Origin of the sequence: Pseudomonas sp. MF4836 (assembly GCF_002018875.1) — a bacterium.
GTDB lineage: Bacteria > Pseudomonadota > Gammaproteobacteria > Pseudomonadales > Pseudomonadaceae > Aquipseudomonas.
In genome coordinates, this window is sequence record NZ_MVOL01000008.1 from 55,795 (window position 1) to 280,098 (window position 224,304).

Here is a 224,304-nt window from a genome sequence, read left to right on the forward strand (position 1 = left end):
GTACAGGGCCGAGCGGCATGCGCCCATCAGCCACACGCTGTGAGCGTATTTTTTGTGCAGCAGGTTGTAGCCCAGGATGCAGCCCACCAGCAGGGTGGCGCTGCCCAGCAGCCAGTGCGGCTCGTCGATCAACTGGCTCAGGCCCAGCACCGATGCCGCGGCCAGGGCCAGCAGCAACGCAGTGGCCAGGCCCACTTGCTGGCGACTCACCAGCCCCAGGGTGATCGGGCGCGGGTTGTGGTGCTGCTGGTCCCAGTTGGCGTCCAGCAGGTCGTTGAGCAGCATGCCGGCCAGGTACAGCAGGGACAGGGCCGCCAACAGCAGAATCCACACCAGCGACGAGGGCGGGGCGAGGGCGCTGGTGCTGCTGGCCAGCAGGGCGGCGGCCAGGGTGTTGGTCCACACCGTCGGCAGGTTTGACACCCGGCCCAGGGTCATCCAGGTCTTGAGGTTGTGCGGCGCCAGGTTCATTGCGCGCAGCCCTCGCTCAAGCTCAACAGTGGGCCGCTGCCGGTGGCCAGCCGCAGCAGCGCCTGTTCCATCAGCGGCGCGTCGATTTCATGCAGGTCCACCGACCCCCCGATGCGGTTGAGCATGGGGATCGACAGTTGCCCGCCCAGGTGCTGGCGGAACTCCTCCAGGCCGATCAGCACCTGGGCGCGGCCCTGGGCATCCTTGAGCAGCAGCTCCGCCGGGCACAGGTTGAAGCCGAGCTGGACCAGCAGCCGCAGCACCCGTTCGCTGTCGGCATCGCTCAACAGGCCCAGGGCATTGGCGTACAGCCCGTCGAGGGCCATGCCCACCGCCACGGCCTCGCCATGGCGCAGCCGGTGGTGGCTGAGGTTTTCCAGTTTGTGCGCGGCCCAGTGCCCGTAGTCCAGCGGTCGGCCATTGCCGCGCTCGAACGGGTCGCCGGCGCCGGTGATGTGCCCCAGGTGCAGCTCGGCGCAGCGGCGGATGGCGTAGCGGCTGGCGCTGTGTTCGAAGGTGGCCAGGGCTTCGGCGTGTTGCTCCATCCAGTGGAAAAACGCCTGGTCCTTGATCAGCGCCACCTTGACCGCTTCGGCCAGGCCGGCGATCTGGTCGCGGCGGGTCAGGCTGGTGAGCAGCTGGAAGTCGTTGATCACCGCCGTGGCGGGGTAGAAGGCCCCCAGCAGGTTTTTCTGGCCGAAGGCATTGATGCCGTTCTTGACCCCGATGCCGGCGTCGTTCTGCGCCAGCACCGTCGTCGGGATGCGGATCAGGCGAATCCCCCGGTGAAAGGTGGCGCTGGCGTAGCCCACCGCATCCAGCACCGCGCCACCGCCCAGGGCCAGCACGTAGCAGTGGCGGTCCAGGCCCTGTTGCAGCATGTCGCTGTACAGCTGTTGCAGCACCTGTGGGTCCTTGCTCAGTTCGCCGGCCGGCACCGCGATCGGCGCGGCCAGCAGGCGCAGGTCCGCGTGGGCGGCAAAGTACTGGTCGATCTGTTGCAGCAAGTGGGGGGCGCTTTGCAGCAGTTGCTCATCGGCGAACACCAGTGCGGTCACCGGCCCGCGATGCTGGGCGCAAAGCTGTTGGTGCAGGCAGGGGTTGGCCGGGTCGAACAGGTGGTCGGTGAACACCACCGGGTAGTCGTAGCTGACCTCGAAACGCCCGCGCAGTGGCTGGTTGGCGTCCACGGCGTGGCGCGGCTTGAGCAGGCTGCGCGCAGCGATAAACAGAGCGGGCAGCAGCATGCCGGCGAGCAGGGTCAGCAGCAGCGCATTTTGTTCCACCAGAAAACTGCCGATGGCGCTGTAGGCCAATGCCAGGCCGGCGTTGGCCAGGGTGGTGACCAGCAGGAACGAGCGCAGCGGGTAACCTTGCATGCCGGCGGCCACCACCGAGGTTTCGGCCAGTACCGGCACGCCGCGCAGGCAGATCAGCGACAACGTGCCCAGGCGGTAGCCCAGTTGCCCCGGCTGGCGCTGGTGCAGGCCCAGGCGGCCGGACAACAGCCGAAAATAGCCGGCCCCCAGGGCGTAGCCGAGCCCGGCGCCCAGGCACAGGCCGATGAAAATCACCAGGTAGCCACCCAGGCTGCCGAGCATGGCAATCGCCAGCAGCGCCACCATGCTTGAAGGCACCGGCAACACAACGTCGAACGCCAACAGGGCGATCAGCAGCAGGGCCAGGTTGAATTTCTGCGCGGGGGTAGAGGGCAGGTACAGGTTCAGATGGGCCAGGGCATCCTGGATCTGCTGTTCGAACAACAGGAAGCTGGCGATGACCAGACCGGAGAAGCAAAGCAGCGACAACCAGAAAAGTCCGGCCGACCCTCTTTGCGAGCACGCACGATACCATTGGCTGCGCTTCATCAAGCGTCCCTCTTGATTGTTATGACTGAATTCCGTGTCAGCAGTTAACGCAGTATCTGAAGAGTGTTTTAAATAACCGAGTGTCCTCGTCGGATGGGGTGTTGCTTCATCGATCGGCGATGCGGCTGAATAATAGTTATGAACTTAGTCGCGACTTGCACTTTTGCAAGCAAGGCCGGAACAAGAGTTTTTCGATGGTTTCCAACAGCGACTTCGAGACGCTGGGGATGGGCGAGTGTCTCGCGCGTTTGCCGTGTATTTATTGGGCTTCGGCCCGGTTATCCCGGCTTTTAAATGAAATTGAACATGATTGAACCCATTTGAAAAAAGATCGGTCAATGAATTAATAGCAAGGTAAACAACCAATAATGGCTATTTGTCATTATCGTTTGTTATAGGCTTTATTATGCTTGGCTATATGGAGTTAAGTTGCGTGTGGGGCTATCAGTGCGAGAGGGGTGTAAGTTGGCGCGGTGAAGGATATTCAAGCCGCTGAGGTCTACGCTTAAGGGTTTTGTCTGCGGGATGGGGAAGTTACACGGAAGTTGCTTCGTTAGTTTGTTGAGAATAATAATCAATACTCTTGTTGGTCCGCTACAAACTTATTGTTTTTTATGAACCACCAAACCCCGCAGCGTCATGACGCCACGGGGCTTTTTGTGGGCAAGTGGGCTCAGTGCAGAGCGGCGCCGGGCTTCAGCGGCTGGCGTTCAGGTATTCATCGGTCGCGACCACGCTGGCATAGGCGAACGCCAGGGATGCCATGTACGCCCCATGCACCTGGGCGGCCGGGATCACCTGGCCGTTGAACTCCAGGTCACGGGTGGCGCAGGCGTCGTGAATCACGGTGACGCCATACCCCAGGTCGGCGGCAGCCCGGGTGACGCCATCGATGCACATGTGGCTCATGCTGCCGACTATCACCAGTTCCTCGATGCCCTGTTGTTTGAGAATCGACTCCAGCTCGGTGTCGCGGAACGCATTGACGAAATGCTTGAGCACCACCGGCTCGTCGCCCTGGCTGGCGACCTTGGCATGCAGGCGCGCGCCTTCGGAGCCCGGGGCAAAGAACGGCGCGTCGCTCGAGGTGAACTCATGGCGCACATGGATTACCGGTTTGCCGCTTGCGCGAAAGGCGCCCAGCAGCCTGGCGGCATTGTCGGCAGCGGCCTCGACTTCGGCCAACGGCCACTTGCCCTGGGGAAAGTAGTCGTTCTGGATGTCGATCAGGATCAGTGCTTGCTTGGCCATAAGGGTTTCCTTGAACAGAGGTGGGTATGGCGTCCAGTATTGGCGCCGGCGGGTCTTTCGAGGATTGGCCGCACCGACAATAGCAGGGGGAAAACTGACAATGGCCATGCAACGTGCGGTCGCCGAACTGGGCGTGCTGATCTATCCCGGTGCGCAGATGGCCGCGGTCCACGGCTTGACCGACCTGTTCGGGGTGGCCAATCGGATTGCTGCCGAACACCAGAGCGACCAGTTGCCGTTGCTGCGTATCAGCCATTGGCAGGCCTCGTTCGATGAGGCGCCGGTGCGGGTCTATGACAGTCACCCGGGCCCCGATTCAGCGCTGGTGGCGGTGTTGATTCCGCCCTCCCTGGCGGGATTTTCCGAAGGCCAGGCCACGACCGCGCTGACTCACTGGCTGCGCGAACAGCATGCCGCCGGTGCCACCCTTGGCGGCGTCTGCGTGGGCTCGATCCTGATGGCCGAAAGCGGTCTGCTGGACGGGCGCAGCGCCACCACCCACTGGACCTCGGCCAAGAGTTTTGCCCTGCGTTACCCGCAGATCCGCCTGAGTGCCGAAAAGCCCATCGTCGACGATGGCGACCTGATCACCACGGCCGGGCTGATGGCCTGGTCCGAGCTGGGTCTGCGCCTGGTGGACCGCCTGCTGGGGCCGAGCATCGCCACCGGCACTGCGCGCTTTCTGGTGGTCGAGCACAGCGACAGCGCCAGCCAGTGCGGGAGCAATTTCGCGCCGATCCTCAATCACGGCGACCCGGCGATCCTCAAGGTCCAGCACTGGTTGCAGGGCAATGGCGCGGTGGAGGTGTCCCTGGGGGCCATGGCGCTGCAGGCGGGGCTGGAGGAGCGCACCTTGCTTCGACGTTTTCGTGCCGCCACCGGCCTCAAGCCGACCGAATACTGCCAGCACCTGCGAGTCGGCAAGGCCCGGGAGATGCTCGAGTTCAGCAACGGCACCATCGACCGTATCGCCTGGACCGTGGGTTATCAGGACCCGAGCGCCTTTCGCGCGATCTTCAGGAAAATCACCGGCCTGACCCCCAGCGACTATCGCAGTCGCTTCGGCGTAACGCCTCCAACTGCGGCGCGGGGCGATCAGGGGCGCTAGGCCCGTCGTGCAATATCCGCAGGCGTTGGCAACGATCGTGCAGTTTGCAACGGGCACAGTGCCGCTACGTTTCTCCAGCTGACTGATTTGCAAGGGGTTTTGCCCGGGCGGAGAGCTGGCCTGATCCGTGCAGCCCAAAGGGCACACTCATCGGCCGGTTGGCCAAGGTGGCCCCATGACCTCGACAAACCGCAAGAAGCTGGTGGTCGCGCATTCCACCCGTCCCCAGGCACCCCTGCATGAAGTCGAAACCAACCGCGCGCTGGCCCGCTGGCTGGCGCAGATTCTCGGCCTTAAATACGGCGGCAGCTACGACCCGGCGCAGCATGCCGGGCGTGACTTGTACTGGTTGCCGACCCAGACCCTGGTCGGGGCCGAAGCGGCGCGTGCGTTGGGGGTGACCAATGCGGACGATTTATGGGGCGGCTATGTCGAGCACGACTTTATCGCCACCAAAGCCATCGCCCACGGTTTGTTCAGCGCCGAGGCCGTAGCGCCGCCGGGCTGGTCGCCGCTGTTTGCGCAGCGGATCGGGGACTCGGTGCTGGACGGCTTCAGTGTGTTTTCCGAACAGGATGCGCGGTCCGCCGCCAGCCGTTTGCTGGAGTGCGGGCCGATCCGCATCAAGCCGATTCACGCCTGTGCCGGCCGCGGGCAACAGGTGATCGACAGCCTCGAGCATTTCGACCAGGCCCTGGCCCAGCCGCAGACCGCCGCCCTGTTCGAGGAGGGCGTGGTGCTTGAACAGGACCTGCAAGGGGTGATTACCCACAGCGTTGGCCAGTCGTTTATCGCCGGCCACGTCATCAGCTATTGCGGCGAGCAATTCCTGACCGAGGACGCCCATGGCGAACAGGTCTATGGTGGTTCGCGCTTGCTGGTGGTGCAGGGTGGCTACGAAACGCTGCTGGCCCTGGATCTGCCCCAGGACGTGCGCCTGGCGGTGCAGCAGGCCCAGGTGTTCGACAGCGCCGCGGATGAGGTTTACCCAGGCTTCTTTGCCTCGCGGCGCAATTACGACATCGCCCAGGGCCGGGCCGCCGACGGCCAGGTGCGCAGCGGCGTGCTCGAACAGTCCTGGCGCATGGGGGGCGCCAGCAGTGCCGAGGTGGCGGCCTTGCAGGCCTTTATCAATAACCCCGGGATGCGCGCGATCAACGTCGCCTCGGTGGAAACCTACAGTGATCAGGCACTGCCTGCGGACGCCATCGAGGTGTATCGCGGGCCGGCGGACAACAGCGATTTTCTTCTCAAATACGTAACGGTCCAATCCTATGACGGCTAGAAGCGAGAGCATTCAAATCGACATCGATGATGAACAGATGAGCGGGAATTTTCTCAGTCCCAAATCGAAAGTACCGGGGGTGTTATTCGTCCACGGCTGGGGCGGTAGCCAGGAGCGCGACCTGGAGCGCGCCAAGGGCATCGCCGGCTTGGGCTGCGTGTGCCTGACCTTCGATCTGCGGGGGCATGCCGGCACCGGCATTCCATTGTCGCGGGTCACCCGCGAAGACAACCTGCGCGACCTGCTGGCCGCCTATGACCGGCTGCTCTCGCACCCGGCCCTGGACACCTCGGCGATTGCCGTGGTTGGCACCAGCTACGGCGGCTACCTGGCGAGCATCCTCACCTCCCTGCGCCCGGTGCGCTGGCTGGCGCTGCGGGTGCCCGCGCTGTACCGCGACGAGCAGTGGCATACGCCCAAGCGTGACCTGGACAAGGCCGACCTGATGCACTACCGCAGCAGCCTGGTGCGCGCCGACAGCAATCGGGCGCTGCATGCCTGCGCCGCCTTTACCGGGGATGTGCTGTTGGTGGAGTCCGAGACCGATGACCACGTGCCCCACGCCACCATCATGAGTTACCGCGCGGCGTGCCAGCAGACCCATTCCCTGACCCACCGCATCATCGACGGCGCCGACCATTCCCTGAGCGATCCGGTGTCGCAGCAGGCCTACACCTCGATCCTCGTCAGCTGGATCACCGAGATGGTGGTAGGCGAGCGCCTGAGCATCATTCAGGAACGCTGATCGACGGCTCCGTCGCCAGGACCCCGGCGCTGCATCAGGCCGGTTTCTTCGCTATCCGAAGTGCCTTGGCCTTGGCCTCCACCACCAGGTACATCAGCAGGGCCACCAGCAGCGGCAGGATGAAGTAGATCGCCCGGTAGGCGATCAACCCGGCAAGCAGGCTGCCCCGGGACACCTCGTGTTGCAGCAGGGCGATAAAGACCGCCTCCAGCACCCCGAGCCCGGCCGGGATATGGGTGATGACCCCGGCGATGCTGCTGATCAGCAGCACCCCGAGCACCACCGGGTAATCCAGCTTGCCCGGCAGCAGGGTGAAAATCACCGCCGCCATCAACGACCAGTTGAGTGCCCCCAGCGCCAGTTGCAGCAGCGCCATGCGCAGTGACGGCAGGTTGATTTCCACGCCACGGATCGCCCACTCCCGACGTCGGGAGAACTGGCATGCGGCCAGGTAGCCGATGCTCAGCAGCAGCAACAGCACGCCCACGGCCTGCAACGCGCTGCTGCTGAGTTTCCAGCCGGGAGGCATCTGCACCACGCCACTGGCAAATACCCCCCCGGCCAGGACCATATAGCCGAACCAGTTGGTGGCCAGGCTCAGGCCGAGGATCTTGGCGATATTGCCGGTGCTTACCCCCAGCCGGGAATACAGGCGGTAGCGCATGGCGATCCCGCCGACCCAGGCGCTGAGGTTGAGGTTGAAGGCGTAGCTGATGATGCCCACCGGCAAAATCTGCCGCCAGCCCAGGTCCTGGCGGATGTAGGTGCGGCCGATCAGGTCGAAGCAGGCGTACACCAGAAAACTGGCCAGGGTCAGGCCGGCGGCGATGATCAGGGTGCGCACCTTGAAATCCGCCAGGGTGCTGAACACTTCGCTCCAGTCGATGCGCCGCGCGAGCAGGGTGAACAGCACGATCAACAGCAGGAAAAACAGCACCGTCAGCGGCTTTTTCAGGCGCTGCCAAAGGGTCTTGGAACCCTTGCTCTCGGAGGGCGCTGCGTGGGCGCTGGGCTGGCTCATGACGGCTGCTCCGGTGGCGCCTTGTGCTGCACAAAAGGCTTGAGCTGCGGTTTGTGCGCCGGCAACCAGCCGGCCCAGGCCGGAAAATGGCGCAGGAAGTGAAACACCATGAAGCCGACGGTCAGGCGCCACAGGCGGCCCCGGGGCTGGCGGTTTTCCGGCATGGCCTGGCAGTGGTCCTGGCTCAGCCGTTCCAGCCGCTCGAACAGCAGGCGGTTGAACGCCCGGTCGCGGATCAGCACGTTGGCTTCCAGGTTCAGCGACAGGCTCAGGGGGTCGAGGTTGCTCGAACCGACCGTGCTCCAGTCTTCATCCACCAGGGCCACCTTGCCGTGCAGCGGGCGCTGGCAGTATTCGTAGATGGTCACGCCGTCCTTGAGCAGGTAGTCGTAGAGCATGCGCGCGGCGAATTTGGCGATGGGCATGTCCGGCTCGCCCTGCAGGATCAGGCGCACATCCACCCCACGCCGGGCCGCGTTGCGGATTTCCCGCAGCAGGCGGTAACCGGGGAAGAAGTAGGCATTGGCGATCACCACCCGTTGCCGGGCGCCGCGCAGCACATGCAGGTACACCTCTTCGATGTCCGAGCGATGCTCGCGGTTGTCCCGATACACCAGCCGCACCTGACCGTCATGGTCGCTCAGCGCCAGTTCGGAGCGGCGTCGACGGCGCCGTTGCCACCAGTATTTGGCCCGGGCCGGGCGACCGCTTTGCACCAGGGCGAAATGGTGAATATCCACCACCGCCGGGCCTTCGATCTCGACCGCGTAATCCTGCTTGGCTTCGGGGCCGAAATCCGCCAGGTGATCGGCGGAGAAATTGATCCCGCCGATAAACGCCAGGCGCCCGTCGACCACTACGATCTTGCGGTGCAGCCGACGAAACCAGTTGGTGCGCACCCCCAGCAGCGGCCGTGCCGGGTCGAACAATTGCAGGTGCACTCCGGCCTCGCTCAGGGCGCCGAGGAAATCCCGGCTCAGCTCGCCGCAGCCAAAACCGTCGAGGCTCACCGTGACCCGTACCCCGCGTTGCGCAGCCTCGATCAGGATGGCATGCAGCTCATTGCCCACCTTGTCTTCGAAGAGGATGAAGGTTTCCAGGAGGATCTCGCTCCGGGCCTGGCGCAGTGCGGCGAACACCCGTGGGAAGTAGGCCTCGCCGTTCTCCAGCAGTTCGACCCGGTTGTTGCTGTGCCAGTCGTATTCCAGGTCCGAGGCCGGCGTTTCACTAGGTGCCACGGGGTTGGCGAGGGGTTCCAGGGTGGTTTTTTCCAGGGGCGTGCTGCTCATAATTCGACCTCCACCGACAGCGGCGCGTGGTCGGAAAGATGGGACCAGGGGTGAGCCGCCAGTACCTGGGGCCGATGGATGCGCAGATTGCGCAGGTAAATGCGGTCCAGCCGCAGCAGCGGCCAGCGCGCCGGAAAGCTGCGGGCCGGCTTGCCATGGGCATCGACAAAGGCTTCGCGCAAGCCGCTGCCGGCCAGCACCTGATCGGCCCGCTGGCGCCAGTCATTGAAGTCGCCGGCGACGATCACCGGGGCCCCGGGCGGGATCTGCTCCAGGCGTTGCAGCAACAGGTTCAACTGCTGCACGCGGTGGTCCTCCCGCAGCCCGAGGTGCACGCAGATCCCGTGCAGCTCCTGCTCCTGACCGGGCAGCTGCATGACACAGTGCAGCAGGCCGCGGTTTTCATGGCCGTTGAGGGAGATGTCGAGGTTGTCGTGGCGGATGATCGGGAATTTCGACAGCACCGCATTGCCATGGTCGCCCTCCGGGTACACCGCGTTGCGCCCGTAGGCGAACTGCGGCCAGATGCTGTCGGCGAGAAACTCGTATTGCGGCATGCTCGGCCAGTTGCTGTAGCGCTGCGGGTGCTGCTCGTGGGTGCCGTGCACCTCTTGCAGGAACACCAGGTCGGCGCCGACGCTGCGCACCGCTTCGCGCAATTCGGGAAGAATGAAACGCCGGTTCAGCGCCGTGAAGCCCTTGTGGGTATTGACCGTGAGGATACTGAAGCGCTGCACCCGGGCTTCGACGGGCGTCGCAGGATCACTGAGCACCGCAGTCTGCTGGCTGCTCATGGCAGGGCTCCCGGTGCGGCTGGCTGGCCGGGTTCGGTGGCCAGGTCGCGGTCCAGGCCGAAGCGTTGCAGCAACTGGCGCGCATCGAAGGGCGCGCGCACTTTGAGGTCGTTGTCGAAGTAGCAGAACACTTCGCGGCTCTTGCGCGCCCGGGGTCGGCGACGGGGGTCGATCAGATGCGCGTCCGAGGGTTGGCGGCCGTGGCTCCAGGTATCGATGCGGTCGCCCCAGTGTTTCAGGGCGGCGGCGGTGTAGCCGCTGGCATACAACTGCTCCTGGCCATGCAGGCGCAGGTAGACGAAGCCGCAGGTCAGGTCTTCGCAGTAAGGCCACTTGCCCGCCGCATCGGCGATCACCAGGGCCACGCCATAACGCCGCAGCAGGTCGGTGAAGGCGGGCACGGCAAAGCTTGGGTGACGAATCTCCACGGCATGGCGCAACGGTCGCTTGCGGTAGGCCTTGGAGCTGGCCTTGCCGTCCAGGCGCGGCTCGTGCTGGCGGGCCAGGGCGGCGGCCTGCTGGGTGTTGGCCGGCAGTTGGGCGAGAAAGTGCTCGAACAGTTCAGGGTCGAATTTGAAACTCGGCGGAAACTGCCAGAGGATCGCCCCGAGTTTGCCCTTGAGCTCCAGGACCCCGGAGGCGAAAAAGTTGGCCATGGGCCCGTGAATGTCCCGCAAGCGCCGGATATGGGTGATGAAGCGCGGGGCCTTGACGCTGAACACGAAGTGCTCGGGCGTTTCGGCGTACCACTGGGCATAACGCTCGGGCGTTTGCAGGGCGTAGAACGAACCGTTGATCTCGATGCTGTTGACCGCCCGCGAGGCGAATTGCAGCTCGCGCTTCTGGGTCAGACCCTTGGGGTAGAAGCCCCCGCGCCAGGGCGTGTAGCGCCAGCCCGAGATACCGATATGAATCGCCGCCATGTGTCCTCCCGTGCGCCGCCGTGCATTGCCCCGATGTTTTGCTGACTGTGGCGAGTGCGGGAAAGTTTCGACGGGGCTACCGATGGCACTGCGGATGGCACTGCAGATGGCTCCGCGGATGGCTCCGCGGATGGCACTGCTCCGCCGGACTGATTGCGCGGCAAACCGAACTTGCCGGGCATTTGCCGATCAGTTCCTTACAGACCCTTCTCAAGGAGCTCCGCGTTTTGTTCAATTTCAAGATCGCGCTATTGCTGGGGATCGTACTGGTGTTCGGCAGCAGCGAGCTGCAAGCCGCCGCAGCACCGGCACCTGCGGCCAGCACCAGCACCGACGCCGCCGAGGCGCCGGCCAAACCCGAACTGCTGGTGCAAGGCGGCCTGCTCGGGGCCATCAGTTCGAGCATCGATGACGTCCAGCAAAAACTCGACCTGAATGAAAACCTGGTGGACGCCTGGCGCCTGCGCGCCGACCGGGCGGCGGACGAGGTGGGCCGCCTGGTCAACCAGCCCTCGGATCGCTCGACCTGGAGCGTCGTCGGCGACTTCCTGATGCTGTCGGGGGTGTGGATCGGCGCCTTCATCGTGCTCACCCTGGCCGCCGGGCTGTTCGCCAAGCGCCTGAACCGGCACCGCCTGTTGGTGACCCGCCAGCGCAGCCAGTCCCTGCTCGGATATTTGCTGCCCTACACCTTGCCGGCGCTGATCTGCCTGCCGCTGACCCTGTACGCCAGCCACTTTCTGCAGGCGTCGGTGGGCCGGGCCCTGGCCCTGTGCTTTGCCTACGCCACCAGCAGCGGCATTGTCTCCACCTCGGTGCTGCTGTGCCTGGTGGTGATGTTCAATGTCGGCCACAAACGCCCTGCGGTGCAGATCATTCGCCGTCATTGCCCCCGGCCGTTGTTCCTGATCGGTTTTCTCGCGGCCCTCAGTGATGCCCTGACCAGCCCGCAGATCGCCCGGCAGTTGGGCGGCAATATCACCAGCAGCATTGCGGTGTTCACCGGTCTGTTCGCTTCGGTGATTTTCGGCCTGCTGGTGATCCGCCTGCGCCGGCCGGTGGCGCACCTGATTCGCAACCGCCCCCTGGCCCAGCGCCTCAAGCAACCGGCGCTGCAAGAGTCGCTGCGGATTTTCTCCGGGCTCTGGTACTGGCCGATCCTGCTGATGGTGCTGGTCTCGGCGATCAACCTGATCGGTGTCGGCGAAGACAACCAGAAAGCCCTGCGTTGCGCCTTGCTGACCACGGTATTGCTGATCGCCACGGTGTTTCTCAGCACCGTGTTCCAGCACCTGTTCAAGTCCCGCAGTGCCCAGGCCCTGCAACGCAGCAGCGCCTACAAGGAACGCTTTTTGAGTTTGCTGCACGCCTTGCTGCGCATTGTCATGGCCATCGCCTTCATTGAAATCCTCGGGCGGATCTGGGGCCTGTCACTGTTCGAATTCGCCCAGCGCAATACCGTGGGCCGGGCCATCAGCGATTCCCTGAGCAGCATCGGCCTGATCTTCCTCGTCACCTGGCTGCTGTGGGTGGTGCTGGACACGGCGATCCAGGAAGCCTTGAAACCGCCGGTCAGCAAACGCGGCGCACGCCAGCCCAGTACCCGGGTCAAGACCATCCTGCCGCTGCTGCGCAATGCGATCAAAATCGTGCTGGTGGTGATCTGCGCGATCACCACCATGGCCAACCTGGGGATCAACGTCGGCCCGTTGCTGGCGGGTGCCGGGGTGGTCGGCCTGGCGATTGGTTTCGGTTCGCAGCAACTGGTGCAGGACGTGATCACCGGGCTGTTCATCATCATCGAAGACACGCTGTCGGTGGGCGACTGGGTGGTGCTCGACTCCGGCCACGCCGGCACCGTCGAGGGCCTGACCATTCGCACCTTGCGCCTGCGCGACGGCAAGGGTTTCGTGCATTCGGTGCCGTTCGGCCAGATCAAGGCGGTCACCAACCAGTCCCGGCAGTTCGCCTATGCGTTTTTCTCGGTGCAGTTCACCTACGACACCGACGTCGACAAGGCGGTGGAATTGATCCGCGAAGCCGGCCGCTCCATCAGCGAAGACCCGTTCCTCAAATACAACCTGCAAGGTTCGCTGGATGTGTTCGGGGTGGACAAGATGGACCTCAACGGCGTGGTCCTGACCGCGCAGTTCCGCACCGTCTCCGGCGGCCAGTACGCGGTCAACCGTGCCTTCAACCAGCGCCTGAAAAAGCTTGTGGATAACAGCCCCTGGGTGCACTTCGCCCAGACTTATCCACAGCAGGTGCTGCTGCCCAAGCGCAACGCCCAGGAGGATGAGCCGGAGCACCACGACACCCCGGGCGTGCTCTTGCCTGACCAGCCACGCCCGCAGTAGCCGGCGTGGTGTTCAGTGGTGGGTGAGGGCGGTGCGCAGCAACAGGGTGGCGTGGTCGTCCAGCTCCAGCCAGAAGTGAGGTTTGCCGGCAATGTGCGCCGCCGCCGGCACACCGTCGCGGTACACCAGGCGGTTGCCGGCCAGCGCCGGCACCTTGCTGCCGGGCAACAAGGTGCCGACGAGGTTCAGCGGATCGACCCCGCACACTGCGACCAGGCTGCCGTCGTGGGGCCGGCGCCGCACTTCGCGCAGCAGCGGGATGGCTTCGGGCAGGGCGAATTGCTCACCGGCAAGGCCGCTGACAAAACGGCCGCCGCGAATCTCGCCCCGGGCTTCCAGGCGATGAAAGGTGCGCAGCAGTTCGCGCCAGCTTGGCAACCAGTCGGCTTCACGCTCCAGCAAGCGCCAGAACACCACGCCGTAGCGGCGCAGCAGGGTCATCGCTACGTGCTCCAGAGTGGCCGGTGCAGTGGCGGCGGGACGGTTGGACAGGGGCGCCGGGTCGGCGGGCGCCCGTCGCAGCAGCGCCCAGCGCCCGGCATCGTCCATGCCGCCGACAAACGCGCCACGGCCACGTCGGCTGCTGCGGGCCTGGCGTTTGCTGGCCGGGGTGATCAGCGCCCGCAGCCCGGCAAAGCTGTCGGCATTGACCAGGCCGGCTCCCACCAGCTCCTGCAGGGCAATCTCCAGTTCGCTGCGCAGCAGATGGGCCTCGTGCACCAGTTCGTCGAAAAACAGTGCCCCGTGCTGGCTCAGGGCGGCGTGCACCTTTTGCGCCTTGGGTGACAATTCATGGCTTTCGGGCGGTGCTGTGAGCGAACTCCAGAGCGGCACCTGAGCCCGTGGCAGCAGGACCACCGGCGTGCTGCGCAGCGCGCTGCCGCTGAGGCTGTGCTGGGCACTGAGGCGGCTCCACACCAGCTTGCCGCTGCGGCACAGCTCATCGAGCCAGGTGGCGGAATAATCCTTGAGCCGCGCCGGCAACAGGTCGCTGTCCCAGGCCGAAGCTGCTGCCGGGTAGCCTTCCAGCTGGCCGACCACTTGCGCCAGCATGGCGCTGCCCTGGCCCCGGGTGCCGGCAGACAGGTGCTGCCAGTCGAATAGAAAGCGCATGAAATCCTGCAACGCCACCGGCTCGATTTCCCGGCGCAGGCGCTTGACCGTGTAGCGATGGATACGCGCCAGCAGGTGCCGTTCGCACCATTGCGCCTCCTCGGTGCCGGGGCTGAAATGCCCGCGCAACACATAGCCCTCGCTTTCCAGTTGGGCCAGGGCCTGGGCGATGGTCGAGGGCGGCAATTGCAGGGGCGCGGCGATCTGCTCCAGGGTCAGCGGGCCAAAGCCACCCAGGCGCGCGCGGAGGATTTCCACCCGTGCCGCGTCGGCGTCCCAGGGCTGGTCAAAACCCGGCAGCGGGGCCAGCGCCGGCTGCGCGCGGGCCTCGGGGTACAGCGCTTGCAGGCACACCAGGCGTTCCCGGGCGACCCACAGGGCATGGCCCTGGCCGATCGGCAAGCAACTGGCGCGGCCATGCTCGGCCAGCTCCTGCAACCACTGCGGCCACTGCGGTTGGGCCTGAGCTTCGCCGGCGCTGATCGTGCCCAGGCTCATCAGCGCTTCGTGCATTTCATCGGCATTGGCCGGTAGCGGCCAGGCCTCGTCGCGCACGCTCTGGATCGCTTCGGGGTCCAGGGCGCCGAGGTCGTCGCTGGCTTGCGGGTCGCTCCAGCGCCGGTTGAGCACGGCCTGGGTACGGCGTTCTTCAAGCGGCGCATCGTCGAGAAAGGTGTAGGGCTTGGCGTTGAGAATTTCTGCGGCCAGGGGCGAGGGCGCCGGCAGGTCGCGGCTGATCAGGCGCACCTGACCCTGCTCGATGCGCCGCAGCAGCGCCAGCCAGCCTTCGCTGTCCATGGCTTCGTGCAGGCAATCGTCGAGGGTCTGCTCCACCAGCGGGTGGTCGGGGATTTCCCGCTCGCCGGCGAGGTTCTCCAGGCAGGCGATCTGATCGGGAAAGACGCTGGCGATCAGGTCTTCGCTTTTCATGCGCTGGATCTGCGGCGCCACTTTGCGCCCGCCGGTAAAACGCGGCAACGCCATGGCCACCCCGGCGTTCCAGCGCCAGCGCACCCCGAACAGCGGCGCATCGAGCACCGCCTGGATCAGGATGTGCTCGGCGCTGTTGCTGTGCAGGTAACGCCACACCTCGTCCAGCTCGAAGCTGTGGCTGGTGGACAGCGACAGCACGATCGCGTCCTCGCTGGCCGCCGCCTGCAATTCGAAGTTGAAGGTGCGGCAGAAGCGCTTGCGCAGGGCCAGGCCCCAGGCGCGGTTGATCCGACTGCCGTAGGGCGTATGGATAATCAGTTGGGTGCCGCCGGACTCATCGAAAAAGCGCTCCATGACCAGGGTGTCCTGGGACGGCAACGCGCCGAGGGCCAGCCGCGCCCGGGCCAGGTATTCCACCAGTTGCTCGGCGCTGGCGAGGTTCAGGCCAAGGTGTTCGGTCAGCCAGTCGAGGCTCGGTTGCACATTGCCGGGGCTGGCGGCCAGCAATGCGTCGAGTTGCCCCAGCAGGCGCGCCACGGCCTGGGACAGCTCGGCACTGCGCCCGGGCGCCTCGCCCAGCCAGAAAGGGATAGTCGGCGGCTGGCCCTGGGCATCCTCGACCCGCACCCGGCCCGGTTCGACCCGCAGGATGCGGTACGAGGTATTGCCCAGCTGGAACACATCGCCGGCGATGCTCTCGACCGCGAAGTCTTCGTTGACGCTGCCGATGTTCAGCGCCTGGGGTTCGAGCAGCACGCTGTAGTCGGCATTGTCGGGGATGGTGCCGCCGCTGGTCACCGCCGTCAGCCTGCTGCCCCGGCGCCCGCGCAAGGCCCCGCCCACGGCGTCGCGATGCAGGTAGGCGCTGCGGATGCCCTGGCGCCCGTTGTAGCCTTCGGCGAGCATTTTCAGCAGGGCCTGGTAATGCGCCTCGTCGAGGGAGGCATAGGGCGTGGCCCGGCGAATCATCTGCAACAGCGCCTGCTCCTGCCATTCCTGGCAACTGACTTCGGCAATGATCTGCTGCGCCAGCACATCCAGCGGCGCCACGGGGATGTGCAGGGTGTCCAGTTCGCCGCGGCGCACACAGTCGAGCAGGGCCGTGCATTCGATCAAGTCGTCGCGGGACAGGGCGAACAGCCGGCCTTTGGGAGTGCCGCCGACCTGGTGCCCGGAGCGCCCGACCCGTTGCAGGAACGCGGAGATGGAGCGCGGCGAGCCGATCTGGCACACCAGGTCGACCTCGCCGATATCGATCCCCAGTTCCAGGGAGGCGGTGGCGATCAGTACCTGCAATTCGCCGCGCTTGAGCCGCTGTTCGGCATCCAGGCGTTGCTCCTTGGCCAGGCTGCCGTGGTGCGCGGCTACCGCCTGCTTGCCCAGGCGCTCGCTCAAATGCCGCGCCAGGCGTTCGGCGAGGCGCCGGGTATTGACGAAAATCAGCGTGGTGCGGTGTTCCCGCGCCAGTTGGGCCAGGCGCTCATACACCAGCTCCCAGACATCGTTGGCCATCACTGCCGACAGCGGCACCGGCGGCACCTCGATGCCCAGGTCCCGGGGGCGCGCATGGCCGATATCGACAATGGCGCAGGGCCGCTGGGTGCCGACCAGGAAGCGCGATACGGCGTCGATCGGCTTTTGCGTGGCCGACAGGCCGATGCGCATCAGCGGTTCGGCGCACAACGCTTGCAGGCGCTCCAGGCTCAGGGCCAGGTGGCTGCCGCGCTTGCCTGCGGCGATGGCATGGATTTCATCGACGATCACCGTGCGCGTGCTGGCGAGCATTCGCCGCCCGGAGTCGGAACCCAGCAGCACGTACAGCGACTCCGGGGTGGTGACCAGGATGTGCGGCGCATGCTTGCGCATGGCGCTGCGTTCTTTCTGCGGGGTGTCGCCGGTGCGCACGGCGGTGCTGATGCGCAGCTCGGGCAGGCCCATGGCGCGCAATTGCTCGGTGATGCCGGCCAGGGGGTTCTGCAGGTTGATCTGTATATCGTTACTCAGCGCCTTGAGCGGCGAGACGTACACCACCAGGGTCGCGTCCGGCAACTCGCCGCCTTGTTCCAGGCCACGCCAGACCAGGTCGTCGAGCACCGCGAGAAACGCGGTCAGGGTCTTGCCGGAGCCGGTGGGCGCGGCGATCAGGGTCGACTGGCGCTGGCGAATCAACGGCCAGGCTTTAGCCTGCGCGGCGGTGACCGCGGGGAAGGTGGCGTTGAACCAGGCGCTGACGGCGGGGTGGAAGCCGGCCAGGGCGTTGTCCGCGGAGTGGGGAAGATTCATGGACTGAGTTATGCGGTCGTCTCAAGTCACTTGCAAGGCCCGCCGGGCGGCCTGGGCGGCACACCGGGCATGGCTGCGGCTACAAGGGTGATTTTTTCGGGTAAGGTGCCAACGGCTTGGCGCGTGTTTACTTTATCCGTGACGGTTGCGCCACAAACCCGCAAAATGCAACGATTCCGGCAATTCTCGATGGCTGAACCCGCGGGTTTGGCCGACTCAAACCATCGTTCCGAACAGACTGGGCCTGCTGACTCTATGCGAATGCGCCTTATGTTACTGGGCGGCGGAAATGCCCTTGGGCAGGCGCTGATTCGCCTGGGTGCGGAGGAAGACATCGGCTTCCTCGCCCCCCGTCCGCCGCAAGACGGCTGGGATGCCGCGAGCCTCACGCAACTGCTCGACGACACCCGCCCGGATGCCTTGATCAACCTTGCGTACTACTTCGACTGGTTTCAGGCGGAGGCCGTGCCCGAGGCACGCCTGGCCGGCCAGGAGCGTGCTGTCGAGCGGCTGTCCGAGCTGTGCCAGCATCACAACATCATTCTTGTGCAGCCTTCCAGCTACCGGGTCTTCGACGGTTCGCGGGCCACCGCCTACAGCGAAAAAGACGAACCCGTCCCTCTGGGGCTGCGCGGCCAGGCTTTGTGGCGGATCGAGCAAAGCGTACGCGCCACCTGCCCGCAGCATGTGCTGCTGCGTTTTGGCTGGCTGCTCGACGACAGCGCCGATGGCACCCTCGGGCGCTTCCTGGCCTGCGCCGAAACCGCTGAAGAACTGTTTATGGCCGATGACCGGCGCGGCAATCCGACGCCGGTGGACGATGCGGCACGGGTGATCATCTCGGTGCTCAAGCAGCTCGATTGCGCCGCGCCGCTGTGGGGCACTTATCACTACGCCGGCCACGAGGCGACCACCACATTGGCCCTGGGCCAGGCGGTGCTCACCGAAGCCCGCCAGCAACACCCCCTGGCCATCGAGTCGCCCACCGCCCAGGCCCACGCCGCGCGGCCGGACGCCGCCGACGAGCCGCAGCACGCGGTGCTGGCCTGCAAGAAAATTCTGCACACCTTCGGGATCAAGCCCCGCGCCTGGCGCGCCGGGCTCCCGGCATTACTGGATAGGTATTACCGACATGGCTGATGATCGCCCTGTACTGATCACCGGCGGCGCCGGTTTTATCGGCTCGCACCTGAGCGATGCGCTGCTCGCCAAGGGGTACGCGGTGCGTATCCTCGATAATCTGTCGACCGGCAAGCGCAGCAACCTGGCACTGGATAACCCGCGCCTGGAATTGCTCGAAGGCGATGTCGCCGATGCGGCCCTGGTGGCCCGGGCCATGGTCGGTTGCCAGGCCGTGGCCCATCTGGCGGCCGTGGCCTCGGTACAAGCTTCGGTGGACGACCCGGTGCGCACCCACCAGAGCAACTTCATCGGCACCTTGAACGTCTGCGAAGCGATGCGCGAGGCCGGAGTCAAGCGCGTGCTGTTCGCCTCCAGCGCGGCCATCTACGGCAACAATGGCGAAGGCCATTCGATCGACGAAGACACGCCCAAGGCACCGTTGACGCCCTACGCTTCGGACAAGCTGGCCAGCGAGTACTACCTGGATTTCTACCGGCGCCAACATGGGCTGGAGCCGGCGATCTTCCGCTTCTTCAACATCTTCGGCCCACGCCAGGATCCGTCTTCGCCTTACTCCGGGGTGATCAGCATTTTCTGCGCGCGCGCGCAGCAGGGCCTGCCGATCACCGTGTTCGGCGACGGCGAGCAGACCCGCGATTTCATGTATGTCGAAGACCTGGTGAGCCTGCTGGTGCAAGCCATCGAAGCGCCGCAGCTGGAAGTCGGGGCGGTCAACGTCGGCCTGAATCAGTCGATGACCCTCAAGCAGATGCTTGAAGCCCTGGAGCAGGTGCTGGGTCAGTTGCCGCCGATCAGCTATGGCCCGCCGCGCTCGGGCGATATCCGCCATTCCCGGGCCAACAACCAGCGTCTGCTGGAGCGCTTCACCCTGGCCGAGCAGACGCCGATGAGCGTTGGCCTGGCGCGTCTTCTGGGGCGTTGAGGTTTATTCCAGGCATGAAAAAGGCGCCCCGAGAGGCGCCTTTTTTGTCTGTCGGGCTTAGAACTTGTAGCCCAGGCCGACCATGTAGACCATCGGGTCCACGTCGACATTGACCTTGGCCCGAGTGCCCGAACCCACAGCGACGTTGTCGACATAAGCGGTGGTGTTGATGTCGATGTAACGCACTTGGGCGTTGACCATCAGCTTGTCGGTCAGCATGTAGTCCGCACCCACCTGCCAGGCCAGGCCCCAGGAGTTCTTGGCGCGGAAGTTGTCGAAACCGGCTTCGCTGGCGCGGCTGCCGACGTGCTCGTCGTAGATCCAGGTGTAGTTGATACCGGCGCCGACATAGGGCTGGAACACCGACTTGGAGTCCAGCGGGTAGTAGACCACGCTCAGGGTCGGCGGCAGGTGCTTGAGGGTACCGAGCTTGCCATTGGCTGGGCCCAGGTCGGTGTTCTTGAGTTTCACATCGTGTTCGAACGGCGTGGCGGCCAGCAGCTCGATACCAATGTTGTTGGTGATCATGTAGGCAAAGTTCAAGCCCAGCTGGGTGTCGCTGCTCATGGTCGCCTTGCCGTTCAGGTTGGTACCTGCCAGCGAACCGCGATCGACCCTGACGTTGCCGCTGTCGGCTTTCGGGTTGACGGTGATGGCACCGGCGCGGACCAGAATTTCGCCCGCTTCGTGGGCGTGGGCAGCGGGGGCGGCGAGTGCGAGCGCAATCAGGGAGGCGCTGAGCAAGGACTTGTGCATGGAGGGCTCCAAAGGACGGTTCAAGTTGGCTGTGTCCAATGGTAAAGATCGTCCGCGCCCAGGCGTTGACTCAGCTCAATGAAATCGTCATGGCTGGCCAAAGCCATGAACTATTCTGTTTGCCCTTACTCTGTGTCCGGTTGTTCGTGCGGATGCCTCACTCGGGCAATTCGTAGACGTAGATCTTCTGTGCATCCATCTGATACCCGGCGTCTGCCAGCTCGCTGGTGGAGGCCTTGACCTGCATGGCACCTTCGATCCAGTAAGGCTGGTACAGCTCTTCGAGCTTGACCCCGACCTCGCTTTTGACATGCACGATCTGGTTCGACGGTGGCGGCGGCACGTGGATGCAGGCGCCGAAGTAGGGCACCAGCAAAAACTCGGTGGTGCGCCCTTCCTCGCTGACTTCCAGCGGCACGATATAACCCGGCAGGCGGATCGACTGGCCGTCGAGGCTGTTGACCACCGGCGCGTTGGGCATGTCCTGTTTGGCTGCCGGAGCGGACTCGGCAGCCAGGGCATCGCTCATTTGCGACAGGTCATGCAGCGGCTGCATGTTCGGTACTTCCGCTGGCGCGTCCGGCGGGATCATCTCCGACCAGGTCAGTTCTCTGGGCGCCGCTGCCCACAGGGGCATGGCCACCAGCAGCAACAGCGCAAGCAAGGCGCGGGGCATGAATCGATTCCTCATAAACGAATGGACAGGCCATCGGCCAGGGACTGCCGGTAGGCACGCCAGGCCGGCACGCTGCCCATCAGCAGCGCGGCGATCAGGATACCCCCGAGCAGCGTCCACTCATACTCGCTGGGCCAGGCCAGCGGCAGGTACAGGCCGTAGGTCGACTGCACGTAGCCCTGGGCCACGGCAATGCACAGGTACAGCAGGCCGAGCCCGGCGAGCACCCCGAACAGCGCCAGGGCGAAAGCCTCCAGCACCAGCAAGGTGGCGATATGCCAAGGGCGGGCGCCCACCGAACGCAGGATCGCCATCTCCCGCCGGCGCTCGTTGAGGCTGGTGAGAATCGCGGTAAGCATGCCGATCAAGCCGGTCAGGACCACAAACAGCGAGACCACGAACAGTGCTTTTTCAGCGGTGCCCATCAGGCTCCACAACTCTTGCAGCGCCACGCCGGGGAGGATCGCCAGCATCGGCTCGCCGCGAAATTCATTGATCTCGCGCTGCACGGCAAAGGTCGCGATCTTGCTGTTGAGCCCGAGCATAAAGGCGGTGATGGCTTGCGGCGTGAGGTCCATGTTGCGGGCCTGGTCGGCGCTGATGCGCCCGGCGCCCTGGGCCGGCACGCCGTTGTGCCAGTCGATGTGAATCGCTTCCATGCCACCCAGGCTGATGTGCAGCGTGCGGTCCACCGGGGTGCCGGTGCGCTTGAGGATGCCGACCACGCTGAACGGCTTGTCGTCGTGCTTGACCAGGCTGATGGCCGCCACACCGTGGGCCAGCACCAGTTTGTCCCCCAGTTTGTAATGCAGGGCGTCGGCGACTTCAGCCCCCAGCACCACTTCGAACGGGTCGCTGGCGAAGGCGCGGCCGCTGGCCAGTTGCAACCGCTGCTGATGCCCGTACTGGTAATGCTCGAAGTAGGCCTCGGTGGTGCCCATCACCCGATAGCCGCGGTGGGAGTCGCCCAGGGAAATCGGGATTGCCCACTTCACTTTCGGGCTGTTGGCGAAGTGCTCGAAGCTGTCCCAGCGGATGTTGTTGGTGGCGTTGCCGATGCGGAACACCCAATACAGCAACAGGTTCACCGAACCGGAGCGGGCGCCGACGATCAGGTCGGTGCCGCTGATGGTGCTGGCAAAACTGCTACGGGCTTCGGTGCGCACCCGTTCCACCGCCAGCAGCAGGCACACCGAGAGGGCGATGGCGAAGGCGGTGAGGATCGCGGTAAAGCGGCGGTTAGCCAGGCTGGCCATGGCTAGACGGAACAAATACATCTCAGACCTCTGCGGGCGTGGCGGCGCGATTGAGTTCGGCCAGCGACAGGTTGCGATCGAACAGGGGCGCCAGGCTCTGGTCATGGCTGACAAACAGCAGGCTGGCCCCGGCCTCGCGGCATTCGGCGAACAGCAGGCGGATAAAGGCTTCGCGGGCATCGTAGTCGAGGGCCGAAGTCGGCTCATCGGCGATCACCAGTTCCGGCTGGCCGATCAGCGCGCGCGCCGCGGCCACCCGTTGCTGCTGGCCGATGGACAGCGAGTCGGCGCGGCGATTGAGCAACTCCGGGTCCTTCAGGCCCAGGTGCGCCAGCAGGGTGGCGGCAGCCTGGTCGACGCTGCCATGGCGCTGTGCGGCGCGGCTGGCGCGCAGTTTGGAAAAGTGGCAGGGCAGCTCGACGTTTTCCCGTACCGAGAGGAACGGCAGCAGGTTGAACTGCTGGAAGATGTAGCCGGTGTGATCGACCCGAAAACGGTCGCGGGCGCCGGCCGAGAGTTCGGTCAGTTCCTGGCCCAGCAGGCGGATGCTGCCGTGGTCGGGTTTCTGCACGCCGCCTAGCAGGCCCAGCAGAGTGGTCTTGCCGCTGCCGCTGGGGCCCTTGAGGAACAGGGTTGCGCCGGCTTCCAGGCGAAACGCCGGGATGTCTAGCAACTGCGGATGCCCGGGCCAGCTGAAGCTCAGGTCGGACAGTTCGATAAGTGCTTGGGTCATGGTGGGCCGGTCAAGAAAATGAGTAATGGTGCATGGCCGCCGCCGCAGGTGACGACCTGCGCGGCAGCGGCGGCAACCGTCAGAACTTCAGGCTGGTGGCGGCCTTGGCAGTGGCTTCGACACCTTGCTGGCCCGCGGGCGAGATGAGTTGTACCTGAATTTTCAGGGTGGCGGGGAAGGTCTTGAACACCTGAGTCAAATCAAGATTTTTCAAGGCTTCGGGCTTGGCACAGGTGAACTGGTAATGGGCGTGGATCTCGCTGTGCTCGTGGTGGTGCTCGTGACCATCGGCGTCCTTGGCGTCTTCGTCGTGGTCTTCATCTTCGTCGTGGTCATCGGCATCCGGCTTGTCGCCGAACAGCGGGCTTTCCAGCTCCTGCTTGGCCACGACGCATCCGGCGGCCTTGGGCAGGCTGAACAGCACCAGCGGCTGTTCCAGCTGGGCGCGGGCGGCGGCGACCTTGGCCTTGTCGGCGTCGCTGCTGGCCACATGTTCGAAGCCCACCAGATTCATCGCCGGGCTTTCCAGCTCCAGCTCCAGGGTCTTGCCGTCAAGGGCGGCATTCAGTCGCCCGACCCCATGTTCATGGGCTCCGAGGCTGCCGTGCTCGTGCTCGTGCTCGTGTTCATGGTCGTGGTCATGGACCTCGGCGGCCTGGGCGATGGCCAGCGGCAACAGGGCGAACGGCAAGGCGAGAAGCAGACGGCGCATGGCAAGACTCCGGGCGAAGATGAAATAAATGTTATGTAATCTTATAACGATTGACCGCAGAGTTTGCCCGCCTGCTTGGCGTTGCGCAAGACGCGTGGGAGCATGCTCGTCAGAAATATTCCGGAGCAGAGCAATGTTGCGAATTCGTGGAAGCATCGGCGACTGGCCGGTGGATTTGACCCTGGAGCTGGACGCCGGCGACTGGGCGCAGTTGGGCGCGCAGTTGCAGGCGAGCAAGCCTGAAACCGCAGCCACGCCGGCCAAGCCGGTGAATCAGGATGACGCGCTGTGGCTGATCGCCAAGGATCTGCTGCGCAAGGCCGGGCAGCTCAGTGGCCCGGACCTGCTGGAACAACTCGAAGGCCTGACCGGCAGCGCCGCGGCGGGCAAGCGCCTGTTGGTGCGCCTGCGCCATTGCGCCGAGGTCAAGGTGGTGAGCGGCGCCGATACGCCGCTCTACAGCTGGGTGCAACAGGCTCAGTAGAGGGCGGCGAACAGCTTGCGGCGGTAGGTGGTCACCAGCGGGTGATCGTTGCCCAGCAGTTCGAACACTTGCAGCAAGGTCTTGTGCGGCAGACCTTCGTTGTAGCTGCGGTTACGGATAAACAGCTTGAGCAGGGCGTCCAGCGCGGCGTCGTACTGCTGGCGTGCCAGTTGCTGGATCGCCAGTTGGTAGATGGCCTCATCGTCCTGCGGGTTTTGCGCCAGGCGCGCCTTGAGGTCGGCGGCGTCCGGCAGATCAGCGGCTTGCTTGAGGAAGGTGATCTGGGCCTTGGCCCCGGCCAGCGCGGCTTTGTGCTCATCGCTTTTGACCGCGTCGAGCACGGTCTGGGCTTCGTCCAGTTCGCCGCGCTCGGCCAGGCAGCGGGCATAGAGAATCAGCGCCTTGGCGTTGCTGTTGTCTTCACCAAGCAGGGCCGTGAGGACGGCTTCGGCATCGGCGATCCGGCCTTCGGCAAACAGCGCCTCGGCCTGCTCCAGCGGGTCGGCGGCGGCCGGTGGCGGCATCTGCACATGGGGTTCGAGCATGGCGCGGACCGCGGACTCAGGTTGTGCGCCAGCAAAGCCGTCGACCGGCTGGCCGTCCTTGAACAGCACCACGGTCGGCAGGCTGCGAATGCCGAAGCGGGCGACGATGTCCGGCTCGATATCGCAATTGACCTTGGCCAGCAGCAGTTCGCCCTGATAGCTCTCGGCAATTTGCTGCAGCATGGGCATCAGCGCCTTGCAGGGCGCGCACCATTCGGCCCAGAAATCCACCAGCACCGGCTTGTGGAACGAGTTTTCGATCACCGACTGGTCGAAGTCGGCAGTGCTGGCGTCGAAGATGTACGGCGTGTCCTGGCTCATGGGGAATCTCGAAAAGCGGGAATGGGGCAACTATAAAGGGTGCCGGGGGGTAGCCGGAAGCGTCAGCCGCTACGGCTCGCCGGGGCGCTGTGCGTGATACAGGCTCACATCGCGAAACTCCCAGGGTTCGGCCAGGTCCGGCAGGGTCAGGGCATGCAGCATGCCCAGGCGCTGATAGAGCGGATGCTGGAAATCCTTGACCCGCGAGTCGGCCACCAGCGCCTGGCGGCCACGGCTGAGGAACTGGTCCAGCAGCGGCAGGTTGGCCCGGTCATAGAGCACGTCGGCCACCAGGATCAGGTCGAAACGATCGGCCTCGGCAAAAAAATCCGTGGAGTAGCTCAGTTGCACGTCATTGAGCTCGGCATTGGCCTGGCAGGCGGCGATGGCCAGCGGGTCGAGGTCGCAGGCCACCACTTCCAGCGCGCCAGCCTTGGCGGCGGCAATCCCCGCGACTCCCGAGCCGGCGCCAAAGTCCAGGACCCGCTTGCCTCGCACCCACTGCGGGTGCTCGGCCAGGTAGCGCGCCAGGGCCAGGCCGCTGGCCCAGCAGAAGCTCCAGTACGGCGGCTCGTGGAGAATGCGGCGGGTTTCTTCCGGGGTGAAGGCGCGGTCCATGTTGTCGGCGTCGATCAGCCAGAGTCGCAGCTCGGTCTGCGGCAGCCCGCAGGCCACCAGTTGCGCATCGCCGAGCAGCTCGCTCAGGGCCTGTTGCAGGTCGAGCGGTGGGGTCATGGTGCTTTGACGAACTGCAGCTGGCCCAGGGCCTGGGTGGTGGCCTGCTCGACCCGTCGCGCCGGCAGGTGCAGGATCAGTTGCCCGGATTGGCTGGCGCGGCCACGCAACTCGACCCGCGCACCGGCGGGGAAGGCTTCCGGGTTGAAACGCAGGCGAAACGGCAGGATCTTGCCGGTGCCGATCAGATTGCTGTTGGCCAGCAGGCGCTGCGGCCGCCCGCGCTCGTCGATCACCAGCAGCGCCAGTTCGACTTCCGCGCCGGCCGGCACCCCATCCAGGGTGCCGCTCAGTTCACGCTGATAGGCCGGCAAAGGGCCGAGGTCGGTGGCTTCCTGGGCTTTTTTTACCGTTTGCTGCGAGCTGGGGGCGGGGGCCGCGGGCTTTGGGGTATCGCTGCTGCAGGCGACCAGCAGGCTGAAAAGGCTGAGCAAAACGAGCGGTCGTAACGGCATGTGAAGCTCCAACAGGGCGAAATTCCATGTGCGAAACATAATAGTCGGTCTGTATACCGTAAAGGCTATGGCTTGTCTTGCCAGTGGGATGCGCTACCATGGCCCTCCCATTTTTTGTTGCCTGCCACCATGCACTGTCCCTTCTGCGGTGCCAACGACACCAAGGTCATCGACTCGCGACTGGTCGCCGAAGGCGAGCAGGTCCGCCGCCGGCGTGAATGCCTGGCCTGTGGTGAGCGTTTCACCACCTTCGAAACCGCCGAACTGGTGTTGCCGCGCCTGATCAAGACCGATGGCAGCCGCCAGCCGTTCGACGAAGAAAAACTGCGCGCCGGAATGCAGCGCGCCCTGGAAAAACGCCCGGTCAGTGTCGAACGCCTCGAAGCCGCGCTGGTGCACATCAAGCACAAGCTGCGGGCCACGGGCGAGCGCGAGGTCAAGTCGCTGGTGGTGGGTGAACTGGTGATGGCCGAGTTGCAGAAGCTCGATGAAGTCGCCTATATCCGTTTCGCTTCGGTCTACCGACGCTTCCAGGACCTCAACGAGTTCCGCGAAGAAATCGACCGCCTGGCCCGCGAGCCGGTCAAGGAATGAACACCTCCTCCGAGCAGGCCGTACTCGACGCCCATTACATGGCGCGCGCTCTGGAACTGGCCCGCAAAGGCCACTACAGCACCCACCCCAACCCCCGTGTCGGTTGCGTCATCGTGCGTGACGGGCAGATCGTCGGTGAAGGCTGGCACGAGCGGGCCGGCGAGCCCCATGCCGAAGTGCATGCCTTGCGCGCCGCCGGCGTCAACGCCCGGGGGGCCACGGCCTACGTCACCCTCGAACCCTGCAGCCATTACGGCCGTACCCCGCCGTGCGCCGATGCCCTGGTCGGTGCCGGCGTGGCGCGGGTGGTCGCGGCGATGCAGGACCCCAACCCGGAAGTGGCCGGGCGCGGCATGCAGCGCCTGGCCCAGGCCGGCATCGCCATTGCCAGCGGTGTGCTGGAAGGCGAGGCGCGGGCCCTCAACCAGGGCTTTCTGAAACGCATGGAACAGGGTTTGCCGTTTGTGCGGGTCAAGCTGGCCATGAGCCTGGACGGGCGTACCGCCATGGCCAGTGGCGAGAGCCAGTGGATCACCGGCCCGGCGGCGCGTTCCGCGGTCCAGCGTTTGCGGGCCCAGGCCAGCGTGGTCCTGACCGGCGCCGACACCGTGCTGGCCGACGGCGCGCGGCTGACCGTGCGCGCCGCCGAACTGGGGCTGGACCCGGAGCAGACGGCCCTGGCCATGAGCCGCCCACCGCTGCGGGTATTGATCGATGGCCGCCTGCGGGTGCCGCTGGATGCGCCGTTCTTCAAGGCCGGCCCGGCGCTGGTCGCCACCTGTGTCGCCGTGGAAGAACAGTACGCCAACGGTCCGGAATGCCTGATCGTGCCCGGCGTTGACGGCCAGGTCGACCTGCACCAGTTGCTGCGCCAGCTGGCCGCCCGCGGCGTCAACGAGGTGCTGGTGGAAGCCGGCCCGAGCCTGGCCGGCGCCTTTGCCCAGCAGGGCCTGGTGGATGAGTACCAGATCTTCGTCGCCGGCAAGTTTCTCGGCTCCACGGCCCGGCCGCTGCTCGACTGGCCCCTGGCGCAGATGAGCGAGGCGCCTTTGCTGCAGATCATTGACATGCGCGCTGTCGGCGATGACTGGCGAGTCACTGCCATTCCTCGGCCGGCGACGAGCGTATAATCGCCGGCTTTCGCCGAGCGGCGGACCCGTTCTCGAGGAGGACTCCATGTTTACAGGCATCATCGAATCCATCGGCAGCATCCGTGCATTGACCCCAAAAGGCGGAGATGTGCGGGTCTACGTAGAAACCGGCAAGCTTGACCTGGCCGACGTCAAACTGGGCGACAGCATCGCGGTGAACGGCGTCTGCCTGACCGCCGTGGAATTGCCCGGCAATGGGTTCCTGGCCGATGTCAGTCGCGAAACCCTCGACTGCACCGCCATGAACGACCTCAAGACCGGCAGCCCGGTCAACCTGGAAAAAGCCCTGACCCCGACCACCCGTCTCGGCGGACATCTGGTCAGCGGCCACGTCGACGGTGTCGGCGAAGTGGTTGCCCGCACTGAAAACGCCCGGGCCGTGGAGTTTCGCATCCGCGCTCCCAAGGAATTGGCCAAGTACATCGCGCACAAGGGCTCGATCACCGTCGACGGCACCAGCCTGACCGTGAACGCCGTGGACGGCGCCGAGTTCCTGCTGACGATCATCCCCCACACCCTGAGCGAGACCATCATGGCTTCGTACCAGCCTGGGCGTCGGGTGAACCTGGAAGTCGACCTGCTGGCCCGTTACCTGGAGCGTCTGCTGCTGGGGGACAAGGCCGCGGAGTCGAGCCTTGCTCAAGGCCAGGGCAACATTACCGAAAGCTTTCTGGCCGCCAACGGCTACCTCAAATCCTGACCCAAGGGGGTGCCGCGTGGCGCTCAACAGCATCGAAGAACTGGTTGAAGACATCCGCCAAGGCAAGATGGTCATCCTCATGGATGACGAAGACCGCGAGAACGAAGGCGACCTGATCATGGCTGCCGAGTGCTGCAAGGCCGAACACATCAACTTCATGGCCAAGCACGCCCGTGGCCTGATCTGCATGCCCATGAGCCGCGAGCGCTGCGAACTGCTCAAGCTGCCGTTGATGGCGCCGCGCAACGGCTCCGGGTTCGGCACCAAGTTCACCGTTTCCATCGAGGCCACCGAAGGCGTGACCACCGGCATCTCCGCCGCCGACCGCGCGCGTACCGTGCAGGCCGCTGCCGCCAAGGATGCCAAGGCTGAAGACATCGTCAGCCCCGGCCACATCTTCCCGCTGATGGCCCAGCCGGGCGGCACCCTGGCTCGCGCCGGCCACACCGAAGCTGCCTGCGACCTGGCGCGCATGGCCGGTTTCGAGCCAAGCGGGGTGATCTGCGAAGTGATGAATGACGACGGCACCATGTCCCGTCGCACCGAGCTGGAAGCCTTCGCCGCCGAGCACAACATCAAGATCGGCACCATCGCCGACCTGATTCACTACCGGATGATCCACGAACGTACCGTTCAGCGGATTGCCGAGCAGCCGCTGGACAGCGAACTGGGCCAGTTCAACCTGGTGACCTATCGTGATTCAGTGGAAGGCGACGTGCACATGGCACTGACCCTGGGCGAGATCTGCGCCGAACAACCGACCCTGGTCCGGGTGCACAACATGGACCCGCTGCGCGACCTGCTGATGGTCAAGCAGCCCGGCCGCTGGAGCCTGCGCGCGGCCATGGCCACGGTGGCCGAGGCCGGCAGCGGCGTCGTGCTGCTGCTGGGTCACCCGCTGGATGGCGACGTGCTGCTGGCGCACATCCGCGAAACCGCCGAGCACATTCCGGCGAAAAAACCGACCACCTACAGCATCGTTGGTGCCGGTTCGCAGATCCTGCGGGACCTGGGCGTACGCAAAATGCGCCTGATGAGTGCACCCATGAAGTTTAATGCGATATCCGGTTTCGACCTGGAAGTTGTAGAATACGTGCCCTCCGAATAAAGGCTGGTCGTTTCCGGCTTGAAATTCGCGGTTCAAATATCACTGAAGGGCGCGCACCGAGCGCGCTCTGGCTCTTTAAGAGATTTGTCGAATGACCCTGAAGACCATCGAAGGTACCTTCATCGCCCCTAAAGGCCGCTACGCCCTGGTGGTCGGCCGCTTCAACAGCTTCGTCGTTGAAAGCCTGGTCAGCGGTGCCGTTGACGCCCTGGTTCGCCACGGTGTGAGCGAAAGCGACATCACCATCATCCGCGCACCTGGCGCCTTCGAGATTCCGCTGGTTGCGCAGAAAGTCGCGCAGCAAAGCGAATACGCGGCAATCATCGCCCTGGGCGCGGTCATTCGTGGCGGCACTCCGCACTTCGAATACGTGGCTGGCGAATGCACCAAGGGCCTGGCCCAGGTGTCCATGGAGTTCGGCGTACCGGTTGCGTTCGGCGTGCTGACCGTTGACTCCATCGAACAAGCCATCGAGCGTTCCGGCACCAAGGCCGGCAACAAAGGTGCTGAAGCTGCCCTGTCCGCCCTGGAAATGGTCAGCCTGCTGGCGCAGTTGGAGGCCAAGTGATTAGCGACGAAAGCGATCGTTTCAACCCGCGCGATCCCAAGCCTGCGGACGCTGGCAAGCCATCCAAGAGCGCCAAGCGCCGCGAAGCCCGTCAGCTCGCGACTCAGGCGCTGTACCAATGGCACATGGCCAAGCACTCGCTGAACGAGATCGAAGCGCAGTTTCGGGTCGACAACGATTTCACCGACATCGACGGTGCCTACTTCCGCGAGATCCTTCACGGAGTTCCAGCCCACAAGGGTGAGATCGACAGCGCTCTCGTGCCTTGCCTGGACATCACCATCGACGAGTTGGACCCGGTCGAGCTGGCGGTCCTGCGCCTCTCCACCTGGGAACTGCTCAAGCGCGTCGACGTGCCATACCGCGTTGTGATCAACGAAGGTATCGAGCTGGCCAAGGTTTTCGGTTCCACCGACGGCCACAAGTTCGTCAACGGCGTACTCGACAAACTGGCCCCACGCTTGCGTGAAGCTGAAGTGAAGGCGTTCAAGCGCTGATTCGCGCTTGCAGCTGCCATGGGCGAGTTTGAGCTGATCCGTAACTTCTTCGCTGCCGCGCCTTGTGCGCAGGGCGGCGAGGGCGTTGCACTGGGGATCGGCGACGACTGCGCCTTGCTGGCCGTGCCGTTTGGCGAGCAGTTGGCAGTGTCCACCGATACCCTGGTGGCCGGCGTGCATTTTGCCGACCCCTGTGATCCCTTTCTGCTCGGCCAGCGTTCGCTGGCGGTGGCAGTCAGCGACCTGGCAGCCATGGGCGCCAGTCCCCTCGCATTTACCCTTGCCCTGACACTGCCGACGGTCGAAGCCGATTGGCTGCAACGCTATGCCCGTGGCTTGAATGCCATGGCGCAGAGCTGTGGGGTGCAGTTGGTGGGCGGCGACACCACCCGCGGACCGCTGGCGCTGACCCTGACCGTCTTCGGCCGCGTGCCGGTCGGCCAGGCCCTGACTCGCAGCGGCGCGCAACCCGGCGACCTGCTGTGCGTCGGCGGCGAGTTGGGGAATGCCGCCGGGGCCTTGCCCCTGGTGCTGGGCCAGCGCAGCGCCGAACCGGCCATCGCCGAACCGCTGCTGGCTCACTACTGGTCGCCGCAACCGCAACTGGCCCTGGGCCAGGCATTGCGGGGCAAGGCCAGCGCGGCGTTGGATATTTCCGATGGGCTGTTGGCCGATTGCGGGCACATCGCCCTGGCTTCAGCTGTCGGCTTGCTGATCGAAAGTGAAAAGCTGCCGATGTCCCGGGCATTGCTGGGCTTTCTCGGTGAGAATGCCGCCCGGGTTGCCGCCCTCAGTGGCGGTGACGATTATGTGCTGGCGTTCACTCTGCCCCCTGCCGAGCTGCCGCCGTTGCTGGCTGACGGCTGGCCGGTGCACGTGGTCGGCCGGGTCGTGGCCGGGCAGGGCGTGACCCTGCTGGATGCCGCCGGCCAAGACATCACCCCGGGCGTCCGGGGTTATCAACATTTTCGGGAGACACCGTGACAGATCATCCCAAGCAGGTTCCGGCCGAGTTCGTGCCGCCATCGGTATGGCGCAATCCTTGGCACTTCCTGGCTTTCGGCTTTGGTTCGGGAACCTTGCCCAAGGCTCCCGGCACCTGGGGCTCGCTGGTTGCGCTACCGTTTATCCCGTTGTGGCAGATGCTGCCGGACTGGGGCTACTGGCTGATGCTCGGCATCACCATGCTGTTCGGCTTCTGGCTGTGTGGCAAAGTGGCCGACGATCTGCGGGTACACGACCACGAAGGCATCGTCTGGGACGAAATGGTCGGCATGTGGATCACCCTGTGGCTGGTACCCGAAGGCTGGTACTGGCTGCTGGCGGGGTTCCTGATGTTCCGCTTCTTTGACATCCTCAAGCCCTGGCCGATTCGCTGGATCGACCGGCATGTGCACGGCGGCGTCGGCATCATGCTTGATGACGTGTTGGCTGGGGTCTTCGCCTGGCTGGCGATGCAAGGACTGGTGTGGTGCTTCACTTGAGGGATTAAGGCATGGCTTCTAGCCGCTGGCTGGTGGTTTTACTCTGTCTCTGGACCTGCGGGGTTCGGGCCGTGGAGCCGTCGCCGGTTCTCACCGAGATCCATCTGGCCAGCGAAGAGTGGAACGATTACACCGAAGCCGATGGCCGGGGCATGGCCTGGGATATCCTGCGGGAGGTGTTCCAGGCCGAAGGGGTCAAGCTCGAGATCCACAGCGTGCCGTACATGCGCTCGGTGGGGCTGGTGCAGCGGGCCGAGGTGGACGCCCAGGTCGGCTCCTACAAAGGCGAGGCGCCGGGGGTGATCTACCCCCGCTGGCATTACGACACCGATCACATCTATGCCTTGGGGCTGGCCGCCAATCCGGAACCGACCCTGGCGACCCTGGGCAGCTATCGGCTGGTCTGGGTCCGTGGCTACAAGTACCAGGAGTACTTGCCGAATGTGCAGCGTTTCAACGAGATTCGCCGCCGTATCGGCATCCTGCCCATGCTCAGCTACAGCCGCGCCGACTACTACATCGATGCCCTGACCGAGGTCGATTATGTCCTCAGCCAGGCCAAGGACCCGTCGTTGTTCAAACGTTCGCACCTGGCCGAACTGCCGTTGTACCTGGGGTTCGCCAACAGCGAGCGGGGCCGTGCCTTGAGTGAGATGTTCGATCGGCGCATGGAAGAATTGGTCAAGAACGGCCGCCTGCGCGCGATTTTCGAGCGCTGGAAGCAACCGTATCCGTTCGACGCGAACCTCGATGCGATTGCCCGCTGATCAAACTTCTTGATCTTTATCACCGATAATTCAGCCTAAGCGTCTGCCGAAAGCTGCTGTTACAATGCCGCCTCTGCGAATCTCCAGTCCCCATCCAGATCAGGAGCACAACGGTGCCCGTCGTTTTTGTCGCCGCTTCCAAGCTGCCAACCCCGTTTGCGCAATTCACCATGCACGGTTTTCTCGATGAAGCCACCGGTCGCGAGCACGTCGTGCTCAGCCTGGGCGACATTGCCGATGGCGCCCCGGTCCTCGGACGCCTGCACTCCGAATGCCTGACCGGTGATGCCCTGTTCAGCCAGCGCTGTGACTGCGGCTCGCAATTGGAAGCCGCGTTGCAGGCGATCGCTCGCGAAGGCCGTGGCGTCCTGTTGTACCTGCGTCAGGAAGGCCGTGGCATTGGCTTGCTGAACAAGATCCGCGCCTACGAGCTGCAAGACGGCGGCGCCGACACCGTTGAAGCCAACGAGCGCCTGGGTTTTGCCGCTGATCAGCGTGACTACGCCATTTGCCTGCCGATGCTCGAGCACCTGGGGGTCAAGTCCCTGCGCCTGATGACCAACAACCCACGCAAGGTCAAAGCCTTGACCGAGATGGGCATCCAGGTGGCCGAGCGCGTGCCGCTGCACACCGGGCACAACCCGCACAACAAACTGTACCTGGCGACCAAGGCCAGCAAGCTCGACCACATGATGGGCAACGAGCACCAGAGCGAGGCGGATCCGGCGTGACCCGGGGCCAAGTTCGGCGGCGCCTGGCGGTCAGTTGGTGGCAGTACCTGGCCCTGGCCCTGTTGCCGTTGTTTGTGATCAACGCGGTGTTTGGCCAGAGCGAGGCGATTTTGCCGGTGCTGGCGATGCCGTTCTTTATCGCCGGCGTGGCCTCGATGTTTGTCAGCCTGCGCTTCTTCAATGGCTACAAGCGCGCCTTGATCGCCACCCAGAAAGCCCTCGATACCCCTGAAGAACCGGCTGCCTGGCTCACCCTGGCAGCCCGCCGCCGCGTGGCCTTCCTGGTGGCGGCGTTGCCGGCCTGGATCGGTGCCCTGGCGGTCTTTGTCGGCCTGGAAGCCGTGCCGCTGATGCTGCTGGCCCTGTCCACGGCGGTGCTGTTCTACCTCTACCGTATTCCTCGCCAGCTCGGCTGATGCGCTGCTGGCTGGCTGTCCTGTGGCTGCTGGCCAGCGGCTCGACGCTGGCGGTGGAGCGGGTCGTCAGCCTGGCGCCATCGCTCTCGGAAATTGTCGTCGAGCTGGGCGCCGCCGATTTGCTGGTGGGGGTGCTGGATGCCGGCGAGCGTCCACCGGCGTTGCAGCATCTGCCGTCGGTGGGCCGTTATGGCCAGCTCGACATGGAGCGCCTGCTCAGCCTCAAGCCGGACTTGCTGCTGCTCTGGCCCGGCAGTGTCGGCCCGGCGCAGCGCGACCAGCTGGCGCGCCTGGGCATTCCCACGTATGTTGCCGAGCCCCATGATTTCCAACAGCTGATTGCGCAGATCGCCGAGATCGGCGAGCGCCTCGGCCGCCCCCAGGCCGGGCGCGAGCGGGCGGCGCAGTTGAGTGCGCAACTGGCCGGGTTGCGCCGGCGTTATCACCGGGAGCAGCCGCTGCCGGTGTTCTATCAGGTCTGGGACCAGCCGCTGTACACCGTGGGCGGCCAGCAGATCATCAGCGACGCCATGAGCGTGTGCGGGGCGCGCAATGTGTTTGCCGACCTGCCGCTGCCGGCACCGCAAGTCAGCATCGAGTCAGTGTTGCAGCGCAATCCGCAGGCGATCCTGGCCACCACGCAGAGCCAGCTGGACAGCTGGAAGGCCTGGCCACAGATCGCCGCCGTGGCCCAGGGCCGTCTGTTGTTGGTGCTGGACAAGGGCCTGGAGCGGCCAAGTGGACAGATGCTGGCGGCGACCGGCAGGCTATGCGAGCTGATCGCTCCGGAACGTTGAGGGCTTTTTGTTGTGGCGAGGGAGTTTGCTGCCGCTGGGCCGGGCTGGCGTTCCGGCGCGAAGCGGCCCCAAACCTGGCACTGTGATGTGTCCGGCTTGGGAGTGCGCGCACTCCAGCGGGAGCAAGCTCCCTTGCCACGTCTGCCGTGCAGGAGGCCGCTTGAGCCGTTCTAGAGTTCGGGTGTCCAGGTCACGCCAAACATCCAGGTCCGGCCTTCTTCGCGGTAGCCGTATTGGCTTCCTGAATAGCTGTAGAGCGAGCGGCTGTAGGTCTTGTCCAGCAGGTTGTCGAGTTTCAGGTCGAGCTTGATCTCGCGGCTCAGGGCCCAACTGCTGCGCAGGCCGAGCAGGCCGTAGCCTGGGATCGGATCCTTGTTCGCCATGTCGTTGTAACTGCCGCTGACGGCTTGCCAGCTGGCGCCGAGCCCCAGGCGGTCGAATTGTCGATCCAGGTCCAGGCTCAAGGTGCGCCGGGCGCGGCGGTTCAGGGTGTGGCCGCTGTCACGGTCCCGAGGATCGATCACCGCCAGCCCGAGGTTGCCCCGCCAGCCGAACAGCTCCTGCTTGAAGGCGGCCTCGAACCCGTTGATCCGCGCGGCGCCGATATTCTGCGGGCGATATTGGCTGTCAGGGGTGATCGCGTCCCGGATATCGGTGCGGTACAGCGAGGCTTCCAGGCTGCTGCTGTCGCTCAGTTGGCTGCGCCATTGCAGCTCATAAGTTTTCGAATGTTCGGGCTTGAGCTCGGGGTTGTCGTAGCCCGGGTAGTAGAGGTCGCTGAAGTTCGGCGCGCGAAAGCCTTCGCTGTAGGACAGCAGCAGCTCGTTGTCCGGGTTCAGCGGCAGGGTAAAAGTGGCGCTCCAGGTGTTCTGGCTGCCGTACTGCTGATTCTGGTCCCGGCGCAGGCCCAGCTCCGTCGAGAAGCCCTCGCCCTGGAAACGGTGCTGGATAAAGGCCGCGCGGTTCCAGCGGCTGTCCTCGGCGAAGGCGGTGCTGGTGTTGAGATGATCCTCGTACCAGTCCGCGCCTAGGATCAGGCTGTTCTGCTGGTCCAGGCTCAGGTCGTTCTGCCAGTTGAGCGAGTTGCGGTAGGTGTTGAACGTGCTGCGTTCGTCACTCAGCTTGTCGCCTTTGAAATCACGGTTTTCGACATGCCCAAACTCGACTCGCGAGTGCCAGTTTTCAGTGACGTCGCTGTCGAGGTAGCTGCCGATGCTGCTCAGGTTGAAGTCGGTGTAGGGCTGCTGTTGCGGGCCGAAGGGGTTGTCGTACTCGCTTTTGCCGCGGCTATCCAGGAGGTTCAGGCCCACTTCAGTCTCATCGCTCAAGGCGTGGCTGAGGGTCAGGCTCAGGGATTTGTTGCGGTAGGCATCGTGGTCGGCGTCGGCCGGAAACGAGGGGCCGGTCGAGTCGATGCCGGCGGTCTCATCCAGGCTGGCACCGAGACTGAAGCGCGTCTGCTGGTCGCCGCCGGACAGGCCCAGGCTGCGCTCCCAGCTTTGATTGCTGCCAAACCCCAGGCGCAGGCGCGGTTGCAGTCCCGCCTCGGTGCCGCGCCGGGTAAAAATCTGGATCACCCCGCCAATCGCGTCGCTGCCATAGATCACCGAGCGTGAGCCGCGCAGCACTTCCACCCGTTCGATCTGCTCGACGTTGAGAAATTGCAGGTTGCTGTCGCCGGAGCTGGAGCTGCTGATGCGCTGGCCGTCGACCAGCACCAGGCTCTGCGCGGAATTGGTGCCGCGAATCAGGATATTGGGCAGGCTGGTCCGACCGCCGCCGGGCGCCACCTGGACCCCAGGCACCCGTTGCAGCAAGTCGGTCAGGCTGGTGGGTTGCAGGCGTTCGATGTCGTCGCGGGTAAACACTGTATTGGCGGCGCTGCTGTCGTTGCGCGCCTGGACCTGACGGTTGGCGCTGATCAGCATGTCCGGCAGTTTCAGGGCCTGGTCACGATCGGGGGTGGCGGCCAGCATGTCGGCGCCGGGCAGTAGCAGCAGGGGCAGGGCGAGGGGCGAGAATTTCATGGCGTTGCGCCGATGGCTCCTTGAACAGAGGGTGGAGCAATCTGCTCTTGTGGCGAGGGAGCAAGCTCCCCGCCACGAGAGCGGAGCACTCATCAGTGCCGAGTCACAGCCCCATCAACTGCAGGCGCTGGCGCACCGAGGCTTCGATGCCGGCTTGGTCCAGGCCACATTCGGCAAGCATCTGCGCCGGTTTGGCGTGTTCGACATAGGCGTCGGGCAGGCCCAAGTGCAGCATCGACTTGAGGATGTTTTCCCGGGCCAGGAATTCGCTGACCGCACCACCGGCGCCGCCCATGATGGCGTTCTCCTCGATGGTCACCAGCAGCTCGTGGCTGCCGGCGATCTCGCGGACCAGGGCTTCATCCAGGGGTTTGACGAAACGCATGTCGACCACGGTGGCGTCCAGGGTTTCGGCAACTTGCAAGGCTTCGGCCAATTGCACGCCGAACACCAGCAAGGCCACCTTGCTGCCCTGGCGGCGAATCACGCCCTTGCCGATCTCGATCGGTTCCAGGTCTTTGTCGATCGGTGTGTTCGGGCCGTTGCCTCGTGGGTAGCGCACGGCTGCCGGGCCGTTGTACAGGTGGCCGGTGCTGAGCATCTTGCGCAGCTCGTTTTCGTCACTCGGGGTCATCACCAGCATGCCGGGGATGCAGCGCAGGAACGACAGGTCGAAGCTGCCGGCGTGGGTCGGGCCGTCTTCGCCTACCAGGCCGGCACGGTCGATGGCGAACAGTACATCGAGATTCTGCACCGCCACGTCGTGGATCAACTGGTCATAGCCGCGCTGGAGGAAGGTCGAATAAATCGCCACCACCGGCTTGGCGCCTTCGCAGGCCATGCCCGCTGCCAGGGTCACCGCGTGTTGCTCGGCAATCGCCACGTCGAAGTAGCGCAGCGGGAAACGCTCGCTGAAAGCCACCAGGTCGGAGCCTTCCTTCATCGCCGGGGTAATGCCCACCAGGCGCGGGTCGGCGGCCGCCATGTCGCACAGCCACTCGCCGAATACGCCGGAGTATTTTGGGCCGCTGGATTTCTTCGGCGTAGCGGCCGGGGCATCCAGGGGTTCGAGCTTGGTGATGGCGTGGTAGCCGATCGGATCGACTTCCGCCGGGGCGAAGCCCTTGCCCTTCTTGGTCACCACGTGCAGGAACTGCGGACCCTTGAGGTCGCGCATGTTGCGCAGGGTGGCAATCAGGGTCGGCAGGTCATGGCCGTCGATGGGGCCGATGTAGTTCCAGCCCAGTTCTTCGAACAGGGTCCCGGGAACCAGCATGCCCTTGGCATATTCTTCGGTGCGGCGGGCGATTTCCCAGGCCCCGGGCAGGCGCGACAGGACCTTCTTGCTGCCCTCGCGCATGCTGGCGTAGGTGCGGCTGGAGAGGATCTTGGCCAGGTAATTGGACAGGCCGCCGACATTGCGCGAGATCGACATGTCGTTGTCGTTGAGGATCACCAGCATGTTGGCGTCGACTTCCGGCGCGTGGTTCAGCGCCTCGAAAGCCATGCCGGCGGTCAGGGCACCGTCGCCGATTACTGCGATGGCCTTACGCTCGCTGTTCTGCAGGCGGGCGGCGATGGCCATGCCCAGCGCGGCGCTGATCGAGGTGCTGGAGTGACCGACGCCAAAGGTGTCGTACTCGCTCTCGGAGCGCCGCGGGAAGGCGGCCAGGCCGTCTTTCTGGCGCAGGCTGGCCATGCGCTCGCGACGACCGGTCAGGATCTTGTGTGGATAAGCCTGGTGACCCACGTCCCACACCAGCCGGTCGTCCGGGGTGTCGAACACGTAATGCAGCGCGATGGTCAGTTCGATCACGCCCAGGCCGGCGCCGAAGTGCCCACCGGTCTGGCCGACCGTGTAGAGCAATTCCAGGCGCAACTCATCGGCCAGGGTTTCCAGCTCGGCTTCGCCTAACCGACGAAGGCCCGCCGGCGTGTCGGCACGGTCGAGCAAAGGCGTGGTCGGGCGTTTGCGGGGAATCTCATGAAACGTCGTGGGCATCAGGCGAATCGTTATAGGTATAGAAGAGGCGGCAGTTTACCTGATGCATCGCATGCTGCCCACGCAGAGCGCGGAACTTGGCTGATATGCACTCGGAACTGTCTGAGGTCGATCAGCTGCGCCGTTCGACGATATACCGGGCCAACTCCCGCAGGGGCTCGGCTGCCGCGTCAAAGGGTCGCAGCGCGTGCAGCGCCTGGTCGCGCAGTTCCAGGGCGTACTCCTTGGCCGCCTCCAGGCCCAGCAGCGACGGGTAAGTCGGCTTGTCGCGGGCAATATCGGCGCCCTGGCGTTTGCCCAGGGTGGCGGTATCGCTTTCGACGTCGAGGATGTCGTCCTGCACCTGGAACGCCAGGCCGATGGCCTGGGCGTAGTTCTGCAGGGACTTGAGTTCGTCTTTCTCAGCCTTGCCACTGGCCAGGGCGCCGAGCTTGACGCTGGCCTCGATCAGCGCGCCGGTCTTGTGCCGGTGCATGTATTCCAGAGCTTTCTGGTCCAGCTTGAGGCCGACCGAACCGAGGTCGATCGCCTGACCGCCGACCATGCCCGCCGGGCCTGCCGCCAGGGCCAGGGCGCTGACCATCTGCAAGCGGATCTCGGCGCTCGAATCGCTCAGGCGCGGGTCGAGCAGGGCGCTGAAGGCCAGGCTCTGCAAGCCGTCGCCAGCAAGAATCGCGCAGGCTTCGTCGAAGGCCTTGTGCGTGGTGGGCTGGCCGCGACGCAGGTCGTCGTCGTCCATTGCCGGCAAATCGTCGTGCACCAGGGAATAGGCGTGAATCAGTTCCACCGCGCAGGCCGCGCCGTTGGCTTGCCCAGGCTGGCCGCCCAGGGCTTCACAGGCCGCGTAGGCCAGCAGCGGGCGTACGCGTTTGCCGCCATTCATCACGCTGTAGCGCATGGCTTCGTAGAGCCGCGACAACTCCGGGCTCGGCGCGACGAACAGGGTTTGCAGGGCTTCATTGACCCGGGCCTGACTGCTGGCCTGATAGGCGGCAATCATTCGGGTTGTTCCGCATCGAAAGGTTGTTCCGCCAGTTCGCCATCGCGCTCCAGCAGGATCTGGACTTTTTGTTCGGCCTGGGCCAGGGCGGCCTGGCAGTCACGGGTCAGGCCGATGCCTTGTTCAAAGGCGGTCAACGAGTCTTCCAGCGACAGCTCGCCGTTCTCCAGCCGCTCGACCAGCGTTTGCAGGTCAGCGAGGGATTGTTCGAAATCTAGGGCAGCTTTTTTGCGGGCCATGGCGGCTATCTCGGTTGACGTTAAACCGGCGCGACACTAGCAGACAGAGGGGTTTCGGGCAAATCGACAGGCCCCGCAGCGACAGGTTCCAGGCCGCCGCCGGGCGGTGTAGTGCCGGCTCGGTTGTTGGGAGCCGGCTGAAGGGGGCGGGGGTCAGAAGTCGTATTTGAGGCTGGTCATGACATTGCGCGGTGCACCGTACACGCTCCAGTTGTCGGCGTAGGTGTAATAGGTGCGGTCGAACAGGTTGTTGACGTTAAGCGAAGCACTCAGGTGCTGGTCGATCTGGTAGCGGGCCATGAGGTTGGTCAGGGCGTAGCTGCCTTGCTGGAACTGATGCAGGTCCTGGCCGATCTTGCTCTGCCAATTGACGCCGCCGCCCACCGTCAGCTTGTCCCAGGCCCCCGGCAGGCGATAGGAGGTAAAGGTCTTGAGGCTGTGGCGCGGAATGTTGGTGACGATGCGTTCGTCGTTCTGGTCGGTGCTGATGCTGTAGGCGTAGCCGGCCGAGGCTTGCCAGCCTTCGCCCAGTTCCCCGTTGAGCTCCATTTCCAGGCCCTTGGTGGTGGTGCCCTGTTCGGCGGTATAGGTATCGAATACCCCGGTAAACACCGCGAGGTTGTCCTGATCCAGCTTGAACAGGGCCAGGCTGGCGTTGAGCTTGTCGTCGTAGAAACTGCCCTTGACCCCGACTTCGTAACCCGTGCCTTGCTGCGGCTCCAGGGGCTTGCCGCTGCTGTCTTTCACGCCGTAGGCCTGGGGATTGAAGATCTTGGTGTAGCTGCCATACAGCGACCAGGTGTCGTTCAGGTCGTAGACCAGGCCGGCATACGGCAGAAAGATGCCGTTGCGGGTTTCCTGATTGCGCGTGCTGCTGCCGTCATTGCCGTTGTTTTCGCTGCTGCGTTTCCAGTCAGTCACCCGGCCGCCGAGGATCAGTGCAGTCTGGTCGGTGACGTGCAGGCGGGTGGTCATGTAGGCCGCGTACTGGTTTTCTTCGATCACCGACTTGCCCATCTGCGTGGTGTCCGGGCGGTTACCTTTGCCGTTCCAGCCGTAGATGCTGCCGATGTTGCCGTCGTAGCCGGTCCATGGACCGATCCAGCCGCCGTACTCCGGAACACTTTCCCGGTAGCGCGAGAGGGTGACCCCGGTGATCAGCTCATGTTCGCGGCCGAACAGGCTGAACGGCCCGCTGACATAGGCATCGAGGTTGTTTTCCCGGGGCGTCCCCGCCCAGCGATTGGGGAACATGTAGGCGCCAGTGCCGGTCGCCTGGTCGATCTCGCCATTCATGTAGTTGATCAGTTCGTCGAACCTGTACTCGCTGTGTCCCAGCTCGATCTTGGCACTCCAGCCGTTGTCGAACCGGTGTTCCAGCGAGGTGAAGAAGTTGCTGCGCGCCTGGTCGTAGTAGGACCAGTCCGGCGAACTGCTGGCCGAACGCTTGAAGTCGGTCTTCACGCCGTTGCTGAAATACGACTGCAAGCCGGTGCGCAGCGGCGAATCGGCGTTGCTCTTGAGGTAGCTGAAGCCCACCGACAGCAGCGTGGCCTCGCTCAGGTCGAACTCGGTGATGCCGTAGAACAACTGGTTCTGCTGCTTGTAGCGATCAACCCAGGAGTTCTGGGTCTTGTAGTCGAGCACCAGCCGACCGCGCACATTGCCGCTGTCGGTTAGCGGGCCCGATACATCCATGCCGGTGCCATAACGGTCCCAGCTTCCGGCTTCGACGGTGACGCTGGCCTGCGCCTCGGCGGTCGGGCGCTTGCGAATCATGTTGATGGTGGCCGACGGCGTGCCCGAGCCGCTGATCAGCCCCGTGGCGCCGCGTACCACTTCCACCCGGTCGTACATGGCCATGCCCTGGGAGAAGTTGGCCAGGCGCGGCGACGTGGGGATGCCGTCGATCTCGAAGTTGTTGATCTGAAACCCGCGGGACCAGTACGTGTCGTTTTCCGCGCCGACCCCGACCCGGGACACGGCAATCCCCGGCGTGGCCTCCATGACCTCGGTGAGGTTGTTCAGGCGCTGGTCATCCAGGCGCTGACGGGTGATGACGGTCAGCGATTGCGGGGTTTCTTTCTGCGTCAGGTTCAGCCGGGTCGAGCTGCTGGAGGAATAGGTGGTGTAGAGCCCGGTGCCTTCGGTGGTCGAGCCCGGGGCCTTGCCGGAAATGCTGGTGGCCCCCAGTTCCAGGGCGCCTGCGGCAGCCGGCCGGGCTTGCAGCTGATAGCGCTGGCCACCGGTAGGCACCGCTTCCAGGCCGCTGCTGGCGAGCAGGATCTGCAGCGCCTGGTCCACCGGGTAGTGGCCCTTCAGGGCCGGCCCGGTCTTGCCGGCACTCAGGCTGGCATCGCCGGCCAGGTAGATCCCGGCCTGGGATGCCAGCAGGTTCAATTGCGGTGTCAGTGGACCGGCGGGGATATCGAACGCCTGGCCCTGCGTGCGCTCGGCGCTCTGCTCGGGGGCGGCGAAGGACAGCGTGGCGGTTGCGCCCAGGGCCAGGGAAATGGCCAGCGTCAGTGGCCGCGCGCTGACGCGCAGGGAATAAGGGGTGCGTGGTGACATGTTGTGTTCCTTGCTGATAGGGGCGCAAAGCCGTTGTCACCAGCTAAATCGAATGAGACGGCAAAACCGGAAGCTGCAAATGCGAATAATTCAAAAAAAGTTTCAACGCGGCTCCAGCGTCACCCACCACGGCAGCGTGCGCTGGATGCGGATCGGCAGCGTGCCTTCGAGCATGGCCAGGACCTGCTCGGTGTCATGCAAGGGGTAGGCCCCCATCACCCGCAGGCCGGCAATGCGCGGGTCGACGCCCAGGTGGCCGCTGCGGTAGACCGCGAGTTCCTCGATGAACTGCCCGAGGCTGATGTCGTTGGCCAGTAGCAGGCCCTGGCTCCAGGCCTGGCGCTCCTGCTGCACGGGGCTGTCGGGCGCGATGTCACGGCTGTCGAAGGTCAGGCCCAGGCCGCTGTCGACGATCCGCTCGGCGCCGCTGGCCTGGCACTGCACCTGGACGGCGCCCTGGTAGACGTTGAGGCGGGTGCGTTGCGCTTCCTGGCGCACGCTGAAGCGCGTGCCCAGTGGTCGCAGGCTGCCCTGGGCCGTTTCCACCCGCAGTGGGCGCGGGTCGCTGGCGGTGCTGATGAGGATTTCGCCGCGGTACAGGCGCAGGCGGCGCTGGTTGCGGCTGAAGTCCACATCCACTGCCGTGGCGCTGTTGAGCCACAGGCGCGTGCCGTCGGCCAGCAGTTGTTCGCGCACTTCGCCGCCGGCGGTACGGTAATCGGCTTGCCAGGCCATGAGCTGGGTGCCCAGGTCGGCCTGGCGCCAGCCGATCCAGCCGAGCAGGCTGGCACCGCCGAAGATCGTCAGGTTACGCAGCATCTGCCGCCGTGACTGCTGGCCGCGGCGCAGGCTATCCAGGGTGCGCCCGGCCCTGTCGGCGTCCTGTTGCAGCGGGTTGAAGCGCTGGCTGACCCGCTCGACAAACACCCAGGCCTGGCGATGGCTTTCCTGTTGCCCGTGCCAATGGCGCCAGGCTTCCTGCAGCGCCGGGTCCTCGGGCTGGCTGGCCAGGCGCGCAAACCAGTCGGCGGCCTGTTGCAAGGTGGCGTGGTCAGGTCGGTTGTCCATCCCTCAGTCCAGCGCCCCGTTGAGTTCCACTTCCAGCAACAGGCACTGGAACATGGCCTGGGACATGTAACTGGTGACCGTGCGTTCGCTGACCCCCAGCCGGGCGGCAATCGCCCGATACCCCAGGCCGTGCAATTGCGCCAGCAGGAAGGCCTCGGCGACCTTGGCCGGCAAGCGTTCGAGCATGGCCTGCACCTGATGCAGGGCTTCAAGCACCATGGCCCGGTGCTCTTCTGAGGGCGCGCAGGCTTCCGGGCGGCTGGCCAGCACCTCCATCCAGGCGCGTTCGACTTTCTGCCGCCGCCAGTAATCCACGCACACGTGCCGCGACATGGCGCTCAGGTAGGCCCGGGCGTGGCTGTCGCTGGAGAACTCCCTGGGTTTGCTCAGCAAGCGCAGAAATACGTCGTGGGCCAACTCGGCGGCATCGCTGCTGTTGCCGAGCTTTTTATTCAGCCAGGCGCGAATCCAGCCGTGGTGCTCCTGATAAAGCCAGCCGACATCGAGCTGAGAAGGGGGCAGGGGCATGGGGCGCGCTCCGTCGGCAGGTGCTGGGCAGGCAAAAGAAGGGAATGGGAATTGTTCTCAATGCTACGCGTTAGCGGTATGGCATGACAACCCATGCGCAAGCGGGCAAATGGCCGAATAAGCGTGAGGTATTGCGACTGCCGGCGGAATCGGTGATGTCACCTTGAAATCATTGCTCCCGCTCATTGACGATTACCTCGCAAAAACCCTTTTCCCCAATTGTGTAACAGCCTGTGAGTCGATAATCTGCGGGCCTTTCCGGCGCCCTTTTTAAAGGGCCCTCTCTGACGATTCTTTGCTGCGCCGCGGATCTGGCGCCAGGGTTTTCCCATGCATGGCAGGAAGCACAACATGCGCCGGTTCTGGTCACTGCTGAGCGTCCTGCTCTGGGCGTCATGCGCGTGGTCCGATCCCTCCGCCGAACTCCAGGAACCGCTTGCCGGCTGGCGTTATTCCGGCTTGCTCGACCGCAGCGAAAACCCTCAGGTTGCTTACCCCACGCCCCCCATCGATCGCGGCATCCAGCGCAATCGGACGATGATCGAGGGCCAGATCAAGGCCATGGGGCACCTGCGGCAACCCCACAGCCTGTCGGTCAACGGCAACCCACTGAACCTGTACACCGACGAGCAGGGCCGTTTCGGCCGGCCCTATGCCTTTGGCGCGGGCTCCAACAGCGTCGAGGTGCGCAGCTCCGAGGGCAAATCCCTCAAGCGCGTGCAGTTCTACGAGGCCAACACCAGCAAGACGCCGGCGCGGATCCGCGTGGTGCTGGGGTGGGACGACCCCAAGGCCGAGCTGGACATGCACATCGTCACCCCCGACGGCCAGCATGCGTTCTTCGGCCACCCGGGCCTGACCAATGGCGGCGGCCTCGACCCGGATGGCGTCGACGGCCCCGGCCCGGAAATGTTCACCATGACCGCGCCGCTGCGTGGCACTTATCTGATTTACGTCAACTACTGGGGCAACTTCGGCAGTGGCGGCTATAACTTCGACGCGGGCAGCAATCAGAACGAAGTGATCACCTCGCAGATCAACCTGGTGCTCAACGAAAACACCGTCAACGAGAAACGCGAAACCTTTATCGTGCCCATGCGCGCGATTGGCGACCTGTTGCTGGTCAAGACTTTCAACTACTGAACATCCCGCTCCACGGATGAATTGGGCTTTGCGAATCATGAGCGAAAACACTGCTTCCCCGGCTGCTGGCGTGCCAGGCACGCAACAACCCTCCAGCAAACGGCGCTGGCCGGCCCTGGCGCTTGGCCTGTGCCTGGTGGCCGCCGCAGCCGGTGGCATGGGCTGGTTTTTCCATAAATCCAAAGCCCCGGTGGCGGAACTGGCCGGGGAAAAACTCGGCCTCAGCCGACCCGATGGCCTGCTCGAAACCCACTCCCTGAGCCAACTGCCCAAGGACTTGCTGGCGGTGCCGTTCCTGCGCGAAACCCTGACCGAGGATTTCGTCTTCTATTACGAGTCCCATGCCGACCGGCTCGGCCTGATCGGCAGCCTGCGGCGGATCGTCTACGAACATGACTTGAAGCTGCAGGACAGCCTGATCGAGGAACTCTTCGACCAGCCGGCGGATGTGGCCCTGTGGCGCACCCCCGATGGCCGGCTCAAGGACTTCCTGCTGGTGATGGACCGTGGTGGCCTGGCCAAACTGCTGGAACCCCTGGCCAAGGTGGCGCTGGATGACACTCAACTGAGCAAGATCGGCGACCTGAAAGTGGCCGGCGACGACGTGGCGCTCTATCAACTGACGTTCAATGCCGGCAGGTCCCTGGTGTTCGCCTCCCATGGCGACAAGCTGGTGGTGCTGTCCAACCCCAGCAAACTCTACGACCCGGGCAGCGGCCCGAGCGACGAGCCGGGGCATGTTTCGACCACATCCCTGGAGGCCCTGCTCAAGGGTGACAAGCTGTTCCCCGAAGCCTTCGGCCTGCAAGCGCGCACGCCCGAGATCAAGCAGCGGCTGACGGTCAATGCCAGCGTGCTGGCCATGGGGTACCAGCGGTTCATTCCGAACTTCGCCGGCCTGCGCTTTGATATGGACGAGCAGGGCTGGCACAGCTTCCTGGCCATGGAAGAGCAGGAAAACCAGCCGGACTTCGACTTCAAGCCGATCTGGCAAGCCATGCCCATGGGCGCCAGTGCCTGCGTGGCCTTGCCGCTCGCGGCCGAGCAGCAGCAACCATTGCTGGTGAAGCTGGGCGCCGAGGCCTCGGTGGCCAAGGCCCTGACCGAGCACATGGCCGGTGCGGCCGGGTTGTGCTGGTATGCCGATTCGCGGTTGTACACGCCGCTGCTGGTGGCCAGTCTCAAGGACCAGGACAGTGCCAAGCTTGACGCTGAACTGGGTACGTTGTTCGGCTCGATGGTCGGCGCCAACGAACCCAACGTGCCGGAGCGGATTTTCCCGGTGACCGAGCAGCAGAAGGGCGACAGCCACCAGTGGCAGCGCCAGGTCAGTTCCAACTTCGGGCAGTACTCGGCCCGGGACGCCAAGGACCCCCAGGCCATTTCCGGCAGGGCCTTCCTCCAGGTCAGCCTGGCGCGGCACGGTTCGACCCTGCTGTTCTCCCTTGACGACAAGCTGGTGGACAAGGCCCTGGGCACCCTCGACAAACGCTTCCCGCCCCTGGCTGACATTGTGCCCAAGGACGCGCTGGTGCCGGTCTACCTCGGCCCGGATTCCCTGGCGCAACTGATGCAGCAGGAAACCTTCGACAGCCTGCCGCAAGACATGGAACCGGTGTTCAACAACGCCGCGCAAACCTACCTGGTGCCCAAGCTGCGCAAGCTCGGCAGCTACGGCAAGTACGCCCTGACCCTGCCCGAAGGCAGCGAGCCGGATGGCCATTGGCAATGGCTGCCCCTGCAATGGCGTGCGCTGTGATCGCGTTGCGCAGGAGCCTGGGCGGTTGCTGGCTGGCGCTATGGCTGCTGGGCAATGCGGCCCAGGCGGCCTCGGCACCGGCGCCGGCCCTGGACGCCCAGCAGTCCCAGGTGTTTCGCGCCTGGTTCGTGCGCATTGCCCAGGAACAGCTGACCCAGGGCCCGAGCCCCCGCTGGTATCAGCAGGACTGTGCCGGGCTGGTGCGTTTTGCCGCAAACGAAGCGCTCAAGGTGCATGACGGCAAATGGTTGCGCAGCAATGGCATCTCCAACCGCTACCTGCCGCCCGAGCTGGAATTGAGCGCGGCGCAACGCAGCCTGGCCCAGCAATGGCAGCAGGGCGGCGGCAAGGTCGGCCCTTACGTCAATGCGATCAAGCTGATCCAGTTCAACAGCCATTTGGTTGGCCGCGACCTGGCCCAGGCGCGTCCCGGCGACCTGATGTTTTTCGATCAGGGCGACGACCAGCACCTGATGATCTGGATGGGCCGCAACATCGCCTATCACACCGGCACCACCACCCCCACCGACAACGGCATGCGCTCGGCTAGCGTGCAGCAACTGATGACATGGAAGGACACCCGATGGATACCCGACTCAGCCAACCCCAACTTCATCGGCGTCTATCGACTGAACTTCCTCACCCAATGAGCGAATCGCGTATGCCCCGTTTCCTGTTTCGCCTGAGCCTGTTGCTGGCCCTTTGCGTGCCGGTGTCCCTGGCCAATGCTGAAGACACGGTGTTGTCCAGCAACTACGCGCCGGTGTCCGGCGAGAGCTTCTTCCTGCTGGCCGACAGCAGCTTTGCCAGCGACGAGCAGGCCATGGTGCGCCTCGAAGCACCGGGCCGCGATTACCGGCGCTACCGCATGGAGCCGTACGGCGGCGCGGACATCCGGGTGTACCGGATCAACCAGCCGCTGGACTTTCTCAAGCGCCAGAAAAACCTGCACCGGGTGGTCAGTGATGGCCAGTTCAAGGGCGAAGGCCTGTCCAACACCACCGCCTACCTGTGGGACAACTGGTACCGCAAGTCACGCCGGGTGATGCAGCGTGCGTTCTCCTACGAGTCGCGCAAGCAGGTGATCGACGAAGTGCCGGAACTGCGCATGGGCAACTCGATGCTGGTGCCGACCAAATTTGATGCGCCGCCGCAATTCGCCTTGATCAAGGGCCTGCCGCTGGTGACTCAGTTCCGCTACCCGCTGTGGGAAGCCAAGCCGATCCAGCCACCGGCCGGGGTCAACCTGGCGGGTTCCTCCAGCGAGTTCGTCAGCGTCGCGCCGGGTAACGTCTATATCCCGTTGGGCAACCTCAAGCCGGGCCTGTACCTGGTGGAAGCGCTGGTGGGCAAGTATCGGGCGACGACCATGGTCTTTGTTTCCAACACCGTGGCCGTGAGTAAGATCGCCGGCGACGAGCTGCTGGTCTGGGCCGCGCGCAAGCATGAAGGCAGCTCGGTGCCCAAGGTCAATGTGCTGTGGACCGACGGCCTGGGCGTGATGAGCAGCGGTGCCACCGATGCCGATGGCCTGCTGCGCCTGAAGCACGTCAGCCCGGAACGCTCCTACGTGATTGGCGAGGACGAAGAGGGCGGGGTGTTTGTCTCGGAAAACTTCTACTACGACAGCGAAATCTACGACACCAAGCTCTATGCCTTTACCGATCGGCCGCTGTACCGGCCGGGGGATTGGGTATCGGTGAAAATCGTCGGCCGTGAATTCAAGAACGCCCGTGATTCGGTGCAGCCCGGTGCCTCGCCGGTCAATGTCACGGTGCTCGATGCCATGGGCACCGCCCTGCAGTCCCTGAGTTTGAACCTGGACTCCAAGGCCGGCACCCAAGGCCGCTTCCAGCTGCCGGACAATGCCGTGGCCGGCGGTTATGAACTGCGTTTCAGCTACAAGGATCAGGTCTACAGCAGCGCCTTCCGCGTGGCCGAATACATCAAGCCGCACTTTGAAATCTCCCTGGCCCTGGCCAAGCAGGACTTCAAGACCAACGAGCCGATCAAGGGCAGCCTGGTGCTGCTGTACCCGGACGGCAAACCGGTGGCCAATGCCAAGGTGGAACTGGGCCTGCGCTCCCAGCAGCTGTCGATGGTGGACAACGAATTGCAGTACATGGGCCAGTTCCCGATCGAGCTGACCAGCACCGAACTGACCACTGACGCCAAAGGCACCGCGACCCTCGACCTGCCGGCCGCCACCAAGCCGAGCCGCTACATGCTCACGGTGTTTGCCAGCGATGGTGCGGCGTACCGGGTCAAGACCACCAAGGAAATCCTCATCGAGCGTGGCGCGGCCAGCTTCAGCCTGAGTGCGCCCCAGCGTTTCAGCGCGGTGGGCGAGAAGGTGCAGTTCAGCTACGCCAGCGAAAGCAGCACCGAACAAGGCAAGAACCTCAAGCCCAACCGCTATAGCTGGGTGCGCCTGGAAGACCAGAGCACCGGCGAAGGCAAGCTGGCCGCGGCGGACAAGGGCTTTGCCCTGAGCTTCGAGCGTCCGGGCACCTACAACCTGACCCTGAAAGACGAGCACGATCGCGTCCTGGGCGGTACCGGCCATGCGGTCACTGGCGACGGCGTCAAATCGGTGCCGGGCACCGTGGAAATCGTCCTCGACAAGCCGGAGTACAAGGCCGGCGATGAAGCGCTGGCGCTGATCACTTTCCCCGAGCCGGTCAACGACGCACTGCTGTCGCTGGAGCGGGACAAGGTCGAGTCCACCGCGCTGCTGTCCAAGGGCGGCGACTGGCTCAAGGTGGAAAAACTCAGCCCAACCCAGTACCGCGCGCGGGTCCCGGTCAAAGGCAACTTTGCGCCGAACCTGACCTTTTCCGTGCTCTACACCAAGGGTGGCGAATACAGCTTCCAGAACGCCGGGATCAAGGTCATCACGCCGCAGATCGACGTGGCGGTGGCGACGGACAAAGACAGCTACCAGCCCGGCGAAACCGTAACCGTGGACCTCAGCACCCAGTTCGCCGGCAAGCCGATCCCGGCGCACCTGACGGTGAGCGTGGTCGACGAAATGGTCTACGCGCTGCAACCGGAAGTGGCCCCGACCATCGACCAGTTCTTCTACCACCCGCGCCGCAACAACGTGCGCACCAGCGCCAGCCTGTCGTTTATCAGTTATGACGTGGCGTTGCCGGGCACCCCGGCGGCACCGGGCAAGGCCAACCGCAGCGAGCGTGGGGTCAAGGTCCTGGAGCGGCCGCGGCGCGAAGATGTCGACACCGCCGCCTGGCAGCCGGAGCTGCTGACCGATGCCAGCGGCAAGGTCCGTTTCACCTTCCGCATGCCGGATTCCCTGACCCGCTGGCGCATCACCGCGCGCGCCATTGCCGATGACGGCCAGGTCGGGCAGAAAAAGCAGTTCGTGCGTTCCGACAAGGCGCTGTACTTGAAGTGGAGCGGGCCGACCCGTTTCCGCAGCGGTGATCATCCGGAGCTTGGGGTCTTTGCCTTCAGCCAGGCCGAGCAACCGGTCAAGGCCGAACTGGTGATCCATTACGCCGGGGAAACCCAGCGCCTGCCCCTGACCCTGAACAAGGGCATCAACTACGTGGCCCTGCCGGCCATCGCCGTGGGTAATGGCGATTGGACCGCTGAGCTGGTGCAGGGCGGCAAAGCCGTGGACACACTGGCGGTGCGCCTGAGCAGCGACGCTGCCGGCTGGCAAGTGGCGCAGACCCAGAGCCTGGACGTGACCAACGGCGATACGCCGCTGAACCTGCCGGCTGACGCCAGCAACCTGCGCCTGCACCTGGACGACAGCCCGCAAGCCTTGTTCCGCTCGGTGCTGGACGACCTGCTGGGTTACCCCTACGGCGGTGTCGAGCAGACCGCCAGCCAACTGCTGCCCCTGAGCGTGGCGTACCCGGCGTTGTCCGCCAACCCGCAGGTCCGCGATCGCTTGCGCCTGATGCTGCAAAACAGCCGCTTGCGCCTGGTGCAGATGGCCGGTCCCGAAGCCACCTTCACCTGGTGGGGTGGCGACGCCGATGCCGACGCCTTCCTCACCGCCTACGCCTATTACGCCGACTGGCACGCAAGCAAGGTGCTGCAACTGAACCTGCCGCCGGAGCATTGGCAGCGGGTGCTGGAGGTCTACTCCAAAGAGGCCGGCAACACCCCGCTGCTGCAACGGGCGCTGATCCTGTCGTTCGCCCGGCAGATGCAGTTGCCGGTCAACACCCTGGTCAGCGGCCTGATGGATGACCTGGCCAAGGCCGGTGCCGGTTATGCCGACGAAGAGCGCGACGGCGACGACAGCCTGGTGATGAACGATCCGGACTCGGCCCTTGGCCTGGCCAGCGCCCGGGTGCTGGCCGCCGGTCTGGCCCGTGATCTCAAGGTCACCCCGCCGCCGGCTTTCGCCGCGCAGCTTGAAGATGCGCGGCAACGCCTGGAAGTCAGCTCGGCGCCGTTCACCGAAGCCTTGAACCTGTCGCTGCAACCCTTCGATGCCGCTCGCGCCCAGGCCTTGCTGCAACGCCTGCGCTTGCCGCAATCGACCCTGGAGCGCGCCCTGGCCCTGACCTGGCTGCAACGCAGCGTCGAGCAGGCCGCCCCGGCAGTGGCGCTGAAACCTGGACCGGGCTGGCAACAGCAGCAGGGCGCCAGCGGTGAAACCTTCTGGCAGTGGCAAGGCCCGCAAGTGCCTGGCGTGCTGTCGCTGACCGGGGCCGAGGAGCGTCCGCTGCGGGCCTCCCTGAGCTACCTGAGCAAGCAGCCGGCTGCCGCCGCGCTGCCGGTGACCATTAGCCGCCGCCTGCTGCGTCTGGTGCCGGGTGAGGAGAGCTTCACCTTCAAGCTGGAAGCGGTGGGCAACAAACCGATTGCCAGTGATGGCCTGTACCTGGACGAGGTGATCATCGCCAACCAGGGTGGCAAGCCGCTGCCTTACGGCATGCTCGAAGTGCCGTTGCCACCGGGCGCCGATGTCGAGCGCACCACCTGGGGCATCAAGCTGGCGGGGCTGGCCGGTGCCGAGGCGTCGTCCCTGGAGAAGGCCCGTTTCGAACCGGGGCAGATGGCCTATGCCGTGCCGCTGGAAGTGCTGGGCGAAAAAAGCGAAGTGCGCCTGCGGCACCTGATCCGCTTCTCGCAAAAGGGCCAGTTCAATCTGCCGGCGGCGCGTTACTTCCAGGTTTATGCGCCCGAGCATCAGGCGGCGGAGCAGAAGCCGGCGCTGGGTCAGGTCACGGTCAAATAACATGACACGGCGTTTGGCCTGGCTGTGGTTGTGCTTGATCCCGGTGCTGGCAACAGCCCAGGACGAGCCGCTGCGCCTGGCCTGGAAAACCGCCCAGGGCGATGAGCTGCTGCACCTGAGTCAGGCTCAGGTGCTGGCGCGCGAGCCTTTGCCGGCCAGCCAGCAGGCACCGTTGGGCAGCCTGTGGAAGCTGTTCGTCTACGCCTGGCTGGCGGACACCGGTGCCCAGGAGCCGGCTTATGCCTGCCAGGGCCAGTCCAAGGAAGAAGTCTATTGCTGCACCGCCGGCGGCAGCATTGGCCGCGACCAGGCGCTGGTGCGTTCCTGCGGTTTGTATTTCGAGCCCCAGCGTTTGCAGGTGCAGGCCGATACCTGGCGCAGCTACTGGCAGGCGCGCCAGGCGCCGCCGTGGTTGCTGGACCTGAACCAGTTGCAGCCGCAGACCCGGGTGCCGGTGGCCGAACTGTTGCAGATGCTGGCCGTGCTGCCGGCCCAGGACCAGGCGCGTCGGGTACTGCTCGATGTGGTGCTGCACGCGGGTGACGGCCTGGTGGTCGGTGCCCTCGGCGGGCGCTTGCGGGTCAAGACCTGGAGTTGGCTCGGCGAGCAGGACGTGCAATCGCGCCAGGGTGGTTTTGCCGGTTGGCTGGCGGATGGCACGCCGCTTTGGGGCGGGGGCCGAGGTACCAGCCAGCGGGTGCTGAAGGACTATGCCGAGGCCCTGGCCACCGTGCTGCCGGTCAACGAGCCGCTGGATAAAGGTCGCTGCGTGGCGGTCAATCTGTTTTCCCGCTACCCGATACAACGGCTCAGCCAGAACGGCCAGGCAATCAAGACCGGAGCCTTGCAGGGCGATTACCGGGTCGAGTTCGTCAACGGCAATCAATTGGACATCCACAGCGGCGGCGAATTGTTCTTGCAGCAGGACGCCGGCCAACCGCGCCTGGTGGCCCGCCTGGACCGTGAGGAATACGTCGCGCGGGTGTTGCAGCGCGAAGCCAGCGCGCAACCGGTCGAGGCGGCCAAGGCCCTGGCGGTGGCGATCCGCACCTACCTGCTGCAAAACGCCGGACGCAGCGGCGAGTGCCTGAGCATCGACGACAGCAGCGACCGCCAGCGTGTGGCGCCGCGTCCGGCCACTCGCGAGGCGCGGGCCGTTGCGGCCTGGACCAGCGACCTGATCCTGGCCGGGACCCAGGTTACCTACCATTCGGATCAGACCGGCGAAGACAAACTGTCCTGGCAACAGGCGGTGCAGCAGGCCCGGTCCGGCCAGCGCTACGACGCCATCCTGCTGCATGCCTACCCCAGGGCCAGCTTGAGCCGCTGGGACAACCCGGTGGCCTCCTGCGAACCCTTGCCGGCGGCCCAGGACTGGCTGCAAAACCAGCGCCGCCGTTGGCGCCAGCCCCTGGATCGGGAGATTGGCTACAACGAAGTCAACCATTTTGCGGTGTGCCGCCTGGCCTTTGGCCGGCCGTATGTCGATCGCGAGCGCCAGCGCATTTACGTGCGCGGCGTGCTGTCGCTCCAGGACCGCCTGGACCTGACCCATGAATACCTGCACCTGGCCTTTGAAGCTCATCCCAATGGCCAGGATGAAACCTACATCGAAGGGCTTGCCCGCCACCTTTTACTGGAATAGGCCATGAAACTTCCTTATCCCCCGGTCATTCTGCTGCTCTGTGGGCTGTTCACCCTGGCGCCGGCCCTGGCCGACAGCAGCATTCACCTCGACACCCCACGCGGCGGCTGGCGCACCGGCGCGGCCGATAACGAACTGTTCGAGCAGACCGTCAATTACCCGGCCTCATCGGTCAACACCCCGGCCGGCCAGTCCGACACCGCGCGCATCAGCGGCCAGATCAAAGGCGCGCCCAAGGCCAGCGGCGAGCCGGGCAAACTGATCGTCAACGGCGTTGCCATGCCCCTCAAACTGGATGGCGAAGGGCGCTTCGATCGGCCGTTTTCCTTTACCAACGGCAGCAACAGCGTGGAAGTGCGCAGCGCCGATGGCCAGCAACGCAAGCGCGTGCAGTTTCTCAACAGTGGCGGCGGCGCCACGCCACCGAAGTTGCGGGTGCTGCTGTCCTGGGACAGCGACAACACCGACCTCGACCTGCACCTGATCACCCCAGACGGCGCTCACGTCTGGTACGGCGACCGCGTGGCGCCCAACGGTGCGGCCCTGGATGTGGACGTGACCACCGGCTACGGTCCGGAAATCTTCGCCATGCCGGCGCCGCTCAAAGGCCAGTACCTGGTGTACGTGAACTACTACGGCGGCGGTTATCGCAGCACCGACGATGACGACGAAAGCCAGTCTGACGCGGTGCAGCCGCTGACCACCGCCCAGGTCACGCTGATCACCGAGGAAGGCACGCCGAATGAAAAGACCGAGTCGTTTATCGTGCCCATGCGCGCTCCGGGTGAGCTGACGCTGGTCAAGCGCTTCAGCTACCCGTGACGGCGCCGTGCAAGGCACGCGGCTGGTGCGCGGTTCTGGCCCTGATCTGTGTGCCGGCCATGGCGGCGACGGTGGAAGTGGGCAATCAGAACGGGTGGTCCGCCTCGGCTTCGGGGCCTGCGGTGGCCGTGATGCACCTGGACGGCTGCCAATTCAGCCTGCCACTGGCTGAGCAGCAGTCCCTGACCTTCGTCACTCCCCATGCCTTGTTTATTGAGGCAAAGCGCGGCGATCGGGCGCGCAACCGACCCTATCTGTGGCAGGCACAAACCAATTCCGGCTATGCCTGGAGCTTCAGGAAACCCGGTGCACGCCAGAACAAATGGTTCGGCCTGATGTGCGACAGTCCGGAGTATTTCAGCTTCCAGGGGCCGTACACGCCGGACCCGGCGCAAGAATACAACCCGGCCATCGAGTCCCTGCGCCAGGACAGTGAACACAAATGCCCGGCCACCCTCACCGGGCACGGCTGGGTCCCGAGCCCCCAGGCCGGCCCGGCCAACAGCTATGTGTTCAAACCCCTGCAAGGGGCCAACTGGAGTGGCTTTATCTTCGGTTTTCGCAACCCGGGCCGGGCCAGCTTCGGCCGTGTCAGCTTCTGCCTGGTGCACGGCGATAACGTGCTGCTGGGCGCCGCGGAAAACGATCCACAGCCTCTGGAACTGAGCCCGCGGACCTTGGCCGAGATCACCGCTATCGTGTCCTCGATCACCTTTCCCTGAATCAGTGCGTGCGCTGGCAGGGCGCCAGCGTGATTTATTGCCGCAAGACAATACGACTCGCCCGGGCTTGCTTTGCAATGAATCACCGTTCATTGGCAAGGAGATGCACATGGGGGCTTTTCAGTCGTGGTTGAAGGTGTGTGTGGTGGCCTGCGGTTGTGCCGTCACCTCGGTACTGGCCGGCGGCGCCGACGGGTTGCAACGGGTCAAGGTGGAGTTGGTGACACCGCCCCAGGTGCATCCCCATGACCAGGTGGTCAGCGGGCCGCCGAAAGTCATGCAGTTTCACATGCGTGTCGAAGAGAAAAAGATGGTCATCGACGACCAGGGCACCACGCTGCAAGCCATGACCTTCAACGGGTCCATGCCCGGCCCGACCCTGGTGGTGCATGAGGGCGACTACGTCGAGCTGACCCTGAGCAACCCGGCCACCAACACCATGCCGCACAACATCGACTTTCATGCCGCCACCGGGGCCCTGGGCGGCGCGGCGCTGACCCAGGTGCTGCCGGGCCAGGAAGTGGTCCTGCGCTTCAAGGCCGACCGCAGCGGCACCTTTGTCTACCACTGCGCACCGGCGGGGATGGTCCCCTGGCATGTGGTCTCGGGCATGAGCGGGACCTTGATGGTGCTGCCCCGTGACGGCTTGAAAGACCCAGGCGGCAAGCCCCTGCACTATGACCGCGCCTACACCATCGGTGAGTTCGACCTGTATATCCCCAAGGATAAGGACGGGCACTACAAGGACTACCCGGACCTGGCCTCAAGCTACCAGGACACCCGCGAAGTGCTGCGCACCCTGACCCCGAGCCATATCGTGTTCAACGGTCGGGTCGGCGCGCTGACCGGCGCCAACGCGCTGACCGCCAAAGTCGGCGAAAGCGTGCTGTTTATCCATTCCCAGGCCAATCGCGACAGCCGTCCACACCTGATCGGCGGCCATGGTGACTGGGTCTGGACCACCGGCAAATTCGCCAATGCCCCGCAGCGCAACCTGGAGACCTGGTTCCTTCCCGGCGGTTCGGCCCTGGCCGCGCTCTACACCTTCAAGCAACCGGGCACTTACGTGTACCTCAACCACAACCTGATCGAAGCCATGGAGCTGGGTGCCCTGGCCCAGGTCAAGGTCGAGGGGCAGTGGGACGATGACCTGATGACCCAGGTAAAAGCCCCGGGGCCGATAGCACCGGTCAAACCGTAGGTTGAGGGGAGGCTGCGCGGCTGCTGCCAGCGCACATCGGCAGCGCAGGTCGGTCGCTTCGACGACCTGCGTTCAGCCGCAATCGGTGCTTCTTTTGACGGCGGCGGCCGGTCAGTCGCTCTGGTCGGCGGTGGACAGCACGTCGTCGATCTTCCAGCAGCCCTTATCCTTGATCATTTGCACATCAAGGATCTGGGTGGTGTCCGGGGTGCTGCCCAGGGTGACCTGCTCCTTGGCGCTGGAGCCCTGGATCTGCGGCTCGCTGACCTTGATCTGGGTCAGCCATTCATCCATGTAGTCCTGGGCCTTGAGGAAGTAGTCCTCTTCCAGGCCATCGGGGCTGGCCATCTGCTTCTTGATCTTGGTGATCAGCGCGTCCGAGACATACTTCTTCATCTCCGGGACGCTGTCGGTCAGCGGATCCTTGTCCTGGCTGTAGGTTTGCAGATACCAGTTGTAAAACGCCTCGGTGACCGGCTTGGGTGAACTGGCGCAATCCGCCAGGGCCAGTGGCTGATGCAAGGCGACGGCAGCCAGCAGCGAGCAGAAAAGCATTCTCATGGATGACCCCTTATGGATGGCGATAGATTTTGTAGTCGGGTTTCTGCACCCGATAGGAATGCCCCGGGTAGAAACCATGCAACTGCTTGAAGTCTGACACCCAGAGTTTGCCGTTGAACATCGCCATATGCCCATGGGGATGGCCGGGAATGGGCTGGATGATCACCACGTCGCCTGCTTCAGGGGCCTGGCCGGCCGGCTGCTCGACAAAACCGGCGGAGGTCAGAGATGAGCCAAAGTCCTTGGCCGAGTGCTTCCTGTGCAAAATCACGCCACCGCCGCCGGCTTCGATCGCCTGGCGGGTATAGGCCGCACAGCGCCCCGTACTGCCGGCGTGAGCATGCGAGTTCAAGTGATTGATAGCGGCTTGTTTATTCCACATTCCTTGTCATCCGAGAGTCCTTGAGAGCGGGGAGTTTATGCGGGCGATGGCACTGCCGGAAATACTGGCCAAGTGCCTTTTTATTGGGGCTTGGGGGATGGGTCACAGTTCATTCAAGCGCAATCAGCAAGATCAGGCAGGTCGCGCCCTCAGGGGGATGGGCGCAACGGTCACCTGACTCAGCCTGATTGGGCCTCCGCTACCCTCCGCGGCACCGCCTGGGCCCGATTGCGACCCTGCCCCTTGGCACCATACAACGCCTGATCCGCCTGCGAGAGCAGGCGTGGCAGCTCGTACCCGGCCTCCTCACTGGTCACCACGCCGATGCTGACGCTGAGCAAGCCAGGTTCGAGCATGGTCAGCCGTGCGAAGCCGTTGCGAATGCCCTCGGCCACCGAAAGTGCGCTGGCTTGATCGGTATCTGCCAGCAGACAGGCGAATTCTTCGCCGCCAATACGGGCAAACACATCATGGGTACGCAGTTGCTGCGCCAGCACCTGGCTGAAGGCGATCAAGGCCAGGTCGCCTGTCTGGTGGCCAAAGTTGTCGTTCAGGCGCTTGAAGTGGTCCAGGTCGCACAGCAACAACGCGACCGGCACCTGACGCTGCTGACAGTCGAGCAGGGCGCGCTCGGCACCGAGCATAAACGCGCGGCGGTTGCCGATGCCGGTCAGGGCATCACACAGGGCGGCGGCCTTGAATTTGAGTTCGACCCGCTCCTTGACCATGGCCAGGGTCACGTAGGCAATGCCGATCACATACAGCATCGACTCGAACAGCATGAACGAGAAAAACGGCACCCCTTCGCCATCGCCGGTAAGCGCCTGGTCCAGGTGGGAATGCCTGATCGACAACGCTGCGTACGCAATATCACATTGCCCGTAGCAACGAAGCCATAAAGAGCGCGTCAGTGGTTCTAAAAGCTACTTCTGTATTAAATAAGGCCTCATGAGAACTTTAACCCTGTTTTGAATATTTTTAGAAAGTGCTACATCGGTCAACAAAGAAACTACATAAAATTTGAAGCGGTTTGGTTTCGTGTGCCCTCAATGAAAACTAAAAAAGGCCACTGATGTAATGATTTGTTGGAATAAATCGGCTTTTTGTAATGAGAGGTGCGCTATGCAATCGGGATTCATAGCTTGTACGGTGTGTTCTATAGGCGGGTGAGGTCGATCTTAAGTAATAGGGGAAGTTAAAGCTTATATGTGTAAGCGCTATAGCCTTTGGTAAGCCGAAGGGTTGAAATACTATTTATTCAAGTTTTTACTGGCTTTAGAGGGTCTATTTCAGACTTGTCTTATTTTTCGGGTGTGTATGGGGGGTATTATCAATCATCTTGAAAAGAAAATTTTGTGTGCTTTACGAGATGCCTATGTCAGGTCGGACGTTGCTCTATTTAGCAGTTGATCCATCAGTTGGCCTTCAAAATAGTAAACGAAAGTTGATTGGCTTTAGCCATTTATGGCAAAGGATAAGGCGCGCTTTACGTTGAAGGAAACTTAATATGCAAGAGTGTTTTGCGGGCCTAAATGTGCGTATGAGCTCAGAATCACATAGTAATGAGCTGGCTTGTGCAGTTAAGGATGCGAAGGTCGCTATACTTATGTGTACATATAATGGCTCATCATTTCTTACTGATCAGATTCGATCTTTTGAAGATCAAACTTATCGTAATTGGATTCTTTATATCTCTGACGATGGTTCGAAAGATGGGACGCTGGATTTACTGCGGGAATCTACGAAGCAGTGGCAGACAGGTCTAATTCAAACTTTTAATGGGCCTCGGCGAGGTTTTGCTGCCAACTTTCTCTTTTTGACATGTCACGCTGATATTGAGGCGGACTTTTATGCGTGGTCGGATCAGGATGACATCTGGCGAGAGGAAAAGCTCCAGAAAGCTCTTGATTGGCTCGGTAAAGTACCAAGTCATATTCCTGCGATCTATTGCGGACGAACAAAGTTGATTGGAGCGTCTGGAGACGTATGCGGTTTTTCTCCAGAGTTCGGCCTTCCTCCGCACTTCTGTAACGCATTGGTTCAGAACATTGCGGGTGGTAATACTATGGTTTTTAACCAGGCTGCACGCATTCTTCTTCAAGAGGCAGGTGATAATCTTGTTGTACCGTCTCATGATTGGTGGGCATATCAGCTTATTTCTGGGGCTGGAGGTTCAGTTTTTTATGACCCTGAACCCATGGTTTTATACCGTCAGCATGATGGAAATTTAGTGGGGAGCAACTCGAGCTTTTTCGCGCGCTTAAAAAGAATGTGTATGGTTTTAAAAGGAAGTTTTTGTGAGTGGAACGACCAAAATATCCAAGCTCTTGAAGCATTAGAACATCGATTGACTAAAGAAAGTAAGTACACGTTGGCTTGTTTCAAGTCCGCAAGAAAGCAAAGATTTTTTTTAAGGTTTTTTATGATGCGACAAGCGAGGTTGTATCGTCAGACACTGTATGGGAATTTGGGGCTGATTTTCGCTATTTTGCTAAATAGAGTTTAAGCCAATAACGGCTGAAGTGAGCGAGAATTGATGTCTGTTCAATGTGATTTTTTTGAGTGTCTAAATACGTGTATTTCCTGATTTTGGTTGCAATAGGATTGATGCACGTTGTTGTTCGCAAGTATGCAATTAATGTTTGAGCTAGTGAGGCAGTTTTCTTATGAAAGATTATTCCGCTTCTCCAGTGGAAGCTTTCAAATCTGCGTGGGGGAATCGTCGACTAATTGGTGTTTTAACAAAGAGGGAAATTCTTGGTAGGTATCAAGGTTCAATGTTTGGATTGCTTTGGTCTCTGTTCAATCCAATATTGGTCCTGGGGATTTATACCTTTGTTTTTAGCGTAGTGTTCAAGGCGCGCTGGAATGGAGGTGGCGACTCAAAGGCCGAATTTGCACTGGTTTTGTTTGCAGGGCTAATCGTTTTTAATCTGTTTTCAGAAATTGTCAGCCGGGCACCCTCGTTGGTTTTGTCAAATGCGAACTATGTGAAAAAAGTAATATTTCCGTTAGAGGTTCTTTCAATCGTTTCTTTGGGAGTTGCAGTTTTCCATTCTTTGGTCAGTCTGCTTGTTTGGATGGCATTCTATAGCATTTTTATAACTAGGCCGCCGCTTACTATATTCTTAGTCCCTCTTATACTCATGCCGATCGTGTTTATCTCGTTAGGGGCTAGCTGGTTGCTATCATCTCTTGGGGTGTTTTTCAGAGATGTATCGCAGGTTATTGGGGTCACTATCACGATGCTGCTTTTTATGTCTCCGGTTTTTTTCCCGGTATCAGCGTTGCCAGAAGGATATCAGACACTTCTTTATTTCAATCCCCTTACTCTATCTATCGAATTTATGAGAGAGGTGATGGTTCAAGGGCAGCTTCCTGACTTTGAAAAATTCGGATTTTATTTTTTTGAAAGCCTTGTTTTTTCCATGATTGGTTTTGCTTGGTTTCAAAGAACTCGCAAAGGATTTGCCGATGTCCTGTGAATTCGCGATTAAAGTAGAAAATATTAGCAAATGCTTTCACGTATATGACGCGCCGAGGGATCGACTCAAACAGTTCATACTTCCGCTTGTTCGAAGTTTTCTGCGACTAAATAAGAAAAAATATTACCGTGAGTTTTGGGCGCTGAAAGATGTTTCTTTCGAAATCCGGAAAGGCGAAATCATTGGGGTGATTGGTGGTAACGGCGCAGGTAAATCAACGCTCTTGCAAGTAATCTGCGGTACCCTCGATAGTACTTCAGGCACTACCCAGGTCAATGGCAGGGTTGCAGCGTTACTGGAGCTGGGAGCTGGTTTTAATCCGGAATTTAGTGGGCGGGAAAATATATATCTGAATGGAAGTATTCTTGGGTTGAGCAAGCAAGAAATTGATGCTCGATACAATGAAATAATTGACTTTGCTGACATCGGATCTTTTATTGAGCAGCCAGTAAAAACCTATTCGAGCGGAATGTATGTCCGTCTCGCTTTTGCAGTTCAGGCTTGTATTGAACCCGATATTTTGATTGTTGATGAGGCATTGGCAGTAGGTGATATAGGTTTTCAATATAAATGTTTCAAGCGTATTGAAAGACTGAGGGATATGGGTACCACCATTTTAATGGTTACTCATTCTACTGGTAGCATTTTGGAATATGCCAACCGCTGCCTGGTCATTGCGAATGGACAAGTGATAAAAGATACGAACGACGTTTTGTCGGCAGTGTTAACGTATGAAAAAGGCATGGTTGATTCTCAGTCGAAGCCGAATGATTTAATTTCGCGGTATAAGTTTTCAGATGACTGTTCTTTGGAACAGTTGAAAAGGTTTCAGGCGTCGGAGCTTAATATTGAGACCAGTGAGAAAAGATTTGGATCTGCACGGGCCATCATTAAAAGCATGGAGGTGTATAGGGCTGATGGTAGTAGCATATTAGAGCGGCCTATTGTTAAGTCGGGTGAGGTTTTACGTTTTTCATTTCTTATCTGGTCTTCAGAAAATATTGAAGAAGTAGTCTTGGGCTTGTCGCTCAGCAAAGCTCAAGGCGGTGATGTCTGGGGAGATAATAATCTAAGTGCAGGCACGGCGATAAAACTACGTGAAGGACAATGCCAGATTGAGTACACGGTTTGCCTTCCTCTTAGCGCCAGTGAGTATCTGGTCCACTGTGGACTTTCGTGCACATCTTTTGGAAAGCGGGAAGAGCTTGACCAGCGTAGACCTATGCAGCGCTTACGGTTTTGGACTCCTCGTGAGCAAGTAGGTGTGGTTTATTCTCCAATTACTATTAATATAATAGATTTATAATGCTGACTATATTTTTATCTCCCTTTCCGTTTCGCGGCTCGGATGCTCCTTATCTCTGGATGTTTTACAAGTATTTGCAAGAGTCCAAAGAATCCCTGCACTTTATAATGTCACCTTCTTATCTTCAAGGTGAACAGCACTTTTCGGAGGCCCAGCGCTGGGAAGTTGAAACTGCGTCTTTTGAAAGCTTGGGTTATGAGTTTCCCAGCGAAACGGTATTGGCAAGGCACCGTTTTAGCCATATCCAAGATAACATCTTTATGCAGTTGTTATCTATGTGTGGTGATAATCCTATTCTTGCCTTTAAAAGATTAGTGACAGAGCGTATACCTTTTCTCGAGGTCGAATTTAAACGGATATTATCTGCCCCTGAATTGCTAGGTTGCGAGGTAATACTATCCTGCTTGAATTGTCCTTCACTAGAAGCTGTTGCCGAGACATATAAGATTCCCGTCATTCATATTGAATTAGGTCCACTTCGACCGCCAAATTATCGCGGGACTGCCTATTTTGATTTTACTGGTGTTAACGGGAATACGGAGGCTGAAAGACGTTATCTCGACGCTGTGGACGAAATGGGTGAAGAGGAGATCACCGTTGAGGAGCTTAGAGCGTTCTTCATTTCTGCTGATTATGATTTTTCTCCTTGCTCATCTGGAACTAGCGTCGGCGTTCCTTTGCAAGTTGAAGATGATTCAAACTTAGTCGCCTTTGGCAGCAGCTACGATAATAGCTCGCTGATTGCATATTCCAATTGCTTTCGTAAAAAAGATATTCTTGTGCGGGTGCATCCAAATAGCATTTTTACTATTAATAAAGGTGGCTTCGAAATAGACGAATCACCTAATAGTCTTGAATTTATATCAGCGTGCAAAGAAATTATCACTATAAACTCCAGTGTCGGTCTGGAGGCTTTATTGTTTGAACGTAAGGTCACCCTTTTGGGGGACAGCTCTTTTGCATTTTTAACTCAAGGGAGTTCATGCGAGGGTAACGTCAAGCGTCTAGCATTTTATATGTTTTGTTATCTAATACCGTTCAATTCTGCATTTGATCCTAACTATATTCGATTTCGACTGCAGAGCCCTTCAGCGCTAGAGATACTCAAGTGGCACATGCGTGCGTATGGATATATTTTTGAAGGAAAGAGCTCTCTCATAGGTATTATGAAGCGTGGGGTAGTGTATTGTAATATGGAAAAATTGAAGCAGTTAAATAGCCGTATAACCGAGGGCATCGGTAGACTTGGCGCCGAGAAGCAAGAACTTTTACAAAGGCAGCAGGAATTGCTGAAAATGAATGAAGAATTGTCTTTGTCTAATCAGCTCTTAGCCGAATCTAATCAAGATCTTGCCAGCGAAAGAGAGAAACTTACCCGTACTATTACTGAGCAGTTTGAAAGAGGTAGGTTTCTGGATGAAATTTTGGCCAGCTCTTCATGGAAGGTCACTGCACCCTTACGAAAAAGCAGGCGATTATGGTATTCGCTGATATGTGCTTTAAAAGTAAAGGCTGTAAAGGCAGGACATGCACTCAGAGTGATAAAGTCCGAGCCGCAGATTCTTTTACGTGCAATTCGCTATATTTTTAATAACGGATTTACGGCGTCCTCTAGCCGGGTAGATGATCTTCTCAATATTAAATATTCAGTGGAAACGTCTTTAAGTGGCTTTAAGCATCAAGCTGTCACTCATGTGTTAACAACAAAGCACTGTGTTTTCGTTGCTGAACTAATCAAGCGAAATATGGAAAAGGCAGGTTTTCTAACGGACATAATTTTTGAGGCACCTTTATGCGGTTTTGACTCCTCTCTTCATTTTGTCATTTGCCCACAAGTTTTCACGGTGCTACCGGGTAATTATGTGGCATTTCAAATGGAACAGTCAGTCAGCTCTCGTTGGTTTGAAGAAAGCTACATAAAACTGCTTGAAAATTCGTATGCGATCTTGGACTACTCTCTCCTAAATATTAAATTTCTTCAGGAAAAAGGCTTAAGTTTAAAGCAAATATATTATGTTCCGATCTCATATAATCCGTACGTTTCAGAATCTACTTGTCTGAGTAAGGAATATGATGTCCTTTTTTATGGCGATACAAACAACGAGCGGCGTCAAAGATACCTTGCTGCACTCCAGGGAAAATATACGGTAAAGGTCATTGATAACGTATTTGGCGAGTCTCTTTATCGGGAGATCGAAAAGGCAAAAATAGTTGTCAATATTCACTACTATGAAGACGCACTTCTCGAAACGACTCGTATTTATGAATGTCTTTCAAGGCATGCCTTGGTTGTTTCGGAGCGCAGTTCGGATATTACTGAGCATAGTAATCTTGAGGGTGTTGTAGAGTTTTCTAAGATTGGCGATATCGATGATATGGTGCGGCGAATCGATTATTGGTTGTCCAGCGAAACTCGCCGGGAAGAAAAAATTGCTAAAAATAAGCAGGCGCTGCTATTGGCTCCTGATTATTTTGAGTATTATTTCCATAGGTTTTTATTGGCCACCGATAGTATTTGTTTTGATAAGTTTTACGATATTGCTGGTCATAATGTAGAGTTTTATTCTGAGTTTGTGTGCCTTGGTCTTCCTGAGTCAACAGAGCGAAGAGCGGACTTTGAAAAAGATAACAGGGTAGGGTTTCAGTACTTTCCCGGATTGCGACATAATATGGGGTGGGTCGGGTGCGGGCTCAGCTATAAATTTATTTTGCGCAAAGCTTATGAGCAGGCACTGAAGAAAATTACTATTTGCGAGGACGATGTTGAGTTTTGTGATGGCTGGAAAGAAAAGCTTGACCGAATTCACCAGCATCTCGAAGATCAAGGAGATAGTTGGGATATAGTCTCTGGCCTGATTGCTAACTTGCATGCTGAGACTAATGTTAGAAAGATCGAGTCGATTGGCGGATTAGAGTTGGTTCATATCGATAAGATGACTAGTACTGTGCTTAATACCTATAGTTCGAGGGTGTTCGATAAGGTGATGAGGTGGGACGAGAATTATCGAGATCCTTATAAGAATACTATTGATCGATTTATTGAGAATCAATATGGCATCGATATTGTGACTACATCACCTTTTCTTGTCGGTCACAAAGAGGAGCTTATGTCGACGTTATGGGGGTTTCAGAACAGCCAATACACCGAGATGATTGCCACTAGTGAGTCACTGTTACGAGAAAAAGTAGATATGTTCAAATCGGAAAATATTTTGAATTGAGTGTCGTCACTTTATATCCTCGCCTGTCAGCCTAATAAAGTTTTTGATCATTGTGAGAGGGTTGACCTAGAGGCGGATTATTTCGAAATGAGAGCCTCCGATTAACTTGAAGCTTGCATGAGTGAGTTGAAAGAAATTGATTCAGATCCGGCTATAAGCCTTTGGGCTGCCGGCAGTAGTTGTTGATCCTTTTCGACTACTCGAGTGTGGGCGGTGATTCGATTTCGCCCCTTCAAGGAAATGTCCCACACAAGGCATTGCCCTGGTATCTGTGCATCAGCGGCGCCATAAACATGAAGGGGCCGCAGGCGTAGAACGTCGAGGTCATGCTCTGGCTGGTGTAAAGCAGCGGTTTTTCTACGCCATAGACGTTCTTGCCATAGGCAATTTCGCTGTAGGACTCACAGACCGGCAACTTGAGCGGAATCGGAATAATCACGACCAACAAGGTGGTGCCGCACCATTCGCGGGTCGAGGGCGATTTTTCCGAACGGGTAATCAGCGGTTTTTCGTTGTAAGAGGTGAGCTGATCGTGGGCGCTGGATTTGCTCGTGGTTTTACTGGTGGTGTCGACCCAGGCACCCACACAGCCCGTCAGGCTCAAGGCAAGGAATGCTGAAACAGGAATTTTTTTCATGACAAGCCTGGAAGAGGAAGGAGCATCAGCCCGCGGTCGTGCGTTGCGCTGAAGCGGTGGGCAATCATACGGGGCCCGTGGTGTTTTTCGAGCGACTTCGCATCTTCTTGATAGTCAGCCGTGCAATGGCTGCAGGTTGGCGTCTCTGTGGCCGGGCAAGCGCAATAGCTTGGGCGCCACAGCCGGATGTGGTGTTAAATACGCGCCCGGAAATACCCCGTGGCCAATGTCCAGTCGGCATGCTCCTGCTGTGGCGAGCTGCGTGGGGGAGGAATCTGCTCACATTCACACGGATGGAACCCCAATGCCCACACCTGCCCCACAACCTGTGTCTTCGGGCCCGTCACGCCTGCTTGTGGCCTCGTCACTGGTCGCCATTTTCGGTGTGCTGATCATGTTGCTGCGCATCGCCCAGCAAAACTACATGCTGGCCATCGGCGCGGCCTGGGTTGCCAACGGCCTGACGATGATCTTTCACGTCCTGTACTGGATGCGCTACGGCCTTTCTGGCGCTTGCAAGGCTGCGGTTATCCTGCAAATCGTGATCAGCGTGGCCCCGCTGTTTCTAGGGTCGTTCGGGATGGCCCTGGTGTTTCTCATGACCGGTGGTGAGCTGCGCTTTTGGTGAGGCGGACAATGCCGGAATGAGCGTGCATTGGAGGGCGGCCAGCTTTTTTTGCCTTGTGCGCAGAGGCTTGGTCGCTGGGCCTGCAGTTGCGTACCCCCGATCTGGCATCCAGTGCGATATACAATGCCACGGCCGTGTTCTCCTCATAGAGGGTTATTCCGATGCTGCTACGACATCTGCGGTACTTGCTGGCGGTCGCCGACAATGGCGGCTTCACCCGCGCCGCCGAGGTGCTGCACGTTTCCCAGCCGACCCTTTCCCAACAGATCCGGCAACTGGAAGACAGCCTCGGCGTCAGCCTGTTCGACCGCACCTCGCGTACGGTCAAGCCGACCGATGCCGGCCTGGCCTACATCGCGTCCGCGCGTCGGGTACTGGTGGAGCTGGAAGCGGGCAAGCGGGCGTTGCACGACGTTAAGGACTTGTCCCGTGGCAGCTTGAGGCTGGCCATGACTCCGACCTTTATGCCGTACCTGGTGGGGCCGCTAGTCCGGGATTACATCAAGCGCTACCCGCATATCCATCTGGAGGTCTTCGAGTTATCGATGGACGACATCGAAATCGGGCTGGCAGATGATTCGCTGGATATCGCGATTGCGTTTGAGCAGGTCAGAAACACCGACATCGAATCGATCCCGGCGTTTATCGAAACCCTGGGCTTGATGGTCGGGCGCGATCACCCGCTCTACGACTGCCAGATCGCGTTGAGTGTCGAGCAGGTTGCGCAACTGGATTTCGCACTGCTGACCGCCGATTTCGCCACCCGTTTGTGCATCGACGAGTATTTCGCCACGGCGCAGATCACGCCCAAGGTGGTGATTGAGGTCAACTCGGTCAACACCCTGCTGGAAGTGATTCGCCACACCGGCGTCGCCACCATTCTTCCGGAGTCCATCGCCACCCAGGATCGTGGCCTGCACAAGCTGCTGTTGCAGGATAAGGTGCCCCAGCGTGGCGTCTCGATCCTCAGGCGTAAAAACAACTACCACAGCGTGGCGTCCGTCGCGTTTAAGGACCTGATGCTGGAAACGGCGGCGCTCAACTAGCTCGCGCCGTTATCCAAGGGTTGGCGGCCAATGCCTCACGCTGCCGCTTTGCCGATGCGGCTCTGCACGGCGCAGGTATCGGGGTGCTTGGCCAAGGGCTTGAAGCTGCGATGATCGGCGTCCAGGGCATCCACCGAACCGGTCTCGATGTCGTAGACCCAGCCATGCAAACTCAACAGGCCTTTTTCCTGAGCCAGGCGCACGCTGGGATGGGTCTGGATATTGGCCAGCTGGGCGATGACATTCTCCCGAACCATCGAACTCACCTTCGCCGCTTCGCTTGCGTGGGAGCGCGACTCGTTGATCACCTTCGCCGACTCGGCATGCTGCAACCAACCGGCGACAGCGGGCAGGTGATCCATGCATTTGCACTTGGCGACGGCCGTCATGGCACCGCAATCGGAATGGCCGCAAATCACAATATCTGTCACACCGAGCACCGCCACGGCGTACTCCACCGTCGCCGACACACCGCCCGGGTGCGGGCTGTAAGACGGCACGATGTTGCCGGCGTTGCGCACTACGAACATTTCACCGGGTTCTTGCTGGGTCAGCAGTTCCGGCACCACACGGCTGTCGGAGCAGGTGATAAACAACGTGCCGGGGTGCTGGGTGGTCGCCAGGTGCTTGAACAGGTCGGAGCGCTGAGGAAACGCTTCGCTTTGAAACTTCAGGAAACCGTCAATTAGCGCTTTCATAGAGATAGCTCGCAGTAGTAGGGGGAAGGGTGACGCTCAATTGGAGCAGCCGTTGCCGAGCACGCTGTACTCCAGGACGTGGGTCTGGCCTTGGGAGTCGCGGTACGTCATGTGCATTGGCGCCGGGCCGCACACATCTGGCACGGGCGACATGCTCAGCACTTGGGCGATGTCCAGGTGCATGCCGTAGGTGTAGGCAACCACGTCCGCAGGTGCCGCAGATGCCTGCGCATAGGCGCAGAGCGAGGTCGTCAGGGCCAACGCGAAAAGCAGATTTTTTTGCATGATCAGTCCTCCAGTCAAAATTGGTGGTGGGAAAGAAGAGGCGTGCGTCAGGGTTTGCAGCGGGCCCGCAGCAACTGCGGGCCGGTGACAGGTCGAGGTGCGCCGTTAGAAAGGACGCAGCGGCAAGAACTTACCGTCGAGGGTGATCACGGCGCGGTGACCGCCTTCCGGGTCTGCAACTTTCTTCATGTCCAGCTTGAAGTTGATCGCGCTGATGATGCCGTCGCCGAACTGCTCATGCACCAGGGCTTTAAGGGTGGTGCCGTAGATCTGGATCATCTCGTAGAAGCGATAGATGGTCGGGTCGGTCGGCACGCCCGAGAGGCTGCCGCGCAACGGGATGACTTGCAGGCGGGCCACCGAATCGGCGTCCAGCTCGAGTTTTTCGCCGATCACCTTGGCCGCGCTTTCTGGCAATGGATGCTGGCCCAGCAGCGCCGCGGTGACATACGCCAAGCCAAGACCGGTGCCATCCGTCAGATCCTGCCAGGACAGGTTCTTACGCGCCTTGGCATCGAGGATGCCGGTGGTCAGTGCGAGGCTCATATCTTTGTAGGCGTGGGACTGTTGCATGGTGGTTCTCCTCTGGTTTGCAGGTCGGTGTTGCTGTGTGTGGAGCTATCTTCTGTCGTTTGATTGATAGCGTCCAAGACCGATATGCGATTCTTTATATAGGCATATCCTATAGTTTGGGCTCGAAGTTTTGGTCATCGGTGCAGGTGCAGGTGCAGAGGCGCAGGGAGGGGAGATCAGCTTGCGCTTGCGCGTGACCTTGTGGCCGATGCTTTCGATGTCGGCTTTCGCTCTGTTCAACATCAGGATGGTTATCTGGTGGCCCGGCCACCGCGATGTGCCTCTGCGCCCCCGAACGTTGGTGACTTTTTCCCTGGAGTGGCTCGCATTGCAGAACCAACTTCACGTTGCCTAAATGTCCGGAGCCGTAGGCGTTGGAGGCCATGGGATAAACGAAAGCCTCACCGCTGAAAAAACGAGGCGGCGGATGGGGTTTTGAAGGGGGATAGGTTTTTTGCAGGCATTAAAAAGCCGGCTTGTGGCCGGCTTCTCGGGGACTGGCTTGGTTCATTTTTGGTAAACCGCACCAGCCTTCAAAACGTACACCCAGCTCTTGCGTCTGGCTGTGGGACTTGGCGAGAAAATCATCCGCTTCGTCGTGCGATCTGACCGCGGAAGGGCCGATGCGCAAATGTGGGGCGCAGCATACGCATATTTGCCGCAAATTCCCAGCGCAAAGGGCCGGCCAGAGGCCTCGAGAGCCAAAATAGTGCAACGGAATTTTACCTGCCCCAGGCACCGGGTTTCTGGCATGCACAAAAAAGCCCCGAATCACCGGGGCTTTTCCTTGCAGCTTACGACTGGAAGCTTAGCGCTGCTTCTCAGCCTTTATAGGCTGCAACCGACTTCATGATCTCGGCACGGGCTGCGTCTGCGTTGCCCCAACCGTCGATCTTCACCCATTTGCCTTTTTCGAGGTCTTTGTAGTTCTCGAAGAAGTGCTTGATCTGTTCCAGCAGCAGTGGCGGCAGGTCGGTGTATTCCTTCACGTCGACGTACAGCTGGGACAGCTTGTCGTGTGGTACCGCGATGACTTTGGCGTCGCCGCCACCGTCGTCGGTCATGTTCAGGATGCCCACCGGACGGGCGCGGATGACCGAGCCTGGGGTCACTGGGTACGGGGTCACGACCAGCACGTCGAGGGGGTCACCGTCGTCGGCCAGGGTGTTGGGGATAAAGCCGTAGTTGGCTGGGTAGAACATCGGGGTTGCCATGAAACGGTCAACGAACAGGCAGTCGCTGTCTTTGTCGATTTCGTACTTGATCGGCGCGTGGTTGGCCGGGATCTCGATCGCGACGTAGATGTCGTTCGGCAGGTCTTTGCCAGCCGGAATCTTGCTGTAGCTCATTGGGCGGTGCCCCCGTTAGATGACCAAATGACTTGGCCGGATTGACCAAAAAGTGGCGGCGATTATAGACACACTCCGCTATCGATGCCACGTACCAAGGGTCGTACAACGCTTAGTCGTGTGGCCGATAGACCGGATCTTCGGCCTGAAGTTGCCGCAGCCTGGCGAGCGGATTCTGCCGGTAAAACAGCTGCAACTGTTCATAGACTTTCGGATAGGCCTCGTTGAGCAGATCCGGGGCGCTGAAGAAGTATTCGCTGGTGACGGCAAAAAACTCGGCTGGGTTTTCCGCGGCGTAGGGGTCGATGGCGGTTTCGGCGTCCGGGTTCTGCTCGAGTTGGCGGTCGAGGTCGTCGTAGGCTTCTTGCATCACCTGCGCCCAGTCGCTGACCCGCATATCGCTGTGCAGCGGCGGCAGGCCGTTGGCGTCGCCGTTGAGCATGTCCAGCTTGTGCGCCAGTTCGTGGATCACCAGGTTGTAGGCTTCCCAGCCGCCGCTGGCCAGGACTCCGGGCCAGGCCAGGATGATCGGCCCTTGTTGCCAGGCTTCGCCGCTGTGTTCGCCGTCCCACTCGTGCTCGACACCACTGGCATCGCGATGGCGCTGGGGGCTGAGGAAGTCGTCCGGGTAGAGGACGATTTCATGGAAGCCCTGGTACCAGTTGAGGTCACCCAGGTGCAGCAATGGCAGTTGGGCCTGGGCCGCCAGCAGCAGACGCTGTTCCTGATGCAGTTCTACGCCGGGGAGGGCGGTCAGGTGTTTTTCATCGAGAAACAGCACGCTGGCTTCACGCAGCCATTGGTCTTCGGCCGGGGTGATGCCATCGAGGAAGGGCAAGTGCTGGCGCACCCGCTGCCAGGTGTCATCGGCAATCGGATGCTTGGCCAGGATGCGCTTGCGGCGCCAGGCACTGAGGGACCACATGCCGGTCAGCGCGGCTCGGCGTTTGACGTCGAGCGGCCAAAGCGGCTGCGGGCCACGCCGATGATCATCGGGACCAGGGACAGGAGAATGATGCCCACCACCAGCAACGACAGGTTTTTCTTGATGAAGGGCACGTTACCGAAGAAATACCCCAGGGTGACCAGGCCGCCTACCCAGAGGATGGTGCCGGCCACGCTGAAGCCGAAGAAGCGCGGGTAAGGCATCCGCGCCACGCCGGCGACGAACGGCGCAAAGGTGCGGATGATTGGCAGGAAGCGCGCCAGGGTCACGGTCTTGCCGCCATGCTTGTCGTAGAAATCGTGGGTCTTTTGCAGGTAATCGCGGCGGAAGATCTTCGAGTTCGGGTTGTTGAACAGGCGTTCGCCCGCTGTTCGGCCGATGACATAGTTGGTGCTGTCGCCGAGGATCGCCGCCAGCATCAGCAGGCCGCCCAGCAGCACCGGGTCCATGCCGCCACCCGCGGCCACGGCGCCGGCGATGAACAGCAGGGAATCACCCGGCAGGAAGGGCATCACCACCAGGCCGGTTTCGCAGAAGATCACCAGGAACAGAATGGCGTAGATCCATGGGCCGTAATTGGTCACCAGCAAGTCGAGGTAGACGTCGAGGTGCAGGATGAGGTCGATCGGGTTGAAATCCATGGAGGCACCTGTGGTGACGGCCCGGCTCGGCGGACCTGTGCAATGACTCGGGGTAAGGTCTTACAGCGAGGGCAGACGTTTCTTACTTGCCGAAAAGGTCAGTATTATAAAGTGTGAACTGTGAAATGCGCGTTGAGATTGTAGCGGGGCGTTTCGAGGGCCAGGCATCGTTTGACGGCGGGCAGAGGCGGGAAATTCGATAAATGCCACAGCGGCCCGAAGGCCGCTGTCGAGCGGATCAATCATCGCTGATGGGCAATACGTAGTTCTTGAACTCGGTGTCTTCGCGAAAGCCGATGGACTCGTAGGTTTTCTGCGCCACTTCGTTATCGCTGCTGGTGGAAACGCGCATGCGCACGGCGTGGGTTTCCTTGGCCATTTTCTTCGCGGTGCGGATCAGGTTGTCGGCCACCAGTTGGCGCCGAGCGTCTTCAGCGACGTAGATGTCGTTGAGGATCCATACACGCTTGAGGGACAGGGACGAGAAGCTGGGGTACAGCTGACAGAACCCGAGCAGTTTGTTGTCGTCATCGGACAGCGCCAGGTAAATCACCGATTCCTTGCGGCGCAGGCGTTTTTCCAGAAAGGCCCGGGACGAGTCCGGGTAAGGCAGCGCGCCGTAGAATTCGCGGTATTTGACGAACAACGGCGTCAACAGGTCCAGGTGTTCCAGGGTTGCTTGAGTAATCCGCATGGTAGGCCTCAACAGCAAGTGGATATGACGGCAAACGGTTCATTACTCGGGGCAGCCGTGTTCGGATGCTGCCTAAAGCTGGAAAAAAGCGCAATCGTCTTGAAAATCACGCTTCGGGTGGGCTCAACAGGAAGTTGCCCTTCATGTTCTCCGGTGTGTCCGACTCCAGGGTTTGCACCTGGGCTTCATCCTTGAGGTTGACCCCCGACAACTGCCGCCGGCATGCCTCGCGCATCAGGTACAGCAGGCGGTGGGCGGCCATGCCGTAGCTCAGGCCCTCCAGGCGCACGTTGGAGATGCAGTTGCGGTAGGCGTCGGTCAGCCCGACCTTGGGCTGGTAGGTGAAGTACAGGCCCAGGCTGTCCGGTGAACTCAGGCCCGGGCGCTCGCCGATCAGGATCACCACCATTTTCGCGCCCAGCAGTTGGCCGATTTCATCGGCTACCGCGACCCGGCCCTGTTCCACCAGAATCACCGGCGACAGCGACCAGCCTTCGGCGTTGGTCTGCTCTTCCATTCGCGCCAGGAACGGCAAGGTATGGCGATGCACCGCCAGCGCCGAAAGCCCATCGGCCACCACCACTGCCAGGTCGACTCCGCCGGGGTTGGCGCTGGCGTAATCGCGCAGGGTTTGTGCCGACTCATCACTCAGGCGCCGCCCCAGGTCGGGGCGTTGCAGGTAGCTGTGGCGATCGACGGCTGCGCTGTGCAGCAACAGGCTGTCACGCCCGCGCTCGGCCAACTGGCTGCTGAGCCCGGCATGGTCGAAGGGCAGGTGCACGGCATCGCGGGCCTGGGCGTGGGCGTACTGGAAGTCCAGTTGGGCACCGGTTGGCATGCTGGTGCCGGTGCGGCCCAGGGCGATGCGGGCCGGGGTCAGGCGGCGCAGTTCCAGCCAGGGGTTCTGGCTGTCGGTGGGGTGCTTGTCCATAAGTGTCTCGCTTATCCCAATTGCGCCAGCGCCTGGCGGAAGGCCGGTGGCAGGTTATTGCCGAAATGCACCTTGCCATCGGCTTGGGTGAAGATTCCGGTGCGCGCCAGCCATTGCTCGAACTCCGGGGCCGGCTTCAGGCCCAGGGTCTGCCGGGCGTAGAGCGCGTCGTGAAAGGAGGTGGTCTGGTAGTTGAGCATGATGTCGTCGGAGCCGGGGATGCCCATGATGAAGTTGATTCCGGCCACTCCCAGCAGGGTCAGCAGGGTGTCCATATCGTCCTGGTCGGCTTCGGCGTGGTTGGTGTAGCAGATGTCGCAGCCCATGGGCACGCCCAGCAGCTTGCCGCAGAAGTGATCTTCCAGACCGGCGCGGATGATCTGCTTGCCGTTGTACAGGTATTCCGGCCCGATAAAACCGACCACGGTGTTGACCAGAAACGGCTTGAAATGCCGGGCCACGGCATAGGCGCGGGTTTCGCAGGTCTGCTGGTCGATGCCGAAGTGGGCGTTGGCCGACAGGGCGCTGCCCTGGCCGGTTTCGAAATACATCAGGTTTTGTCCCAGGGTGCCGCGGTTCAGGCTCAAGCCGGCGTCGTAGCCTTCCTGCAACACATTGAGGTTGATGCCGAAACTGGCGTTGGCCGCCTCGGTGCCGGCAATCGACTGGAACACCAAGTCCAGCGGCACGCCCCGGTTGATCGCCTCGATGGAGGTGGTGACGTGGGTCAGGACGCAGGCCTGGGTCGGAATTTCATAGCGCTGAATGATGGCGTCGAGCATTTCCAGCATGGCGCAGATCGAGGCGATGCTGTCGGTGGCCGGGTTGATGCCGATCATGGCGTCGCCGTTGCCGTACAGCAGGCCGTCGAGCACGCTGGCGGCGATGCCCGCCGGTTCGTCGGTGGGGTGGTTGGGCTGCAGGCGGGTCGACATCCGCCCGCGCAGCCCTACGGTGTTGCGAAAGCGCGTGACCACACGGATCTTCTGCGCCACCAGCACCAGGTCCTGCACGCGCATGATCTTCGACACCGCGGCAGCCATTTCCGGGGTCAGGCCTGGGGCCAGGGCGCGCAGGCTGGTTTCGTCGGCGGCATCGCTGAGCAGCCAGTCGCGAAAACCACCCACGGTCAGGTGGCTGACCGTGGCGAAGGCCTGTTGGTCGTGGGTGTCGATGATCAGCCGGGTGACTTCATCGGACTCGTAGGGGATCAGCACTTCCTGCAGGAAGTGTTTCAAGGGGATGTCCGCCAGGGTCATCTGCGCGGCGACCCGTTCGCCATCGTTCAGGGCCGCGACCCCGGCCAGGAAGTCTCCGGAACGCGCCGGGCTGGCCTTGGCCATGACCTCCTTGAGGCTATCGAAGTGATAGGTCTGGGGGCCGACGGTATGGGAAAAACTGGCCATCTCTGTCTCCGTTTCAACGATGAAGGTGCGTTGTCGTGGGGGTGGCAGTTGTCAGAATGCCACCTTTTTCGACCGCTGTTCCAGGCGCTTGCCCGTGTACGTACAAGCCGGTGTTGCGCGCCGTCCTCAGGCGGTGGCCTTGTGTCCGGCGGGCAGCGGGGCCTCGGGCTCGGCGTCGCCCAGGTATTCGCCTTCGGCGATGATCCCGGCAGCGCGATCCTGGGCTTCCAGCTCCAGGGCCTTGGGCACCGATAACCAGTAAGCCAGGCCCACGGCGATGAATCCGGCGCTGATTTTGCCGATCAGCACCGGGAGGATGATGGTCGGTTGGAAGTTGGCGGTGAACGACAGGTGGTCGCCCAGTAGAAAGGCCGCGCACACACCAAAGGCGATGTTGATCACTTTGTCTTTGGGCGGCATGAAGCGCACCAGGCGGAACATGGCCAGGATATTGGCGATGGTCGCCAGCATGCCGGCACTGCCGACGGCGCTCAGGCCAACCTTGCTGCCGAGGTTTTCCAGGGGCTTGCCCAGGTATTTGCGCAACAGGTAGACCATGGGGAAGGCGCCGGCCAGCATGATGCCGATGTAGCCGGCGGTTTCCAGGGCGCGGGTCTGGTCCTCGGCGTCGGCGATGATCGGATGGAAGCCCCAGCCGCCGAATACCAGCGAGAACACCCCGGTGAAGTATTCGACGATGGAAAACACCAGCACCAGCTTGATCGCCGCGTCCATGGCCCGGCCGAAAATGATGAAGCCCTTGATCATCATGTCTGGCAAAAAGCGCAGGCCGACGGCCAGGGCCACGACGAAGATCAGGATCGGCAGCAGGTTGGCAAAAATACTGCCCATGCCCAGGGCCAATTGATAACCGGCCTCGCCATTGGTGGTTACCAGGTCGCGCACCAGTGGGTTGCTGAACGCCAGGATCACGCTGGCGATCAGTACGCCGATGGGGATGGTCAGGATCCCGGACATGATTCCCAGCGCCATGTATTTATGGTCGCGCTTGTCGAGCATCGCCAGGCCCATGGGAATCGAGAAGACGATGGTGGCGCCGCCCATGAAACCGGTGATCAGGGCCATCACCAGCGCTTCCTTGCTGGCCGCCAGGGCCGAAGCCAACTGATAGCCGCCCATGTCCGAGGCGATGATCATGGTCGCCGCCAGCGCCGGGTCGGCGCCCAGGGAGTTGAAGAATGGACCGAAAACGCTTTCGATCACCACCGTGAGGTAGGGGATGGAGGCCATGATCCCGGCGGCCGGTACGAAAATGTACCCGGTGGCGTGGATGCCCTCCATGAATTCTTTGCCCAGCCCTCGGTCGCTGTCGTAAATCGCGGCGAATGCCCCGAGCACGGCGCAGAGCATGATGAGGTAGAGCACGTAGTTGCCGATCTGATCCATTAGGTTGTTCCTTGTTCTTATTGTTCTTTAAAAGCCGCGTGGGCTTTCAGCACGACAGCCCGATGCGAGGCCAATCGGGAATTTTTGACAGCAGCATCCCTCTCGGCCAGTCGTGGACGCCGAAACGGATGGAGGATGGAGGGGCGCTTCAGGCCCTGGCGGGCCGGAACCCCCGGCGACCTGGGTCGCCGGGGGCGTGGATCAGAAGAAGCCCAGCGGGTTGATGTCGTAGCTCACCAGCAGGTTTTTGGTCTGCTGGTAGTGATCGAGCATCATCTTGTGGGTTTCACGGCCGACACCGGACTTCTTGTAACCGCCGAACGCGGCGTGCGCCGGGTACAGGTGGTAGCAGTTGGTCCAGACGCGACCGGCCTTGATCGCCCGGCCCATGCGGTAGGCGCGGTTGATGTCGCGGGTCCAGAGGCCGGCGCCGAGGCCGAACTCGGTGTCGTTGGCAATCGCCAGGGCTTCGGCTTCGTCCTTGAAGGTGGTGATGCTCACCACCGGGCCGAAGATTTCTTCCTGGAACACGCGCATATCGTTGGTGCCCTTGAGCAGGGTCGGCTGGATGTAATAGCCGGTTGCCAGGTCGCCGGTGAGTTTTTCCACCTTGCCGCCGGTGAGCAGTTGCGCACCTTCCTGCTTGGCGATTTCCAGGTAGGACAGGATTTTGTCGAATTGTTGCTCGGAGGCCTGGGCGCCGACCATGGTGTCGGTGTCCAGCGGGTCGCCGCGCTTGATCTGCTCGACCTTCTTCATCACCACTTTCATGAAGTCGTCGTAGATCGACTCTTCCACCAGGGCCCGGGATGGGCAGGTGCAGACTTCGCCCTGGTTGAAGAACGCCAGCACCAGGCCTTCAGCGGCCTTTTCAATGAACTGCGGCTCGGCCTTCATGATGTCGGCGAAGAAGATGTTCGGCGATTTGCCGCCCAGTTCCACGGTGGACGGGATGATGTTCTCGGCGGCGCATTTCATGATGTGCGAGCCCACCGGAGTGGAACCGGTGAAGGCGATCTTGGCGATGCGCTTGCTGGTGGCCAGGGCTTCGCCCGCTTCCTTGCCGAAACCGTGTACCACGTTGAGCACGCCTGGCGGCAGCAGGTCGCCGATCAGCTCCATCAGCACGCTGATGCCCAGCGGGGTTTGCTCGGCGGGCTTGAGTACCACGCAGTTGCCGGCGGCCAGGGCTGGGGCGAGTTTCCAGGCGGCCATCAGCAGCGGGAAGTTCCACGGAATGATCTGCCCGACCACGCCCAGGGGTTCATGGAAGTGGTAGGCGGCGGTGTGCTCGTTGATTTCGGCGCTGGTGCCTTCCTGGGCGCGAATGCAGCCCGCGAAGTAGCGGAAGTGGTCGGCGGCCAATGGAATGTCGGCGTTGAGGGTTTCACGCACGGCCTTGCCGTTGTCCCAGGTTTCGGTGATGGCCAGCAGTTCGAGGTTCTGTTCGATGCGGTCGGCGATTTTCAGCAGGACCAGGGAGCGATCCTGGGCCGAGGTCTTGCCCCAGGCGTCGGCGGCAGCGTGGGCAGCGTCCAGGGCCTTGTCGATGTCTTTGGCGGTGGAGCGCGGGAATTCGGCGATGGCCTTGCCGTTGACTGGCGAAGTATTGGTGAAGTAGTTGCCATCGACCGGAGCGACAAACTCACCGCCGATGTAGTTGCCGTACTTGGCCTTGAACGAAACGATAGCGCCTTCAGTACCGGGGTGTGCGTAACGCATGGTGGGTATCTCCTGGCTTTTGTGCTTATAGGGGAGGACGCGCTGTTGCGCTTGTTAAGCCTAGAGCAAAGGTCGGGCCAGCGTGTTGCAGGCCCGCAGAATCAAGGGTTTTGTAGTGTTTCGACAGGCACTTGGCGGCGGGCTGTGACAGATATGGCACAGCGGTGAGTGACAGTTTGTCACCTGTATGGCACAACCTGTGACTCATCAGTCGAGTCGGCATTGCAATGAATCCGCCGCAGGAGGATGCTGGTTTGCTTGTGAAATTCACCCGTCCCGTCTGTCGCTGTTGCCTGGTTGCGAACGGGTCCAGGGGCTTCCAGCCATCTTGCGGCAGCGGCCAGAGGTGGTTCCGTCTGAGCGTGACAGCGCAGCAGGAGAATAATAAGAAATGCATAGCAGTAATCATCTGACCCGGCACGCCCAGCAAGTGCTGACCGTTACCCAGGGCAAGGCCCGCTTGCAGGGCCCGGGCAGCGACCCGTCGATCGCCCGCTCGTGGCTGCGTTGCCTTGAGGATTACCACCTCGACCCGGCCCAGGCCATGGCGCCGACCGTGCTCGAGCAGGGGCGGGTCCTGGAAAGTCGCGAGCGCTTGCAGCAAGTGCTGCAGATTGCCGGCAGCGAGATGGCCAGCCTGCATCAGCAATTGTCCGGTGCCGGCCATGCGGTGCTGTTGACCGATGCGCGCGGGGTCATCCTCAACTGCATTACCGCGCCCACCGAGCGCAAGATCTTCGAGCGCGCCGGCCTGTGGCTGGGCGCTGACTGGAGCGAAGCCTGCGAAGGCACCAACGGTATCGGCACCTGCCTGGTGGAGCGTCAGGCGCTGACCATCCATCAGGATGAGCACTTTCGCGGGCGTCACACGGGCCTGACCTGTTCCGCCAGCCCGGTGTTCGACCCTCACGGCGAGCTGCTGGCAGTGCTCGATGTATCGTCGGCACGCCAGGATGTCTCGCGGCAAAGCCAATTCCACACCATGGCCCTGGTCAACCTTTCGGCGAAGATGATCGAGAGCTGCTATTTCCTGCGTTATTTCGACAACCAGTGGTTGCTGCGTTTTCATTTGCAGGCCGAGTCCGTGGGACTGTTCAGCGAAGGGTTGCTAGCGTTCGACGGTGATGGGCGGATCAGTGCGGTGAATCAGAGCGCGTTGAACCTGTTGGGGCATGTTCGTGGCGGTTTGCTGGGGAAACCGGTGGAGTCGTTCTTCGATTGTTCGCTCGATGAGTTGCTGAGTCGGGCCAGCGTCAATGCCAGCGCCAGTTGGCCATTGCGCAGCCGTGATGGGCGCAACCTGTTCGCCCTGCTGCGTGGCCAGCCGCGCACGGTGCCGCAGCCGGTGGTGATGCCGGCCCCTGTGCTCGAACGCCCACGGCTGCCGGGCATATGCCTGGGCGATGCGGCGCTGCAGGACGATTTTCGCAAGGCCCTGAGGGTCTTCGAGCGCGATGTGCCCTTGCTGATCAACGGCGAAACCGGCTCCGGCAAAGAGGCCTTCGCCAAGGCCGTGCACCACGCCAGCCAGCGTGCGGAAAAAGCCTTTGTTGCGCTCAATTGCGCGGCGATTCCGGAAAGCCTGATCGAGAGCGAGTTGTTCGGCTATCGCGGTGGCAGCTTTACCGGCGCTCGCAAGGAAGGCATGCGCGGCAAGTTGCAACAGGCCGATGGCGGCACGCTGTTTCTCGATGAGATCGGCGACATGCCCCTGGCCATGCAGACTCGCCTGTTAAGAGTGCTGGAAGACCGGATGGTGGTGCCCATTGGCGGCGAGCCCCAGGCGGTGAACGTGCGGATCATCAGCGCCACCCACCGCGACCTGCTGGAGCGGGTGCACAACGGCAGTTTTCGCGAGGACTTGTACTACCGCCTCAATGGCCTGGAAATCGGCTTGCCGGCGTTGCGCCAGCGCAGTGACAAATCCCAGTTGCTGGACTTTCTCCTGGCTGAAGAGGCCGGTGAGCAGGCGGTGCTGCTGGATGCGGCGGCGCGCCAGGCGTTGCTGGACTTTCATTGGCCGGGCAACGTGCGCCAGTTGCGCAATGTGCTGCGGACGCTGGCGGCGCTTTGCGAGGATGGGCGGATCGTCCTCGAAGATCTGCCGGCAGTTATCCGTCACAGCCGTCCGGCCCCCGTGGTGGCCACGGTCGAGGATATTTCGCAGCACCCGCTGGATGATGCCGAGCGCCTGGCGCTGCTCAACGTCCTGGAGCAACAGCGCTGGCACATGACCCACACTGCCGAGCAATTGGGCGTCAGCCGCAACACCCTGTATAGAAAGCTGCGCAAACATGGCATCGCCCGCTAGCGCCCCGTAGGGGATACCTCGGGGAGGACAAGCGGCTACAGCGAAGGCCATAAGCTGCGGCGTTCGATCTGCTCGGCAGCTAAAGAGTGCGAATTGCAGCCCTCTACGCTAACCTGCCGCGATGTTTACGAGGTCGACTATGCACATTCATATTCTCGGTATTTGCGGCACTTTCATGGGTTCAATGGCGGTTCTGGCCAAGGAGTTGGGCCATCGTGTGACCGGTTCCGATGCCAACGTCTATCCACCCATGAGCACCCAGCTCGAGGCCCAGGGCATCGAGTTGACCCAGGGTTACGACCCGGCGCAGCTCGACCCGGCGCCAGACCTGGTGGTCATCGGCAATGCGATGTCCCGCGGTAATCCGGCAGTGGAATATGTGCTGAACAAAGGCCTGCCCTATGTCTCCGGCCCGCAATGGCTGGCCGAGCATGTACTGCGAGGTCGCTGGGTACTGGCGGTCGCCGGCACCCATGGCAAAACCACCACCAGCAGCATGCTGGCCTGGGTGCTGGAGCACGCAGGCATGAGCCCGGGTTTTCTGATTGGCGGTGTGCCGCAGAATTTCGCAGTCTCGGCCCGTTTGGGTGACACACCCTTTTTCGTGATCGAGGCCGATGAGTACGACAGCGCCTTCTTCGACAAACGCTCCAAGTTCGTCCACTACGGCCCGCGCACCGCGATCCTCAATAACCTTGAGTTTGATCATGCGGACATCTTCCCCGATCTGCCGGCCATCGAGCGGCAGTTCCACCACCTGGTGCGCACCATTCCCAGCGAAGGCCTGGTGATCCATCCGACCACCGAGCCGGCCTTGCAGCGAGTGATCGACATGGGCTGCTGGACCCCGGTGCAGACCACCGGCGCGGGTGGCCAATGGCAAGCCAGGCTTCTCAGTGAAGACGGCTCGCGCTTCGAAGTGCTGTTTGAAGGTGTGGTTCAAGGCGTGGTCGAGTGGGACATGACTGGCCAGCACAACGTCGCCAATGCCTTGGCCACTCTGGCAGCGGCGCGTCATGTGGGTGTGGTGCCTTCCATGGGCATCGACGGGTTGAGTGCGTTCAAAAGCGTCAAGCGGCGCATGGAAAAGGTCGCCGAAGTACAGGGCGTGACCATTTACGACGACTTCGCCCACCATCCGACGGCCATCGCCACCACCTTGGACGGCCTGCGCAAACGCATTGGTGATGCTCCGCTGATCGCCATCATCGAACCGCGCTCCAATTCGATGAAGTTGGGTGCCCATCGAGATGGCCTGCCGGAAAGCGTCAACCAGGCCGACCAGGTGATCTGGTATGCCCCCGCCAATCTCGGCTGGGACCTGGGCGCGACCGCCGCGCTGTGCTCGGTGCCGGCCATTGTCAGTGACTCGCTGGAAGGCATCATCGAGCGCGTGAAGAGCCAGGCCAAACCCGGTACTCACGTGGTGATCATGAGCAACGGCGGTTTTGGCGGCCTGCACGGCAAACTGGCTGAGGCCCTGCAATGAACAACGGTCCGGAACGCATCACCCTGGCCATGACGGGCGCCTCGGGCGCCCAGTACGGCTTGCGCCTGCTCGATTGCCTGGTCCGTGAGGATCGGGAAGTGCACTTTCTGATCTCCAAGGCCGCGCAATTGGTCATGGCCACCGAAACCGACGTCTCCCTGCCGCCCAAGACGCAGATGATGCAAGCCTTCCTCACCGAGTACACCGGTGCGGCGGCGGGGCAGATCCGGGTTTATGGCAAGGAAGACTGGATGTCGCCCGTGGCCTCGGGCTCCGGCTCGCCGGCGGCGATGGTGGTGGTGCCGTGCTCGACCGGAACCCTGTCGGCCATTGCCACGGGTGCCTGCAACAACCTGATCGAGCGTGCGGCCGATGTCACGCTCAAGGAGCGTCGCCAGTTGATTCTGGTGCCGCGCGAGGCGCCGTACTCGAGTATTCATCTGGAGAACATGCTCAAACTGTCGAACATGGGCGTGACCATTCTGCCGGCGTCGCCGGGCTTTTATCACCAGCCGCAGACCATCGATGACCTGGTGGATTTTGTGGTGGCGCGGATTCTCAACCTGCTGAACATTCCCCAGGACATGCTGCCGCGCTGGGGCGAGCACCATTTGAGCAGTGATGAGTAGGGCGTTGCTGGTGGCGTTGATCGCCCTGCAACTGGGTGGTTGCGCCACCGCGCGCACCCTCAATGCCGCCCAGCCGGGAGCGCCGGTGGTGTACTCGGGAACCCGCCTGGATTTGTATGCGATGCAGGGTGGCTGTTGCGCCATGGACCGTTTTGGCGCCGAGGCGCCGAGCTATCCCGGTGTCGACCTGCCCGCCAGCGCTGTGCTCGACACGCTGCTGTTGCCGTTGTCGGTCCTGACGGTGTTGGGTGTGGGGTTCCAGGCTACCGGCGGGCTGTAGCGGCGCTTGCTGGAGTGCCGCGCCAGCCCGGTTCTATTTGCCCAGCTTGCGTAACTCGTCGGACTCAACCACCCGAACCCCGTCCTGTTCTTCCAGGGCCAGGCGCCACATGGCACGAGCCAGCTGACAGGCTTCGATACCGCGGTACTTGCCGGGAATCAGTTTGGACAAGGGGCCGGCCAGTTGTTCCGCCAGGCGTGGCTCAAGGCGCTCGCCCAGCAGCAGCGAAGGGCGGCAGATGGTCAGTTGCGGCCAATCCTGGGCTTGGAGCGCCTGCTCCATTTCGCCCTTGACCCGGTTGTAGAAGATCGAAGACTGGGCGTCGGCCCCCACGGCGCTGATCACGATCAGGTGCCGCGCGCCCATTTCCCGCGCGCGCTTGGCAAAGGCCACCACCATATCCAGGTCCACGGCACGAAACGCCTGTTCCGAGCCCGCCTGCTTGATGGTGGTGCCCAGGCAGCAGAAGGCGATGTCGACCTGGCCTGTGAGTTGCGGCAAAAATACAGCCGGGTCGCCCACCGGGTTTTCCAGGTGCGGATGCTCGCTCAACGGGCGGCGGCTGGGTGCCAGAACGCGGGTCACGGTGGGTTCGTTGAGCAGGCGATCAAGCAGGTGTTCGCCAGTCAGGCCGGTGGCTCCAGCGAGCAGGATATGCTGAGGCGTCAAGTACATAGTGTTTCCCCCTTGATACTGTTTCAGCTTAGTTGCTCTTTGCTTCCTTGCTGTTGATTGAGACACTTTGCAGCGCTTTTCGTGCCTGCTGTTTTCGCAATTGTTGCCAGTGCGCCAAGACCCCCTTGGGCGCCCAGATCTGCGGTTCCGAGGCTTCGAAATTATCGGCCTGCTCGCGTTCGGCGACGTTGGCCCGGGCCAGTTTGAAGGCCTGCTCCAGATCATCGGTCTGGTTCAGCGCCTGGGCGAACAGCGCATCGCCAAAGTAGGTGAAATCCGCTTCTTCCGAGCAGCCGAAAGACACCCGGTCGGCCTGCGAGGCGGTCATGATCAGCGTGCGTTCGTCCTTGAGCGCCGGGATAAAGCCGCCGGAGTAACAGGCCGAGATCACGATGATTTTGTCGCGGTTCTTCAGCGGGGCCAGGGCCGTCGCCAGCTCATCGGCCGGCAGGTCGGCCAGCTCCAGACGCGGCTGATCGAGCACCAGTTCGTGGGCGCTGGTGCCGTGGCTGGTCAGGTAGATGAAAACAAGGTCTTCCGGGCCACTGCGTTCGGCCAGGGTCTGGGCCGAGCGGTGCAGGCTCTCCCGGGTGGCCATGGGCCGGTCGGCCAGGTGGTCGCGGTGGTTGACCAGGCGGATCTGGCCGTAGGCACCGAAACGGCTGGCGAGCATGTTGCTGACGTAGTCGGCTTCGCGCAGGAACACGCTTTGCTTGCCGTCACCGGCCAGTGTCAGGCTGTACAGCTCTATCGCCGGTGTCGAGGCGGGAACGTTGGTCAACGCTTGTTCGAGCAGACGCCCCTGGGCCAGCAAGCCGAGCTCCAGTGGGTCCGGCAGCAATTTGCCGCTGGCATCGCGCACGCGCAGGCCGTTGATCCAATCGCCGCTTTGCACGGTGTCGTCACGCAATACCAGCACCCCATGGCCCTGGTAGCTGTCGCTGTCGAAACCGCCGATATAAAAGCTGCCGTCGCTGAGGTTGAGACGGCCCTGGCCGCTGAAGCGCCAATCGCTGAATTGCCCGACATAGTGGCTGCCGTCGACGCCTATCAGTTCACCTTTACCGCTCAGGGCGCCTTCTTTGAACTGGCCGATCCACACGTCGCCATCCGCGTTTTCGTAACGCCCCTTGCCGTGCAACTGGTTCTGCTTGAAGCCGCCGACGTAGATGTCGCCCTCGGCACTGTTGAAAGTGCCGTTGCCTTCGAGCTGGCCATTGACGAAGTGGCCGCTGAACTGATTGCCGCTGGCGTCGCTGCGCTGGCCTTCGCCATTGGGCTTGCCGTGGGCGAACTGGCCCTGGTATTGGCTGCCGTCCTCCAGCTCCAAGCGCCCGAGGCCGGAATAAAGGTCGGCCTTGAACTCGCCACGGTAGGTCATGCCACCCTCTTTGAGGGTGCCTTCACCATCGCGGCGGCCAAACTTGAAACCGCCGGTGTAACTGCTGTCCTGGGTGGTCAGGCTGCCCTGGCCGTGGAACAGGCCTTGCTGGAACTGGCCGCGATAGACCTCGCCGTTGCTGCCATGCCATTCGCCGTTGCCATGCCATTGGCCATTTTCGAATTGTCCCGCGTACCAGCTGCCGTTGGGATAGTCGATGCGCCCCTGGCCCTGCAGCAGGCCGTTGACCACGTCGCCCCGATAGCGTCCGCCGTCGGGCAGCCGGGCGTCGGGCGGTAGCAGCGATTCGCCGTCTCCGCAGGCGGCGAGCAACAGGGTCAAAACCAGGGGTACAAGTGGGCGCATAGCGGGATCCGGGTAATTAGGGGACCGAGTATGCCGTAGCCATGTGGCTTATATATAGAGAGGCCGTGCGAAACAGCGTGAGCTGTTTCGCATCAACGGTGTTTCAGACGAAGCAGAGCGACAGTGGCTCGGCGATATAGGCGGGTTTTTCCTGGCCTTCGATTTCCAGGGTGGCGGTGGCCTTGAGCAACCCCTGGCCGGGTTTCTTTTCGGTGACCTCGGTGAGGTCGACCTTGAGTCGCACCTTGGAGTTGACCTTGACCGGCTGGATGAAACGCACGCTGTCCAGGCCGTAGTTGACCACCATCTTCAGGCCTTCAGGCAACACCAGGATGTCTTCCATCAGCTTGGGAATCAGTGACAGCGAGAGGAAACCATGGGCGATGGTGCCGCCAAAGGGGGTTTGCGCAGCCTTGACCGGATCGACGTGGATAAACTGGAAATCGCCAGTCGCCTCGGCAAACAGGTTGATGCGCTCCTGGTCGATGGTGAGCCATTCGGAACGTCCGAGTTCCTTCCCGACATAATCTTTGAGCTCTGCAACAGGAACGTAGGGCATTGAGACTCTCCTTGGTTTATCGGTTTTATAGTTTTTCACGGGGTGGGGACGGTGCCCTGACAACCACTTTAGATCATCATGGCCAATTGCTTGGGTCAACCATCCATGCTTTTGGCGAATGCCGGTCCATAGCCCTTGCGTGCTTATAATGCGCGACGCGTTTTTGCTGGAGAGTGGGGATGTTGTTACGCGGTCTGACATGGCTGGTGCTGTTCCAATTGCTCGGCACGGCGATCAATCATCTGTTTCTGCCGATACTGCCGGGGCCTATCGTCGGCCTGCTGCTGATGCTGATCTTCCTGATTGCACGGGGCGAAGTCGGGGAGCCCCTGAGCCTCGCGGCCAGCAGCCTGCTGCGTTACCTGCCGTTGTTGCTGGTGCCGCCGGCCGTGGGCGTGATGGTCTACGCCAAAGACATTGCCGCCGATTTCTGGGCGATTGTCGGTGCACTGGTGCTGTCCCTGGTGATTTCCATGGCCTTTGTCGGCGTGCTGATGCAGAAGCTGGTCAAGCGCCAGGCGCGGCGGGAGGAAGGGCAATGACGTTCGACTGGCAAGGTGCCTGGGCGGCCGTGATCCACCACCCGTTGTTTGGCATCGGCATTACCCTGGGGGCTTATCAACTGGTGCTGGCGGCGTTCGAGAAAACCCGCTGGATCTTTCTGCAGCCGGTGCTGGTGTCGATGCTGCTGGTCATCGGCGTGCTGCTGGGCTGTGGCCTGACGTACGCCGAGTACCGTAAGAGCACCGAGATCCTGAGTATTCTGCTGGGCCCGGCCACGGTGGCACTGGCTGTGCCGCTTTATCTGAATCTGCGGCGGATCCGGCAATTGTTCTGGCCGATATTTACTACGCTGGTGGTGGGTGGCGTGGTCGCTACCGGACTTGGCGTATTGCTGGGCTGGTGGTTTGGCGCCGAGCACATGATCTTGATGACCATGGCGCCCAAGTCGGTGACTTCGCCGATTGCCATGCTGGTGGCCGAGCAGATCGGTGGTGTGGCGGCCCTGGCGGCGGTGTTCGTGCTGATAACCGGGGTCATCGGGGCTATTTTCGGCCCGAGCATTTTGAATCGCCTGGGTGTCCATAGTCCCGAGGCGCGCGGCATGGCCCTGGGCATGACGGCGCATGCCGTGGGCACCTCGGTGGCCTTGCAGGAAAACGAAGAGTGCGGTGCCTTTGCGGCGCTGGCGATGAGTCTGATGGGCGTGGCCACGGCGGTATTCCTGCCGCTGGCGGTGTCGTTGGTGGTTTAAGGATTTTTTATGAGCCTGGCGCTTTTTCCGCTGAATACCGTGCTGTTTCCGCAGTGCATCCTCGATCTGCAGATTTTCGAGGCGCGCTACCTGGACATGATCGGCCGCTGCATGAAACAGGGCAGTGGTTTTGGCGTGGTCTGCATCCTCGAAGGCGAGGAGGTCGGCAACGTGCCGGAAGGTTATGCGCTGATCGGCTGCGAAGCGTTGATCACCGATTTTCATCAACAGGACAATGGCCTGCTGGGCATTCGGGTCAAGGGTGGGCGGCGTTTTCGGGTGCTCAGCAGCGAGGTGCAGAAGGACCAACTGGTGGTCGCCCAGGTCGAGTGGCTCGACGAGGCTCCGGAGCAACCGTTGCAGGATGAGGACGCCGACCTGATCGCCTTGCTCAAGGCGCTGGCCGAGCATCCGATGGTCGAGGCCTTGAACATGGGCACGGAAGCCACCGGCCAGCAGTCGCTGGCGAACCAGTTGGCCTATCTGCTGCCATTTTCAGAGCTGGACAAGCTGGACCTGCTGCAACTGGATGATCCGCAGCAACGCCTGGATGCGATCCAGGCGCTGTTGGATGAGTTGCAGGGCGAGCTTTTCGCCTGATCTCTGAATGTTGGGCTGCAAGTTCAGCGTGACGGCCCTTGCCACCACTCTCTAGCGGATTTCCTCAATAGGCGTAGCGCAGCAGGGCGTGGGGCAGGTGCCGCATGGCCATGAATGCGCACAGCGCAATCATGCTCGGCAGCACCAGCCACCAGACCCTGGCTGGCATTGCCGGCAAAGGCGTCTGACGCTGGCTCAGGGCCAGGCTGGCGGCACAGACGCAGGTCGCGAGCATCGCGCCGGCCAGAATATCGGTCGGCCAATGCGCCCCGAGGTAGACCCGCGACAAGGCGATCGAAGCGGCCGGCAGGCAGCCCAGCAGCAGCCAGGTCAGGCGCATCCTGGGTGGCTGGCCGCGCCCGGCAAGCACCGCCAGGGTCAGGAACAAGGCAAAGGCGCCGGAAGAATGCCCGCTGGGCATGCTGTAGCTGGTCAGTGGATCGGTCAGCACCTCGGGGCGGACCCGGGCGAAGAACCACTTGCTGCCGGTGTTGGCCAGAGCGGTGAACATCAGTGTGGCGCCGGCGAAGATCGCCTGCCGCCATTGGCGGGCAATCAACAGCAGCAGGGTGAGCACGCCGCTGATGATGAACATGGCTCGGAACTCGCCGATCTGCGTGACCATCACCATGATCCGGTCCAGGGAGGCGCTGCGATGCTCCTGCACCAAGGCAATCAGGCCCTGATCGAACTGGATCAGGTAGGGGTAGCCGATAAACAGCCCGGCCAGGATCACCAGGCTCATCACACTCATGATCAAGGTGGCATTGCGGTGTCGACGCAGGCTGCTGGTAATGCTCAGGCCCACCAGCACGGCGATGCTGCCGACCACGACTCCCGCCTCGGGCCAGAAACCCTCGGGCAGCGGCAGGCGTATCGCGGCGCCGGTGGCCCAGCCGGGCAGCAGGTAGGCAACGGTCCAGCCGGCAGCGGCCAGCAGGCTGACGGCAATAAAGCGGGGGAAGGGCATGTCGAACATGCCGGCGACCATCGGCAGCATCGGCCGCAACGGCCCGATAAAACGACCCACCAGCAGGCTGGCGATGCCATAACGCTGAAAATACGCTTCGGCGCCGCTGATCCATTGCGGGTGTTGGCGCAGCCCGGGCAGTCGACGAATGCTCTGATGAAAATGTCTGCCGAGCAGGTAGGAAACGACGTCGCCCAGCAGCCCCCCGAGGAACCCTAGCAGCAGGGTTTCGCCCAGGGACAACGCGCCGTTGCCCGCCAGCACGGCAATCGCGAATAGCAGCACCGTGCCGGGCACGATCAGGCCGGCAATCGCCAGGCACTCGACACAGGCCACAATAAATACCGCGGCGGCCAGCCACTGCGGGTTGGCCGTCAACCAGGTGGTCATGCCATCGAGCCATGGGCCCATAGAGTCAACTCCGTCATGTGCACATTGAACGCAGAAGCGCGCCAGATCGCGATAGCGCTATCGCGGGCAGGTTCGTTGCTGCGGGATTTCAGTCGAGCAGAAAGTAATCGCGTCCTTCGACTTGGCCGCGACGCAAGGGGTTCCGCGTGCAATAAGGCGCGTAGGACGCATCGACGAAGCGGTACATCAAATGCTCGTCGCGGCCGTGGGGAATGCCCAGGCGAGTGGTCTGGATAATCTGTCCAACCGGGGTGCCGACATCTTCGACAAACAGCAGCTCCTGATCAAAGCGCTTGGCATCCCAGATTGGGACTTTCAAGCCCAAGGCCTTGCACAGCAGGGTCTGGCCGGCGCACAGCTTTTGCGAGGGGCGGGGGCTGCCACTGGCATCGGGGTTGTTGAGCAGCATTTGCGCCAGGCTGGCCGGGCCAGAGACCGCGTCGACCCAGGGGTAGGCCGATTTTATCAGCACCGCGTTGCCCGGACCCTGAGCGCTGAAATTCAGCGAATCGCCGCCGCGGGCGTAATACATGTAGATGTGGCCGCCATCCAGAAACAAAGCTTTACGCTTTTCTGTGTAGCCGAGGGAGGCGTGGCTGCCTTTTTCCTCGCAGTAATAGGCTTCGGTCTCGATAATGCGCGCCGATAACCACAGGCCGTCGAATTTATGCCGGATGATTTTGCCCAGCAGTTCGCGGGCCAGCAGTTGCGCATCACGGTCGAAGAAGCTGTCAGGCAGGGCGTTGGGCAGGTCTGCGTTGGTCAGAATGGACATGGTGGCAACGGTGGGCGACGAGAAATGTGACGCAATGATATCAACATCAGCCTTAACTCATGCTTAACGAGCGCTATTTGCCCTCCATTTTGACCATCCGCCCGTGACCGCTGTCCGTGGGCCGATGCGACAGCTATAATCTGCCGCTTTCCTCTTTGCCAAGACCACACCAGACCATGACTGAGTCCGTTCTTGACTACATGACCCGTTTGGGTCGCGCTGCCCGCGAAGCTTCGCGTGTCATCGGCCGTGCCAGCACTGCGCAGAAAAACCGTGCGCTGAATGCTGCTGCCGCTGCTTTGGACGCCGCTCGTCCAGAACTGACCGCTGCCAACGAGCAGGACCTGGCTGCCGGTCGGGCCAATGGTCTGGAACCGGCCATGCTAGAACGTCTGGCGCTGACCCCGGCCCGTATCGACGGCATGATCGTTGGTCTGCGCCAGGTGGCTAGCCTGCCGGACCCGGTGGGCGCGATCCGCGATATGAGCTACCGGCCTTCGGGTATCCAGGTCGGCAAAATGCGCGTGCCGCTGGGTGTGGTTGGCATCATTTACGAATCACGGCCGAACGTGACCATCGATGCCGCGAGCCTGTGCCTGAAGTCGGGTAACGCGACCATCCTGCGTGGCGGCTCCGAGGCCATCCACTCCAATCGCGCCATCGCCCTGTGCATCCAGCGCGGCCTGGCCGAAGCCGGCTTGCCGGCGGCCGTGGTCCAGGTGGTCGAAGTGACCGACCGGGCGGCTGTCGGTGCCTTGATCACCATGCCGGAATACGTCGACGTGATCGTACCGCGCGGTGGCAAGGGCCTGATCGAACGCGTTAGCCGTGACGCCCGCGTGCCGGTGATCAAGCATCTGGACGGCATCTGCCACGTTTATGTCGGTGCTCACGCGGACCTGGCCAAGGCCCAGCGCATTGCCTTCAACGCCAAGACCTACCGTTATGGCATCTGCGGCGCGATGGAAACCCTGCTGGTGGATCAAGCTGTGGCTGCCGATTTCTTGCCGGCGATGGCTGCGCAGTTCCGCGAGAAGGGTGTCGAGTTGCGGGGTTGCGAGCGTACTCAGGCCATCATCGACGTGATTGCTGCAACCGAAGAAGACTGGAATACCGAGTACCTGGCACCGATTCTGTCGATCCGCGTGGTGGACGACCTGGGCCAGGCCATTGAGCACATCAACCATTACGGCTCGCACCACACGGACTCGATCGTCACTGAACACCAGGGTGAAGCCCGGCGTTTTGTAGCTGAGGTCGACTCCAGTTCGGTGATGATCAACACCCCGACCTGCTTCGCCGATGGCTTTGAATACGGATTGGGTGCGGAGATTGGCATTTCTACTGATAAGCTGCACGCCCGCGGCCCGGTAGGTCTCGAAGGCTTGACCTGCGAGAAATACATCGTGGTCGGTGATGGCCAGTTGCGTGGACAGGAGTCGGTCTGACTTGGGCGACCTTGGCCAGCCAGCCGTTCTGCCCGTCAGCGAACCCCGGCCCAGACGCATTGGCGTACTCGGCGGGACGTTCGACCCGGTGCATATCGGCCATTTGCGCGGTGCGCTGGAAGTGGCCGAATCGCTGACTCTTGATGAATTGCGCCTGACACCCAGTGCCAGGCCGCCTCATCGCAACACGCCGCAGGTATCGGCGTTGGACCGTCTGGCGATGGTCGAGTGCGCGGTCACGGGGGTATCACCGTTGGTGGTGGACGACCGTGAGCTGAAACGGGACAAACCGTCCTACACCCTCGACACCCTGGAACTGATGCGGGCCGAGTTGGCCGCGGATGACCAGTTGTTTCTGCTACTGGGCTGGGACGCTTTTTGCGGCCTGCCCACCTGGCATCGCTGGGAGGAGTTACTCCAGCATTGCCACATCCTGGTGCTGCAACGCCCGGATGCCGACAGCGAACCGCCGGATGCGTTGCGCAACCTGCTGGCAGCGCGGTCGGTAAGTGACCCCTTGGCCCTGACCGGGCCAAGCGGGAATATTGCATTCGTCTGGCAGACCCCGCTTGCGGTGTCTGCCACCCAGATCCGTCAACTGCTGGCCAGCGGTAAGTCGGTACGTTTCCTGGTGCCTGACGCGGTCCTGGCCTACATCGATGCGCACGGGCTTTACCGTGCGTCGAACTGAAAAGGCGCGCTTGAAGGCACGAATAGTCGTGTATTGAAGCGCCCGAACATACGAGCAAAACGAGTTTTATATGACGAACAACGACGTAAACAAAGTTAAGCGCAAAGGCACGTTCAAGAGTGCCCCGCTGCCTGAAAAAGTCATCATCGGCGAGCCCCTCAAGGGCGAAGAGCTGGTCAAGGTTGCCGTAGCGGCCCTGGAAGACGTCAAGGCCCAGGACGTGCTGGTCATCGATGTGCGTGACAAGCAAAGCATTACTGACTACATGATCATTGCCACCGGTACCTCCAACCGTCAGATCGGCGCGATGCTGGACAAGGTTCGCGAAGCCGTGAAGGCCCTGGGCGTCAAGCCGCTGGGTGAAGAAGGCAAGGGCGACAGCGACTGGGTGTTGTTGGACATGGACGACGTGATCGTTCACATGATGACCTCCAACGCCCGTCAGTTCTACGACCTGGAGCGCCTGTGGAAAGGCGCCGAGCAGAGCCGTGCCGCCGATGGCAAGCACCACAGCCCGGAAGTGGGTCACGAGCATTTCAACAAGCTCAACAAAGACCAGGAATAAGGAACGGCTGTGCGCCTGCGTCTGATCGCTGTCGGTTCACGCATGCCCAAGTGGGTGGAAGAGGGCTGGCATGAATATGCCAAGCGCTTGCCGTCCGAGCTGGCGCTGGAACTGGTGGAAATACCGCTCAATACCCGGGGCAAGAACGCCGACGTGGCACGCTTTATCCGTCAGGAAGGCGAAGCCATGTTGGCCAAGGTCGGCCCCAACGAGCGGATTGTCACCCTCGAGGTGCACGGCAAGCCCTGGAGCACCGAGCAACTGGCGGTCGAACTGGACCGCTGGCGGCTCGATTCGCGCACGGTCAACTTCATGGTCGGCGGCCCGGAAGGGCTGGCGCCGGAAGTCTGTGCGCGGGCGGATCAGCGCTGGTCGCTGTCGCCGCTGACCTTACCCCACCCGCTGGTACGCATCCTCATCGGTGAACAGCTGTATCGCGCCTGGACAGTCCTGTCCGGGCACCCTTATCACAAGTAGCCCTGCGCCCTAATGTCCCAGCCGATCCGCATCAAGGACCACGAGAAAGACGCCCGTCTGGTGCGTGGCCGGGTCGTGTTCGGTGCAATTGCAGTGGTGTGCCTGATCGGGGTGCTGATAGCGCGGTTGTATTTTCTGCAGGTCATCCAGTACGAGTACCACTCGACCCTGTCGGAAAACAACCGCGTCCATGTGCAGCCGATTCCACCGACCCGCGGCCTGATTTTTGACCGCAACGGCGTCGTGGTGGCGGATAACCGGCCGAGCTTCAGCCTGAGCATGACCCGCGAGCGCTCCGGCGACTGGCGCCAGGTCCTCGATGTGATTGTCGAGGTGCTGGAGCTGACGCCGGAGGACCGCGTGCTCTTCGAAAAGCGCATGAGCCAGGGGCGGCGGCCATTCGAACCGGTGCCGATTCTGTTTGAGCTCAACGAAGAGCAGATCGCCCGGATCGCGGTCAACCAGTTCCGCCTGCCGGGCGTGGAAGTGGTGGCCCAGTTGGTGCGCCATTACCCCCAGGGCGCGCACTTTGCGCACTCGGTGGGCTACATGGGGCGGATCAACGAGAAAGAGCTGAAGTCCCTGGATCCGGTCAACTACAGCGGCACTCACCATATCGGCAAGACCGGTATCGAGCGCTTCTACGAGCCGGAGTTGCACGGCCAGGTGGGCTACGAAGAAGTCGAGACCAACGCCCGCGGCCGCGTGCTGCGGGTGCTCAAGCGCACCGATCCGATTCCTGGCAAAGACATTGTCCTGAGCCTCGACATCAAGCTGCAGGAAGCCGCCGAACTGGCTCTGGGCGGGCGTCGTGGCGCGGTGGTGGCGCTGGATCCCACCACCGGTGAAGTGCTGGCGATGGTCAGCCAGCCAAGCTTCGACCCGAACCTGTTCGTGACCGGCATCAGCTTCAAGGCCTATGCCGAGTTGCGCGATTCGATCGATCGTCCGCTGTTCAACCGGGTGCTGCGCGGCCTTTATCCGCCGGGCTCGACCATCAAACCAGCGGTGGCGATTGCCGGTCTCGATTCGGGCGTGGTCACGGCCTCGACCCGGGTCTTCGATCCGGGTTATTACCAATTGCCCAATTACGATCACAAGTACCGCAACTGGAACCGCACCGGTGACGGCTATGTCGACCTGGACACGGCGATCATGCGTTCCAACGACACCTACTTCTATGACCTGGCCCACAAGCTGGGGATCGATCGATTGTCGGCCTACATGAACAAGTTCGGTATCGGGCAAAAGGTGTCCCTGGACATGTTCGAGGAATCCCCAGGGCTGATGCCGTCCCGTGAATGGAAGCGCGCCACGCGGCGCCAGGCCTGGTTCCCGGGGGAAACCCTGATTCTCGGGATCGGCCAGGGCTATATGCAGTCGACCCCTTTGCAACTGGCCCAGGCCACTGCGCTGGTGGCCAGCAAGGGCAAGTGGAACCGCCCGCACCTGGCCAAGACCATCGAGGGCGAAAAGCCGGTGGATGAAAACCCGATGCCGGACATCGTCCTGCGTGACCCGTCGGACTGGACCAAGGTCAATCACGGCATGCAGCAGGTGATGCACGGCGCTCGCGGTACCGCGCGCAAGGCGGCAGTCGGCGCGCAGTATCGGATCGCCGGCAAGAGTGGTACCGCCCAGGTGGTCGCCATCAAGCAGGGCGAGAAGTACGACCGCTCCAAAGTCCAGGAACGCCACCGCGACCACGCCCTGTTTGTCGGGTTTGCCCCGGCGGACAACCCCAGAATCGTGGTCTCGGTCATGGTCGAGAACGGTGAGTCGGGTTCCGGCGTCGCGGCCCCGGTAGTGCGTCAGATCATGGATGCCTGGCTGCTTGGCCAGGACGGTCAGCTCAAGCCCGAGTTCGCCAGCCCTATCAGCGCGGAGGCTACGGCCCGTGAAGAGTAATTTTGATCGCATCCTCTCCAGCGAGGATGTGATGCGGCGTCGCGCGACTCTGTTGCAGCGCATGCACATCGATGGACCGTTATTGATCCTGCTGCTGACCCTGGCGGCCGGCAGCCTGTTTGTCCTGTACTCGGCCAGCGGCAAGAGCTGGGACCTGCTGGCCAAGCAGGCGACCTCGTTCGGCATCGGCCTGGTGTCGATGATCGTGATCGCCCAGTTCGAGCCGCGCTTCATGGCGCGCTGGGTACCGCTGGCCTATGTGTTCGGCGTGGTACTGCTGGTGGTGGTAGATGTCATGGGGCACAACGCCATGGGCGCCACCCGCTGGATCAACATCCCGGGGGTGATTCGCTTCCAGCCGTCGGAATTCATGAAGATCATCATGCCCGCGACCATTGCCTGGTACCTGGCCAAGCGCACCCTGCCGCCGCAACTCAAGCACGTGGGGATCAGCCTGGTGCTGATCGGTATTCCGTTCATTCTGATCGTGCGCCAGCCCGACCTCGGCACCTCACTGCTGATTCTCGCCGGCGGCGCCTTCGTGCTGTTCATGGGTGGGCTGCGCTGGCGCTGGATCCTCAGCGTGCTGGCGGCGGCGGTGCCGGTGGCGGTGGCGATGTGGTTCTTTATCATGCACGACTACCAGAAACAGCGGATCCTGACCTTCCTCGATCCGGAGAGCGATCCGCTCGGCACCGGCTGGAACATTATCCAGTCCAAGGCGGCCATCGGTTCCGGCGGCGTATTTGGCAAAGGCTGGTTGTTGGGCACTCAGTCGCACCTGGACTTTCTCCCGGAAAGCCACACCGACTTCATCATTGCGGTGATGGGCGAGGAATTCGGTCTGGTGGGCATCTGCGCGCTGCTGCTGATCTATCTGTTGTTGATCGGTCGCGGGCTGGTGATTACCGCCCAGGCGCAGACGCTGTTCGGTAAATTGCTCGCCGGCAGCCTGACCATGACGTTTTTTGTTTACGTTTTCGTCAACATCGGTATGGTCAGTGGCCTGTTGCCGGTTGTAGGGGTGCCGTTGCCGTTCATTAGCTACGGAGGAACTTCGCTGGTGACACTGCTGTCAGCGTTTGGGGTTTTGATGTCGATCCATACCCATCGTAAGTGGATCGCGCAGGTTTGAAAAAGGTGAAGAATTCAATGCAAGTAATGCGTGGCTGGGCCGCTCGGTATGCACCGTGGGTCGGTCTGGTAGGCATCCTTGGTGCAACGCAGGAAGCGTTGGCCGGCGATTACGAGGGTTCGCCGCAAGTGGCCGAGTTCGTGGGTGAAATGACCCGCGATTATGGTTTTGCAGGCGAGCAGCTGATGGGTGTGTTCCGCGAAGCTGAACGCAAGCAATCGATTCTGGACGCCATTTCAAGGCCTGCCGAGCGCGTCAAGCAATGGAAAGAATACCGGCCAATGTTCATCACCGACGCGCGCATTGCCCGCGGGGTGGACTTCTGGCGTCAGCACGAAGCCGCATTGGCCCGTGCCGAGCAGGAATATGGCGTGCCGGCCCAGGTGATAGTGTCGATTATCGGCGTTGAGACCTTTTTTGGTCGAAATACCGGTAATTACCGGGTGATCGATGCTTTATCAACCCTGAGTTTCGATTATCCGCCGCGCGCCGAATTCTTCCGCAAGGAGCTGCGCGAATTTTTGCTGCTGGCCCGTGAAGAACAGGTTGACCCCTTGACGCTCAAGGGCTCCTACGCCGGGGCCATGGGGTTGCCGCAGTTCATGCCGAGCAGCTTTCGCGCGTACGCTGTGGATTTCGACGGTGACGGCCACATTAATATCTGGACCAATCCGGACGATGCCATTGGCAGCGTCGCAAGCTACTTCAAGCGCCACGGCTGGGTTGCCGGCGAGCCGGTGGTCAGCCGCGCCGATGTGCGCGGCGATCAGGTCGATGAAGGCCTGACCACCGGCATCGAGCCGACGAAAACCGTCGGGGAGTTGCGGGCCCTGGGCTGGTCGAGTCATGATGCGCTGCGCGATGATTTGCCCGTCACCGCCTTCCGCCTGGAAGGCGACAATGGCCCGGAATACTGGATGGGCCTGAAGAATTTTTACGCGATCACGCGTTATAACCGCAGCGTGATGTACGCCATGGCCGTACATCAGTTGTCTGAACAGCTGGTCCAAGCACGGGGCGTCAAGTAATGCCGGCATCGCCAATTCGCAAACCCCTGAAGCTGGTGGCTTTCGCCGCGTTGTCCTTGCTGGTGGTCAGTTGCTCGACGAGTCGAGCGCCGCAACAGAAATCCTCGACCGCGGTGCGTTCCGCCCCGGGCCTGGATATCAACCGTGCCCACAAGGACGGCGCGCCCTGGTGGGATGTCGACGTTTCACGCATTCCCGATGCCACCCCGACCCTGCACACCGGGCCCTACAAGGCCAACCCTTATACGGTGCTGGGCAAGACCTATTTCCCGATGGCCGAATCCAAGCGCTATGTCGCGTCGGGTACGGCGTCCTGGTATGGCACCAAGTTTCACGGGCAGAACACCGCCAATGGCGAGGTATATGACCTGTATGGCATGAGCGCGGCGCACAAGACACTGCCGCTGCCCAGTTACGTGCGGGTGACCAACCTGGACAACAACAAGACCGTGATTCTGCGGGTCAACGATCGTGGGCCGTTCTACTCCGATCGCATCATCGACCTGTCCTACGCCGCAGCGAAAAAGCTCGGGTATGCCGAGACCGGCACCGCGCGGGTCAAGGTTGAAGGCATCGATCCCCAGGAATGGTGGGCCCAGCGTGGTCGCCCGGCGCCGTTGATGCTCAATGAACCGCAGGTGGCGCAGAATGCCGCGCCGACGGTCACGGCATCGACTGGCACGGTAGAACAATGGACGCCGCCGCCCCAGCAGCACGCTGCCGCCGTGGTGCCGGTGCAGCTGGAGGCCAAGAAAGCGGCTGCTTCCCCAGCCTCTGGCCAGTATCTGCAGGTGGGCGCCTTCGCCAACCCGGATGCTGCCGAATTGCTGAGGTCGAAGTTGAGCGGAATGGTGAGCGCCCCGGTGTTCATCAGTTCGATCGTGCGTAATCAGCAGACCCTGCACCGGGTGCGCCTGGGGCCGATCGGCTCGCCGGGTGAGATTCAGCAAGTGCAGAACAGCGTGCGCCTGGCCAATCTGGGTCAGCCGAGCGTCGTGACTGCCGAGTGATTTTTTGATTCAGGGTCTGCCCGCGTGCGGGTGGCCTAGGTTGTTGGCTCTGTGAACAACAAAAACCCGGCAAGGGTCAGTGAGTGAACAACTGAACACGCGACAGCCCGTCAGAAGGCTGTCTGATTAGTTTTGCCCGAGAGGGCAAGTTTCCATTAGCTACTTCGAGAGACGGATGAACATCACCACCTTTGCCAAACGCCTGTGCCTGCTTGTTCCGCTGATCATCACGCCCGCTGCCTGGGCGGTAGAGGCGATGCCGTCGCCACCGCAACTGGCCGCCAAGTCCTATGTGCTCATGGATGCCAGCAGCGGTAACGTGCTGGTGGAGAACAATGGTGACCAGCGTCTGCCGCCAGCCAGCCTGACCAAGCTGATGACAGCCTACATCGCGACCCTGGAAATCCGTCGCGGCCAGATCGGCGAGAACGACCCGGTGACCGTCAGCGAGAACGCCTGGCGCACCGGCGGTTCGCGGATGTTCATCAAGGTCGGTTCGCAGGTGACCGTCAGCGACCTGCTGCACGGCATCATCATCCAGTCGGGTAACGACGCCAGCGTTGCGGTTTCCGAGCACATTGCCGGCAGCGAAGACGCATTCGCCGACATGATGAACAAGACGGCCGGCGACCTGGGCATGAGCAACAGCCACTTCATGAACCCGACCGGCCTGCCGAACCCCGAGCACTACTCGTCGGCCCACGACATGGCGGTGCTGGCTCGCGCGATCATCCACGAAGACCCGGCTCACTATGCGATCTACTCGCAGAAAGAGTTCTTCTGGAACGGCATCAAGCAACCTAACCGCAACCTGCTGCTGTGGCGCGACAAGACTGTCGACGGTCTGAAAACCGGCCATACCGACGAGGCCGGCTACTGCATGGTGTCCTCGGCCGTGCGTGATGGCATGCGTCTGATCGCGGTGGTCTTCGGCACCAACAGCGAACAGGCTCGCGCCGCCGAGACCCAGAAGCTGCTGACCTACGGTTTCCGCTTCTTCGAAACCCAGACCTTCTATCAGAAAGGCACCGAGCTGGCCCAGGCACCGGTCTGGAAAGGCACCACCCACCAAGTCAAGGCCGGCCTGGCTGAAGACCTGACCATGACCATGCCCAAGGGCCAGCTGAAGAAGCTCGCCGCCAGCATGACCATGAACCCTCAACTGGTCGCGCCTATCGCCAAGGGCGACGTGATCGGCAAGGTTGAGGTCAAACTGGACGACAAGGTCGTACACAGCGCCGACCTGATCGCTCTGGAAGCGGTCGAGGAAGGTGGTATCTTCCGCCGCATGTGGGATAGCATCCGTCTATTCTTCTACGGCTTGTTCAACTGATTACTGTTGTCGACGGACATGGGCCCTGCTCTGAAACAGACCAGGGCCCATGTCCGTCGCCACGGCTTACGAGGCCGTTTTGCCATGACAGACACTGAAGTAAAGGCGCCAAAGATCGAATTCCCTTGCGCGGATTACCCGATCAAGGTGATTGGCGACACCGGTGTGGGTTTCAAGGACAAGATCATCGCGATCCTTGAGAAGCACGCCACCGTTGACCACAAGACCCTGGCCGAACGCCAGAGTACCAACGGCAAGTACACGACTATCCAGCTGCACATCATCGCCACCGGTCAAGAACAGCTGTACGACATCAACAGCGAGTTGCGGGCTACCGGTTTCGTACACATGGTGCTGTGATGCAGCAACCGCTCGGCTTTCGCGAGCTTGGCCGGATGGATTACGAGCCGGTCTGGCACGCCATGCAGCGTTTTACCAATGAGCGCGGCAGTGATGCCGCCGATGAAATCTGGCTGGTCGAGCATTCACCGGTGTTTACTCAAGGCCAGGCCGGCAAGGCGGAACACCTGCTGATTCCCGGGGATATCCCGGTGGTCCAGGCGGATCGAGGCGGGCAGGTGACCTATCACGGTCCCGGCCAGCTGGTGGCTTACCTGCTGCTGGATGTGCGCCGACTCGGGTTCGGTGTGCGCGAGCTGGTCAGCCGGATGGAATGCTGCCTGATCGAGTTGCTGGCCAGTTATGGCGTGACAGCGGCAGCCAAGCCGGATGCGCCTGGCGTGTACGTTAACGGGGCGAAAATCGCCTCCCTGGGCCTGCGGATTCGCCATGGTTGCTCCTTTCATGGCCTGGCCCTGAATGTGGATATGGATCTTGAGCCGTTTCGACGGATTAACCCCTGCGGCTATGCCGGGCTGGCGATGACCCAGCTGCGCGAGCACACAGGGACGATTGAATTTGCCGAGGTAAGTGCCCGGCTGCGCGCGCAGCTCGTCAAACACCTCGACTATGCTGAGCAGACGACCCTAACGGGCGGAATCGACTGATATGACTACTGCGCAAGACGCTGTGCAAACCATGATCCCGACGCTCGATATCACCGAGCGCCCGGCCCCGCGTGCCAAGGTTGAAGCCGGCGTCAAGCTGCGCGGCGCCGAAAAGGTTGCACGCATCCCGGTGAAGATCATTCCGACCACCGAGCTGCCGAAGAAGCCGGACTGGATTCGCGTACGGATTCCGGTGTCCCCGGAAGTCGATCGCATCAAGGCCTTGCTGCGCAAGCACAAGCTGCACAGCGTTTGCGAAGAGGCCTCCTGCCCTAACCTGGGCGAATGCTTCTCCGGCGGCACCGCGACCTTCATGATCATGGGTGACATCTGCACCCGTCGTTGCCCGTTCTGTGACGTCGGCCACGGCCGTCCGAAACCACTGGATGTCAACGAGCCGGAAAGCCTGGCCATCGCCATTGCCGACCTGCGTCTGAAGTACGTGGTGATCACCTCGGTCGACCGTGATGACCTGCGTGACGGCGGTGCTCAGCACTTTGCCGACTGCATCCGCGAAATCCGTAAATTGTCGCCGAATGTACTGCTCGAAACTCTGGTTCCGGATTACCGCGGCCGGATGGACGTGGCACTGGCAATCACCGCTGCCGAGCCACCGGATGTGTTCAACCACAACCTGGAAACCGTGCCGCGCCTGTACAAGGCTGCGCGTCCGGGTTCGGACTACCAGTGGTCGTTGACCCTGCTGCAGAAATTCAAGCAGATGATGCCGCTGATCCCGACCAAGTCCGGCTTGATGCTGGGCCTGGGCGAGACCGACGATGAAGTGATCGAAGTCATGAAGCGCATGCGCGAACACGACATCGACATGCTGACCCTGGGCCAGTACCTGCAGCCGTCGCGCAGCCACTTGCCGGTCCAGCGCTTCGTGCACCCGGACACCTTCGCCTGGTTCGCCGAGGAAGGTTACAAGATGGGCTTCAAGAACGTCGCCTCGGGCCCGCTGGTGCGTTCGTCGTACCACGCCGACGAGCAGGCGAAACTGGTCAAGGCCAGCCTGGTCTCCTGATTCGCGACCGGTAAAAGCGCCCGCAAGGCTTGCCTTGTGGGCGTTTTCGTTTCTGCGGTATCGACATCACCTTTCTTTGCAGATAAATCCCAGGTCTTTCCAGGCATTCCGGGGCTTTTTTTGCTCAGCAATCCTGTCTACTGTGAGCCACACAATCCACGTCGGGAGAACCATGGATGACCACCCAGCCGATTGAAACATTGCTCGCCCATCTGCCGGTGCCGGCCCTGCTGCCTGAAGGGCAGATCGGCCTGATCGCACCTGCCGGACCCGCAGCCCTGGATGTGGATAAAGCCGTGCAATGGATGCGCGCGCGGGGCTATGCATTGCGGATCTTCCCGGGCGTGGGTGAGGCTGACGGCTACCTGGCGGGCAGCGACGAGGTGCGGTTGCAGGACCTGCACGCGGCCTTTGCCGACAAGGCGATCGGCGCCATTCTCTGCCTGCGTGGGGGCTACGGCAGCCCGCGGTTACTGGACCGGATCGACTACGACCTGCTGCGGCGCAATCCCAAGCCGTTTATCGGCTACAGCGATATCACCGCCTTGCACCTGGCGATACACCGTTATGCGGGATTCGTGACCTTTCACGGGCCGATGCTCAACGCCGACCTGTTGGGCGGCAAGCAGGCACCGACCGAGGCTTCGTTGTTCGGCATGCTGCGCGGCCAGTTCAAGGCCGGCAGCGTGCTGGCGCATCCGGTGGCCTATCCCTTGAACACCATCGAGCCGGGAATTGCCTGTGGCCAGCTGCTGGGGGGCAACCTGTCGATGATTGCGGCGACCATGGGCACGCCCTACGAGATCAATGCCCAGGACGTTATTCTCTTCATCGAAGACATCAATGAGCCGCTCTACCGCATCGACCGTCTGCTGACTCACCTGCGCCTCGCGGGCAAGCTGCAGCAGTTGCGGGGGGTGTTGGTCGGGGATGTGGCGGGAGTGGACCCCGAGGCTCTTGCACGCCTGCTCAAGCAGACCTTTGCCCCCCTGCGCATTCCGGTACTTGCCGGGTGGCGCAGTGGCCATTGCGATCCCAACCTGACCTTGCCGCTCGGGGCTTTGGTCAGGCTGGATGCGGGTGAGCAGCAACTGGTCCTGGAGCAGGACGTGGTGCTGAGGTAGCGCGATGGGCCAGGGACGTGCTCCCTGGCCGTCTCTGGTCATTGATTGCGCAGGTTTTCCAGCAACTTATGGGTCGGGTAGCCATCTGCCGGCCAGCCGAATGATTGCTGCGCGCTGCGGATCGCCTTGCGGGTATTGGCGCCGATGATGCCGTCTGCAGTGCCTGCGTCGTAGTTGCGGGCGCTCAGCAGGTTTTGCAACTCGATACGCTCGGAGCGGCTCAGTGGCAGGTCATCCTTGGGCCAGGCGCCGCTGATCAGGCCGGCACCGGTGAAGCGTTCGGAAAGCAGATTGACTGCCAGCGCGTAGGACGACGAGTTGTTGTACTTGAGCACTGCACGGAAGTTATCGAGGATCAGGAACGCCGGTCCCCGGTAACCCGCTGGCAATAGCAGGGCTGCTGAGAGGTGTTCCGTACCCGCCGGCAGATTGCTGCCGTTGGGCAGCTTCAGGCCCAGCTTTGCCCATTCGGCGACACTTTTACGGATGGCGCCGTCGGCCAGGGAGTAATCGAAGTTATCGGCCAATCGCACCTCGAAGCCCCAGGGTTGGCCTTTTTGCCAGCCCGAGCTTTGCAGGTAATGGGCGGTCGAGGCCAGGGCATCAGCCGGGCTATTCCAGATGTCGCGACGGCCGTCGCCGTCGAAGTCCACGGCGTGGGTGTTATAGGTGGTCGGAATGAACTGGGTCTGGCCCATGGCGCCAGCCCAGGAGCCGAGCATCTTTTCCGGCTGGATGTCGCCCTGCTGGAGGATCTGCAGGGCGGCAATCAGTTGGCTGTTGGCGAAGGCTGGACGCCGTCCCTCATAGGCCAGGGTTGCCAGGGAGCGAATGACCGACTTGTTGCCCTGGAAGTCGCCGAAATTGCTTTCCATGCCCCAGACGGCCACCAGTGCCTGGCGGTCGACGCCGTAGCGCTGTTCGATCTTTTGCAGAGTGTCAGCGTATTGGGTGAGCAGGGCCTGGCCTTTGCGCACTCGCAGCGGTGATACCGCACCGTCCAGGTATTCCCATACCGGCCGGCTGAATTCCGGCTGGCTACGGTCGGCCTTGATCACGCTCATGTCTGGAGTAATGCCGACGAAAGCGCGATCGAACAGTTCGGCACGGATGCCAGCATTCAAGGCTTCGACGCGGAACCCGGCCTGCCATTCAGCGAAGGTCTGGGTGGGTTGGATATCCAGATTGTCGACGGTCAGCGGAGCGATAGTCGCAGGAGCTGCCAGTGGGGCGGCTTGAAGGTTGGGCAGTGGCTGGGCGTCGGCGGCTGTAGGTTTTTCCGCGCAGGCGACAAGCAGAATAAGACTGGAGGCGGCGGCCAGTTGGCGAAGGCGCCAATGACGGGAATTACGGAAGGGCATGCACAGGTCCAGGGAATACGAATCAGGTGCAGACCTTACCATGCCAAAGGGGAGCTTGCCTTCAGGCGGCCAGAAAGTAAGAAGCCTCCCAGCTTTTAGACTGGAAGGCTTCGCGGCGGTAGCTGCCTTTGCCCTTGGCGGGTTGTTCCTGACGGCTGCGGAACAGTGGCTGGGCAATGATGGATTTGGCCTTGTTGGGGCCATGCTTGGATGGCTTGCTCATGGGATCTCTCGCTGTGCTGGTGAGTTGTACGGCGCAGATGATCGGCCAGAGTTCGGCTGTTGTCCAGCCCCTGTGATGTGTAGGTGATTTCGCCAGTGATCGCTTATCGAGAGCGGGCAGGCACTGTCAGTTACTCCGCCGGCAGTGCCAGGCGTTGCCCCGACATCAGCAGCGACAGGCGGCTCAAGCTGCTCCAGGGCGAGCCAGCGGCCTGGCCCTTGATCTGGGCATCGATACGCTGGGCATCCAATAGCAGTTGTCCCCAGCGTTGCGCCGAATAGCGTTGCAGGGCTTTGCTCATCAGCGGCTTGCGTTTGTCCCAGACTGGGGGGCGGGCTTGGCTGAAGACTTTATCCAGGGGCACGCCCTGGCTGAATTGCAGCGACAGATTACCCAGCAACCGCAGTTCCCGGGACAGCGCCCAGAGAATCACCGGAGGCTCAACGCCTTCACCGCGCAGGCCTTCGAGCATGCGCAAGGCGTGCGCGGCTTCGCCATTGAGAATGGCGTCCACCAGCCCGAACACATCGAACCGAGCGCTGTCGGCAACCGCAGCCTGCACGGTCTCGACGGTCAGTTGTCCGCCTTCGGCCATCAGCTTGAGTTTTTCGATTTCCTGGGCGGCGGCCAGCAGGTTGCCTTCGACCCGTGCGGCAATCAGTTCAACCGCGTCCTGGCTGGCAGAAAGCCCAGCCTGGGACAGGCGCTGGCGAATCCACTGTGGCAGCTGGTTGGCGTCCACTGGCCAGATCTGCACGAACTGAGTCTGCTCGCCTTCGACCAGGGCCTTGCCCCACTTGGTCTTCTGCGCGCTGCCATCGAGCTTGGGCAGACTGATAAGCAGCAAGGTGTCTTCGGCAGGGCGTGAGCAGTACTCGATCAGCGCTGCTGCGCCCTTGTCGCCGGGCTTGCCCGACGGCAGGCGCAGCTCCAGCAAGCGCTTTTCGGCGAACAGCGACATGCTTGCGCCGGCTTGCAGCAGCGTGCCCCAGTCGAAACTGGCATCGGCGCTGAACACCTGGCGTTCGTCATAGCCTTGCTGGCGGGCCGCGGTGCGGATCGCGTCGGCAGCTTCCTGGCACAGCAACGGGTCATCGCCACTGATCACATAGACCGGTGCGAGGCTGCCTTGCAGGTGTTTACCGAGTTGGGCGGGGGTGAGTTTCATAAAGAAGGGCAAGCGGGGCGCCTGGGCGCCCCGCAATGCTTACTGGTTCGGCAACTGCATTGGCGACTGTTGCGGAGTTTCCGCTTCAGCCTTCTGTGCCGCTTCCAGGGCGTCGGCGTCGGCCTTGGCCTTGTTCCTCGCCGTCTGCTCAAGCTGCTGCAGTTGCTCCGGGTGCAGCAGTTGCAGGCGTAATACCATGCGCTGCACCAGGTCACGGCGCATTTCCTTGCGCACTTCGATCGCCTCCTGGTCGGTACCTACCAGGTTGCTGCCGTCGTGGATATAGACCTTCTGTACTTGCATTTTGTCATCGAGCAACACGAGGTTATCGCTGCTGAGGATCTGGTAGTTCAGTACGTTAGTGATCTCATACTCGGTGGAACGACCGGCGCCGGCGTAGCTGAGGCTGCGCTGGCTTTCCTGTTCATTGGTCAGTACCAGCTTGTACGGCGCGCCAGTGTGGATCTCGATGCCACTGTTCTGCAGTATCTGACGCAGGAGGGTGACGGTTTCGCCATAGGCGTTGCGTGCACTCAGGTCGAGTTCCTTGAACGCCATGTCGTAGTTGCCGGTGCCGCGCAGCTGGAAGCCGCAGGCGCTTAGCAGTACAGCCAGGCCCATCACCAGCAGATTGCGTTTGATCATCTTGTTGCTCCCCTTGAAACCATGTGGGCCGACTTTGCGGCCCTGGAGGTTTTATGCGGTGCCAGGTCAATGACCTGGCACCTGATCCAATTAGCTAGCGACGATATTGACCAGTTTGCCGGGCACGACGATCACTTTGCGAATCGTCAGGCCTTCGGTGAAGCGCAGCACGTTCTCGTTGCTGCGAGCAGCGGCTTCGACCTCTTCGCGGCTGGCGCTGGCCGGCATTTCGATCTGCCCGCGCAGCTTGCCATTCACTTGGATGACCAGTTGCAGCGTGTCCTGTACCAGGGCGCTGTCATCCTGTACCGGCCAGCCGGCGTCGATCACCGCGCCACTGTGGCCCAAGCGGTTCCACAGATCGTGGCTGATGTGCGGCGTGATTGGCGCCAGCAACAGGACGACAGTTTCCAGGCCTTCCTGAACCAGTGCGCGGTCCTGTTCGGTGATTTGCGGTGCTTTTTCCAGCACGTTCATCAGCGTCATCACCTGGGCGATGGCCGTGTTGAATTTGTGATTCTGGCCCACGTCCTGGCTGGCCTGGCGGATAGCCAGGTGGGTGCTGCGACGAATGACTTTTTGCTCATCGTTCAAGTTGGCCACGTCCAGTTTGCCTGGGAGACCCTGGCTGATATGGGCGTGCGCCAGGCGCCAGACGCGCTTGAGGAAGCGGTGCGAACCTTCAACGCCGGAGTCGGACCATTCCGCGCTCATGTCAGGCGGCGAGGCGAACATCATGAACAGGCGGCAGGTATCGGCGCCGAACTGGTCGATCATCGACTGAGGGTCGACGCCGTTGTTCTTGGACTTGGCCATCTTCTCGGTGCCACCGATCTCTACCGGCAGACCGTCGCTGATCAGCTTGGCACTGATCACCTTGGCTTTGCCATCACGCTCCAGCTCGACGTCGGCCGGGTTGAACCAGGTGTAGGCGCCATTGGCTTCGCGGCGATAGTAAGTCTCGGCAACCACCATGCCTTGGGTCAGCAGGTTCTTGAACGGTTCATCAGAGGTCACCAGGCCTTCGTCGCGCATCAGCTTGTGGAAGAAGCGCGCGTAAAGCAGGTGCAGGATCGCGTGTTCGATGCCGCCGATGTACTGATCCACCGGCAACCAGTGGTCAGCCGCGGCTTTTTCCACCAGGCCGCCTTCATAGTGTGGCGAGGCGTAGCGGGCGTAGTACCACGAGGACTCGACGAAGGTGTCCATGGTGTCGGTTTCACGCTTGGCCGGAGCACCGCATTTCGGGCAGGCGCATTCGTAGAACTCTGGCATGCGCGCCAATGGCGAACCGGCGCCGTCCGGCACCACGTCTTCGGGCAGCACGACGGGCAGTTGCTCTTCCGGGACCGGCACATCACCGCAGCTGTCGCAGTGGATGATCGGGATCGGGCAGCCCCAGTAGCGCTGGCGGCTGATGCCCCAGTCGCGCAGGCGGAACTGGGTACGCGAGGCACCCAGGTTTTTCTTGATCAGCGCCACTTCCATGGCGTCGAAGGCGCCTGCGAAGTCGAGACCATCGAACTCGCCGGAGTTGATCAGCGTGCCGTGCTCGCCATAGGCGTCTTGCCAGGGTGCCGGGTTGGTATCACCGGAGCTGGTGCGCACCACCGACTTGATCGGCAGGTTGTACTTGGTGGCGAATTCGAAATCGCGCTCGTCGTGTGCTGGAACAGCCATCACTGCGCCATCGCCGTAATGCATCAGCACATAGTTGGCGACCCACACCGGAAGTTTTTCACCGGTCAACGGGTGCTCGACGAACAGCGAGGTCGGCAGGCCTTTCTTCTCCTGGGTGGCGACATCGGCTTCCGCGACGCTGCCGCCTTTGCATTCGGCGATAAAAGCCTGCAGCTCAGGGTTGTTCTGGGCCGCCAGGGCCGCCAGTGGATGCTCGGCAGCCACGGCAACGTAAGTCGCGCCCATCAGGGTGTCCGGGCGGGTGGTGAAGACTTTCAGTACGCCCGCTTCGCCGATGGAGTCGACGTTGTACGGGAACTGCACTTCCATGCCGCGGGACTTGCCGATCCAGTTGCGCTGCATGGTCTTGACCTGCTCAGGCCAGCCCGGCAGATCGTCGAGGCTCGACAAGAGTTCATCCGCGTAGGCGGTGATCTTGAAGTAGTACATCGGGATTTCGCGCTTTTCGATCAGCGCGCCGGAACGCCAGCCGCGCCCGTCGATCACCTGCTCGTTGGCCAGCACGGTCTGGTCGATAGGGTCCCAGTTCACGGTGCCGTTTTTGCGGTAGATCACGCCTTTTTCGAACAGGCGAGTGAACAGCCATTGTTCCCAGCGGTAGTAATCCGGCTTGCAGGTGGTCACTTCACGGGACCAGTCCACGGCCAGGCCCAGGCTGCGCAGCTGGGTCTTCATGTAGGCGATGTTTTCGTAGGTCCACTTGGCGGGAGCCACGTTGTTCTTCATCGCGGCGTTTTCCGCCGGCATGCCGAAGGCGTCCCAACCCATGGGTTGCAGGACGTTTTTGCCCAGCATGCGCTGGTAGCGGGAGATGACGTCGCCGATGGTGTAGTTGCGCACATGCCCCATGTGTAGCTTGCCGCTGGGGTAAGGGAACATCGATAGGCAATAGAAAGTCTCCTTGCCTGGCTGTTCACTGACTTCAAAGGACTTTTGCTCATCCCAGAATGACTGGGCGGCGGCTTCAATTTCACGGGGCTGATATTGTTCGTGCATGGCTACTTTTGAACTGAATAGGGGTGGCCTAATCCTCTTCATTGCAACGTTGGGCGGTGATGGCGCCAGATACGGCGTTTTCGAGGCCCAGTCGAGCTGGAAGTGGAGTTACAGGAAGCGCCGTAGCATACATGACCGCGCTCTGCCGAGGGAAACCCTGATTGCGCGCCCTGGGCCGTTGGTCGCGGCGCCAGGCCGCTTTCATCTGCCCGGCTAAGCTGAAATTGGGGAGCAAGACTGATCTTCAATGAGGTGAGCGGATGGCTGAGTCGCAGCAAAAAGCTACAAAACCCGAGTTGTACGAAAAGCTTATAGATCGTTTGGCATTGGCGCTGGATGCAGCAAAAACGGCGGGTCGCTTGCGCGATGAGCGTCCCCTGGAGCTGGAGCTGGAGTTGCGAGGTCTGAGTCGCGCCGAGTTCGAGTTGGTCAAGGCGTATCTGGATCGCAGTGAGCGTATGACGCAGGCAGGCGTGCTGGAGAGTTTGAGGCAGTGCGCAGCGCCACGTTCAGCCAAAGTCATCTGGTTGAAAGACAGGCTGCCATTGAGGGAGCAGGTAAAGGCCCGTTCCCTGAGGTGCAAGTAGCCCTGAGCTGCTCGTTTTGGTCTGCCTCCGGCTGCTGGCGCGGGCCTTGAGGTTTGAAATTCATCTCGCGCCTGTTGTTGCAGGGCGTCTATCCACATAGGCTTTGGGCATCTTTGGAGATGCCCGATGCCCTTTCGTTATTTCATCAAACAATTGCTTTTGCCGCCCGGTGTCCTATTGCTGTTGCTGGCCGTTGCCTGGTGGTTTCGTAAAACGCGCCCACGCTTGGCCGGGCTGTGTTTTGCCCTTGGCCTGGGCGGTTTCTGGCTGATGAGTCTGCCGGTGATGGTGGAGTGGGGTGCCAGAGCCCTGGAGCGCGAGCCGGCGCTGGCGACAGATCAGTGGGCGGCGCTGGCCGAGCGGGCGGATGCGATTGTGGTGTTGGGTTCCGGGCGCGAACGGGGCGATCCGGCATGGGGGTATGACCAGCCCACCGGTGTGGGCCTCGAGCGTGAGCGCTATGCCGCGCGACTGGCCAAGGCCTCTGGCCTGCCGATATTGACCAGTGGCGGCTTGCACTATGGCACGCCGCCGACCGAGGCTGCGCTGATGGCCGAGTCGTTGATGGGGGACTTCGGGGTGGCGGTGCGCTGGCAGGAAGGGCGCAGCCGCACCACTTGGGAGAATGCTCAGTTCAGCGCCGAAGTGCTGTTGCCCCAGGGCATCAAGCGAGTGGTGGTCGTGACCCAGGCCTGGCACATGCCGCGTGCGGCCTGGAGCTTCGAGCAGGCAGGTTTTACCGTGGTGCCGGCGCCGGTGTGTTTTCTGGGGGTGGATAATGCGCGGCCGCTGGGCGGCTGGATGCCGGAGTTCAAGTCGATCTGGCAGAGCGGCCAGTTGTTGAACGAAGCCGTGGGGCAGGTGGGCTACAAGCTGTTCTATCGCTGAGGGCCGACAAGCCAGGGCCCGCAGCCACGGGCGGGAACGGCTTGCCGGCGTCGGGTCAAACGGTCTTGGCAATACGACTGGCCAGCAACGCCCAGCCAAACAACAGCCCGCACAGGATGATCAATGGCCATGAGCGCCATTGCAGATAGGGCGTGAGGTTATGCATGGGCACCACTTCGCCGTAGAGAATCCCGCGCTCAAACTGCGGAATCTGCACGGTGATCTTGCCAAACGGGTTGATCAGCCCGGTCACCCCGTTGTTGGTGGCACGGATCATCCAGCGCCCGGCTTCCAGGGCGCGCATCTGAGCCATCTGCAAATGCTGCAGGGGGCCGATCGAGGTGCCGAACCAGGTGTCGTTGCTGATGGTCAGCAACAAGTCGCTGCGAGCCGAGAGGCCGGCGGCGAATTCCGGGTAAACCACCTCGTAACAAATAAACGGTGCGATCTGATAACCCTTGGCCTGCAGCAGCGGCTGGTCGGCGGGGCCACGGGCGAAGTCCGACATCGGCAGGTTGAAGAAGTCGATCAGGCCGCGCAGCAGGTCCTGCAGGGGCACGTACTCGCCAAAGGGCACCAGCTTCTGTTTCAGGTAAGTGCCATCGCCTTCGCCAACCACGGTGATGCCGTTGAAGAAGCGTTTTTCGTGGCGCAGTTCCTGGCGAATCGGAACCCCGGTGATCAGCGCGGAATGCCTGTCAGCCGCAAAGTTGCCCATCATCGCCAAGTAGCCTTCAGCAGACTCCTTGAGCACGGGGACCGCGGTTTCCGGCCAGATCAGCAGGTCCACAGGCTTGGAACTGAAGCTCATGTCGCGGTACAGCGCCAGTTGCGCGTTGAGCTGGGCCGGGTCCCATTTCATGCTCTGTTCGATGTTGCCCTGAATGGCGGCAACGGACAGCGGCTTGCCCGATGGGCTGGTCCAGGCGTGGTCCTTGAGGCTGAGGCCGATTACCCAGGGTGCAGCCAGTAGCAGCAGGCCGGCGACGATAAAGCCTTTGCGTCCGGCCCGGATCAATCGCGGCAGGTTGTAGAGCAGCGCAGCGGTCAGGGCGAGGGAGAAAGAAATCAGCCACATGCCGCCCAATGGCGCGAGCCCGGCCAGGGGGCCATCGAGCTGGCTGTAGCCGGAGTAGAGCCATGGGAAGCCGGTCAGGAACCAACCGCGAAAGGCCTCCTGGGCCAGCCACAGGGCAGCGAACGCCAGGGCGTCGGCCAGGGGCGCTTCATTGCGCCGCAGCCAGCGTGCCCAGAGCCAGGCGGGCAGGGCGAAGAACCAGGCGATTGCAGCAATGAATGCCAGCATCAGCAAGCCGGCCAGCAGCGCTGAGGCGCCGCCGTAGGTATGGATGCTGACGTAGATCCAGCTGGTGCCGGCGCCGAACAGGCCAAAGCCGAAGCACCAGCCACGGCCCAGGGCTTGACGGGGTGTCAGCTCACGCAGGCCGGCGTAGAAAAAGCCGACCGCCAGCAGGGCCAGCGGCCAGATATCGTACGGTGCCAGGGCCAGGGTGGTGATTGCGCCAGCCGCCACGGCCAGCAGGTTACCGGGCCAGCCGGGGCGGGTGATCCAACGCATGTCAGTCCTTAGCGGGAGATAGGGGTCAGGCGCAGCAGGTGGATCCGGCGGCTGTCGGCATTCAGGATGCGGAAGCGATAGGCGCCGATTTCGGTGATTTCATTACGCTTGGGCAAGTGCCCGAACGCGCTCATCACCAGGCCACCCACTGTGTCGAATTCATCGTCGGAGAACTCGCTGTCGAAAAACTCGTTGAAGTTCTCGATCGGCGTCAGTGCCTTGATCAGGAAGTCGCCGCTGGGCAACGGCTTGATGTAGCTGTCTTCCTCGACGTCATGTTCGTCCTCGATGTCGCCGACGATCTGTTCCAGCACGTCCTCGATGGTCACCAGGCCGGCGACGCCGCCGTATTCGTCGATGACGATCGCCATGTGGTTGTGGTTGGCGCGGAACTCGCGCAGCAGCACATTGAGGCGCTTGGACTCGGGCACGAACGTCGCCGGGCGCAGCAGATCCTTGATGTTGAAGCTGTCGCCGTTCTCCTTGAGGATCAGCGGCAGCAGGTCTTTGGCCAGGAGGACGCCCATCACGTCGTCATGACTTTCGCCGATCACCGGGTAGCGCGAGTGCGCGGAATCGATGACTGCGGGCAGGAACTCGCGCGGGGTCTGGGTCGCCTTGATGCTGATCATCTGCGAGCGCGGGACCATGATGTCCCGAACTTGCAGGTCCGCAACCTGGATGGCGCCTTCGACGATGGCCAGCGCTTCGCTGTCCAGCAGCTTGTTCTGATGGGCTTCGCGCAGCAGCTCCAGCAGCTCCTGGCGGTTTTTCGGCTCATGGGCAAAAGCCTGGGTGAGCTTACCCAGCCATGACTTCTGCCCGTTGCTCGATCGATCTTCGCTCATAGCGATTACTCTAAATCCTTGGTTGTTACAGGTGGATGTAATTAAGACTCGTCGTCGGCATAAGGGTCGCGATGACCCAGTTCTGCAAGCAACGTTCGTTCCAGTGCTTCCATTTCTTCGGCTTCGTCGTCATCTATATGGTCGTAACCCAGTAGATGCAAGCAGCCGTGAATGACTAGATGTGCCCAATGGGCCTCAAGTTCCTTGCCTTGCTCCGCCGCTTCGCGTTCGACCACTTCAATGCAGATCACCAGGTCGCCGAGCAGCGGAATATCCAGCAGCTCGTCCGGCACATCGGCCGGGAACGACAGCACATTGGTGGCGTAATCCTTGTGGCGCCAGGTGTGGTTCAGCTCGCGCCCTTCAGGCTCGTCCACCAGGCGAATGGTCAGCTCGGAGTCGGCGCTGCGCTGGCGCAAGGCCAGTTCGCACCATTGGCGGAACTGGGACTCGCTGGGGGCAGGCTTGTCACTGGCCAGTTGCAGATCAAGCTCAAGCATCGTGGCGATGGCCTTTTTCTGCAGTTGGCTCTTCGGGCGCAGGGTTTTCGAAGCGGTCGTAGGCTTCGACAATGCGCTGGACCAGCGGGTGGCGCACCACGTCCTTGGCCAGGAAGTGAGTGAAGCTGATGCCCGGGACGTCCTTGAGCACGGTGATGACCTGGGACAGTCCGGACTTGGTGCCTTTGGGCAGGTCGACCTGGGTGATGTCGCCGGTAATCACCGCGGTCGAGCCGAAGCCGATACGGGTCAGGAACATCTTCATCTGTTCGACGGTGGTGTTCTGGCTTTCGTCGAGGATGATGAAGCTGTTGTTCAGGGTGCGGCCGCGCATGTAGGCCAGCGGGGCGATCTCGATGATTTGGCGTTCGATCAGTTTGGCCACGTATTCGAAGCCGAGCATCTCGTAGAGCGCGTCGTACAGCGGGCGCAGGTAGGGGTCGATCTTCTGCGCCAGGTCGCCGGGCAGGAAACCGAGTTTTTCACCGGCTTCGACTGCAGGGCGTACCAGCAGGATGCGTCGCACTTGCTCGCGTTCCAGTGCGTCGACGGCACAGGCCACGGCCAGGTAGGTCTTGCCGGTACCGGCGGGGCCGATGCCGAAGTTGATGTCGTTATTGAGGATCTCTTTGACGTAGCGCTGCTGATTCAGGCCGCGTGGGCGAATCATGCCTTTCTTGGTGCGCAACGCAACGCTGGCTTCGGCCACCGGGTTGTTGGCGAGATCCTCTACGGCGGATTCCTGCAGGTACAGGTGCACGGTTTCCGGCGACAGCTCGGTCCCCTTGGTTTCCCGGTACAGGCGGCGAATTAGGTTTTCCGCGGAGGCGGTGAGTCTGGATTCACCAATGAGTTCGAACTGGTTTCCGCGATTGCGGATCTCGATGCTCAGGCGTTGCTCGATCAAGCGCAGGTGCTCGTCGAATTGTCCGCACAGGTTGGCGAAGCGGCGAGCCTCAAAAGGCTCGAGGAGGAAGCGATGTGGTTCTATGGGTGCGTTCAAGGTCGTTTTAAGCCGCCCTGGGGCAATTAAGATGAAATCAAGGATAACGCCAGTGGCGCGGGTGCGAAAGCACTTAAATAGTGGAGCAGGTCCTCGGCAACCCAGCCTGACCAGTGTGAGCGCTGGTCAGGCTGTTGTGAGGTTGTTCAGCTCACGCGAGCGGCAATCCTTCAGGCCACGGTGGCAGGCGCACCGACTTCTCTCGCGGTGCCGCTTTGCTCGGTTGCAGGCAGCAATGATCCGCGCAGCGAGTGCGGCTGGGCGGCATCGATGTGCACGTCGGCGAACTGGCCGATCAAGGTCGGGTTGTCGCAGCGGAAGTTGACGATGCGGTTGTTCTCGGTCCGGCCCTGCAGTTCGCCAGGGTCTTTCTTCGAATAGTCGGTGACCAGGATCCGCTGGATCGACCCGACCATTTGTCGGCTGATCTCGAAGCCTTGCTGATTCAATCGGTGCTGCAGAGCATTCAGGCGTTCTTTTTTTAGCTCTTCCGGGGTGTTGTCGACCAGGTCGGCAGCCGGGGTGCCCGGACGCTGGCTGTAGACAAACGAGTAGGAAAAGTCGAAGCCGACGTCTTCGATCAGCTTCATGGTCTGTTCGAAGTCTTTTTCAGTCTCGCCCGGGAAGCCGACGATAAAGTCGGAGCTGATGCAGATGCCGGGTACCGCCGCGCGCAGTTTGCGCAGCTTGGATTTGTACTCCAGGGCCGTGTGGTTGCGCTTCATGGCCGCGAGGATCCGGTCGGAGCCCGATTGTACCGGCAGATGCAGGTGTTTCACCAGCTCCGGGACTTCGGCGTGGGCCTGGATCAGGCTGTCGGAGAATTCCAGAGGGTGCGAGGTGGTGTAGCGAATACGCTCGATGCCGTCGACCGCGGCCACCACTCGAATCAGCTCGGCCAGGTCAGCCAGGCGCCCGTCATGGGTCAGACCGCGATAGCCGTTGACGTTCTGCCCCAGCAGGGTGACTTCACGCACACCGTTTTCCGCGAGGTGGATGATCTCGGCGATCACATCGTCAAAGGGCCGGCTGACTTCTTCGCCGCGGGTGTAGGGCACGACGCAGAACGTGCAGTACTTGCTGCAGCCTTCCATGACCGACACATAGGCGCTTGGGCCATCGATGCGCGGCTCCGGCAGGTGGTCGAACTTTTCGATTTCCGGGAACGAGACGTCGACTTGCGGCAGTTTGGTGATGCGCGCCGCGTCGATCATTTCCGGCAGACGGTGCAAAGTTTGCGGGCCAAAGACCACGTCGACGTAGGGTGCGCGATCGCGGATCGCCGCGCCTTCCTGGCTGGCCACGCAACCGCCGACGGCGATCACCATGTCCGGGTTGGCCAGTTTCAGTTCGCGCCAGCGGCCGAGCTGGGAGTACACCCGGTCCTGGGCGCGCTCGCGGATCGAGCAGGTATTGAGCAGGATGACGTCGGCATCTTCAGCGCGGGCAGTGACTTCCAGGGCCTGATGTTCACCCAGCAGGTCGACCATGCGCGAGCTGTCGTACTCGTTCATCTGGCAACCGTGGGTTTCGATGTAAAGCTTCTTGGCCATGGGGGATCGTCAACTGGTGGTAAAGAACCGCGCATTATAGGGGGCATGCCGATAGGTTCCTAGCACTGTGCATCGGGTGCCATGCTATAGTTCGCGCCCTCTTTTATATCCCCCGATGTGTTACCCGCCCACCATGACCAAACGTGAAGCTCCAATCTATAAGGTGATTTTCCTCAACCAGGGCCAGGTGTTCGAAATGTACGCCAAGCAGATCTATCAAAGTGATCTGTGGGGTTTCCTGGAGGTGGAAGAGTTCGTCTTTGGCGAGCGCACCCAGGTGGTCGTCGATCCGAGCGAAGAGAAGCTCAAGGCGCAGTTCGAAGGCGTGGTCCGCAGTTTTGTGCCGATGCATTCCATCGTGCGCATCGACGAAGTGGAGCGTCTGGGCACACCGAAGATCAGCGAAGCCCGCGGCATGAGCAACGTCATGCCGTTCCCGATGCCGATGCCCGAAAAGTAGTATCGGCACAGTTGCTGAGCGAGGGCGTGTACCCTCGCTCGACAGCGAGGCAGGCGCAAATCTACCCCTGCGATTCATTAAGGTAAGTGCCGTGATCGGCTCGAGGGGAGTGCTGCACTCCCTGAATACAGCTCAGGGCAGAGGGGAGAAGGGCGAACGCCCGTCGGCGCTCTGCAGCTCCATCAGGTATTTGCGGAAGATCTGCCCCAGCACCTGGGTCGCTACTTCCAGTTCATCACGCTGCATGTGCTCGGCGACTTCGTCGGCCGTATCCAGCGCATCTTCGGCACCGTTGACCGCCGCCATTTTCAGCACGATATACGCCTGGACGTTATTGGCGGGCACGCCTTCACCGTGGAAAAACATGGTTCCGAGCTTGAACTGTGCCTGAGCGTGGCCTTGCAGTGAGGCTTTCTCGAAGTAGCTGAGGGCCAGGTTGAGGTCGCGCGGTGCGCCCTTGCCCTCGTAATAGAACTCGCCCAACTCGTACTGTGCTTGTGCATCGCCTTCATCGGACGCTTTCTGGCAGGCGGCGAGCGCCTCGGCCAGGTCTTGCGGCTGAGTATTCAGGGTGCAGCGACCCATCGCTGGGATCAACAACGAGTTGCCGCCCGCTTGTGCGTGCGCGAGCAGGGGCTGAAGGAGCAACAGGCAGCCCAATGCAAGGGCGCGGCCGGTGCGGTTCATGGGAATCGACTTACCTCTGGAGGGCACGCGGACCCATCGAGGGATCCAATAAGCGCGCATTATGAAATAAGCAGGGCCAACCTTACAAAGTCTTTACTCGTTTTTCTGCTGCGCGGGCGCTATATCCGCAGCTTTCGGCGGATTTATTGCTTTGCGGGGCGCAAACAGCGAGTGACGAGGTACAACCGCCGCCCGCAAATGCTGGCGGCGGTTGAGGCGGGCTTTACTTCAATGCGGCAAATGCGCGTTCTGCGGCGTCCAGGGTCAGTTTCAACTCGGCATCGCCGTGGGCGATCGAGGTGAAGCCGGCCTCGAAGGCGCTCGGCGCCAGGTACACGCCACCTTCGAGCATCAGGTGGAAGAAGCGCTTGAACAGGTTGGCGTCGCTGGCCATGACGTCGTCAAAGGTGACGATGTCGTCGGCGCCACTGAAGTACAGGCCGAACATGCCGCCTGCCTGAGTGGTGACGAACGGTATGCCTGCGGCATCGGCACGCTGTTGCAGGCCGTCGAGCAGGCGGCTGGTGTAGTCGCTGAGTTCGGCGTGGAAGCCCGGGCGGCTGATCAGGCGCAAGGTGGTCAGGCCGGCAGCCATGGCCAGCGGGTTGCCCGACAGGGTGCCGGCCTGGTAGACCGGGCCCAGCGGGGCGATGTGGTGCATGATCTCGCGCTTGCCGCCGAAGCAGCCGACCGGCATGCCGCCGCCAATGATCTTGCCGAAGGTGCTCAGGTCCGGAGTCACGCCGTAATGGGCCTGGGCGCCGCCGAGGGCGACCCGGAAGCCGGTCATCACTTCATCGAAAATCAGCACCACGCCGTGCTGGTCGCAGAGGCTGCGCAGGCCTTCGAGAAAGCCCGGCGCCGGCGGCACGCAGTTCATGTTGCCAGCCACTGGCTCGACGATAATGCAGGCCACTTCCTGGCCGACTTCGCCCAGCATCTTCTCGACCGCTGCGATATCGTTGAACGGCAGCGTCAGGGTGTGTTTGGCAAACGCCGCAGGAACACCGGCCGAGCTTGGAACGCCCTGGGTCAGCGCGCCGGAACCGGCTTTTACCAGCAGGCTGTCGGAGTGACCGTGGTAGCAGCCTTCGAACTTGATGATGCTGTCGCGGCCGGTGAAGCCCCGGGCCAGGCGGATGGCGCTCATGGTGGCTTCGGTGCCGGAGCTGACCATGCGCACCATCTCCATCGACGGCACGATGGAGCAGACCAGGTCCGCCATCTCGGTTTCCATGGCCGTCGGCGCGCCGTAGGACAGGCCATGTTCCAGCTGCTTGCGTACCGCGTCCAGCACGTCCGGGTGGCTGTGGCCGAGGATCATCGGGCCCCACGAGCCAACGTAATCGACATAACGCTTGTCATCTTCGTCAGTGACGTAGGCGCCTTCGGCGTGCTTGAAGAACAACGGGGTACCGCCAACGCTCTTGAACGCACGAACGGGCGAGTTCACGCCGCCGGGGATGTGTTTCTGGGCATTGGCAAACAGAGTTTCGGAACGGGACATGATCGGGCTCTCAGCAATCAGCAATTGAATAAGTCGTTGAAGGCGCGGGCGCGGCGCGTTACTTCCTGGGTGCTCGATGCACCAAACAGGCCGTGGACCACCGCCAGCAGGTCGGCGCCATGGGCCACCAGTGGCGCGGCGTTGTCGAGGGTGATGCCGCCGATCACGCAGATCGGCAGGTGCAGGCTGGCGCGGGCCTGGTCCAGCAGTTCAAGGTCGGCGCTCGGTGCGCCGGGCTTGGTGCTGGAGTTGAAAAAGCGGCCAAAGGCGACATAGCTCGCGCCTTCCTTGGCGGCCTGCTCGGCGAGTGCGAGTTGGCTGTGGCAGGTCGAGCCGATGATTGCCTTGCGCCCGAGCAGGGCCCGGGCGGGCGTCAACGGACCATCGGTCTGGCCCAGGTGCACGCCGACACCAATGCGCGCCGCCAGCTCGGCGTCGTCGTTGATGATCAGTTGGGTCGTGTAGCGCTCGCACAGTCGCTGCAGGGTCTCGGCCTCGCGCAGGCGACGGGCCTCGTCGTTGCTCTTGTCGCGGTATTGCAGCAGCGTCACGCCGCCATCCAGCGCGGCCTCCACGTACTGCGGAAACTTGCCGGCCAACAATTGACTGTCGGTGATGGCGTACAGGCCACGTAGTTTCATTGAAAGCCTCAAGGCGTTACGAGCAGAAATCCAGGGGCAGGCGGCGCGGTACGAACTGGCCTTTGCCCAGTTGTTCGGCGTCGCGCAGGGTGCGCCAGGTGTAATCCAGAGCGGTTTTCACTGCGCTGGCCAAGTGTTCCCCTTGGGCCAGGCGGCCTGCCAGGGCGCTGGCCAGTGTGCAGCCGGAGCCGTGATAGCTGCCGGGCAGCCGCTGGCAGGTGTAGGTTTCACGCAGGCCGTCGCGACTATATAGACGATTATGCACCTGGTGCTCGTCGCCATGGCCGCCGGTGATCAGCAGGTGTTTGACGAACGGCAGGAGTTTTTCAGCGCACTGATCGGCGGTGCCTTCGGGCAATTCGGCCAGGATTCGTGCTTCAGGGAGGTTGGGAGTGGCAATGGTGGCCATCGGCAACAGGCGCTCGCGCATGGCATAGCCGACTTCATCCTTACCCAGGCGCCCGCCGCCGCCGGCCCTGAGCACCGGGTCGCAGACCATCGGCAAATGTGGATGCGCCTGGAGCAGTTCGACTACGGTGTCGACCATCTCCAGGGAACCGAGCATGCCGAGCTTGACCGCGGCCACGGTCGAATCATTGAGCACGGCGTTGGCCTGGGCCAGTACCCACTCACGATCCAGGACCCGGAAGTCGCTGACGTTGACCGTGTCTTGCACGGTCAGCGCGGTCACAGCCGGAGCTGCATGACAACCCTGGGCGAGCAGGGCTTCGATATCTGCCTGCAAGCCGGCGCCACCACTTGGGTCGTGGCCGGAGAGACAGAGGACAACGGGGCGAGAGCTGTAGATATTCATGGTGCGCGAGCTTACCACCAAACGTTTTTTTTCGCGGCTCTCGGCGCGCCTTTGCGCCGAGTCGCAGCTTCCCATGAATCGACTTGACTGAACGAACAGCTCTAGCTCAATGGATAGCGCTGAAATGCCCGTTCTAGAGCCTTTAGACTAAAATTTTCAATGGTGCTCAATGGCCATCAGCGGCTATGCTAGAGTGGATCCAAACCAATAACAGGTAATGCCGGTTTTACGTCTGCTCAAAAGGAATGGGGGCTTTTTGACACAACCGGACAGGCCACGCTGGGGCTTTATGCGCTATTTGTTGATGTTGCTGTTGTGTGTGCCAATGTTGGCTGGCGCGGTCGAGTTCGACGAGTTCACTCAGCGCCTGCCCTTGGGCCAGGTCATGCAGGTGTTCGAAGATGTGAGTGGCGAGGCGACCATCGCCGAAGTCAGTTCACAGGCTTTGGCTGGCAATTTCAAAACCCACGAAAAGCCCACCCTCAATGCCGGTTACTCGCACTCGGTGTTCTGGTTGAAAGTCGACCTGGATTACCGGCCCGGCAACTCCACTGCGCAGCGCACCTGGTTGCTGGAACTGGCTTACCCACCGCTGGACCATCTCGACCTCTATCTGCCCGATGAAGGCTCCGGCTACCGCCTGGCTGGCCGAACGGGCGACGCCTTGCCCTTCGACAGCCGGCAGATCCGCCAGAACAACTACCTGTTCGACCTGAGTTTTGCGCCCAACGAGCACAAGACGGTGTTCCTGCGCCTGCAAAGCGAGGGTTCGATCCAGGCCCCGCTGACCCTCTGGTCGAGCACCGCCTACCTCGAGGCGCAGCCGATGCGCCTGTACGTACTGGGCCTGATTTACGGCGTGCTGCTGGGGATGCTGATCTACAACCTGTTCATCTACCTCAGCGTGCGCGACACCAGCTACCTCTACTACATCTTCTATATCGCCTCGTTCGGCCTGTACCAGCTCTCGGTCAACGGCGCGGCGGTCGAGTATTTCTGGCCGAACAACCCATGGTGGGCCAACGCCGCCACGCCATTCTTCATCGCCTCGGCCGCGCTGTTCGGCAGCCAGTTCGCCCGCAGTTTCCTGCAGACCTCAAGCCACAGCCGTTGGGTTGATCGCCTGTTGTTAGTGCTGATCGCCTGCAGCGCCGTGGTGCTGGGCCTGTCGCTGATGACCAGCTACGCCCTGGCCTTGCGCCTGGCGACCGGCCTGGCCCTGATCTTTACCGTGGTGATCTTCGTTTCCGGGATTGTGGTCTGGTACCGAGGCTTGCGCGTGGCACGCTATTTCATCATCGCCTGGTCGGCGTTTCTGTTCGGCGGGGTGATCAACACCCTGATGGTGCTCGGTTACCTGCCTAACGTGTTCCTGACCATGTACGCCAGCCAGATCGGTTCGGCGATCGAGGTGGCGCTGCTGTCCCTGGCCCTGGCCGACCGGATCAACTCGATGCGCGAGCAGCAGGCGCAGACCCTGTTCGATGCCGGGCAGAAGCTTGAAGTGCTGAACCAGCAACTGGCCCACAGCAATCGGCTCAAGGACGAGTTCCTGGCCACCCTGACCCACGAATTGCGCACCCCGATGAATGGGGTGATCGGCTCCCTGGAACTGATGCAGACCCTCGATCTGGATCCGGAGCTTGAGCAATATCAACAAACCGCCGCCGGCTCGGCGCGGGACATGATGCGCATGGTCAACGGCATCCTCACCCTGACCGAATTGCAGGCTGGCAAGCTCAGCGCGCAGCGCGAGTCGTTCAGCCTGCGTTCGATGGTTGATGGCCTGCGCCTGCAGTTTGCGGCCAATGCCTCGGGCAAGGCCCTGGGGTTCGATGTCGACCTGGCGGCCGGGGTGCCGGACCGCTTGCTGGGTGATCGCGGCAAGCTCAATCAATGCCTGGAGTGCCTGCTGGACAATGCCATCAAATTTACCCGTGTCGGTGGAGTGGTCCTGCGTATCACCGCCAAGCCGGAGGTTGATGGGCGCCAGGCGCTGACCTTGGCCGTGATCGACACCGGGATCGGCTTCGTCAATCTGGACGAGGCGACCCTGTACCAGCGGTTTTTCCAGCTCGACAGCTCAATGACCCGGGAATATGGCGGGTTGGGTGTGGGTCTGGCCATTTGCCGGCAGTTGATTGAGCTGATGGGGGGCCACCTGACCCATGAGTCCGAGCCGGGGCGCGGCAGTTGCTTCCGCCTGGAGGTCGAGTTCGAAGTGGACGTCAGTCACGCTCTGCACACCCCTTCGGTGTTCCAGGCGCGCTCGGTGTGCCGGCGGGTGCCGGAGGATTGCACGATGCTGCTGGTGGATGACAACAGCATCAATCAGTTGGTGGTGCGTGGCATGTTGCTCAAGCTCGGTTATCGGGTGCTCAGCGTCGACAGCACCGCGCAGGCTTTGGAGCAGCTGCGGGTGGAGAAGGTGGATGGGGTGCTGCTTGATTGCCAGATCAGCGCCCAGGACGCCACGGCGTTCAGCGCCCAGGTGCAGGCCTTGCCTGGTTGCGCCAGGTTGCCGGTGCTGGTGGCGCTGGCTTGCACCCATGCTGCCGAGCGCGAACATTGCACGGCTTATGGCTGGATCGAACACGTGGCCCGGCCGGTGAAATTCGAGGAGTTACAGGTGGTGCTGTTCAAGCGTGTGCTCTGTCCTGAGCAGGGTGAAAGTGCCGATATTTAGGCGTATATGACACTTTGAACCCCGGGGGTGGGGTGCTTAACTGAGGCCAGTCACGCCTTCAGGAGCCCCGTCATGAACCTGCACCAGTTCGCTGAAACCCACGAAGTTACCAACCAGCCGCCGTCTCTGGATGGCATCAACCTGTATCGCATCGACCTGCCCCTGCAGGAGTGGACCCGGCGTTTTGGCGGCGCCTGGGCCGAGCCGCGGATCGATGCCTATGGGGCGCTGGCCGGTGGCCCGCTGATGGAGGCGGGTTTCCTGGCCAATCAGAACAAGCCGGTGTTTGTCAGCCATGATCGTTTTGGGCATCGCCTGGACCTGGTGGAGTTTCATCCGGCCTATCACCAGTTGATGCGTACTGCCGTCGAACATGGCTTGCCGTCGCTGCCCTGGACCGACGCCCAGCCCGGTGCCCACGTGGCTCGCGCCGCGATGACTTACCTGCACAGCCAGGCCGAGGCCGGCAGCGGTTGCCCCCTGACCATGACCTTTGCCTGCGTCCCGGTGTTGAAGTTGCAGCCCGACCTGGCCGAGCAATGGCTGCCCAAGGTGCTGGCCACCGAGTACGACCCGCGCAACGTCGGCATCGCGCACAAGGCCGGTGTGACCATCGGCATGGCGATGACCGAGAAACAGGGTGGCACCGATGTGCGGGCCAACACCACCAGGGCTTATCCGGTGGGAGCGGGTGGTCCCGGGCAGGCCTATGAGCTGGTAGGGCACAAGTGGTTCTGTTCGGCGCCGATGTGCGATGCCTTCCTGACTCTGGCCCAGACCGAAAAGGGCCTGACCTGTTTCCTGCTGCCCCGGCATCGCCCTGATGACAGCCGCAATCAGTTCTATATCCAGCGCCTGAAAAACAAGCTCGGCAACTGCTCCAATGCTTCCAGCGAAGTGGAGTTCCGCGGCGCCCTGGCATGGATGGTGGGCGAGGAAGGACGCGGGGTGCCGACCATCATCGAGATGGTGGCCATGACCCGTTTCGATTGCATGGTCGGCTCCAGCTCGCTGATGCGCCAGGCGCTGACCCAGGCCAGCCATCATTGCGCCCATCGGCTGGTGGGTGGCCGGGTGCTCGCCGAGCAGCCGCTGATGCAGAACGTCCTCGCCGATCTGGCCCTGGAAAGCGAAGCGGCCCTGGCCTTGAGCCTGCGCATGGGACGGGCCCTGGATCACCTGGATGATGGCCAGGAGGCCAAGTTCTCGCGGCTGGTGACGGCAGTGGGCAAGTATTGGATCTGCAAGCGGGCGCCGGCCATGATCAACGAAGCCGCCGAGTGCATGGGCGGCGCCGGGTACGTGGAAGAAAGCATCCTGCCGCGGCTGTACCGCGAGGCGCCGGTCAACTCGACCTGGGAAGGCTCGGGCAATGTGCAGTGCCTCGATGTGCTGCGTGCCCTGTCGAAAGAGCCCGGGGTGCTGGATGTGTTGTTCGCCGAGCTTGGCGATGGTCATGGCGATAAACGCCTGGCCGCTCATATCACCACGCTGCAACAGGCGTTCAAGGACACCGACGATATCCAGTACCGCGCGCGGCAGCTCACTGAAGACATTGCGCTCGGGTTGCAGGCCAAGCTGTTGCTGGAGGCGGGCAATGCGGCCGTCAGTGATGCCTTTATCGCCAGTCGCCTGGGCAATGCCGGGCGCGTCTACGGCATCTTGCCGCGGGGCCTGGATGTCGCGGCGATAGTGGCACGCTGCACGCCCCAGGCCTTTTGATCAACCTTGGGGGCTGGTAGCGATTGGGCGGTTCCCGTGAGGCGGCGATGCAGGCAAGATGAACGCCTGCAAGATCAGAACACAGGATGCTTATCGTGACCGAAGCTTTTATTGTCGTTCAAACCGCCGAGCAAGCCGTGGATCGGCTTGCTCAACTGCATGAGCGGGCCACCTCCGCCTTGAGCCAGGCGCTCAAGCGCTATCTCAAGGATCGCGTCGAACCCACCGCCGAGCAACGGGCGCAGTTTCGCTACCCCGAATTACGTTTGACCTACCTCTGCCAGGGCGAAGTCCCACAAACCACCCGGGCCTATGCCAAGGTCCAGCTGCCGGGCACCTACAGTGTCACGGTCACCCATCCGGCGGCGTTCCGTAAGTACCTGCTGGAGCAACTGGTGCCGTTGATGCACGACTTCACCGTGACCGTGGAAGTGGGCGTCAGCGAGCAGAATATTCCGTATCCCTATGTGGTCGAACAGGGCGATGAGCTGGCCGGCTCCGGCGTGACCGCCGCCGTACTGGCGCGGGTTTTCCCCAGCACCGACCTGTCCGCCGCCACCGACGGCATTGCCGACGGCCTGTATGACTGGGAAAACACCGACCCCTTGCCCCTGGCGCTGTTCGACGCCGCACGGGTGGACTTTTCCCTGCGGCGCCTGGTGCATTACACCGGCAGCGACTGGCGCCACGTGCAGCCCTGGATCCTGCTGACCAACTACCACCGTTACGTCGACCAGTTCATTACCCACGGCCTGGAGCAACTGCGCAGCGATCCGCGTTTTGTACGCATGGTGTTGCCGGGCAACGTGGTCATCGAAAAAACCATGGACCACGGCGAAGCCTCGGCGATTGCCGCCGGGGTGGTCTGGCACCGCTACCAGATGCCGGCCTATCACCTGCAGGCCTCCGATGGCCATGGCGTGACCCTGGTGAATATCGGCGTCGGCCCGTCCAACGCCAAGAACATCACCGATCACCTGGCGGTACTGCGTCCGCATTGCTGGCTGATGATCGGCCACTGCGGTGGCCTGCGGCAGTCGCAGACCATTGGTGACTATGTGCTGGCTCACGCCTATATGCGCCGCGATGGGATTCTGGACCGGGTGGTGCCGCCCAATATTCCGATTCCGGCCCTGGCCGAAGTGCAGATGGCCTTGCAGCAAGCCGCGGCCAATGTCACCGGGGAGAAGGGAGACGACCTGAAAAAACGCCTGCGCACCGGCACCGTGCTGACCTACGACGACCGCAACTGGGAGTTGCGCTGGGCTCAGGAACGACCGCTGATCAACCTGTCCCGGGCCGTGGCCGTGGACATGGAAAGCGGCACCATCGCCGCTCAGGGCTATCGCCTGCGAGTGCCGTACGGCACCTTGCTCTGTGTCTCGGACAAACCGCTGCACAGCGAAATCAAACTGCCGGGTTCGGCCAACGCTTTTTATGAGCGAGCGGTCAGCCAGCACCTGAAGATCGGCATCGCAGCGGTGGACCTGCTGCGCACCGACCTCAACTCGCTGCACTCGCGCAAACTGCGCAGCTTCGACGAGCCGCCATTCCGCTGAGTGTTTATTGAATGGTCATTTGGCGATCAGGCCACTAGCATTGTCGGTCCTGATCGCTGAATGTCCTTTTCACCATGCCCCGTCCCCCTCGTCCCGTTTCCCGCCGTCCTGGCAGCAACAGCCCGTCTTCCGGCCAGGCGCCGCGCCGTATCACCAAGGCGCCGCCGACCGAGCCGAAACTGATTCTGTTCAACAAACCCTTCGATGTGCTGACCCAATTCAATGATGAGCAAGGGCGAGCGACCCTCAAGGATTTCATCGCCGTACCGGGCGTCTACCCGGCCGGTCGCCTGGACCGTGACAGCGAGGGCCTGTTGCTGCTGACCAACGATGGCCAGCTTCAGGCGCGCATCGCCGACCCCAGGCACAAGTTGGCCAAGACCTATTGGGTGCAAGTCGAGGGCGTGCCCAGCGCCGAGCAATTGCAGCAACTGCGCGATGGGGTGCAGCTAAATGACGGCCCAACCCTGCCCGCCGAGGCCCGAGCCCTTGATGAGCCCGAGCTGTGGCCGCGCAATCCGCCGGTGCGCTTTCGCAAGAGCGTGCCCACCAGTTGGCTGGAGTTGGTGATTCGCGAGGGGCGCAACCGTCAGGTCCGGCGCATGACCGCTGCGGTTGGCCTGCCGACCCTGCGCCTGGTGCGGGTCAGGATTGGCGACTGGACGTTGGACGGGCTGGATCAGGGGCAGTGGAAGGAAGTCCCGGCGCGTTTATAGAACCCCGGACTCGATGAGGCCGATGACCACGCTCTTGATAATGAAGGCGGCCACGCCCAGGCCCAGGACGAAGAACAGGATGAACGAGCCGAAGCGCCCGGCCTTGGACTTCTTCGCCAGATCCCAGACGATAAACGCCATGAAAATGATCAGGATGCTGACCAGGACCGTCATCATCCATTCTTCGAAAACTGCAGGATCCATCGAACATCTCCAGCGCAGGCAGGGCAAAAAAGGCCGGCCGAGTATACGCCAAGGGGTATGGGCAGGGCATTGATCTGCGTGCGTTACGTCGCCACAGGCAGGCTCGCTGGCGCGGCGTAATCAGCCGCGCAGGTGGGTAAGTGGCAGTTCGGTGCTGTTGAGTACCTGGTTGAGGACGAAGCTCGAACGCACGCTGGTGACGCCTTCGATGCGGGTCAGGTGGCCCAGCAGCAGTTTCTGATAGTGGTCCATGTCGGGCACCACGACCTTGAGCTGGTAGTCGGCGTCCATGCCGGTCACCAGGCTGCATTCCAGGACCTGAGGCAGGCTGCGGATTGCCGCTTCAAAGTTCTCGAAGCGCTCGGGGGTGTGCCGGTCCATGCCGATCAGCACGTAGGCGGTCAGGCTCAGGCCGAGCATCTTGCGATCGAGCAGGGCGACCTGGCGCGAGATGTAGCCGTCGTCCTCCAATTGCTTGACCCGGCGCGAGCAGGGCGAGGGTGACAGGCCAATACGCTCGGCCAGCTCCTGGTTGGAGATGCGGGCGTCGCGTTGCAATTCAGCCAAAATGCTCAGGTCGTAACGGTCGAGTTTGCTCATGGAACAGGCCTTTGTCATAACTATTGCGCCAGATTATCTATCCTGAGTTAAAAATTGCGCAAGCTATGTTTATTTGAGCAATCTTCGCAATCCTGTGTCGACGCTCCAGGCCTATTCTTAACACCAGAATCACTGCCCGGACATAGAGTCCAGTGCGGCCCGCCGAATCAGGCCAGCCGCGGTCGCCACCCCCACAGGGTTGAGTCGGCCCCCGGGCTACACACTGTCCAGAAGACGGAGTGAGGTGAGCCGGGGCCACAAGCGCCGAGCACGGACGAAAATCTCAAGGGGGGACCGACGGGTCCCCCTTTTTTATTGCCCCTAAATAAGTCTCGTGACTGATAACCTGTCGCAGAACCGGCCTGTGCTTTTCCAGTCTTATCTATAGGCCCTAATCCGCAGTGAGGAATAGCATGAAGTCGCGCATCTGGCGTTTGGCAGGTGTTGGTTTGCTGTGTATCAGTGTCAGCGCGCAGTCGCTGGCCGACGAGCGGGATGAGGCGCAACAACGTCCTCAGCATGGCGCCGGTGGTGGCAATGGCGGCGGCCAGCGCGAACATGCGCCAGAGGCGCGCCCGGCACCCGCCCAGCCGCGTCCGGAGAACAACCAGAACCGTCCTCAGAATAATCAGCCCCGGCCGCAGAATGAGATCATTCGCGGCGATAACAGCCGCCAGTTCGAACATAACGGCCAGAACCCGGGAAGCCAGAACCCGAGTGGACAATGGCAGAACCGTCCCCAGCACGATCCAAACGGCCAGGGCCGTCCGGTGCAGCAGCCTGCCGTGCAGCCGGCAACCCGCCCGCAGAACAACCTGCCGATCCAGGGGCGTCCCGACACCGTGCGCCAGACCCAGGAGCCGCAGCGCGGCTACTACCAGGACACGCCTCGACGCAACGATTACAACCAGCACTGGCAGGCGGGCGGGCCGGGCTCGCGTCCGGGCGGCGGACATGCCGACGATCATCGCTGGCCGGGGCGCCCGGATGGGCATGGCAACGGTTGGGGGCCGGGCCCGCAGTATCGCCCGGGGTATGTGATCGACCGTTTTCCGGATCGCAATTACCGCGTGCCTTATCGGGGCCAGGACTACTTCTTCTCCGGTGGCTATTGGTATCGCCCGCAAGGCCCGCGCTACGTCGTGGTGACGCCGCCCTATGGCATTCGCGTGGGTTATCTGCCGGATTACGCCCGGGAAGTCTGGATCGGCAGCGCGCTGTTCTTTCTCGCGGCGGGCGCCTACTACACCTACGAAGCCAACACCCAGGACTACGTGGTGGTGCAGCCGCCGGTGGCCAGCCCGCCGCCGCAACAGGCGGGCAATGGTTATGACGTGGTGGCTTACCCGGTCAGCGGGCAATCGCCGCAGCAGATCGATCAGGACCGTTACGACTGCTATCGCTGGGCCGTGCAGCAAAGTGGTTTCGATCCGGCAGTGGCCACCTATCCGCCTGCGCCCGAAGTGGTGCAGACCTACCGCCAGGCCCAGGGCAGTTGCCTGAGCTCACGCGGTTATCAGGTGACTTACTGACCCCTGGCAGCCAGCACCACTTCCTGTGGGTCGGCGTGCACCAGCACTTCGGCCCTCGGGTAGGCGGCATGGATCGCATCGGCGGCCTGGTCGCTGATGCCATGGGCCACTGACAAGCTCAAGTCCCCCGGCAGTTCCAGGTGCAATTGCACGAACCAGTGACTGCCGGAGATCCGCGTGCGCAAGTCATGGGCACCCAGCACCCCTGGAACGGCGCAGGCCAGTTCCAGCATGTGCTGGCTGACATCCGGCGGCAATTCTTCGTCCATCAGCACGGCCACGCTCTCGCGGGCTATCTGCAGCGCACTCCACAGGATGTAGACGGCGATCGCCAGGCCAAACCAGGCGTCCAGCTGGTGCCAGCCGAAACTGGCGAGCATCAGGGCCACCAGGATGCTGGCGTTGAGCAGCAAGTCCGAACGGTAATGCAGGGAGTCGGCCCGTACCGCCGTGGAGCCGGTTTCGCGGATGACCCGGCTCTGTACCATCAGCAAGGCCACGGTCAGGGCCAGGGACAGCAGCATCACGCCGATACCGACCCAGGGCGCGCCCAGCGGCTCGGGGTTTTTCAGGCGTTCGATGGCCTGGATCGCAATCAGCACCGCACTGGCGGCGACGAACACCGCCTGGGCCATGCCTGACAGCGACTCGGCCTTGCCGTGGCCATACCGGTGATCGTCATCGGCCGGGCGCAGGGCGTAATGCACCGCCAGCAGATTGAGGAAGGACGCCGCACCGTCGAGCAACGAATCGGTCAGGCCCGCCAGCAGGCTCACCGAGCCGCTGAGCCACCAGGCGACGGCCTTGGCCACGATCAGGATGCTGGCCACCGCCAATGATGCGCGGGTGGCCAGGCGCAGCAGGCGCGCGTGTTCCGGACTAGTGCTCATACGAGGCGAATTCCTTCAGAGGCCGCTTCAGGCCGCAGGTTGCAGGCCGTACAGCGCCAACTGTTGCACGCTGCCTTTGTGCTGGATCAGGCGCGGATCATCCAGCGGAAAGCTGCCGCCCAGTTCGCTTTCGAGAATCGCCTGCAGTTTGCGGTTATCGACTTTGCCGTCGGCGCCTATGGCTTGCTGGAGTTTTTCCGGGGCGATCTGCGCGGTTTTTCCGGGCTCCAGGTAGATGGCGCCGGTGGCGAAGTCGACGCCGAAGGCGATCAACCCGGGGATCACGTAAAACAGCAGCCCCACGGCATCGAGCACGGCCACCAGGGGGTCGATCTTGCCTTCGATCTGGCCGCGTCGATCCGGGAAGAAAATCGAGCCGCAGGCGGTGACCTGGGTCAGCAGGGTGGCGACCAGCACACCGCCAATCAAACGGAAGGGAATACGCATGGAAATCTCCTGAGCAAAGCGTGAAGCCAAAGGGGGTGAAGCGTTGTCGGTTTGAGTTCAGACCGTGATTAACGCCAGGCAGTTCGCCGTTATACTCGCGCCTCTGTTTTGGAGCCAGCATGAATTCTTTGCCAATTGATGAAGTTTTGCCTGCACTGCGCGCCGCCCTGGCGACACGCAATGAGGCGGTGCTCGAAGCACCGCCGGGTGCCGGCAAGACCACCCGCGTGCCTTTAGCCCTGTTGAATGAAGCGTGGCTGGCCGGACAGACCATCCTGATGCTCGAACCACGGCGCCTGGCAGCCCGCGCGGCGGCCGAGCGCCTGGCCAGCGAGCTGGGGGAGAAAGTCGGTGAAACCGTGGGCTACCGCATCCGCCTGGACAGCAAGGTCGGCCCCAACACCCGTATCGAAGTGGTCACCGAAGGCATTCTGACCCGCCGCCTGCAGGACGACCCGGCGCTGGATGGCGTGGGTTTGCTGATTTTCGATGAGTACCACGAGCGCAGCCTCGACGCCGACCTGGCCCTGGCCCTGAGCCTGAATGGCCGCGAGCTGTTTCGTGATGAGCAACCGCTGAAGATCCTGCTGATGTCGGCCACCCTGGAAGGCGAGCGCCTGTCGCAGCTGCTCGACGATGCGCCGATCCTGCGCAGCGAAGGGCGCATGTTCCCGGTGACCCAGCGTTGGGGGCGGCCTTATCAGCCTGGCGAGTTTATCGAGCCACGGGTGGTGCAGACCGTTCTTGAGGCCCTCAACGATGAGCCCGGCAGCCTGCTGGTGTTCCTGCCGGGGCAGGCAGAGATCCGCCGGGTACATCAGCAACTGGCCGAGGCCCTGGGGGACTGTCGCGAGATCCTGCTGTGCCCACTGCACGGCGAGCTGGATCTTGCAGCCCAGCGTGCGGCCATCGACCCGGCGCCGGCCGGCCAGCGCAAAGTGGTGCTGGCCACCAACATCGCGGAAACCAGCCTGACCATCGACGGCGTGCGCGTGGTAATCGATGCCGGGCTGGCGCGGGTGCCGCGCTTCGACCCGGGCAGCGGCATGACCCGTCTCGATACCCAGCGCATCTCTCGCGCCAGCGCCACACAACGTGCCGGCCGTGCGGGGCGCCTGGAGCCCGGGGTGTGTTATCGCCTGTGGTCCGAGGATCAGCATGAGCAACTGGCGGCCTATGCCAGTGCGGAAATCCTCCAGGCGGATCTGGCCGGGCTGGCTCTGCAACTGGCCCGCTGGGGCGTCGCTCCGGGGCAATTGGTGTGGCTGGATGGGCCGCCCACTGCGGCTTACACCCAGGCCCGGGACTTGCTGGAGCGCCTCGGTGCCCTGGAAGCCAAGGCCGGTGAAGAGGCTACGTTATCGCGCCACGGCCAGGCCATGGCGCAATTGCCGGCCCATCCACGCATCGCCCATTTGCTGCTGCGCGGCCAGGCCCTGGGGCTGGCGGACATGGCCTGCGATGTGGCCGCGCTGCTTGGCGAACGGGACATCCTGCGCGGTGCCGGTGCCGACTTGCACAGCCGCCTGGTGTTGTTGTCGGGCGAAGCCCGCGCGGCGCGCGGTGCCCAGGGTGGGGTGCAGCGGGCACGGCAATTGGCGCGACAGTACCGCGGCTACCTGCGGGGCAACGCCAGCGCCGCGGTGCCGGACCCCGAGCATCCGCGCTGGCTGGGGGCTTTGCTGGCCCTGGCCTATCCGGATCGCGTGGCTCAGCAGCGGCGTCCCGGGGGGGCTGAGTATCGCCTGGCCAACGGGCGTGCGGCGCTGTTCAGCGAGGCCGACAGCCTGATGAAGCAAGCCTGGCTGGTGATTGCCGATCTGGGCAGCCGCCAGGGGCAGCGCGAGGAGCGGATTTACCTGGCGACCGATTTCGATCCGGCACTGTTCGATTCGGTCTTGGCCGAGCAGGTTCGCACCGTCGATCAACTGGACTGGGACGAGCGCGAAGGTGTGCTGCGAGCCGAGCGCCAGCGCAAGGTTGGCGAACTGGTGCTCAGTCGCGAACCCCTGACCGGGCTGGACGAGGCGGCGCGCAGCCAGGCGCTGGTCAACCTGGTGCGGCGCAAGGGGCTGGAGCTGTTGCCCTGGACCCCGGAGTTGCGCCAGTGGCAGGCACGAGTGGCCTTGCTGCGGCAACTGGACCTTGCCGCCAAGTCAGACAGCGAGTGGCCCGATGTCAGTGACGGCGCTTTGCTCAAGGGCCTGGAGCACTGGTTGCTGCCGTACCTGGGCAAAGTCTCGCGGCTCAGTCATTTCGCCCAACTGGACCTGTCGAGCATCGTCCGCAATCAGTTGCCCTGGCCGCTGCCGCAACGCCTCGACGAGCTGGCGCCGCAGCATTTGAGCGTGCCCTCGGGTTCGTCGATTCGCCTGGACTACAGCGAGCAGCCGCCGATTCTCGCGGTGCGCCTGCAAGAGCTGTTCGGCTTGGCCGAGACCCCGCGCATCGCCGGTGGCCGACAGGTGGTCAAGCTGCACCTGTTATCGCCGGCCCGGCGTCCGGTACAGGTAACCCAGGACCTGGCCAACTTCTGGCGCAGCACCTACGCCGAAGTGAAAAAAGACTTGAAGGGCCGCTACCCGAAACACTATTGGCCGGACGACCCGCTGGTGGCCGAAGCGACCGCGCGGGCCAAGCCGCGCAAGTAGCCCGGTCAATAAACGCGGGTTATTGCGCGGCAGGCAGCAGGAAGCGGGCGATCACCGGTAAATGGTCGGAGATGCGCAAGGTGTCGTCCTGCCTGACCCGGGCCTCGACCCGCTTGATGCGCGGGCTGTAGAACAGGTAGTCGACCGTGCGGTCAGGGCCGCTGAGGCTCGGGTCGTTGGGGTAGTGGGTCAGCCAGTTTTCGCGGTCAATGCCGCCGGCCTGGGTATTGGTCGGCACCATCGGATATTTGTCCCACAGCAGGTGCAGCGCGCTGTCGGCGGCGTAGGGCGCGCGCTGTTCCGGCGCCAGGCGCTGGTACTGGCCCAGGGGCAGCAGGTTGAAGTCGCCACCGATCAGCCAGGGCGTGCCGCGCCCTTCGAACATGTCGAGCACCTTGGCGATGGCCGTGACCTGGTTGGGCAAGGTCTCGTCGGCTTGTTTCGCCCGTTCCAGGTGGGTGTTGAGAATGGCCATCTGCCCGCCGTCGGTCAGGGGCAGGTAGCTCACCAGCAGGGCGTTCCTGGGCTGGTACTGACGGCTCAGCAGATTGGCGGAGGCGATCGGCAGTTGCAGGCGTTCGGCGTGCTCGATCTGGTAGCGGCTCAGGGTGGCCAGTTGCCGGCCGACGCTGCCGAAAATATGCGGTGAGGGAATGAAGTCGGCCTTCCAGTCGTAGGCCTGGGTGCTGCAGGGGTAGAGGTCGGTGACCCGTTCCTGCAACAGCTTGAGCTGGTTCTGGTAAGCGCTGGCCTTGGCGCCGTTGTCCAGTTCCTGCAGCAAGACGATGTCGGGTTGCTCGTCGCGGATAACCCGTGCCACCTCGTCGAGGCTGAAGGCCATGTCCTCGGTGGTGGGGCTTTCATCCGGGCCCTGGGCCTGGTCATTCCAGAACACATAGCGCTTGCCGGCCAGGTACTGGACGTTCCAGGTCATCACCTTCAGCGCCTGGCCGGGCATCAGGATCGGGGCCTTGGCCGCGCAACTGACGGGCAGCGACTCCTTGGCATCCGGGCGCCACGTCAGGCTGTAGACCAGGCTTGCAAACAGTCCGGCCAGCAGGAGCAGGCCCAGCAGGGTGAAGCGAAGTAGACGGGTCATCGGCTCGGCTTATGGCGTTGCAGGATTGAGCGCGAGCATAACCGAGAGCAGGGCCGCGGCCCAAGGGGCAGAGCGGCCGGTGTCGGTTTCAGCGTTTGTCGGGCAGATCGCTGATCAGCATGAACAGGCGGAACAGCACCACGCTGGTGAACAACTGCAGGAAGCTGTAGGCGCTGTCGATCACCAACCCCAGGAAGGCGTTCTGCGGGTCCGGGTAGGCCGCACTGCTGGCGCCCTTGAGCAGCCACAACGGGGTCATCACACAGAGGATGCACACCAGGATGCGCAGGAAATGACCACGGGTCAGGCGCAGGCTTTCCTTGATCGCCGCCAGCGGTTGCAGGCCCTTGAGCACCAGCAGGTATTCGGCGAATGCCAGCATCACCATCACGCACAGCCCGGGCAGGAAGTACATCGACAGCCCGAGCAGAATCAGCAGGGTGCTGGTGGCGGTCAGCAGGGCAAAGCGCGGCCACAGCGTCAGGGACATGGCCAGCAGGTCACGGGTGCGAGGTGATTCGCCACGGCTGCGGGCATCGAGAAACAGAATCAGGGCGCCGGTGTACAGCGGGTAGACCAGCAGCCCCACCAGCACGCTGTAGCCGGGGAAGGCATCGGGGCCCAGGGCGTTATCGACGACTTGCTGCAACAGCGCTTCGAGTACCACCAACGGCAGGCACAAGGGCACGATCTGTCCCAGGTTGCGCCGGAAGAAGAACAAGGAGTCGCGGAGCACGTCTAACGGATTCATCGGTTGGTATCGCAGTGGCAGAGCGGTTTGCCACTTTAACCGATGCGGGCCCCGGGCAAGCAAACGTAAACGTTCGGTAAAGCCTATTGAAAGCCCGGGCAACAGCCCCATTACTGATCCGGGCATCAGCCCGTTTCCTGGTCAAACCCTTTATCCACAACGGACAAGGGCCAGTTTTCTACCGGCAATCTAAAGAGGTCGCCATGAACAGCGAAGAGCAAGCCCTGATCGATGGACTGTTTTCACGGTTGCAGCAAGCCGAAACGGATTCAGCCCCACGCGACGCCCAGGCCGAGGCGCGGATCAAGGAGCATCTGACCCGCCAGCCCGCCGCGGGCTATTTCATGACCCAGGCGATTCTGGTGCAGGAGGCCGCACTCAAGAGCCTTGATGAGCAGAACAAGCAGCTGACCCAGCAAATCCAGCAATTGCAAAACGAACTGCAGCAAGCCAGGGCCCAGGCCGCCGCCCCGGCGCCGAGCACCGGTGGGGGATTCCTGTCGAGCATCTTTGGCGGCTCCCGCGACGCGCAGCCAGCCCCGACGCAAAGTGCTGCGCCGGCGTCCAGCGGTGGCTGGCGTGAACCGGCGCGGCCGTCCTTCAATGCCCAGCCGCAGCAGAATTTTGGTGCGGCACCGCAAAATTATGCGGCGCCGCCGCAAAACTACGGGCAGCCAGCCGCACCGGCGGGCAGCGGGTTTCTCGGTGGGGCGTTGAAAACCGCAGCCGGGGTGGCGGGTGGTGTGATGCTGGCGCAAGGCATCAGCAGCCTGTTCCACAGCAACCAGCAACCCCAGGAAGTGGTGGAAGTGATCAAGGAAGAGCCGGCTCCGGTCAGCGATAGCGGCAGTGGCTGGGGCAATGACGACCAGCGCCTGGCCAATAACGACTCCTGGGGCAGCAATGACCAGGGCGGCCTGGACGATGCCGATTACGGCAGCGACGACAGTTCGTTCTCTGACGACGATTCCTTCGTCTGATCCCTTCGCCTGATCTGCGCTCGGTCCGGGAGGCACGGCCCCCCGGACCGATTATTCGCGGAACATTCCCCATGGCTGGCATACTGGGCGACTTTTCGGGGTTTGAGTCCCGATCCAGCCTGCGCGCTCCAGCGCCATGAGGATTAGCGGTGAAAAAAATCGCTGTGTTCGCCGACGTCCAGAACCTCTATTACACCGTGCGCCAGGCCTATGGTTGCCACTTCAACTACGCCGCCCTGTGGGCTGATATCAGCAAACAGGGGCAGATCGTCGAAGCCTATGCCTATGCCATCGATCGCGGTGACAGCAAGCAGCAGCAGTTCCAGCAGATCCTGCGCAACCTGGGCTTCACGGTAAAACTCAAACCCTATATCCAGCGCAGCGACGGCTCGGCCAAGGGCGACTGGGACGTGGGCATCACCATCGACATCATGGACGCCGCGGCTCACGTCGATGAGGTGGTGCTGGCCTCCGGCGATGGTGACTTCGACATGCTGCTCGAACGCATCATCCACAAGCATGGGGTCCAGGCCGTCGCCTATGGCGTGCCGGGGCTCACCGCCAATTCGCTGATTCGCGCCGCCTCGCGCTACGTGCCGATCGAAGGCGCGTTGCTGCTGAAGAACTGATTATTTTTTGTACGGAGCTGGACAGGTTTGGAACGCATTGCAGTCATCGACTTTGAAACCACCGGGATCTCCCCGAGCAGCAGTTGCCGGGCCACGGAAATTGCCGTGGTGATCCTGCAGCAGGGGCGCATCGTCGAGCGTTACCAGAGCCTGATGAATGCCGGCGTGCGGGTGCCGGGTTTTATCGAGCAACTGACCGGCATCAGCAACGCCATGCTGCGCACCGCGCCTTCGGCGGAGCAGGTGATGAACGAGGTCAACGAGTTCGTCGGCACCACGCCGTTGCTGGCGCACAACGCCGCCTTTGACCAGAAGTTCTGGGATTTCGAGCTGGGACGGATCAAGCGCACCCGCTTGCAGAACTTCGCCTGTTCCCTGTTGCTGGCGCGGCGCCTGATGCCGGCGGCGCCCAACCACAAGCTCGGGACCCTGACCCAGTTTGCCGGCCTGCCCCATACCGGCCAGGCTCACCGGGCCATGGCCGATGCCGAGATGGCGGCCAACCTCACCACGCACCTGGCCGAGGAACTGCGCCGCACCCACGGCCTGCGCGAGCTGTCCCATGACTTCCTGTGCACATTGCAGAAAGTCCCGGCGGCGAAAATTCCCGACCACCTCAAGCGCCATCGCGGGTTCTAGGGCTGTTCGTTCGGCGCCGTCAGTGAAACTCGCTTACTTGCCGTTGTGTTCCAACTGGCCCAGGGGCACCCGCCGTTCGATGGCGCTGGAGAGCACGATCGAAGTCTTGCTGGAGCCGAACTGCGCCACCCGATTGATCAGGTCTTCCAGCTCCGGCATCGACGCCACGGCGGCGCGCATGATCATGCAGGGGTCGCCGGTGACCCGGTAGCACTCGGTCAACTGCGGGATCCGGGCCAGTTCGTCATAGGCCTTCTGGTTGCCGTGCTGGGCCAGGCGCAGTTCGATCACGCACTGGATCGGCAGCCCGAGCTTGGCCATGTCGACGTTGGCCTGATAACCGGTGATCACTCCGCTGGACTCAAGCTTGGCCACGCGCTCGGCCACGGCGGGGGCTGACAGATTCACCTTGCGCGCCAATTCGGCATAGGTCGCCCGGCCGTTTTCGATCAGTGCAGCGAGGAGCATGCGGTCATATTTGTCCATGATAAGGCTCCCAAAGGCCCGGGCTTTCGAAAGCATGGCTTATAGCCGCAATCTCCCTATTTTGGAAAGTGTACGGGCCTTATAAACAGGTTTTGTAACTTAATTTCCCTGCTCCGGCTTTCTAAAATAGCGTTCCCATTGCCTGCCTACCGAGCTGCTTATGCCTGGCCTTCGCCGTTTTCCCTTGCCGTTGATTGCCGCCTTTTTTGCCTTGTATGTGATCTGGGGTTCGACCTACCTGGTGATTCGCATCGGCATCGAATACTGGCCGCCGCTGTTGTTGGCCGGGATTCGGTTTGTGCTGGCCGGCAGCCTGATGTATGGCTTCCTGCGCTGGCGCGGCGTGCCGGCACCTACCTGGGCGCAGTGGAAGGCGGCGGGGATGATCGGCATTCTGCTGCTCAGCTGCGGCAACGGCGCGGTCAGCGTGGCCGAACACACCGGCGTGGCCTCGGGTGTGGCGGCGCTGGCGGTGGCCACCGTGCCGCTGTTCACCTTGCTCTGCGGTTATTTCTGGGGCGCGCGTAATACGCGGCTGGAATGGGCCGGCATCGTCCTTGGCCTGATCGGCATCGGCATGCTCAACCTCGGTTCCAACCTGCAAGCCAGCCCACTGGGTGCGGGCCTGTTGGTGTTCGCAGCCGCCGCCTGGGCCTTTGGTTCGGTATGGAGCAAGCACTTGCCGCTGCCCCAGGGCGCCATGGCCAGTGCCGCAGAGATGCTGGTGGGTGGCGTGGTGTTGCTGATCGGCAGTGCCCTGAGCGGCGAACAGCTGGAGAGCGTGCCGCCACTGGAAGGCTGGCTCGCCCTGGCCTACCTGGTGGGTTTTGGCTCGATCATCGCTTTCAACGCCTATATGTACCTGCTCAAGCACGTGCGCCCGGCCGCGGCCACCAGCTACGCCTACGTCAACCCGGCCGTGGCCGTGCTGTTGGGGATCGTGTTTGTCGGCGAGACCATCGGCACCGAGGAGGCCCTGGCGATGGTGGTGATCATCAGCGCCGTGGTGCTGATCGGCCTGCCGCAGTGGCGCCGGCCCAAGCCGGTGGTGGAAGAGCAGACCGCGACCTGAAGCAGGCCGCCGTTTGTGAGGGTTGGCGACAGCTGGACTTGGCCGGTGTTCGTGCCCGTGCCCGTGCTGATGCCGGGCCCCATAAAAAACGCCGGGCATTGCCCGGCGTTGTGGTTTTCAGCGCGCAGGGGTCAGGCATAGCCCGTCAGCATCAGCACGGCGACCATCAGGCCCACCACCGCCGCTGAAAACAGCAGGCCGATACCCGCGACGCGCCATAGCGAGTAGAACGGACCGTTGCTCGCCTTGTGCCCCAGCAACAGCGGCCCGAACAGTTGACGCGCATAAGCGTTCATCGCAAACAGAGGCGGCAGGACGAAGACCACGGCGGGGATGTTATCCGGCAGGAAAAACCCGGCCAGGGTCATGGCGACAAAAAGTCCGATGCCGATTGCCCAGACGGTGTTGGCCTCGGACTCACGGCCCAGTGCCTTGAGGTTCTGGACGATAAAGTAGGCGCCCGCCACCGAGGTGCCGAAGAAGGTGCCCAGGCCGACGGCGGCCACACTGTAGAGGCGCTGATTGTGGGCGGGGGTCTTGTCGGCGAGCAGTTCGGCCGCGGGGGCCTGGAAGGGGTTTTCGTTGTCCATGGGGGCAGTGGCTCCTGAGGTGCAAGGCATTGGGGGCGCGATAGGACGGGCACCAGGGCGCATCGATCCGCCCGCGCAGGGCAATTCTGCTCGGCTGGCGGCCGAGCGTCCACCTCGGCGATTGTCCGCCGTGCCTGGGTTTCGACTCAGGAGAACGCCCCTGAATTAGGGTAAACTGCCGCGCATTGCACCCTGTGCTGACATTTTTCCTACGGTACCCCCATGACATTCGCCACTCTTGGCCTGATCGAACCCTTGCTGCGTGCTCTCGAAACGCTTGGCTACCAGACCCCGACCCCGGTGCAGGCGCAAGCTATTCCAGCCGTACTGGCCGGTCGCGACCTGATGGCAGCCGCCCAGACCGGCACTGGCAAGACCGCCGGTTTTGCCGTGCCGCTGTTGCAACTGTTGGCCATGGAAGGGCCAAAAGTCACCGCCAACTCAGTCCGCGCGCTGATCCTGGTGCCCACCCGCGAGCTGGCCGAACAAGTGCACGAAAGCGTGCGCCAATACGCCGAAAACCTGCCCCTGAGCACCTACGCGGTGTACGGCGGCGTCAGCATCAACCCGCAGATGATGAAGCTGCGCAAGGGCGTCGACCTGCTGGTCGCCACCCCGGGTCGGTTGCTTGATCTGTTCCGCCAGAACGCGCTGAAGTTCAACCAACTGCAAACCCTGGTGCTGGACGAAGCCGACCGGATGCTCGACCTGGGCTTCTCGGAAGAGCTGTCGAACATCTACCGCGTGCTGCCGAAAAAGCGTCAGACCCTGCTGTTTTCCGCCACCTTCTCCGACGAAATCCGCCTGCTGGCCGGGCAGATGCTCAACGACCCGCTGAGCATCGAAGTCAGCCCGCGCAACGTTGCTGCCAACACGGTCAAGCAATGGGTGGTGACGGTGGACAAGAAGCGCAAACCGGAACTGTTTGTGCACCTGATGCGCAAAGGCAAGTGGAAGCAGGTGCTGGTGTTCGCCAAGACCCGTAACGGGGTCGATGCCCTGGTGGAAAAACTTCAGGGCATGGGCGTCAACGCCGATGGTATTCACGGCGACAAACCCCAGGCCACCCGCCAGCGTGCGCTGGATCGGTTCAAGGCCAGCGAGACGCAGATCCTGGTGGCCACCGACGTCGCCGCCCGCGGCCTCGACATCGAAGACCTGCCGCTGGTAGTCAACTTCGATTTGCCGATCGTCGCCGAAGACTATATCCACCGCATTGGCCGTACCGGGCGTGCCGGTGCCACCGGCGAGGCGATCTCCCTGGTGTGCGCCGATGAGGTGAACCTGCTGTCGGCGATCGAGACCCTGACTCGCCAGACCCTCAAGCGCCATGACGAGCCGGATTTTGTGCCCGAGCACCGGGTGCCGGAAACCGACGCCAGCGGCCAAGTGGTGAAAAAGCCGAAAAAGCCGAAAAAACCCAAGACCTCCGGTGGCAAGCGCAACCTCGGCAAGTGGGTGGAAAGCGGTGAAGTGGCCGAAGCCCCTGCAGTAAAACCGGTGCGTAAAGTGCCGGTCTTCAACACGGGGCCGCGCAAAAGGAAGCCTTGAGGGGCAGCGGCAAGCTTCTAGGGGCAAGCTGCAAGTTTTGAAGCTTGCGGCTTAGGTCTTGTCGTTTAGCCAGCCCTTGATGCCCATTCCTGCGGCTCTCCCGCCGGCAAAGCAGGCGGTGAGCAGGTAGCCGCCGGTGGGGGCTTCCCAGTCGAGCATTTCGCCGGCGCAGAACACCCCCGGCAGGGCCTTGAGCATCAGTCGTTCATCCAGCGCTTCAAAGGGCACGCCGCCAGCACTGCTGATGGCTTCGTCCAGCGGGCGGGTTTTTACCAGATTCAGGGGCAAGGCCTTGATGGCCTGGGCCAGCGAGGCTGGATCGGCGAAGCATTGGGCATCGGTCAGTTCGCGCAGCAGGGCGGCCTTGAGTCCATCGATGCCCAACTGGCTGTGCAGGTGCTTGGCCATGGAGCGCGAACCCCGTGGCTTGCTCAGCGCTGCCAGGACTTTGTCCGCAGCCTTGCCCGGTAGCAAGTCGATATGCACGGTGGCCACGCCTTGCTGCTGGATAGCCCGGCGAATCGGTGCCGACAAGGCATAGATCAGGCTGCCTTCGATGCCACTGGCGGTGATCACGCATTCACCCAGTCGCGGTTTATCGTCGTTGAGGCCGATGGCCACGTTTTTCAGCGGCGCGCCGGCGAATTTCTCGCGCAGCAAGGGGCTCCAGCCCGCCACGTCAAACCCGCAGTTGCTGGGCTCCAGCGGCGCCAGCGGGATGCCGCGCTGTTCCAGCAACGGCAGCCAGGCACCGTCCGATCCCAGCCGGGCCCAACTGCCGCCGCCCAGGGCCAGCAGCACGGCGTCGGCCTGTACTGCGATTTCGCCTTCCGGGTTATGGATTCGCAGGCTGTTATCGGCATTCCAGCCCAGCCAGCGGTGGCGGGTGTGGATAACTACACCGGCATCGCGCAGGCGCTTGAGCCAGGCACGCAACAGCGGCGCGGCCTTCATGTCGGTGGGGAAGACCCGGCCGGAACTGCCGACAAAGGTCTGGATACCCAGCTCATGAATCCACTGGCACAGCGCCTCGGCGCCAAATTCCCGCAGCAACGGGGCGATGTGCGGCGCCCGCTCGGCGTAGCGGGAAAGGAAGGCCGGATAGGCTTCGGAGTGGGTGATGTTCATGCCACCGACCCCAGCCAGGAGGAATTTTCGGCCCACCGATGGCATGCCGTCGTACAGGTCGACCCGAACCCCGGCCTGGCTCAGTACCTCGGCGGCCATCAGGCCGGCGGGGCCACCGCCGATAATCGCGACGTGGGAAGGAGGGGAGGAGGGCATCAATAAGCCTAGAAAATGGGGGGAGGGATATTGTAAGCAATGCTAGGGAGCAGTCACCTATCTTGAGGTGCCGTCACCGCAGTTCTGCTGATGGCCGACGGGCCGTGCAGATCATTCAGGCTGGCTGCGTCGGAGCAGCTTCCTCTGGATAAGTTGCCGGCCATTGGCATGGAGTGCATGCCGTCGGATTCATCATCAGATATTCAACAGGTTCAACAGTCGCTGATTGACCTCTTGCGCATCGAACTTTTCCTGGGCCATGCGATAGCTTTCCTGGCCCATTTTTTCCAGGCGTTCGGGGTGCTCGATGATGAAGAGCATCTTTTCTGCGAGCTTTTGCGCCGACCAACGTGGCACTAGAAAGCCATTTACGCCATCGACCACCGTTTCACGGCAGCCTGGCCCATCTGTCGTGATTACGGCTCTCCCCACGGCCATCGCCTCTTGCGTACTTCGAGGAACACCTTCTCGATAGTAGGACGGCAAGACGAACACGTCGGATTCGATAATCCAGTCCACGACATTGGAGACATGTCCTGGGTGTACCACCAGCCCATCTTCGACCAGTTGTTTGAGCGTCGCCGCCGATAGGCCGCCGGGGTTTTCTTCGTCCAGCCCGCCCAGCATCACGAACCGAGTCTGCGGGTAGCGCTCCTTTACCAGTCGAGCCGCTGCCACATATTCGTTCACGCCTTTTTCCGCAAGCAACCTGCCGATAAACAGAAAGGAAATGGGTGCTTTAGCGACGGTGGGAGAGTAGGGGTAGTCTTGAAGATTCAGGCCTATGGCGCCCAGCACATCAACTCTTTTTACAGTGATGCGGTACTTGTCTATCAGGTCGACCGGATCATCCGGGTTGAGGAAAATAATCCTCTCGAGAAAGGGAAAAGACAGGCGATAAAGAAGTGCCTGGACTTGCCTTAGTACCCTCAGTTTGTAGCCGGTTCCAGAGGGTGTGTCGGTAAAGACATACCCTAGCCCCTCAAGCATGCCGACCCGGCGTTTGACGCCAGCCAGCACTGCGGCAAAGGTCCCGAATATCACCGGCTTGGAAAAATAGGAGAACACCAGTTCCGGTTTTATCTGCTTGAGGATCTTTGCCAGTTTGAGGGTGTTGGCAATATCGGAAAACGGGTTCAAGCCAGTGCGGCTGAAGCTGTAGTCGACAGTAAGGGCTCCAAGTTTCTGGACCTTTTCCCGGCTCTTTTCGTCGTAATCCAATGCCAATGCATAGACTTCATGGCCGGCAGCAACCAGGGCCTTGATCAGATCTGCACGAAATCCGTAAACGCACGCAGCAGTCGTTCCGACCAGCGCAATCTTCATTTAAAACTACCTGTATCCATCTGGATTGTTCGACTGCCAGCGCCACGTATCTTCCATCATCTCTTTCAAACCGAGTTCTGCCTTCCAGCCCAGATCGTGAAGTGCCTTGGACGGATCTGACCAGCATTGCGCAATGTCGCCCTGCCGACGGGGGGAGAGGGTGTAGGGAATGCTGCAGCCAGAGGCCGCTTCGAATGCCCGGATCATCTCCAGTACTGAGTAACCCACACCCGTCCCCAGGTTCCAGGCGTTTATGCCGGAGTGTTGGGAAATGTAGTCCACGGCGGCTAGATGCCCTTTGGCAAGATCAACGACATGGATGTAATCCCGAACACCGGTGCCATCGTGCGTCGGATAGTCGTTGCCATAGATGGAGAGCCCTTCGAGTTTTCCCACGGCGACACGGCTGATGTAGGGCAACAGGTTCTCCGGCGGGCCATTTGGGTCCTCGCCTAGCAGGCCACTATGATGCGCGCCCACCGGATTGAAGTAACGCAGCAGCGCAACTGACCAGCGTGGATCGGCGGTCGCCATGTCCTGCAAGACTTTTTCCACCATTAACTTGGAACAGCCATAGGGGTTGGTGGGTGTTCCCAGTGGGCAGCTCTCGACAATCGGTATCTGCACCGGATCGCCGTACACGGTGGCGGAAGAACTGAACACCAGGCGGTATACACCTGCGGCTGCCATGGCCTGGCACAGGGTGATGCTGCCACTGAGGTTGTTCTGATAGTAGGACAACGGCTGTTTTACACTTTCTCCGACGGCTTTCAGGCCAGCAAAGTGCAACACCACGTCAATCTCATGTTCGGCAAAAATGCGGTCAAGGGTGGCCCGATCGCAAACATCGCCCTGGATAAATACCGGTGTACCTCCGGTTATTTGCTGCACGCGCTGTAGCGATGACATGGAGCTGTTGCACAAGTTGTCCAGGACCACGGCTTGGTGGCCGGCCTGGAGCAACTCCAGCAAGGTGTGTGAACCAATATAACCTGCGCCGCCAGTTATTAAGAACCGCATAGTTTTGATCCTACTTCAAGTGAATGCTGACAGTGCGATCGCAGTATTATCTGGACCTGATGATTGACTTTGAAAAATGATACAGCACCGCCAATAGGTTTTTAATGCTTTTATTCAAGACGAATTCCCGCGCAGCCAACCCTGTCGCTTCGGCATATCCCAGCAGTTTTCTTTGTGAGGCACCGCTGTGTATTCTGTAATCAAGTAGCACTTCATCCATGTTTGCCCACTTGACGCCAAACCGCTTGAGTCTTAGCCACAGGTCATAGTCTTCAGAGTTGAAGCCAGCGTTATATCCGCCGGCTTTGATAATCAACTCTTTTCGATAAATGATGGTGTTATGCGCAAAGCAGTTTTTATACCGGAGCATCTTGTCTATCCGGGCGCCCTTGGGGTAAATCCTGGTCCCCAGTACGGCACCTTTGGGATCAATGAGCCTTAGGTCGCAGCCTACGAAGTCCAGATTGTTGGCTTGCATGTAGGCAAACTGTTTTTCCAGGCGATCGGGCCAGCAGACATCATCCGCATCCATTCTCGCAACATAGTCGAACTTGGCTGCGTCGAGCCCGATGTTCAGCGCGCAGGCCAATTGTGGGATCCTGCTCTTGATCACTCGCAAGCGCGGTTCACTGCTGTAGAGCTCGCTGAGGCAGGATTCAACCTCATCACTAGAGGGGCCATTGGCGACGATGATCAGCTCGAAATCGGAAAATGTCTGAGAGAGAACACTGTCGACGGCCAAAGGAACAAACTCGTCGAATCTGCTGACGCCCATAACAACACTGATCATTGGTCCACCGCCGTGTTACGTCGACGATCCATCCGGCTTTTTACCCGATAGACGAAAGATGTACCAAAAACCATGAAGGACACGGTTTTCAGCCATGCAGCATCTATCGGAAAGTAAAAGAAATATTTCAGTTTTCCCCTGCCAAAGAAGGCATCCCTCAAGGCAATGGACTTCCTGAAGTAGGCATTTGGCCAGAACCCCTTGATGTAAGGTTTTATGGCCGAGAAAAAGTCATAATGCCGCGCGTAGTCTCTGGCAACAGAGTCCTGCGTGGGAACAACCGTCCCGCAGTCATTTCCCGCATGTAGCCTGTAGTACAGAACCGGTTCAGTGACCACGGCGACCCTGTTGTCTTTAAGCAGGAAGAAGGAGATCCACCAATCTTCAAACTTGATATGTTCAGGCAGTGGGAAGATGCTCTTGGCGTCTGTTTTCCACAGCATGGCACAGCCTCCGGATAGGCTGCTTCCTAATAGGTTTTTCAAGTAGTTGGGCTGGGCAGGTAATGCTGTTCCGATAACGGCCTTAGCGTCGTTGTCATAGCGGAACAGGCCGCCGTAAACCGACTTTTCGGTCGCCAGGGCTTCATCCAAGAGCCTTCTGGTCCTTCCTGGAACTAAAAAGTCGTCTGCGCCGAGCAGGCAGATGAAATCGCCTTCAGCCATTTCAAAGGCACTGTTGAAGGCCGCATTCTTGCCCTTGTTTTGCGAGAATGCATGTATCTTGATCTTTGGGTTTTCAGCAAATCGCGAGTGCACCACAGACAGTGAGGAATCGGTCGAACCGTCATCGACGAGGCAGACTTCAACGTCCAGATCTTCGCTGGCTTCCTTCAAGACTGACTCAATTGCTTCGACTATATACTCCTCCTTGTTGTACAAGGGGATTAAATATGAAACCAGATGCATGTGAGCCCTCAATCTAACGGTGTACTTCGAAGTGAATCGATTTTGATTTTAAGAGTTGCTTTGGCAAGGTAGTGGCGTTTGTTTATAACTAACGACAGCCTTGTATAACTCTCGTTCTGCTTCACTGTCGAACTGTGAGTTATGCCACAGCAGGGTGAAGCATCCACCTACCGCAAGACAGGTCTCTTTCAGGTCTTGAAACTTTTTCAACGCCGCTTCGCCTACGCCCAAGCCCATATAGTGTGGCGCCGTGACGGTTGACTCCATGGCAATCAATGGGCGTATACGCAAATTCAACTGTTTGCCTTCGACTAGATCATAAGCCGGGTACTCGTGGCAGGTTCCGCAACGAAAACCGACGTAGTCAGCGTAACCCAGGGTGCTGTCGTAAGTTAGACCCGCTGCGTCCCAGGCGCGCATTGTAGTGGGATGCTCCCATCGCAGATAGTGCATTCGGCCACCCCAGACGGTTTGCCGGATATTCTCTTCCTCACATGTTCTTCTCAGGCGCTGAGCCTCGGCTTGAATCTGTTGCGGATTCTGAAAAGAGTTATAGCTGGGGTGTAGGCCTATCTCGTGGCCGCGCCTGTGGATATCGTGCATCAAGGCTCGAATAGCTGGATGCTCCGGTTCATAGTCGGCGTCTTTAGCGCGATCAGTTCTGCCGCAGATGAAGTAGAAAGCACTGACCAGTCCATAGCGCTCCGACACATCCATGATCCAGTTGAAAGTATTTGCAGGGTCGGCGGGATGCAGTGACGTCTGGCTATTGAAGCGTATCCAGGGTGCCAGAAACACCCCTTTGAAGTTTCGGCGTTTCAGTGCGTCCGCCACCATCCCTCGAGCAATGCCTACTGGCGAGCGAAATCCATACTGACTAGGCATATCGACGTCATGGGAGACTTTCATGCCGGACTGCTGCTGCTTGAGCTGTAAATTGGGCCAGGCTTTTTGTATGACTTGCCCAAGAATGCCCAGCCACTCATCTACCACGGGGCGCTCAAGATAACCGTGCTTGAAGGCGTGGGAAGAAGTTGCCGCAAAACGCTGGTGGGTATCCAAGTTCGTGCGATTGGTTTCCTCCAGGCGTGAGAGCATCCAGTAAGTCAGCCCGAGGATGTCATAGTTGATGCGGTAGCCGTTTTGTATGGGCTCGATCAATGGCGACGATAGAGTACTGGCCCCTGGCGCGGGTAACGGGCGGTCCAGGAGTGAGGCCCACCCATCTCCAGTTGCATCCCATGTTGTGAAAGGCAAATCTGAATTGGCTTTATTGAAGCTGATAGGGTCAATCGACAGTAGTATCTGTACGGGGCTTTCCTGATAGCTCAGCCAGAGTGTGTCGGACTCAGTAGAACTGATAGAAAAGGTATGGCCAAAACGTTCAGCCAGAACCTGTTGGAGCCAGCTGAAAATGGATTGGTTCGGCCATGCACTTTGCATCGTTACTTCCCTACTTTCAGTTCTTTGAGGAATTGTACTGTTCTAATCATTCTGGAGGGTGTTTTTGTCACCGCGAAATAGGGCGTCTGTATTGCACCGAAGGCTCTGAAAAAGCGTTCAACCGGTTCTATCATCGAACCCTCAAAGTCGAAGCGCTTAGTCACGGTCGAGGCGAACTTGATCGCTTCCCACATGCACAGGCTGGTGGCTCCGCTGTTGCGTAGTTCAGGATCGCCGCCGCCCATCAGGTAGTAGGCGCTGTTTTCGTCCCAAATCAAATAGACAGCAGCATGCCGTTGCCCCTGCGGGTCTTCTGCGATGAATATCTTGCGTGAGCTGTGTGCAACACATGCTTTGTCGAGGTTTTCGACAAAACTCTCGGAATAGGGAAGCGGCATCCCCTGACGAGTGAAGACCAGGCGATTGAGGGCCAGAAAGTCCTTGATGCCGAGGTCGTCGCGAACTCGTACATTGAAGCGGTCGCTGGCTTTGCGTATGTCGGTTCGAATGTTGGCTTGGACCTCTTGCCACAGCGCTTCCTCATTCGTCAGTTCAGGCAGGACGTAGGTGTAGCGTGTGGTCTGTTTGAACCCTCGCCAGAAGAAGGGCAGCCAGTTCTGTTGTTGGTAATGCCAGTTCTGGCTGTACTGATCGAACTTGGGAAGCTGATCGATCAAAGCTTCCATCAGGTCCTTTTGCTGCCCCAGAGCCTTCGCATATTTCGCATTACTCTCCCGCAGCCATGGGCCGAGGAACTGAGTCAGAGAAGGTTGGGTCAGCAACGTGGACCAGCGCTGCCTTTTAGTCAGGTAAGGCAAGGCAGCCATGAGCTTGCCGCCTTTTTCAACGACAGCTACATCCCAGTTTTCTGCGCCCGCCGTAGCATCGAGCCACCAGGCCTGACTGAATATAGGGATTGTTTTTTCTGCTATGCAAGCATCCCTGTAGAGTTTCTTTTTTTGCTGCATACAGAAAGCCATCAGTTTGAATTTAGTTGTGGAAAGTACATTTGATTTGCTTTTTAAAGTACTTGCCTCGATACGGTATATTTCAATGCTTTTTGACGTGGAGTGAAGAGCGAATTTGCTCAGTTAAAAGTTTTGCGCTCTACTATCAGCTCTTGTCCGGGAGTTTACGTATGATTGCGTGATAACGGTACTCATAGTACTTTGAACTGATGAAGTTTATTTCAAGGTTCAGCTTCTTGCATGTCTCGAACCAGAAGTAAGGGGTGTAGGCGAATCCCATACCTTGGTCTTTCCACTTGATCCACTGTTGCCGGCCTAACCTGAAGCTGGCCAGTTTCGCGCAGGATATCAGGTCTCTGGCAATCGACTTGGTTCGAGCTGTCAGCCCATTCAGCGCAGATTCTGGTTGTGTCGAGTAGTAGGATCCCATGCCCAGTGTCATGTAGCGGATCGGATCCACGCAGTCGAACAAGTAGAAAGCATGAGCCTGTTCATTGCGTGCAAAGAGTCCGATGACCCTAGCCATTTCTGTTGGGTTCAAGTACTGGTTCAAGGCTTCGGTCGTGGTCCAGGTTGGGAAGCTGGACTGGGGAAGGATCTCGAAGATGTCAGCCACATCCAGATCGATATCGATGTCCTTGAGGCGCTGCTTGGCAGATTCGATCATGGAGGGGGAGTAATCAATTCCCTTGGAAATTCTTGCCAAGGGTATGAGTTGCTCCAGCAACTCTCCTGCGCCGCAGCCCAGGTCGATGATTTCGCCTGTGGAACCGAACTCCTCCATGACCTGCGCACATTCAAGTGCCTTCTTCCTGAAGTATTCGGTGCTGGAGAAGCGATGTCCGCTATTGGTTTTGTCTTGCCAATAGTCTTTGGGGTTGTTCATAGTAGTTAGCCACTAAAAATTGAGCATGCAGATTCAGTTTGAGGTCAGCTCGAGAATCATTTTTTTTGCAGAAGGCTTGTCCTGGGCTTTAAGGAATCGATTACCGTTGTTCAAATGGTTTGCAATTGCTACAGCCCATGCTTGTCCTTCTTCTCTACGTTGTGCAATCCCCAGGTTTTGCCACTCCATGTAGTAACTGCAGTTGTGATCAAGCAGTGTAGGGACGCCTTCAAGTGCGGCTTCGATAGTAACTGAAGAGTTGAGGGTGACATGTAGATCAGCCAGCTTCAAAACGTAATCGATAGGTAGGTTGGAGCATAAATCCAAGTCGCTGCACTTGTTTTTGAATCGAGCTGAATAGATATCCTGTTTGTCCATCATTGCCGGGTGTAGCCGAAACAACCAGAATACGGATTCGCACTCAGGGCTCTGCATCGCGTCGAGCAGGGCTTGAAGGAAATCCTCGCACTCTATGGGCTGCAAGGTGATCAGAGTGACTCGTTCACAGCCGGAGTTCTTGATGCGAGATGTCAACGTTTTATATTCGGAGAACTCAACATCCACCTCGCTCAAGTACTGGCTGAAGATTCGCCCTCCCAATATCCCTGTGTGAGCCTGGCCTCCCCATGAGTTCACATTGACTACATCCTCAGCCGTCCAGTTCCAGAATAATCGAGGCAGCATGTCCCAACCACCCTCAGGAACCCGGCCCCAATTTCCATATGCAAAATGCCCGGGACCTTGCACGCCGTGCTGCAGATCAATGGTCTTTATGCCAAGTGCATTGGCCGCCGCCATCAAGGAAAAGCCGAGAATGTTGTAGTAAGTGACGACCAGTACAATATTCGGCTGTGTGGATTTCAGGACTTTTGAAAAACGCTCTTTATGCAAATCTAGCTGTGTAAGGGCTTTCTGGATCGCAGGAAAGTTGATTGAGCGGGCGGTGAAGCCTTGCAACTCAATCTCGCTCTTCAGGTTCTCAATCAGCGCAATATCACTCTCTTCCAGTTTTGTGGATTTGCTTCGGGATCCACCTAGAAGAGAAATTAACGTCAGATATTTTTGTATATAGGCTGTCTTTTCCGACCTCGGAGTGCGGTACTCCGCGCCAGGGACAAACTCTTCGGCGTAGAAGCTGATTTGGTTGTTCGCCGCCTCACACCAATGCCTCAAAGGGGAAAAGAATGCGTCGAAGTACTTGCCCTTAATTTTCAAGCTGCGGCAGGTCGAGTGCGTCAGATAGTAGACATCAGATGGTCCACTTCGACCCAGGTTGCTCTTCGGGTCAATGAAACTCTCAAAAAACGAACTAAGCGCGTATAGGTATTTTCTAAACCGATCTTTGATCCCGGCTTTTTCCTGGGCGGGCGGAACCAGTGGATCATTCTCAAAACCGAGCATCATCCGCAGCAAGGGCCAGTATTGCGTGCCCTTATAGCGCAGTGACGAAACATCATATTTTTTTTCAAGCGTGCACAATACGTCAAGAAAATTTCTTTCACTGACAGCAAGTGCAAGATTGCTTTCTAACTCCCCCACCCGGCGTTACTCCGCAATTACTTCGAAACTGACAGCGGTATTGGCGGTTATGTCTCTAGTCACTCGCTTTCCAATGACCAGGTCATAGCACTTGGGTGGAAGTCCATAGCTCGGGCGTACGCTGCGTATCGCGTCCGGGGTAATCAATTCTCCGGCTTTCAAGTCTTGTACAAAGTACAAGGAGCGGCGGAATTTTGCGTTGCCTTGTTCACTCGACTTGCGTGCGTAGTCGACCTTGCCCATGGCCGACCATGCCGTCTTGCTGTTACGGCAGAGCTCGGCCAGTTCGGCAGGTTCCAGCGAAAAACTGTCATCAGGGCCGCCACCACTTCGATTGAGAGTGAAGTGTTTCTCGATGATCGAAGCGCCCAGGGCAACACTGGTAATGGCTGTGGTGTTGTCCAGCGTATGGTCGGAAAGGCCTGTGACCAATCCAAATCGCTGAATCATTTCGAGAATGGTGCGTAGGTTATAGTCACTGGCCGGAGCAGGGTAGCCACTCACGCAGTGAAGAATTGCCAGCTCCTTGCAGCCGTTGGCTTTCGCCGTATCTATGGCTTCCTGAATTTCCTCGGCATCAGCCATGCCGGTGGAAATGATCATGGGCTTGCCGGTACTTGCGACATACTTGATCAGGGGCAGATCCACTGCCTCGAAAGAGGCAATCTTGTAGGCCGGGGCGTTGAGATCTTCAAGCATGTCTACAGCGGTGTTATCGAAGGGCGAGCTGAAAATGGTAATGCCCAGTTTCTCCGCATGCTTGAACAAAGGAGCATGCCAGGCCCATGGCATGTGGGCTTCCTGATATAGCTGATAGAGAGTTTTCCCATCCCAGAGCCCGCCGTGTATCTGAAACTCTTCAGAGTCGCAGTTCAAGGTGATGGTGTCGGCGGTATAGGTTTGTAACTTGATGGCGTCAGCGCCTGCCTTTTTTGCTTCTTCAATGATCTTCAGCGCAGTTTCCAGCTTCCCGTTATGGTTGGCGGAAAGCTCGGCGATGATGTAGGGCGGAGCGTCCAGAGCAATGCGGCGACCGGCAATGTTGATACTGTAAATGTTTGACATAAAGTCGGTGCCTCTCAGGTATTTAGTTGCCATTCAGCGGCAAGAAGGCCAAAACACACAGTGTCGTGATAGCTCTGACCATCGAAATGTTGCTCGCGCAGGACGCCTTCCTGTTGAAAGCCAAGACTGCGATGCATCCGCAATGAGCGTTCATTGTAAGCCAGCACTTGGCCACAGACTTTGTGCAGGTTCAGCTCTGTAAACCCATAGTGCAAAGCCGCCTGGCCCATATTGCGACCTGTGCCCTTCGGCGCTTCTGGGGCCGCATAGAACCCCCAATCGGCGGTTCGGCCCTGTGCAGTCTGGTGGAAGTTAACATAACCAAGTGCAACTCCCTGGCTTTCGAATATCAGTAGATCGCGACGGGGGTCTGCGCACGCCTGTTCAAACCAGCGAGTGTGTTCGGCGCGCTTGATCTCATGTTGGGTATGCATGTAGCTGCGCACCGCTTCGTGGTTGCGCCAGGCGAGTACTTGATCGATATCGTCGTCAGTCATCCTGCGTACCAGCCACTGATTGTCGCTTTGTCTGGTCATTTAGAGAGCTGCTCCAGTTTCTCTACGACATAACGTGTGCCGCAACCGTCGGTGACGCCGATCGCTGCTTCAATCATCTGCTCCAGTCTGGAGCCTTGTTGCAGGTCGGCCAGCGCAGCAGGCAGGCGATCGGTGATTTGCTCTACGGTTCCCAGCAGTTCCCCGGCGCCGGCGTTAGCCAGGGCATGGGCCCCAGGCCATTGGTTCTCGGCGATTACCACCGTCAGGGTGGGCAGCCCCATGCAGCAGCGCTCCCAGGATGTCCCGCCCGCGGCACCGATCGCCAGATCGCTGTCCGCCATCCGTTGTGCCATGTCGCTGATATTGACCAGCACTTCGGTTGGTACCGGCATCAGGGCACATTGCTCTCGCACGCTTTCCAGCCACGGGGCAGTGGCGCCCATCACTGCCCAGATGCGACAGTCGTCCGGCAGTGCACAGTTTTTCAGGACATCCAGTACCTGGCCTGTGACATTATCCTTGTCGACACCGCCCATGCTGATCAGCAGTTGTCTGAGCCGTGGGGTGGTCCGGCGCTTGATGCTGTAGTCGCGCAGTTGTGCGAAATCGGGTCGCAGCAACGCATATTTCGAACCAGCGAGCACTTCGCAGTGAGGCAAAACCCAAGAACCATAGTCCGCAGCCTGGCGTCCCAGATTCTGGTCCAGCAGCAGGTCGCAGCAATGGGCACGGTCGGCTAGGTCGTCAATCGCCATCAACTTGCCGCACAGAGGTCTGACGGCCTGCTCCCAGCGAGCATCAAGAGCGTAGTGATCGACGATCAACCAGTCAGGCTGCAAGTCTTGCAGAATAGCTGCCGATTCACTGGCATCGTGTTGCTGCGACACTCCCAGCCACTTGCAATGGGCAAGCTGCGGGCCATGTTCCTCGCGCTTGGGCGAGGCGGCCTGCCGCATAGGAGCCGTAGTGGTTGTGGGGAGCACATGAACGCGGTGCCCCTTGTCCACTATCAGTCTGGTTAGGTTCTCAGGAGTTCCGCGACAGATGAAGTGGCTCTCAACCGTACCCAGGGACAAGGCGTCGGCCAATGTGAGGCAGCGCATCACATGGCCAATGCCGATGTTCACCGAGGCATCGACACGAAACGCAACGCGCTCGATCATCGAGACCCAGCCGAATCAAGGTATGGCTTGCGGATGGGAACACCTGCGGCGGCCAGGGCGTTTTTCGCACCGGCAGGAGTCTGTTCGGTGAAGTGGAACATGCTGGCAGCAGCGACTGCCGAGGCTCCAGCCTGAGTTACAGCCTCGACCATATGCTGGTAGTTGCCTGCGCCGCCCGAAGCGATTACCGGGATGTTGACAGCCTTGACTACAGCCTCGATCAACGCCAAGTCATACCCAAGTTGCGTTCCGTCTCGATCGATCGATGTAATCAATATCTCGCCGGCGCCTCTTGCTTCCACTTCGCGTGCCCAGTCAGCAACTTTACGACCTGTAGCCTGTTTTCCCGCATGGCTGAAGCACTGCCAACCACTGCCGTCCGACTCATTTCGGACATCGATGCTCGCCACGACGGACTGCGCACCATGGCGCTTGGCAATTTCACTCAGCAGTTCCGGGGTGGTATAGGCCGCGGTGTTGATGCAGACCTTGTCCGCACCAGCTCGAAGCAGTCGCTGAACCTGGTTGATATGAGTAATGCCGCCACCCACGGTCAATGGAACAAAGCACTCTTGGCCGAAGTCATCGACAGATTCGAAATCCAGATCTTCATCTGACTTGTGAGCCACGATGTCCACCAGGATGAGCTCATCAACTTCACGCTGGTTATAGACCTTGATCGCGGGCATGACGGATCCCACTCTTCGCCAGCTGTCAAAACCGATGCCTTTTACCAAGCCTAATTGTTTCCACAGCAGGGTTGGAATTACGCGAACCTTCAGCATTCTGGCGCCTCTACAAAGTTTCGCAGCAACCGAAACCCGGCCCTGGAGCTTTTTTCTGGATGAAATTGTGTACCCCAAACACGACCGCGTCTGACAGCGGCGACCACCGGGACACCATAGTCCGTAACGGCCAGAATATCGGCACTGTCCTCTGGCGTGAATGCATAGCTGTGTACGAAGTAGAAGTCCGTGCCATCAGGTATGCCATCGAATAGTTCACGCTCTGCGGCGCATGCCGAAACGTTGTTCCAGCCACTGTGAGGCACGCGCAGGGTACAGCCCAGCGAACTCAGATGCTCGACCTTGCCTGGGATCAGGTTCAACCCGGGAGTCGTCCCCTGGCCATCACTTTGCGCGCCCTCCATGCTGGTGGTAGCAAGAAGTTGCATGCCGACGCAAACCCCTAGCATGTGTTTGCCGCGGTGTTGAACTTCCTCATGCAAAGCGTCGACCCACCCCCCTTTGTGCAGGAGCTGTGCGCAATCGGCAAAGTTGCCCACGCCAGGTAGAAGGAGCCGATCGACCGTGTGCATGTCAATGGCGCGATCCACCAGGACCGGTGTGACGCGCAGGGCCTCAATGGCGCGCATCACCGATCCGAGGTTACCGACTCCATAGTCAATAATACCTATCTTCATATGTTGTCGTAGTTGACCTTGGTGAGGTTGCCTTCTTTATCTTTAATCAGCGCACCTTTTGCGTCGCGTTTAAAGATCTTCTTATTGGTGAACTTGTCACACAGGGCGATGAACTCGTCCACTGTCATGTCCAATGGGCGCAAGATGTCTTCCAGGCTTTTCCCCAGATATTCCCACGGGAACTTGCCATCCAGGTTCTTGACGATATCCATGCCATCTTGCCTGGTCAGGCGTTCACGGCGAATGTGCAGGCAGGCGTGGTCGGTGGCACGACTGAAACCAAACTTGAGGAACTTGAAGTAGTCGTGAATCCCGTGCTGATGATTGTCCAGGTTTTCATAGTTGACCATGGAGCCTTCGGCTACTTTTTCATAGGTATGAAAACCATGTGCTTGGGCGATCAGCGAGTTGGACAAGCCATCCCACGGAATGTAGTGCCCAAGGAACAGGCCGGTAACGCCCACGCGTGTCAGATCTTCATCACTAGGGTAGGTGTAGGAGATCAAGTGCTTTGCTTCGATGCCATCGGTGCCGATGAGATCGGAAACACGCATGCCCAGCAGGCCACCGAACTCTTCCAGCCAGCGACGGTTGAGGACGTTATTGCTGGCCGCAGCAGCGGGGCCGCCATATTCGTTTTGCGAGTTCTCTCCCCATACGATCAGCGGGATGTTGAACTGAACGGCGGCTCGGACCGGGATGGTAAAGATCCCTACGTGCTCGGGCCAGGCAATGTCGCCCACCTGGGTCAGGCCGATTCGGTTCAGCTTTGCGCGGATCCGTGGGTTGGGGGACATCTCTACGTAGTCGACACCGAGGTGTTTCAGGTTTTCGATGTTCTTGCGGCCAATGTCAGAAAGGTCGCAAGTCGTCGAGGTTACGCACAGGGGGTTCAAACCCAGCTGCAGCATGCGTATCACCTGGTAGGTGCTGTCTTTCCCACCACTGACAGGAACAATGCAATCCCAGTTGTCACCGGTCTTGTTCTTGTACTTGTCGAGAATGACCGCCAGTTCTTTCTTGCGCTGGTCCCAGTCGACTTCGTTTCGTTGTTCATAGCTGCGGCAGGCACTGCAGATACCCTCATCATCGATATAGAGATCAGGTTTGGTGTCTGGCATTACGCAGCGCTTGCAATAAGTCAGCATCTTTTAACGTCCTCTCGAAAAACAAATTTACTGGCTGCTATCCCGAAGCCGCACGGCCTTGAAAAGATATTCAGCCATTTCCCAGTCTTCTAGCGTGTCGATATCTTGAACGCGATGTCGTGGCAGTACGATCGGTAGCGATCTTCTGCCAAAAATTACCCGGGTTTCCAGCCATGCGGCGGAGGTTCCCCAATAAAATTGGCCGGCGTCATGGTAGGCATGTTCAAGATCTTGAGAGCGGACAGTGAAGTACTCGGGGTTGAACATATCAACGTGGCCATCGTCATCTATGCGGATGGCGCGTTGAATTGGAAATGCGTAGCTGGTGACCGAAAAAGCGTAATCCCCTCCTTCTTTATCCAGCGCATTCAACCCCTTGAGGATGTCCTGGCTGTCGATAAGAGGGGCGGTGGCATAAAGGCAGCAAACATATTGAGGGTTAGAACCTTGAAGGTTTAACCATTCAATGGCGTGACGCACTACGGGGGTAGTGCCCGTATGATCATCGGATAGCTCCGCTGGCCGCATGAACGGTACGCTAGCCCCATGCTGAACAGCAACTTCAGCTATTTCGGCGTCGTCCGTAGAGACGATGACCTGTTCAAAGCAGCCACTTTTTAACGCTGCCTCGATGCTCCAGGCAATCATCGGCTTGCCGCAGAACTCTTTGATGTTCTTGCGTGAAATACGCTTGCTGCCACCGCGAGCAGGGATGATTGCGACGTTCATGCCGAGAGAGCCTTGCGCAGTGCGAGCACAACCTGATCCTGCTGCTGCTCAGTCATCGTCTGAAACATCGGCAGGCTAATGGCTTCGCGGTAATAGCCCTGTGCTTCCGGGTAATCTTCAGGCTTGATACCCATCTGCCGATAGTAAGGCTGGGTGGACACCGGGATGTAGTGCACATTCACGCCAATGCCTTGCTCGCGCAGGGATTCAAATACCTGGGCATGTGTCTTGTCGATCTTCTCGAGCTGCAGGCGAATTACATACAGGTGCAGGCCGGAATAACTGTCTGGATGCTGCCAAGGCGTAGTCACCGGCAGTTCAGTCAGCAATTGATCATAGCGTCGGGCCAATGCGTGACGTCGGGCCACGTATTGGTCGAGGCGCTGAACCTGGCTAACGCCCAGAGCCGCTTGCAACTCGGTCATACGGTAGTTGTAGCCAAGAGCGATCTGCTGGTAGTACCAAGGGCCATCAGATTCATGAGTCATCTGGGCCGGATCACGGGTAATACCATGGCTGCGCAACAGCGCCATCTTTTCGGCCAACTCCCCGTTATTGGTCAGGGCCATACCGCCTTCAGCAGTGGTGATGATCTTGACCGGGTGAAAGCTGAATATCGTGATGTCGCTAAATCGGCAGTTACCGATGAACTCGTTCTGATACTTTCCGCCGATGGCATGCGATGCATCTTCGATGACCTTGAATCCATAACGCTTGGCTAGCGCATGGATGGCCTGCATATCGCAGGGCTGGCCACAAAGGTGGACGGGAACCACCACTTTAGGCAGTTTTCCTGCGCGCTCCGCCTGCTCCAACTTGAGCTCCAATGCCCGTGGACAGAGGTTGTAGGTGACGGGGTCGATGTCTACGAAGTCCACCTGGGCGCCGCAGTACAGCGCGCAGTTTGCCGAGGCGACAAAGGTGATTGGAGTGGTCCAGAGCCAATCTCCAGGGCCTACTCCCAGCGCCAAGCAGGCGATGTGCAGCGCAGATGTCGCGCTGTTCAGCGCCAGAGCATGCTCAGCACCAACATGTGCTGCTACCGCTTGCTCAAAACGCGGCACCATAGGGCCTTGAGTGAGAAAGTCGGACTGCAATACTTCCACTACCGAATCAATGTCTGCTTGGGTAATGTCTTGGCGGCCGTAGGGGATCATGGATCAGATACTCCCGATTTTTTCGCGATTGAGATCTATCCATGCCTGCAGCGCTTCACCGGTCATCCACTGGCTGTTGCTGTCACTGGCATAGACAAAGCCTTCGGGGACTTTATGACCGTCCTTGATGCGCTCTTCACAGGTCGACCAGTTGTTGATTGTTGGCAGAATCTTGAAGTGCTCCGGGTACTCGTAGGTGTAGTAAGCATCCTCGACGCTGATCATCTGCTCGTGCAGTTTCTCGCCAGGACGGATACCCACTACTTCCTGCTGTGCATCTGGGGCAATGACACGAGCCAGGTCGGTGACCTTCATGGATGGAATCTTCTTAACGTAGATTTCACCGCCTTCCATATCCTCAAAGGCATGCCATACCAACTCCACACCTTCTTCAAGAGAGATCATGAAGCGAGTCATGCGCTCATCGGTGATTGGCAGTACGCCTTTATCCTTGATCGACATGAAGAACGGGATCACCGAGCCGCGAGAACCCATGACATTGCCATAACGAACGACGGAGAAGCGGGTTTCGTGCCCACCGGAATAGGAGTTCCCAGCGATGAACAGCTTGTCGGAAGCCAGTTTGGTGGCACCGTATAGATTGATCGGGCTGCTGGCTTTGTCCGTGGACAGGGCGACAACGCGCTTGATGCCTTTATCAATGCAGGCATCGATCAGGTTCATGGCGCCGTTAATATTGGTCTTCACGCATTCGAAAGGGTTGTACTCGGCCGTCGGGACAATCTTGGTGGCAGCCGCGTGAACGACATAGTCCACACCATCAAGGGCGCGATACAGACGGTCTTTGTCGCGAACGTCGCCAATGAAGAAGCGCACGCGAGGGTCGCCTTCGAACTTCTTCGCCATGTCCCACTGCTTCATTTCGTCACGAGAGAAAATGATGACTTTCTTCGGATTGTATTTGGCGAGGGTCATCGGCACGAAGGTGTTCCCGAAGGAGCCTGTGCCACCAGTGATAAGAATGGTCTGGTCGGTGAGCATGAACTGTAATCCTATTTTAAGCTTTGAAGTTGAACCAAGGCATTGGATGCACTTTGTTTGAAAGCCACCATGTGCCAACGAAAGAGAAACATTGAGTCAGCATGAATGCTTGGGCTGCACCTACCAATCCGTTACGTTCTACCAGGAAGTACATCAGTGGAATGTTTATCAATCCAGTGATCAGGGTGATCAGTGCCAGAATCGAATTTTTATTTTCGAAAAAGACATAGTTGGTGACCATGTAGTAGCAGCCACCAAAGGCGAAGCCAATCGCAATGTAGATCACCAGTTCGCTTGAGGCCTTGAACTCGTGGCCCACCACGAAGCTCATGACCCATGGGGCGAGCAAGCCAAAGGTGGTGGCCATGACGAGCAGGAACACCATGTATAAATAAGAAAAGCCCACAATGCGCGAGCGCGGTATCTCTTCCTTGCTTGCCAGGTTTTTCATCAGCCAGGGTGCATAGACCTTATTGAAGGACTCGGTAACCAGGCCTATCACTTGTCCAAACTGCAGGGCAACCATGTAAAGACCTGCCTGTCCCACGTCAAGCAACTTGACGATGATGAGCCGGTCGGTGGCGACAATGAGTAGCCCGCCAATGACATGCGGAATCAGTGGAATACCGAACTTCAGCGCGTCTCTGCAGTGGGCTCGCCACACCACGGGTTTTCTCAGCAGGCCGTCTTTCCACAGCCAGAACAATCCGATTACGCCAAACAGGGCTATGGCAATGCTTTGTGCCAGTACCCGGCCTTCCCACGCCATGCCGACCAAAAGTATGAGCACGAGTGAACCGCCCGCGTTCAGAAGGCTTTGCGTGACTTGAAACGCACCATATTTTTTCGCCTCACCGGCAACTTGCCAGAGAGACAGGCGAATGTTACCGAGGAATTGGAAGCCTGAAACCACTACAGCGACCAACAGCCAGTCCATGGGCAAGCCAGTGATCGGTGCGAGCCAGGGCCGAAGGGCGAGTGTTATAAGGAAGATGGTCGTTGTACTGACGACCAGGATCCCCATGCATGTCACTACGTACTCGGCCAACTCTTCCTTGTTGAGCTGAAAGTAACGAACCCCAATGGCTCCATGGACGCTCAGGCCCGTGAATGCACTGATAATGCTCAAGCAAATGCCAAACATGGCGATGGTGCCGTAGTCCGCCGGGCTCAATACCCGGGTCAGAATGGGCAGGAGAAAAAATGGTATGGCCGCATTCAGGATATTCGCCCCGAAGTAAATGGCCGTGTTACTCACCAGTTTTCTACTGTCGCTCATTGATTCGCAACGCCAGCCGCTACCAGGCACTCAACGATCCTTACCTGATCTTCGATCGTCAGGTAGGGGTGCATGGGCAGGCTCATTACCTGTTCTGCAACTTCATCACCCAGAGGCAAACGGGCGCTACTGTCCGCGACAGCCGGTTGCTTGTTCAGGGGAATCGGGTAATGCACGGCGGTTGGAATGCCCTGTTGCTTCAACTTCGCCTGTACGGTGTCTCGCTCTTTTACCCTGATGGTGTATTGCGCGTAGACACTGGTGTTGTGGGGCTCGACGTAGGGAATCGTTTTGATACCGGCCTCAGTCAACAACTGTTCGTAAGTGTTGGCGACTTGTTGACGCAGCAGGATTTCCTTTTCAAAAAGCTCCAGCTTGGCCAACAGAATTGCTGCCTGCAGGGTATCCAGGCGGCTGTTTACGCCAACCCGGACATGGTGGTAGCGACGATCCTGTCCATGACGAGAGATTTGCCGGAGGATCACCGCCAGGTCATCGTCATTGGTGAACATTGCGCCGCCATCGCCATAGCAGCCCAAGGGTTTGCTTGGGAAAAAGCTTGTGCAGGCGATGCTCGTCAGATTGCAGGAGCGCTTGCCTTTATAGCTTGCACCGAAGCTTTGTGCGGCATCTTCAATCACCGGTACATGGTATTTGGCGGCGATACTGTTGATCGTGTCGAAGTCCGCACACTGACCATACAGGGAGACTGGGATAATGGCTTTGGTTCGTGGAGTTATTGCCGCTTCCAGGTGCTTTGGGTCGAGATTGTAGGTGCGAGGGTCGATATCCACGTACACCGGCTTGGCACCTAGCAGGGCCACCGTTTCTGCGGTGGCGATGTAGGTAAAACCAGGTGTGATGACTTCATCGCCGGGGGCAATGCCCAGCGCCATCAGGGCGATCTGCAGGGCATCGGTACCATTGGCGCACGTAATGCAGTGCTTGGCCCCTACTGATATGGCGAGCTTTTCCTCGAGCTCGGCAACTTCAGGCCCGAGGATGTATTGGCCGTGGGAGAGGACTCGCTGGATGCCTGCGTCGATCTGTTCTTTGATCAGTGCCTGTTGGCTTTTCAGGTCGATGAATTCGATCATGCGCAGCTCTCCTCCTTGCTCAATAGTTTCCCGTGCAGGCTGTAATGAGCCCCGGTATGTTCACAGATAGCCCTGGCCTGGCCTTCCACGGGCAAGTCCAGTTGCTCGCCGAACTCGCTCATCCAGCCAATTTGCCGAGCCGGAACCCCAACCATCAGGGCGTACGCAGGTACATCTTTGTTGACCACCGCGCCAGCGCCGATAAAGGCGAACTCGCCAATGGTCACGCCACAGACGACGGTGCAGTTGGCACCCAGCGTCGCGCCTTTTTTCACCAGGGTGTCCCGGTACTGGTTTTTGCGTTCAATCAGGGAGCGGGGGTTGTAGACATTGGTGAAGACCATGCTCGGCCCGCAGAACACGCCGTCTTCCAAGGTGACGTTGTCGTACACCGACACGTTGTTCTGGATCTTGCACTGGTCGCCAATCACTACCTTGTTGCCGACAAAGACGTTTTGCCCAAGCGACACCCCTTTGCCTATGCGCGCGCCGCCGCAGACATGAACGAAATGCCAGATGCGCGAGCCTTCGCCGATCTGGGCGCCGTCATCGACTATGGCGCTGGGGTGAACTTGATAGGGCATGAGAACCTCAGCGAGCCAGATTGGCGAGGAATGGGTGCCCTTCGCCGTCCTGCGACGCAACCGGCGCAGCGCAACGGATGACTTCGACGGTTTCGACGCAGTGCCGCGCGTCCTCGATGCCGTAACCCTTGCCGTCCAGGATTGCCTGGTAGCTGACGGTGTGCAGATCGGTAAAACCTTCGGAGAACTCTATTTCCTGACCATCAACGGTGATCGAACGGTAGGTTGGCTTCTTTCCCTTGACGGCATCAGGCAGATCATTCTGGTCAATGGACAAGAACCAGCGTACTCGGGCGTTCTCATATTCCAGATACCCTGCAGCCTTGTAAGCACTGCTGTGGTGCACGACATTGCGCTGCAATTTGCCAAAAATGAAATGCAGCATGTCGTAGAAATGCACACCAATATTGGTGGCTACACCGAATGACTTGCGCTGGTCGCCTTTCCAGCTCTCCATGTACCAGTTACCACGGGAAGTGATGTAGGTCAGTTCGACTTCATGCTTGTGGGTACGCTTCTCGTTCTGGACTTTCTCTTTGAGGTCAATGATCGCCTGGTGATGGCGCAGTTGGAGAATGTTCCAGAGGCGCTTGCCGGTCTCGCGTTCGGTCAGGGCCAGGTCGTCCAGTAGGGCGATGGTTGGAACCAGTGGTTTCTCGCAGATGACATCGCAGCCCATGCGCAGGGCCGAAGTGATATGCGGATGGTGCAAGTAGTTGGGAGAGCAGACGGACACGATATCCAGTGCCTTGGCTGGATCACGCTTCAGGCGCCAGGCGTAATCGTAGAAACGTTCGAACTCGGTAAAGAACTCGCTTTGCGGGGAGAGACTGTCGATGATGCCGACCGAATCGTTGATGTCATAGGCACAAACCAGCTCATTACCGGTGTCCTTGATAGCTCGCATATGGCGTGGGGCTATGTAGCCGGCTGCACCAATCAGGGCAAAACGTTTCACTAGAACGCTCCAAATAACATTGTCTCGGATAGACCAGGACTGAAAAAATTAAGCCTTGATGATGTGGGCTTCAGGCTGGCGGTATTTACCACGGCTATCAATGATCAGTTTGGCGCTGGACTTGATCAACTCATAGTCAAACTTGTCGTGGTCAGTGGCTAGAACAACAGCATCGAAGCCGGCCAGGGTATCGGCAGTCAAAGGCACGCTGGAGAGGTTGAAATGGTGTTCGCGCATCTTCGGGAAGACAGGCACGTGAGGGTCGCTGTAGGCGACAATGGCGCCCTTGGCTTCAATCAGTTCCATGATCTCGACGGAAGGTGACTCACGCATGTCATCGACATTCTTCTTGTAAGCGATGCCCAGTACAAGGATACGGCTGCCCTTCAGAGCGCGGCAGTCATCATTCAGAGCATCCACGAGCTTGCTGACAACATACTCGGGCATGGCCTGATTGACTTCGCCGGAGAGTTCGATGAAGCGGGTATGCAGGCCATATTCCCGCGCCTTCCAGGTCAGATAGAAGGGGTCGATTGGGATGCAGTGGCCGCCCAGGCCGGGGCCTGGGTAATAGGCGGTGAAACCGAAGGGCTTGGTGGCCGCAGCGTCCACAACTTCGAAGATGTCGATGCCCATGCGGTCGGCGACGACTTTCATTTCATTGACCAGGCCAATGTTGACCGCGCGGTGAATGTTCTCCAGTAGCTTGGTCATTTCCGCAGCCTTGGTCGAACTCACCAGCACTACGCGGTCGATGGCCTGTTCGTACAGCGCAACACCTACCTCCAGGCAGCTTGCGGTATGGCCGCCAACCACTTTCGGGATGGTGCGTGTTTCAAAGTCGGGGTTGCCCGGGTCTTCGCGTTCTGGGGAGTAGACCAGGAAGATATTCTCGCCAACCTTGAGTCCACCCTCTTCAACGCGAGGCAGCAGTTCTTCCTCGGTCGTCCCGGGGTAGGTGGTACTTTCCAGGGATACCACTTGGCCGGCACGCAAATAGGGCTTTAGCGAGTCGGTAGTGTTGATCACGAAACTCATGTCCGGCTCGCGATACTTATTCAGCGGAGTGGGAACGCACAAGATCAATGCATCGCACTCGCTGACGCGGCTGAAGTCCACGGTCGCTTCAAAGCCACTGGCATGGGCGGCAGCAATCTTGCTGGCAGAAATGTGCTCGATATAGCTTTGGCCAGCATTCAACTGATTGACCTTGTTCTGGTCGACATCAATGCCCAGCACGCGAAAACCAATTGCGTTGTAGCGCAACATCAACGGCAAACCGACATAGCCAAGCCCGATAATGCCGATCAGAGCTTCTCTGCTCTTGAATTTTTCAATGCTTGCCTGTTTGATGTCTGACATCAATTAAAACTCCGACTGGACTTTCGTCTTAATATTGAATAAGTGTTTAATTTTAAGTTGTCATGGTGCTGGAAGTTTTAATTTTATTAAGTGAAATAAACTATTAAAATCCAGGTCTGCCTCGAGCGATAATGCATAAGGCGGTCCCAGCCTCCAGCATGTCTTGCGCAAGACTCCTTTCGCGAGCTCCGTTTGTGACAGCGCGGCACACTGAGTATAAATCGGTGGCCCTGATCGGTCTGGCACACCAGGCGTCCGCGGTCAGTTGTTCGCGGTCATTGAGGCAAATGCTGGATTGGCTGTTCCCACCTGTGGACGAGTGCAGGCTTGACGGGCCTATGAGAAGCAGATCGACGTCAAAGCTGCTTATGGCAATGCCGCTTTTGCAGCGAGAGGCTGCTGCGAATGATGCGGTCAAAACTTCTCCCCCTGAGTGCTGCATACCGCAGTAGCCGCCGAATCTGTCGTCATTGAACGGGGCATTTTACCTGTATTCGGTGAAATGTCCGATAGCCTCGTCAAGGTCTTCGCTAGCTGGACGTCTGAAAGAGTCAGGTCGTGGGCTCAAATCGCTGCCGGCAAGGGGATGTGACGAAGAGGCTTGGGATGGGGGGCAAGCTGTTCAAAAAATGCACATCGCTCTGCAAGCCTTGTGGAGCAAAGGCTGTAGCACCTTTCACGCAGGTTATCCACAGGCGGCTCCACAGGGATTGGGGGTAAGCCACCCACAACTGTATGACCGTCTTATGTCATTGATCAAAAAACAGGCGATAGCCGTGAGGCCCCGTGGAGCAAGGTCTGTAGGAGCTTTCTCCCAGGTTATCCACAAGCTGTTCCACAGTGGATGTGGGTAAGGCCCTCAGGCTCAGTAGCATCCTGATGATTCCCAGACCCGCTGCGCACTGTGGTGCAGGATGCCGTGGCGTCGGGCCAGGGCCTGGCGGTCTTTGCTGTAGCCGCCGCCAATCACCCCGACCACCGGGATGTCGCGGCCCAGGCAATGGCGCATGACACGCTCATCGCGCTCGGCGACCCCGGCGTCGGTCAGTTTCAGGTAGCCCAGGGCGTCGTCCTTGTGCACATCGACCCCGGCGTCGTACAGCACCAGGTCCGGTTGGTAGAGCGGCAGCAGGTAGTTGAGGGCGTCATCGACCACCTGCAGGTACTCGCCGTCGCCCATGCCCATGGCCAGGGGAATGTCCCAGTCGCTGGTGGCCTTGCGCGCCGGGAAGTTCTTTTCGCAGTGCAACGAGACGGTCACCGCGTCCGGGGTATGTTCGAGAATCCGAGCGGTGCCATCGCCCTGGTGCACGTCGCAATCAAAGATCAGAACCCGGCTGACCCGACCGGCCGCCAGCAGGTAATGGCTGATGATCGCCAGGTCGTTGAAGATGCAGAAACCGGCCGGGTAGTCGTAATGGGCATGATGGGTGCCCCCGGCCAGGTGACAGGCCAGGCCATGTTCCAGGGCCCGCTCGGCCGCCAGCAGCGAGCCGCCGACCGCGCGCACGGTACGTCGCGCCAGGGCTTCGTTCCAGGGCAGGCCCAGGCGCCGCTGGTCTTCCCGGGACAACTCGCCGCTCATATAGCGTTCGATATAGCCGGGGTCATGGGCCAGGGCCAGGATCTCTGGCGGGCAGAGCTGCGGGCGCAGCAGGTCGGCATCCCGGGTCAGGCCGCTGTCCACCAGGTGGTCGCGCAGCAGGCGAAATTTGTCCATGGGAAAGCGGTGTTCCGCAGGAAACTCGGGGCTGTAGTCATCGTGATAAATCAACGGCAATGGCATGGCAATTTCTGATAGGAACCCGTGAAGGATCCTACCAGCGATGTAGACTTGCTCCCATGGATTATGGAGGGCCCCGATGGAGCCGATATTGCAACTGGAAAGCGCGCGGCTGTTGATGCGCCAGTGGAGCGATGAAGATTTGCCGGCGTTTGCGGCAATGTGCGCCGACCCACAGGTCATGCGGTACTTCCCCGCGCCCTTGAGCCGACTGGAAAGTGCGGCATTGATCGGGCGAATACGCGGTCATTTTGCCGAACATGGCTTTGGTTTGTGGGCGCTGGAGCGCAAGGACAGCGGCGCCTTTATCGGCTTTACCGGCTTGGGCGTAGTGGGTTTCGAAGCGCCCTTTACCCCGGCGGTGGAAATCGGCTGGCGCCTGGCCCGTGAACACTGGGGCCTGGGCTATGCCAGCGAAGCGGCCTGGACCGCTCTGCGCTGCGGTTTTGACCGCTTGTCGCTGAAAGAGGTGGTGGCGTTCACCACAGCCAGCAATCAGCCGTCGCAGAAAGTCATGCAAGCCATCGGCATGCACCATGCTCCAAGCGACGACTTCGAACATCCCGCGCTGGCCGGCGATCACCCGTTGCGCGCCCATGTGCTGTATCGCATCAACCGCGAACAATGGTTGGAAACCTTGCATGGATAGGGCGGCAGGGCGTTTAGAATGTGCCGATTATCAGGATGCCCCCTGATTGAATTGCCCGCCGCAGCCAAGACTGCGCGGTATTGCTCTGTGTGAGGAGATCCTGAATGAGCCACGTGTTGGAAGATCTGGTCGACCTGTTGACCCTGGAACCGATCGAAGAAAACCTGTTTCGCGGTCGCAGCCAGGACCTGGGCTTCCGCCAGCTGTTCGGCGGCCAGGTGCTGGGCCAGTCCTTGTCCGCAGCCAGTCAGACCGTGGAAGAAGCACGCCATGTGCATTCCATGCACGGTTACTTCCTGCGCCCGGGCGATGCCGGTTTGCCGGTGGTCTACCAGGTGGACCGGGTGCGTGATGGCGGCAGCTTCAGTACGCGCCGGGTGACCGCGATCCAGAAGGGCAACCCGATCTTCACCTGCAGCGCCTCCTTCCAGTACGACGAGCAGGGCTTCGAACACCAGAACCAGATGCCGCAAGTGGTGGGCCCGGAAAACCTGCCCTCGGAGCTGGAAATCACCCAGCAGCGCGCGCACCTGATTCCTGAGCACATGCGTGAAAAACTGCTGTGCCCGAAACCCATCGAAGTGCGCCCGGTCACCGAAAAAGACCCGTACAACCCGCAGCCGATGGACCCGGTGAAGTACGTGTGGTTCCGCGCCGACGGCGCCTTGGCCGATATCCCGGCCTTGCACAAGTACCTGCTGGCCTATGCCTCCGACTTCGGCCTGCTGACCACTTCGATGCTGCCCCACGGCAAATCGGTGTGGCAGAAGGACATGCAGGTCGCCAGCCTCGACCACGCGCTGTGGTTCCATGCTGATCTGCGCGCCGATGACTGGTTGCTGTACGCCATGGACAGCCCATGGGCCGGCAATTCCCGTGGTTTCTCCCGTGGCAGCGTGTTCAACCGCGCCGGGCAATTGGTGGCGTCGGTTACCCAGGAAGGTCTGATCCGTCATCGCAAGGACTGGGCATGAGCCTTTCGGACATACGCCATTGGGTGTTCGATATGGACGGCACCCTGACGATTGCAGTGCTTGATTTCGCCGCCATTCGCCAGGCCCTGGATATCCCCCCGGAAGACGACATTCTGACCCATCTCGCGGCCTTGCCCGCCGCAGAAGCCGCGGCCAAACATGCCTGGCTGCTGGAGCATGAGCGTGAACTGGCCCTGGGCTCACGCCCGGCGCCGGGGGCGGTGGAGCTGGTGCGCGACCTGGCGCAGCGCGGCTATCGCCTGGGCATCCTGACCCGCAACGCGCGGGAGCTGGCCCATATCACCCTGGAGGCCATCGGTCTGGCGGACTGCTTTGCCATCGACGACGTGCTGGGCCGCGATGATGCGCCGCCCAAACCGCACCCGGGTGGCTTGCTGAAGTTGGCCGAGGCCTGGGAGGTGACGCCCGGCGCCATGGTGATGGTGGGCGACTACCGCTTCGACCTCGACTGCGGCCGCGCCGCAGGCACGCGCACGGTGTTGGTCAACCTGCCGGAGAACCCATGGCCGGAGCTGGCGGATTGGCACGCGGCAGACTGCGGCGCGTTGCAGAAAATGATCTAGCGAGGGCGTTTGTTCCCTTGGAGCCGCTGCGGCCCGAGTCTTCGGCAGCGGCTACAGATGGCTTCTAGTGGCGAGGGAGCTTGCTCCCGCTGGGGCGCGTAGCGCCCCCCAATAAAGTCCGCCCCCTCAGCGGGCGAACAATGCCTTCTGCCCCTCAGGCGAGGTCAACATCCCATCTCCGTTGTGCCCCACCCCCGGCACCTCCACCAACCGATGGCTCAACTGCGGGTGGCGCTGCTTGAGGTAGTCGAAATAGTTGTGCCCGCGAATCAGGCGATAGGCGCCCTGGGCCTCGGCTTCACAACTTTTATCCAGTGCCGGATGGTTCGGATCGGTGTCCTGCTGGCCCAGCAGGTAGGTGATAGTGCGTGACACGTACGCCTGCTCCAACTGCTCCGCACTCTGACCCCGGGCGTAGTCCGGCAGCTGCTGCAGGCCGTATTTCCAGTTGTCGAAGCCCGGGCAATCGGCTGCATCGAACCGCACCGGCCGCTGCGGGCTGAAGTACGCATAGGACGATGGGTTGGCCACCACAAAGCGCAGGCTGATGCCTTCGCGTTGCAGGGTCGGGTGATCGTGGCCGATCAGAGCGAAACGCTGCACCACTTGGCCACCGCCGGAATGGCCGGCGACCACGATTTCCTTCAGCGCCGGAAACAGCGTGTGGTTGCCCAGGTGTTTGATGATCTGGTCGAGGGCGCCATAGGAGCTGACCTGGCCCGGGCCGATGGATGCCTCGCCCGCCATCCAGTCGTTGCCCTTCCAGCGCAGTACCTGGCGGTCCAGGTGGTTGCGCTGCACGTCGGACTCATTGAGAAACTGCGGCGCGATCACCAGGGTGTTCGCGCCTTGCCCGGCCTGGCTGGCGGCCTGTTCGGCGCTGTGCAGGTAGGTCTGGGCATTGCGCAGGCGGCCATGGACGATGATCAGTGCGCGCTGGATCTGCGGCAGCGGCTGTCGCCAATCCTGGCTCAGGCCCACGGCCAGCTCACCGCCGTCCAGCGCCAGGCGCTCGGGGCTGATGTCCTTGACCCCATGTTCCGCCGCCTGTGCGCTGGCACAGGCGATCCACAGCGCAACCAGCGTCAGCACGCGCATTTTTAAAGGCTCTTCGCGGCGAAGGTGTCGCACTGGCCGATCTGGCCCTGGCTGAAGCCGGTCTTGAACCAGCGCACGCGCTGCGCCGAGGTGCCGTGGGTGAAGGAGTCCGGCACCACACGCCCCTGACCTTGTTGCTGCAAACGGTCATCGCCGATGGCATTGGCGGCGTTCAGGGCTTCTTCGATATCCCCGGGCTCCAGCCAGTTCAGGCGTTTTTGCGCATGGTTGGCCCAGACTCCGGCCAGGCAGTCGGCTTGCAGTTCCTGGCGCACCAGCAGCCCGCCATCGCCCTGCATCTGCCGGCCTTGCTGGCGTGCAGCCTGGATCTTGGCCGAGACCCCGAGCAGGGTCTGCACGTGGTGCCCGACTTCGTGGGCGATTACATAGGCCTGGGCGAAGTCGCCGGCGGCGGAAAAGCGCTGGGACATTTCGCGGAAGAAGTCCATGTCCAGGTACACCTGCTGGTCGGCAGGGCAGTAGAAGGGGCCGGTGGCCGAGGTGGCGGCGCCGCAGGCGGAGTTCACCCGACCGCGGAACAGAATCAGTTTGGGTTGCTGGTACTGGCGCCCGGCCTCCTGGAAGATCTGGCCCCAGGTGTCTTCGGTGTCGCCGAGGATGGCGCGCACGAACTCGGCCTGTTGATCATTGGCCGGTGGTGCCTGGCGCGTCTGGGTCGTGGCCGGTGCCGATTGCTCCATCTGCCCGGTCAGTTGCCCGAGGATCTGCATCGGGTCCTGGCCGGTGATCCAGCCGATGCCGACGATCAGCAGGATGGCCGTCAGGCTCAGGCCCTTGCCGCCGCCGAAACGCATGCCGCCGCCACCGCCACCGCTGTCATCACGAGCATCCACCACGTTGTCGCTGCGCCGCCCTTTTTTCCAAAGCATGGGGTGAATCCTCGTTATCGTTGGCTGTGAGTGTTGCTGGTGAGTGGTGCCGACGCCAGTCCGGTCGTCAGGCATTTGCGCGCACGTTACCATTGCCCGCGGCCGCATCGCTGCTGTCCAGACCTATTCGGGGCTCACTATTGAACATCGATACCCGCATCAAATTCCGTCACCTGGTGTGTTTTCTTGAAATGGCTCGCCAGGGCAGCCTCGCGCGTGCCGCCGATGTGCTTGCCGTGAGCCAGCCGGCGATGTCGAAAACCCTCAAGGAGCTGGAGCAACTGCTCGATGCCAGCCTGTTCCTGCGCAGCAAGGCCGGGCTCAGCCTGACCGAGGCCGGCCGGGCCTTCCTGCGTTATGCCGGGCCTTCGGTGCAGGCTCTGCGCGAGGGTGTGGATACCCTGCGCGGCGGTGAATATGCCGCCGGGGTGGTGCGCCTCGGGGTGCTGTCGACCGCTGAAAGCCTGCTGCTGCCGGAAGTGGTGCGGCGCCTGCACCAGCGCCACTCGGCACTGGCGGTGAGTGTGGTCACCGGCCCCAGCGCCTACCTGTTGTCGCAGCTGCGGGTCGGGGATGTCGACCTGGTGGTGGGGCGCATGACCGAGAGCCCGGAGATCCAGGGCCTGAGCTTCGAGCACCTGTACAGCGAGTCGATGACCCTGGTGGCGCGCCCGGAGCATCCCTTGCTCGCTGGCCCCCTCGATCGCGACGCCGTGGAGCGCTTTCCCCTGGTGCTGCCGCTGGCGGGCACTACCATCCGCAAGTTCGCCGACAGCCTGTTTGTGCAGTGCGGCATCGGCCAATCCCGGCAGCGCCTGGAAACCCTGTCGGTGACCTTGAGCCGGCGTTATGCGTTATCCACTGATGCGCTGTGGATCGCCCCGCTGGACGCGGTGCGCCTGGACCTGGCCAACGGCGAGTTGTGCGAGATCGACCTGGGGTTGCGCGAGCCCGGGGGCTCGGTGGGGATTTCGAGCAACGCCAGCCTGCCGCTGTCGCTGGCCGGGCAATGGTGCGTCGACGTTCTGCGGGAAGTGGGCAGCGCCTACCGCGCAGGGCTTTATCCATAACCATTTGGTTATGGTTGGCGGGCGGCTTTTCAATTTTCCGCTTCCTGTTGTTGGGTGAGACTGCGAAGGCAGCTCCATAAATCCAACAACAGGAGATCGACATGTCTGATGCAGACAGCAGTCGCTTCGTGATTCGCGACCGTAATTGGCACCCCAAGGCCTTGACCCCCGACTACAAGACGTCCGTCGCCCGCTCCCCGCGCCAGGCGCTGGTCAGCATCCCGCAATCGGTGAGTGAAACCAGTGGCCCGGATTTCTCCCACCTCAAGACCGGCCGTTTCGACAACGACCTGCTGCTCAACTTCAACAACGGCGGCTTGCCGGTGGGCGAGCGCATCATCGTTTCCGGGCGGGTCTGCGATCAGTACGGCAAGCCGATCCCCCATACCCTGGTGGAGATGTGGCAGGCCAATGCCGGCGGCCGCTACCGGCACAAGAACGACCGCTACCTGGCGCCCCTGGACCCAAACTTCGGCGGCGTCGGCCGGGCCCTGACCGACCGTGACGGCTACTACAGCTTTCGCACCATCAAGCCCGGGCCGTACCCCTGGCGCAACGGCCCCAACGACTGGCGCCCGGCGCACATCCACTTCTCCATCAGCGGTCCGTCCATCGCCACGCGCCTGATCACCCAGTTGTATTTCGAAGGCGATCCGTTGATCCCGCTGTGCCCGATCGTCAAGTCGATTGCCAACCCGGATGCGGTGCAGAGCCTGATCGCGCGCCTCGACATGGGCAACGCCAACCCCATGGACTGCCTGGCCTATCGCTTCGACATCGTGTTGCGCGGCCAGCGCAAGACCCATTTCGAGAACTGCTGAGGAGCTTGCCCATGCCTATCGAACTGCTGCCCGAAACCCCTTCGCAAACGGCCGGCCCTTATGTGCACATCGGCCTGGCCCTGGCCGCTGCCGGCAACCCGACCCGCAGCGATGAAATCTGGAACCAGATGGCCAAGCCTGACGCGGCCGGCGAACAGATCCTGCTGATCGGCCACGTCTACGACGGCAATGGCCATCTGGTGCGCGACTCGTTCCTGGAGTTCTGGCAAGCCAACCACGAGGGGGTCTATGACCCGGTCTTCGATTCGGAAAAAACCTTCAACAGCTTCGGGCGTACCGCCACCACCTTCGACGCCGGCGAGTGGACGCTGAACACCATCAAGCCAGGTGTGGTGCAGAACGCGGCGGGGGTGGCCATGGCGCCGCACATCAACCTGTCGCTGTTTGCCCGGGGCATCAACATCCACCTGCACACCCGGCTGTACTTTGCCGACGAGTCGGAGGCCAACGCGCGCTGCCCGGTGCTGAACCTGATCGAACAGCCGCAACGTCGCGAAACCCTGCTGGCCCATCCCTGCGAAGTCGACGGCCAACGCGCCTACCGCTTTGATATTCGCATCCAGGGTGAAGGCGAAACCGTGTTCTTCGACTTCTAGAAAGACCCCGGCGCCATTGGACTGCCAATGGCGCCTAATGCCCCCTCATTTCAACGATCAAACACGTCCCACTGTGGCGCGAAATCCGGGCTGACCTGGCGCTGGTCCTTCGGCAAGTCCGCAATCAACGCCCGATCCTCATCGTCCAACTGCACCTGCAAAGCCCCAAGATTGGCCAACTGGTTGGCCTGGCTGCGGGCTTTGGGAATGGCCGCGACGTTGTCCTGATCCAGCAACCACTTCAATGCCACCTGGGTCGGCAGCACCCCGTGTTTGGCGGCGATCTGCTGGATCTGCGGGATCTGCGAAACCTTGTTGCGGGCCAGCGGCGTATAGGCGGTCAGCACCATGTCGTGCTGGCGTGCATAGTCCAGCAAGCCGCTCTGGCCCAGCAGCACGTGGTACTCCACCTGGATGGCCGACAACGGCGTACCCAGTTCTTCGACCGCCCGGCGCAGCAGCGCCAGCGGGAAGTTGGCCACGCCTATATGGCGGGCCAGGCCTTGTTCCTTGAACGACGCCAGGGTTTCCAGGGTGCGTTGCAAGTCCATGTCGGGGGTTGGCCAGTGGATGTGGAACAGGTCGACGTAATCGGTCTGCAGCGCCTTGAGGCTGCGCTCCATGGAGTGGCGCATGGCATCGGGTTGCAGTTGGTCCCACCAGACCTTGGTGGTGACGTGGATCTGCTCCCGGGGCACGTCGGTGTTGCTCAGCGCCTGGCCGACCGCCTCTTCGTTGTTGTAGGCCTGGGCCGTGTCGATGTGCCGGTAACCGAGGCTCAACGCCTGTTCCACGGCGCGGGTGCATTCCTCGCCCAGCATCGGCCAGGTACCCAGGCCCAGCTTGGGCATGTGCAGGCCATGTTGGGTCAGGATGGGGCTGTTGGCTGAGTGCTGCATGGTCGATCTCCTATTCGTAAGCGATGGCCCCGGCGATGTGGCGTCCGGCAATGTAGCCGAACGTCAGGGCCGGGCCGAGATTGATGCCGCCGGCGGGGTAGTGGCCGCCCATGATGCTGGCCATGTCGGTGCCCGCTGCGTACAAACCGGCAATCGCCTGGCCTTGGCCGTCGAGCACCTGGGCGTGCTGGTTGACCTTGAGCCCGGCAAAGGTGCCGAAGCAGCCCGGTTGTACCTTCACCGCGTAGAACGGGCCGTGCTCGATGGGCGCCACGCAAGGGTTGGGCTGGTGCAGCGGGTCGCCCTGTTTGCGGTTGTAGGGGGTCGAGCCGCGGCCGAACTCCGGGTCCTGGCCCTGATGCGCGTGCCGGTTGTAGTGCGACAGGGTCTCGCGCAAACCGTTCACATCAATGCCGCAGGCCTGGGCCAGGGCTTCGATGGTGGGGGCGCTTTTCAGGTAGCCGCTGTGGATAAAGGGCGCCACCGGCAACGGGAAGGGGCGGGAGATGCCCAGGCCGTAGCGGCGCTGGAAGCCATGGCTGCAGATCAGCCAGGACGCCACTTCCTCGCCTTCCGGCGCCGCCGCGACCATGGCCCGGACGTAATCGTAGTAACCGTCGGCTTCGTTGACGAAGCGCCGGCCATTGCTCAGCACGCCGATGATCCCCGGTTTGCCGCGCTCGATGATGTGCGGGAAGTGGCCGACGCTGCCGTCCTTGTACGGCACGGCGGACACCGGGGCCCAGGCCACCGGCGACTCCATGTCGCTGTTGACCTGGGCGCCCACGCTTTCCCCCAGGCGCAGGCCATCGCCGCTGGCGCCGAGGGGCGGCAAGGCCAGGTGTTCGTGGCCACTGGGGGTACGCGGGAACAGCGCCTTGCGGCGTTCGATATCGTTGGGGAAGCCTCCGGCGGCGAGTACTACTGCCTTGGCCGCATTGATGCGGATCTGCCCGCGCGCGGTGCTGACCACTGCACCGGTGACGGCGCCGGTGTCCTGCAGCAACTCGGTCACCGGCGCCGACTCCCAGAGCAGCACGCCCAGGTCTTCGGCGGACTTGGCCAGGCGCGCCACCAGGGCTACGCCGTTTACCAGTTGCATGGCCCGGCCATGGACGGCGAGGTCCAGCAGGTGGCGGCTGAAGCGCCGGGTCACGTGCCAGGCGGCGGGCAGCGAACGGGTCAGGTTGAGGAAGGCCGATAGGTCGGCGCCGGCAATGATCGGCATGCCCATGAATGAGGTTTCGCGCAGGGTTCTGCGCAAGCGCTTGAGCAGCTTGCCGACCTGGCGTGCGTCGTAGGGCGCGGCGATTACCGAGCGACCACCGGTGCCGGCCCCGGGGCTGTCACCGTGGATATCGGCAATCCCATTGCCGTCGGCAAATTGCAGGGCGGTGTGGCGCTCGAAAAACGCCACCATGCGCGGACCGGCTTCAAGAAAGGCATCGATCAGCGCCGGTTGGTAACGCGCGCCCAGTTCATGCTTGAGGTAGGTGCGCGGCAGCTCGACGTCTTCGATAATCCCCGCGCGCTGGGCCAGCGGGTTGCAGGGTACCCAGGCCCAGCCGCCGGACCAGGCCGTGGCGCCGCCGAACACCGGGTCCTTTTCCACCACTATCACCTTCAAGCCGTGCCAGGCGGCGGTGACGGCGGTTGAAAGCCCGGCCGCGCCGGAGCCGACAATCAGCACATCGCAGTCGATATCGGGGTGATGCAGGCTGGGTGCGGCAGACATGGGCGAAAAAACTCCGGAGCAGGGGATTTATTATTTTCTGGAACTTGATTCCAAAAAATATACGGAGTCGAATAGCGCACAGCAAGGCACGCTGAGCGAGTGGAGCCGTGCCGATGTTTTTTTTGTGCGGTTATCGAACGATGCCGCGGTGTATTTCCCATTGCGCCGGTTGTCTCTAGAATCGGCCAAATTTCGTCTGGACCCCCACCATGGCCGGCAGTCAAATCGAACGCGTGTTCAGCGTTCTGGAAAGTCTTACCAGTGACCCCCGGGGTGTGCCGATGCAGGCCCTGGCCGAGCAACTCGAGATCCCGAAAAGCGCCACCCATCGTCTGCTGGCGGAGCTGATTCGCCTGGGGTACGTGCGGCAGAATCCGGACAACCTGCGCTATCAATTGTCGACCAAGCTGGTGGCCATGGGCTTTCGCTACCTGGCCAGCAGTGGCGCCGATATCGTGCAGCCGGTGCTCGACCGGCTGGCCCAGGAAAGTGGTGAACTGGTGCGCCTGGGGGTGATCGAGGGCGAGCGCCAGACCTGGATCGCCAAGTCCCAGGGCGCTCGTTCCGGCCTGCGTTACGACCCGGACATGGGGCGCGAGGCGCCGCTGTTCTACACCGCTTCCGGGCATGCCTGGCTGGCCTGCCTGAGCGACGCCGAGGCCCTGGCCCTGGTGGAGCGCCAGGGCGCCGGGGTGCCGGATGAGCTGGGGCCGAATGCGCCGCGCTCGAACATTGAATTGCTCGAACGCCTGCGCCTGGCGCGGGAGCAGGGCTATGCCTGGGTCGAGGAAAGCTCGGCGGTGGGCACTTCGGCCATCGCCGCGGTGGTGCGTCATCCGATGGACCAACGAGTGGTGGGGGTCCTCAGCATCGCCGGCCCCAGCGCCCGCCTGCCCCTGGCCCGCCTGCACGAACTGGCGCCGCTGCTGCTGAGCTTCGCCGCCGAACTCAGCGCCGCAAGCCAAGCCTCCGAACTCTTCAACTGACAACAGCCTCGCCCTGTAGCCGCTGCCGCCAGGCTGCGCTGGCCCTGCGCCTCGACACTCATACATCTGACGCCACCACGGCGTCCGCACCGGCCAGTGCAGCCTCGTACCTCGGCAGCGGCTAGGGGTTTGCAGCACGGCTTGCTTGTAATGGGTTTGGAAAGTTGTGCGCTGATCGGACAGTATTTTGTTTTGCGCTTGTGTGAAAGTGGAACTGAGTTCTAAATAATTTGAATTGAGCTTCCCGATAACAATCACAAGAGGATCGCGCATTGAGTTCGCCACTGCGTATCGCCCTGATCGGCGCCGGCAACATGGGCCAGCAGCATTACCACCACTTCAAGACGCTTGCCGAAGCCCGGCTTTGCGCAGTGGCCGACCCTGGTCCCCAGGCGGCCGAAGTCGCTGCGCAATGGCAGGTGCCGCATTACGCCGACCACCGGCAGATGCTGGCCGAGTCCCGGCCCGACGGGGTGATTGTCGCCAACCCCAACAACCTGCATGTCAGCACCGCCCTCGATTGCCTGGCTGCCGGCGTGCCGGTGCTGCTGGAGAAACCGGTGGGTGTGCAGATGGATGAAGTGCGCCAGTTGGTGGCGGCCTCCACTACCAGCGGAGTGCCGGTGCTGGTGGGGCATCATCGCCGGCACAATCCACTGATCGTGCGGGCCCATGAATTGGTGCACGGCGGCGCCCTCGGGCGGCTGACCACGGTCACCGCGCTGTGGCAATTGCGTAAACCCGACAGCTATTTCGAGATCCCCTGGCGTCGTGAAGCCGGGGCCGGGATGTTGCTGACCAACCTGATCCACGACCTGGACCTGCTGCGTCACCTGTGTGGCGAAGTGCGCCAGGTTCAGGCGATGACCAGCAACGCCGTACGCGGTTTTGCCAATGAGGATTGCGCGGCCGTGCTGCTGCAATTCGACAATGGTGCCCTGGGCAGCCTGACCGGTTCCGACGCGGTGGCGGCGCCCTGGAGCTGGGAACTGGATTCCGGCGAGAACCCGGTGTACCCGCGCCAGGCCGATCAGCCCTGCTACCTGCTGGCCGGCACCGGCGGCGCCCTGAGCATCCCGCAGCTCAAGCGCTGGCAATACGCCGAGAGCAGCGGCGGCTGGCATCAAGCGTTGCAGGTGGTGCAGGAAAGCTTCAGTGAAGATGAGGCCTTGCGCCTGCAATTGCAGCATTTCGTCAAAGTCGCACGGCGTGAAGTCGAGCCCCTGGTCAGCGTCGCCGATGCCGCGCGCACCCTGGCTCTGATCGAGGCGATCCGCGAAGCCGCCGAAACCGGCCGGGCCTGTGCCCCGGCGCTGATTGAGTGAAGCCCATGACCCCACGAATCTTTTCCCTGGCCAGCCTCACCGTGCTCGAGCTGTCGCCGCCGCAAATGGTCGAGGTCGCGGCCCGCGCCGGCTACAGTCACGTCGGCCTGCGTCTGGTGCCGGCCACCCCGGAAGAACATCATTTCCCGCTGGTGGCCGACGCCGACTTGCGCCGCCAGACCCTGGCGCGCCTGCGCGATACCGGGATCGGCGTGCTGGATGTGGAAATCCTGCGGCTCAAGCCCGAGACCCGGGTCGCCGACTTCGAAGCGACCCTCGCGGTGGGTGCCGAGTTCGGTGCCAGCGAATTGCTGCTGGCCGGCAACGATCCCGATGAGGCGCGCCTGACCGACAACTTCGCCGCGCTCTGCGACCTGGCCGGGCCCTACGGCTTGCACCCCCATCTGGAATTCATGCCCTGGACCGATGCACGCAACCTCGAACAGGCGGTGCGGGTGGTGGAGAATGCCGGGCGCGCCAACGGCTGCGTGCTGGTGGATGCCTTTCATTTTGATCGCTCGGCATCGTCCCTCGATGACCTGGCCAAGGTCGCGCCGGCACGGCTGCGCTATGCCCAGCTGTGCGATGTGGCGGGCCCGCGGCCGGACGATATGCAAGAGATCCTGCGCCAGGCGCGCAATGAGCGGCGTTTCCCCGGTGATGGCGACTGCGACTTGGCGGGGCTCTTGCATTGTCTGCCGGCCGGCTTGCCACTGAGCCTGGAGATCCCGGCTGTGCGCTTGATGGAGCAGGGCGTGAGTGCCTTGCAACGGGCGCAAATGGCCCTGGACAAGACCCGGGCGCTGTTGGCGAGGATCTAGAGCGGCAGATGAACCTATCGCCGGACAGCGGGTTCCTACAAGATGTCGTGACCTTGCAGGAGCCGGATTGGCGGCGATACGGCCTGAACCAGGATTAAAACAAGGACCTCCAATGACCATCAGCACACCCCTTTCCGGTGTCAACCAGCCTTTGAAAGGCATCCTGCTGGTTGTCCTCGCGACCTTCCTGTTTTCCAGTCACGACGCGTTGTCCAAATACCTCTCCGGTTTCTACCCGATCATCATGGTGGTCTGGGCCCGGTACTTGGTGCACACGCTGCTGATGGCCGGGATCTTCCTGCCGCAATCGGGCCTGCGGGTACTGCGCACCAAGCGCCCGCTGTGGCAACTGGCGCGGGCCCTGTGCCTGCTGGGCACCAGCCTGCTGTTCACCTCGGCGTTATTGTTCATTCCCCTGGCGGAAGCCACGGCGGTCAACTTCCTGGCTCCGGTGCTGGTCACGGCCTTGTCGGTGCCGCTGCTGGGCGAGCATGTTTCCCGGGGGCAGTGGCTGGCGGTGATCTGCGGTTTTATCGGGGTCATTATCATCATCCACCCCGGTGGCGAGCTGTTTACCCCGGCGGTGCTGCTGCCGTTTTGCTCGGCCCTGTGTTTCTGCTTTTACCAACTGCTGACCCGCAAACTCGCGGAGTACGACAGCCCGACCACCAGCAATTTTTTTGCCGGGCTGTGCAACACCCTGGTGATGAGCGCGCTGGTGCCGTTTTTCTGGCAAGTGCCGACTCTGACCCACGGCATCTTGATGCTGGCGCTCGGGACCTGCGGCATGACCGCCCACCTGTTCCTGACCCAGGCCTTTCGTCTGGCGGCGCCGGCCTTGCTGGCGCCGTTCGGTTACTGCCAGATCGTGTTTGCCGGGCTGCTGGGCTGGTTGCTGTTCAGCCACACGCCGGACCTGATCACCCAGGTCGGCATCGCGGTGATTTGCCTCAGCGGCCTGGCCGCGGCCTGGCAACAACGGCGTCGCTGAGCCGGCCTAGAAGCGAAAGCGCAGCACCAGGTTCTGCAACCCGGTGGCCAGCTGCGCAAGCTCCTGGCTGGTGGCGTTGGTGCGGGTCGAGGCGTCGGCGCTTTCCAGTGACAGGTCGCGAATGTTCAGCAGGTTGCGATCCACTTCGCGGGCGACCTGGGCCTGTTCTTCCGAGGCGCTGGCGATCACCAGATTGCGCTCGTGGATCTGCTCCATGGCCCGGGTGATCTGCGCCAGCGCCAGCCCAGCCTGTTCGGCCAAGGACAAGGTCTGGGCCACGCGCTGACTGTTGCCCTGCATCGAATGCAGCACGCCGTCGGTATCGCCCTGGACCCGGGCAATCATCTGCTCGATCTCCTGCGTCGATTGCTGGGTGCGGTGGGCCAGGGCTCGCACTTCATCGGCGACCACGGCAAACCCGCGTCCGGCTTCCCCGGCCCGCGCCGCTTCGATAGCGGCATTCAAGGCCAGCAGGTTGGTCTGCTCGGCAATCGCGCGGATCACGTCCAGCACCTTGCCGATCTCCCGGGATTGCTCGGCCAGGGTCTGCACCTGTTGCAGGGCATTGCCGACGTCGCCGCTCATGGCCTGGATCGAGTCCAGGGTCTGGTTCACCCGTGCCCGGCCCTGAGTGGCCTCATCACTGGACAGGCGCGTGGTGTCGGATGTCGACACGGCATTGCGCGCCACCTCTTCAACGGCGCTGGTCATCTCGTTGACCGCCGTCGCCGCCTGTTCGATCTCATTGTGCTGGCGTTGCAGGCGGCTGGAATCCTCAAGGGTGCTGTGGCTCATCTGCTGCGCGGCGGCGGTCAGTTGGGTCGAGGTGCCGCTGATGGATTGCAAGGTGTCGCGCAGGCTGCCCTGCATGCTGGCCAGGGCTCGCAACAGGCGCGCGGTTTCGTCTTTGCCGCGGCTCTCGATGGTCTGGCTCAGGTCGCCGGCCGCCACTTGCTCAGCCACGCCCACCGCCTGGCGGATCGGCCCGACGATACTGCGGGTCAATAGCCAGGCCAGGGCCAGGGTCAGCAGGGCGACAGCGAGCAGGGCGCCGATCACGGTGAATTTGACCTGGTTGTACAAGGTGTCGGCATGCTGCGCCGACTGGCTGACTTCGGCGGCGGTCAGGTTCATCAACTCGGCGAACTGGTCGCCGGTGCGGGTCGAGTAATCCTGGATCTGGCCGTTGAGCAGCGCGTTCATTTCCACGCTGCGGTTGGCCTGGGACAGCGCCTCGTACTGGTCCAGGGCCTGGCGGTAAGTGCTCACGGTGGCCACGAACTGTTGGTACTGCTGCCGGTTGTAGTCACCCACCAGCGGTGCGAATTTTTCCAGGGCCTGGTCCAGCCAACCTTCAACCTGATGCAGGCGGGCGATGGTGGGCTCCAGCACCTTGGGGTCGCGGTTGAGGGCCATGCGCAGGCTGAGCACGCGGATGCTCAGGACGTAGTCGCGGATTTCTCCCAGGTAGCGGGTGCTGGGCAGGGACACGGTTTCCGTGTGCTGGCCGGTGGCGCGGACTTCGGCCATCTGTTTCAGGGCGAACAGGCCCTGGAGCAAAACCAGCAAGGCGATGACGCCAAAGCTGATCACGGCACGTTGGGCGATGCTCAGGTTAACCAGGGGCATGGGAGGGCCTGCGTAGCGGGAAGAAAAAAATAAGAGGGCGTCGAGAAAAAAAGCGCAGGCCCGTGGAACCGGGCCTGCGCGAAGGGAGCGTCAGTCTTCGATTTTCGGAATTTTGCGCGGGGCCATGAAGTACAGCCAGATCAGGGCAATGAAGTACATCGCCGGGATCAGGGTGAACAGCACGGTGTAGTTGTTGTTGGTCACGGTCAGGATATGGCCCACCAGCTGGGTCATGAACATGCCGCCGACCGCAGCGCACATGCCGCCGAAACCGAACACCGTACTCATCATGTGCTTGGGCGTGTAGTCCATCACCAGGCTCCAGATGTTGGCGGTCCAGGCCTGGTGGGCACCGATGCCCAGGGAGATGGCGAAGACCGCCAGCCACAGGTTGGCCGTGCCGGCCGCCATGATCACGCCGATGATGCAGCAGGCGAACAGGAACATCGACATCAGCCGAGCCTTGATCGGGTTGATCCCGCGGCCGATCAGGAATGACGAGAGAATGCCGCCGCCGACACTGCCGAAGTCGGCGGTCAGGTAGATGATGATCAGCGGGATACCCATCTGGGTCACGCTGATGCCCAGGTTGTATTGCTGGTTGAGGAACGGCGGCAGCCAGTACAGGTAGAACCAGAACACCGGCGCGGTGATCGAGTAGGCCAGGGCGAAGGCCCAGGTGCCACGCATGCGCAGGATGCGCGAGAAGGGCACGCGGGTTTGCTCGGGTTCGACTTCTTTCTGGATGTACTCCAGTTCAGCCTGTTTCACCGTCGGGTGATCTTCCGGGTTGTAGTACTTCAGGCCCCAGAACAGCAGCCAGATCCCGCCCAGTGCAGCCATGCACAGGAACGCTGCCTGCCAGCCCCAGACGTGCAGGATCAACGGCAGCAACATCGGGGTGAACATGGCGCCGACGTTGGTCCCGGCGTTGAAGATGCCGGTGGCCACGGCGCGTTCGCCGGCCGGGAACCACAGGCGCGTGGTTTTCACGCAGGCCGGGTAGTTGGCGGCCTCGGTCAGCCCGAGGATAAAGCGGCAGACCATAAAGCCCAGGGCCGAGGTGGCCAGGCCGTGGGCGCCGGTGGCCAGGCTCCACAGCAGCACGGCGCAGAAGAACACGCGCTTGACGCCGATACGGTCGATCAGGCGTCCCTGCAGCACGAAGCCGATGGCGTAACCGACCTGGAACCAGAAGTTGATGTTGGCGTAGTCCATCGCCGTCCAGCTCATCTCCTTGGCCAGGATCGGCTGCATCACGCCCAGTGCGGCGCGGTCGATGTAGTTCAGGGTGGTGGCGAAAAACACCAGTGCGAGCATGCCCCAGCGGGTCTTGCCGACCGCCATGGCGCCGCGGATCTTGTCGCCTATACCGCCGTTGGCGGCCCCGAGGCGCGAGGCCATGGAAGAGCTTTGCGAAGGAATCATGTTGGCCATCCGTTCAATGACTGACGAGCGTCGACTCGTCGGGACTCAAGGTCGCTTGATCAATTCAGGAGTGCGGGCCGGCCGCAGGTGAACTCGAAGATTGATCGGCTGAAGGCTTTCGTCGGCTCCCGGGGGGGAAGGGGGCGAAAGCGGTCTGATCCGCTGGGTACGATTCAGCCCAGGGGTTGTAGAGCGTCCGTATGCAGAGTGCCAATAGCGTCTGGGCCAGGCGAGAATCGGAGGGAAAAGCAGGAAAGCGGGGCGTTGAGTGCAAGCATGAGGGTCTACCCGATTTTTGAAATTTTTATGGTGTGTTCTGGGTCTAGGGTGATTGAGGCCGGGGGTTTGCTGCCGACTCAATGTGGGGTGGATGGTGCGCAGTGGACGAAAAATCGTCAATTCACCAATGGCCATTGTGTTCGATAATCGCCCTAAAAACTAACTGGTTCGTACACTTTGAATTGCTGTATAGATGGGCTCGCTGAATAATTCGCTCACCTAATAAAAGACGCGGACCTCGTGGAGCCGCCGTACGTCGTGATCGTACGCGTAGCGCGCAAGGGCTGCCTGATGAGCGATGCGGCCGAGCAGATGGCCTGCACCGCGCCCGCCAGGCCCGCTGCGGCCGGTACCGATCGCCGCCTGTGCGGCTATAGAGCAGTCATCACCGGGAGTTGAAACATGCAGCGTTCCATTGCCACCGTATCCTTGAGCGGTACCCTGCCGGAAAAACTCGAAGCCATTGCCGCCGCCGGTTTTGACGGGGTGGAGATCTTCGAAAACGATCTTTTGTACTACGACGGCAGCCCGCGCGAAATCAAACAGATGTGCGCCGACCTGGGCATTGCCATCACCCTGTTTCAACCCTTCCGTGACTTTGAAGGCTGCCGCCGCGACCGGCTGGCGCGCAACCTGGAGCGCGCGGAACGCAAATTCGACCTGATGCAGGAGTTGGGCACCGACCTGGTGCTGGTCTGCAGCAACGCCTCGGCCGACAGCGTCGGCGAGCAACAGATCCTGATCGACGACCTGCACCTGCTGGCCGAGCGCGCCGGAGCCCGGGGCTTGCGTATCGGTTACGAGGCGCTGGCCTGGGGCCGTCACGTCAATACGTATCAACAGGTCTGGGACATCGTGCGCCAGGCCGACCACCCAAGCCTCGGGGTGTTGCTGGACAGCTTCCATACCCTGTCGCTCAAGGGCGACCCGGCGGCGATTGCGCAGATCCCCGGGGACAAGATCTTCTTCGTGCAAATGGCCGATGCGCCGATCCTGGCCATGGACGTGCTGGAGTGGAGCCGGCATTTCCGCTGCTTCCCGGGGCAGGGCGAATTCGATCTGCCGGGCTTTCTCGCGCCGATCATCAAGAGCGGCTACACCGGCCCCTTGTCCCTGGAAATCTTCAACGACGGCTTTCGTGCCGCACCGCCACGGGCCAACGCCGCCGACGGCCTGCGCTCGCTGCTGTACCTGGAAGAGAAAACCCGCGACCGCCTGCTGCAGGAAGGGCAACCGGTGGCCAACCTCGACCAGCTGTTCGCACCGCCGCCGGCCAGCGAGTACGGCGGCACCGAGTTTCTCGAATTCGCCGTGGACGAAGCCCTGGGCGCCAAGCTCAGTGGCTGGCTGGAACGCCTGGGTTTTGCCAAGGCCGGCCAGCATCGCTCGAAAAGCGTCAGTCTGCTGCGCCAGGGCGATATCAACCTGATCCTCAATTCCGAGCCTTACTCCTTCGCCCACAGTTTCTTCGAGGCCCACGGGCCTTCGGTCTGTGCCACGGCGATCCGGGTCAAGGACAGCGCCAAGGCGCTGGAGCGGGCGGTGGCCTATAAAGGCCAGCCTTATCGTGGGCTGGTCGGGCCGAACGAGCTGGAACTGGCCGCCGTGCGCGAGCCCGATGGCAGCCTGATCTACCTGGTGGACCAGGAAAACGGCGGCCAGCACCTGTACGACACCGACTTCAACATGCTGCCCGGTGTGGTCGCCAAGGGCGGCTTGCAGCGCATCGACCACATGGCCATGGCGCTGCCGGCCGACACCCTCGACAGCTGGGTGCTGTTCTACAAGAGCCTGCTGGATTTTGCCGCCGACGACGAGGTGGTGTTGCCCGACCCTTACGGCCTGGTGAAAAGCCGCGCCTTGCGCAGCCGCTGCAGCTCGATCCGCCTGCCGCTCAATATCTCGGAAAACCGCAACACTGCCATCTCTCACGCGCTGTCGAGCTATCGGGGGTCCGGTGTGCACCACATCGCCTTCGATTGTGCGGATATCTTCGCCGAAGTCAGCCGCGCCAAAGAGGCTGGGGTGCCGTTGCTGGACATCCCCCTCAACTACTACGACGACCTGGCGGCGCGCTTCGATTTCGACGATGAGTTCCTCAGCGAGCTGGCCTATTACAACGTGCTCTACGACCGCGATGCCCAGGGCGGCGAGCTGTTCCACGTGTACACCGAGCCGTTCGAAGGGCGGTTCTTCTTCGAGGTCATCCAGCGCAAGAATGGCTACGTCGGATACGGCGCGGCGAACGTCGCGGTACGCCTGGCGGCCATGGCCAAGTCGCGCAGCGGTGCGGTACGCCAGGCCAAGTTGTAGGAGTTTGGTAACGCGGGGCGGTCCAGGCCGCCCCGGTGCTTTCTTTCGCTGGCACACGCGGCCCATAATCGCCCGCGTGTGCAGCGTTGGCCGTGAGCCCAGAATGACAATGACCCCAGAACTCTCCGTAGCCCCCGAGCAACCGCTGGTGGAGCCGCGCAAGAGTCGCAAGAACAACCCGGAAAAGACCCGCGAGAACATCCTTCAAGAAGCCATTGTCGAGTTCGTGCAGCAGGGCCTTTCCGGCGCCCGCGTGGATGCCATCGCCGAGCGCATCCATACCTCCAAGCGCATGATCTATTACTACTTCGGCAGTAAGGAACAGCTCTACGTCGAGGTCCTGGAAAAGCTCTACGGTGATATCCGCAGTACCGAGAGCCGCCTGCACCTGGCGGAGCTGGAACCGCGTGAAGCGATCCGGCGCCTGGTGGAATTCACCTTCGATCACCATGATCGCAATGTCGATTTCGTGCGTATCGTCAGCATCGAAAACATCCACAACGCCGAGTACGTCAAGCAGTCCAGCGCGATCAAGGCGATGAACAACACCATCCTTCATGCCCTGGGCGAGATCCTCACACGCGGCCTCGAGGCGGGGGTATTCCGCAGTGGGCTGGACCCGCTGGACGTGCATTTGCTGATCAGTTCGTTCTGTTTCTACCGGGTGTCCAACCGGCATACCTTTGGCGAGATCTTCCAGATCGACCTGCCGGACGAAAGCATCAAGCAACGCCACCGGGAAATGATCTGCGAATCGGTGCTGCGCTACCTGCAGGCCTGAAGCGGTCCCTCGAGCGTCGACAAAAAAGCCCGCCCCTGCGTGTGACCGCAGGCGGCGGGCTTTTTACGTCATGGGGCGGGCAGGTCGGATACAACCTCTGGCGGTTCAGCTAAGCTCCGCGCTTCCCTCCCTCAACGCCAAGGAATGCATCATGGGCAATCCCGTCCCAACCCTGAAAGTCATCCTGATCCTGATGATTGTGGTCGACTCGTTCTGGCTCGCCGAACGCTTGCTCGGCCTGCTGAGCACCAGCCTGTTCGACTGGATGCCCAGCGCCCTGATCAGCGTGATCGGCATCTTCAGCAGCGTGCTGATGATCCTGTTCAACATCCTGCTGGTGGCCTTGCTCTCGCGCTTGCAACTCAAACCCGAATAAGCCGGCGCTCCATGGGCCATCTGTAGCCGCTGCCGCCAGGCTGCGCTGGCCATTTGCAGTACTGCGTTTCTCCAGGGGCGTCGCGGCATCTGTTCTGGGCGCGGCTATAGACTCAGCCGTTCATGCTCTGGAAATGCGCCAGCATGCGCTGGGCGTCCGGGGTCACGCCGCTGAACAGTTCAAAGGCCTTCACCGCCTGGAACACCGCCATGTTGCCGCCGTCCAGGGTCCGGCAGCCCAGGGCCCGGGCGTTGCGCAACAGTTCGGTTTCCAGCGGGAAGTAGACGATTTCCGCGACCCACAGCGCAGGCCGCAGCAAGGCGGCCGGCACCGGCATGCCCGGCAGCTTGGCCATGCCCATCGGCGTGGTGTTGACCAGGCCCGAGGCGCTTGCGAGGGTGCTGCTCAGGTCGACACCGGCCTTGGCGCGACCGGCACCGAAGTGCTGGTTCAGGTTGTCGGCCAGGGCCTGGGCACGGCTCGCTTCCACATCGAAAATACTCAGCAGCTGCACACCCTCGCTAAGCAGGGCATGGGCCACCGCCGCACCGGCCCCGCCAGCCCCCATCTGCACCACCTGGTCCAGGGCCACACCCTGCAGGCCGCGACGGAAGCCTTCGGCAAAACCCAGGCAGTCGGTGTTGTGGCCGATGCGCTTGCCGTCCTTGAGCACCACGGTGTTCACCGCGCCGATGCCACGGGCTTCGGGGGACAGCTCATCGAGCAGCGGGATGATGCTTTGCTTGCAGGGGAAGGTCACGTTGAGGCCGGTGAAACTCATGCGTTCGGCGGCCAGCAGCAAGTCGGCCAGCGCGCTGCTGTCGAGTTGCAACGGGTCGAGGTCGATCAGGCGGTACAGGTACCGCAGGCCCTGGGCATCGCCCTCATGTTCGTGCAGGGCCGGGGTGCGCGAGGCCTGGATGCCGGCGCCGATCAGGCCGGCGAGAATAGCGTTGGTTTTGCTCATGCGATTCACCCCTTCAAACGCTGGCTGAAATGTTCCAGTGCCAGTCGATAACCATTGCTGCCGAAACCGCACATCACCGCCTGGGCGATCGAGGACACGAACGAATGGTGACGGAACGGCTCGCGGGCATGGACGTTGGACAGGTGCACTTCGATCACCGGCAATTCACTGGCCACCAGCGCATCGCGGATGGCCACCGAGGTGTGGGTCCAGGCGGCGGGGTTGATCACGATGCCGGCGCAGCGGCCACGGGCGGCATGAATCCAGTCCAGCAGTTCACCTTCGTGGTTGGTCTGGCGAAACTCCACCGCCAGCCCGAACTCTTCGGCGGCGCGGCCGCACAGGGCAGAAATATCCGCCAGGGTTTCATGGCCGTAGGTCGCGGGTTCGCGGGTGCCGAGCAGGTTCAGGTTGGGGCCGTTGAGCACCAGGACGATAGGGGGCATAGGGGGTGAATCTCCGTTGTTATTGTTGGCGTGGCGTGCGAGGCCCGCTTGTGCGGATAAATTGTACTAACTGGTTAATTAGGTCAATTGCAGGGTGTCGACGGAGGAGGCCACGCGGCATTAAGTGTTCGTTTATCGAACAACTTCCCGTGCCCTGAGCTACAAACCCGAGTCGCCGGAATGGCTGAGCACTTGCTGGCCGTAGTGCTGGTAGCGGCGCGCGCTGGACGTCAGGGCGGCGAGGGCAAGGCCCGGGCAACCCGTTTCAACGGAAAAACAGTCGGCCGTTCGTGCAGGGTGGGCTGCGGCGCGCCCTGATGCCTTACCGAGGTTGTTGCACCCGTGCGGTGGTAGATGGGTGCTGATATCAATTGAAAATGATTCTCGACAAGCCGTAAGATGCCCGCCAATTTCCTTCAAGTTCCAGGGAGTCGGTTTGTCGGACGTGGATCTCAAGGGCCTGTTTCTCAAGCATGCCGCTACCTTGCGTGGGTATCTGGCGCGCAAGGTACGGGACCCGCAGTTGGCTGCCGACCTGGTGCAGGAGAGTTTCCTGCGCCTGGCCGAGCAGACCCGTGGCGAACGCATCGACAATTCACAGGGGTATCTCTACCGAACGGCCAGGAATCTGCTGATCGACCATGTTCGTCAGGAGGCGCGGCGCAAGACTGACACCGTGTCCCATGAAGCGCTGGCTGAAATCGAAGATGAACTGGCCGGGTTGGAGGCGCAGGCGATGGCGCAGCAACAGCGGATGGCATTGAAGCAGGCGATGGCTGAACTGCCACAACGGACCCAGGAGATTTTTCGCCTGAACCGGATCGAGGGCATGACCCATGCCGAGGTGGCCCGGCACTTGAACATTTCCGACAGTTCGGTGCAAAAGCATCTTTCCCGGGCGTTGGCCTATGTCATGCAACGCCTGCAAGGCACCGATGAGCGGCCCGCCGACGAATGAATTACGGTAAATGTCGGGGTTAGACGTCACTGCTTATATATAACGAGAAATCGAGATTCACACGTGAATAGCCAGGGTCCGCAAGAGCGCAGTATCACTGAGGCGGCCGCCGACTGGGCGGTGCGTTTGCACGCCGGTCACTTGAGTGCGGCCGAGCAGGTCGAGCTTGAGCAATGGCAGGCCCGCGATAGCCGGCATGGCCCGGCCTTGCGTTTTGCCGAGCAGACCTGGGCGGCCCTGGGCGAACTGCACCTGGAACCGGACAGTGCCCGGCTGACGCCGGCACGCCGGGCCTCGGCGCCTGCCGCCGAGCCCGCACGACCTGCAGCACGCCGGCGACGCGCTGGGCGCCTGGCAGCCAGTGCGGCGGCGCTGACCCTGGCGGTCTGCATCGGCTGGTGGCAGGGGCCGCAAGCCCTGTTGCGCATGCAGTCCGATTACCTGACCGCCAAGGGTGAGGTGCGTACGGTGCAACTGGCCGACGGCAGTCAGGTGGAGCTTGATTCAGGCAGCGCCATCAGCCTCGATTTCACCGATCAGCAGCGCCAGGTACGGCTGCTGGCAGGTTCGGCGGTGTTCGATGTGGCGCCCATGGGCCCCGGGGAAACCCGCCCTTTTGTGGTGGAAAGCGCGGGCGGCCAGACCCGCGCACTGGGCACCCGGTTTGTGGTCGGGCGTGAAAGCAGCCAGCAGGCCTGGGTCGGCGTGCTGCAGCACAGTGTCGCTGTCAGCCTGCAATCCCCGGCGCAGCAGGGGCCGGGCAAACGGGTCCTGGAAGAAGGGCAAAGCGCGCGCTACAACCCGCAGACCGGCGTGGTCGCGCTGCAGGACTTCGACCTGCAGCGCGCCACCAGTTGGCGCCGTGGGGTGCTGGTGTTTGATCGCCTGCCCCTGGCCAATGTGGTCGAGCAGCTCAACCGCTATCGCCCGGGGCGCGTGGTGCTGACCAGCAGCGAGTTGGCCGAGCGCCAGGTCAGTGGCGTGTTCCGCCTGGATATGCTGGACACGGCCCTGTCCACCCTGACTCGGGAATTGCAGGTGCAGCGCTTTGACCTGGCCGGTGTCAGCCTGATTTATTGAGCCCTGTCCCGGGGCTTTTTCGATTGCGATAAAAAAACCTGAAAAAAACTTACTGAGTTTTCGCCCCTGGCACGTCTTGCTAGTGAGATGCATTCGCATACACACAAGATGGCCAGCGTGGGGATAACAACAATGAGGGGAAGCAGTCGCAAGGAAGCCAGTACCGGTCGCCGGTTGGCCCTTGCTGTTCACCTGGGAGTCGCAGGCTGGTTGGCGGGCGTTGGCCTGTTGCACGCCGCCGAGCCGGTTGGCGCCAGCCAGCCGAGTGCCGATCAGCAGTACCTGTTGAACTTCGAAATCCCCGCACAACCCCTGGGGGCGGCGGTCCTGGCCTTTGCCGAACAGGCCGGGCTGCAAGTGTTGTTCGACAGCCAGCGCCTGCAAGGGCTGCAAAGCTCGGCGCTCAATGGTCGCTACAGCGTGCAGGAAGGCCTGGCGCGGCTGCTGGGCAATGCCCCAGTGGAGTACCGCTTCACCGGTGAGCGCCAGGTGACCCTGAGCCGGGTCGCCGGCGGCCATGATGGCGCCCTGGCGCTGGCCACCACGACTGTCACCGGCAACCGCGAAGGCAAGAAAGGCGACTGGGTCTATGGTGATCCGCGTTCGGTGAGCGTGATCGGTCGCGAGCAACTGGACCGCAACCCGCCGCGGCATGCGGCGGACATGCTGGAAGAAACCTCGGGCGTGTACTCGGCGGTCAACCAGCAGGACCCGGGCCTTTCCGTGAATATCCGCGGGATCCAGGACTACGGCCGGGTCAACATGTCGATCGACGGCATGCGCCAGAACTACCAGCAGAGCGGCCACCAGCAACGCAACGGCACCCTGTATGTCGATCCGGAATTGCTCTCCGAGGTGGTCATCGAAAAGGGCGCGACCTCCGGCATGGGCGGCGCGGGAGTGATTGGCGGGATCGCCAACTTTCGCACCGTCGAAGCCAGCGACCTGCTCAAGCCGGGCAAGGAAATCGGCGGGCGCATCCGCCTGACCACCGGGCTGGGCGGGCGCAGTAACGGTACGCATTTTATCGGCAGTTCCGCCTTCGCCATCGGCACCGAGGCCTGGGACATGCTGCTGGCCGCCAGCGAGCGGCACCTGGGGGATTACAACCCGGGCACCCGGGGCAGTATCGGCGAGCTGCGCACCGGCGCGGCGATGGACCCCACCGCCACCGACCGGGTGAAAAATTCCACCGTGGACTACACCGCCTCGGTGATGCGGTCGCGCCTGCTCAAGCTCGGGGTCAACCTGCCGGCGGACCAGCGCCTGCAACTGAGCTACCTGACGACTGAAGTGTCCTACGACGACGCGAACATGATGAACGTCGAGAACGGGCAACTGTGGGAAAAGCTCGGCAGCAGCAAGGTCCGGGCACAGAACTTCGCACTCGATTACAGCTACACCCCGGACAACCCGCTGATCGACTTCAAGGCCAAGCTCTACTACGTCGACAACCGCAACGATCAGAGCACGGTCCGCGTCCGTTCGAGCCCGGGTTACTCCATCACATACCAGACCGATACCTACGGCGCCCAGGCGCAGAACACCTCGACCTTCGCCCTGGGCGAGCTGTCCACGCTCAAGGCCAACTACGGCCTGGAGTTCTTCTATGACAAGGTCCGTCCGGACTCCAGCCAGGCGGTGGCCAGCGGGTCGGCGGTGAATGCTTCGGCGGCGGAGGCCATGACCCCCGAGGGCGACCGGGCCCTGGGCAGTCTGTTCGCACGCCTGGATTACGACTATGACGGCTGGCTGAACATGAACGCCGGGCTGCGCTATGACCGTTACCGCCTGCGCGGCGAGACCGGGCTCAATACCCGGACCTTCGTGATTGGCGCCACCCCCCGGCAGATCACCGTGCCGGTGACCTACGACGTGGACAATCAGGAGGGCCGCCTGTCGCCGACATTCGGCCTGTCGGTCAAGCCGGGGGTGGACTGGCTGCAACTGTTCGCCACCTACGGCAAGGGCTGGCGTCCGCCGGCCGTCACCGAAACCATGATTTCCGGGCGCCCCCACGGTGGCGGGGCCGAGAGCATGTACCCCAACCCGTTCCTCAAGCCGGAGCGTTCCACGGCCTGGGAGGTGGGGGTCAATGTGCTCAAGGAGAACCTGTTTTTCAGCGAGGACCGGCTGGGGATCAAGGTTGCCTACTTCGACACCCGGGTCGACGACTTCATCTACATGAACATGGGCGTGCAGCCGCCGGGTTATGGCATGGCCGGCATCGGCAACAGCGCCTACGTCAACAACCTGGAAGAAACCCACTTCCGTGGCGTCGAGTACCAGTTGGACTATGACGCCGGAAGCGCCTACGGCCAGCTGTCCTACACCCACATGATCGGCAGCAACGACTTCTGCGCCAAGACCGCGTGGCTGGGTGGGGTGACCCAAGCCGTCAAGCAAGGCTCGGGGCGTGGGGCCATCGTGGTCGGCATGCGCCCCGATGATGCGGCCAACGCCGCCACCCAATGCAGCGCGATCCTCGGCTCGGCCGAGCACATGCCGATGGACCGTGGCGCGCTGACCCTGGGCGCACGCTTCTTCGAACGCAAGCTGGATATCGGTGCTCGCGCCCGTTACAGCGCCGGGTATGCGGTAGAAGGCACCGCCACCACCACCGTGTCCCAGAGCGGCGTCTACCCGGCGGACTGGAAGCCCTACACCGTCTACGACCTCTATGGCAGCTACCGCGCCACCGATGAACTGACCCTGCGCCTGGCCATGGAAAACGTCACCGACCGCGCCTACCTGGTGCCCCTGGGCGACGTGCTGGCCTTCACCCTCGGCCGTGGCCGCACCTTGCAGGGCACCGTGGAATATCAGTTCTGACCCCTTTTGCCCAATGACGGGCAAAACCGGAGCCGGCAGGAGTCGGCTTCGGAGTGACCAACCTATGTATTGGAGTTTTGCATGAGCATTTCAATTTCCTACAGCGCTACCTACGGCGGCGTCAGCGTTGCGAACTACCTGACTGACTGGTCGGCCTACTTTGGCGACGTCAACCATCGTCCGGGCCAGGTGGTCGACGGCACCAACACCGGCGGCTTCAACCCGGGCCCGTTCGACGGCACCCAATACGCGCTGAAGAGCACCAACAGCGACGCCGCGTTCGTGGCCGATGGTGAATTGCACTACACCCTGTTCAGCGCGCCGAGCCACACCGTCTGGGGTTCGCTGGACACCATCTCCCTGGGTGACACCCTGGCCGGCGGCACCACCGCCAACCCGTACAACCTGGTCAGCCAGGAAGTCAGCTTCACCAACCTGGGCCTCGAGAGCCTGAAAACCGAAGGCCGTGAAGGCGACGTGCACAAAGTCATCTACGGCCTGATGAGCGGCGACAGCTCGGCCCTGGCTGGCGAAATCGACGCTCTGCTCAAAGCCATCGACCCAAGCCTGTCGGTGAACTCGACGTTCGACGACCTGGCGGCTGCCGGTATCGCCCACGCCAACCCGGCTGCTGCCGACGTCGGCCTGGTGGGTGTGCAGGACGTGCCTCAGGACTGGGCCCTGGCGGCCTGAGTGCCGGTTTGAGGCATAAAAAAGCGAATGCCGGATCGCTCCCGCATTCGCTCGCTTGAATCACCTCCGTCGCCCGAGTTTTCGAAGGCCAGGGCGGCGGCGGTGGCAAATTCTGGGGAGCGCCGTGGTGCCTGTCAATGCACGTGGCGCGCCTCTTGCCGATCCGTTCTGCAAGAACGGATGGCGCTCTATCCCTCGACATCCAACAGGACACCTTGATGAGCAGGCCGAATTCACTTGCCGGTTCCGAGACGCTGGCGGCCCTGGCGGCCTATAAAAGCGGCTTCTTCAACATCGGCCTGTTTTCGGCGGTGATCAACCTGCTGATGCTGGCGCCCGCCCTGTACATGTTGCAGGTGTATGACCGGGTGCTGGCCTCGGGCAATCAGATGACCCTGTTGATGCTGACGCTGATGATTCTCGGCCTGTTCGGCCTGATGGGCGCGTTGGAGTGGGTGCGCAGCCAGGTGGTGATCCGCCTCGGCACGCAGATGGACATGCGGTTGAACCAGCGGGTGTACGACGCCGCGTTCGAAGCCCAGCTCAAGGGCAGCCCCCAGGCCGCCGGCCAGGCCCTGAACGACCTGACCGCGCTGCGCCAGTTCGCCACCGGCAATGCGCTGTTCGCGTTTTTTGATGCGCCGTGGTTCCCGGTGTACCTGCTGGTGATCTTTCTGTTTCACCCCTGGCTCGGCCTGCTGGCCCTGGGCGGCGCGGTATTGCTGGTGGTGCTGGCCTGGGTCAACCAGCACATCTGCCAGGCGCCGTTGAGCGCGGCCAGCCAACTGTCCATCAGCACCAGCCAGCAGGCCACGGCCAACTTGCGCAATGCCGATGTGATCGAAGCCATGGGCATGCTGGGTGCCCTGCGCGGGCGCTGGTTTGCCGGGCATCAGGCGTTTCTGGCCCAGCAGAACCTGGCCAGCGAAAAGACTGCCACCGTCAGCGCCTGGTCCAAGGGCGTGCGTCTGGCCCTGCAATCGTTGGTGCTGGGCCTCGGCGCCTTGCTGGCGGTGCAGGGTGAAATCACCCCGGGGATGATGATTGCCGGTTCGATCCTCATGGGCCGGGTGCTGAGCCCGATCGACCAACTGATTGCGGTGTGGAAACAATGGAGTTCGGCGCGCCTGGCCTATGAGCGCCTGTCGGCTTTGCTCCAGGCCCACCCGGCGCGCCCGCAACGCATGAGCCTGCCTGCGCCGCGTGGCGAGTTGCAGGTACAAGCCCTGAGTGCCTGCGCCCCGGGCAGCCGGCGGCCGGCCTTGAGCAACCTCGGGTTCAGCCTGCCGGCGGGCAACGTGTTGGGGGTGATCGGCCCGTCCGGTTGCGGCAAGTCGACCCTGGCTCGGCTGCTGGTCGGGGCCTGGACGCCGCTGACCGGCAAGGTGCGCCTCGACGGCGCCGACCTTGGGCAATGGGATCGCCAGCAACTGGGCCCGCATATCGGCTACCTGCCCCAGGACGTGCAACTGTTTGCCGGCAGCATTGCCGAGAACATTGCCCGCCTGGGGCCGGTGGACTCGGCCAAGGTGCTGGCGGCGGCGCAGATGGCCGGGGTGCACTCGTTGATCCTGCAATTGCCACAAGGCTATGACACGCAGTTGGGGGAGGGTGGCGCCGGGTTGTCCGGCGGGCAGAAGCAGCGCATCGGCCTGGCCCGTGCCCTGTATGACCTGCCGGCGCTGATCGTGCTCGATGAGCCCAACTCCAACCTCGATGAAGCCGGCGAGCAGGCCCTGCTCCAGGCCATCACCCAGCTCAAGCAACAGCAGCGCACGCTGGTCCTGATTACCCACAAGCCCAACGTCCTGACCCTCACCGACCAGTTGATGATCCTGCGCGACGGTCAGCTGCAGGCCTTCGGCCCGACGGCGCGGGTGCTGGAGGCCAGCCAGAAAGCCAAGGCCCCGCCAGCGCCCCCGGTGAGCAACCCGGTGACCGCGTTGAACATGAATTACCGGCTGGGCGTAGCGACCAGCCCTGAAGGGAAAAAAGCATGAGCCAGTCCCACGCCAGCGCGGCGCCGCCGCTGCCTACCGCCGAGGCCCCGAGCAATGTGCTGCCCCTGGACCACAAACACCATTCGCGCCTGGGTTGGCTGCTGGTGCTCGGCGGCTTTGCCGCCTTTCTGGGCTGGGCGGCGTGGGCGCCCCTGGACAAGGGCGTGGCGGTGTCCGGCAAGGTCATGGTTTCGGGCCACCGCAAGGCGGTGCAGCACCCCAGTGGCGGGATTGTCGAGCATATCGAGGTGCGCGACGGCCAGTTGGTGAGTGCCGGGCAGGTGCTGCTGCGCCTCAAGGAAACCCCGTTGCGCACCCAGATGCAGTCCTTGCGTGCGCAGTATCTCGGTTCCCTGGCCAGCGAGGCGCGGCTGAATGCCGAGCGTGAAGGCGCCACCCGCATTGAATTCAGCCCCGAACTGCTGGCCCTGGCCGCCGAGCCCGAGGTGGCCGCGACCATGGCCCTGCAACGCCAGCTGTTCAGCAGCCGGCGCGAGGCCCTGGCCATGGAGCAGCAGGGCATTGGCGAAACCATCGCCGGCACCCAGGCGCAACTCTCGGGCACCCGTGACTCCCAGGCCAGCAAACAGCAGCAGCGCAAGGCCTTGAGCGAGCAATTGCAGGGCCTGCGCGAGCTGGCGCGGGACGGCTACATCCCGCGTAACCGGTTGCTCGACAGTGAGCGGCTGTACGCGCAGATCGACGGTTCGATCGCCGAAGACTTCGGGCGCATTGGTCAGTTGCAGCGCCAGATCCTCGAATTGCGCCTGCGTATTCGACAACTGTCCGAAGAGTTCCAGAAGGAAGTGCGCAGCCAACTGGCCGACACCCGCCCGCGCAGCGAAGACCTGCGCAACCGCCTGGCTTCGGCCGAGTTCGAGCTGGCCAACAGTCAGGTCCGGGCACCGGCCGCCGGGGTGGTCGTGGGGCTGCAGGTGTTTACCGAGGGTGGGGTGATCAAGCCCGGCGAAGCGCTGATGGAAATCGTGCCCCAGGGCGAGCCTTTGCTGGTGGAGGCCCGGGTGCCGGTGCAGATGGTCGACAAGGTGCACCCCGGGCTGCCGGTGGAACTGATGTTCTCGGCCTTCAGCCAGAGCACCACGCCCCGGGTGGCGGGAGAGGTGACCCTGGTGTCTGCCGATCGCCAGGTCGACGAGCGCACCGACGAGCCTTATTACACCTTGCGTGCCCAGGTCAGCGCCGAGGGCATGCAGCAACTGCAAGGTTTGCAGATCCGTCCGGGAATGCCGGTGGAGGCGTTTGTCCGTACCGGTGAGCGTTCGATGCTCAATTACCTGTTCAAGCCCCTGCTGGACCGCACCCACATGGCCTTGGTGGAAGAATGAAGTCGCGTCCCCTGCAACTGGCCCTGCTAGGGCTGGCGTTTTTGTGTGCTCCGGCGGCCCAGGCCCTGGGTTTGCTCCAGGCCTACGACCTGGCGGTGCTCAACGACCCGACCTTCCATGCGGCACTCAAGGAACGCGACGCCGGTGAAGAAAACCGCGTCATCGGCCGCTCCGCGCTGCTGCCCAATCTGTCCTGGAGCTACAACAATTCGCGCAATGAATCCGAGGTGACCCAGACCCTGCCCCAGGGTGATGTCACCACCGACCGCGATTACCGCAGCTACGCCGCGACCCTGACCCTGCAACAACCCCTGCTCGATTACGAAGCCTATGCGCGTTATCGCCAGGGGGCGGCCCAGGCGCTGTTTGCCGATGAGCGCTTTCGCAGCAAGAGCCAGGAATTGGCGGTGCGCTTGCTGGGGGCCTACAGCCAGGCCTTGCTGGCCCAGGAGCGCATTGAGTTGAGTCAGGCGCAACGGCGCACCTACGCCGAGCGCTTGCAACTCAACCAGCGCCTGCTGCAAGGCGGCGAGGGCACCCGCACCGATGTTCTGGAAACCCAGGCCCGGCTATCCCTGGCCCTGGCCGACGAGATCGAATCCCGGGACCTGCAGGACACCGCCCTGCGGGAGTTGGAGGCGATCGTCGGCCAGCCGTTGCAGATCGACGAGCTGGACCCCCTGGTCCGGCGCTTTGAAATCCAGCCGCTGCAGCCCAACCGCTTCGACACCTGGCGCGACCTGGCCCTGGCCAATAACCCGGAACTGGCCTCCCAGCATCACGCCCTGCGTGCCGCGGAATATGAGGTGGAGCGCAAGCGCGCGGGGCACTTGCCCAAGGTCAGCCTGTACGCCAGCAGCCGCCAGACCAGCTCCGATTCGGAAAGCAGTTACAACCAGAAGTACGACACCAACACCGTTGGTATCCAGGTCAGCGTGCCGTTGTTTGCCGGTGGCTCGGTCTCGGCGTCGACCCGTCAGGCCGCCAGCCAGCTGTCCCAGGCCCAGTACGAGCTGGACGCGCAAACTGCCAGCACTCTGATCGAGCTGCGCAAGCAGTTCAACCTCAACAGCAGTGGCGCGGCCAAGGTCCGGGCCTATGAAATGGCCGTCAGCTCGGCCGAAGCCCTGGTGCTGGCCACGCAGAAAAGCGTGCATGGCGGGGAACGGGTCAACCTCGATGTGCTGGACGCCGAACAACAACTGTTCAGCGCCCGCCGCAACCTGGCCGATGCCCGCCACGCCTACCTGCTGGCGCGTATCCAGCTCAAGTACTACGCCGGGCTGCTCAACGAACAGGATTTGCAGCAGTTGGCCGGCTACTTCCACCCCCTGGGCTGACACCGCCCCCCGGCACCAACCCACCCCTGTAGGCGCTGGCTTGCCAGCGATGGCAATTTCGAACCCAGCGAAAGATCCAAGACCGCCTCGCCGGCAAGCCGGCTCCTACAGAGGACGCAGAATGAAAACGGCCGTCTCGAGGACGGCCGTTGGCGCGAGCGGGGCGGATCAGCGCCGGGTCAGCAACACCCCGGATTCCATATGGTGGGTCCACGGGAATTGGTCGAACAGCGCGCAGCGGGTGATGCGGTGCGTGTCGTGCAGCTGGGCGATGTTGTCCGCCAGGGTTTGCGGGTTGCACGAGATGTACAGGATGTTGTCGAAGCGCCGGGTCAGTTCGCAGGTGTCCGGGTCCATGCCTGCACGCGGCGGGTCGACGAACACACTGCCGAATTCGTAGCTTTTCAGGTCCACGCCCTGCAAGCGGCGGAACGGCCGCACTTCGTTCAGGGCTTCGGTCAACTCTTCGGCAGACAGACGCACCAGGGTGACGTTATCCACCGCGTTTTCGCTGAGGTTGCTCAACGCCGCATTCACCGAGGTCTTGCTGATTTCCGTGGCCAGCACCTTGCGTACCCGGGTGGCCAGGGGCAGGGTGAAGTTGCCGTTGCCGCAGTACAGTTCCAGCAGGTCGTCCGGGCGTTCGCCCAGGGCGTCGTAGGCCCAGTTGAGCATCTTCTGGTTCACGGTGCCGTTGGGCTGGGTGAAGGCGCCTTCGGGTTGGCGGTAGCTGAAGGTGCGGCCGCCGACGTCGAGTTGCTCCACCACGTAATCGCGGCCGATCACTTCACGCTTGCCCTTGGAGCGGCCGATCACGCTGACCTGCAACTCGGCCGCGAGCCTGCTCGCCGCCGCGTGCCAGTGCTCGTCCAGCGGACGGTGATAGCACAGGGTAATCATCGCGTCGCCGGCCAGGGTAGTGAGGAACTCCACCTGGAACAGCTTGTGGCTCAGGGCGGCGCTGGCCTTCCAGGCCGCCTTGAGCTGCGGCATCAGCTGATTGATGCGCAGGCTGGCGATGGGGAACTCTTCGATCAGGATCGGTGTGCGTTTGTCTTCCTGGGAAAACATCGCGTAGTGCCGCTCACCGGCTTCGCGCCACAGGCGGAACTCGGCGCGCAGGCGGAAGTTCTGCAGCGGCGAGTCGAAAACCTGCGGCTCGGGCGCATCGAAGGGGGCCAGCAGGTCACGCAGGCGCGTGACCTTGTCTTGCAGTTGTACGGCGTAAGAGGCGGCGTCAAAAGTCATGCGGGGTAGCCCAGCTTGATCACAAACAGAATCGACAGGATCACCAGGGCCGGGTTCAGCTCACGGGCGCGGCCCGACAGCAGCTTGATCACGGTCCAGGAAATAAAGCCGAAGGCGATGCCGTTGGCGATGGAGTAGGTGAACGGCATCGCCAGGGCGGTGACCACCACTGGCGCGGCGACGGTGATGTCGTCCCAGTCGATTTCGGCCAGGCCCGACGTCATCAGCACCGCCACGAACAGCAGCGCCGGAGCGGTGGCGAAAGGCGGCACGCTGGCGGCCAGTGGCGAGAAAAACAGCGCCAGCAGGAACAGGATCGCCACCACGATGGCGGTCAAGCCGGTGCGGCCGCCGGCACTGACGCCGGCAGCGGACTCGATGTAGCTGGTGGTGGTCGAGGTGCCCAGCAGCGAGCCGGCCATGGCCGCCGTGCTGTCGGCGATCAGCGCACGGCCCATTTTCGGCATGTGGCCGTCCTTGCCCATCAGCCCGGCGCGCTTGGCGACGCCGATCAGGGTCCCGGAGTTGTCGAACAGGTCGACGAACAGGAAGGCGAAAATCACGCTGATCAGGCCGAAGTCCAGCGCGCCCTTGATGTCCAGCTGCAGGAAGGTCGGGGCCAGGGACGGCGGCATGGACGTCACGCCACCGAACGCGGTGACGCCCAGCAGAATCGAAACGATGGTCACCACCAAAATGCCGATCAGCACCGCACCGCGCACTTTCAGGGCCTCCAGGGCCACGATCAGGGCGAAGCCCAGGGACGCGAGGATCGGCGCCGGTTTTGTCAGGTCGCCCAGGCCCACCAGGGTCGACGAGTTGCCGACTACGATCTCGGCGTTATGCAGGGCGATCAACGCCAGGAACAGGCCGATACCGGCCGCAATTGCCGAACGCAGCGGCAGCGGGATGCTGTTGATGATCCATTCGCGGATACGAAAGATCGACAGGATGAAGAACAGCACCGCCGAGATGAACACCGCCCCCAGCGCCACTTGCCAGGTGTGGCCCATGTGCAGGACCACGGTGTAGGTAAAGAAGGCGTTCAGGCCCATGCCCGGTGCCAGGGCGATCGGGTAGTTGGCGATCAGGCCCATGATGGTGGAGCCGATGGCTGCCGCCAGGCAGGTGGCAACGAAGATCGCACCCTTGTCCATGCCGGTCTCGCCGAGAATGCTCGGGTTGACGAACAGGATGTAGGCCATGGCCAGGAAGGTGGTGATGCCCGCCAGGATCTCGGTGCGTACGTTGGTGTTGTGTGCCTTGAGTTGAAACAGCCTTTCCAGCATGTCTGCTCCCCGTGGCGCGCCGGGCGCCGTGAATGTATCGACCTAAACAGCAAAGCACAGACCGCCGGAGGCGCCTGAGGAATTTCAGTGGGTCGGAAAAAGCCGCGCATCATACCAGCAGCGTGGGCTAATGGCTGCGATCGTCGGCGATGTTTTGCCTGCCGGGCGAGTGGGGCATACTGCGCCGACGTTTCGGGGGGGATTTATGCACAGCACGATAAAAGCGATGGCCCTGGGGCTGGTGGCAGCGGCCTTTGGTCTGGGGGCCACAGCGGCCATGGCCCGTTCCGCGCCGCCGTTGAGCCAGTTGGAGATCCTCAAGGTCGAGTCGCCGGCCTGTGGTTTCGAGGATGTGTCCGATGGTCGCAGCCAGACCCGTTGCGATCACAGTGGCCCCAACATCAAGGTCTATGTCCTGGAAATCGGCTACGGCCGCCAACCCCATGTGACCCTCGACGGCTTTGAAGTGAACGGCACCCGCTCGGCGGTCTGCGAAAACGGCTCGAGCCTGGTGCCCTGCGGCAATTCCGGGATCACCGTCGGCTATATCTACATCTTCGACCTGGCCGGCAAGCAGGAAGGCACCTTCAGTTTCAGCAACTCCTCGCTCAATGCCCCCGGCAACACCATGAGCACGCAGATCTACATCAAGTAGGCGATCAAGGCCGACTACGCTCTAAAGACCCATCTGTGGACGTGCGCCATGACCTTTAGAGCCCTGATCACCGTCGCCGAAGGCATCGACGACCTGCAAAGCGTGACCCTGATCGATGTCCTGCGCCGCGCCGAGGTCGAAGTGCTGGTGGCCAGCATCGAGTCACGGCGCATGCTGACCTGCGCCCGCGGCACCCGCCTGACTGCCGACGGCATGCTGGTGGATGTGCTGGCACAAGACTTCGACCTTATCGTCCTGCCGGGGGGCGCGGTCGGCGCGCAACACCTCGGCGCCCATCAACCGTTGCTGCAACGGGTCAAGGACCAGGCGGCCGCCGGGCGCCTGTTTGCCGCTATCGCCGAGGCTCCGGCCCTGGCCCTGCAAGCCTTTGGCGTGCTGCGCCAGCGGCGCATGACCTGCCTGCCCAGCGTCAGCCAGCAACTCTCGGGGTGTAACTTTATCGACCAGCCGGTGGTGGTCGACGGCAACTGCATCACTGCCCAGGGCTCGGGCGCGGCCCTGCTGTTTGCACTGACCCTGGTGGAGCAGATGTGCGGCAAGGCGCGGCGGGCTGCGGTGGCGGCGCAGTTGCTGGTTTAAAGCCGATCAACGGCCCCGGTACGCCCATCAATTGCCCTGAACGCTCATCCCGCAGCGAAGTCGTACCCCTAAGACGGCGGTTTATCAAAACGCCGCGCATGCACGACAACCGTGAGGTGTTTATGAGCGCGACCACTACCGGCGCTGCGGCGCAGACCTTTGCCCGCCACCCGATACGCCTGACCTTGAATCAGCAACCTCGGCAACTCGACGTGCTGCCCTGGACCACCCTGCTGGACCTGCTGCGCGAGCAACTGGACCTGACCGGCAGTAAAAAAGGCTGCGACCACGGCCAGTGCGGTGCCTGCACGGTGTTGCTCAATGGCAAGCGGGTGAACGCCTGCCTGACCCTGGCAGTGATGTGCGACGGCGCCGAGCTGACCACCATTGAAGGGTTGGCCAGTGGCGATCAATTGCATCCTCTGCAGCAGGCCTTTATCAAGCACGACGCCTTTCAATGCGGCTACTGCACGCCGGGGCAGATCTGCTCGGCCCAGGGTCTGGTCAACGAGGGACGGGCCCAGACCCGCGAGCAGATCCAGGAACTGATGAGCGGCAATCTGTGCCGCTGCGGTGCCTACAGCAATATCCGCGATGCCATCGAAGAGGCGTTGCCCGCTTGCCGCCGGCAGGGGGAAAACCCATGAACCCGTTCCATTACAGCAAGCCGCTCGATGTGCAGGAGGCCGTGCACCTCGCGGGGCCGAATACGCGCTTCATCGCCGGCGGCACCAACCTGCTGGACTTGATGAAAGAGAACATCACTCGCCCCGAACGCTTGATCGATATCACCGGCTTGCCCCTGCGGGACGTTCGGGAAACCGCCGCTGGCGGCCTGATGATCGGCGCCCTGGTCAGCAATGCCGACCTGGCCTGGCACCCCCTGGTGGAAGCGCGCTACCCGTTGCTGTCCCAGGCGATCCTGGCCGGTGCCTCGCCACAGTTGCGCAACATGGCCAGTACCGGAGGCAACCTGCTGCAACGCACCCGTTGTTATTACTTCTACGACGCCAGCGTGCCCTGCAACAAACGCCAGCCAGGCAGCGGTTGCCCGGCCCGCGAAGGCTTGAACCGGATCCACGCGATCCTCGGTGCCAGTCAAGAGTGCGTGGCCACGCACCCCTCCGACATGTGCGTGGCCCTGGCGGCCCTGGAGGCGGTGGTCCATGTGCAGGGCGGTGGCGGCAAGCGCCTTATCGAGTTCGCCGACTTTCATCGCTTGCCGGGCGAACATCCGGAGCGGGACAACCTGCTGGCCGATGACGAACTGATCACCGCCATTGAGCTGCCTGCGGCGGGTTTTGCCCGGCACAGCCACTACCTCAAGATCCGTGACCGCGCGTCCTATGCCTTTGCCCTGGTCTCGGTGGCGGTGGGGCTGGAAATGGTCGGGCCGGTGATTCGCGAGGCGCGCCTGGCGCTGGGCGGTGTGGCCCACAAACCCTGGCGCGACAAGGCAGTGGAGCGGCTGCTGGTGGGCAAGCCGGTGAGCCGCGAGCTGTTTGCACTGGCCGCCGACACGCTGCTCGAAGACGCCGAACCGTTGGCGCACAACGCTTTCAAACTCAAGCTGGCACGCCGCGCGATGATTCGTGCCCTGGGCGATGCCGCACTGGAGGGGGCTGCCCGATGAATTCCTTTGCCAAACCCATGGGGCAACCGGTGGACCGGGTCGACGGCATGCTCAAGGTCACTGGCCAGGCGCGCTATGCCGGCGAGTTTCCCGAGGCGGGCTTGCTTCACGGCAGCGTGGTGTCCAGCAGCATTGCCCGTGGCCGGATTGTCAGCATCGACGCTTCGGCGGCCCTCAGCCTGCCTGGGGTGGTGATGGTGCTTGAGCACTTGAATCGCCCGCGCCTGGCCAGTTACGACGAAAGCTACGCGGACGATGACGCGGCCAAGGGGTCGCCTTTTCGTCCGTTGTTTAACGAGCGGATTCTCTACAGCGGGCAGCCGGTGGCCCTGGTGGTCGCCGAAAGCCTGGAGCTGGCGCGCCATGCCGGTTCATTGCTGGTGATCGAGTATCAGGCCGAGCCCCACGCCACTGACCTGCTGAGCGCGCAATTCGAGGGCCATCCGGCGCCCGCCGAGGTGCCCGGGCCCCGTGGCAATTTCCAGGCGGAGCTGGCGGGCGCGGCCTTGCAACTGGACCTGCACTACAGCACCCCGATCGAGCACCACAACCCGATGGAGCCCCACGCCAGCACGGTCCTGTATCAGGCCGACGGCAGCCTGCACATTCACGACAAGACCCAGGGGCCGCAAAACTGCCAGCGGTATGTGCAGAAGGTTTTCGGTTTGGGGCGCGAGCAGGTGCGGATCTTCGCTGGGTATGTCGGTGGTGCGTTCGGTTCCGGCCTGCGTCCGCAGTATCAGCTGCCGCTGGCGGTGATGGCGGCGCTGGCCCTCAAACGCTCGGTGCGGGTCAGCCTGACCCGCCAGCAGATGTTCACCTTTGGTTATCGGCCTCGGACCTTGCAGCGCCTGCAACTGGGCGCCGCGGCCAATGGCCGGCTGCTGGCGCTGGGGCACGCGGCGATCGGCCAGACTTCGCGTTTCGAAGACTTCACCGAGCACGTGGTGGAGTGGAGCGGCATGCTTTATCACTGTGACAACGTGCAACTGGACTACCAGTTGGTGCCGCTGGATGTGTTCACGCCCCTGGACATGCGCGCTCCCGGTGCCGCCCTGGGCCTGATCGGGCTGGAGTGCGCCATGGACGAATTGGCCTGCGCCCTGGCCATCGATCCGGTGCAGTTGCGGCTGATCAATTATTCCGAGCGTAACCAGAACCAGGACAAGGCCTATTCGAGCAAGGAACTGCGTGCCTGTTATGCCCAGGGCGCCGAGCGCTTTGGCTGGGCGCGACGCAACCCCGAGCCCCGCAGCATGCGCGAAGGCCGTGAACTGATTGGCTGGGGCATGGCCGGTGGGGTCTGGGAAGCCTTGCAGCAGAAGGCCAGCGCCAAGGCCCATCTTGACCACGAGGGGCGCCTGACTGTCAGCAGCGCCACCACCGATATCGGCACCGGCACCTACACCGTAATGACGCAGATCGCCGCCCAAGCCTGCGGTGTGGCCCTTGAGGATGTGGTTTTTGTACTGGGAGATTCCTCCTTGCCCGCTGCGCCCTTGCAGGGTGGTTCGTTCACCGTGTCTTCAGTGGGTACGGCGGTGCAGCAGGCCTGCTCGGCCCTGCGCGAAAAACTGCTGGAGCGCGCCGCCGCTCAAGCGCCGGCCTTCCAGGGTGCAACGCCTGCCCAAGTGCACTTTGCCGATGGGCAGATGTGGTACGGCGAACACGGCCTGGCCCTGGCCAAGCTGCTGCGCGATACCGAGGAGCAGGCGCTGGAGGTTCAAGTGGATGCCGAGCCGGATAAAAAGCGCGACGCCTACGCCACGGCCACCCATTCGGCGGTATTTGTCGAGGTGCGGGTGGACGAGGACCTGGGGGTGGTCAAGGTCAGCCGGGTGGTCAGTGCGATTGCCGCCGGACGCGTGGTCAATCCGAAAATGGCCCGCAGCCAGATTCTGGGTGGCGTGGTCTGGGGCATCGGCATGGCCCTGCACGAGGAAACCCAGACCGACCACAACCTGGGACGCCACATGAACCACAGCCTGGCCGAGTACCACATCCCGGTGAATGCCGATATCGGTCAGATCGATGTGCTGTTCGTCGAGGAACTCGACGAGATCGTCAACGCCCTGGGCTCCAAGGGTGTGGGAGAAATCGGCATCGTCGGCGTGGCGGCGGCGGTGGCCAATGCGATTTATCACGCCACCGGCAAGCGGGTGCGGGACTTCCCGATCACCCTGGACAAGCTGCTTTAGACCTTGGCTTCTTCCACCGGGACATGCATCCGGTCGCGGTTGGCCAGGGTCGGGAACAGTTTGATCCAAACCCCGGTCACGACCAGCGTGCCGACTCCGCCCATGACCACTGCCGGCACGGTGCCGAACCAGTGGGCGGTGAGCCCGGATTCGAACTCGCCGAGCTGGTTCGAGGCGCCGATAAACAGGCCATTGACCGCGCTGACCCGGCCGCGCATTTCGTCCGGGGTTTCCAACTGCACGAAGGAGGCGCGGATCACCATGCTGATCATGTCCGCCGCGCCCAGCACCACCAGCACCGCCAGGGAAAACCAGAACGAGGTCGAGAGGCCGAAGGCGATGGTGGCCACGCCGAACACACCGACGGCGGTGAACATCACCCGACCGACCTTGCGGTCGACGCTGAAGCGCGCCAGCCACAGGGACATGCCCAGGGCGCCAACCGCCGGTGCCGAGCGCAACAGGCCCAGGCCCCAGGGGCCGGTGAGCAGGATGTCTTTGGCGAACACCGGCAGCAGTGCGGTGGCGCCGCCCAGCAGGACGGCGAACAGGTCCAGGGAAATGGCGCCGAGGATGTCCGGCCGGCTGCGGATAAAGCGAATCCCGGCCAGCAGCGAATCCAGGGTGGCCTTGCCTTTGTTGAGCGGGGTCTGCCGTGCCGGCAGGTTGAGCATCAGCAGGCAGGCGATGACGTACAGGATCACCGTCGGGCCATACACCCAGACGCTGCCAAACGCATAGAGCAGGCCGCCCAGGGCCGGGGCGACGATGGTTGCCGATTGTTGCGCCGACTGTGCGGCAGCCACGGCGCGGGGGAACAGCGCGCTGGGGACGATGCTCGGCAGCAGGGCCTGGGTGGTCGGCATTTCGAATGAACGGGCGGCGCCGAGGAGGAAGGCGAGGATAAAGATCATCTCCCGGGTGACGCTGTCGGTGGCGCTGCCAATGGCCAGCGACAGGGCGATCAACGCCTGCAACGACTGGCAGATCGCCGCGACCCGGCGTCGGTCATAACGGTCGGCCACATGCCCGGTGTGCAGCATGAACAGGACCCGCGGCGCGAATTCGACCAGGCCCACCAGGCCCAGGTCCAGCACGTTGCCGGTCAGTTGGTAGAGGTTCCAGCCAATGGCCACGGTGAGCATCTGAAAGCCGCTGGCGGTGAAGATCCGGGCCAGCCAAAACGCGATGAAAGGGCGGTGATGACGGAGCAGAAGCGGGTCTGGGCTGGGCATCTGAGGGCATATCTGAGCGGGGGGTAGGGCGAGGTTATCACCAACATGTAACCAATAGTTGCCGCGGCCCGAAAAATCGTTAGCCCCGCATCTATCTCGCCGCCGCTGCCTGCGCTGTCCCTGATGGGCGCCGAAGATATCCCTGGCTGATCCCGGTGTTCTGGAGGGCCAGCGCAGCCTCGCGTGGCTACTCAGGCTGGTGAGGCAAGCTGTCACGCGACAAAAGACCACACAAACCAATGGCGGATTTAGGACTACTCTTTCAACGTTGATTGATCCAGATCAAAACCTTTTCCAAAGGTCGATCTGGCGGCCAGATGGCCAGAAATCCCTACGTTGCGATGGTTTAAAAAGAACGAATCCGAATTCGCCACACTCCATATCCGTGGGGGCAGTGGGTGCAGGCCGCAAGCCTTCAGCCGGTATTACCTGACAGAGGAAAGCTTATGTTCGGTTTGGAGGCACTTGATCTCGCCCGAATCCAATTCGCGTTCACCATCTCGTTCCACATTCTGTTCCCGGCCATCACCATCGGCCTGGCGAGTTACCTGGCGGTACTCGAAGGCTTGTGGCTCAAGACCCGCGACGACACCTACCGCGACCTGTACCACTTCTGGTCCAAGATCTTTGCCGTCAACTTCGGCATGGGTGTGGTCTCCGGCCTGGTCATGGCCTACCAGTTCGGCACCAACTGGAGCCGCTTCTCGGATTTTGCCGGCGCTGTCACCGGCCCGTTGCTGACCTATGAAGTACTCACGGCGTTCTTCCTTGAGGCCGGTTTCCTTGGGGTCATGCTGTTCGGCTGGAACAAGGTCGGGCGCAACCTGCACTTCTTCTCCACGGTGATGGTGGCCATCGGCACGCTGATCTCGACCTTCTGGATCCTCTCGTCCAACAGCTGGATGCAGACCCCTCAGGGCTTTGAAATCATCGACGGCCGGGTGATTCCGGTGGACTGGTTCGCCGTGGTCTTCAACCCTTCGTTCCCCTACCGCCTGGCGCACATGGCCACGGCCGCGTTTGTCGCCACGGCGTTCTTCGTCGGCTCCTCGGCTGCCTGGCACCTGCTGCGCGGGCGGGATAACCCGGCGATCCGGCGCATGCTGTCGATGGCGATGTGGATGGCCCTGATCGTGGCGCCAGTACAGGCGGTGATCGGTGACTTCCATGGCCTCAACACCCTCAAGCACCAGCCGGCGAAAATTGCCGCCATCGAAGGGCACTGGGAAAACATCGGCAACGAGCCGACCCCGCTGATCCTCTTCGGCTGGCCGGACATGAAGGCTGAAAAAACCAAGTACGCCGTGGAAATCCCTTACCTGGGCAGCCTGATTCTCACCCACTCGCTGGACAAGCAAGTGCCGGCGCTCAAGGACTTTCCACCTGAGGACCGGCCGAATTCGACCATCGTCTTCTGGTCGTTCCGGGTCATGGTCGGCCTCGGCTTCCTGATGATCTTCACCGGTCTGTGGAGCCTGTGGCTGCGTCGCCGCGAGCGGATCTACCACAACCGGCTGTTCCTGCACCTGGCGCTGTGGATGGGGCCGTCGGGTCTGATCGCGATTCTCGCCGGCTGGTTCACCACCGAAATCGGCCGTCAGCCGTGGGTGGTCTACGGGCTTATGCGCACGGCAGATGCATCGTCCAACCACAGCTTTATGCAGATGAGCATCACCTTGGTGTTGTTTGTCGTGGTCTATTTCGCGCTGTTCGGTGCCGGCCTGGGCTACATGATGCGCCTGGTGCGCAAAGGCCCTGTGATCAATGAAGGGGCCGAAGTCAGCCACGGGGGACCTGGGCAGAAACGCACGCCGGCCCGGCCGCTTTCCGCTGCCGACGATGACGCCGAAGCTGACCACAGCGACCGCCTGAACAAGGGGAATTGACTCATGGGTATCGATCTTCCGCTGATCTGGGCCGTGATCATCATCTTCGGCATCATGATGTACGTGGTCATGGACGGCTTCGACCTGGGGATCGGGATTCTCTTCCCGTTTATCCCGGGCAAGACCGACCGTGACGTAATGATGAACACCGTCGCCCCGGTCTGGGACGGCAATGAAACCTGGCTGGTGCTGGGGGGCGCGGCACTGTTCGGCGCCTTCCCGCTGGCTTATTCGGTGGTGCTCTCGGCGTTGTACTTGCCGCTGATCCTGATGTTGATCGGCCTGATCTTTCGCGGCGTGGCGTTCGAGTTCCGCTTCAAGGCCAAGGATGACAAGCGTCATCTATGGGACAAGGCGTTTATTGGCGGATCAATCACCGCCACCTTCTTCCAGGGCGTGGCGCTGGGGGCCTTTATCGATGGCTTGCCGGTGGTCAATCGCCAGTTCGCCGGCGGTTCGCTGGACTGGCTGACCCCCTTCACCCTGTTCTGCGGCGCGGCGCTGGTGGTGGCCTATGCCCTGTTGGGCTGCACCTGGCTGATCATGAAGACCGAAGGCAAGCTCCAGGAGCAAATGCACAACCTGGCGCGGCCCCTGGCCTTTGTGGTGCTGGCGGTGATCGGCATTGTCAGTATCTGGACCCCGCTGGCGCACCCGGAAATCGCCACGCGCTGGTTCACCTTGCCGAACCTGTTCTGGTTCCTGCCGGTGCCGATCCTGGTGTTGGTGACCATGTATGGCCTGGTTCGCGCCGTGGCGCGCAACGCCCATTACACGCCGTTCTTGCTGACCCTGGTGCTGATCTTCCTCGGCTACAGCGGCCTGGGCATCAGCCTGTGGCCGAACATCGTGCCACCGTCGATCTCGATCTGGGACGCCGCCGCGCCGCCGCAAAGCCAGGGCTTCATGCTGGTGGGCACGCTGTTCATCATCCCGTTCATCCTCGGGTACACCTTCTGGAGCTACTACGTGTTCCGCGGCAAGGTCACCCACGAAGACGGTTACCACTAGGGCGCCGCCGGGCGCGCGGTGTGCCGGGCACACCGCAGCCTGCGGTTTATCAGGAGTTCAAGCGATGAGCAATAAACACTCTTTGCAGGAAATCGAAGCCGCCGAGAAAAAGCCCCTGTGGCAACGTCTCGGCTGGCTGGCCGGAATCTGGGTCGGCAGCGTGCTGGCCCTGTTTATCGTCGCCAGTCTGATGCGCATGTTCATGAATGCCGCGGGCCTGACGACCCACTGATCATCCCATCCCGTTGCCTTGCGGCACGGTTTTACAGCCCTCTCATGGAGGGCTTTTTTTGGTCTGCAACCTGCTAGTGCGGGATTATTTGCGGGCCTTGAGGATCACGAACTTCGGTGTCGCCGCCACCTGTTCGACGCCCCGGAACAGGCGCGCCAGCTTGCTGTGATAACCCAGGTGGCGGTTGCCGACGATGTACAGCGCGCCGCCCACCACCAGCGCTTCGCGGGCCTGCTGGAACATGCGCCAGGCCAGAAAGTCGCCGACCACCTGTTGCTGGTGGAACGGCGGGTTGCACAGCACCACGTCCAGCGACTGCGGCTCCTGCCCGGCCAGGCCGTCGTCGGCGCGCACGGTCACTTCGCGTTCGCCGAGAGCCGCATGCCAGTTCTCCCGGGCCGATTGCACGGCCATGAAGGATTCATCCACCAGGGTGTAGTGGGCGTCCGGATTGCGCAGGGCGCTGGCGATGGCCAGTACCCCGTTGCCGCAGCCCAGATCGGCGACCCGGGCCTGGCCCAGGTTGTGGGGCAGGTGCGGGAGGAAGGCACGGGTGCCGATGTCCAGCCCTTCGCGGCAGAACACGTTGGCATGGTTGAGCAGCTCGATGGCCGGCTCATCCAGTGGATAGCGGCTGGGGTAGGGCGACACGGCCGGGGTCCTGGCTTCAGGCGTGGCCATCAGCAACCGCGCCTTTTTTACCGCCAGCGAAGCCTGCACCGGGCCGATGTAGCGCTCCAGCAAGTCCCCGGCCGCCCGCGGCAAGTGTTTGACCATGGCCGCCGCCACCACCTGGGCGCCTGGAGCCAGTTGGCCCTGCAGGCGGATCAACTGTTCTTCCAGCAGGGCCAGGGTCTTGGGTACGCGAATCAGCACCCGGTCGAACGGGCCGTGCAACGGCTCGCTGGCCGGCACCACCGACACCGCGTCAAAGGCGCGACCGTTACGCACCAGGTTCTTTTCCAGGGCCTGGGCGCCTAGAAACGAGTCGCCACTGCTGGTCAACTGCACCCGACCCGCCAGGCTCGCGGCCAGGGCGCCGAAGCTGTCATTGAGGATCAGCACGCGGGTCTGCGCATCCGGCTGCTGCTCGGCCAGGTGGTTGAGCAAGTACTCGTCCGCCGCGTCGAAGGCCTGCAACGGCTCGTTCGGTTGTTCGGGCTGGCGGATCAGGTCGAGCTGGGCGAAGGGGCTTTCGAGCAGGGGCATGGGACGGACTCTGGATAATCGACGAATGTCCTGCCGATGGACGGGGCGTCTGCGGGCAGGAGCGTTCGGGCAGGTGGCACGCAGGCCGCGTGGCGTCTGCTCGAAGAGGGGGCAAATGGTACGTTTTTTTGCCGCTGATTGCCCGCGATCTATGCCATTACAAACCACCGGTGTTTCTACCCCGTGCTTTGCGGGACACTAGCGGCATTCGCCCAATGGAGCCTGCCATGACTGCCAGTGCAGAAAAGTACACGCGCCAGACCTTGCTTGAGGTCCATCCCCTGACCCCGAGCCTGTTCACCCTGCGCACCACCCGCGATGTCGGTTTTCGCTTTCGCGCCGGGCAGTTTGCCCGCCTGGGCGTGACCCGGGCCGATGGCAGCACGGTGTGGCGGGCCTACTCCATGGTGTCGTCGCCGTTTGACGAATTTCTCGAGTTTTTCTCCATCGTGGTCCCCGGCGGCGAGTTCACCAGTGAACTGAGTCGCCTCGAAGTGGGCGACAGCCTGCTGGTGGAACGCCAGGCCTTTGGCTACCTGACCCTGGACCGCTTCGTCGATGGCCGTGACCTGTGGCTGCTGGCCACCGGCACCGGGATCGCGCCGTTCCTGTCGATCCTCCAGGACTTTGAAGTCTGGGAAAAATTCGAGCGCATCATCCTGGTCTACAGCGTGCGTGAAGCCAAGGAACTGGCCTATCAGCAGTTGATCCGCGAGCTGGTACAGCGCGACTACTTGGCGGAAGTCGCCCACAAGTTGCAGTTCATCAGCACCGTGACCCGCGAACAGCATCCGGGCAGCCTCAACGGGCGCATTACCCACCTGATCGAAAACGGCGAGCTGGAGCGCGCCGCCGGCGTGCCACTGACCCCGGAGCATTCGCGGGTGATGCTGTGCGGCAACCCGCAGATGGTCGATGACACCCGGGCCCTGCTCAAGCAACGCGATATGCAACTGAGCCTGAGCCGACGCCCCGGGCAGGTGGCGGTAGAAACCTACTGGTAAAAAAAAACGGCGCCTCAGGGGCGCCGTTTTTCTAGGGGTGTGGCGACTTCAGGGTTTGTTGTTCTGCGCTTTGAGCAGATCGCGGATCTCGCCCAGCAGTTCTTCTTCCTTGGTCGGTACCGGTGGCAGGGTAGGGGCCACGGCTTCTTCGCGCTTCAGGCGGTTGATGGCTTTCACGCCCATGAAGATGGCAAAGGCGACGATGACGAAGTCGATCATGCTCTGGATGAATTTACCGTAGGCCAGCACCACGGCCGGTGCATCGCCCACAGCGGCCTTGAGGGTAATGGCCAGGTCACTGAAGTCGACGCCGCCGATCAGCAGGCCGATAGGTGGCATGACCACATCACCGACAAAGGACGAGACGATCTTGCCGAACGCCGCACCGATGATGATACCGACGGCCATATCGACCACATTACCTTTGACCGCGAAGGCCTTGAACTCACTTAGCACGCCCATAGGTTATTCCTTGTTACAGATGAGGTTGGTGAACGCAGTGTAAATCAGCCATTGCGCTCCTGCTTGATACAACTGCTTACAGTGTTCGCTGTTATCGACCGACTTGGCGGCAAATAGTTTACAAAGTGCCAGCAATCGCGCGCGTAATACCCGCACTTGAGCCTATCGCCCAGAACATTCTTTCAATCAGTCGCTTGCGACCTTTCAATTTAGTTTTCAACTCGTTGCTCACTAGCCTCTAACAGGCGCACTCGACTGCGCTGGATTAACCAGAGGAATAAAACAATGAGTACCACCCTTGGCCTTGGGACTCTTTCCCAGCGGCGCCTGCTGGGCGTCATGACCGCCAGCCTGCTGTCCCTTTCCGTACAGGCTGCCACCTTGACCCGCGATAACGGCGCCGCAGTGGGCGACAACCAGAATTCGCAAACCGCCGGCGCGACCGGCCCCGTGCTGTTGCAGGATGTGCAACTGATCCAGAAGCTCCAGCGTTTCGACCGCGAGCGCATTCCGGAGCGGGTGGTGCATGCCCGTGGCACCGGTGCCCACGGCACGTTCACGGTGACCGACAGCCTCAGCGACCTGAGCAAAGCCAAAGTCTTTGCCGCGGGCGAAGTGACGCCGGTATTCGTGCGTTTCTCGGCGGTGGTCCATGGCAATCACTCGCCTGAAACCCTGCGTGACCCTCGGGGTTTTGCCACCAAGTTCTATACCGCCGACGGTAACTGGGACCTGGTAGGCAATAACTTCCCGACCTTTTTTATTCGTGATGCCATCAAGTTCCCGGACATGGTGCATGCATTCAAACCTGACCCGCGCACCAACCTGGATGATGATTCGCGGCGTTTCGATTTCTTCTCCCATGTTCCGGAAGCCACCCGCACCTTGACCGAGTTGTATTCCAACTCCGGAACTCCGGCCAGTTACCGGGAAATGGACGGCAATGGCGTGCACGCCTACAAGTTGGTCAACGCCAAGGGCGAAGTGCACTACGTGAAGTTCCACTGGAAGAGCCTGCAGGGCATCAACAATCTGGACCCGCAACAGGTGGTCCAGGTGCAGGGCCGTGACTACAGCCACATGACCCATGACCTGGTGAGCCATATCAACCAGGGTGACTTCCCGAAATGGGACCTGTATGTCCAGGTGCTCAAGCCCCAGGACCTGGCCGGCTTCGATTTTGATCCGCTGGATGCGACCAAGATCTGGCCCGGGGTGCCGGAGCGCAAGGTCGGGCAGATGGTGCTCAACCGCAACCCGGGCAATGTGTTCCAGGAAACCGAGCAGGTGGCCATGGCCCCGGCCAACCTGGTACCGGGCATCGAGCCGTCGGAGGACCGCTTGCTGCAAGGCCGAGTGTTCTCCTACGCCGATACCCAGATGTATCGCCTGGGGGCCAATGCCCTGCAGTTGCCGATCAATGCGCCGAAAGTCGCGGTCAACAACGGTAACCAGGACGGCGCGATGAACAGCGCCAGCAGCTCCACCGGGGTCAACTACCAACCGAGTCGCCTGTTGCCCCGCGAAGAACCGCAAGCTGCCCGCTACAGCCAACAGCCGCTGAGCGGCAGCACCCAGCAGGCAAAGATCCAGCGCGAGCAGAACTTCAAGCAGGCCGGCGAGCTGTACCGTTCGCTGAGCAAGCAGGAGCGCCAGGACCTGATCAACAACTTCGGCGGCTCCCTGGCCACCACGGATGACGAGAGCAAGCACATCATGCTGTCGTTTCTCTACAAGGCCGATCCCGAGTACGGCAGCGGTGTGACCCAGGTGGCCAAGGGCGACCTGGCGCGGGTCAAGGCCCTTGCCGCCAAGCTGACAGATTGACGGCGTGCGCGCGACGCCCGCTCAGGGTGTCGCGTGCTCCTGCTTTGTGTAGACCTGAGGGAGGTGCTCCATGCCTATCTATATCGCGGCACTTTTAATCTGTTGTTCATTCACCGCGCTCGCCGCTCCCGGGCAACCGCCCGCCACGGAGCCGGCAGCGATCAAGGCCCAGTTGCAGGACTACTATTTCGATGCCGCTCGGCGCGGTGATGTCGAGATGCTCGACACCTTTATCGAGGCCGGCTATGCCCTCGATACCCAGGACGAAAAGGGCTACAGCGCGCTGATCCTCGCCGCCTATCACGGCCAGGCTCCGGCGGTTGAACGCCTGCTGGCCGCGGGTGCCGACGCCTGCGTGCAAGATAAGCGGGGCAATACCGCGTTGATGGGCGCGATCTTCAAGGGCGAACTGGGGATTGCCCGGCGCCTGCTGGCCGCCGATTGCAGCCCGGACCAGCGCAATGCCGCCGGTCAGACCGCTGCCATGTACGCCGGCCTGTTCAAGCGCGTGGAGTTGCTGGATGCGCTGGCGGCCAAGGGCGCCAACCTGAATGCCGAGGATCCGCTGGGCAATAGCGCCGCACGTCTGGCCAGCGGTGAAATCCGTACCGCCGCGCCGCACTGATCACCCTCCAGCTGAGCTATCATCGCGGTTTTTGCCGGGGGTTCAGATGGCCAAGGCCAAACGCATGTACGGCTGCACCGAGTGCGGCTCAACCTTTCCCAAGTGGGCCGGGCAGTGCGGTGAGTGCGGGGCCTGGAACACCCTGACCGAAACCATGGTCGAGAGCGGCGGCGCGGCGGCCCCCAGCGGGCGCACCGGCTGGGCCGGGCAACAGGCGCAGATCAAGACCCTGGCTGAAGTCAGCGTCGAGGAAATCCCGCGTTTCTCCACCGCTTCCGGCGAACTCGACCGCGTGCTCGGTGGCGGCCTGGTGGACGGCTCGGTGGTGCTGATCGGCGGCGACCCGGGTATCGGCAAGTCGACCATTCTGTTGCAAACCTTGTGCAACCTCGCCACGCGCATGCCAGCCCTCTATGTGACCGGCGAAGAGTCGCAGCAACAGGTGGCCATGCGTGCCCGCCGCCTGGGCCTGCCCCAGGACAAGCTGCGGGTCATGACCGAAACCTGCATCGAAACCATCATCGCCACCGCCCGTCAGGAAAAACCCAAGGTCATGGTGATCGACTCGATCCAGACCATCTTCACCGAGCAGCTGCAATCGGCGCCGGGCGGCGTGTCCCAGGTGCGCGAGAGCGCGGCCTTGCTGGTGCGCTATGCCAAGCAGAGCGGCACGGCGATCTTCCTGGTCGGCCACGTGACCAAGGAAGGCGCCCTGGCCGGGCCGCGGGTGCTGGAGCACATGGTCGACACCGTGCTCTATTTCGAAGGCGAGTCCGACGGGCGCCTGCGCTTGCTGCGAGCGGTGAAAAACCGTTTCGGCGCGGTCAATGAACTCGGCGTGTTCGGCATGACGGATAAGGGGCTGAAAGAAGTCTCCAACCCTTCGGCGATTTTCCTCACCCGTGCCCAGGAAGAAGTACCGGGCAGCGTGGTGATGGCCACCTGGGAAGGCACGCGGCCAATGCTGGTGGAAGTCCAGGCGCTGGTGGATGACAGCCACCTGGCCAACCCGCGCCGGGTCACCCTGGGCCTGGATCAGAACCGCCTGGCCATGCTGCTGGCGGTGTTGCACCGCCACGGCGGCATTCCGACCCACGACCAGGATGTGTTCCTCAACGTGGTGGGCGGGGTCAAGGTACTGGAAACCGCTTCCGACCTGGCGCTGATGGCGGCGGTCATGTCCAGCCTGCGCAATCGCCCGTTGCCCCACGATTTGCTGGTGTTCGGCGAAGTGGGGCTGTCCGGCGAAGTGCGTCCGGTGCCCAGCGGCCAGGAGCGCCTGAAAGAGGCCGCCAAGCACGGCTTCAAGCGGGCCATTGTGCCCAAGGGCAACGCACCGAAAGAGTCGCCACCGGGGCTCAAGATCATTGCTGTCACCCGCCTGGAACAGGCATTGGACGCACTTTTCGAATAACCGCCACGTGGGCCTTATGAAAGGAAGCAGATGATGGTCAATAAAAGCGGCTGGACCCGGACCCTCGGTTTGGCGCTGATGTTCAGCGCCGCCAGTGCCCATGCCGAACAGGGCGAAGTGCCGGAAGGCTATCGGGTGGCGCAGCAGGTGCTGGTCGGCGACGGCTCGGTGCTGGAGGTGCTGGAGGACCTGCGCATCACTCCGCAGATGCACGCCGACAGTTGGGGCAGCGCGCTGGATGCGGACTCGTTCGATGCGTCGGCGGATCTCGAAAACCATCCCTTGCTGGAGGCGCAGGCCCGGTTGATTGCCGATTCCGGAGAGGTGCTGGCGCAAAAGGACCTTGGCTACCCGCTGGCGACAGTGGAGAAGGCCCCGATCAACGGCCTGCCAGCGCCGGCGTTCTTCCTGACTATCGACATGACGGCGCCCATGGGCAGCTACAGCGGTCCGGCCACGGAGGTCCTGGTGCCGGCACAAAATCAGCTCGACCCGTTGCGTTACCTGGCGGAAACCGGTGAAAAACGTCCGTTGGTGCTGGCCGAGACCGGCAAGGCGGCCTGGAAAGTGGTGCCGGCGAACGATAGCGCCACCGAGTCCATCCAGCAGGTGTCATCAGCGCCCGCGCCCCAGGGTGAGGACTTTGTGACCACCTACCGGACCTATCGTTATGTCGATGGGCAGTGGCAAGTGGCATCCCGCCAGCAGCCGGGTTACTGGGAAAACGAGAGCGAGTTTCCCCAACCATCGGCGTTTCCCTGAGGTTCGGGTTTGGGGCGCTGATCAGATTTCGATCAACGCCCCAAGCTCACGCTCCAGCTCCTCGGGGTCGCCCAGGTTCAACTCCACCAGCCGCCGTAGATGCTCGATCGACTCCAGACCGATGTGCAGGCAGACGAACCCGAGCTGGCCATGGTCATCGTGGGCCAGTTGCACGTCCATCTTCACCTCGGCATCGGCACTCAAATGAATGTCGGCTTCAAAGGGCTGGCTGGCATCGCCCAGCCACGGCTCGGGGCGCTGGATCAGCATGCCCTTGAGCGACAGGTCGAGCAGTTGGACGGGCCAGCGTCGGGATCCCTGGCTGAGTTCGGTCCTGGCATCAAAAGCAATGCGCTTGAAACGTCGGCGATCGGAATGTTGCTCGCTCATGGCCTGGCCCTCTGCGTGGTGCACTGACTATAGACCCCTGTTCTGCGCTACAGCCAGCGGCGGACCTTGCGGCAATAGTCACGGTAGGTGTCGCCGAACAGGCTTTGCAGCTGCACTTCGTCCGGGTGGATGACATTGCGGTTCATCAGATACAGCAAGGGCGCCAGCAACAGCCACGGCCAGAGACTGCCAAGCAGCAGGGCGATGGCGCAATAGCCGCAGGTGTCGCCGAGGTTGATCGGGTTGCGGGACACGGCGAACGGGCCGTCGCGCAGCAGTTGCCGGGGCTGGTTGAAGTTGCTGTTGGTGGTGTGCTGCTTGCGGAAACGCCACATTGCCCAGAACGACAGGCCCTGGCCAACCACGATCAGCAGCACGGCCAGGGCCTGGGTCCAGCCATTGGCAGGGATGGGCAGGGGCAGCCAGTCTGCAAGAAACAGCGCCAACGTGATGAACAGCAGATACAACAACGGCGGCGGTAGCAGTGGTGGTTCAGCGGGCCTGGCCATGGGGTCTCCTGACGGGGGGCTTGTAGTTGCGACTGTTTTTTCGCCACGGTGGTTCAGCGTGTTTTCGAGCGGGCGGGCAGAAGCGGCGAGCGGCCGTTCCCACAGGGCTGGATTTTCTTAAAAGAAGGCTCTAGACCAACGTGGGGGGTGGTCTTTGAAGCCAGTAGCGCTAAACTCGGTTTGGCTGTCTTTCTGTCCACCCTGGCTGGAATAAAAAAATGAAAAATAATAATAGCCTGCTACGCCATGTACCCTGGCTGCTGCTGGCAATCGTAGGAGCGTGCGCCCTCGGCGTAGTGGCATTGCGTCGCGGCGAGGCAATCAACGCCTTGTGGATTGTGGTCGCGGCAGTGGCCATTTATCTGGTTGCGTACCGTTACTACAGCCTGTTCATCGCCAACAACGTGATGCAACTCGATGCACGCCGGGCAACCCCTGCTGTGCTCAACAACGACGGTCTGGACTACGTCCCCACCAACAAACACATTCTCTTCGGTCACCACTTCGCGGCTATTGCCGGTGCAGGCCCTCTGGTCGGTCCGGTGCTGGCAGCGCAAATGGGCTATCTGCCCGGCACACTCTGGCTGATTGCCGGTGTGGTACTGGCGGGTGCGGTCCAGGACTTCATGGTGCTGTTCCTGTCGACTCGCCGTAACGGCCGTTCCCTGGGCGATATGGTGCGCGAGGAAATGGGCCGGATCCCCGGGACCATCGCGCTGTTTGGCTGCTTCCTGATCATGATCATCATCCTCGCGGTGCTGGCGCTGATCGTGGTCAAGGCCCTGGCCGAAAGCCCGTGGGGCATTTTCACGGTGATGGCGACCATCCCGATCGCGATGTTCATGGGCATTTACATGCGCTACATCCGCCCGGGTCGCATCGGTGAAATCTCGGTCATTGGCGTATTGCTGTTGCTGGGTTCGATCTGGCTGGGCGGGCAGATTGCCGCTGATCCGGTTTGGGCCAAAGCCTTCAGTTTCACCGGGATCCAGATCACCTGGATGCTCATCGGCTACGGCTTCGTCGCGGCGGTGCTGCCGGTCTGGCTGATTCTGGCTCCCCGGGACTACCTGTCCACCTTCCTCAAGATCGGCACCATCATCGCCCTGGCGATCGGCATCCTGGTCACCATGCCCGAGCTGAAAATGCCGGCCCTGACCCAGTTTATCGACGGCACCGGACCGGTGTGGAAAGGCGGCCTGTTCCCGTTCCTGTTCATCACCATCGCCTGTGGCGCGGTATCGGGCTTCCATGCGCTGATCTCCTCGGGCACCACGCCCAAGCTGCTGGATAACGAAACCAACGCCCGCTACATCGGTTACGGCGGCATGTTGATGGAGTCCTTCGTGGCCATCATGGCGATGGTTGCCGCATCGGTGATCGAGCCTGGCGTGTACTTCGCCATGAACAGCCCGGCGGCCGTGGTCGGCGGCGATGTGGTGGCCGTGGCGCAAACCGTCAGCAGCTGGGGTTTTGCAATTACCCCGGAAGCCCTGCAAGCGGTGGCCCATGACATCGGCGAGACCACCATCCTGGCTCGCGCCGGTGGTGCGCCGACCCTGGCGGTCGGTATTGCGCAGATCCTGCACAGTGTCCTGCCGGGTGAAAACACCATGGCGTTCTGGTACCACTTCGCGATCCTGTTCGAAGCCCTGTTCATCCTGACCGCAGTCGATGCCGGTACCCGTGCCGGACGCTTCATGCTGCAGGACCTGCTCGGGTCCTTCGTGCCGGCGCTCAAGCGCACCGAGTCCTGGACCGCCAACCTGATCGCCACTGCCGGCTGCGTGGCGATGTGGGGTTACCTGCTGTACCAGGGGGTGATCGATCCGTTGGGTGGCATCAACACCTTGTGGCCACTGTTCGGTATCTCCAACCAGATGCTGGCGGGTATCGCGCTGATGCTGGCGACCGTGGTCCTGATCAAAATGAAACGCCAACGCTACATCTGGGTGACCATGCTGCCGGCTGTCTGGCTGCTGATCTGCACCACCACGGCGGGCTTCATCAAGCTGTTCGACGCCAACCCGGCGATCGGCTTCCTGTCCCTGGCCAAGAAGTATAGCGATGCCCTGGCAGGCGGTCAGATCCTGGCTCCGGCCAAGAGCATCGAGCAGATGCAGCACGTGATCTTCAACGCCTACACCAACGCAACGCTGACCGCGCTGTTCCTGCTGGTGGTGTTCAGCATCCTGTTCTATGCGCTCAAGGTCGGCATCGCCGCCTGGGGCACCAAGGAACGTACGGATAAAGAATCGCCCTTCCAGGCCCTGCCGGACGCGTAACCCGAGGATTGCAAACATGTTCAATGACCTGAGTCGCCTCGGTAAATACCTCGGTCAGGCCGCGCGCCTGATGGTCGGCATGCCCGACTACGACAACTACGTCGAGCATATGCAAACCAAACACCCGGACAAGCCGGTGATGAGCTACGAGATGTTCTTTCGCGAACGTCAGGAAGCACGTTACGGTGGCAAGGGCGGTCCGAAGTGCTGTTGAAGCACAGAGAATAGGCAACATCCCACTGTAGGAGCCGGTCGGTCGGCGAGGTCTGAATTGACCTCGCCGGCGGGCTGGGCTCCTACAGTTTTTTCAGCCCAAGGGAGATCTTCGTTTTGTCAGCACCCATCCCCGTCACCGTCCTCAGCGGCTTTCTTGGCGCGGGCAAGACCACGCTGCTGCGGCACCTGCTCAAAGCCGAGCACGGCCTGAGAATCGCCGTGATCGAGAACGAATTCAGCGACGCCGGTATCGACACCCAACTGTTGGGGGCCGAGCCGGTGCAAGTCATGACCCTGTCCAACGGCTGCGTCTGCTGCACCATCCACACCGACCTGACCAAGGCGCTGTACCTGCTGCTGGAGCGACTGGACAGCGGTGAAATCGCCTTCGACCGCCTGGTGATCGAGTGCACCGGGCTGGCCGATCCGGCGCCCGTGGCCCAGACCTTTTTTATCGATGAAGAGCTGCGCGAGCGCTACATCCTCGACGGCATCATCACCCTGGTGGACGCCGCGCATGCCGAGCACCACCTGACCCAGACCATCGCCCAGGCCCAGATCGGCTTTGCCGACCGGCTGCTGGTGAGCAAGCGCGATCTGGTGGATGAAGCAACCTTCAACGCCCTCAGCGAACGCCTGACCCGGATCAACCGCCGGGCGCCGATTCGCGTGGTTGAGCACGGTCAGATCGACCTGGCCGAACTGCTGGATGTGCGCGGGTTCAACCTCAATGCCGACCTGGGCGGCGGCGTCAGCTTGCGTCCGGTGAGCAAGGCGCCTTCCATCGATCGTATCTCCAGCCTGGTGCTGCGCACCGACCAGCCGCTGGATATTGAAAAACTCAGCGAGTTCATGAACGAGCTGCTGGAAGATCACGGCAAGCAATTGCTGCGCTACAAAGGCGTGCTCAATATCGCCGGCGAACCGCGGCGCATGGTGTTCCAGGGCGTGCTCAAACTCTACGGCTTCGATTGGGACACCGAATGGGCCGAAGGCGAAGCCCGGGAAAGCGTGATTGTGTTTATCGCCGACGACCTGCCGGAAGAAAAGATTCGTGCAGGATTTGCACGAGTGGCTGCGAGCTAAGCCCACCCCTCTGTGGACAGGCCCGGCCACCGCACAGGCGTGCGGCAGCAGGCCGGCCCGAGCCGGGCTTAACGTGCGCCCAGCAGCCTGGTTTCCAGATGATCCAGGTGTTGGTTCATCAAAACCTCCGCTGCCTGGGCATCCCCGGTTTCCAAGGCATCGACAATCGCCGAGTGTTCCTGCCAGGCGCAGTAGTTGCAGGCCCGTGATTCATGGTGGGCGATGGCCAGGGAGGTCAGCGGCACTAGGCTGGCCAGAAAATGCGCCAGCGGCCCGTTGCCCGCCACCTCGGCCAATTGCAGGTGGAACTCGCCGGACAGGCGAATGGCCGGCCCGCGCTGATCCCGTTCGATGGCCTCGCGTTCGCGGGCAATCAGTTGGCGCAGGGGCAGCAAGTGCCGGGGTCGTGGTTGCTGGCAGGCCAGGCGCACCAGGGTGATTTCGGTCAGGCGCCGGGCATGCAGGATCTGCCGGGTCTGCTCGATGTCCGGCGCCGCCACCTGTGGCCGGTGGTTGGGGCGCAGGATGATCACCTGTTGATGGGACAGGCGGGCCAATACCTGGCGAATGATGCTGCGGCTCACCCCAAAGGCCAGACCGAGGTTTTCTTCGGTGACGCGGCTGCCGGGGGTGATGCGCTGTTCGAGAATGGCTTCGAAAATCTGTGGATAGACATCGTCGACCAGCAGCTTTCTCTGGCCCCGGCCCAGACGGGGCAGGGCGCCGCTGGGGAGGAATGCATGATTGTTCAAGGCGCAGCTGGCCATGGCCTGTCTCCAGTCCGGTTGCCGATATGAAGTGGTCTACATCGGGTCAGTGACCCAGGTTGTCATCCGGGATGTTCAGTTCGATGCCCATGCGCTGGCCTTCCTGGAGGATATGCTTGCGCATCTCGGCGCTGGCCAGCGCGCTGTTCTTGTTGCGGATGGCCCGCACCACCGCTTCGTTTTCCTGCAGGCGCTCGGCCAGGTGTTCCGGCGAGTTGCGCAGGATGTCCGCGCTCTGTTTCAGCGCGTTGCTGGTCTGTTGCACCACGTTCTGGAAGATCGGGTTGGAGGTCAGGGCGAACAGCTCTTCATGGAAGGCGATGTAGGCGTTCATCCCGGCTTCGCTGTCATTGGCGTCGAGGGCTTCGCGCATGTCCATCAGGGTCAGGCGCAATTGCCCGACTTCCTTGCTGCTGATGGACTGGGCCACCAGGCCGACGATAAAGGGCTCAAGGGTGTAGCGCAGTTGCAGCACGTCTTCCAGGCTGGCGCCGGCGACGCTGCTGGTGCTGATCGATGATTCGCCGAGGGTGGCTTCGAGTACCAGCACGCCCTTGCCGGGCAGGGAACGCACTAGCCCCAGGGTTTCCAGGACGATCACCGCTTCGCGCAGGCTTGGACGACTGATGCCCAGTTGTTCGGCCAACTCGCGTTGCCCGGGCAGCATGTCGCCGCAGCGCCATTGGCCACGGGCCAAGGCTGCCCGCAGTTTTTCCACCACTGAATTTACCACCGTCGACGAGCTGATCACTGTGCACTCCATGGGTATCGGTAACGCCGCCATCGGCGGGCGCTGATTGTTGTGCCTGCCGTCGGCAGGCACAAGTGTTGCCTAGAACTCCTGCTGATGGGCGGACGCTGCCGGTTTACGCGGCTGGAAGCCGTAACCCTGCTGGCCGCTCAAGACCTTGTTGGCGCGCTGCAGGTCGATGTCTTTTTCCCAGCGCGCGATGGCCACGGTGGCCACGCAGTTGCCGATCAGGTTGGTCAGGGCGCGACCGATGCCCATGAACCAGTCCACCGCCAACACCAGGACCAGGCCGACCACCGGAATCGCCGGGATCGCAGTCAGGGTCGCGGCCAGAATCACCAGCGCCGAGCCGGGTATGCCGTGGGCACCTTTGGAGGTGATCAGGGACACCAGG

General features: G+C 61.7%; 210 protein-coding genes and 2 pseudogenes (2 of these 212 cut by a window edge). 104 read left to right on the forward strand and 108 right to left on the reverse strand.

All coding sequences use genetic code 11. The features are described 5' to 3' along the window. The 3 genes from MF4836_RS19160 to MF4836_RS19170 form a co-directional block, all read right to left on the reverse strand. Window positions 1-471, reverse strand: partial view of a UbiA family prenyltransferase gene (locus MF4836_RS19160; protein ID WP_078471578.1) — the 5' portion only. 420 nt of this gene lie to the left of the window's left edge; only the first 471 of its 891 coding nucleotides appear in the window; it begins with the start codon at window positions 469-471; the stop codon falls past the left edge of the window. After that, window positions 468-2,339 carry a 3-dehydroquinate synthase gene (locus MF4836_RS19165; protein WP_078471579.1) on the reverse strand — a complete coding sequence of 624 codons (1,872 nt, stop codon included), beginning with the start codon at window positions 2,337-2,339 and terminating at the stop codon, window positions 468-470. Before MF4836_RS19165 ends, MF4836_RS19160 begins: the two co-directional genes overlap by 4 nt. 696 nt (window positions 2,340-3,035) lie before the next feature. Further along, entirely contained in the window at window positions 3,036-3,590 is a 555-nt protein-coding gene (locus tag MF4836_RS19170) for a cysteine hydrolase family protein (RefSeq protein WP_078471580.1), read from the reverse strand. Window positions 3,591-3,690: 100 nt separating this feature from the next. On the opposite strand from MF4836_RS19170, the gene MF4836_RS19175 reads away from it, so the two are divergent. From MF4836_RS19175 to MF4836_RS19185, 3 genes are all read left to right on the forward strand, one after another. Next, window positions 3,691-4,698: a GlxA family transcriptional regulator gene (locus MF4836_RS19175; protein WP_078471581.1), complete on the forward strand. Its 1,008-nt coding sequence runs from the start codon at window positions 3,691-3,693 to the stop codon at window positions 4,696-4,698. A gap of 175 nt (window positions 4,699-4,873) precedes the next feature. Further along, window positions 4,874-5,983: a DUF3182 family protein gene (locus MF4836_RS19180; protein WP_078471582.1), complete on the forward strand. Its 1,110-nt coding sequence runs from the start codon at window positions 4,874-4,876 to the stop codon at window positions 5,981-5,983. Further along, entirely contained in the window at window positions 5,973-6,728 is a 756-nt protein-coding gene (locus MF4836_RS19185) for an alpha/beta hydrolase family protein (RefSeq protein WP_020297876.1), read from the forward strand. Before MF4836_RS19180 ends, MF4836_RS19185 begins: the two co-directional genes overlap by 11 nt. A 34-nt stretch (window positions 6,729-6,762) precedes the next feature. Here MF4836_RS19185 and MF4836_RS19190 read toward each other — a convergent pair whose 3' ends face one another. The 4 genes from MF4836_RS19190 to MF4836_RS19205 are packed head-to-tail and all read right to left on the reverse strand — an operon-like array spanning window position 6,763 to window position 10,755. Next, window positions 6,763-7,749, reverse strand: a complete 987-nt coding sequence (locus MF4836_RS19190; protein WP_078471583.1) for a lysylphosphatidylglycerol synthase domain-containing protein — start codon at window positions 7,747-7,749, stop codon at window positions 6,763-6,765. Beyond that, on the reverse strand, window positions 7,746-9,038 hold the full coding sequence (clsB, locus tag MF4836_RS19195) for a cardiolipin synthase ClsB (RefSeq protein WP_078471584.1): 1,293 nt from the start codon (window positions 9,036-9,038) through the stop codon (window positions 7,746-7,748). Before clsB ends, MF4836_RS19190 begins: the two co-directional genes overlap by 4 nt. After that, window positions 9,035-9,832, reverse strand: coding sequence for an endonuclease/exonuclease/phosphatase family protein (locus MF4836_RS19200; protein WP_078471585.1), 798 nt, complete (start codon window positions 9,830-9,832; stop codon window positions 9,035-9,037). Before MF4836_RS19200 ends, clsB begins: the two co-directional genes overlap by 4 nt. After that, window positions 9,829-10,755: a DUF72 domain-containing protein gene (locus MF4836_RS19205; protein WP_078471586.1), complete on the reverse strand. Its 927-nt coding sequence runs from the start codon at window positions 10,753-10,755 to the stop codon at window positions 9,829-9,831. The genes MF4836_RS19200 and MF4836_RS19205 overlap by 4 nt, the downstream gene beginning before the upstream one ends. A gap of 227 nt (window positions 10,756-10,982) precedes the next feature. Between MF4836_RS19205 and MF4836_RS19210 the strand changes: the two genes are divergently transcribed. Further along, window positions 10,983-13,112, forward strand: a complete 2,130-nt coding sequence (locus tag MF4836_RS19210; protein WP_078471587.1) for a mechanosensitive ion channel family protein — start codon at window positions 10,983-10,985, stop codon at window positions 13,110-13,112. Between the two features lie 12 nt (window positions 13,113-13,124). Here the strand turns inward: MF4836_RS19210 and MF4836_RS19215 are convergent, their stop codons facing one another. Next, window positions 13,125-17,441: a DEAD/DEAH box helicase gene (locus MF4836_RS19215; protein WP_078471588.1), complete on the reverse strand. Its 4,317-nt coding sequence runs from the start codon at window positions 17,439-17,441 to the stop codon at window positions 13,125-13,127. Window positions 17,442-17,696: 255 nt separating this feature from the next. On the opposite strand from MF4836_RS19215, the gene MF4836_RS19220 reads away from it, so the two are divergent. Further along, entirely contained in the window at window positions 17,697-18,581 is an 885-nt protein-coding gene (locus MF4836_RS19220; protein WP_078471589.1) for a sugar nucleotide-binding protein, read from the forward strand. Beyond that, window positions 18,574-19,506, forward strand: coding sequence for an NAD-dependent epimerase/dehydratase family protein (locus tag MF4836_RS19225; protein ID WP_078471590.1), 933 nt, complete (start codon window positions 18,574-18,576; stop codon window positions 19,504-19,506). Before MF4836_RS19220 ends, MF4836_RS19225 begins: the two co-directional genes overlap by 8 nt. Before the next feature lie 57 nt (window positions 19,507-19,563). Here the strand turns inward: MF4836_RS19225 and MF4836_RS19230 are convergent, their stop codons facing one another. The 5 genes from MF4836_RS19230 to MF4836_RS19250 all read right to left on the reverse strand — a co-directional run bounded on the left by MF4836_RS19230 (window position 19,564) and on the right by MF4836_RS19250 (window position 23,639). After that, on the reverse strand, window positions 19,564-20,262 hold the full coding sequence (locus tag MF4836_RS19230) for an OmpW/AlkL family protein (RefSeq protein WP_078471591.1): 699 nt from the start codon (window positions 20,260-20,262) through the stop codon (window positions 19,564-19,566). A 157-nt stretch (window positions 20,263-20,419) separates the two neighbouring features. Next, the gene (locus MF4836_RS19235; protein WP_078471592.1) at window positions 20,420-20,938 is read right to left on the reverse strand and encodes a DUF3299 domain-containing protein; all 519 of its coding nucleotides are present in this window, start codon (window positions 20,936-20,938) and stop codon (window positions 20,420-20,422) included. An 11-nt stretch (window positions 20,939-20,949) separates the two neighbouring features. Next, window positions 20,950-22,215, reverse strand: coding sequence for an ABC transporter permease (locus tag MF4836_RS19240; RefSeq protein WP_078471593.1), 1,266 nt, complete (start codon window positions 22,213-22,215; stop codon window positions 20,950-20,952). A 1-nt stretch (window position 22,216) separates the two neighbouring features. After that, window positions 22,217-22,927 (reverse strand): ABC transporter ATP-binding protein, encoded by a 711-nt coding sequence (locus tag MF4836_RS19245; RefSeq protein WP_078471594.1) that lies wholly within the window; start codon window positions 22,925-22,927, stop codon window positions 22,217-22,219. 79 nt (window positions 22,928-23,006) lie between these two features. Further along, window positions 23,007-23,639: a DUF2796 domain-containing protein gene (locus tag MF4836_RS19250; protein ID WP_078471595.1), complete on the reverse strand. Its 633-nt coding sequence runs from the start codon at window positions 23,637-23,639 to the stop codon at window positions 23,007-23,009. A 133-nt stretch (window positions 23,640-23,772) separates the two neighbouring features. Here MF4836_RS19250 and MF4836_RS19255 point away from each other — a divergent pair, with 133 nt between their 5' ends. Then, the gene (locus MF4836_RS19255) at window positions 23,773-24,123 is read left to right on the forward strand and encodes a hypothetical protein (protein WP_078471596.1); all 351 of its coding nucleotides are present in this window, start codon (window positions 23,773-23,775) and stop codon (window positions 24,121-24,123) included. On the opposite strand, the gene trxA is transcribed toward MF4836_RS19255, so the two are convergent. From trxA to MF4836_RS19270, 3 genes are all read right to left on the reverse strand, one after another. Next, entirely contained in the window at window positions 24,117-24,989 is an 873-nt protein-coding gene (trxA, locus tag MF4836_RS19260; RefSeq protein WP_078471597.1) for a thioredoxin, read from the reverse strand. The genes MF4836_RS19255 and trxA overlap by 7 nt on opposite strands. A gap of 69 nt (window positions 24,990-25,058) precedes the next feature. After that, window positions 25,059-25,724, reverse strand: a complete 666-nt coding sequence (locus tag MF4836_RS19265; RefSeq protein WP_078471598.1) for a class I SAM-dependent methyltransferase — start codon at window positions 25,722-25,724, stop codon at window positions 25,059-25,061. After that, window positions 25,721-26,179 carry a hypothetical protein gene (locus MF4836_RS19270; RefSeq protein WP_078471599.1) on the reverse strand — a complete coding sequence of 153 codons (459 nt, stop codon included), beginning with the start codon at window positions 26,177-26,179 and terminating at the stop codon, window positions 25,721-25,723. The genes MF4836_RS19265 and MF4836_RS19270 overlap by 4 nt, the downstream gene beginning before the upstream one ends. A 129-nt stretch (window positions 26,180-26,308) precedes the next feature. On the opposite strand from MF4836_RS19270, the gene nrdR reads away from it, so the two are divergent. From nrdR to MF4836_RS19330, 12 genes are all read left to right on the forward strand, one after another. Next, window positions 26,309-26,773, forward strand: coding sequence for a transcriptional regulator NrdR (gene nrdR / locus MF4836_RS19275; RefSeq protein WP_013694316.1), 465 nt, complete (start codon window positions 26,309-26,311; stop codon window positions 26,771-26,773). Next, on the forward strand, window positions 26,770-27,903 hold the full coding sequence (ribD, locus tag MF4836_RS19280) for a bifunctional diaminohydroxyphosphoribosylaminopyrimidine deaminase/5-amino-6-(5-phosphoribosylamino)uracil reductase RibD (protein WP_078471600.1): 1,134 nt from the start codon (window positions 26,770-26,772) through the stop codon (window positions 27,901-27,903). The genes nrdR and ribD overlap by 4 nt, the downstream gene beginning before the upstream one ends. Before the next feature lie 46 nt (window positions 27,904-27,949). Further along, window positions 27,950-28,624: a riboflavin synthase gene (locus tag MF4836_RS19285; protein ID WP_020295213.1), complete on the forward strand. Its 675-nt coding sequence runs from the start codon at window positions 27,950-27,952 to the stop codon at window positions 28,622-28,624. A 16-nt stretch (window positions 28,625-28,640) separates the two neighbouring features. After that, the gene (gene ribBA / locus MF4836_RS19290) at window positions 28,641-29,732 is read left to right on the forward strand and encodes a bifunctional 3,4-dihydroxy-2-butanone-4-phosphate synthase/GTP cyclohydrolase II (RefSeq protein ID WP_020295214.1); all 1,092 of its coding nucleotides are present in this window, start codon (window positions 28,641-28,643) and stop codon (window positions 29,730-29,732) included. Window positions 29,733-29,823: 91 nt separating this feature from the next. After that, a complete protein-coding gene (gene ribH, locus MF4836_RS19295; RefSeq protein WP_028944446.1) occupies window positions 29,824-30,300 on the forward strand; it encodes a 6,7-dimethyl-8-ribityllumazine synthase in 477 nt (158 codons plus the stop codon). Then, complete coding sequence (gene nusB, locus MF4836_RS19300) at window positions 30,297-30,797, forward strand: transcription antitermination factor NusB (RefSeq protein ID WP_020295216.1); 501 nt, start codon at window positions 30,297-30,299, stop codon at window positions 30,795-30,797. The genes ribH and nusB overlap by 4 nt, the downstream gene beginning before the upstream one ends. A gap of 18 nt (window positions 30,798-30,815) precedes the next feature. Next, the gene (gene thiL / locus MF4836_RS19305) at window positions 30,816-31,781 is read left to right on the forward strand and encodes a thiamine-phosphate kinase (protein ID WP_078471601.1); all 966 of its coding nucleotides are present in this window, start codon (window positions 30,816-30,818) and stop codon (window positions 31,779-31,781) included. After that, the gene (locus MF4836_RS19310) at window positions 31,778-32,281 is read left to right on the forward strand and encodes a phosphatidylglycerophosphatase A family protein (protein ID WP_078471602.1); all 504 of its coding nucleotides are present in this window, start codon (window positions 31,778-31,780) and stop codon (window positions 32,279-32,281) included. Before thiL ends, MF4836_RS19310 begins: the two co-directional genes overlap by 4 nt. An 11-nt stretch (window positions 32,282-32,292) precedes the next feature. Next, window positions 32,293-33,048 (forward strand): substrate-binding periplasmic protein, encoded by a 756-nt coding sequence (locus MF4836_RS19315; RefSeq protein ID WP_078471603.1) that lies wholly within the window; start codon window positions 32,293-32,295, stop codon window positions 33,046-33,048. A 113-nt stretch (window positions 33,049-33,161) separates the two neighbouring features. Next, on the forward strand, window positions 33,162-33,779 hold the full coding sequence (gene ribA, locus MF4836_RS19320; protein ID WP_020295220.1) for a GTP cyclohydrolase II: 618 nt from the start codon (window positions 33,162-33,164) through the stop codon (window positions 33,777-33,779). Next, on the forward strand, window positions 33,776-34,195 hold the full coding sequence (locus tag MF4836_RS19325) for an MFS transporter (protein WP_078471604.1): 420 nt from the start codon (window positions 33,776-33,778) through the stop codon (window positions 34,193-34,195). The genes ribA and MF4836_RS19325 overlap by 4 nt, the downstream gene beginning before the upstream one ends. After that, window positions 34,195-34,992: a cobalamin-binding protein gene (locus tag MF4836_RS19330; RefSeq protein WP_078471605.1), complete on the forward strand. Its 798-nt coding sequence runs from the start codon at window positions 34,195-34,197 to the stop codon at window positions 34,990-34,992. Before MF4836_RS19325 ends, MF4836_RS19330 begins: the two co-directional genes overlap by 1 nt. A 170-nt stretch (window positions 34,993-35,162) precedes the next feature. Here the strand turns inward: MF4836_RS19330 and MF4836_RS19335 are convergent, their stop codons facing one another. The 7 genes from MF4836_RS19335 to MF4836_RS19365 form a co-directional block, all read right to left on the reverse strand. Further along, the gene (locus MF4836_RS19335; protein WP_078471606.1) at window positions 35,163-37,019 is read right to left on the reverse strand and encodes a TonB-dependent receptor plug domain-containing protein; all 1,857 of its coding nucleotides are present in this window, start codon (window positions 37,017-37,019) and stop codon (window positions 35,163-35,165) included. 103 nt (window positions 37,020-37,122) lie between these two features. Next, complete coding sequence (dxs, locus tag MF4836_RS19340) at window positions 37,123-39,021, reverse strand: 1-deoxy-D-xylulose-5-phosphate synthase (protein WP_078471607.1); 1,899 nt, start codon at window positions 39,019-39,021, stop codon at window positions 37,123-37,125. Window positions 39,022-39,133: 112 nt separating this feature from the next. Continuing rightward, window positions 39,134-40,021 (reverse strand): (2E,6E)-farnesyl diphosphate synthase, encoded by an 888-nt coding sequence (gene ispA, locus MF4836_RS19345; RefSeq protein ID WP_020295225.1) that lies wholly within the window; start codon window positions 40,019-40,021, stop codon window positions 39,134-39,136. Next, window positions 40,018-40,260, reverse strand: coding sequence for an exodeoxyribonuclease VII small subunit (locus tag MF4836_RS19350; RefSeq protein ID WP_011063724.1), 243 nt, complete (start codon window positions 40,258-40,260; stop codon window positions 40,018-40,020). The genes ispA and MF4836_RS19350 overlap by 4 nt, the downstream gene beginning before the upstream one ends. Window positions 40,261-40,413: 153 nt before the next feature. Further along, window positions 40,414-42,831 (reverse strand): TonB-dependent siderophore receptor, encoded by a 2,418-nt coding sequence (locus MF4836_RS19355; protein WP_078471608.1) that lies wholly within the window; start codon window positions 42,829-42,831, stop codon window positions 40,414-40,416. A gap of 102 nt (window positions 42,832-42,933) precedes the next feature. After that, window positions 42,934-43,899: a FecR domain-containing protein gene (locus MF4836_RS19360; protein WP_178102968.1), complete on the reverse strand. Its 966-nt coding sequence runs from the start codon at window positions 43,897-43,899 to the stop codon at window positions 42,934-42,936. A gap of 3 nt (window positions 43,900-43,902) precedes the next feature. Continuing rightward, a complete protein-coding gene (locus MF4836_RS19365) occupies window positions 43,903-44,427 on the reverse strand; it encodes a sigma-70 family RNA polymerase sigma factor (RefSeq protein WP_078471609.1) in 525 nt (174 codons plus the stop codon). A 351-nt stretch (window positions 44,428-44,778) separates the two neighbouring features. On the opposite strand from MF4836_RS19365, the gene MF4836_RS19370 reads away from it, so the two are divergent. The 8 genes from MF4836_RS19370 to nirK all read left to right on the forward strand — a co-directional run bounded on the left by MF4836_RS19370 (window position 44,779) and on the right by nirK (window position 56,940). Next, on the forward strand, window positions 44,779-45,570 hold the full coding sequence (locus tag MF4836_RS19370) for a YfaP family protein (RefSeq protein WP_078471610.1): 792 nt from the start codon (window positions 44,779-44,781) through the stop codon (window positions 45,568-45,570). Between the two features lie 37 nt (window positions 45,571-45,607). Then, window positions 45,608-47,329, forward strand: coding sequence for a DUF2138 domain-containing protein (locus tag MF4836_RS19375; RefSeq protein WP_078471611.1), 1,722 nt, complete (start codon window positions 45,608-45,610; stop codon window positions 47,327-47,329). Next, window positions 47,314-47,979 carry a DUF1175 domain-containing protein gene (locus MF4836_RS19380; RefSeq protein WP_078471612.1) on the forward strand — a complete coding sequence of 222 codons (666 nt, stop codon included), beginning with the start codon at window positions 47,314-47,316 and terminating at the stop codon, window positions 47,977-47,979. Before MF4836_RS19375 ends, MF4836_RS19380 begins: the two co-directional genes overlap by 16 nt. Next, complete coding sequence (locus MF4836_RS19385) at window positions 47,976-52,550, forward strand: alpha-2-macroglobulin family protein (protein WP_078471613.1); 4,575 nt, start codon at window positions 47,976-47,978, stop codon at window positions 52,548-52,550. The genes MF4836_RS19380 and MF4836_RS19385 overlap by 4 nt, the downstream gene beginning before the upstream one ends. Window position 52,551: 1 nt before the next feature. After that, entirely contained in the window at window positions 52,552-54,195 is a 1,644-nt protein-coding gene (locus MF4836_RS19390) for a DUF2300 domain-containing protein (protein ID WP_078471614.1), read from the forward strand. A gap of 3 nt (window positions 54,196-54,198) precedes the next feature. Then, the gene (locus MF4836_RS19395; protein WP_078471615.1) at window positions 54,199-55,017 is read left to right on the forward strand and encodes a YfaP family protein; all 819 of its coding nucleotides are present in this window, start codon (window positions 54,199-54,201) and stop codon (window positions 55,015-55,017) included. Next, window positions 55,014-55,739, forward strand: a complete 726-nt coding sequence (locus tag MF4836_RS19400; protein WP_078471616.1) for a hypothetical protein — start codon at window positions 55,014-55,016, stop codon at window positions 55,737-55,739. Before MF4836_RS19395 ends, MF4836_RS19400 begins: the two co-directional genes overlap by 4 nt. A gap of 109 nt (window positions 55,740-55,848) precedes the next feature. Further along, complete coding sequence (gene nirK / locus MF4836_RS19405; protein WP_078471617.1) at window positions 55,849-56,940, forward strand: copper-containing nitrite reductase; 1,092 nt, start codon at window positions 55,849-55,851, stop codon at window positions 56,938-56,940. A gap of 111 nt (window positions 56,941-57,051) precedes the next feature. Here nirK and MF4836_RS19410 read toward each other — a convergent pair whose 3' ends face one another. The 3 genes and pseudogenes from MF4836_RS19410 to MF4836_RS19420 form a co-directional block, all read right to left on the reverse strand. Next, a complete protein-coding gene (locus MF4836_RS19410) occupies window positions 57,052-57,501 on the reverse strand; it encodes a DUF3828 domain-containing protein (RefSeq protein ID WP_078471618.1) in 450 nt (149 codons plus the stop codon). A 10-nt stretch (window positions 57,502-57,511) separates the two neighbouring features. Continuing rightward, window positions 57,512-57,883, reverse strand: a complete 372-nt coding sequence (locus MF4836_RS19415; protein WP_078471619.1) for a cytoplasmic protein — start codon at window positions 57,881-57,883, stop codon at window positions 57,512-57,514. A gap of 179 nt (window positions 57,884-58,062) precedes the next feature. Then, window positions 58,063-58,753 (reverse strand): annotated as a pseudogene (locus MF4836_RS19420) (GGDEF domain-containing protein); the annotation flags it as partial. Between the two features lie 637 nt (window positions 58,754-59,390). On the opposite strand from MF4836_RS19420, the gene MF4836_RS19425 reads away from it, so the two are divergent. The 4 genes from MF4836_RS19425 (at window position 59,391) to MF4836_RS35085 (ending at window position 65,895) form a co-directional block, all read left to right on the forward strand. After that, entirely contained in the window at window positions 59,391-60,389 is a 999-nt protein-coding gene (locus MF4836_RS19425) for a glycosyltransferase family 2 protein (protein WP_338013627.1), read from the forward strand. A 160-nt stretch (window positions 60,390-60,549) separates the two neighbouring features. Next, window positions 60,550-61,368: an ABC transporter permease gene (locus tag MF4836_RS19430; protein ID WP_078471620.1), complete on the forward strand. Its 819-nt coding sequence runs from the start codon at window positions 60,550-60,552 to the stop codon at window positions 61,366-61,368. After that, window positions 61,358-62,674 (forward strand): ABC transporter ATP-binding protein, encoded by a 1,317-nt coding sequence (locus MF4836_RS19435; protein ID WP_078471621.1) that lies wholly within the window; start codon window positions 61,358-61,360, stop codon window positions 62,672-62,674. Before MF4836_RS19430 ends, MF4836_RS19435 begins: the two co-directional genes overlap by 11 nt. Then, window positions 62,674-65,895, forward strand: coding sequence for a GT99 family glycosyltransferase N-terminal domain-containing protein (locus MF4836_RS35085; RefSeq protein ID WP_153050246.1), 3,222 nt, complete (start codon window positions 62,674-62,676; stop codon window positions 65,893-65,895). Before MF4836_RS19435 ends, MF4836_RS35085 begins: the two co-directional genes overlap by 1 nt. Before the next feature lie 232 nt (window positions 65,896-66,127). On the opposite strand, the gene MF4836_RS19445 is transcribed toward MF4836_RS35085, so the two are convergent. Further along, on the reverse strand, window positions 66,128-66,532 hold the full coding sequence (locus MF4836_RS19445; protein ID WP_238596164.1) for a hypothetical protein: 405 nt from the start codon (window positions 66,530-66,532) through the stop codon (window positions 66,128-66,130). A gap of 394 nt (window positions 66,533-66,926) precedes the next feature. On the opposite strand from MF4836_RS19445, the gene MF4836_RS19450 reads away from it, so the two are divergent. Both MF4836_RS19450 and cynR read left to right on the forward strand, forming a co-directional pair. Continuing rightward, on the forward strand, window positions 66,927-67,160 hold the full coding sequence (locus MF4836_RS19450) for a hypothetical protein (RefSeq protein ID WP_238596165.1): 234 nt from the start codon (window positions 66,927-66,929) through the stop codon (window positions 67,158-67,160). A gap of 161 nt (window positions 67,161-67,321) precedes the next feature. Then, the gene (gene cynR, locus MF4836_RS19455) at window positions 67,322-68,206 is read left to right on the forward strand and encodes a transcriptional regulator CynR (RefSeq protein ID WP_078471625.1); all 885 of its coding nucleotides are present in this window, start codon (window positions 67,322-67,324) and stop codon (window positions 68,204-68,206) included. A gap of 35 nt (window positions 68,207-68,241) precedes the next feature. Here the strand turns inward: cynR and MF4836_RS19460 are convergent, their stop codons facing one another. From MF4836_RS19460 to exaC, 11 genes are all read right to left on the reverse strand, one after another. Continuing rightward, entirely contained in the window at window positions 68,242-68,904 is a 663-nt protein-coding gene (locus MF4836_RS19460; protein ID WP_078471626.1) for a carbonic anhydrase, read from the reverse strand. A gap of 36 nt (window positions 68,905-68,940) precedes the next feature. Continuing rightward, entirely contained in the window at window positions 68,941-69,189 is a 249-nt protein-coding gene (locus MF4836_RS19465) for a DUF2790 domain-containing protein (protein ID WP_078471627.1), read from the reverse strand. A 105-nt stretch (window positions 69,190-69,294) separates the two neighbouring features. Then, window positions 69,295-69,762, reverse strand: a complete 468-nt coding sequence (cynS, locus tag MF4836_RS19470) for a cyanase (RefSeq protein WP_078471628.1) — start codon at window positions 69,760-69,762, stop codon at window positions 69,295-69,297. An 821-nt stretch (window positions 69,763-70,583) separates the two neighbouring features. Continuing rightward, the gene (gene ppa, locus MF4836_RS19480) at window positions 70,584-71,111 is read right to left on the reverse strand and encodes an inorganic diphosphatase (protein WP_003176323.1); all 528 of its coding nucleotides are present in this window, start codon (window positions 71,109-71,111) and stop codon (window positions 70,584-70,586) included. A 112-nt stretch (window positions 71,112-71,223) separates the two neighbouring features. Next, window positions 71,224-72,036, reverse strand: a complete 813-nt coding sequence (locus MF4836_RS19485) for a zinc-dependent peptidase (protein WP_078471630.1) — start codon at window positions 72,034-72,036, stop codon at window positions 71,224-71,226. A 5-nt stretch (window positions 72,037-72,041) separates the two neighbouring features. After that, window positions 72,042-72,698, reverse strand: a complete 657-nt coding sequence (locus MF4836_RS19490; protein WP_020295256.1) for a DedA family protein — start codon at window positions 72,696-72,698, stop codon at window positions 72,042-72,044. Window positions 72,699-72,936: 238 nt separating this feature from the next. Then, on the reverse strand, window positions 72,937-73,392 hold the full coding sequence (locus MF4836_RS19495) for a GNAT family N-acetyltransferase (protein ID WP_020295257.1): 456 nt from the start codon (window positions 73,390-73,392) through the stop codon (window positions 72,937-72,939). A gap of 106 nt (window positions 73,393-73,498) precedes the next feature. Beyond that, window positions 73,499-74,323, reverse strand: coding sequence for an ethanolamine ammonia-lyase subunit EutC (eutC, locus tag MF4836_RS19500; RefSeq protein ID WP_078471631.1), 825 nt, complete (start codon window positions 74,321-74,323; stop codon window positions 73,499-73,501). Window positions 74,324-74,334: 11 nt separating this feature from the next. Next, entirely contained in the window at window positions 74,335-75,729 is a 1,395-nt protein-coding gene (locus MF4836_RS19505; protein WP_078471632.1) for an ethanolamine ammonia-lyase subunit EutB, read from the reverse strand. Window positions 75,730-75,855: 126 nt separating this feature from the next. Further along, on the reverse strand, window positions 75,856-77,136 hold the full coding sequence (gene eutH / locus MF4836_RS19510; RefSeq protein WP_078471633.1) for an ethanolamine utilization protein EutH: 1,281 nt from the start codon (window positions 77,134-77,136) through the stop codon (window positions 75,856-75,858). A gap of 201 nt (window positions 77,137-77,337) precedes the next feature. After that, on the reverse strand, window positions 77,338-78,858 hold the full coding sequence (gene exaC, locus MF4836_RS19515) for an acetaldehyde dehydrogenase ExaC (protein ID WP_020295261.1): 1,521 nt from the start codon (window positions 78,856-78,858) through the stop codon (window positions 77,338-77,340). Between the two features lie 391 nt (window positions 78,859-79,249). Here exaC and MF4836_RS19520 point away from each other — a divergent pair, with 391 nt between their 5' ends. The 4 genes from MF4836_RS19520 (at window position 79,250) to MF4836_RS19535 (ending at window position 83,567) form a co-directional block, all read left to right on the forward strand. Continuing rightward, the gene (locus tag MF4836_RS19520) at window positions 79,250-81,169 is read left to right on the forward strand and encodes a sigma-54-dependent Fis family transcriptional regulator (protein ID WP_078471634.1); all 1,920 of its coding nucleotides are present in this window, start codon (window positions 79,250-79,252) and stop codon (window positions 81,167-81,169) included. 139 nt (window positions 81,170-81,308) lie between these two features. Then, the gene (mpl, locus tag MF4836_RS19525) at window positions 81,309-82,658 is read left to right on the forward strand and encodes a UDP-N-acetylmuramate:L-alanyl-gamma-D-glutamyl-meso-diaminopimelate ligase (RefSeq protein ID WP_078471635.1); all 1,350 of its coding nucleotides are present in this window, start codon (window positions 81,309-81,311) and stop codon (window positions 82,656-82,658) included. Further along, window positions 82,655-83,287, forward strand: a complete 633-nt coding sequence (gene ubiX / locus MF4836_RS19530; RefSeq protein ID WP_020295264.1) for a flavin prenyltransferase UbiX — start codon at window positions 82,655-82,657, stop codon at window positions 83,285-83,287. Before mpl ends, ubiX begins: the two co-directional genes overlap by 4 nt. Next, window positions 83,280-83,567, forward strand: coding sequence for a YceK/YidQ family lipoprotein (locus MF4836_RS19535; protein ID WP_078471636.1), 288 nt, complete (start codon window positions 83,280-83,282; stop codon window positions 83,565-83,567). The genes ubiX and MF4836_RS19535 overlap by 8 nt, the downstream gene beginning before the upstream one ends. A gap of 33 nt (window positions 83,568-83,600) precedes the next feature. Here the strand turns inward: MF4836_RS19535 and MF4836_RS19540 are convergent, their stop codons facing one another. The 3 genes from MF4836_RS19540 to MF4836_RS19550 form a co-directional block, all read right to left on the reverse strand. Further along, complete coding sequence (locus MF4836_RS19540) at window positions 83,601-84,242, reverse strand: oxidoreductase (protein ID WP_078471637.1); 642 nt, start codon at window positions 84,240-84,242, stop codon at window positions 83,601-83,603. A 28-nt stretch (window positions 84,243-84,270) separates the two neighbouring features. Continuing rightward, window positions 84,271-85,989 carry a C13 family peptidase gene (locus MF4836_RS19545; RefSeq protein WP_078471638.1) on the reverse strand — a complete coding sequence of 573 codons (1,719 nt, stop codon included), beginning with the start codon at window positions 85,987-85,989 and terminating at the stop codon, window positions 84,271-84,273. A 103-nt stretch (window positions 85,990-86,092) separates the two neighbouring features. Further along, window positions 86,093-86,548, reverse strand: a complete 456-nt coding sequence (locus tag MF4836_RS19550; RefSeq protein WP_078471639.1) for a MaoC family dehydratase — start codon at window positions 86,546-86,548, stop codon at window positions 86,093-86,095. Between the two features lie 179 nt (window positions 86,549-86,727). On the opposite strand from MF4836_RS19550, the gene MF4836_RS19555 reads away from it, so the two are divergent. Genes MF4836_RS19555 through MF4836_RS19565 form a run of 3 tightly spaced genes read left to right on the forward strand, consistent with a single transcriptional unit; the run spans window position 86,728 to window position 88,403 of the window. Beyond that, window positions 86,728-87,090, forward strand: a complete 363-nt coding sequence (locus MF4836_RS19555) for a CidA/LrgA family protein (protein ID WP_078471640.1) — start codon at window positions 86,728-86,730, stop codon at window positions 87,088-87,090. Next, the gene (locus MF4836_RS19560) at window positions 87,087-87,803 is read left to right on the forward strand and encodes an LrgB family protein (protein ID WP_020295270.1); all 717 of its coding nucleotides are present in this window, start codon (window positions 87,087-87,089) and stop codon (window positions 87,801-87,803) included. Before MF4836_RS19555 ends, MF4836_RS19560 begins: the two co-directional genes overlap by 4 nt. A gap of 9 nt (window positions 87,804-87,812) precedes the next feature. Further along, window positions 87,813-88,403: an LON peptidase substrate-binding domain-containing protein gene (locus MF4836_RS19565; protein ID WP_078471641.1), complete on the forward strand. Its 591-nt coding sequence runs from the start codon at window positions 87,813-87,815 to the stop codon at window positions 88,401-88,403. A 64-nt stretch (window positions 88,404-88,467) separates the two neighbouring features. Here MF4836_RS19565 and MF4836_RS19570 read toward each other — a convergent pair whose 3' ends face one another. Beyond that, window positions 88,468-89,784 (reverse strand): bifunctional DedA family/phosphatase PAP2 family protein, encoded by a 1,317-nt coding sequence (locus MF4836_RS19570; protein ID WP_078471642.1) that lies wholly within the window; start codon window positions 89,782-89,784, stop codon window positions 88,468-88,470. 88 nt (window positions 89,785-89,872) lie between these two features. Further along, window positions 89,873-90,559: a DNA-3-methyladenine glycosylase gene (locus MF4836_RS19575; protein WP_078471643.1), complete on the reverse strand. Its 687-nt coding sequence runs from the start codon at window positions 90,557-90,559 to the stop codon at window positions 89,873-89,875. A gap of 176 nt (window positions 90,560-90,735) precedes the next feature. On the opposite strand from MF4836_RS19575, the gene MF4836_RS19580 reads away from it, so the two are divergent. From MF4836_RS19580 to MF4836_RS19640, 13 genes are all read left to right on the forward strand, one after another. Beyond that, entirely contained in the window at window positions 90,736-92,007 is a 1,272-nt protein-coding gene (locus MF4836_RS19580; protein ID WP_078471644.1) for a glutamate-5-semialdehyde dehydrogenase, read from the forward strand. Continuing rightward, a complete protein-coding gene (nadD, locus tag MF4836_RS19585) occupies window positions 91,976-92,698 on the forward strand; it encodes a nicotinate-nucleotide adenylyltransferase (protein WP_238596166.1) in 723 nt (240 codons plus the stop codon). Before MF4836_RS19580 ends, nadD begins: the two co-directional genes overlap by 32 nt. Before the next feature lie 70 nt (window positions 92,699-92,768). Beyond that, a complete protein-coding gene (gene rsfS / locus MF4836_RS19590; RefSeq protein ID WP_078471645.1) occupies window positions 92,769-93,263 on the forward strand; it encodes a ribosome silencing factor in 495 nt (164 codons plus the stop codon). Window positions 93,264-93,272: 9 nt separating this feature from the next. Further along, window positions 93,273-93,740, forward strand: coding sequence for a 23S rRNA (pseudouridine(1915)-N(3))-methyltransferase RlmH (gene rlmH, locus MF4836_RS19595; RefSeq protein ID WP_003185785.1), 468 nt, complete (start codon window positions 93,273-93,275; stop codon window positions 93,738-93,740). 12 nt (window positions 93,741-93,752) lie between these two features. Then, the gene (gene mrdA, locus MF4836_RS19600; protein WP_078471646.1) at window positions 93,753-95,648 is read left to right on the forward strand and encodes a penicillin-binding protein 2; all 1,896 of its coding nucleotides are present in this window, start codon (window positions 93,753-93,755) and stop codon (window positions 95,646-95,648) included. A 31-nt stretch (window positions 95,649-95,679) separates the two neighbouring features. After that, a complete protein-coding gene (gene rodA / locus MF4836_RS19605; protein WP_078471647.1) occupies window positions 95,680-96,783 on the forward strand; it encodes a rod shape-determining protein RodA in 1,104 nt (367 codons plus the stop codon). Between the two features lie 17 nt (window positions 96,784-96,800). Further along, a complete protein-coding gene (gene mltB, locus MF4836_RS19610; RefSeq protein ID WP_078471648.1) occupies window positions 96,801-97,811 on the forward strand; it encodes a lytic murein transglycosylase B in 1,011 nt (336 codons plus the stop codon). Then, entirely contained in the window at window positions 97,811-98,821 is a 1,011-nt protein-coding gene (locus tag MF4836_RS19615) for a septal ring lytic transglycosylase RlpA family protein (RefSeq protein WP_078471649.1), read from the forward strand. Before mltB ends, MF4836_RS19615 begins: the two co-directional genes overlap by 1 nt. A gap of 175 nt (window positions 98,822-98,996) precedes the next feature. Further along, window positions 98,997-100,154, forward strand: coding sequence for a D-alanyl-D-alanine carboxypeptidase family protein (locus MF4836_RS19620; protein ID WP_078471650.1), 1,158 nt, complete (start codon window positions 98,997-98,999; stop codon window positions 100,152-100,154). 84 nt (window positions 100,155-100,238) lie between these two features. Continuing rightward, on the forward strand, window positions 100,239-100,514 hold the full coding sequence (locus tag MF4836_RS19625; RefSeq protein ID WP_008152827.1) for a DUF493 domain-containing protein: 276 nt from the start codon (window positions 100,239-100,241) through the stop codon (window positions 100,512-100,514). Next, complete coding sequence (gene lipB, locus MF4836_RS19630) at window positions 100,514-101,161, forward strand: lipoyl(octanoyl) transferase LipB (RefSeq protein ID WP_078471651.1); 648 nt, start codon at window positions 100,514-100,516, stop codon at window positions 101,159-101,161. Before MF4836_RS19625 ends, lipB begins: the two co-directional genes overlap by 1 nt. Before the next feature lie 31 nt (window positions 101,162-101,192). Further along, a complete protein-coding gene (lipA, locus tag MF4836_RS19635; RefSeq protein WP_161955756.1) occupies window positions 101,193-102,188 on the forward strand; it encodes a lipoyl synthase in 996 nt (331 codons plus the stop codon). 176 nt (window positions 102,189-102,364) lie between these two features. Then, a complete protein-coding gene (locus MF4836_RS19640) occupies window positions 102,365-103,312 on the forward strand; it encodes a S66 peptidase family protein (protein ID WP_078471652.1) in 948 nt (315 codons plus the stop codon). Window positions 103,313-103,350: 38 nt separating this feature from the next. Here the strand turns inward: MF4836_RS19640 and MF4836_RS19645 are convergent, their stop codons facing one another. The 5 genes from MF4836_RS19645 to leuS form a co-directional block, all read right to left on the reverse strand. Continuing rightward, on the reverse strand, window positions 103,351-104,673 hold the full coding sequence (locus MF4836_RS19645; RefSeq protein ID WP_078471653.1) for a lytic murein transglycosylase: 1,323 nt from the start codon (window positions 104,671-104,673) through the stop codon (window positions 103,351-103,353). 61 nt (window positions 104,674-104,734) lie between these two features. Continuing rightward, window positions 104,735-104,896, reverse strand: a complete 162-nt coding sequence (arfA, locus tag MF4836_RS19650; RefSeq protein WP_020295286.1) for an alternative ribosome rescue factor ArfA — start codon at window positions 104,894-104,896, stop codon at window positions 104,735-104,737. A gap of 130 nt (window positions 104,897-105,026) precedes the next feature. Next, complete coding sequence (holA, locus tag MF4836_RS19655; protein ID WP_078471654.1) at window positions 105,027-106,064, reverse strand: DNA polymerase III subunit delta; 1,038 nt, start codon at window positions 106,062-106,064, stop codon at window positions 105,027-105,029. A 39-nt stretch (window positions 106,065-106,103) separates the two neighbouring features. Further along, complete coding sequence (locus MF4836_RS19660; protein WP_078471655.1) at window positions 106,104-106,709, reverse strand: LPS-assembly lipoprotein LptE; 606 nt, start codon at window positions 106,707-106,709, stop codon at window positions 106,104-106,106. Between the two features lie 90 nt (window positions 106,710-106,799). Continuing rightward, window positions 106,800-109,406, reverse strand: coding sequence for a leucine--tRNA ligase (gene leuS / locus MF4836_RS19665; protein WP_078471656.1), 2,607 nt, complete (start codon window positions 109,404-109,406; stop codon window positions 106,800-106,802). A gap of 260 nt (window positions 109,407-109,666) precedes the next feature. On the opposite strand from leuS, the gene MF4836_RS19670 reads away from it, so the two are divergent. Beyond that, on the forward strand, window positions 109,667-109,993 hold the full coding sequence (locus MF4836_RS19670) for a hypothetical protein (RefSeq protein WP_078471657.1): 327 nt from the start codon (window positions 109,667-109,669) through the stop codon (window positions 109,991-109,993). 126 nt (window positions 109,994-110,119) lie between these two features. Next, window positions 110,120-110,881 (forward strand): YdcF family protein, encoded by a 762-nt coding sequence (locus tag MF4836_RS19675; protein ID WP_078471658.1) that lies wholly within the window; start codon window positions 110,120-110,122, stop codon window positions 110,879-110,881. A gap of 55 nt (window positions 110,882-110,936) precedes the next feature. Here MF4836_RS19675 and lnt read toward each other — a convergent pair whose 3' ends face one another. The 5 genes from lnt to miaB all read right to left on the reverse strand — a co-directional run bounded on the left by lnt (window position 110,937) and on the right by miaB (window position 116,364). After that, complete coding sequence (lnt, locus tag MF4836_RS19680) at window positions 110,937-112,460, reverse strand: apolipoprotein N-acyltransferase (protein ID WP_078471659.1); 1,524 nt, start codon at window positions 112,458-112,460, stop codon at window positions 110,937-110,939. 8 nt (window positions 112,461-112,468) lie between these two features. Next, complete coding sequence (locus tag MF4836_RS19685) at window positions 112,469-113,308, reverse strand: HlyC/CorC family transporter (RefSeq protein WP_020295293.1); 840 nt, start codon at window positions 113,306-113,308, stop codon at window positions 112,469-112,471. Window positions 113,309-113,349: 41 nt separating this feature from the next. Then, window positions 113,350-113,808, reverse strand: a complete 459-nt coding sequence (gene ybeY / locus MF4836_RS19690) for an rRNA maturation RNase YbeY (RefSeq protein WP_020295294.1) — start codon at window positions 113,806-113,808, stop codon at window positions 113,350-113,352. Next, window positions 113,801-114,811 (reverse strand): PhoH family protein, encoded by a 1,011-nt coding sequence (locus tag MF4836_RS19695; protein WP_020295295.1) that lies wholly within the window; start codon window positions 114,809-114,811, stop codon window positions 113,801-113,803. Before MF4836_RS19695 ends, ybeY begins: the two co-directional genes overlap by 8 nt. A gap of 170 nt (window positions 114,812-114,981) precedes the next feature. After that, window positions 114,982-116,364 carry a tRNA (N6-isopentenyl adenosine(37)-C2)-methylthiotransferase MiaB gene (gene miaB, locus MF4836_RS19700; RefSeq protein WP_078471660.1) on the reverse strand — a complete coding sequence of 461 codons (1,383 nt, stop codon included), beginning with the start codon at window positions 116,362-116,364 and terminating at the stop codon, window positions 114,982-114,984. A gap of 133 nt (window positions 116,365-116,497) precedes the next feature. On the opposite strand from miaB, the gene MF4836_RS19705 reads away from it, so the two are divergent. Further along, on the forward strand, window positions 116,498-116,824 hold the full coding sequence (locus MF4836_RS19705) for a DUF1820 family protein (protein WP_020295297.1): 327 nt from the start codon (window positions 116,498-116,500) through the stop codon (window positions 116,822-116,824). 132 nt (window positions 116,825-116,956) lie between these two features. On the opposite strand, the gene MF4836_RS19710 is transcribed toward MF4836_RS19705, so the two are convergent. The 4 genes from MF4836_RS19710 to MF4836_RS19725 all read right to left on the reverse strand — a co-directional run bounded on the left by MF4836_RS19710 (window position 116,957) and on the right by MF4836_RS19725 (window position 120,473). Further along, window positions 116,957-117,511, reverse strand: a complete 555-nt coding sequence (locus MF4836_RS19710; RefSeq protein WP_020295298.1) for a tetratricopeptide repeat protein — start codon at window positions 117,509-117,511, stop codon at window positions 116,957-116,959. Window positions 117,512-117,734: 223 nt separating this feature from the next. Next, window positions 117,735-119,018 carry a glutamate-1-semialdehyde 2,1-aminomutase gene (gene hemL, locus MF4836_RS19715; RefSeq protein WP_020295299.1) on the reverse strand — a complete coding sequence of 428 codons (1,284 nt, stop codon included), beginning with the start codon at window positions 119,016-119,018 and terminating at the stop codon, window positions 117,735-117,737. A gap of 17 nt (window positions 119,019-119,035) precedes the next feature. Then, window positions 119,036-119,659, reverse strand: a complete 624-nt coding sequence (thiE, locus tag MF4836_RS19720) for a thiamine phosphate synthase (protein WP_078471661.1) — start codon at window positions 119,657-119,659, stop codon at window positions 119,036-119,038. A 16-nt stretch (window positions 119,660-119,675) separates the two neighbouring features. After that, window positions 119,676-120,473 (reverse strand): hydroxymethylpyrimidine/phosphomethylpyrimidine kinase, encoded by a 798-nt coding sequence (locus MF4836_RS19725; protein ID WP_078471819.1) that lies wholly within the window; start codon window positions 120,471-120,473, stop codon window positions 119,676-119,678. 289 nt (window positions 120,474-120,762) lie between these two features. Here MF4836_RS19725 and MF4836_RS19730 point away from each other — a divergent pair, with 289 nt between their 5' ends. The 4 genes from MF4836_RS19730 to MF4836_RS19745 all read left to right on the forward strand — a co-directional run bounded on the left by MF4836_RS19730 (window position 120,763) and on the right by MF4836_RS19745 (window position 127,156). After that, window positions 120,763-123,159 (forward strand): hybrid sensor histidine kinase/response regulator, encoded by a 2,397-nt coding sequence (locus tag MF4836_RS19730; protein WP_078471662.1) that lies wholly within the window; start codon window positions 120,763-120,765, stop codon window positions 123,157-123,159. 72 nt (window positions 123,160-123,231) lie between these two features. Continuing rightward, on the forward strand, window positions 123,232-124,881 hold the full coding sequence (locus MF4836_RS19735; protein WP_078471663.1) for an acyl-CoA dehydrogenase family protein: 1,650 nt from the start codon (window positions 123,232-123,234) through the stop codon (window positions 124,879-124,881). 86 nt (window positions 124,882-124,967) lie between these two features. Continuing rightward, entirely contained in the window at window positions 124,968-126,440 is a 1,473-nt protein-coding gene (gene amn, locus MF4836_RS19740; protein ID WP_161955752.1) for an AMP nucleosidase, read from the forward strand. 149 nt (window positions 126,441-126,589) lie between these two features. After that, window positions 126,590-127,156: a pseudouridine synthase gene (locus MF4836_RS19745; protein WP_161955757.1), complete on the forward strand. Its 567-nt coding sequence runs from the start codon at window positions 126,590-126,592 to the stop codon at window positions 127,154-127,156. On the opposite strand, the gene MF4836_RS19750 is transcribed toward MF4836_RS19745, so the two are convergent. Beyond that, on the reverse strand, window positions 127,151-127,360 hold the full coding sequence (locus tag MF4836_RS19750) for a DUF2788 domain-containing protein (protein ID WP_020295306.1): 210 nt from the start codon (window positions 127,358-127,360) through the stop codon (window positions 127,151-127,153). The genes MF4836_RS19745 and MF4836_RS19750 overlap by 6 nt on opposite strands. A gap of 120 nt (window positions 127,361-127,480) precedes the next feature. Next, complete coding sequence (locus tag MF4836_RS19755; protein WP_078471665.1) at window positions 127,481-127,960, reverse strand: Lrp/AsnC family transcriptional regulator; 480 nt, start codon at window positions 127,958-127,960, stop codon at window positions 127,481-127,483. Window positions 127,961-128,373: 413 nt separating this feature from the next. Between MF4836_RS19755 and MF4836_RS19760 the strand changes: the two genes are divergently transcribed. Beyond that, window positions 128,374-129,492, forward strand: a complete 1,119-nt coding sequence (locus MF4836_RS19760) for a DUF6515 family protein (protein ID WP_078471666.1) — start codon at window positions 128,374-128,376, stop codon at window positions 129,490-129,492. Here MF4836_RS19760 and MF4836_RS19765 read toward each other — a convergent pair. Both MF4836_RS19765 and MF4836_RS19770 read right to left on the reverse strand, forming a co-directional pair. Beyond that, window positions 129,486-130,382: a cation diffusion facilitator family transporter gene (locus MF4836_RS19765; protein ID WP_078471667.1), complete on the reverse strand. Its 897-nt coding sequence runs from the start codon at window positions 130,380-130,382 to the stop codon at window positions 129,486-129,488. The genes MF4836_RS19760 and MF4836_RS19765 overlap by 7 nt on opposite strands. A 27-nt stretch (window positions 130,383-130,409) precedes the next feature. After that, entirely contained in the window at window positions 130,410-130,829 is a 420-nt protein-coding gene (locus tag MF4836_RS19770) for a hypothetical protein (RefSeq protein WP_020295310.1), read from the reverse strand. Between the two features lie 119 nt (window positions 130,830-130,948). On the opposite strand from MF4836_RS19770, the gene hrpB reads away from it, so the two are divergent. Then, window positions 130,949-133,480, forward strand: coding sequence for an ATP-dependent helicase HrpB (gene hrpB, locus MF4836_RS19775; protein ID WP_078471668.1), 2,532 nt, complete (start codon window positions 130,949-130,951; stop codon window positions 133,478-133,480). Window positions 133,481-133,499: 19 nt separating this feature from the next. Here hrpB and MF4836_RS19780 read toward each other — a convergent pair whose 3' ends face one another. Both MF4836_RS19780 and MF4836_RS19785 read right to left on the reverse strand, forming a co-directional pair. After that, window positions 133,500-134,579 (reverse strand): endonuclease/exonuclease/phosphatase family protein, encoded by a 1,080-nt coding sequence (locus MF4836_RS19780; protein WP_078471669.1) that lies wholly within the window; start codon window positions 134,577-134,579, stop codon window positions 133,500-133,502. Window positions 134,580-134,667: 88 nt separating this feature from the next. Further along, complete coding sequence (locus tag MF4836_RS19785) at window positions 134,668-135,330, reverse strand: YciC family protein (protein WP_078471670.1); 663 nt, start codon at window positions 135,328-135,330, stop codon at window positions 134,668-134,670. A gap of 203 nt (window positions 135,331-135,533) precedes the next feature. On the opposite strand from MF4836_RS19785, the gene MF4836_RS19790 reads away from it, so the two are divergent. From MF4836_RS19790 to MF4836_RS19800, 3 genes are all read left to right on the forward strand, one after another. Next, a complete protein-coding gene (locus tag MF4836_RS19790) occupies window positions 135,534-136,310 on the forward strand; it encodes a DUF2076 domain-containing protein (RefSeq protein ID WP_078471671.1) in 777 nt (258 codons plus the stop codon). A gap of 149 nt (window positions 136,311-136,459) precedes the next feature. Beyond that, the gene (locus MF4836_RS19795; protein WP_020296927.1) at window positions 136,460-136,939 is read left to right on the forward strand and encodes an NYN domain-containing protein; all 480 of its coding nucleotides are present in this window, start codon (window positions 136,460-136,462) and stop codon (window positions 136,937-136,939) included. 27 nt (window positions 136,940-136,966) lie between these two features. Next, entirely contained in the window at window positions 136,967-137,578 is a 612-nt protein-coding gene (locus MF4836_RS19800; protein ID WP_078471672.1) for a 3'-5' exonuclease, read from the forward strand. A gap of 33 nt (window positions 137,579-137,611) precedes the next feature. Here the strand turns inward: MF4836_RS19800 and MF4836_RS19805 are convergent, their stop codons facing one another. Continuing rightward, a complete protein-coding gene (locus MF4836_RS19805) occupies window positions 137,612-138,064 on the reverse strand; it encodes an Lrp/AsnC family transcriptional regulator (protein WP_020296929.1) in 453 nt (150 codons plus the stop codon). Between the two features lie 160 nt (window positions 138,065-138,224). Here MF4836_RS19805 and yedA point away from each other — a divergent pair, with 160 nt between their 5' ends. Next, on the forward strand, window positions 138,225-139,136 hold the full coding sequence (gene yedA, locus MF4836_RS19810) for a drug/metabolite exporter YedA (protein WP_078471673.1): 912 nt from the start codon (window positions 138,225-138,227) through the stop codon (window positions 139,134-139,136). Between the two features lie 131 nt (window positions 139,137-139,267). Here yedA and MF4836_RS19815 read toward each other — a convergent pair whose 3' ends face one another. Beyond that, complete coding sequence (locus MF4836_RS19815; RefSeq protein WP_078471674.1) at window positions 139,268-139,726, reverse strand: hypothetical protein; 459 nt, start codon at window positions 139,724-139,726, stop codon at window positions 139,268-139,270. A 222-nt stretch (window positions 139,727-139,948) separates the two neighbouring features. Between MF4836_RS19815 and MF4836_RS19820 the strand changes: the two genes are divergently transcribed. Then, window positions 139,949-141,277, forward strand: coding sequence for a DEAD/DEAH box helicase (locus tag MF4836_RS19820; protein ID WP_078471675.1), 1,329 nt, complete (start codon window positions 139,949-139,951; stop codon window positions 141,275-141,277). A gap of 51 nt (window positions 141,278-141,328) precedes the next feature. Here MF4836_RS19820 and MF4836_RS19825 read toward each other — a convergent pair whose 3' ends face one another. The 24 genes from MF4836_RS19825 to MF4836_RS19940 all read right to left on the reverse strand — a co-directional run bounded on the left by MF4836_RS19825 (window position 141,329) and on the right by MF4836_RS19940 (window position 166,691). After that, window positions 141,329-142,561: a TIGR03862 family flavoprotein gene (locus MF4836_RS19825; RefSeq protein ID WP_078471676.1), complete on the reverse strand. Its 1,233-nt coding sequence runs from the start codon at window positions 142,559-142,561 to the stop codon at window positions 141,329-141,331. 195 nt (window positions 142,562-142,756) lie between these two features. Next, window positions 142,757-143,887 carry a glycosyltransferase family 4 protein gene (locus MF4836_RS19830; RefSeq protein WP_078471677.1) on the reverse strand — a complete coding sequence of 377 codons (1,131 nt, stop codon included), beginning with the start codon at window positions 143,885-143,887 and terminating at the stop codon, window positions 142,757-142,759. Window positions 143,888-143,893: 6 nt separating this feature from the next. Continuing rightward, entirely contained in the window at window positions 143,894-144,907 is a 1,014-nt protein-coding gene (galE, locus tag MF4836_RS19835) for a UDP-glucose 4-epimerase GalE (RefSeq protein WP_078471678.1), read from the reverse strand. Between the two features lie 46 nt (window positions 144,908-144,953). Further along, complete coding sequence (locus MF4836_RS19840) at window positions 144,954-145,697, reverse strand: glycosyltransferase (RefSeq protein ID WP_078471679.1); 744 nt, start codon at window positions 145,695-145,697, stop codon at window positions 144,954-144,956. Next, on the reverse strand, window positions 145,694-146,605 hold the full coding sequence (locus MF4836_RS19845) for a glycosyltransferase family 2 protein (RefSeq protein ID WP_078471680.1): 912 nt from the start codon (window positions 146,603-146,605) through the stop codon (window positions 145,694-145,696). The genes MF4836_RS19840 and MF4836_RS19845 overlap by 4 nt, the downstream gene beginning before the upstream one ends. A 48-nt stretch (window positions 146,606-146,653) precedes the next feature. After that, window positions 146,654-148,048 (reverse strand): polysaccharide deacetylase family protein, encoded by a 1,395-nt coding sequence (locus tag MF4836_RS19850; RefSeq protein WP_078471681.1) that lies wholly within the window; start codon window positions 148,046-148,048, stop codon window positions 146,654-146,656. Window positions 148,049-148,050: 2 nt separating this feature from the next. After that, window positions 148,051-149,016: a GNAT family N-acetyltransferase gene (locus MF4836_RS19855; protein ID WP_078471682.1), complete on the reverse strand. Its 966-nt coding sequence runs from the start codon at window positions 149,014-149,016 to the stop codon at window positions 148,051-148,053. Between the two features lie 145 nt (window positions 149,017-149,161). Further along, the gene (locus tag MF4836_RS19860) at window positions 149,162-149,902 is read right to left on the reverse strand and encodes a class I SAM-dependent methyltransferase (RefSeq protein WP_078471683.1); all 741 of its coding nucleotides are present in this window, start codon (window positions 149,900-149,902) and stop codon (window positions 149,162-149,164) included. A 33-nt stretch (window positions 149,903-149,935) separates the two neighbouring features. Further along, window positions 149,936-151,441 (reverse strand): hypothetical protein, encoded by a 1,506-nt coding sequence (locus MF4836_RS19865; RefSeq protein WP_153050248.1) that lies wholly within the window; start codon window positions 151,439-151,441, stop codon window positions 149,936-149,938. Window positions 151,442-151,447: 6 nt separating this feature from the next. Then, the gene (pseI, locus tag MF4836_RS19870) at window positions 151,448-152,506 is read right to left on the reverse strand and encodes a pseudaminic acid synthase (RefSeq protein ID WP_078471685.1); all 1,059 of its coding nucleotides are present in this window, start codon (window positions 152,504-152,506) and stop codon (window positions 151,448-151,450) included. Between the two features lie 14 nt (window positions 152,507-152,520). After that, window positions 152,521-153,042, reverse strand: coding sequence for a UDP-4-amino-4,6-dideoxy-N-acetyl-beta-L-altrosamine N-acetyltransferase (pseH, locus tag MF4836_RS19875; RefSeq protein ID WP_238596167.1), 522 nt, complete (start codon window positions 153,040-153,042; stop codon window positions 152,521-152,523). Beyond that, complete coding sequence (pseG, locus tag MF4836_RS19880; RefSeq protein ID WP_078471686.1) at window positions 153,039-154,166, reverse strand: UDP-2,4-diacetamido-2,4,6-trideoxy-beta-L-altropyranose hydrolase; 1,128 nt, start codon at window positions 154,164-154,166, stop codon at window positions 153,039-153,041. Before pseG ends, pseH begins: the two co-directional genes overlap by 4 nt. After that, on the reverse strand, window positions 154,163-154,951 hold the full coding sequence (gene hisF / locus MF4836_RS19885; RefSeq protein WP_078471687.1) for an imidazole glycerol phosphate synthase subunit HisF: 789 nt from the start codon (window positions 154,949-154,951) through the stop codon (window positions 154,163-154,165). Before hisF ends, pseG begins: the two co-directional genes overlap by 4 nt. Then, entirely contained in the window at window positions 154,945-155,589 is a 645-nt protein-coding gene (hisH, locus tag MF4836_RS19890) for an imidazole glycerol phosphate synthase subunit HisH (RefSeq protein WP_078471688.1), read from the reverse strand. Before hisH ends, hisF begins: the two co-directional genes overlap by 7 nt. Then, entirely contained in the window at window positions 155,586-156,737 is a 1,152-nt protein-coding gene (locus MF4836_RS19895) for an N-acetyl sugar amidotransferase (protein WP_078471689.1), read from the reverse strand. The genes hisH and MF4836_RS19895 overlap by 4 nt, the downstream gene beginning before the upstream one ends. Before the next feature lie 27 nt (window positions 156,738-156,764). Beyond that, window positions 156,765-157,466 (reverse strand): pseudaminic acid cytidylyltransferase, encoded by a 702-nt coding sequence (pseF, locus tag MF4836_RS19900; RefSeq protein WP_078471690.1) that lies wholly within the window; start codon window positions 157,464-157,466, stop codon window positions 156,765-156,767. Continuing rightward, window positions 157,463-158,623, reverse strand: a complete 1,161-nt coding sequence (gene pseC, locus MF4836_RS19905; protein ID WP_078471691.1) for a UDP-4-amino-4,6-dideoxy-N-acetyl-beta-L-altrosamine transaminase — start codon at window positions 158,621-158,623, stop codon at window positions 157,463-157,465. Before pseC ends, pseF begins: the two co-directional genes overlap by 4 nt. Window positions 158,624-158,626: 3 nt before the next feature. After that, complete coding sequence (pseB, locus tag MF4836_RS19910; RefSeq protein WP_078471692.1) at window positions 158,627-159,625, reverse strand: UDP-N-acetylglucosamine 4,6-dehydratase (inverting); 999 nt, start codon at window positions 159,623-159,625, stop codon at window positions 158,627-158,629. Between the two features lie 16 nt (window positions 159,626-159,641). Then, window positions 159,642-160,904 (reverse strand): lipopolysaccharide biosynthesis protein, encoded by a 1,263-nt coding sequence (locus MF4836_RS19915; RefSeq protein ID WP_078471693.1) that lies wholly within the window; start codon window positions 160,902-160,904, stop codon window positions 159,642-159,644. Continuing rightward, complete coding sequence (locus MF4836_RS19920) at window positions 160,901-162,001, reverse strand: DegT/DnrJ/EryC1/StrS family aminotransferase (RefSeq protein ID WP_078471694.1); 1,101 nt, start codon at window positions 161,999-162,001, stop codon at window positions 160,901-160,903. Before MF4836_RS19920 ends, MF4836_RS19915 begins: the two co-directional genes overlap by 4 nt. Further along, window positions 161,998-162,585: a UDP-2-acetamido-3-amino-2,3-dideoxy-D-glucuronate N-acetyltransferase gene (wbpD, locus tag MF4836_RS19925; RefSeq protein WP_078471695.1), complete on the reverse strand. Its 588-nt coding sequence runs from the start codon at window positions 162,583-162,585 to the stop codon at window positions 161,998-162,000. Before wbpD ends, MF4836_RS19920 begins: the two co-directional genes overlap by 4 nt. Before the next feature lie 7 nt (window positions 162,586-162,592). Then, window positions 162,593-163,543: a Gfo/Idh/MocA family protein gene (locus tag MF4836_RS19930; protein WP_078471696.1), complete on the reverse strand. Its 951-nt coding sequence runs from the start codon at window positions 163,541-163,543 to the stop codon at window positions 162,593-162,595. Window positions 163,544-163,591: 48 nt separating this feature from the next. Further along, window positions 163,592-164,905 (reverse strand): UDP-N-acetyl-D-glucosamine 6-dehydrogenase, encoded by a 1,314-nt coding sequence (gene wbpA, locus MF4836_RS19935; protein ID WP_078471697.1) that lies wholly within the window; start codon window positions 164,903-164,905, stop codon window positions 163,592-163,594. Window positions 164,906-165,770: 865 nt separating this feature from the next. Beyond that, on the reverse strand, window positions 165,771-166,691 hold the full coding sequence (locus MF4836_RS19940) for a histone deacetylase family protein (protein WP_078471698.1): 921 nt from the start codon (window positions 166,689-166,691) through the stop codon (window positions 165,771-165,773). Between the two features lie 76 nt (window positions 166,692-166,767). On the opposite strand from MF4836_RS19940, the gene MF4836_RS19945 reads away from it, so the two are divergent. The 3 genes from MF4836_RS19945 to MF4836_RS19955 all read left to right on the forward strand — a co-directional run bounded on the left by MF4836_RS19945 (window position 166,768) and on the right by MF4836_RS19955 (window position 168,895). Next, window positions 166,768-167,337 carry a GNAT family N-acetyltransferase gene (locus MF4836_RS19945; RefSeq protein WP_078471699.1) on the forward strand — a complete coding sequence of 190 codons (570 nt, stop codon included), beginning with the start codon at window positions 166,768-166,770 and terminating at the stop codon, window positions 167,335-167,337. Window positions 167,338-167,441: 104 nt separating this feature from the next. Then, window positions 167,442-168,311: an acyl-CoA thioesterase II gene (gene tesB / locus MF4836_RS19950; protein ID WP_078471700.1), complete on the forward strand. Its 870-nt coding sequence runs from the start codon at window positions 167,442-167,444 to the stop codon at window positions 168,309-168,311. After that, a complete protein-coding gene (locus MF4836_RS19955) occupies window positions 168,308-168,895 on the forward strand; it encodes an HAD family hydrolase (protein ID WP_078471701.1) in 588 nt (195 codons plus the stop codon). Before tesB ends, MF4836_RS19955 begins: the two co-directional genes overlap by 4 nt. Before the next feature lie 126 nt (window positions 168,896-169,021). On the opposite strand, the gene MF4836_RS19960 is transcribed toward MF4836_RS19955, so the two are convergent. Both MF4836_RS19960 and ypfJ read right to left on the reverse strand, forming a co-directional pair. After that, the gene (locus MF4836_RS19960; RefSeq protein ID WP_078471702.1) at window positions 169,022-169,993 is read right to left on the reverse strand and encodes a hypothetical protein; all 972 of its coding nucleotides are present in this window, start codon (window positions 169,991-169,993) and stop codon (window positions 169,022-169,024) included. A 2-nt stretch (window positions 169,994-169,995) separates the two neighbouring features. After that, window positions 169,996-170,883, reverse strand: a complete 888-nt coding sequence (gene ypfJ, locus MF4836_RS19965; protein ID WP_078471703.1) for a KPN_02809 family neutral zinc metallopeptidase — start codon at window positions 170,881-170,883, stop codon at window positions 169,996-169,998. A gap of 140 nt (window positions 170,884-171,023) precedes the next feature. On the opposite strand from ypfJ, the gene pcaQ reads away from it, so the two are divergent. From pcaQ to pcaG, 3 genes are all read left to right on the forward strand, one after another. Continuing rightward, on the forward strand, window positions 171,024-171,953 hold the full coding sequence (gene pcaQ / locus MF4836_RS19970; protein ID WP_078471704.1) for a pca operon transcription factor PcaQ: 930 nt from the start codon (window positions 171,024-171,026) through the stop codon (window positions 171,951-171,953). Between the two features lie 101 nt (window positions 171,954-172,054). Continuing rightward, the gene (pcaH, locus tag MF4836_RS19975; protein ID WP_020296942.1) at window positions 172,055-172,774 is read left to right on the forward strand and encodes a protocatechuate 3,4-dioxygenase subunit beta; all 720 of its coding nucleotides are present in this window, start codon (window positions 172,055-172,057) and stop codon (window positions 172,772-172,774) included. 11 nt (window positions 172,775-172,785) lie between these two features. Further along, window positions 172,786-173,391, forward strand: coding sequence for a protocatechuate 3,4-dioxygenase subunit alpha (pcaG, locus tag MF4836_RS19980; RefSeq protein ID WP_078471705.1), 606 nt, complete (start codon window positions 172,786-172,788; stop codon window positions 173,389-173,391). 50 nt (window positions 173,392-173,441) lie between these two features. On the opposite strand, the gene MF4836_RS19985 is transcribed toward pcaG, so the two are convergent. Both MF4836_RS19985 and MF4836_RS19990 read right to left on the reverse strand, forming a co-directional pair. Beyond that, a complete protein-coding gene (locus MF4836_RS19985) occupies window positions 173,442-174,290 on the reverse strand; it encodes an aldo/keto reductase (protein WP_078471706.1) in 849 nt (282 codons plus the stop codon). A gap of 10 nt (window positions 174,291-174,300) precedes the next feature. Beyond that, window positions 174,301-176,025 (reverse strand): FAD-dependent oxidoreductase, encoded by a 1,725-nt coding sequence (locus MF4836_RS19990; protein WP_078471707.1) that lies wholly within the window; start codon window positions 176,023-176,025, stop codon window positions 174,301-174,303. A gap of 209 nt (window positions 176,026-176,234) precedes the next feature. Here MF4836_RS19990 and MF4836_RS19995 point away from each other — a divergent pair, with 209 nt between their 5' ends. The 4 genes from MF4836_RS19995 to MF4836_RS20010 all read left to right on the forward strand — a co-directional run bounded on the left by MF4836_RS19995 (window position 176,235) and on the right by MF4836_RS20010 (window position 180,148). After that, window positions 176,235-177,011, forward strand: a complete 777-nt coding sequence (locus tag MF4836_RS19995; protein ID WP_078471708.1) for an IclR family transcriptional regulator — start codon at window positions 176,235-176,237, stop codon at window positions 177,009-177,011. 272 nt (window positions 177,012-177,283) lie between these two features. Next, on the forward strand, window positions 177,284-178,336 hold the full coding sequence (locus MF4836_RS20000; RefSeq protein ID WP_078471709.1) for a Gfo/Idh/MocA family protein: 1,053 nt from the start codon (window positions 177,284-177,286) through the stop codon (window positions 178,334-178,336). Between the two features lie 5 nt (window positions 178,337-178,341). Beyond that, window positions 178,342-179,157, forward strand: coding sequence for a sugar phosphate isomerase/epimerase family protein (locus tag MF4836_RS20005; protein ID WP_078471710.1), 816 nt, complete (start codon window positions 178,342-178,344; stop codon window positions 179,155-179,157). Window positions 179,158-179,269: 112 nt separating this feature from the next. Further along, entirely contained in the window at window positions 179,270-180,148 is an 879-nt protein-coding gene (locus MF4836_RS20010; RefSeq protein WP_078471711.1) for a DMT family transporter, read from the forward strand. A 6-nt stretch (window positions 180,149-180,154) separates the two neighbouring features. On the opposite strand, the gene MF4836_RS36160 is transcribed toward MF4836_RS20010, so the two are convergent. The 3 genes and pseudogenes from MF4836_RS36160 to MF4836_RS20020 form a co-directional block, all read right to left on the reverse strand. Further along, window positions 180,155-181,018 carry a methyl-accepting chemotaxis protein gene (locus tag MF4836_RS36160; RefSeq protein ID WP_421549033.1) on the reverse strand — a complete coding sequence of 288 codons (864 nt, stop codon included), beginning with the start codon at window positions 181,016-181,018 and terminating at the stop codon, window positions 180,155-180,157. After that, a pseudogene (locus MF4836_RS36165) lies at window positions 181,010-181,777 on the reverse strand (MCP four helix bundle domain-containing protein); the annotation flags it as partial. The pseudogene MF4836_RS36165 and the gene MF4836_RS36160, both read right to left, overlap by 9 nt. Before the next feature lie 90 nt (window positions 181,778-181,867). Further along, entirely contained in the window at window positions 181,868-183,205 is a 1,338-nt protein-coding gene (locus MF4836_RS20020) for an MFS transporter (protein WP_078471824.1), read from the reverse strand. A 537-nt stretch (window positions 183,206-183,742) separates the two neighbouring features. Between MF4836_RS20020 and MF4836_RS35395 the strand changes: the two genes are divergently transcribed. From MF4836_RS35395 to MF4836_RS20035, 4 genes are all read left to right on the forward strand, one after another. Beyond that, window positions 183,743-183,883, forward strand: coding sequence for a hypothetical protein (locus tag MF4836_RS35395; RefSeq protein ID WP_161955753.1), 141 nt, complete (start codon window positions 183,743-183,745; stop codon window positions 183,881-183,883). 3 nt (window positions 183,884-183,886) lie between these two features. After that, window positions 183,887-185,797 (forward strand): 3-dehydroshikimate dehydratase QuiC, encoded by a 1,911-nt coding sequence (quiC, locus tag MF4836_RS20025; RefSeq protein ID WP_078471713.1) that lies wholly within the window; start codon window positions 183,887-183,889, stop codon window positions 185,795-185,797. A 103-nt stretch (window positions 185,798-185,900) separates the two neighbouring features. Then, a complete protein-coding gene (locus MF4836_RS20030) occupies window positions 185,901-186,578 on the forward strand; it encodes a TetR/AcrR family transcriptional regulator (protein WP_078471714.1) in 678 nt (225 codons plus the stop codon). A gap of 151 nt (window positions 186,579-186,729) precedes the next feature. After that, window positions 186,730-186,954 carry a hypothetical protein gene (locus MF4836_RS20035; RefSeq protein WP_078471715.1) on the forward strand — a complete coding sequence of 75 codons (225 nt, stop codon included), beginning with the start codon at window positions 186,730-186,732 and terminating at the stop codon, window positions 186,952-186,954. A gap of 112 nt (window positions 186,955-187,066) precedes the next feature. Here MF4836_RS20035 and MF4836_RS20040 read toward each other — a convergent pair whose 3' ends face one another. Next, complete coding sequence (locus MF4836_RS20040) at window positions 187,067-187,921, reverse strand: shikimate dehydrogenase (protein WP_078471716.1); 855 nt, start codon at window positions 187,919-187,921, stop codon at window positions 187,067-187,069. A 5-nt stretch (window positions 187,922-187,926) separates the two neighbouring features. After that, entirely contained in the window at window positions 187,927-188,367 is a 441-nt protein-coding gene (gene aroQ / locus MF4836_RS20045) for a type II 3-dehydroquinate dehydratase (protein WP_078471717.1), read from the reverse strand. Window positions 188,368-188,803: 436 nt separating this feature from the next. Between aroQ and MF4836_RS20050 the strand changes: the two genes are divergently transcribed. From MF4836_RS20050 to MF4836_RS20080, 7 genes are all read left to right on the forward strand, one after another. Beyond that, entirely contained in the window at window positions 188,804-189,325 is a 522-nt protein-coding gene (locus MF4836_RS20050; protein WP_020296957.1) for an RNA polymerase sigma factor, read from the forward strand. Window positions 189,326-189,388: 63 nt separating this feature from the next. Further along, window positions 189,389-190,405, forward strand: coding sequence for a FecR family protein (locus MF4836_RS20055; RefSeq protein ID WP_078471718.1), 1,017 nt, complete (start codon window positions 189,389-189,391; stop codon window positions 190,403-190,405). Between the two features lie 132 nt (window positions 190,406-190,537). Next, complete coding sequence (locus MF4836_RS20060; protein ID WP_078471719.1) at window positions 190,538-193,237, forward strand: TonB-dependent receptor; 2,700 nt, start codon at window positions 190,538-190,540, stop codon at window positions 193,235-193,237. A gap of 81 nt (window positions 193,238-193,318) precedes the next feature. Further along, entirely contained in the window at window positions 193,319-193,930 is a 612-nt protein-coding gene (locus MF4836_RS20065; RefSeq protein WP_078471720.1) for a heme acquisition protein HasA, read from the forward strand. A gap of 218 nt (window positions 193,931-194,148) precedes the next feature. Beyond that, the gene (locus MF4836_RS20070) at window positions 194,149-195,930 is read left to right on the forward strand and encodes a type I secretion system permease/ATPase (RefSeq protein WP_078471721.1); all 1,782 of its coding nucleotides are present in this window, start codon (window positions 194,149-194,151) and stop codon (window positions 195,928-195,930) included. After that, window positions 195,927-197,276 carry an HlyD family type I secretion periplasmic adaptor subunit gene (locus tag MF4836_RS20075; RefSeq protein WP_078471722.1) on the forward strand — a complete coding sequence of 450 codons (1,350 nt, stop codon included), beginning with the start codon at window positions 195,927-195,929 and terminating at the stop codon, window positions 197,274-197,276. Before MF4836_RS20070 ends, MF4836_RS20075 begins: the two co-directional genes overlap by 4 nt. Next, window positions 197,273-198,616 carry a TolC family outer membrane protein gene (locus MF4836_RS20080; RefSeq protein ID WP_078471723.1) on the forward strand — a complete coding sequence of 448 codons (1,344 nt, stop codon included), beginning with the start codon at window positions 197,273-197,275 and terminating at the stop codon, window positions 198,614-198,616. Before MF4836_RS20075 ends, MF4836_RS20080 begins: the two co-directional genes overlap by 4 nt. A gap of 168 nt (window positions 198,617-198,784) precedes the next feature. Here MF4836_RS20080 and trmA read toward each other — a convergent pair whose 3' ends face one another. After that, window positions 198,785-199,864, reverse strand: coding sequence for a tRNA (uridine(54)-C5)-methyltransferase TrmA (trmA, locus tag MF4836_RS20085; RefSeq protein ID WP_078471724.1), 1,080 nt, complete (start codon window positions 199,862-199,864; stop codon window positions 198,785-198,787). Beyond that, the gene (locus MF4836_RS20090; protein WP_078471725.1) at window positions 199,861-201,153 is read right to left on the reverse strand and encodes an NCS2 family permease; all 1,293 of its coding nucleotides are present in this window, start codon (window positions 201,151-201,153) and stop codon (window positions 199,861-199,863) included. Before MF4836_RS20090 ends, trmA begins: the two co-directional genes overlap by 4 nt. Window positions 201,154-201,358: 205 nt before the next feature. Here MF4836_RS20090 and MF4836_RS20095 point away from each other — a divergent pair, with 205 nt between their 5' ends. The 5 genes from MF4836_RS20095 to MF4836_RS20115 all read left to right on the forward strand — a co-directional run bounded on the left by MF4836_RS20095 (window position 201,359) and on the right by MF4836_RS20115 (window position 206,239). Further along, window positions 201,359-201,808, forward strand: a complete 450-nt coding sequence (locus tag MF4836_RS20095) for a DUF4879 domain-containing protein (RefSeq protein WP_078471726.1) — start codon at window positions 201,359-201,361, stop codon at window positions 201,806-201,808. Window positions 201,809-201,856: 48 nt separating this feature from the next. Further along, the gene (locus MF4836_RS20100) at window positions 201,857-202,408 is read left to right on the forward strand and encodes a DJ-1 family glyoxalase III (RefSeq protein ID WP_078471727.1); all 552 of its coding nucleotides are present in this window, start codon (window positions 201,857-201,859) and stop codon (window positions 202,406-202,408) included. A gap of 122 nt (window positions 202,409-202,530) precedes the next feature. Continuing rightward, entirely contained in the window at window positions 202,531-203,055 is a 525-nt protein-coding gene (locus MF4836_RS20105; RefSeq protein WP_078471826.1) for a (2Fe-2S)-binding protein, read from the forward strand. Further along, window positions 203,052-204,041: an FAD binding domain-containing protein gene (locus tag MF4836_RS20110; protein WP_078471728.1), complete on the forward strand. Its 990-nt coding sequence runs from the start codon at window positions 203,052-203,054 to the stop codon at window positions 204,039-204,041. The genes MF4836_RS20105 and MF4836_RS20110 overlap by 4 nt, the downstream gene beginning before the upstream one ends. Further along, entirely contained in the window at window positions 204,038-206,239 is a 2,202-nt protein-coding gene (locus tag MF4836_RS20115) for a xanthine dehydrogenase family protein molybdopterin-binding subunit (RefSeq protein ID WP_078471729.1), read from the forward strand. The genes MF4836_RS20110 and MF4836_RS20115 overlap by 4 nt, the downstream gene beginning before the upstream one ends. Here MF4836_RS20115 and MF4836_RS20120 read toward each other — a convergent pair. Then, on the reverse strand, window positions 206,236-207,474 hold the full coding sequence (locus tag MF4836_RS20120) for an MFS transporter (RefSeq protein ID WP_078471730.1): 1,239 nt from the start codon (window positions 207,472-207,474) through the stop codon (window positions 206,236-206,238). The two genes, MF4836_RS20115 and MF4836_RS20120, sit on opposite strands and share 4 nt — an antisense overlap. A 446-nt stretch (window positions 207,475-207,920) precedes the next feature. On the opposite strand from MF4836_RS20120, the gene MF4836_RS20125 reads away from it, so the two are divergent. The 3 genes from MF4836_RS20125 (at window position 207,921) to MF4836_RS20135 (ending at window position 210,603) form a co-directional block, all read left to right on the forward strand. After that, the gene (locus tag MF4836_RS20125; RefSeq protein WP_078471731.1) at window positions 207,921-209,360 is read left to right on the forward strand and encodes a cytochrome ubiquinol oxidase subunit I; all 1,440 of its coding nucleotides are present in this window, start codon (window positions 207,921-207,923) and stop codon (window positions 209,358-209,360) included. A 3-nt stretch (window positions 209,361-209,363) separates the two neighbouring features. After that, complete coding sequence (gene cydB, locus MF4836_RS20130) at window positions 209,364-210,371, forward strand: cytochrome d ubiquinol oxidase subunit II (RefSeq protein ID WP_078471732.1); 1,008 nt, start codon at window positions 209,364-209,366, stop codon at window positions 210,369-210,371. Window positions 210,372-210,435: 64 nt separating this feature from the next. Continuing rightward, window positions 210,436-210,603, forward strand: a complete 168-nt coding sequence (locus MF4836_RS20135) for a DUF2474 domain-containing protein (RefSeq protein ID WP_020296413.1) — start codon at window positions 210,436-210,438, stop codon at window positions 210,601-210,603. 84 nt (window positions 210,604-210,687) lie between these two features. On the opposite strand, the gene MF4836_RS20140 is transcribed toward MF4836_RS20135, so the two are convergent. After that, complete coding sequence (locus tag MF4836_RS20140) at window positions 210,688-211,812, reverse strand: methyltransferase (RefSeq protein WP_078471733.1); 1,125 nt, start codon at window positions 211,810-211,812, stop codon at window positions 210,688-210,690. A gap of 227 nt (window positions 211,813-212,039) precedes the next feature. Here MF4836_RS20140 and MF4836_RS20145 point away from each other — a divergent pair, with 227 nt between their 5' ends. After that, the gene (locus tag MF4836_RS20145) at window positions 212,040-212,816 is read left to right on the forward strand and encodes a ferredoxin--NADP reductase (RefSeq protein ID WP_078471734.1); all 777 of its coding nucleotides are present in this window, start codon (window positions 212,040-212,042) and stop codon (window positions 212,814-212,816) included. 48 nt (window positions 212,817-212,864) lie between these two features. Here MF4836_RS20145 and mscL read toward each other — a convergent pair whose 3' ends face one another. Continuing rightward, complete coding sequence (gene mscL / locus MF4836_RS20150; protein WP_078471735.1) at window positions 212,865-213,278, reverse strand: large-conductance mechanosensitive channel protein MscL; 414 nt, start codon at window positions 213,276-213,278, stop codon at window positions 212,865-212,867. Window positions 213,279-213,617: 339 nt separating this feature from the next. On the opposite strand from mscL, the gene katB reads away from it, so the two are divergent. The 4 genes from katB to MF4836_RS20170 all read left to right on the forward strand — a co-directional run bounded on the left by katB (window position 213,618) and on the right by MF4836_RS20170 (window position 217,906). After that, window positions 213,618-215,105, forward strand: a complete 1,488-nt coding sequence (gene katB / locus MF4836_RS20155; protein WP_201132074.1) for a catalase KatB — start codon at window positions 213,618-213,620, stop codon at window positions 215,103-215,105. Window positions 215,106-215,175: 70 nt separating this feature from the next. Next, window positions 215,176-215,730, forward strand: a complete 555-nt coding sequence (locus tag MF4836_RS20160; protein WP_078471737.1) for an ankyrin repeat domain-containing protein — start codon at window positions 215,176-215,178, stop codon at window positions 215,728-215,730. Window positions 215,731-215,776: 46 nt separating this feature from the next. Then, a complete protein-coding gene (gene radA / locus MF4836_RS20165; RefSeq protein WP_078471738.1) occupies window positions 215,777-217,144 on the forward strand; it encodes a DNA repair protein RadA in 1,368 nt (455 codons plus the stop codon). Window positions 217,145-217,174: 30 nt separating this feature from the next. Further along, the gene (locus tag MF4836_RS20170; RefSeq protein ID WP_078471739.1) at window positions 217,175-217,906 is read left to right on the forward strand and encodes a hypothetical protein; all 732 of its coding nucleotides are present in this window, start codon (window positions 217,175-217,177) and stop codon (window positions 217,904-217,906) included. Between the two features lie 21 nt (window positions 217,907-217,927). Here the strand turns inward: MF4836_RS20170 and MF4836_RS20175 are convergent, their stop codons facing one another. Together MF4836_RS20175 and MF4836_RS20180 are read right to left on the reverse strand one after the other, a co-directional pair. Then, the gene (locus tag MF4836_RS20175) at window positions 217,928-218,296 is read right to left on the reverse strand and encodes a PilZ domain-containing protein (protein ID WP_078471740.1); all 369 of its coding nucleotides are present in this window, start codon (window positions 218,294-218,296) and stop codon (window positions 217,928-217,930) included. 47 nt (window positions 218,297-218,343) lie between these two features. Continuing rightward, window positions 218,344-218,805: a methyltransferase family protein gene (locus tag MF4836_RS20180; RefSeq protein ID WP_078471741.1), complete on the reverse strand. Its 462-nt coding sequence runs from the start codon at window positions 218,803-218,805 to the stop codon at window positions 218,344-218,346. A 218-nt stretch (window positions 218,806-219,023) separates the two neighbouring features. On the opposite strand from MF4836_RS20180, the gene MF4836_RS20185 reads away from it, so the two are divergent. From MF4836_RS20185 to yjiA, 3 genes are all read left to right on the forward strand, one after another. Beyond that, window positions 219,024-221,090: a carbon starvation CstA family protein gene (locus MF4836_RS20185; protein WP_020296423.1), complete on the forward strand. Its 2,067-nt coding sequence runs from the start codon at window positions 219,024-219,026 to the stop codon at window positions 221,088-221,090. A gap of 16 nt (window positions 221,091-221,106) precedes the next feature. After that, a complete protein-coding gene (locus MF4836_RS20190) occupies window positions 221,107-221,304 on the forward strand; it encodes a YbdD/YjiX family protein (protein ID WP_007895266.1) in 198 nt (65 codons plus the stop codon). A gap of 116 nt (window positions 221,305-221,420) precedes the next feature. Then, window positions 221,421-222,392 (forward strand): GTPase, encoded by a 972-nt coding sequence (gene yjiA / locus MF4836_RS20195; protein ID WP_078471742.1) that lies wholly within the window; start codon window positions 221,421-221,423, stop codon window positions 222,390-222,392. 68 nt (window positions 222,393-222,460) lie between these two features. On the opposite strand, the gene MF4836_RS20200 is transcribed toward yjiA, so the two are convergent. From MF4836_RS20200 to MF4836_RS20210, 3 genes are all read right to left on the reverse strand, one after another. Next, the gene (locus MF4836_RS20200) at window positions 222,461-223,159 is read right to left on the reverse strand and encodes a GntR family transcriptional regulator (RefSeq protein WP_078471743.1); all 699 of its coding nucleotides are present in this window, start codon (window positions 223,157-223,159) and stop codon (window positions 222,461-222,463) included. 46 nt (window positions 223,160-223,205) lie between these two features. Next, entirely contained in the window at window positions 223,206-223,910 is a 705-nt protein-coding gene (locus MF4836_RS20205) for a FadR/GntR family transcriptional regulator (protein ID WP_078471744.1), read from the reverse strand. 81 nt (window positions 223,911-223,991) lie between these two features. Next, window positions 223,992-224,304, reverse strand: partial view of a C4-dicarboxylate transporter DctA gene (locus MF4836_RS20210; RefSeq protein WP_078471745.1) — the final stretch only. Its footprint extends 1,001 nt past the window's final position; the window shows 313 of its 1,314 coding nt (coding positions 1,002-1,314); its start codon lies beyond the right edge, outside the window; it ends in the stop codon at window positions 223,992-223,994.

Excerpts from the sequence above, each read along its gene's own strand:
- mpl (WP_078471635.1), top strand. The coding sequence starts at position 81,309 with ATGCACATTCATATTCTCGGTATTTGCGGCACTTTCATGGGTTCAATG.
- MF4836_RS19940 (WP_078471698.1), bottom strand. The coding sequence starts at position 166,691 with ATGCCATTGCCGTTGATTTATCACGATGACTACAGCCCCGAGTTTCCT.
- MF4836_RS19170 (WP_078471580.1), bottom strand. The coding sequence starts at position 3,590 with ATGGCCAAGCAAGCACTGATCCTGATCGACATCCAGAACGACTACTTT.
- MF4836_RS19355 (WP_078471608.1), bottom strand. The coding sequence starts at position 42,831 with ATGTCACCACGCACCCCTTATTCCCTGCGCGTCAGCGCGCGGCCACTG.
- lipA (WP_161955756.1), top strand. The coding sequence starts at position 101,193 with ATGATCCCGACGCTCGATATCACCGAGCGCCCGGCCCCGCGTGCCAAG.
- MF4836_RS19735 (WP_078471663.1), top strand. The coding sequence starts at position 123,232 with ATGAACCTGCACCAGTTCGCTGAAACCCACGAAGTTACCAACCAGCCG.
- cydB (WP_078471732.1), top strand. The coding sequence starts at position 209,364 with ATGGGTATCGATCTTCCGCTGATCTGGGCCGTGATCATCATCTTCGGC.
- MF4836_RS19485 (WP_078471630.1), bottom strand. The coding sequence starts at position 72,036 with ATGTGGTCCCTCAGTGCCTGGCGCCGCAAGCGCATCCTGGCCAAGCAT.
- MF4836_RS19315 (WP_078471603.1), top strand. The coding sequence starts at position 32,293 with ATGGCTTCTAGCCGCTGGCTGGTGGTTTTACTCTGTCTCTGGACCTGC.
- MF4836_RS19415 (WP_078471619.1), bottom strand. The coding sequence starts at position 57,883 with ATGTGGAATAAACAAGCCGCTATCAATCACTTGAACTCGCATGCTCAC.
- ybeY (WP_020295294.1), bottom strand. The coding sequence starts at position 113,808 with ATGCTTGAGCTTGATCTGCAACTGGCCAGTGACAAGCCTGCCCCCAGC.
- MF4836_RS19620 (WP_078471650.1), top strand. The coding sequence starts at position 98,997 with ATGAACATCACCACCTTTGCCAAACGCCTGTGCCTGCTTGTTCCGCTG.
- mltB (WP_078471648.1), top strand. The coding sequence starts at position 96,801 with ATGCAAGTAATGCGTGGCTGGGCCGCTCGGTATGCACCGTGGGTCGGT.
- MF4836_RS20140 (WP_078471733.1), bottom strand. The coding sequence starts at position 211,812 with ATGCCCCTGCTCGAAAGCCCCTTCGCCCAGCTCGACCTGATCCGCCAG.
- MF4836_RS19460 (WP_078471626.1), bottom strand. The coding sequence starts at position 68,904 with ATGAAAGCGCTAATTGACGGTTTCCTGAAGTTTCAAAGCGAAGCGTTT.
- MF4836_RS19330 (WP_078471605.1), top strand. The coding sequence starts at position 34,195 with ATGCGCTGCTGGCTGGCTGTCCTGTGGCTGCTGGCCAGCGGCTCGACG.
- MF4836_RS19165 (WP_078471579.1), bottom strand. The coding sequence starts at position 2,339 with ATGAAGCGCAGCCAATGGTATCGTGCGTGCTCGCAAAGAGGGTCGGCC.
- MF4836_RS19580 (WP_078471644.1), top strand. The coding sequence starts at position 90,736 with ATGACTGAGTCCGTTCTTGACTACATGACCCGTTTGGGTCGCGCTGCC.
- MF4836_RS19915 (WP_078471693.1), bottom strand. The coding sequence starts at position 160,904 with ATGAGCGACAGTAGAAAACTGGTGAGTAACACGGCCATTTACTTCGGG.
- MF4836_RS19730 (WP_078471662.1), top strand. The coding sequence starts at position 120,763 with ATGCGCTATTTGTTGATGTTGCTGTTGTGTGTGCCAATGTTGGCTGGC.
- MF4836_RS19215 (WP_078471588.1), bottom strand. The coding sequence starts at position 17,441 with ATGAATCTTCCCCACTCCGCGGACAACGCCCTGGCCGGCTTCCACCCC.
- MF4836_RS19225 (WP_078471590.1), top strand. The coding sequence starts at position 18,574 with ATGGCTGATGATCGCCCTGTACTGATCACCGGCGGCGCCGGTTTTATC.
- MF4836_RS19830 (WP_078471677.1), bottom strand. The coding sequence starts at position 143,887 with ATGAAGATTGCGCTGGTCGGAACGACTGCTGCGTGCGTTTACGGATTT.
- MF4836_RS20200 (WP_078471743.1), bottom strand. The coding sequence starts at position 223,159 with ATGGCCAGCTGCGCCTTGAACAATCATGCATTCCTCCCCAGCGGCGCC.
- MF4836_RS19750 (WP_020295306.1), bottom strand. The coding sequence starts at position 127,360 with ATGGATCCTGCAGTTTTCGAAGAATGGATGATGACGGTCCTGGTCAGC.
- nirK (WP_078471617.1), top strand. The coding sequence starts at position 55,849 with ATGGGGGCTTTTCAGTCGTGGTTGAAGGTGTGTGTGGTGGCCTGCGGT.
- MF4836_RS19860 (WP_078471683.1), bottom strand. The coding sequence starts at position 149,902 with ATGAACAACCCCAAAGACTATTGGCAAGACAAAACCAATAGCGGACAT.
- rsfS (WP_078471645.1), top strand. The coding sequence starts at position 92,769 with ATGACGAACAACGACGTAAACAAAGTTAAGCGCAAAGGCACGTTCAAG.
- MF4836_RS19465 (WP_078471627.1), bottom strand. The coding sequence starts at position 69,189 with ATGCAAAAAAATCTGCTTTTCGCGTTGGCCCTGACGACCTCGCTCTGC.
- MF4836_RS19230 (WP_078471591.1), bottom strand. The coding sequence starts at position 20,262 with ATGCACAAGTCCTTGCTCAGCGCCTCCCTGATTGCGCTCGCACTCGCC.
- MF4836_RS19840 (WP_078471679.1), bottom strand. The coding sequence starts at position 145,697 with ATGATCAGTGTTGTTATGGGCGTCAGCAGATTCGACGAGTTTGTTCCT.
- MF4836_RS19785 (WP_078471670.1), bottom strand. The coding sequence starts at position 135,330 with ATGAATCCGTTAGACGTGCTCCGCGACTCCTTGTTCTTCTTCCGGCGC.
- MF4836_RS19175 (WP_078471581.1), top strand. The coding sequence starts at position 3,691 with ATGGCCATGCAACGTGCGGTCGCCGAACTGGGCGTGCTGATCTATCCC.
- clsB (WP_078471584.1), bottom strand. The coding sequence starts at position 9,038 with ATGAGCAGCACGCCCCTGGAAAAAACCACCCTGGAACCCCTCGCCAAC.
- MF4836_RS20035 (WP_078471715.1), top strand. The coding sequence starts at position 186,730 with ATGGGCAATCCCGTCCCAACCCTGAAAGTCATCCTGATCCTGATGATT.
- MF4836_RS19625 (WP_008152827.1), top strand. The coding sequence starts at position 100,239 with ATGACAGACACTGAAGTAAAGGCGCCAAAGATCGAATTCCCTTGCGCG.
- MF4836_RS19205 (WP_078471586.1), bottom strand. The coding sequence starts at position 10,755 with ATGGCGGCGATTCATATCGGTATCTCGGGCTGGCGCTACACGCCCTGG.
- MF4836_RS19385 (WP_078471613.1), top strand. The coding sequence starts at position 47,976 with ATGAGCGAATCGCGTATGCCCCGTTTCCTGTTTCGCCTGAGCCTGTTG.
- MF4836_RS19535 (WP_078471636.1), top strand. The coding sequence starts at position 83,280 with ATGAGTAGGGCGTTGCTGGTGGCGTTGATCGCCCTGCAACTGGGTGGT.
- amn (WP_161955752.1), top strand. The coding sequence starts at position 124,968 with ATGCTTATCGTGACCGAAGCTTTTATTGTCGTTCAAACCGCCGAGCAA.
- hemL (WP_020295299.1), bottom strand. The coding sequence starts at position 119,018 with ATGTCCCGTTCCGAAACTCTGTTTGCCAATGCCCAGAAACACATCCCC.
- MF4836_RS19490 (WP_020295256.1), bottom strand. The coding sequence starts at position 72,698 with ATGGATTTCAACCCGATCGACCTCATCCTGCACCTCGACGTCTACCTC.
- MF4836_RS19220 (WP_078471589.1), top strand. The coding sequence starts at position 17,697 with ATGCGAATGCGCCTTATGTTACTGGGCGGCGGAAATGCCCTTGGGCAG.
- pseH (WP_238596167.1), bottom strand. The coding sequence starts at position 153,042 with ATGACCAGACAAAGCGACAATCAGTGGCTGGTACGCAGGATGACTGAC.
- mscL (WP_078471735.1), bottom strand. The coding sequence starts at position 213,278 with ATGGGCGTGCTAAGTGAGTTCAAGGCCTTCGCGGTCAAAGGTAATGTG.
- MF4836_RS19850 (WP_078471681.1), bottom strand. The coding sequence starts at position 148,048 with ATGCAAAGTGCATGGCCGAACCAATCCATTTTCAGCTGGCTCCAACAG.
- MF4836_RS19190 (WP_078471583.1), bottom strand. The coding sequence starts at position 7,749 with ATGAGCCAGCCCAGCGCCCACGCAGCGCCCTCCGAGAGCAAGGGTTCC.
- yedA (WP_078471673.1), top strand. The coding sequence starts at position 138,225 with ATGCCTGGCCTTCGCCGTTTTCCCTTGCCGTTGATTGCCGCCTTTTTT.
- exaC (WP_020295261.1), bottom strand. The coding sequence starts at position 78,858 with ATGCGTTACGCACACCCCGGTACTGAAGGCGCTATCGTTTCGTTCAAG.
- MF4836_RS19255 (WP_078471596.1), top strand. The coding sequence starts at position 23,773 with ATGTTGCGAATTCGTGGAAGCATCGGCGACTGGCCGGTGGATTTGACC.
- pseI (WP_078471685.1), bottom strand. The coding sequence starts at position 152,506 with ATGTCAAACATTTACAGTATCAACATTGCCGGTCGCCGCATTGCTCTG.
- MF4836_RS20095 (WP_078471726.1), top strand. The coding sequence starts at position 201,359 with ATGCACAGCACGATAAAAGCGATGGCCCTGGGGCTGGTGGCAGCGGCC.
- MF4836_RS19955 (WP_078471701.1), top strand. The coding sequence starts at position 168,308 with ATGAGCCTTTCGGACATACGCCATTGGGTGTTCGATATGGACGGCACC.
- MF4836_RS19570 (WP_078471642.1), bottom strand. The coding sequence starts at position 89,784 with ATGGGCCCATGGCTCGATGGCATGACCACCTGGTTGACGGCCAACCCG.
- katB (WP_201132074.1), top strand. The coding sequence starts at position 213,618 with ATGACCGCCAGCCTGCTGTCCCTTTCCGTACAGGCTGCCACCTTGACC.
- MF4836_RS19990 (WP_078471707.1), bottom strand. The coding sequence starts at position 176,025 with ATGTCTGCCGCACCCAGCCTGCATCACCCCGATATCGACTGCGATGTG.
- dxs (WP_078471607.1), bottom strand. The coding sequence starts at position 39,021 with ATGCCCACGACGTTTCATGAGATTCCCCGCAAACGCCCGACCACGCCT.
- MF4836_RS20175 (WP_078471740.1), bottom strand. The coding sequence starts at position 218,296 with ATGAGCGAGCAACATTCCGATCGCCGACGTTTCAAGCGCATTGCTTTT.
- MF4836_RS19375 (WP_078471611.1), top strand. The coding sequence starts at position 45,608 with ATGAGCGAAAACACTGCTTCCCCGGCTGCTGGCGTGCCAGGCACGCAA.
- MF4836_RS19185 (WP_020297876.1), top strand. The coding sequence starts at position 5,973 with ATGACGGCTAGAAGCGAGAGCATTCAAATCGACATCGATGATGAACAG.
- pseB (WP_078471692.1), bottom strand. The coding sequence starts at position 159,625 with ATGCTCACCGACCAGACCATTCTTATCACTGGTGGCACAGGCTCCTTC.
- MF4836_RS19450 (WP_238596165.1), top strand. The coding sequence starts at position 66,927 with ATGTTGCTGCGCATCGCCCAGCAAAACTACATGCTGGCCATCGGCGCG.
- eutH (WP_078471633.1), bottom strand. The coding sequence starts at position 77,136 with ATGGATCAGATCGGCAACTACGTGCTCTACCTCATCATGCTCTGCGCC.
- MF4836_RS19270 (WP_078471599.1), bottom strand. The coding sequence starts at position 26,179 with ATGCCGTTACGACCGCTCGTTTTGCTCAGCCTTTTCAGCCTGCTGGTC.
- MF4836_RS19790 (WP_078471671.1), top strand. The coding sequence starts at position 135,534 with ATGAACAGCGAAGAGCAAGCCCTGATCGATGGACTGTTTTCACGGTTG.
- MF4836_RS19390 (WP_078471614.1), top strand. The coding sequence starts at position 52,552 with ATGACACGGCGTTTGGCCTGGCTGTGGTTGTGCTTGATCCCGGTGCTG.
- MF4836_RS19250 (WP_078471595.1), bottom strand. The coding sequence starts at position 23,639 with ATGCGCCGTCTGCTTCTCGCCTTGCCGTTCGCCCTGTTGCCGCTGGCC.
- MF4836_RS19265 (WP_078471598.1), bottom strand. The coding sequence starts at position 25,724 with ATGACCCCACCGCTCGACCTGCAACAGGCCCTGAGCGAGCTGCTCGGC.
- hrpB (WP_078471668.1), top strand. The coding sequence starts at position 130,949 with ATGAATTCTTTGCCAATTGATGAAGTTTTGCCTGCACTGCGCGCCGCC.
- MF4836_RS19565 (WP_078471641.1), top strand. The coding sequence starts at position 87,813 with ATGAGCCTGGCGCTTTTTCCGCTGAATACCGTGCTGTTTCCGCAGTGC.
- MF4836_RS19920 (WP_078471694.1), bottom strand. The coding sequence starts at position 162,001 with ATGATCGAATTCATCGACCTGAAAAGCCAACAGGCACTGATCAAAGAA.
- MF4836_RS19780 (WP_078471669.1), bottom strand. The coding sequence starts at position 134,579 with ATGACCCGTCTACTTCGCTTCACCCTGCTGGGCCTGCTCCTGCTGGCC.
- MF4836_RS19370 (WP_078471610.1), top strand. The coding sequence starts at position 44,779 with ATGCGCCGGTTCTGGTCACTGCTGAGCGTCCTGCTCTGGGCGTCATGC.
- MF4836_RS20090 (WP_078471725.1), bottom strand. The coding sequence starts at position 201,153 with ATGCTGGAAAGGCTGTTTCAACTCAAGGCACACAACACCAACGTACGC.
- MF4836_RS20030 (WP_078471714.1), top strand. The coding sequence starts at position 185,901 with ATGACAATGACCCCAGAACTCTCCGTAGCCCCCGAGCAACCGCTGGTG.
- pseC (WP_078471691.1), bottom strand. The coding sequence starts at position 158,623 with ATGATCCCCTACGGCCGCCAAGACATTACCCAAGCAGACATTGATTCG.
- MF4836_RS19365 (WP_078471609.1), bottom strand. The coding sequence starts at position 44,427 with ATGCCCCTGCCCCCTTCTCAGCTCGATGTCGGCTGGCTTTATCAGGAG.
- trxA (WP_078471597.1), bottom strand. The coding sequence starts at position 24,989 with ATGAGCCAGGACACGCCGTACATCTTCGACGCCAGCACTGCCGACTTC.
- MF4836_RS19845 (WP_078471680.1), bottom strand. The coding sequence starts at position 146,605 with ATGCATCTGGTTTCATATTTAATCCCCTTGTACAACAAGGAGGAGTAT.
- MF4836_RS20170 (WP_078471739.1), top strand. The coding sequence starts at position 217,175 with ATGATGGTCAATAAAAGCGGCTGGACCCGGACCCTCGGTTTGGCGCTG.
- MF4836_RS19710 (WP_020295298.1), bottom strand. The coding sequence starts at position 117,511 with ATGAACCGCACCGGCCGCGCCCTTGCATTGGGCTGCCTGTTGCTCCTT.
- lnt (WP_078471659.1), bottom strand. The coding sequence starts at position 112,460 with ATGCGTTGGATCACCCGCCCCGGCTGGCCCGGTAACCTGCTGGCCGTG.
- lipB (WP_078471651.1), top strand. The coding sequence starts at position 100,514 with ATGCAGCAACCGCTCGGCTTTCGCGAGCTTGGCCGGATGGATTACGAG.
- MF4836_RS20010 (WP_078471711.1), top strand. The coding sequence starts at position 179,270 with ATGACCATCAGCACACCCCTTTCCGGTGTCAACCAGCCTTTGAAAGGC.
- MF4836_RS19560 (WP_020295270.1), top strand. The coding sequence starts at position 87,087 with ATGACGTTCGACTGGCAAGGTGCCTGGGCGGCCGTGATCCACCACCCG.
- ribH (WP_028944446.1), top strand. The coding sequence starts at position 29,824 with ATGACCCTGAAGACCATCGAAGGTACCTTCATCGCCCCTAAAGGCCGC.
- MF4836_RS19805 (WP_020296929.1), bottom strand. The coding sequence starts at position 138,064 with ATGGACAAATATGACCGCATGCTCCTCGCTGCACTGATCGAAAACGGC.
- aroQ (WP_078471717.1), bottom strand. The coding sequence starts at position 188,367 with ATGCCCCCTATCGTCCTGGTGCTCAACGGCCCCAACCTGAACCTGCTC.
- holA (WP_078471654.1), bottom strand. The coding sequence starts at position 106,064 with ATGAAACTCACCCCCGCCCAACTCGGTAAACACCTGCAAGGCAGCCTC.
- MF4836_RS19755 (WP_078471665.1), bottom strand. The coding sequence starts at position 127,960 with ATGAGCAAACTCGACCGTTACGACCTGAGCATTTTGGCTGAATTGCAA.
- wbpA (WP_078471697.1), bottom strand. The coding sequence starts at position 164,905 with ATGTCAGACATCAAACAGGCAAGCATTGAAAAATTCAAGAGCAGAGAA.
- MF4836_RS19360 (WP_178102968.1), bottom strand. The coding sequence starts at position 43,899 with ATGGACAACCGACCTGACCACGCCACCTTGCAACAGGCCGCCGACTGG.
- cynS (WP_078471628.1), bottom strand. The coding sequence starts at position 69,762 with ATGCAACAGTCCCACGCCTACAAAGATATGAGCCTCGCACTGACCACC.
- MF4836_RS20180 (WP_078471741.1), bottom strand. The coding sequence starts at position 218,805 with ATGGCCAGGCCCGCTGAACCACCACTGCTACCGCCGCCGTTGTTGTAT.
- MF4836_RS19545 (WP_078471638.1), bottom strand. The coding sequence starts at position 85,989 with ATGCGCCCACTTGTACCCCTGGTTTTGACCCTGTTGCTCGCCGCCTGC.
- MF4836_RS20105 (WP_078471826.1), top strand. The coding sequence starts at position 202,531 with ATGAGCGCGACCACTACCGGCGCTGCGGCGCAGACCTTTGCCCGCCAC.
- MF4836_RS19540 (WP_078471637.1), bottom strand. The coding sequence starts at position 84,242 with ATGTACTTGACGCCTCAGCATATCCTGCTCGCTGGAGCCACCGGCCTG.
- MF4836_RS20160 (WP_078471737.1), top strand. The coding sequence starts at position 215,176 with ATGCCTATCTATATCGCGGCACTTTTAATCTGTTGTTCATTCACCGCG.
- tesB (WP_078471700.1), top strand. The coding sequence starts at position 167,442 with ATGAGCCACGTGTTGGAAGATCTGGTCGACCTGTTGACCCTGGAACCG.
- MF4836_RS19660 (WP_078471655.1), bottom strand. The coding sequence starts at position 106,709 with ATGATCAAACGCAATCTGCTGGTGATGGGCCTGGCTGTACTGCTAAGC.
- MF4836_RS19495 (WP_020295257.1), bottom strand. The coding sequence starts at position 73,392 with ATGCGGATTACTCAAGCAACCCTGGAACACCTGGACCTGTTGACGCCG.
- MF4836_RS19285 (WP_020295213.1), top strand. The coding sequence starts at position 27,950 with ATGTTTACAGGCATCATCGAATCCATCGGCAGCATCCGTGCATTGACC.
- MF4836_RS20120 (WP_078471730.1), bottom strand. The coding sequence starts at position 207,474 with ATGCCCAGCCCAGACCCGCTTCTGCTCCGTCATCACCGCCCTTTCATC.
- quiC (WP_078471713.1), top strand. The coding sequence starts at position 183,887 with ATGCAGCGTTCCATTGCCACCGTATCCTTGAGCGGTACCCTGCCGGAA.
- MF4836_RS20100 (WP_078471727.1), top strand. The coding sequence starts at position 201,857 with ATGACCTTTAGAGCCCTGATCACCGTCGCCGAAGGCATCGACGACCTG.
- MF4836_RS19765 (WP_078471667.1), bottom strand. The coding sequence starts at position 130,382 with ATGAGCACTAGTCCGGAACACGCGCGCCTGCTGCGCCTGGCCACCCGC.
- MF4836_RS20020 (WP_078471824.1), bottom strand. The coding sequence starts at position 183,205 with ATGATTCCTTCGCAAAGCTCTTCCATGGCCTCGCGCCTCGGGGCCGCC.
- MF4836_RS20125 (WP_078471731.1), top strand. The coding sequence starts at position 207,921 with ATGTTCGGTTTGGAGGCACTTGATCTCGCCCGAATCCAATTCGCGTTC.
- MF4836_RS19335 (WP_078471606.1), bottom strand. The coding sequence starts at position 37,019 with ATGAAATTCTCGCCCCTCGCCCTGCCCCTGCTGCTACTGCCCGGCGCC.
- MF4836_RS19425 (WP_338013627.1), top strand. The coding sequence starts at position 59,391 with ATGCAAGAGTGTTTTGCGGGCCTAAATGTGCGTATGAGCTCAGAATCA.
- MF4836_RS19760 (WP_078471666.1), top strand. The coding sequence starts at position 128,374 with ATGAAGTCGCGCATCTGGCGTTTGGCAGGTGTTGGTTTGCTGTGTATC.
- MF4836_RS20185 (WP_020296423.1), top strand. The coding sequence starts at position 219,024 with ATGAAAAATAATAATAGCCTGCTACGCCATGTACCCTGGCTGCTGCTG.
- pcaG (WP_078471705.1), top strand. The coding sequence starts at position 172,786 with ATGCCTATCGAACTGCTGCCCGAAACCCCTTCGCAAACGGCCGGCCCT.
- MF4836_RS19350 (WP_011063724.1), bottom strand. The coding sequence starts at position 40,260 with ATGGCCCGCAAAAAAGCTGCCCTAGATTTCGAACAATCCCTCGCTGAC.
- MF4836_RS19550 (WP_078471639.1), bottom strand. The coding sequence starts at position 86,548 with ATGCCCTACGTTCCTGTTGCAGAGCTCAAAGATTATGTCGGGAAGGAA.
- galE (WP_078471678.1), bottom strand. The coding sequence starts at position 144,907 with ATGCGGTTCTTAATAACTGGCGGCGCAGGTTATATTGGTTCACACACC.
- pcaH (WP_020296942.1), top strand. The coding sequence starts at position 172,055 with ATGTCTGATGCAGACAGCAGTCGCTTCGTGATTCGCGACCGTAATTGG.
- MF4836_RS19200 (WP_078471585.1), bottom strand. The coding sequence starts at position 9,832 with ATGAGCAGCCAGCAGACTGCGGTGCTCAGTGATCCTGCGACGCCCGTC.
- MF4836_RS20135 (WP_020296413.1), top strand. The coding sequence starts at position 210,436 with ATGAGCAATAAACACTCTTTGCAGGAAATCGAAGCCGCCGAGAAAAAG.
- MF4836_RS20070 (WP_078471721.1), top strand. The coding sequence starts at position 194,149 with ATGAGCAGGCCGAATTCACTTGCCGGTTCCGAGACGCTGGCGGCCCTG.
- MF4836_RS20115 (WP_078471729.1), top strand. The coding sequence starts at position 204,038 with ATGAATTCCTTTGCCAAACCCATGGGGCAACCGGTGGACCGGGTCGAC.
- MF4836_RS20075 (WP_078471722.1), top strand. The coding sequence starts at position 195,927 with ATGAGCCAGTCCCACGCCAGCGCGGCGCCGCCGCTGCCTACCGCCGAG.
- ispA (WP_020295225.1), bottom strand. The coding sequence starts at position 40,021 with ATGATTGCCGCCTATCAGGCCAGCAGTCAGGCCCGGGTCAATGAAGCC.
- MF4836_RS19725 (WP_078471819.1), bottom strand. The coding sequence starts at position 120,473 with ATGAATATCTACAGCTCTCGCCCCGTTGTCCTCTGTCTCTCCGGCCAC.
- thiE (WP_078471661.1), bottom strand. The coding sequence starts at position 119,659 with ATGAAACTACGTGGCCTGTACGCCATCACCGACAGTCAATTGTTGGCC.
- nrdR (WP_013694316.1), top strand. The coding sequence starts at position 26,309 with ATGCACTGTCCCTTCTGCGGTGCCAACGACACCAAGGTCATCGACTCG.
- MF4836_RS19675 (WP_078471658.1), top strand. The coding sequence starts at position 110,120 with ATGCCCTTTCGTTATTTCATCAAACAATTGCTTTTGCCGCCCGGTGTC.
- MF4836_RS19430 (WP_078471620.1), top strand. The coding sequence starts at position 60,550 with ATGAAAGATTATTCCGCTTCTCCAGTGGAAGCTTTCAAATCTGCGTGG.
- MF4836_RS19855 (WP_078471682.1), bottom strand. The coding sequence starts at position 149,016 with ATGCAGCAAAAAAAGAAACTCTACAGGGATGCTTGCATAGCAGAAAAA.
- MF4836_RS19895 (WP_078471689.1), bottom strand. The coding sequence starts at position 156,737 with ATGCTGACTTATTGCAAGCGCTGCGTAATGCCAGACACCAAACCTGAT.
- trmA (WP_078471724.1), bottom strand. The coding sequence starts at position 199,864 with ATGACTTTTGACGCCGCCTCTTACGCCGTACAACTGCAAGACAAGGTC.
- ribD (WP_078471600.1), top strand. The coding sequence starts at position 26,770 with ATGAACACCTCCTCCGAGCAGGCCGTACTCGACGCCCATTACATGGCG.
- ubiX (WP_020295264.1), top strand. The coding sequence starts at position 82,655 with ATGAACAACGGTCCGGAACGCATCACCCTGGCCATGACGGGCGCCTCG.
- thiL (WP_078471601.1), top strand. The coding sequence starts at position 30,816 with ATGGGCGAGTTTGAGCTGATCCGTAACTTCTTCGCTGCCGCGCCTTGT.
- MF4836_RS35085 (WP_153050246.1), top strand. The coding sequence starts at position 62,674 with ATGCTGACTATATTTTTATCTCCCTTTCCGTTTCGCGGCTCGGATGCT.
- pseF (WP_078471690.1), bottom strand. The coding sequence starts at position 157,466 with ATGAACGTCGCAATCATCCCTGCTCGCGGTGGCAGCAAGCGTATTTCA.
- MF4836_RS19825 (WP_078471676.1), bottom strand. The coding sequence starts at position 142,561 with ATGCCCTCCTCCCCTCCTTCCCACGTCGCGATTATCGGCGGTGGCCCC.
- leuS (WP_078471656.1), bottom strand. The coding sequence starts at position 109,406 with ATGCACGAACAATATCAGCCCCGTGAAATTGAAGCCGCCGCCCAGTCA.
- nadD (WP_238596166.1), top strand. The coding sequence starts at position 91,976 with ATGGCCAGTTGCGTGGACAGGAGTCGGTCTGACTTGGGCGACCTTGGC.
- MF4836_RS19995 (WP_078471708.1), top strand. The coding sequence starts at position 176,235 with ATGGCCGGCAGTCAAATCGAACGCGTGTTCAGCGTTCTGGAAAGTCTT.
- MF4836_RS19960 (WP_078471702.1), bottom strand. The coding sequence starts at position 169,993 with ATGCGCGTGCTGACGCTGGTTGCGCTGTGGATCGCCTGTGCCAGCGCA.
- radA (WP_078471738.1), top strand. The coding sequence starts at position 215,777 with ATGGCCAAGGCCAAACGCATGTACGGCTGCACCGAGTGCGGCTCAACC.
- MF4836_RS20080 (WP_078471723.1), top strand. The coding sequence starts at position 197,273 with ATGAAGTCGCGTCCCCTGCAACTGGCCCTGCTAGGGCTGGCGTTTTTG.
- MF4836_RS20145 (WP_078471734.1), top strand. The coding sequence starts at position 212,040 with ATGACTGCCAGTGCAGAAAAGTACACGCGCCAGACCTTGCTTGAGGTC.
- MF4836_RS19815 (WP_078471674.1), bottom strand. The coding sequence starts at position 139,726 with ATGGACAACGAAAACCCCTTCCAGGCCCCCGCGGCCGAACTGCTCGCC.
- MF4836_RS19670 (WP_078471657.1), top strand. The coding sequence starts at position 109,667 with ATGGCTGAGTCGCAGCAAAAAGCTACAAAACCCGAGTTGTACGAAAAG.
- rodA (WP_078471647.1), top strand. The coding sequence starts at position 95,680 with ATGCGGCGTCGCGCGACTCTGTTGCAGCGCATGCACATCGATGGACCG.
- MF4836_RS19985 (WP_078471706.1), bottom strand. The coding sequence starts at position 174,290 with ATGCAGCACTCAGCCAACAGCCCCATCCTGACCCAACATGGCCTGCAC.
- MF4836_RS19395 (WP_078471615.1), top strand. The coding sequence starts at position 54,199 with ATGAAACTTCCTTATCCCCCGGTCATTCTGCTGCTCTGTGGGCTGTTC.
- MF4836_RS19235 (WP_078471592.1), bottom strand. The coding sequence starts at position 20,938 with ATGCCCCGCGCCTTGCTTGCGCTGTTGCTGCTGGTGGCCATGCCCCTG.
- MF4836_RS36160 (WP_421549033.1), bottom strand. The coding sequence starts at position 181,018 with ATGCAGGGCAGCCTGCGCGACACCTTGCAATCCATCAGCGGCACCTCG.
- wbpD (WP_078471695.1), bottom strand. The coding sequence starts at position 162,585 with ATGCCCTATCAAGTTCACCCCAGCGCCATAGTCGATGACGGCGCCCAG.
- MF4836_RS20005 (WP_078471710.1), top strand. The coding sequence starts at position 178,342 with ATGACCCCACGAATCTTTTCCCTGGCCAGCCTCACCGTGCTCGAGCTG.
- MF4836_RS20065 (WP_078471720.1), top strand. The coding sequence starts at position 193,319 with ATGAGCATTTCAATTTCCTACAGCGCTACCTACGGCGGCGTCAGCGTT.
- MF4836_RS19555 (WP_078471640.1), top strand. The coding sequence starts at position 86,728 with ATGTTGTTACGCGGTCTGACATGGCTGGTGCTGTTCCAATTGCTCGGC.
- MF4836_RS20110 (WP_078471728.1), top strand. The coding sequence starts at position 203,052 with ATGAACCCGTTCCATTACAGCAAGCCGCTCGATGTGCAGGAGGCCGTG.
- hisH (WP_078471688.1), bottom strand. The coding sequence starts at position 155,589 with ATGAAGATAGGTATTATTGACTATGGAGTCGGTAACCTCGGATCGGTG.
- MF4836_RS20060 (WP_078471719.1), top strand. The coding sequence starts at position 190,538 with ATGAGGGGAAGCAGTCGCAAGGAAGCCAGTACCGGTCGCCGGTTGGCC.
- cynR (WP_078471625.1), top strand. The coding sequence starts at position 67,322 with ATGCTGCTACGACATCTGCGGTACTTGCTGGCGGTCGCCGACAATGGC.
- pseG (WP_078471686.1), bottom strand. The coding sequence starts at position 154,166 with ATGATCGAGCGCGTTGCGTTTCGTGTCGATGCCTCGGTGAACATCGGC.
- MF4836_RS19705 (WP_020295297.1), top strand. The coding sequence starts at position 116,498 with ATGACCAAACGTGAAGCTCCAATCTATAAGGTGATTTTCCTCAACCAG.
- ypfJ (WP_078471703.1), bottom strand. The coding sequence starts at position 170,883 with ATGCTTTGGAAAAAAGGGCGGCGCAGCGACAACGTGGTGGATGCTCGT.
- ppa (WP_003176323.1), bottom strand. The coding sequence starts at position 71,111 with ATGAGCTACAGCAAGATTCCGGCTGGCAAAGACCTGCCGAACGACATC.
- MF4836_RS19505 (WP_078471632.1), bottom strand. The coding sequence starts at position 75,729 with ATGGCCAGTTTTTCCCATACCGTCGGCCCCCAGACCTATCACTTCGAT.
- MF4836_RS19945 (WP_078471699.1), top strand. The coding sequence starts at position 166,768 with ATGGAGCCGATATTGCAACTGGAAAGCGCGCGGCTGTTGATGCGCCAG.
- MF4836_RS19410 (WP_078471618.1), bottom strand. The coding sequence starts at position 57,501 with ATGAGAATGCTTTTCTGCTCGCTGCTGGCTGCCGTCGCCTTGCATCAG.
- miaB (WP_078471660.1), bottom strand. The coding sequence starts at position 116,364 with ATGGCCAAGAAGCTTTACATCGAAACCCACGGTTGCCAGATGAACGAG.
- MF4836_RS19575 (WP_078471643.1), bottom strand. The coding sequence starts at position 90,559 with ATGTCCATTCTGACCAACGCAGACCTGCCCAACGCCCTGCCTGACAGC.
- MF4836_RS19685 (WP_020295293.1), bottom strand. The coding sequence starts at position 113,308 with ATGAGCGAAGATCGATCGAGCAACGGGCAGAAGTCATGGCTGGGTAAG.
- mrdA (WP_078471646.1), top strand. The coding sequence starts at position 93,753 with ATGTCCCAGCCGATCCGCATCAAGGACCACGAGAAAGACGCCCGTCTG.
- MF4836_RS19645 (WP_078471653.1), bottom strand. The coding sequence starts at position 104,673 with ATGCCCTTCCGTAATTCCCGTCATTGGCGCCTTCGCCAACTGGCCGCC.
- hisF (WP_078471687.1), bottom strand. The coding sequence starts at position 154,951 with ATGCTGAAGGTTCGCGTAATTCCAACCCTGCTGTGGAAACAATTAGGC.
- MF4836_RS19435 (WP_078471621.1), top strand. The coding sequence starts at position 61,358 with ATGTCCTGTGAATTCGCGATTAAAGTAGAAAATATTAGCAAATGCTTT.
- MF4836_RS20190 (WP_007895266.1), top strand. The coding sequence starts at position 221,107 with ATGTTCAATGACCTGAGTCGCCTCGGTAAATACCTCGGTCAGGCCGCG.
- MF4836_RS19615 (WP_078471649.1), top strand. The coding sequence starts at position 97,811 with ATGCCGGCATCGCCAATTCGCAAACCCCTGAAGCTGGTGGCTTTCGCC.
- MF4836_RS19240 (WP_078471593.1), bottom strand. The coding sequence starts at position 22,215 with ATGTATTTGTTCCGTCTAGCCATGGCCAGCCTGGCTAACCGCCGCTTT.
- MF4836_RS19520 (WP_078471634.1), top strand. The coding sequence starts at position 79,250 with ATGCATAGCAGTAATCATCTGACCCGGCACGCCCAGCAAGTGCTGACC.
- arfA (WP_020295286.1), bottom strand. The coding sequence starts at position 104,896 with ATGAGCAAGCCATCCAAGCATGGCCCCAACAAGGCCAAATCCATCATT.
- MF4836_RS19445 (WP_238596164.1), bottom strand. The coding sequence starts at position 66,532 with ATGAAAAAAATTCCTGTTTCAGCATTCCTTGCCTTGAGCCTGACGGGC.
- MF4836_RS19640 (WP_078471652.1), top strand. The coding sequence starts at position 102,365 with ATGACCACCCAGCCGATTGAAACATTGCTCGCCCATCTGCCGGTGCCG.
- MF4836_RS19180 (WP_078471582.1), top strand. The coding sequence starts at position 4,874 with ATGACCTCGACAAACCGCAAGAAGCTGGTGGTCGCGCATTCCACCCGT.
- MF4836_RS19820 (WP_078471675.1), top strand. The coding sequence starts at position 139,949 with ATGACATTCGCCACTCTTGGCCTGATCGAACCCTTGCTGCGTGCTCTC.
- MF4836_RS19245 (WP_078471594.1), bottom strand. The coding sequence starts at position 22,927 with ATGACCCAAGCACTTATCGAACTGTCCGACCTGAGCTTCAGCTGGCCC.
- MF4836_RS19770 (WP_020295310.1), bottom strand. The coding sequence starts at position 130,829 with ATGCGTATTCCCTTCCGTTTGATTGGCGGTGTGCTGGTCGCCACCCTG.
- MF4836_RS19380 (WP_078471612.1), top strand. The coding sequence starts at position 47,314 with ATGGCGTGCGCTGTGATCGCGTTGCGCAGGAGCCTGGGCGGTTGCTGG.
- eutC (WP_078471631.1), bottom strand. The coding sequence starts at position 74,323 with ATGGACAAGCACCCCACCGACAGCCAGAACCCCTGGCTGGAACTGCGC.
- MF4836_RS20040 (WP_078471716.1), bottom strand. The coding sequence starts at position 187,921 with ATGAGCAAAACCAACGCTATTCTCGCCGGCCTGATCGGCGCCGGCATC.